Annotated in this window: 205 protein-coding genes and 1 tRNA gene; 101 read left to right on the top strand and 105 right to left on the bottom strand. The window is 39.2% G+C overall.

Annotated elements, in window-relative coordinates:
• Window positions 1–264: 264 nt before the first annotated feature.
• From ACLCDL_RS02050 to ACLCDL_RS02060, 3 genes are all read left to right on the top strand, one after another.
• Window positions 265–338 (top strand) — tRNA-Pro (locus ACLCDL_RS02050).
• A gap of 202 nt (window positions 339–540) precedes the next feature.
• Window positions 541–882, top strand: a complete 342-nt coding sequence (locus ACLCDL_RS02055; RefSeq protein WP_423146360.1) for an SET domain-containing protein — start codon at window positions 541–543, stop codon at window positions 880–882.
• On the top strand, window positions 879–2,720 hold the full coding sequence (locus tag ACLCDL_RS02060) for a prenyltransferase/squalene oxidase repeat-containing protein (RefSeq protein WP_423146361.1): 1,842 nt from the start codon (window positions 879–881) through the stop codon (window positions 2,718–2,720). Before ACLCDL_RS02055 ends, ACLCDL_RS02060 begins: the two co-directional genes overlap by 4 nt.
• 17 nt (window positions 2,721–2,737) lie before the next feature.
• Here ACLCDL_RS02060 and ACLCDL_RS02065 read toward each other — a convergent pair whose 3' ends face one another.
• Window positions 2,738–2,941 (bottom strand): hypothetical protein, encoded by a 204-nt coding sequence (locus ACLCDL_RS02065; RefSeq protein ID WP_423146362.1) that lies wholly within the window; start codon window positions 2,939–2,941, stop codon window positions 2,738–2,740.
• A gap of 583 nt (window positions 2,942–3,524) precedes the next feature.
• Between ACLCDL_RS02065 and ACLCDL_RS02070 the strand changes: the two genes are divergently transcribed.
• The 13 genes from ACLCDL_RS02070 (at window position 3,525) to ACLCDL_RS02130 (ending at window position 21,300) form a co-directional block, all read left to right on the top strand.
• Window positions 3,525–4,454, top strand: coding sequence for a 3-keto-disaccharide hydrolase (locus ACLCDL_RS02070; protein WP_423146363.1), 930 nt, complete (start codon window positions 3,525–3,527; stop codon window positions 4,452–4,454).
• A gap of 121 nt (window positions 4,455–4,575) precedes the next feature.
• Window positions 4,576–5,598 carry a PfkB family carbohydrate kinase gene (locus ACLCDL_RS02075; protein ID WP_423146364.1) on the top strand — a complete coding sequence of 341 codons (1,023 nt, stop codon included), beginning with the start codon at window positions 4,576–4,578 and terminating at the stop codon, window positions 5,596–5,598.
• Window positions 5,588–6,250 carry a bifunctional 4-hydroxy-2-oxoglutarate aldolase/2-dehydro-3-deoxy-phosphogluconate aldolase gene (locus tag ACLCDL_RS02080; protein ID WP_423146365.1) on the top strand — a complete coding sequence of 221 codons (663 nt, stop codon included), beginning with the start codon at window positions 5,588–5,590 and terminating at the stop codon, window positions 6,248–6,250. The genes ACLCDL_RS02075 and ACLCDL_RS02080 overlap by 11 nt, the downstream gene beginning before the upstream one ends.
• A gap of 55 nt (window positions 6,251–6,305) precedes the next feature.
• Window positions 6,306–6,884 (top strand): RNA polymerase sigma factor, encoded by a 579-nt coding sequence (locus tag ACLCDL_RS02085; protein WP_423146366.1) that lies wholly within the window; start codon window positions 6,306–6,308, stop codon window positions 6,882–6,884.
• A gap of 170 nt (window positions 6,885–7,054) precedes the next feature.
• A complete protein-coding gene (locus ACLCDL_RS02090) occupies window positions 7,055–8,059 on the top strand; it encodes a FecR family protein (RefSeq protein ID WP_423146367.1) in 1,005 nt (334 codons plus the stop codon).
• Between the two features lie 196 nt (window positions 8,060–8,255).
• Window positions 8,256–11,768, top strand: coding sequence for a SusC/RagA family TonB-linked outer membrane protein (locus ACLCDL_RS02095; protein WP_423146368.1), 3,513 nt, complete (start codon window positions 8,256–8,258; stop codon window positions 11,766–11,768).
• 17 nt (window positions 11,769–11,785) lie between these two features.
• Window positions 11,786–13,315 (top strand): SusD/RagB family nutrient-binding outer membrane lipoprotein, encoded by a 1,530-nt coding sequence (locus ACLCDL_RS02100; RefSeq protein ID WP_423146370.1) that lies wholly within the window; start codon window positions 11,786–11,788, stop codon window positions 13,313–13,315.
• 48 nt (window positions 13,316–13,363) lie between these two features.
• The gene (locus tag ACLCDL_RS02105; RefSeq protein ID WP_423146372.1) at window positions 13,364–14,302 is read left to right on the top strand and encodes an RraA family protein; all 939 of its coding nucleotides are present in this window, start codon (window positions 13,364–13,366) and stop codon (window positions 14,300–14,302) included.
• Window positions 14,303–14,337: 35 nt separating this feature from the next.
• Entirely contained in the window at window positions 14,338–15,837 is a 1,500-nt protein-coding gene (locus ACLCDL_RS02110) for a mandelate racemase/muconate lactonizing enzyme family protein (RefSeq protein WP_423146373.1), read from the top strand.
• Between the two features lie 137 nt (window positions 15,838–15,974).
• Window positions 15,975–17,120, top strand: a complete 1,146-nt coding sequence (locus ACLCDL_RS02115; RefSeq protein ID WP_423146374.1) for a bile acid:sodium symporter family protein — start codon at window positions 15,975–15,977, stop codon at window positions 17,118–17,120.
• 33 nt (window positions 17,121–17,153) lie between these two features.
• Complete coding sequence (locus tag ACLCDL_RS02120) at window positions 17,154–17,585, top strand: nuclear transport factor 2 family protein (RefSeq protein ID WP_423146375.1); 432 nt, start codon at window positions 17,154–17,156, stop codon at window positions 17,583–17,585.
• A gap of 186 nt (window positions 17,586–17,771) precedes the next feature.
• Window positions 17,772–18,164 (top strand): (deoxy)nucleoside triphosphate pyrophosphohydrolase, encoded by a 393-nt coding sequence (locus ACLCDL_RS02125; protein WP_423146376.1) that lies wholly within the window; start codon window positions 17,772–17,774, stop codon window positions 18,162–18,164.
• Window positions 18,154–21,300: a DEAD/DEAH box helicase gene (locus ACLCDL_RS02130; RefSeq protein WP_423146377.1), complete on the top strand. Its 3,147-nt coding sequence runs from the start codon at window positions 18,154–18,156 to the stop codon at window positions 21,298–21,300. The genes ACLCDL_RS02125 and ACLCDL_RS02130 overlap by 11 nt, the downstream gene beginning before the upstream one ends.
• A 364-nt stretch (window positions 21,301–21,664) precedes the next feature.
• Here ACLCDL_RS02130 and ACLCDL_RS02135 read toward each other — a convergent pair whose 3' ends face one another.
• The gene (locus ACLCDL_RS02135) at window positions 21,665–22,075 is read right to left on the bottom strand and encodes a transposase (RefSeq protein WP_423146378.1); all 411 of its coding nucleotides are present in this window, start codon (window positions 22,073–22,075) and stop codon (window positions 21,665–21,667) included.
• A 694-nt stretch (window positions 22,076–22,769) separates the two neighbouring features.
• Between ACLCDL_RS02135 and ACLCDL_RS02140 the strand changes: the two genes are divergently transcribed.
• Window positions 22,770–23,357: an N-acetylmuramidase family protein gene (locus ACLCDL_RS02140; protein ID WP_423146379.1), complete on the top strand. Its 588-nt coding sequence runs from the start codon at window positions 22,770–22,772 to the stop codon at window positions 23,355–23,357.
• Here ACLCDL_RS02140 and ACLCDL_RS02145 read toward each other — a convergent pair.
• Complete coding sequence (locus ACLCDL_RS02145; RefSeq protein WP_423146380.1) at window positions 23,343–24,884, bottom strand: hypothetical protein; 1,542 nt, start codon at window positions 24,882–24,884, stop codon at window positions 23,343–23,345. The genes ACLCDL_RS02140 and ACLCDL_RS02145 overlap by 15 nt on opposite strands.
• Window positions 24,885–24,912: 28 nt before the next feature.
• A complete protein-coding gene (locus tag ACLCDL_RS02150) occupies window positions 24,913–28,350 on the bottom strand; it encodes a patatin-like phospholipase family protein (RefSeq protein WP_423146381.1) in 3,438 nt (1,145 codons plus the stop codon).
• A 378-nt stretch (window positions 28,351–28,728) separates the two neighbouring features.
• Between ACLCDL_RS02150 and ACLCDL_RS02155 the strand changes: the two genes are divergently transcribed.
• The 5 genes from ACLCDL_RS02155 to ACLCDL_RS02175 all read left to right on the top strand — a co-directional run bounded on the left by ACLCDL_RS02155 (window position 28,729) and on the right by ACLCDL_RS02175 (window position 35,961).
• A complete protein-coding gene (locus ACLCDL_RS02155; protein ID WP_423146382.1) occupies window positions 28,729–29,373 on the top strand; it encodes a LuxR C-terminal-related transcriptional regulator in 645 nt (214 codons plus the stop codon).
• 111 nt (window positions 29,374–29,484) lie between these two features.
• A complete protein-coding gene (locus ACLCDL_RS02160) occupies window positions 29,485–30,378 on the top strand; it encodes an aldo/keto reductase (RefSeq protein ID WP_423146383.1) in 894 nt (297 codons plus the stop codon).
• Between the two features lie 46 nt (window positions 30,379–30,424).
• Complete coding sequence (locus ACLCDL_RS02165; protein WP_423146384.1) at window positions 30,425–32,137, top strand: IlvD/Edd family dehydratase; 1,713 nt, start codon at window positions 30,425–30,427, stop codon at window positions 32,135–32,137.
• Window positions 32,138–32,144: 7 nt separating this feature from the next.
• A complete protein-coding gene (locus ACLCDL_RS02170; protein ID WP_423146385.1) occupies window positions 32,145–34,976 on the top strand; it encodes an FAD-binding and (Fe-S)-binding domain-containing protein in 2,832 nt (943 codons plus the stop codon).
• A 106-nt stretch (window positions 34,977–35,082) separates the two neighbouring features.
• Window positions 35,083–35,961 carry a creatininase family protein gene (locus tag ACLCDL_RS02175; RefSeq protein WP_423146386.1) on the top strand — a complete coding sequence of 293 codons (879 nt, stop codon included), beginning with the start codon at window positions 35,083–35,085 and terminating at the stop codon, window positions 35,959–35,961.
• A gap of 182 nt (window positions 35,962–36,143) precedes the next feature.
• On the opposite strand, the gene ACLCDL_RS02180 is transcribed toward ACLCDL_RS02175, so the two are convergent.
• The 6 genes from ACLCDL_RS02180 to ACLCDL_RS02205 form a co-directional block, all read right to left on the bottom strand.
• On the bottom strand, window positions 36,144–36,356 hold the full coding sequence (locus ACLCDL_RS02180) for a hypothetical protein (protein ID WP_423146387.1): 213 nt from the start codon (window positions 36,354–36,356) through the stop codon (window positions 36,144–36,146).
• A gap of 13 nt (window positions 36,357–36,369) precedes the next feature.
• Window positions 36,370–36,750, bottom strand: coding sequence for a hypothetical protein (locus tag ACLCDL_RS02185; RefSeq protein ID WP_423146389.1), 381 nt, complete (start codon window positions 36,748–36,750; stop codon window positions 36,370–36,372).
• 12 nt (window positions 36,751–36,762) lie between these two features.
• Complete coding sequence (locus ACLCDL_RS02190; protein ID WP_423146390.1) at window positions 36,763–37,329, bottom strand: RNA polymerase sigma factor; 567 nt, start codon at window positions 37,327–37,329, stop codon at window positions 36,763–36,765.
• 301 nt (window positions 37,330–37,630) lie between these two features.
• Complete coding sequence (locus ACLCDL_RS02195; protein ID WP_423146391.1) at window positions 37,631–38,650, bottom strand: rod shape-determining protein; 1,020 nt, start codon at window positions 38,648–38,650, stop codon at window positions 37,631–37,633.
• Between the two features lie 149 nt (window positions 38,651–38,799).
• Window positions 38,800–39,240: a TolB family protein gene (locus ACLCDL_RS02200; protein ID WP_423146392.1), complete on the bottom strand. Its 441-nt coding sequence runs from the start codon at window positions 39,238–39,240 to the stop codon at window positions 38,800–38,802.
• On the bottom strand, window positions 39,221–39,787 hold the full coding sequence (locus ACLCDL_RS02205; RefSeq protein WP_423146393.1) for a hypothetical protein: 567 nt from the start codon (window positions 39,785–39,787) through the stop codon (window positions 39,221–39,223). The genes ACLCDL_RS02200 and ACLCDL_RS02205 overlap by 20 nt, the downstream gene beginning before the upstream one ends.
• A gap of 126 nt (window positions 39,788–39,913) precedes the next feature.
• Here ACLCDL_RS02205 and ACLCDL_RS02210 point away from each other — a divergent pair, with 126 nt between their 5' ends.
• On the top strand, window positions 39,914–41,779 hold the full coding sequence (locus ACLCDL_RS02210; protein ID WP_423146394.1) for a M1 family metallopeptidase: 1,866 nt from the start codon (window positions 39,914–39,916) through the stop codon (window positions 41,777–41,779).
• A 646-nt stretch (window positions 41,780–42,425) separates the two neighbouring features.
• On the opposite strand, the gene ACLCDL_RS02215 is transcribed toward ACLCDL_RS02210, so the two are convergent.
• From ACLCDL_RS02215 to ACLCDL_RS02225, 3 genes are all read right to left on the bottom strand, one after another.
• A complete protein-coding gene (locus ACLCDL_RS02215) occupies window positions 42,426–43,160 on the bottom strand; it encodes a DUF481 domain-containing protein (protein WP_423146395.1) in 735 nt (244 codons plus the stop codon).
• A gap of 68 nt (window positions 43,161–43,228) precedes the next feature.
• The gene (gene trhA / locus ACLCDL_RS02220) at window positions 43,229–43,876 is read right to left on the bottom strand and encodes a PAQR family membrane homeostasis protein TrhA (protein WP_423146396.1); all 648 of its coding nucleotides are present in this window, start codon (window positions 43,874–43,876) and stop codon (window positions 43,229–43,231) included.
• 141 nt (window positions 43,877–44,017) lie between these two features.
• A complete protein-coding gene (locus ACLCDL_RS02225) occupies window positions 44,018–45,646 on the bottom strand; it encodes a carboxylesterase/lipase family protein (RefSeq protein WP_423146397.1) in 1,629 nt (542 codons plus the stop codon).
• 160 nt (window positions 45,647–45,806) lie between these two features.
• Here ACLCDL_RS02225 and ACLCDL_RS02230 point away from each other — a divergent pair, with 160 nt between their 5' ends.
• Entirely contained in the window at window positions 45,807–46,994 is a 1,188-nt protein-coding gene (locus tag ACLCDL_RS02230; protein ID WP_423146398.1) for an acetyltransferase domain-containing protein, read from the top strand.
• Between the two features lie 25 nt (window positions 46,995–47,019).
• Here the strand turns inward: ACLCDL_RS02230 and ACLCDL_RS02235 are convergent, their stop codons facing one another.
• A complete protein-coding gene (locus ACLCDL_RS02235; protein WP_423146400.1) occupies window positions 47,020–47,751 on the bottom strand; it encodes a hypothetical protein in 732 nt (243 codons plus the stop codon).
• Window positions 47,748–49,418 (bottom strand): carbamoyltransferase C-terminal domain-containing protein, encoded by a 1,671-nt coding sequence (locus tag ACLCDL_RS02240; RefSeq protein ID WP_423146401.1) that lies wholly within the window; start codon window positions 49,416–49,418, stop codon window positions 47,748–47,750. The genes ACLCDL_RS02235 and ACLCDL_RS02240 overlap by 4 nt, the downstream gene beginning before the upstream one ends.
• 230 nt (window positions 49,419–49,648) lie before the next feature.
• On the opposite strand from ACLCDL_RS02240, the gene ACLCDL_RS02245 reads away from it, so the two are divergent.
• On the top strand, window positions 49,649–50,689 hold the full coding sequence (locus tag ACLCDL_RS02245; RefSeq protein ID WP_423146403.1) for a glycerophosphodiester phosphodiesterase: 1,041 nt from the start codon (window positions 49,649–49,651) through the stop codon (window positions 50,687–50,689).
• A 1-nt stretch (window position 50,690) separates the two neighbouring features.
• Here ACLCDL_RS02245 and ACLCDL_RS02250 read toward each other — a convergent pair whose 3' ends face one another.
• From ACLCDL_RS02250 to mqnB, 4 genes are all read right to left on the bottom strand, one after another.
• The gene (locus ACLCDL_RS02250) at window positions 50,691–51,275 is read right to left on the bottom strand and encodes a soluble NSF attachment family protein (RefSeq protein ID WP_423146405.1); all 585 of its coding nucleotides are present in this window, start codon (window positions 51,273–51,275) and stop codon (window positions 50,691–50,693) included.
• A gap of 97 nt (window positions 51,276–51,372) precedes the next feature.
• A complete protein-coding gene (gene rfaD, locus ACLCDL_RS02255) occupies window positions 51,373–52,338 on the bottom strand; it encodes an ADP-glyceromanno-heptose 6-epimerase (RefSeq protein ID WP_423146406.1) in 966 nt (321 codons plus the stop codon).
• Between the two features lie 12 nt (window positions 52,339–52,350).
• On the bottom strand, window positions 52,351–53,202 hold the full coding sequence (locus ACLCDL_RS02260; protein ID WP_423146407.1) for a menaquinone biosynthesis family protein: 852 nt from the start codon (window positions 53,200–53,202) through the stop codon (window positions 52,351–52,353).
• The gene (gene mqnB, locus ACLCDL_RS02265; RefSeq protein WP_423146409.1) at window positions 53,199–53,822 is read right to left on the bottom strand and encodes a futalosine hydrolase; all 624 of its coding nucleotides are present in this window, start codon (window positions 53,820–53,822) and stop codon (window positions 53,199–53,201) included. Before mqnB ends, ACLCDL_RS02260 begins: the two co-directional genes overlap by 4 nt.
• An 86-nt stretch (window positions 53,823–53,908) precedes the next feature.
• Here mqnB and ACLCDL_RS02270 point away from each other — a divergent pair, with 86 nt between their 5' ends.
• The 4 genes from ACLCDL_RS02270 to ACLCDL_RS02285 all read left to right on the top strand — a co-directional run bounded on the left by ACLCDL_RS02270 (window position 53,909) and on the right by ACLCDL_RS02285 (window position 59,624).
• The gene (locus ACLCDL_RS02270; protein ID WP_423146410.1) at window positions 53,909–54,322 is read left to right on the top strand and encodes a 6-pyruvoyl trahydropterin synthase family protein; all 414 of its coding nucleotides are present in this window, start codon (window positions 53,909–53,911) and stop codon (window positions 54,320–54,322) included.
• A gap of 5 nt (window positions 54,323–54,327) precedes the next feature.
• Complete coding sequence (folE, locus tag ACLCDL_RS02275; RefSeq protein ID WP_423146412.1) at window positions 54,328–54,969, top strand: GTP cyclohydrolase I FolE; 642 nt, start codon at window positions 54,328–54,330, stop codon at window positions 54,967–54,969.
• Between the two features lie 17 nt (window positions 54,970–54,986).
• Window positions 54,987–55,865 (top strand): ACP S-malonyltransferase, encoded by an 879-nt coding sequence (fabD, locus tag ACLCDL_RS02280; RefSeq protein WP_423146413.1) that lies wholly within the window; start codon window positions 54,987–54,989, stop codon window positions 55,863–55,865.
• 69 nt (window positions 55,866–55,934) lie between these two features.
• A complete protein-coding gene (locus ACLCDL_RS02285) occupies window positions 55,935–59,624 on the top strand; it encodes a sensor histidine kinase (protein WP_423146415.1) in 3,690 nt (1,229 codons plus the stop codon).
• Window positions 59,625–59,724: 100 nt separating this feature from the next.
• On the opposite strand, the gene ACLCDL_RS02290 is transcribed toward ACLCDL_RS02285, so the two are convergent.
• The 5 genes from ACLCDL_RS02290 to ACLCDL_RS02310 all read right to left on the bottom strand — a co-directional run bounded on the left by ACLCDL_RS02290 (window position 59,725) and on the right by ACLCDL_RS02310 (window position 62,360).
• The gene (locus ACLCDL_RS02290) at window positions 59,725–59,976 is read right to left on the bottom strand and encodes a hypothetical protein (protein WP_423146416.1); all 252 of its coding nucleotides are present in this window, start codon (window positions 59,974–59,976) and stop codon (window positions 59,725–59,727) included.
• Between the two features lie 83 nt (window positions 59,977–60,059).
• Window positions 60,060–60,236, bottom strand: a complete 177-nt coding sequence (locus ACLCDL_RS02295) for a histone H1 (protein WP_423146418.1) — start codon at window positions 60,234–60,236, stop codon at window positions 60,060–60,062.
• 113 nt (window positions 60,237–60,349) lie between these two features.
• Window positions 60,350–60,583 (bottom strand): hypothetical protein, encoded by a 234-nt coding sequence (locus ACLCDL_RS02300; RefSeq protein ID WP_423146419.1) that lies wholly within the window; start codon window positions 60,581–60,583, stop codon window positions 60,350–60,352.
• A gap of 71 nt (window positions 60,584–60,654) precedes the next feature.
• On the bottom strand, window positions 60,655–61,416 hold the full coding sequence (locus tag ACLCDL_RS02305) for an SDR family NAD(P)-dependent oxidoreductase (protein WP_423146420.1): 762 nt from the start codon (window positions 61,414–61,416) through the stop codon (window positions 60,655–60,657).
• A gap of 26 nt (window positions 61,417–61,442) precedes the next feature.
• Window positions 61,443–62,360 carry a hypothetical protein gene (locus ACLCDL_RS02310; protein ID WP_423146421.1) on the bottom strand — a complete coding sequence of 306 codons (918 nt, stop codon included), beginning with the start codon at window positions 62,358–62,360 and terminating at the stop codon, window positions 61,443–61,445.
• A 280-nt stretch (window positions 62,361–62,640) separates the two neighbouring features.
• Between ACLCDL_RS02310 and ACLCDL_RS02315 the strand changes: the two genes are divergently transcribed.
• A complete protein-coding gene (locus ACLCDL_RS02315) occupies window positions 62,641–64,179 on the top strand; it encodes a glycoside hydrolase family 10-like protein (RefSeq protein WP_423146422.1) in 1,539 nt (512 codons plus the stop codon).
• Here the strand turns inward: ACLCDL_RS02315 and ypfJ are convergent.
• The 4 genes from ypfJ to ACLCDL_RS02335 form a co-directional block, all read right to left on the bottom strand.
• Complete coding sequence (gene ypfJ, locus ACLCDL_RS02320; RefSeq protein WP_423146423.1) at window positions 64,176–65,021, bottom strand: KPN_02809 family neutral zinc metallopeptidase; 846 nt, start codon at window positions 65,019–65,021, stop codon at window positions 64,176–64,178. The two genes, ACLCDL_RS02315 and ypfJ, sit on opposite strands and share 4 nt — an antisense overlap.
• 48 nt (window positions 65,022–65,069) lie before the next feature.
• Window positions 65,070–66,578, bottom strand: a complete 1,509-nt coding sequence (gltX, locus tag ACLCDL_RS02325) for a glutamate--tRNA ligase (RefSeq protein WP_423146424.1) — start codon at window positions 66,576–66,578, stop codon at window positions 65,070–65,072.
• An 85-nt stretch (window positions 66,579–66,663) separates the two neighbouring features.
• Window positions 66,664–68,373, bottom strand: a complete 1,710-nt coding sequence (locus tag ACLCDL_RS02330; protein WP_423146425.1) for a S41 family peptidase — start codon at window positions 68,371–68,373, stop codon at window positions 66,664–66,666.
• 89 nt (window positions 68,374–68,462) lie between these two features.
• A complete protein-coding gene (locus tag ACLCDL_RS02335) occupies window positions 68,463–68,678 on the bottom strand; it encodes a hypothetical protein (RefSeq protein WP_423146426.1) in 216 nt (71 codons plus the stop codon).
• A 125-nt stretch (window positions 68,679–68,803) separates the two neighbouring features.
• Between ACLCDL_RS02335 and ACLCDL_RS02340 the strand changes: the two genes are divergently transcribed.
• The gene (locus ACLCDL_RS02340; protein ID WP_423146427.1) at window positions 68,804–69,391 is read left to right on the top strand and encodes a porin family protein; all 588 of its coding nucleotides are present in this window, start codon (window positions 68,804–68,806) and stop codon (window positions 69,389–69,391) included.
• 37 nt (window positions 69,392–69,428) lie between these two features.
• Here ACLCDL_RS02340 and ACLCDL_RS02345 read toward each other — a convergent pair whose 3' ends face one another.
• Window positions 69,429–70,625, bottom strand: coding sequence for an anhydro-N-acetylmuramic acid kinase (locus ACLCDL_RS02345; protein WP_423146428.1), 1,197 nt, complete (start codon window positions 70,623–70,625; stop codon window positions 69,429–69,431).
• 89 nt (window positions 70,626–70,714) lie between these two features.
• Here ACLCDL_RS02345 and ACLCDL_RS02350 point away from each other — a divergent pair, with 89 nt between their 5' ends.
• From ACLCDL_RS02350 to ACLCDL_RS02360, 3 genes are all read left to right on the top strand, one after another.
• Window positions 70,715–71,023, top strand: a complete 309-nt coding sequence (locus ACLCDL_RS02350; RefSeq protein ID WP_423146429.1) for a YtxH domain-containing protein — start codon at window positions 70,715–70,717, stop codon at window positions 71,021–71,023.
• Between the two features lie 149 nt (window positions 71,024–71,172).
• Window positions 71,173–71,718: a peroxiredoxin gene (locus ACLCDL_RS02355; RefSeq protein ID WP_423146430.1), complete on the top strand. Its 546-nt coding sequence runs from the start codon at window positions 71,173–71,175 to the stop codon at window positions 71,716–71,718.
• A gap of 67 nt (window positions 71,719–71,785) precedes the next feature.
• Window positions 71,786–72,370: a carboxymuconolactone decarboxylase family protein gene (locus ACLCDL_RS02360; protein ID WP_423146431.1), complete on the top strand. Its 585-nt coding sequence runs from the start codon at window positions 71,786–71,788 to the stop codon at window positions 72,368–72,370.
• A gap of 271 nt (window positions 72,371–72,641) precedes the next feature.
• Here ACLCDL_RS02360 and ACLCDL_RS02365 read toward each other — a convergent pair whose 3' ends face one another.
• The 4 genes from ACLCDL_RS02365 to ACLCDL_RS02380 are packed head-to-tail and all read right to left on the bottom strand — an operon-like array spanning window position 72,642 to window position 77,217.
• On the bottom strand, window positions 72,642–74,189 hold the full coding sequence (locus ACLCDL_RS02365; RefSeq protein WP_423146432.1) for a DHA2 family efflux MFS transporter permease subunit: 1,548 nt from the start codon (window positions 74,187–74,189) through the stop codon (window positions 72,642–72,644).
• 2 nt (window positions 74,190–74,191) lie between these two features.
• Window positions 74,192–75,232 carry an HlyD family secretion protein gene (locus ACLCDL_RS02370; RefSeq protein WP_423146433.1) on the bottom strand — a complete coding sequence of 347 codons (1,041 nt, stop codon included), beginning with the start codon at window positions 75,230–75,232 and terminating at the stop codon, window positions 74,192–74,194.
• Window positions 75,233–75,236: 4 nt separating this feature from the next.
• Window positions 75,237–76,598: a TolC family protein gene (locus ACLCDL_RS02375; RefSeq protein ID WP_423146434.1), complete on the bottom strand. Its 1,362-nt coding sequence runs from the start codon at window positions 76,596–76,598 to the stop codon at window positions 75,237–75,239.
• A complete protein-coding gene (locus ACLCDL_RS02380; RefSeq protein WP_423146436.1) occupies window positions 76,582–77,217 on the bottom strand; it encodes a TetR/AcrR family transcriptional regulator in 636 nt (211 codons plus the stop codon). The genes ACLCDL_RS02375 and ACLCDL_RS02380 overlap by 17 nt, the downstream gene beginning before the upstream one ends.
• A 146-nt stretch (window positions 77,218–77,363) precedes the next feature.
• On the opposite strand from ACLCDL_RS02380, the gene ACLCDL_RS02385 reads away from it, so the two are divergent.
• From ACLCDL_RS02385 to ACLCDL_RS02395, 3 genes are all read left to right on the top strand, one after another.
• The gene (locus ACLCDL_RS02385) at window positions 77,364–79,820 is read left to right on the top strand and encodes a PIG-L family deacetylase (protein WP_423146438.1); all 2,457 of its coding nucleotides are present in this window, start codon (window positions 77,364–77,366) and stop codon (window positions 79,818–79,820) included.
• A 7-nt stretch (window positions 79,821–79,827) separates the two neighbouring features.
• Window positions 79,828–80,004: a hypothetical protein gene (locus ACLCDL_RS02390; RefSeq protein WP_423146439.1), complete on the top strand. Its 177-nt coding sequence runs from the start codon at window positions 79,828–79,830 to the stop codon at window positions 80,002–80,004.
• Between the two features lie 108 nt (window positions 80,005–80,112).
• Window positions 80,113–81,816 carry a sodium:solute symporter family transporter gene (locus tag ACLCDL_RS02395; RefSeq protein WP_423146441.1) on the top strand — a complete coding sequence of 568 codons (1,704 nt, stop codon included), beginning with the start codon at window positions 80,113–80,115 and terminating at the stop codon, window positions 81,814–81,816.
• A 21-nt stretch (window positions 81,817–81,837) separates the two neighbouring features.
• Here the strand turns inward: ACLCDL_RS02395 and ACLCDL_RS02400 are convergent, their stop codons facing one another.
• Entirely contained in the window at window positions 81,838–82,680 is an 843-nt protein-coding gene (locus ACLCDL_RS02400; RefSeq protein WP_423146443.1) for a DUF2911 domain-containing protein, read from the bottom strand.
• Window positions 82,681–82,762: 82 nt separating this feature from the next.
• On the opposite strand from ACLCDL_RS02400, the gene ACLCDL_RS02405 reads away from it, so the two are divergent.
• From ACLCDL_RS02405 to ACLCDL_RS02420, 4 genes are all read left to right on the top strand, one after another.
• Complete coding sequence (locus ACLCDL_RS02405) at window positions 82,763–83,320, top strand: DUF2911 domain-containing protein (RefSeq protein ID WP_423146444.1); 558 nt, start codon at window positions 82,763–82,765, stop codon at window positions 83,318–83,320.
• 614 nt (window positions 83,321–83,934) lie between these two features.
• Entirely contained in the window at window positions 83,935–84,513 is a 579-nt protein-coding gene (locus tag ACLCDL_RS02410; protein WP_423146445.1) for a hypothetical protein, read from the top strand.
• A 103-nt stretch (window positions 84,514–84,616) separates the two neighbouring features.
• Window positions 84,617–85,072, top strand: coding sequence for a hypothetical protein (locus tag ACLCDL_RS02415; protein WP_423146446.1), 456 nt, complete (start codon window positions 84,617–84,619; stop codon window positions 85,070–85,072).
• Window positions 85,051–85,584 carry a hypothetical protein gene (locus ACLCDL_RS02420; RefSeq protein WP_423146448.1) on the top strand — a complete coding sequence of 178 codons (534 nt, stop codon included), beginning with the start codon at window positions 85,051–85,053 and terminating at the stop codon, window positions 85,582–85,584. Before ACLCDL_RS02415 ends, ACLCDL_RS02420 begins: the two co-directional genes overlap by 22 nt.
• A 148-nt stretch (window positions 85,585–85,732) precedes the next feature.
• On the opposite strand, the gene ACLCDL_RS02425 is transcribed toward ACLCDL_RS02420, so the two are convergent.
• On the bottom strand, window positions 85,733–86,230 hold the full coding sequence (locus tag ACLCDL_RS02425) for an anti-sigma factor family protein (RefSeq protein ID WP_423146450.1): 498 nt from the start codon (window positions 86,228–86,230) through the stop codon (window positions 85,733–85,735).
• Window positions 86,227–86,808: an RNA polymerase sigma factor gene (locus tag ACLCDL_RS02430; protein WP_423146452.1), complete on the bottom strand. Its 582-nt coding sequence runs from the start codon at window positions 86,806–86,808 to the stop codon at window positions 86,227–86,229. The genes ACLCDL_RS02425 and ACLCDL_RS02430 overlap by 4 nt, the downstream gene beginning before the upstream one ends.
• 166 nt (window positions 86,809–86,974) lie before the next feature.
• Between ACLCDL_RS02430 and ACLCDL_RS02435 the strand changes: the two genes are divergently transcribed.
• Both ACLCDL_RS02435 and ACLCDL_RS02440 read left to right on the top strand, forming a co-directional pair.
• Window positions 86,975–87,331 carry a DUF6249 domain-containing protein gene (locus ACLCDL_RS02435; RefSeq protein ID WP_423146453.1) on the top strand — a complete coding sequence of 119 codons (357 nt, stop codon included), beginning with the start codon at window positions 86,975–86,977 and terminating at the stop codon, window positions 87,329–87,331.
• 220 nt (window positions 87,332–87,551) lie between these two features.
• Entirely contained in the window at window positions 87,552–88,097 is a 546-nt protein-coding gene (locus tag ACLCDL_RS02440; protein ID WP_423146454.1) for a C40 family peptidase, read from the top strand.
• A 57-nt stretch (window positions 88,098–88,154) separates the two neighbouring features.
• Here the strand turns inward: ACLCDL_RS02440 and ACLCDL_RS02445 are convergent, their stop codons facing one another.
• From ACLCDL_RS02445 to ACLCDL_RS02490, 10 genes are all read right to left on the bottom strand, one after another.
• On the bottom strand, window positions 88,155–88,346 hold the full coding sequence (locus tag ACLCDL_RS02445; RefSeq protein WP_423146456.1) for a hypothetical protein: 192 nt from the start codon (window positions 88,344–88,346) through the stop codon (window positions 88,155–88,157).
• An 89-nt stretch (window positions 88,347–88,435) separates the two neighbouring features.
• Window positions 88,436–90,361 (bottom strand): M13 family metallopeptidase, encoded by a 1,926-nt coding sequence (locus ACLCDL_RS02450; RefSeq protein ID WP_423146457.1) that lies wholly within the window; start codon window positions 90,359–90,361, stop codon window positions 88,436–88,438.
• Window positions 90,362–90,516: 155 nt separating this feature from the next.
• The gene (locus ACLCDL_RS02455) at window positions 90,517–93,024 is read right to left on the bottom strand and encodes a ligase-associated DNA damage response DEXH box helicase (protein WP_423146458.1); all 2,508 of its coding nucleotides are present in this window, start codon (window positions 93,022–93,024) and stop codon (window positions 90,517–90,519) included.
• A 15-nt stretch (window positions 93,025–93,039) separates the two neighbouring features.
• The gene (locus ACLCDL_RS02460) at window positions 93,040–93,630 is read right to left on the bottom strand and encodes a Uma2 family endonuclease (RefSeq protein WP_423146460.1); all 591 of its coding nucleotides are present in this window, start codon (window positions 93,628–93,630) and stop codon (window positions 93,040–93,042) included.
• 41 nt (window positions 93,631–93,671) lie between these two features.
• Window positions 93,672–95,288 (bottom strand): ATP-dependent DNA ligase, encoded by a 1,617-nt coding sequence (locus tag ACLCDL_RS02465; protein ID WP_423146461.1) that lies wholly within the window; start codon window positions 95,286–95,288, stop codon window positions 93,672–93,674.
• Between the two features lie 4 nt (window positions 95,289–95,292).
• Complete coding sequence (locus tag ACLCDL_RS02470) at window positions 95,293–96,363, bottom strand: ligase-associated DNA damage response exonuclease (RefSeq protein WP_423146463.1); 1,071 nt, start codon at window positions 96,361–96,363, stop codon at window positions 95,293–95,295.
• An 85-nt stretch (window positions 96,364–96,448) separates the two neighbouring features.
• Entirely contained in the window at window positions 96,449–98,605 is a 2,157-nt protein-coding gene (locus tag ACLCDL_RS02475) for a carboxy terminal-processing peptidase (RefSeq protein ID WP_423146464.1), read from the bottom strand.
• A gap of 148 nt (window positions 98,606–98,753) precedes the next feature.
• Window positions 98,754–99,848, bottom strand: a complete 1,095-nt coding sequence (locus tag ACLCDL_RS02480) for a tetratricopeptide repeat protein (RefSeq protein ID WP_423146465.1) — start codon at window positions 99,846–99,848, stop codon at window positions 98,754–98,756.
• 129 nt (window positions 99,849–99,977) lie between these two features.
• Window positions 99,978–100,832: an isoaspartyl peptidase/L-asparaginase gene (locus tag ACLCDL_RS02485; RefSeq protein ID WP_423146466.1), complete on the bottom strand. Its 855-nt coding sequence runs from the start codon at window positions 100,830–100,832 to the stop codon at window positions 99,978–99,980.
• Entirely contained in the window at window positions 100,832–101,740 is a 909-nt protein-coding gene (locus tag ACLCDL_RS02490) for a cyanophycinase (RefSeq protein WP_423146467.1), read from the bottom strand. The genes ACLCDL_RS02485 and ACLCDL_RS02490 overlap by 1 nt, the downstream gene beginning before the upstream one ends.
• A 105-nt stretch (window positions 101,741–101,845) precedes the next feature.
• Here ACLCDL_RS02490 and cphA point away from each other — a divergent pair, with 105 nt between their 5' ends.
• The 3 genes from cphA to ACLCDL_RS02505 are packed head-to-tail and all read left to right on the top strand — an operon-like array spanning window position 101,846 to window position 105,449.
• Window positions 101,846–104,476, top strand: a complete 2,631-nt coding sequence (cphA, locus tag ACLCDL_RS02495; RefSeq protein WP_423146468.1) for a cyanophycin synthetase — start codon at window positions 101,846–101,848, stop codon at window positions 104,474–104,476.
• Window positions 104,477–104,487: 11 nt separating this feature from the next.
• Window positions 104,488–104,961 carry a hypothetical protein gene (locus tag ACLCDL_RS02500; RefSeq protein WP_423146469.1) on the top strand — a complete coding sequence of 158 codons (474 nt, stop codon included), beginning with the start codon at window positions 104,488–104,490 and terminating at the stop codon, window positions 104,959–104,961.
• Window positions 104,962–104,981: 20 nt separating this feature from the next.
• A complete protein-coding gene (locus ACLCDL_RS02505; protein ID WP_423146470.1) occupies window positions 104,982–105,449 on the top strand; it encodes a DUF421 domain-containing protein in 468 nt (155 codons plus the stop codon).
• Between the two features lies 1 nt (window position 105,450).
• On the opposite strand, the gene ACLCDL_RS02510 is transcribed toward ACLCDL_RS02505, so the two are convergent.
• Complete coding sequence (locus ACLCDL_RS02510; protein ID WP_423146471.1) at window positions 105,451–106,266, bottom strand: N-acetylmuramoyl-L-alanine amidase; 816 nt, start codon at window positions 106,264–106,266, stop codon at window positions 105,451–105,453.
• 113 nt (window positions 106,267–106,379) lie between these two features.
• Here ACLCDL_RS02510 and ACLCDL_RS02515 point away from each other — a divergent pair, with 113 nt between their 5' ends.
• A complete protein-coding gene (locus tag ACLCDL_RS02515) occupies window positions 106,380–107,246 on the top strand; it encodes an aldose 1-epimerase family protein (RefSeq protein WP_423146472.1) in 867 nt (288 codons plus the stop codon).
• A 19-nt stretch (window positions 107,247–107,265) separates the two neighbouring features.
• Here ACLCDL_RS02515 and ACLCDL_RS02520 read toward each other — a convergent pair whose 3' ends face one another.
• Window positions 107,266–107,658 carry a hypothetical protein gene (locus tag ACLCDL_RS02520; RefSeq protein WP_423146474.1) on the bottom strand — a complete coding sequence of 131 codons (393 nt, stop codon included), beginning with the start codon at window positions 107,656–107,658 and terminating at the stop codon, window positions 107,266–107,268.
• A 357-nt stretch (window positions 107,659–108,015) separates the two neighbouring features.
• On the opposite strand from ACLCDL_RS02520, the gene ACLCDL_RS02525 reads away from it, so the two are divergent.
• Both ACLCDL_RS02525 and ACLCDL_RS02530 read left to right on the top strand, forming a co-directional pair.
• A complete protein-coding gene (locus ACLCDL_RS02525; protein ID WP_423146475.1) occupies window positions 108,016–109,155 on the top strand; it encodes a glycosyltransferase family 1 protein in 1,140 nt (379 codons plus the stop codon).
• Between the two features lie 64 nt (window positions 109,156–109,219).
• A complete protein-coding gene (locus ACLCDL_RS02530; RefSeq protein WP_423146477.1) occupies window positions 109,220–111,403 on the top strand; it encodes a family 1 glycosylhydrolase in 2,184 nt (727 codons plus the stop codon).
• A 42-nt stretch (window positions 111,404–111,445) separates the two neighbouring features.
• Here the strand turns inward: ACLCDL_RS02530 and ACLCDL_RS02535 are convergent, their stop codons facing one another.
• The 5 genes from ACLCDL_RS02535 to ACLCDL_RS02555 all read right to left on the bottom strand — a co-directional run bounded on the left by ACLCDL_RS02535 (window position 111,446) and on the right by ACLCDL_RS02555 (window position 116,905).
• Window positions 111,446–114,289, bottom strand: a complete 2,844-nt coding sequence (locus tag ACLCDL_RS02535) for a M16 family metallopeptidase (RefSeq protein ID WP_423146479.1) — start codon at window positions 114,287–114,289, stop codon at window positions 111,446–111,448.
• A gap of 185 nt (window positions 114,290–114,474) precedes the next feature.
• Window positions 114,475–115,008 (bottom strand): YceI family protein, encoded by a 534-nt coding sequence (locus ACLCDL_RS02540; RefSeq protein WP_423146480.1) that lies wholly within the window; start codon window positions 115,006–115,008, stop codon window positions 114,475–114,477.
• 71 nt (window positions 115,009–115,079) lie between these two features.
• On the bottom strand, window positions 115,080–115,451 hold the full coding sequence (locus ACLCDL_RS02545) for a hypothetical protein (protein WP_423146481.1): 372 nt from the start codon (window positions 115,449–115,451) through the stop codon (window positions 115,080–115,082).
• A gap of 6 nt (window positions 115,452–115,457) precedes the next feature.
• Window positions 115,458–116,606 (bottom strand): M28 family metallopeptidase, encoded by a 1,149-nt coding sequence (locus tag ACLCDL_RS02550; protein WP_423146483.1) that lies wholly within the window; start codon window positions 116,604–116,606, stop codon window positions 115,458–115,460.
• 17 nt (window positions 116,607–116,623) lie between these two features.
• Entirely contained in the window at window positions 116,624–116,905 is a 282-nt protein-coding gene (locus ACLCDL_RS02555; protein WP_423146485.1) for a hypothetical protein, read from the bottom strand.
• A gap of 289 nt (window positions 116,906–117,194) precedes the next feature.
• Between ACLCDL_RS02555 and ACLCDL_RS02560 the strand changes: the two genes are divergently transcribed.
• The 5 genes from ACLCDL_RS02560 to ACLCDL_RS02580 all read left to right on the top strand — a co-directional run bounded on the left by ACLCDL_RS02560 (window position 117,195) and on the right by ACLCDL_RS02580 (window position 119,657).
• The gene (locus ACLCDL_RS02560; RefSeq protein WP_423146486.1) at window positions 117,195–117,605 is read left to right on the top strand and encodes a response regulator; all 411 of its coding nucleotides are present in this window, start codon (window positions 117,195–117,197) and stop codon (window positions 117,603–117,605) included.
• 394 nt (window positions 117,606–117,999) lie between these two features.
• Window positions 118,000–118,125, top strand: a complete 126-nt coding sequence (locus tag ACLCDL_RS02565) for a hypothetical protein (RefSeq protein WP_423146487.1) — start codon at window positions 118,000–118,002, stop codon at window positions 118,123–118,125.
• A 345-nt stretch (window positions 118,126–118,470) separates the two neighbouring features.
• Window positions 118,471–118,692 carry a CDGSH iron-sulfur domain-containing protein gene (locus ACLCDL_RS02570; RefSeq protein ID WP_423146489.1) on the top strand — a complete coding sequence of 74 codons (222 nt, stop codon included), beginning with the start codon at window positions 118,471–118,473 and terminating at the stop codon, window positions 118,690–118,692.
• Between the two features lie 155 nt (window positions 118,693–118,847).
• Window positions 118,848–119,075: a hypothetical protein gene (locus tag ACLCDL_RS02575; RefSeq protein WP_423146491.1), complete on the top strand. Its 228-nt coding sequence runs from the start codon at window positions 118,848–118,850 to the stop codon at window positions 119,073–119,075.
• Between the two features lie 165 nt (window positions 119,076–119,240).
• Entirely contained in the window at window positions 119,241–119,657 is a 417-nt protein-coding gene (locus ACLCDL_RS02580) for a YgaP family membrane protein (protein ID WP_423146492.1), read from the top strand.
• Between the two features lie 21 nt (window positions 119,658–119,678).
• Here the strand turns inward: ACLCDL_RS02580 and ACLCDL_RS02585 are convergent, their stop codons facing one another.
• The 3 genes from ACLCDL_RS02585 to ACLCDL_RS02595 form a co-directional block, all read right to left on the bottom strand.
• On the bottom strand, window positions 119,679–120,704 hold the full coding sequence (locus ACLCDL_RS02585; RefSeq protein WP_423146493.1) for an LLM class flavin-dependent oxidoreductase: 1,026 nt from the start codon (window positions 120,702–120,704) through the stop codon (window positions 119,679–119,681).
• A 110-nt stretch (window positions 120,705–120,814) separates the two neighbouring features.
• Window positions 120,815–122,041, bottom strand: a complete 1,227-nt coding sequence (locus tag ACLCDL_RS02590) for an FtsX-like permease family protein (protein WP_423146495.1) — start codon at window positions 122,039–122,041, stop codon at window positions 120,815–120,817.
• Window positions 122,042–122,124: 83 nt separating this feature from the next.
• Complete coding sequence (locus tag ACLCDL_RS02595; protein ID WP_423146497.1) at window positions 122,125–122,763, bottom strand: MBL fold metallo-hydrolase; 639 nt, start codon at window positions 122,761–122,763, stop codon at window positions 122,125–122,127.
• A gap of 61 nt (window positions 122,764–122,824) precedes the next feature.
• Between ACLCDL_RS02595 and ACLCDL_RS02600 the strand changes: the two genes are divergently transcribed.
• Window positions 122,825–123,187, top strand: coding sequence for a thiol-disulfide oxidoreductase DCC family protein (locus ACLCDL_RS02600; RefSeq protein ID WP_423146499.1), 363 nt, complete (start codon window positions 122,825–122,827; stop codon window positions 123,185–123,187).
• Here the strand turns inward: ACLCDL_RS02600 and gldD are convergent, their stop codons facing one another.
• The 8 genes from gldD to ACLCDL_RS02640 form a co-directional block, all read right to left on the bottom strand.
• The gene (gene gldD / locus ACLCDL_RS02605; protein WP_423146500.1) at window positions 123,188–123,772 is read right to left on the bottom strand and encodes a gliding motility lipoprotein GldD; all 585 of its coding nucleotides are present in this window, start codon (window positions 123,770–123,772) and stop codon (window positions 123,188–123,190) included.
• The gene (locus tag ACLCDL_RS02610) at window positions 123,772–124,551 is read right to left on the bottom strand and encodes a shikimate dehydrogenase family protein (protein WP_423146502.1); all 780 of its coding nucleotides are present in this window, start codon (window positions 124,549–124,551) and stop codon (window positions 123,772–123,774) included. The genes gldD and ACLCDL_RS02610 overlap by 1 nt, the downstream gene beginning before the upstream one ends.
• A gap of 62 nt (window positions 124,552–124,613) precedes the next feature.
• Entirely contained in the window at window positions 124,614–125,381 is a 768-nt protein-coding gene (locus tag ACLCDL_RS02615; protein ID WP_423146503.1) for a phosphosulfolactate synthase, read from the bottom strand.
• 77 nt (window positions 125,382–125,458) lie between these two features.
• Entirely contained in the window at window positions 125,459–126,871 is a 1,413-nt protein-coding gene (locus ACLCDL_RS02620; protein WP_423146505.1) for a tetratricopeptide repeat protein, read from the bottom strand.
• 287 nt (window positions 126,872–127,158) lie between these two features.
• Window positions 127,159–127,851: a response regulator transcription factor gene (locus ACLCDL_RS02625; RefSeq protein WP_423146506.1), complete on the bottom strand. Its 693-nt coding sequence runs from the start codon at window positions 127,849–127,851 to the stop codon at window positions 127,159–127,161.
• A complete protein-coding gene (locus ACLCDL_RS02630; RefSeq protein WP_423146508.1) occupies window positions 127,848–129,659 on the bottom strand; it encodes a sensor histidine kinase in 1,812 nt (603 codons plus the stop codon). The genes ACLCDL_RS02625 and ACLCDL_RS02630 overlap by 4 nt, the downstream gene beginning before the upstream one ends.
• 105 nt (window positions 129,660–129,764) lie before the next feature.
• Window positions 129,765–130,919: an AI-2E family transporter gene (locus ACLCDL_RS02635; protein WP_423146510.1), complete on the bottom strand. Its 1,155-nt coding sequence runs from the start codon at window positions 130,917–130,919 to the stop codon at window positions 129,765–129,767.
• 193 nt (window positions 130,920–131,112) lie between these two features.
• Complete coding sequence (locus ACLCDL_RS02640; RefSeq protein ID WP_423146511.1) at window positions 131,113–131,478, bottom strand: DUF3127 domain-containing protein; 366 nt, start codon at window positions 131,476–131,478, stop codon at window positions 131,113–131,115.
• 67 nt (window positions 131,479–131,545) lie between these two features.
• Here ACLCDL_RS02640 and ACLCDL_RS02645 point away from each other — a divergent pair, with 67 nt between their 5' ends.
• The 5 genes from ACLCDL_RS02645 to ACLCDL_RS02665 all read left to right on the top strand — a co-directional run bounded on the left by ACLCDL_RS02645 (window position 131,546) and on the right by ACLCDL_RS02665 (window position 137,438).
• Window positions 131,546–132,709, top strand: a complete 1,164-nt coding sequence (locus tag ACLCDL_RS02645; protein ID WP_423146512.1) for a THUMP domain-containing class I SAM-dependent RNA methyltransferase — start codon at window positions 131,546–131,548, stop codon at window positions 132,707–132,709.
• Between the two features lie 209 nt (window positions 132,710–132,918).
• Window positions 132,919–133,287 carry a hypothetical protein gene (locus ACLCDL_RS02650; RefSeq protein ID WP_423146514.1) on the top strand — a complete coding sequence of 123 codons (369 nt, stop codon included), beginning with the start codon at window positions 132,919–132,921 and terminating at the stop codon, window positions 133,285–133,287.
• 87 nt (window positions 133,288–133,374) lie between these two features.
• A complete protein-coding gene (locus ACLCDL_RS02655; RefSeq protein ID WP_423146516.1) occupies window positions 133,375–135,702 on the top strand; it encodes a TonB-dependent receptor in 2,328 nt (775 codons plus the stop codon).
• A gap of 4 nt (window positions 135,703–135,706) precedes the next feature.
• Window positions 135,707–136,996: a hypothetical protein gene (locus tag ACLCDL_RS02660; protein WP_423146517.1), complete on the top strand. Its 1,290-nt coding sequence runs from the start codon at window positions 135,707–135,709 to the stop codon at window positions 136,994–136,996.
• Window positions 136,997–137,006: 10 nt separating this feature from the next.
• Window positions 137,007–137,438: a hypothetical protein gene (locus ACLCDL_RS02665; protein ID WP_423146518.1), complete on the top strand. Its 432-nt coding sequence runs from the start codon at window positions 137,007–137,009 to the stop codon at window positions 137,436–137,438.
• A 79-nt stretch (window positions 137,439–137,517) separates the two neighbouring features.
• Here the strand turns inward: ACLCDL_RS02665 and hisS are convergent, their stop codons facing one another.
• Window positions 137,518–138,900: a histidine--tRNA ligase gene (gene hisS / locus ACLCDL_RS02670; RefSeq protein WP_423146519.1), complete on the bottom strand. Its 1,383-nt coding sequence runs from the start codon at window positions 138,898–138,900 to the stop codon at window positions 137,518–137,520.
• Between the two features lie 183 nt (window positions 138,901–139,083).
• On the opposite strand from hisS, the gene ACLCDL_RS02675 reads away from it, so the two are divergent.
• The 4 genes from ACLCDL_RS02675 (at window position 139,084) to ACLCDL_RS02690 (ending at window position 144,303) form a co-directional block, all read left to right on the top strand.
• On the top strand, window positions 139,084–139,902 hold the full coding sequence (locus ACLCDL_RS02675) for a hypothetical protein (RefSeq protein ID WP_423146520.1): 819 nt from the start codon (window positions 139,084–139,086) through the stop codon (window positions 139,900–139,902).
• Between the two features lie 27 nt (window positions 139,903–139,929).
• Entirely contained in the window at window positions 139,930–140,520 is a 591-nt protein-coding gene (locus ACLCDL_RS02680; protein WP_423146521.1) for a hypothetical protein, read from the top strand.
• Between the two features lie 159 nt (window positions 140,521–140,679).
• The gene (locus ACLCDL_RS02685; protein ID WP_423146523.1) at window positions 140,680–143,121 is read left to right on the top strand and encodes a TonB-dependent siderophore receptor; all 2,442 of its coding nucleotides are present in this window, start codon (window positions 140,680–140,682) and stop codon (window positions 143,119–143,121) included.
• Window positions 143,122–143,124: 3 nt separating this feature from the next.
• Window positions 143,125–144,303: a PepSY-associated TM helix domain-containing protein gene (locus tag ACLCDL_RS02690; RefSeq protein ID WP_423146524.1), complete on the top strand. Its 1,179-nt coding sequence runs from the start codon at window positions 143,125–143,127 to the stop codon at window positions 144,301–144,303.
• Window positions 144,304–144,326: 23 nt separating this feature from the next.
• On the opposite strand, the gene ACLCDL_RS02695 is transcribed toward ACLCDL_RS02690, so the two are convergent.
• From ACLCDL_RS02695 to fumC, 4 genes are all read right to left on the bottom strand, one after another.
• Window positions 144,327–144,788: a low molecular weight protein-tyrosine-phosphatase gene (locus tag ACLCDL_RS02695; protein WP_479725321.1), complete on the bottom strand. Its 462-nt coding sequence runs from the start codon at window positions 144,786–144,788 to the stop codon at window positions 144,327–144,329.
• Window positions 144,769–145,560, bottom strand: coding sequence for a S1/P1 nuclease (locus ACLCDL_RS02700; RefSeq protein WP_423146526.1), 792 nt, complete (start codon window positions 145,558–145,560; stop codon window positions 144,769–144,771). The genes ACLCDL_RS02695 and ACLCDL_RS02700 overlap by 20 nt, the downstream gene beginning before the upstream one ends.
• A 7-nt stretch (window positions 145,561–145,567) precedes the next feature.
• Complete coding sequence (locus tag ACLCDL_RS02705) at window positions 145,568–146,074, bottom strand: fumarate hydratase (RefSeq protein WP_423146528.1); 507 nt, start codon at window positions 146,072–146,074, stop codon at window positions 145,568–145,570.
• A 119-nt stretch (window positions 146,075–146,193) separates the two neighbouring features.
• A complete protein-coding gene (fumC, locus tag ACLCDL_RS02710) occupies window positions 146,194–147,591 on the bottom strand; it encodes a class II fumarate hydratase (protein WP_423146529.1) in 1,398 nt (465 codons plus the stop codon).
• Between the two features lie 150 nt (window positions 147,592–147,741).
• On the opposite strand from fumC, the gene ACLCDL_RS02715 reads away from it, so the two are divergent.
• From ACLCDL_RS02715 to ACLCDL_RS02730, 4 genes are all read left to right on the top strand, one after another.
• Entirely contained in the window at window positions 147,742–148,932 is a 1,191-nt protein-coding gene (locus ACLCDL_RS02715) for a serine hydrolase domain-containing protein (RefSeq protein ID WP_423146530.1), read from the top strand.
• 199 nt (window positions 148,933–149,131) lie between these two features.
• Complete coding sequence (locus ACLCDL_RS02720; protein WP_423146531.1) at window positions 149,132–149,344, top strand: response regulator; 213 nt, start codon at window positions 149,132–149,134, stop codon at window positions 149,342–149,344.
• A gap of 215 nt (window positions 149,345–149,559) precedes the next feature.
• The gene (locus ACLCDL_RS02725; RefSeq protein WP_423146533.1) at window positions 149,560–149,868 is read left to right on the top strand and encodes a YbaB/EbfC family nucleoid-associated protein; all 309 of its coding nucleotides are present in this window, start codon (window positions 149,560–149,562) and stop codon (window positions 149,866–149,868) included.
• A gap of 57 nt (window positions 149,869–149,925) precedes the next feature.
• Complete coding sequence (locus ACLCDL_RS02730; protein ID WP_423146535.1) at window positions 149,926–150,606, top strand: metal-dependent hydrolase; 681 nt, start codon at window positions 149,926–149,928, stop codon at window positions 150,604–150,606.
• Between the two features lie 21 nt (window positions 150,607–150,627).
• Here the strand turns inward: ACLCDL_RS02730 and ACLCDL_RS02735 are convergent, their stop codons facing one another.
• From ACLCDL_RS02735 to ACLCDL_RS02750, 4 genes are all read right to left on the bottom strand, one after another.
• Window positions 150,628–151,890, bottom strand: coding sequence for a glucose-1-phosphate adenylyltransferase (locus ACLCDL_RS02735; RefSeq protein ID WP_423146536.1), 1,263 nt, complete (start codon window positions 151,888–151,890; stop codon window positions 150,628–150,630).
• A complete protein-coding gene (locus tag ACLCDL_RS02740) occupies window positions 151,880–153,310 on the bottom strand; it encodes a glycogen synthase (protein WP_423146538.1) in 1,431 nt (476 codons plus the stop codon). The genes ACLCDL_RS02735 and ACLCDL_RS02740 overlap by 11 nt, the downstream gene beginning before the upstream one ends.
• A 78-nt stretch (window positions 153,311–153,388) precedes the next feature.
• On the bottom strand, window positions 153,389–156,187 hold the full coding sequence (gene polA, locus ACLCDL_RS02745; RefSeq protein WP_423146539.1) for a DNA polymerase I: 2,799 nt from the start codon (window positions 156,185–156,187) through the stop codon (window positions 153,389–153,391).
• A gap of 78 nt (window positions 156,188–156,265) precedes the next feature.
• Complete coding sequence (locus ACLCDL_RS02750) at window positions 156,266–156,868, bottom strand: DNA-3-methyladenine glycosylase I (RefSeq protein WP_423146540.1); 603 nt, start codon at window positions 156,866–156,868, stop codon at window positions 156,266–156,268.
• A gap of 122 nt (window positions 156,869–156,990) precedes the next feature.
• Between ACLCDL_RS02750 and ACLCDL_RS02755 the strand changes: the two genes are divergently transcribed.
• On the top strand, window positions 156,991–158,538 hold the full coding sequence (locus ACLCDL_RS02755; RefSeq protein WP_423146541.1) for a GNAT family N-acetyltransferase: 1,548 nt from the start codon (window positions 156,991–156,993) through the stop codon (window positions 158,536–158,538).
• A 2-nt stretch (window positions 158,539–158,540) separates the two neighbouring features.
• On the opposite strand, the gene ACLCDL_RS02760 is transcribed toward ACLCDL_RS02755, so the two are convergent.
• The 4 genes from ACLCDL_RS02760 to trmB all read right to left on the bottom strand — a co-directional run bounded on the left by ACLCDL_RS02760 (window position 158,541) and on the right by trmB (window position 162,540).
• A complete protein-coding gene (locus ACLCDL_RS02760) occupies window positions 158,541–160,937 on the bottom strand; it encodes a PAS domain S-box protein (RefSeq protein WP_423146543.1) in 2,397 nt (798 codons plus the stop codon).
• 254 nt (window positions 160,938–161,191) lie between these two features.
• Window positions 161,192–161,539, bottom strand: coding sequence for a carboxymuconolactone decarboxylase family protein (locus ACLCDL_RS02765; protein ID WP_423146544.1), 348 nt, complete (start codon window positions 161,537–161,539; stop codon window positions 161,192–161,194).
• A 15-nt stretch (window positions 161,540–161,554) separates the two neighbouring features.
• A complete protein-coding gene (locus ACLCDL_RS02770; RefSeq protein WP_423146546.1) occupies window positions 161,555–161,890 on the bottom strand; it encodes an MGMT family protein in 336 nt (111 codons plus the stop codon).
• Window positions 161,890–162,540 carry a tRNA (guanosine(46)-N7)-methyltransferase TrmB gene (trmB, locus tag ACLCDL_RS02775; protein WP_423146548.1) on the bottom strand — a complete coding sequence of 217 codons (651 nt, stop codon included), beginning with the start codon at window positions 162,538–162,540 and terminating at the stop codon, window positions 161,890–161,892. The genes ACLCDL_RS02770 and trmB overlap by 1 nt, the downstream gene beginning before the upstream one ends.
• A 55-nt stretch (window positions 162,541–162,595) precedes the next feature.
• Here trmB and ACLCDL_RS02780 point away from each other — a divergent pair, with 55 nt between their 5' ends.
• A complete protein-coding gene (locus ACLCDL_RS02780; protein ID WP_423146550.1) occupies window positions 162,596–163,525 on the top strand; it encodes a GDP-L-fucose synthase family protein in 930 nt (309 codons plus the stop codon).
• A gap of 35 nt (window positions 163,526–163,560) precedes the next feature.
• On the opposite strand, the gene ACLCDL_RS02785 is transcribed toward ACLCDL_RS02780, so the two are convergent.
• The 7 genes from ACLCDL_RS02785 to ACLCDL_RS02815 all read right to left on the bottom strand — a co-directional run bounded on the left by ACLCDL_RS02785 (window position 163,561) and on the right by ACLCDL_RS02815 (window position 168,605).
• Window positions 163,561–164,007, bottom strand: a complete 447-nt coding sequence (locus tag ACLCDL_RS02785; protein ID WP_423146552.1) for a hypothetical protein — start codon at window positions 164,005–164,007, stop codon at window positions 163,561–163,563.
• Window positions 164,008–164,358, bottom strand: a complete 351-nt coding sequence (locus ACLCDL_RS02790) for a phage holin family protein (protein WP_423146553.1) — start codon at window positions 164,356–164,358, stop codon at window positions 164,008–164,010. It lies immediately after the preceding gene.
• Window positions 164,359–164,406: 48 nt separating this feature from the next.
• Window positions 164,407–164,685 (bottom strand): YtxH domain-containing protein, encoded by a 279-nt coding sequence (locus tag ACLCDL_RS02795; protein ID WP_423146555.1) that lies wholly within the window; start codon window positions 164,683–164,685, stop codon window positions 164,407–164,409.
• A 64-nt stretch (window positions 164,686–164,749) separates the two neighbouring features.
• Window positions 164,750–165,793 carry an AI-2E family transporter gene (locus tag ACLCDL_RS02800; protein WP_423146556.1) on the bottom strand — a complete coding sequence of 348 codons (1,044 nt, stop codon included), beginning with the start codon at window positions 165,791–165,793 and terminating at the stop codon, window positions 164,750–164,752.
• A gap of 84 nt (window positions 165,794–165,877) precedes the next feature.
• Window positions 165,878–167,263, bottom strand: a complete 1,386-nt coding sequence (locus ACLCDL_RS02805; protein WP_423146557.1) for a sigma-54-dependent transcriptional regulator — start codon at window positions 167,261–167,263, stop codon at window positions 165,878–165,880.
• A 120-nt stretch (window positions 167,264–167,383) separates the two neighbouring features.
• Complete coding sequence (locus ACLCDL_RS02810; RefSeq protein WP_423146558.1) at window positions 167,384–168,166, bottom strand: enoyl-CoA hydratase/isomerase family protein; 783 nt, start codon at window positions 168,164–168,166, stop codon at window positions 167,384–167,386.
• 19 nt (window positions 168,167–168,185) lie between these two features.
• Window positions 168,186–168,605, bottom strand: a complete 420-nt coding sequence (locus ACLCDL_RS02815; RefSeq protein WP_423146560.1) for a cobalamin B12-binding domain-containing protein — start codon at window positions 168,603–168,605, stop codon at window positions 168,186–168,188.
• Window positions 168,606–168,772: 167 nt separating this feature from the next.
• Here ACLCDL_RS02815 and ACLCDL_RS02820 point away from each other — a divergent pair, with 167 nt between their 5' ends.
• Entirely contained in the window at window positions 168,773–170,443 is a 1,671-nt protein-coding gene (locus ACLCDL_RS02820) for a glutamine--tRNA ligase/YqeY domain fusion protein (RefSeq protein ID WP_423146561.1), read from the top strand.
• Between the two features lie 18 nt (window positions 170,444–170,461).
• Window positions 170,462–171,022 carry an adenylyl-sulfate kinase gene (locus ACLCDL_RS02825; RefSeq protein ID WP_423146563.1) on the top strand — a complete coding sequence of 187 codons (561 nt, stop codon included), beginning with the start codon at window positions 170,462–170,464 and terminating at the stop codon, window positions 171,020–171,022.
• Between the two features lie 123 nt (window positions 171,023–171,145).
• On the opposite strand, the gene ACLCDL_RS02830 is transcribed toward ACLCDL_RS02825, so the two are convergent.
• The 3 genes from ACLCDL_RS02830 to ACLCDL_RS02840 all read right to left on the bottom strand — a co-directional run bounded on the left by ACLCDL_RS02830 (window position 171,146) and on the right by ACLCDL_RS02840 (window position 172,212).
• Entirely contained in the window at window positions 171,146–171,403 is a 258-nt protein-coding gene (locus ACLCDL_RS02830) for a hypothetical protein (protein ID WP_423146564.1), read from the bottom strand.
• 38 nt (window positions 171,404–171,441) lie between these two features.
• Window positions 171,442–171,729, bottom strand: a complete 288-nt coding sequence (locus ACLCDL_RS02835; protein ID WP_423146566.1) for a hypothetical protein — start codon at window positions 171,727–171,729, stop codon at window positions 171,442–171,444.
• 315 nt (window positions 171,730–172,044) lie between these two features.
• Entirely contained in the window at window positions 172,045–172,212 is a 168-nt protein-coding gene (locus ACLCDL_RS02840; protein WP_423146567.1) for a hypothetical protein, read from the bottom strand.
• 430 nt (window positions 172,213–172,642) lie between these two features.
• Between ACLCDL_RS02840 and ACLCDL_RS02845 the strand changes: the two genes are divergently transcribed.
• The 3 genes from ACLCDL_RS02845 to ACLCDL_RS02855 all read left to right on the top strand — a co-directional run bounded on the left by ACLCDL_RS02845 (window position 172,643) and on the right by ACLCDL_RS02855 (window position 177,813).
• Window positions 172,643–173,017, top strand: coding sequence for a type IX secretion system membrane protein PorP/SprF (locus ACLCDL_RS02845; protein ID WP_423147010.1), 375 nt, complete (start codon window positions 172,643–172,645; stop codon window positions 173,015–173,017).
• Window positions 173,014–173,379, top strand: a complete 366-nt coding sequence (locus ACLCDL_RS02850) for a type IX secretion system membrane protein PorP/SprF (protein ID WP_423146568.1) — start codon at window positions 173,014–173,016, stop codon at window positions 173,377–173,379. The genes ACLCDL_RS02845 and ACLCDL_RS02850 overlap by 4 nt, the downstream gene beginning before the upstream one ends.
• 192 nt (window positions 173,380–173,571) lie before the next feature.
• The gene (locus tag ACLCDL_RS02855) at window positions 173,572–177,813 is read left to right on the top strand and encodes a hybrid sensor histidine kinase/response regulator (protein ID WP_423146570.1); all 4,242 of its coding nucleotides are present in this window, start codon (window positions 173,572–173,574) and stop codon (window positions 177,811–177,813) included.
• A 59-nt stretch (window positions 177,814–177,872) separates the two neighbouring features.
• Here the strand turns inward: ACLCDL_RS02855 and ACLCDL_RS02860 are convergent, their stop codons facing one another.
• The 5 genes from ACLCDL_RS02860 to ACLCDL_RS02880 all read right to left on the bottom strand — a co-directional run bounded on the left by ACLCDL_RS02860 (window position 177,873) and on the right by ACLCDL_RS02880 (window position 183,064).
• Window positions 177,873–178,496, bottom strand: a complete 624-nt coding sequence (locus tag ACLCDL_RS02860) for an ABC transporter ATP-binding protein (protein WP_423146571.1) — start codon at window positions 178,494–178,496, stop codon at window positions 177,873–177,875.
• A 17-nt stretch (window positions 178,497–178,513) separates the two neighbouring features.
• A complete protein-coding gene (gene lpxA / locus ACLCDL_RS02865; RefSeq protein ID WP_423146573.1) occupies window positions 178,514–179,299 on the bottom strand; it encodes an acyl-ACP--UDP-N-acetylglucosamine O-acyltransferase in 786 nt (261 codons plus the stop codon).
• Window positions 179,299–180,702 carry a bifunctional UDP-3-O-[3-hydroxymyristoyl] N-acetylglucosamine deacetylase/3-hydroxyacyl-ACP dehydratase gene (locus tag ACLCDL_RS02870; protein WP_423146574.1) on the bottom strand — a complete coding sequence of 468 codons (1,404 nt, stop codon included), beginning with the start codon at window positions 180,700–180,702 and terminating at the stop codon, window positions 179,299–179,301. The genes lpxA and ACLCDL_RS02870 overlap by 1 nt, the downstream gene beginning before the upstream one ends.
• Window positions 180,703–180,721: 19 nt before the next feature.
• Window positions 180,722–181,759 (bottom strand): UDP-3-O-(3-hydroxymyristoyl)glucosamine N-acyltransferase, encoded by a 1,038-nt coding sequence (gene lpxD, locus ACLCDL_RS02875; protein ID WP_423146576.1) that lies wholly within the window; start codon window positions 181,757–181,759, stop codon window positions 180,722–180,724.
• Between the two features lie 72 nt (window positions 181,760–181,831).
• Complete coding sequence (locus ACLCDL_RS02880; RefSeq protein WP_423146577.1) at window positions 181,832–183,064, bottom strand: HD domain-containing protein; 1,233 nt, start codon at window positions 183,062–183,064, stop codon at window positions 181,832–181,834.
• Window positions 183,065–183,157: 93 nt separating this feature from the next.
• On the opposite strand from ACLCDL_RS02880, the gene porX reads away from it, so the two are divergent.
• From porX to ACLCDL_RS02900, 4 genes are all read left to right on the top strand, one after another.
• Window positions 183,158–184,708 (top strand): T9SS response regulator signal transducer PorX, encoded by a 1,551-nt coding sequence (gene porX / locus ACLCDL_RS02885; RefSeq protein WP_423146578.1) that lies wholly within the window; start codon window positions 183,158–183,160, stop codon window positions 184,706–184,708.
• 28 nt (window positions 184,709–184,736) lie between these two features.
• Window positions 184,737–185,159, top strand: a complete 423-nt coding sequence (gene tsaE, locus ACLCDL_RS02890) for a tRNA (adenosine(37)-N6)-threonylcarbamoyltransferase complex ATPase subunit type 1 TsaE (protein WP_423146579.1) — start codon at window positions 184,737–184,739, stop codon at window positions 185,157–185,159.
• Window positions 185,160–185,230: 71 nt separating this feature from the next.
• Complete coding sequence (locus tag ACLCDL_RS02895) at window positions 185,231–186,442, top strand: alanine dehydrogenase (RefSeq protein WP_423147011.1); 1,212 nt, start codon at window positions 185,231–185,233, stop codon at window positions 186,440–186,442.
• A gap of 79 nt (window positions 186,443–186,521) precedes the next feature.
• Window positions 186,522–187,466 carry a YihY/virulence factor BrkB family protein gene (locus tag ACLCDL_RS02900; RefSeq protein WP_423146580.1) on the top strand — a complete coding sequence of 315 codons (945 nt, stop codon included), beginning with the start codon at window positions 186,522–186,524 and terminating at the stop codon, window positions 187,464–187,466.
• Between the two features lie 10 nt (window positions 187,467–187,476).
• Here ACLCDL_RS02900 and ACLCDL_RS02905 read toward each other — a convergent pair whose 3' ends face one another.
• The 3 genes from ACLCDL_RS02905 to ACLCDL_RS02915 are packed head-to-tail and all read right to left on the bottom strand — an operon-like array spanning window position 187,477 to window position 190,662.
• Complete coding sequence (locus ACLCDL_RS02905) at window positions 187,477–189,360, bottom strand: M1 family metallopeptidase (protein WP_423146582.1); 1,884 nt, start codon at window positions 189,358–189,360, stop codon at window positions 187,477–187,479.
• A gap of 53 nt (window positions 189,361–189,413) precedes the next feature.
• Complete coding sequence (locus ACLCDL_RS02910) at window positions 189,414–190,091, bottom strand: energy transducer TonB (RefSeq protein ID WP_423146583.1); 678 nt, start codon at window positions 190,089–190,091, stop codon at window positions 189,414–189,416.
• A complete protein-coding gene (locus ACLCDL_RS02915) occupies window positions 190,078–190,662 on the bottom strand; it encodes an RNA polymerase sigma factor (protein WP_423146584.1) in 585 nt (194 codons plus the stop codon). Before ACLCDL_RS02915 ends, ACLCDL_RS02910 begins: the two co-directional genes overlap by 14 nt.
• 236 nt (window positions 190,663–190,898) lie before the next feature.
• Between ACLCDL_RS02915 and ACLCDL_RS02920 the strand changes: the two genes are divergently transcribed.
• From ACLCDL_RS02920 to ACLCDL_RS02930, 3 genes are all read left to right on the top strand, one after another.
• Window positions 190,899–191,627: a DUF4197 domain-containing protein gene (locus ACLCDL_RS02920; protein WP_423146585.1), complete on the top strand. Its 729-nt coding sequence runs from the start codon at window positions 190,899–190,901 to the stop codon at window positions 191,625–191,627.
• Window positions 191,628–191,689: 62 nt separating this feature from the next.
• Window positions 191,690–192,139, top strand: a complete 450-nt coding sequence (locus ACLCDL_RS02925; RefSeq protein WP_423146587.1) for a ferritin-like domain-containing protein — start codon at window positions 191,690–191,692, stop codon at window positions 192,137–192,139.
• A gap of 39 nt (window positions 192,140–192,178) precedes the next feature.
• Complete coding sequence (locus ACLCDL_RS02930) at window positions 192,179–192,634, top strand: ferritin-like domain-containing protein (protein ID WP_423146589.1); 456 nt, start codon at window positions 192,179–192,181, stop codon at window positions 192,632–192,634.
• Between the two features lie 52 nt (window positions 192,635–192,686).
• On the opposite strand, the gene ACLCDL_RS02935 is transcribed toward ACLCDL_RS02930, so the two are convergent.
• The 5 genes from ACLCDL_RS02935 to ACLCDL_RS02955 form a co-directional block, all read right to left on the bottom strand.
• Window positions 192,687–194,336 (bottom strand): pyruvate dehydrogenase complex dihydrolipoamide acetyltransferase, encoded by a 1,650-nt coding sequence (locus ACLCDL_RS02935; RefSeq protein WP_423146591.1) that lies wholly within the window; start codon window positions 194,334–194,336, stop codon window positions 192,687–192,689.
• Between the two features lie 32 nt (window positions 194,337–194,368).
• Entirely contained in the window at window positions 194,369–195,364 is a 996-nt protein-coding gene (gene pdhA, locus ACLCDL_RS02940; protein ID WP_423146594.1) for a pyruvate dehydrogenase (acetyl-transferring) E1 component subunit alpha, read from the bottom strand.
• 155 nt (window positions 195,365–195,519) lie between these two features.
• Window positions 195,520–196,026, bottom strand: a complete 507-nt coding sequence (locus ACLCDL_RS02945; RefSeq protein WP_423146595.1) for a DinB family protein — start codon at window positions 196,024–196,026, stop codon at window positions 195,520–195,522.
• On the bottom strand, window positions 196,013–197,239 hold the full coding sequence (locus tag ACLCDL_RS02950; RefSeq protein ID WP_423146597.1) for a sensor histidine kinase: 1,227 nt from the start codon (window positions 197,237–197,239) through the stop codon (window positions 196,013–196,015). The genes ACLCDL_RS02945 and ACLCDL_RS02950 overlap by 14 nt, the downstream gene beginning before the upstream one ends.
• Before the next feature lie 60 nt (window positions 197,240–197,299).
• The gene (locus ACLCDL_RS02955) at window positions 197,300–199,345 is read right to left on the bottom strand and encodes a prolyl oligopeptidase family serine peptidase (protein WP_423147012.1); all 2,046 of its coding nucleotides are present in this window, start codon (window positions 199,343–199,345) and stop codon (window positions 197,300–197,302) included.
• A 146-nt stretch (window positions 199,346–199,491) separates the two neighbouring features.
• Between ACLCDL_RS02955 and ACLCDL_RS02960 the strand changes: the two genes are divergently transcribed.
• The 7 genes from ACLCDL_RS02960 to ACLCDL_RS02990 all read left to right on the top strand — a co-directional run bounded on the left by ACLCDL_RS02960 (window position 199,492) and on the right by ACLCDL_RS02990 (window position 205,358).
• Window positions 199,492–200,271: a UDP-2,3-diacylglucosamine diphosphatase gene (locus tag ACLCDL_RS02960; RefSeq protein WP_423146599.1), complete on the top strand. Its 780-nt coding sequence runs from the start codon at window positions 199,492–199,494 to the stop codon at window positions 200,269–200,271.
• A gap of 583 nt (window positions 200,272–200,854) precedes the next feature.
• On the top strand, window positions 200,855–201,415 hold the full coding sequence (gene efp / locus ACLCDL_RS02965; protein WP_423146600.1) for an elongation factor P: 561 nt from the start codon (window positions 200,855–200,857) through the stop codon (window positions 201,413–201,415).
• A 68-nt stretch (window positions 201,416–201,483) separates the two neighbouring features.
• Window positions 201,484–202,059, top strand: coding sequence for a 5-formyltetrahydrofolate cyclo-ligase (locus tag ACLCDL_RS02970; RefSeq protein WP_423146601.1), 576 nt, complete (start codon window positions 201,484–201,486; stop codon window positions 202,057–202,059).
• Window positions 202,060–202,194: 135 nt separating this feature from the next.
• Window positions 202,195–203,364, top strand: a complete 1,170-nt coding sequence (locus ACLCDL_RS02975) for an acyltransferase family protein (protein WP_423146603.1) — start codon at window positions 202,195–202,197, stop codon at window positions 203,362–203,364.
• A 141-nt stretch (window positions 203,365–203,505) separates the two neighbouring features.
• Complete coding sequence (locus ACLCDL_RS02980) at window positions 203,506–204,069, top strand: DinB family protein (RefSeq protein WP_423146605.1); 564 nt, start codon at window positions 203,506–203,508, stop codon at window positions 204,067–204,069.
• 85 nt (window positions 204,070–204,154) lie between these two features.
• A complete protein-coding gene (locus tag ACLCDL_RS02985) occupies window positions 204,155–204,676 on the top strand; it encodes a DinB family protein (RefSeq protein ID WP_423146607.1) in 522 nt (173 codons plus the stop codon).
• A 283-nt stretch (window positions 204,677–204,959) separates the two neighbouring features.
• The gene (locus ACLCDL_RS02990) at window positions 204,960–205,358 is read left to right on the top strand and encodes a hypothetical protein (protein WP_423146609.1); all 399 of its coding nucleotides are present in this window, start codon (window positions 204,960–204,962) and stop codon (window positions 205,356–205,358) included.
• On the opposite strand, the gene ACLCDL_RS02995 is transcribed toward ACLCDL_RS02990, so the two are convergent.
• Genes ACLCDL_RS02995 through ACLCDL_RS03005 form a run of 3 tightly spaced genes read right to left on the bottom strand, consistent with a single transcriptional unit; the run spans window position 205,351 to window position 206,945 of the window.
• Window positions 205,351–205,737 (bottom strand): DUF7793 family protein, encoded by a 387-nt coding sequence (locus ACLCDL_RS02995; RefSeq protein ID WP_423146611.1) that lies wholly within the window; start codon window positions 205,735–205,737, stop codon window positions 205,351–205,353. The two genes, ACLCDL_RS02990 and ACLCDL_RS02995, sit on opposite strands and share 8 nt — an antisense overlap.
• A gap of 41 nt (window positions 205,738–205,778) precedes the next feature.
• Window positions 205,779–206,354: a TMEM175 family protein gene (locus ACLCDL_RS03000; protein ID WP_423146613.1), complete on the bottom strand. Its 576-nt coding sequence runs from the start codon at window positions 206,352–206,354 to the stop codon at window positions 205,779–205,781.
• A 54-nt stretch (window positions 206,355–206,408) separates the two neighbouring features.
• The gene (locus ACLCDL_RS03005; RefSeq protein WP_423146615.1) at window positions 206,409–206,945 is read right to left on the bottom strand and encodes a hypothetical protein; all 537 of its coding nucleotides are present in this window, start codon (window positions 206,943–206,945) and stop codon (window positions 206,409–206,411) included.
• An 86-nt stretch (window positions 206,946–207,031) separates the two neighbouring features.
• Between ACLCDL_RS03005 and ACLCDL_RS03010 the strand changes: the two genes are divergently transcribed.
• The 12 genes from ACLCDL_RS03010 (at window position 207,032) to ACLCDL_RS03065 (ending at window position 228,861) form a co-directional block, all read left to right on the top strand.
• Entirely contained in the window at window positions 207,032–207,802 is a 771-nt protein-coding gene (locus ACLCDL_RS03010; RefSeq protein WP_423146616.1) for a glycoside hydrolase family 25 protein, read from the top strand.
• An 81-nt stretch (window positions 207,803–207,883) separates the two neighbouring features.
• A complete protein-coding gene (locus ACLCDL_RS03015) occupies window positions 207,884–210,208 on the top strand; it encodes a glycoside hydrolase family 20 protein (RefSeq protein ID WP_423146618.1) in 2,325 nt (774 codons plus the stop codon).
• A 55-nt stretch (window positions 210,209–210,263) separates the two neighbouring features.
• Window positions 210,264–212,222 carry a CocE/NonD family hydrolase gene (locus tag ACLCDL_RS03020; protein ID WP_423146619.1) on the top strand — a complete coding sequence of 653 codons (1,959 nt, stop codon included), beginning with the start codon at window positions 210,264–210,266 and terminating at the stop codon, window positions 212,220–212,222.
• 16 nt (window positions 212,223–212,238) lie between these two features.
• On the top strand, window positions 212,239–213,510 hold the full coding sequence (locus ACLCDL_RS03025) for an SGNH/GDSL hydrolase family protein (RefSeq protein WP_423146621.1): 1,272 nt from the start codon (window positions 212,239–212,241) through the stop codon (window positions 213,508–213,510).
• Window positions 213,511–213,563: 53 nt separating this feature from the next.
• Window positions 213,564–215,654 carry a right-handed parallel beta-helix repeat-containing protein gene (locus tag ACLCDL_RS03030; protein WP_423146623.1) on the top strand — a complete coding sequence of 697 codons (2,091 nt, stop codon included), beginning with the start codon at window positions 213,564–213,566 and terminating at the stop codon, window positions 215,652–215,654.
• A 136-nt stretch (window positions 215,655–215,790) separates the two neighbouring features.
• On the top strand, window positions 215,791–217,413 hold the full coding sequence (locus ACLCDL_RS03035; RefSeq protein ID WP_423146625.1) for a DUF6377 domain-containing protein: 1,623 nt from the start codon (window positions 215,791–215,793) through the stop codon (window positions 217,411–217,413).
• Window positions 217,414–217,769: 356 nt separating this feature from the next.
• Window positions 217,770–220,730: a SusC/RagA family TonB-linked outer membrane protein gene (locus ACLCDL_RS03040; protein WP_423146627.1), complete on the top strand. Its 2,961-nt coding sequence runs from the start codon at window positions 217,770–217,772 to the stop codon at window positions 220,728–220,730.
• An 8-nt stretch (window positions 220,731–220,738) separates the two neighbouring features.
• A complete protein-coding gene (locus tag ACLCDL_RS03045; RefSeq protein WP_423146629.1) occupies window positions 220,739–222,244 on the top strand; it encodes a RagB/SusD family nutrient uptake outer membrane protein in 1,506 nt (501 codons plus the stop codon).
• An 11-nt stretch (window positions 222,245–222,255) separates the two neighbouring features.
• A complete protein-coding gene (locus ACLCDL_RS03050) occupies window positions 222,256–223,347 on the top strand; it encodes a SusE domain-containing protein (RefSeq protein ID WP_423146631.1) in 1,092 nt (363 codons plus the stop codon).
• Between the two features lie 76 nt (window positions 223,348–223,423).
• Window positions 223,424–224,851: an alpha-amylase family glycosyl hydrolase gene (locus ACLCDL_RS03055; RefSeq protein WP_423146633.1), complete on the top strand. Its 1,428-nt coding sequence runs from the start codon at window positions 223,424–223,426 to the stop codon at window positions 224,849–224,851.
• Window positions 224,852–225,051: 200 nt separating this feature from the next.
• Window positions 225,052–227,199: a glycoside hydrolase family 97 protein gene (locus ACLCDL_RS03060; protein WP_423146635.1), complete on the top strand. Its 2,148-nt coding sequence runs from the start codon at window positions 225,052–225,054 to the stop codon at window positions 227,197–227,199.
• 210 nt (window positions 227,200–227,409) lie between these two features.
• On the top strand, window positions 227,410–228,861 hold the full coding sequence (locus tag ACLCDL_RS03065; protein ID WP_423146637.1) for an RtcB family protein: 1,452 nt from the start codon (window positions 227,410–227,412) through the stop codon (window positions 228,859–228,861).
• Between the two features lie 141 nt (window positions 228,862–229,002).
• Here the strand turns inward: ACLCDL_RS03065 and ACLCDL_RS03070 are convergent, their stop codons facing one another.
• Both ACLCDL_RS03070 and ACLCDL_RS03075 read right to left on the bottom strand, forming a co-directional pair.
• Window positions 229,003–230,247, bottom strand: a complete 1,245-nt coding sequence (locus ACLCDL_RS03070) for a hypothetical protein (RefSeq protein ID WP_423146639.1) — start codon at window positions 230,245–230,247, stop codon at window positions 229,003–229,005.
• A gap of 44 nt (window positions 230,248–230,291) precedes the next feature.
• Window positions 230,292–230,630 (bottom strand): hypothetical protein, encoded by a 339-nt coding sequence (locus tag ACLCDL_RS03075; RefSeq protein WP_423146641.1) that lies wholly within the window; start codon window positions 230,628–230,630, stop codon window positions 230,292–230,294.
• Between the last annotated feature and the right edge of the window lie 56 nt (window positions 230,631–230,686).

Consider the following 230,686-nt stretch of genomic DNA (forward strand, 5'->3'; position numbering starts at 1 on the left):
ATACCCTAAACCAATCTTCAAACAGGGAATGGGTAATTCCGTATTCCTTAGACAACGATTTTGCAGAACGGTATTGTTCCGACATTGCCTTTACACAGTGCAGCTTAAATTCAAAACTGTGCTTCTTTTTCTTTATCATAAAAATGCCCCCAGAAAGTGTCTAACTTTTTGGGGGCACTGTAACATCATCCGCTTTTTTTATGAACAGTATTTATTTAAACTTGATTTTAGCAGAAAAAATGCCTAAAATCGCAGCATTATTTTCGGGATGTAGCGTAGCCCGGTATCGCGCCAGCATGGGGTGCTGGAGGTCGTCGGTTCAAATCCGGCCATCCCGACAATTTAGTTTAAATAATACTAGTAAACTCAAAACCCAAAACGCAGCTCTATTTTGAGGGTTTTGTTTTGTTCTACTGCAATTGTTTTTATTACCTTTATTTTCCCAAACATCAAATTTCTAATCACCTATCAAGAGACAATGAATGATTAGCTGAAATTTGTAAAGAGTGCCATTATTGGAAAATATTTAAGGGTAATTAGATGAAAATGAATACCTCTCCCGACATTATTCATAAAGGCGATAAAATTTTGCCGTCTTTATGTGAAACAAAAATAAACGTACTTCAAAATGTACAGGGACCCTCCATAAAGATTGAATTGAAAGAATCGTCCGTACATGGGTATGGAGTTTTTGCAAAAGAAACAATAGAAGTTGGAGAATTGATCGAAGAGGCTAGACTTCTGGCTTTGAAGTTCCGATCAAAGTACACTCATGATCCTGTCTTGCGAGATTATATTTGGGCTGATAAATCATGCTCCTGCGATAAATGTAGACAACATGGATTACGCCAATATATAGCTTTAGGATTAAGGATGACTTGATTAATTTGTCCGAGTGGTTACAGATTCAGTCGATAGAAAACAATGATGAATGGAACGCACTTCTTGGATTTTTCAATAAATGGATTAGCCATTCTGCCGGATACCGCGAGCATATTGAAGAAATATTTTTTGAGATGGATATCCTCCCTGGTGCACGCAGAGTTCCCCTCTTGTTCTTCGCGTTAGGTGATCAAAAATTACACAAGACAAATGATTTTCTGATAAGAGTTCTCCATGATACCCTTGGGAAAGAACAGCCCTTTTATCCGGTTCTCCAACGTTGCTTTGAATCTTGTCCCCAGAATGCATCTATTTTTTTTGCAGGAATACATTTTTCGAGGCAAGTAAAGGGTATACGAATCAATATCAAGAACCTGTATTATCATCAGGTAATCCAATTTCTAAAAGATATAGGATATCCAGGTGTAACTGCGGAGTTAGATTATTGGATTACTTTTACGTATAGCCTTTCTGACAAGATTAGGCTTTGTATAGATCTTGGAGAATCAGTCTTGCCGAAGGTAGGTTTTGAATGTTTTTGGGATGACCAACCTGCTATGGAAACACGTTGGGAATTTTTCTTAAACGAACTTGTTAAACAAGATGTATGTTTAAAAGAGAAAGCAGAAGCCTTTCTTTCATGGGAAAAAGAAATTTTTCCCAGCCTTTCGGCAAAGTGGCCGGAACAATTGTGGATTAAATCACTTGAGAGGCCTGAAAATGAATTTACCTGTCTTAAACGAAAGGTATCACATCTGAAAATAAGTATTGAGCCATCAAAAACACCCGAATTAAAATCATATCTGGGATATGGCAACTTATGGTTAAAAATAAATCCTACAAGAAAAGCAGTAAAAACCCCACAAAAGCAAACTTTTGCAAGAAACCCTGATGAAGCTATTGAGAGGGGACTTAACTTTATACTTAGTTCCCAGCAACAGTCCGGTTTCTGGATCGACTTCCAGTTACCTCCCGGGAAAAGTGATGAATGGGTAACAGCTTATACAGGATACTATCTTTCGTTTTTTGATGACCCTCGTATAAATAATTCACTTAAAAGAGCAGGGGAAATTTTGAAAGCAAGATATCGGCCGGGTTTAGGATGGGGATATAATGTTTTGACACCAGCAGACGCTGACAGCTCTCTTTGGGCTTATCTCCTCTTAACTCGTATATTTAAAACTGATGATGTAAAGATATATGATCATAGCGAGTTGTATCTCCTACCCCAGGGTGGAGTAACTACCTATATTGAGGAAGATAAAATTCGAGCAAATACTAAACTTGACGAAGATGCCTCTTTCGATGGTTGGCAAAGTCTACACTTATGTGTTACAGCGGCATATGCTTTATCTGGCAATAAACATGCATTGTATTCAATTCTTGAAAATCAGCGCCTAGATGGTTCAGTGCCATCATATTGGTGGACTACTGATGAATACGCTACCGCTCTTGCGACTGAAGCTATGGCTTTAGACCCCTCATGCAATAAAAACGAAATTAGAAAAGCAACAGATTGGGCATTAGGACGACTTCAGACATCTTTAGGGTCTCCGGTTTCTTCTTCTTTCAATATTTCATTGCTACTACGTATCTTGTTATTATCCCCAGAAGTAAAAGCAGTTCGAGAAGCAATTGATAAAGGTTTGACATATCTGTTAGAGTCTCAACAAGAAAATGGTGCTTGGATGCCCTCTGCGTGTTTACGGGTCCCTATGCCAGGTACAATAAAACCGGACGAAGCAACTAATAATTGGACTCTTACCGACCAAAATGGAATATTTACAAGTATTACAGTACTAACTACATTAGATAGAATAAATAAAATGCTTCATTAAATAAAAATTAGCAATTTTTATTTCTCCGAATCTTGATTACAAAATTTTAACCAGCGCATTTTCCAATCAGCGCAAAAAGCAATTCGAAGTTCTTCTTCTGTACACGGCAACTGATATTCTTCAGATAATTCAGCAATATCTTGCAGAGTCATAAGTGATTTAATAGCACTCTTGTTTTGCCTTAATATTTGTATTAGCTTTAGTGCAGACTGTGTTGACATGTGTTCCTATAAAAACTAATTCGGTTAAATGTTGAATGGAATTAACAATTATAAAAAATTAACTTGATAACCGTCCGCAAGAAATTCCGATTCAAGATGATTGAGATGTTATTGATTCACTCGTCCGTGCATCTTACCCCCCGCCTTACTTCGCCACGAAATCTTTTTAACTTATTCAAATATCCTCCCTTAAAATTCTAACAATAAAAAAGGGTTAGACTACTGCCTAACCCTACATCTACCTATGAAAAACTTGTCCTTTGGGAGGACAATTAAATATCAGACTTTACTTTTTAATTAAAAAATTTATTAGCAATTGAATTGATTTTTAACATATTTGTTACATTTGTACTCTGACCTTACTTAAGCCTGTGACAGGATTACTTCGTGTGATCCTTTTTTTATTCCCTAATAGTATCTGTAATTACTTCTATTCTGTTGCCTGGTTTAATAAACGTATCTGCTCCAAACTACGCTTTGAACTACCAAAGTTTATTGAATTTTTACAAAAACTTCTGTTTTGCCGGCTAATACTTTTGTCTGGGATCATCCTATAACATATAGAGAAAATTCAGATAATACAATGGCAAATTTTTTTAAACGATTAGTAGTTACAGCGACTTTAGGTTTCGTTTCAGCTTCGCCGATGTTTACATACGGTTCTGAAATATTGGTTACAATTCCATCAGATTCCTCAACTGTTACCAAAGACCCTTGGATTAAATTGCTTGATAAAAACCTATCGCAATGGGGCACATACCTCAGTTTCGCTCACGAAAAAACGTATAAAGGCCAGAAACCGCTAAATGAAAAAGGAGAAGAGCTAACTCCTGTGGGGTACAACAAAAATGAAAAAAATGTTTTTACTGTACTAGAAGAACAAGGCGAACCCGTACTAAAAATTAGCGGAGAAATATATGGTTGTGCATTTACCAAAAATGAGTACAGCAATTACCATTTAAAGCTCAAGGTGAAATTTGGAAATAAAAAATACGGGCCGCGTATAGGAAAATTAAATGATTCAGGAATACTATATCATTCAGTAGGAGAAAGCGGGGTAGATTACTGGCGCTCCTGGATGCTATCACAGGAATTTCAAATTATGGAAGGTCATACCGGCGATTACTGGAACATCGCCAATTCGGCAATTGATATTCGTGCTTATCTTTCTGAAGGTAAAATGAACAATATCGCTAATATAAAACAGCCTTTTCTACCTTTTGGCACAGGAAGCCAGGATGGTTTTTGCCTGCGAAGCGAAAATCATGAAAGTCCCGACGGTGAATGGACCAGTGTGGAACTGTTATGTTTCGAAGGCAAGAGCCTGCACATTGTAAACGGGCAGGTGGTTATGGTGTTGCAAAATTCCCGTTATGTAGAAAACGGCCAGCCAAAGCCACTTGTTAAGGGTAAGATACAGTTGCAGAGCGAAGGTTCTGAAGTGTATTTTAAAGATATTCTTATCAAAAACATAGATGAGTTTCCGCAACAATATAAAGCGTATTTCGATTAAGGTATGTTACCTGTTTCCGGCTTTTATTGTAACATACTGCTAAAATTCTGCCAGCGACAGTATATAAATGGATTAAAAATATAAATTTGGAACCTGACCTGTTTTAAATCTTTTCATTTATATGCCTGGTAAAGTTCTTTCTTTTGGCGAATTACTTCTGCGAATTACTCCTGATGCAAATGGCGAATGGTTAAATGAAAACCTGCTGCCTTTTTTCGTTGGCGGTGCCGAACTCAATGTAGCAACGGCCCTTGCATTGTGGGGAGTTCCGTCCGAATTTTTAACTGCCGTTCCTGATAATTCTGTTACACAGCAGATTGAAGCATACCTGGATAAGAAGAACATTCAAACAGGGAATATATTGCATCGCGGAGACCGCCTTGGACTTTATTATCTTACTAAAGGAAAAGATCTGAAAAATGCGGCAGTTATTTACGATAGAAAGGGATCTTCTTTCAGTGAACTCAATCCGGGGGATATTGACTGGGATAAAGCATTTGAAGGTGTTTCCTGGTTTCATTTCAGCGCAATTTGCCCGGCAATAAACCAGCAGGTTGCTGATGTGTGCCTGGAAGCAGTAAGAAATGCGGCAGAAAAAAATATTACTATTTCCCTGGATTTGAATTACCGGGAAAAGCTTTGGAAGTACGGAAAAGCGCCTTCAGAAATAATGCCGGAACTGGCAAACTACTGCAATATTATTATGGGAAACATCTGGGCTGAGCATAGGATGCTTGGAATTCCCCTGGATCAGGACCTGAGTACAGATTCCGGTAAAGATTTTCTGGTTCGTCACTCCCGGATTTCTTCCGAAGCAATCAGTAATCAATTTGCAGCCTGTACTGCCGTAGCAAATACCTTTCGTTTTGACCAGGGCCAGGGCATACGGTATTATACTACACTTTACCAGAACAAAGAATTGATCTGCTCGACTGAATATATTGCAGAGTCTATTGTAGATAAAGTAGGAAGCGGCGATTGTTTTATGGCCGGAATTATTTATGGCTTTTATAATCAACAGCCAGTCAAAGAAATTCTGGAGTTTGCTACAGCCGCGGCTTTCAACAAACTTTTTATAAATGCCGATGCTACTACTAATACTGTGGAAGAAATCTTAGAAACAAAAAGAAAGTATGCAGAATAAGCAAAACACATTAACAGCAATCCGTACTCAGGGCTTGTTGCCTTTGTTTTTCCATCCGGATGTTGAAGTATGCCTGGAAACGGTAAAAACACTTTACAGTGCAGGCGTAAGAACACTGGAGTTTACCAACAGAGGACCTGAAGCATTAGAGAATTTTACTTTTTTAAAGAATCAGTTGAAAGCGTCTCATCCTGATCTTCATATCGGTATTGGAACTGTTAAAACGGTGGAAGATGCGAACGCTTTTTTAAAGGCGGATGCCGATTTTATTGTTTCTCCTATCGTAAATCCGGCGGTTGCCACTATTGTACATGAGGCAGGTATGTTATGGATTCCCGGTTGTATGACCCCCACTGAAATCTTCTCAGCACAGCAAAATAATGCAGCTTTGGTTAAGATCTTTCCTGCCAATATCCTCGGCCCTGCTTTTGTATCTTCTGTAAAAGAATTATTTCCCGGCCAGTTATTTATGCCCACAGGCGGAGTTGAAATTGAAAGGGAAAATATCAGGAACTGGTTTAAATCCGGCGTTTGCGCTGTTGGGATGGGGAGCAAGCTGATTAGCAAAGACGTACTGGAAAATAAATCATACGATTCTTTACTTAGTTTAACTGCAAAGGCGCTTCAACTTGTAAAAAGCGAACGAGAATAACGACTTTTGATTAGTTTAAACTAATTATTAGTTTTGAAATATACCTAACCAATTCATGCCCGAAGTTAAAGTACATACATTGAACGATGCATGGCTGTTGCAGCAAATGGAATGCGGTGATAAGCAGGCATTCAATTTATTGTACGAAAAATACTGGGAACGCACCTATTCAGACGCCTATAAGCGACTGAAAGACTACGACGCCGCGAAAGATATAGTGCAGGAAGTTTTCACTCACATCTGGCTGAAAAAGGACAGTACACATATTGAAAACTTGCCGGCTTACCTGAATATTGCCGTTCGTAATAAAGTTTTCAAGGTGCTGGATAAGCAAAAACTTAAACATCCTTTTTTTGAGATTCTGGAAAACATGCCTTCAACCTACCTTCAGGCAGATGCTGATGTGCTGTGGAAAGAGTTTTTTAAATCATACGAAGCACTTTTGAATTCGCTTCCCGAAAAAAGACAGGTGATTTTTCGGCTCCGGTTCCAGGAAAACCTTTCTACCAAAGATATTGCCCTGCAATTGGGCCTTTCGAGAAAAACTGTGCAGAACCAGCTTGGAAAGGCTATCGAGCAATTGCGGATATCCCTCTTCCACTTATTAACTTTACTGATTGCTTTGATTGTCTGAGAATCCGTTCTCCAAACTCATCCTGAAAAATAAAAAAATTTTCATCCCCGATGGGACTTTCGTTTATTTCCGGGTCATCTCTATAACCAATTAAACCAAATTACCTTAAAACCTGATTCTGTTTTTGATTTTTTCTGGCAGGATTTATTATAAACTTATTAAATCATTTCATGGACAAACAGTATTTCCTTGTGTTGCTGCATAAATATCTTAAAGGAAAAGCTACCAGCGAAGAGCAGAGTTTTTTAATAAGTTATTATAACCTGTTTCAAAATGAGCCGGATGTTACTGCTTTACTTACTGATGAAAAGAAAGAGGAGCTTAAAAAGCAACTGCAGGATTCCATCTGGAATACAATTTCCGAGGAAGAACAGTCGTATAAAAAGATCCGTGCTATAAAAACCATACTTGTCAGAACAGCAGTTGCAGCAGTTTTGGTTGCCATCTGTACTGTTGGGTTGTATTTTTTAAATGTGCGCAAGGATGAAGCTTTAACTCCTGTTACAGTTTCCAATTTTCAGAAAGGCGACCAGATTATCCATCTCCCTGATGGGAGCACGGTGATTTTAAGCTCGGGGAGTAAACTTCAATATCCTTCTTCTTTTACATCTTCCTCAAAAAGAGAGGTGAACCTGGATGGGGGAGCATTTTTTGATATTTCGCACAATCCGTCCAAACCATTTGTGGTACATACCGGAAAGGTACAGACTACCGTACTCGGAACGGCATTTAGTGTAGAAGCTTTTTCGTGGGAACGGGATATAACGGTAACTGTTAGCCGTGGAAAAGTTAAAGTGAGCGATCAGCATAAAATGCAGGGAATAATTACTCCGGACCAGCAGATAAAGTACAACAGGTTTAAAGCTGTTTCTTCGAAGAAAAATGTGGATGCTGCCGGTTACACGAACTGGAAAGGATTAAACTTAATTTTCGACGATATTACAGTAGCCGAAGCAGCAGCACTTCTTCAAAACAAGTTCGCAGTAGCCATCCGGCTTAAAGATAACTTCAGTAATTCAAAACGCTTTACCGCCACATTTAACAGAGACGAAAGCCTCGAACATATCCTGAAAAGCATTTGTGAATTTAACGGAGCGTCTTATTTCTACGATAAGCAGAAAGCTCTGGTCATTATTAAAAGTACCCGACCCGCAAAACCAATAAAAACCCATTAATATGAATGTTAAGTATTTGTCTTTTAAGCGGCTGTTATATGAAAAATAAATAAGACGGTTTTTCAATAAAAAAACCCTGAAAATTTGCTTGTACAAATGTCCAGGGCGTGTTCAGGCACGACTGCCATCGTTTCTGAACTGAGTTTTAATTCAACCCTTTACAGGGTATTTGTTCACTTAAAACCAATTCAAAAGTATGAATTATTCTGTATTTTTTGCAGAACAGCGGGCTATTATTAAGATTCCGCAAGCGGTTAAACTCCACATTGAAAACTCAACCATTAAACAACTTATGCGGATTGGTATAGTTTCATTTTTTATCTTAACTACATCCATTCAGTTACTTTCTGCAACCGCCGTAAAAAGCCAGGCTATTGACCAGGTTAAAATTTCTGTGGAGTTGAAAAATGGCTCCCTGACAGACGCTTTCCATAAAATTGAAAAACAAACTCCTTTTCATTTTATGTATCGGAAAGAAGACGTAAAACATGTGCAAAACCTAACAATTTCTGCAAATAAAAAATCGGTAGCCGAAGTTCTTAAACGTATTTTATTGCATACCTCCCTTCGGTTCCGCCAAGTGGATAACCAGATACTCATTTCTATGACTGATTCATCCAGGCAGGGATATTTAAATTTCCCCGATTTGGTAAATACGGATGAACAGGAAATAAATGCTGTTGTAAAAGGGCGTGTTACCGACACCAAAGGGGTGCCCCTTGCCGGTGTAAGCGTTAAAGTCAAAGGTTCTTCTGCCGGTACAAGTACAGATGCCGACGGAAGATACAGCATCAGTGTTCCGGATGACGGGACGCTTGTTTTTACGTACATCGGGTTTAATTCGATGGAAGTAGCGGTACAGGGTCGTACAACGATTGATGTGGTGCTGAAAGAAGAATCGAAAGCACTAAACGAAGTAGTAGTAACGGCACTGGGAATAAAAAGAGAAGCAAAAAGACTGGGTTATTCAGCTACTTCAGTAAATACCGATCAGTTAACCGTAAACAGATCCACTAACGTTGGAAACAGCCTGGTAGGTAAAGTAGCGGGTTTAAACGTATCAGCTCCTGCAGCCGGTCCCGGATCCTCTTCCAAGATCCGTATCCGCGGACAATCTTCTTTTGGCGGGAATAATTCTCCCTTAATTGTAGTAAACGGAGTGCCTATTAATAATTCAAGTATTTCTGCCGGTGGAGCTAACGGAAACGGCACCGGAAATCCAACCGGTGGCTCTTCGGATGCCGGCGATGGATTGCAGAGTATCAATCCCGATGATATAGAATCAATGACCGTTTTGAAAGGTGCCGCTGCGGCCGCACTTTACGGGTCAAGGGCAAAAGACGGCGCTATCATCATCACAACAAAAAGCGGACGCGGAACTACGGGTATCGGCATTGAGTATAATTCGAATTTTCAAACGGAAACCGCACTTGATTTTACTGATTTTCAATATGAATATGGCCAGGGCGAATACGGCCTGAGGCCAACAACCGTAGCCGAAGCTCAAAGTTCGGGCGTATTCAGTTTTGGTGAACGGTTCGACGGAAAACCCACTCCACAGTTTGACGGCTCTACCCAAGCCTATGTCCCTTACAAAAACCGGATCGCAGATTTTTATCGCACAGGCATAAATGCTACCAATTCGATCAGCGTATCCGGAGGAAATACGAACGGAAATTTCCGCTTATCTTTTGCCAATACCGATGCGAAAAGTATCATGCCGAATTCGGCTTACCACCGGAAAGTTTTGAATCTGGGCTTGAATTATAACCTGACTAAAAAACTTTCCACCCAGGTTAACGCCAACTATTCAAACGAGTATAATAAAAATCCGCCTCAGATCGGAATTCAGGATATGAGCGCCAATACAACCATTTATACGATGGCTACCAGTATTGATGCCGACTGGCTTAAAAACCGGAAAGATGAAAATGGAAATGAAATGCCTTTATCACGATTTACCAATCGTAACAATCCGTATTGGGTAGCTTACGACAGGTTTGAAAATGTTCGCCGCGACCGCATCTTTGGCAATGTTTCCTTGCGTTATCAGTTTAACGACTGGCTTTATGCACAGGGCCGCTTCGGGCAGGATTACTTTACCCGTCCGTACGATTATAACCGCCCTACCGGAACCCGTTCTTTAGCTGCGGCAAGTACCGGGTTTAACGGCTACTATTACCAGGATATTACTACATTCCGTGAACGTAACATGGATTTCCTGATTGGAGCCAAACACAATTTCGGCAAGTTCGGAATAGATGTCACTCTGGGCGGGAACCAGATGAAACAGGTAACTACCAATAACAGCAATGCGGCTACCAATTTTTATGTACGCGATCTGTACACTATTATGAATGCCCAGGTTAAAAACCCGCAGTATTCTTACCTCGAAAATCGGATAAATTCATTGTACGGATCTGCGGACTTTTCATACAAAAACTTTCTGTACTTAACTGTTACCGGCAGGAACGACTGGTTTTCCTCTCTTAATCCAAAATCTAACAATTATCTGTACCCTTCTGTAAGTTCCAGTTTTGTTTTTAGCGATGCTTTCAAAGTGCCTCATTGGTTAAGCTACGGAAAACTACGGGCCGCTTATGCCGAAGTGGGCGGAGGAACGGATCCATACACAAACAACCTTTATTATTCGCTTAACGCCAATACGTTTAACGGAGTAGCACTTGGCTCGCAGTCAACAGCCATTGCTCCAAATCCAAACCTGAAACCCTTAACGATAAAGGAAGCAGAAGCGGGTTTGGAAATGCGAATGTTTAACAGCCGCCTGAACATTGATGTGGCTGTGTATCGCAAAAATACGGTTAACGAAATTCTGAATGTAGATATTTCAAATGCGTCTGGTTATACGCAAACTAAAGTAAATGTTGGTAAGCTCAGAAACCAGGGTGTTGAAATGCTGCTAAGCGTTGTTCCGGTATTAAAAAATGATATCCGATGGGAATCCGCATTTAACGGCACATACAACAAAAGCGAAGTGCTTCAGTTGGCAAATAACCAGGCACGGGTAGATGTTGGAACAGGAGAGTTTTTCGGTACCGTATCACACGAAGTAGGAATGCCTTTAGCTTCTCTTCGGGGATTCGATTACAGGAGAGACGATCAGGGCCGCATTATTACTTCAGGAGGTTTGCCGCTGCAGGGCAGTCTTACCACTTTCGGCAGCGCTATTCCCAAATGGACCGGCGGCTGGATCAATAATTTTAATTACAAAAAATTAAGTATTTCCACACAGATCGATTTTAAAGCAGGGTATAAGATCATGTCGAACTCAAACATGAACTTTTTGCGTGAAGGGCTATCGAAAGCTTCCTTAGCTGGCCGGGAAGGGGGAGTAGTATTTCCGGGCGTCAACGCCGATGGTACACCGAATACAACTGCTGTTGAAGCGGAAGCATTTTATACGGTATATCGCACCACCGGTATTGCAACACCATTTATGTATAACGGCAGCTTTATAAGATGGCGCTCGTTAACTGTGGGCTACGATCTTTCCCGGTACGTCAATAAGTCTTTCATAAAAGGCCTCACGCTTTCGGCAACGGTAAATAATGTACTGATGATTAAAAAGTACATCGACAATCTCGATCCTGAAGCGCAGGTTTCAGTTTCAGATAACCTGCAGGGAATTGAAACGCATACACTTCCAACAACCAGAGTGTACGGTTTAAACCTCAATGTTAAATTGTAAACCTTAAATCGATTTTTATGAAATACATATATAGAATTATGCTGTCGGCCTGTATGCTTATCGGCATAAGCAGTTGTGATAAAAATTTTGAAGAAGTGAATGTAAATCCGGTGCTTCCAAGTACGCTCGATCCTGTTTATCTTTTTTCAAATGCACAATTCAGTTCCGCTATCGGCACCTACTTTTATCAGTCGGAAATCGTTCAGCAGATCAACACTCCTTTTACAGGGGTATTGGAAGGCGGTAATCACAACATCGTGTACGATCCCAATACTTCTGCCAATTTCAATTCCCTGTATAATGGTCCTATAAAATACCTGGAAGATGTAATTAATCAAACAAAAGACAATCCCGGGCGAAGCAACTTGTATAACATGGCCCGTATCTGGAGGGCGTATGTGTTCCAGGTTTTAGTTGATACCTATGGCGATGTGCCTTACACCGAGGCTGGAAAAGCATATTTAGAGGGTATTAACCTCCCAAAATACGATGACCAGAAGGTGATTTACGAAGACATTCTGAAAGAATACCAGGAAGCTACCAAAGCCTTGGATGCCAGCAAAGCTACCGAGCAGGGCGATATTTTTTACAGGGGCGATATCGCACAGTGGAAAAAGCTCGGCAACTCGCTGTTGTTACGTGCGGGGATGCGTTACACAGAGATCGATCCGGCAAAAGCCGAGCAGATAGTAAAAATTGCGGTTGATCCGGCCAACGGAGGCGTGTTTTCCTCAAATGCTGATAATGCTTTTGTTGCCTTCAATTCAACATTTACCAATCCAACCGGTGCCTGGTTTCAGGGAACGGAACGTGGCAACGTTTACCTCGGCGCTCCTTTTGTTGATTACCTGAAAAATACCAATGATCCACGCTTGCAATACATCGCTGTTAAATATGAATTGCCTGCAAACCCCCTGGCAACTGCCGGTGCAGCAAATACAGATCCGCAGGATCAGCAGGGAATGCCTTATGGTTACAATGAAAGTACCATTGCAAGTGCACCCGGCTTTCCGGGTAAAACCGGGGCTGCTTTCAACTATTCCCAGATTAACCGCAGTACCGTTGGTAAAATAGATGCTCCTGAGTTTTTTATTACTCATGCACAAACACAGCTGCTGTTAGCAGAAGCCGCGTCGCGGGGATGGATAGCAGGAGATCCGGCCGCTTTTTACAATGAGGGAGTAAGAGCACACATGGCACAGTTAACCCAGTTTGACGCCGCAGCTGTAATTTCCGACGATGCACAAAACGCGTATCTTCAGGCAAATCCTTTTAATCCTGCTGCTGCACTGGAACAGATTAATACGCAATATTGGATTGCTTCCTTCCTTAACGGTTCAGAAGCCTGGGCTAACTTCCGCCGAAGCGGTTTTCCTGCCTTAACACCAAATCCGTACCCGTCTGCAGATCCGGCAGTAAAAGGAGATTTTGTACGGAGGCTTACTTATCCTGCCAGAGAACAATCTGTAAATACCACCAATTATAACGAAGCTGTTGCCCGCATGGGAGGCGACGACCTCGGTGTGCACGTATTCTGGGATGAATAATAGCTGAAGTTTAAATTAAAGAATAGATAACCAATTATTAAATCCATTATGAATAAAAAAAGAATTCTTATTACTGCTTCGGCACTTGTTTTCAGTAGTTTTTTTGCTCAGGCTCAGCGTGTAGGCTCTTCGCCGGAGTATATTAAAAAATTAACTGCCGACTGGAAGGGAGAGCGTTTTGCAGATGGCAGGCCAAAAGTTTCCGACGCCATTCTTAACCGCCTGAAAAATATTTCAATTGAAGAAGCATGGGGCGTATTACGAAACAAGGGATATGTAAATCAATACGAAGGCGACTGGCAGATCATCAATCCGGACAGTACCATGGTTGGCCGGGTTGTTACAGCACAGTACATGCCTTCCAGGCCAGATTTGGTTAATGTAGTTAAAGAACAGGGAAAGGCCGAAAACAGGTCTATGAAAGGTGGGACAAATTCCTGGCCCATAGATATTTTAACTGACGGGGATATTTATGTTGCCGACGGTTACGGAAAGATTGCCGATGGAACATTAATCGGCGACAACCTCGGAAATTCCATCTATGCCAAATCTCATAAAGGCGTTATTTTTTATGGATCCGTAAGAGACCAGGAAGGGCTTAGCGAAATAAAAGGCTTTAATGGTTGGATAAAAGGACAAGATCCTTCCTATATCCGAGACATGATGCTCACCACCATCAATGCTCCCATCCGGATTGGCCGTGCAACGGTTCTCCCCGGTGACGTAGTGCTTGCCAAAAAGTACGGAACTATCTTCATTCCGGCCGCACTGGTAGAAGACCTCGTTATAACATCAGAAGTTACTGCCTTGCGGGATGAATTCGGGCATCAGCGCCTGCGGGAGAAAAAATACCTTGCCGGGCAAATTGACAGCGAATGGACCGAAGAAATTAAAAAGGACTTCCTGAACTGGCTCAATAACTATCCCGGCAAACTACCAATGACGAAAAAAGAGCTCGACGACTATTTAAAAGAGCGTAATTATTAATCACTTTATTATTAATTGAAATAGAAATTATTAAAATGAAAAGCATTTTACAACAGATCATAGCACAAAATAAAGAACAGGAAAAGACAGAAGCAGCAGCTGCGAAGGCGGAAATCAACAATCCCTCAACTTCAGACAGTCGCCGTAATTTTCTTAAGAAAACTGCAATAGGCGGCATCGCTTTAGGCGGATTAATGAGCCTTTCAATAGAAGATACCATAGCGCAAACCACCTCTAAAGTTAGCAGAGCCTCCAATCCTTCAGATTTAAAGATCACCGACATTCGTTATGCCTTAACAACCGTCCTTGGCGGAACGGCCATTATTCGTATCGACACCAACCAGGGTATTTATGGCCTCGGAGAAGTGCGGGACGGCGCCGATCCGAAATATGCACTTATGCTGAAGAGCCGTATCCTGGGGATGAACCCCTGCAATGTCGAGATGATTTTCAAGGCAATTAAACAGTTTGGCGGACCATCTCGCCAGGCGGGCGGTGTTTGCGGCGTAGAAATGGCTTTATGGGATCTATGCGGCAAGGCTTACAACGTTCCTGCATGGCAGTTATTGGGCGGTCGGTATCGTGACAAAGTCCGTTTGTACGCCGATACCCCCGAAGCAGGATCTCCCGAAGAACAAAAGAAGCTCATCAATTACCGCATCAACGACCAGGGATATACCTGGCTAAAAATGGACGTATCTATCGGTGAACTGAAAGGGAAACCGGGCACGTTGGTCAACTCGAAGTTCTGGGAAAACGCCAAAGGAGATTTAGCGCAATGGGGCGATCAGAGCAATTACATGTCTTACGGAAATACCGCCCATCCCTTCACCCAGATCCAGATAACAGAAAAAGGACTGGAAGAACTGGGAGCTATTGTTGAAAATGTGCGCAGGCTGGTAGGGTATGAAATACCGCTGTCGACCGATCATTACGGCCATTTCGATATGAATAACGGCATCCGCCTGGGAAAAGCCCTCGAAAAATACCGCCTCGCCTGGCTTGAAGATATTGTTTCCTGGGAATTAACAGACCAGTGGAGAACCATGTCTGATGCCTTAGAAACCCCTACACTTACCGGTGAAGACATCTATTTACTTAAAAACTTTAAGCCACTTATTGATAATCACGCCGTGGATATCATTCACCCCGACCTGGCAAGTTCCGGCGGACTTTTAGAAACGAAACGCATCGGCGATTACGCCGAAGAACACGGAATAGCAATGGCGATGCACCAGGCTGGCACACCGGTATCCTTTATGGCAAACGTACATTGTGCGGCCGCTACTCAAAATTTCCTGGCGCTCGAACACCATTCGGTGGACTTACCATGGTGGGAAAGCCTCGTAAAAACTACCGACGGCCGCCAGCTGATTACAAAAGGTTTTGCCAACGTGCCGCTATCTGCACCCGGCCTGGGAATCGAATTAAACGAGGATGTAGTAAAACAACACCTGCATCCGAAAGATAAAAGTTATTTCGCTCCAACTACCGAGTGGAATGACCGGCGTTCTCATGATCGTGTTTTTAGTTAGTTGTTAGTTTAGTAAGAGATGTCCGGAAGATGCCATCCTAACCCTGTCGTTCGTCATCCTAAGCCGGTCAAAGGATACCTTTCGGACATTCTCTTTAATCTGTCAGAGTTCTTATCTTACATAAATTATAGTTCGTTTTGAAACAGATAAACCCTTATAAAATTGCCATAGCACTAGCTGTCCTCAGTCTTCTGGTTGCCTTGGTACTTACTATCAGTGGTAATATACAGAACGCCGGGCCTGCGTTTATTATATTCTTCATCGCCCTTGCTGTCGGCTTCCGTGGCTTTGATCATCTTAAAGGCTTTGCCTATACGGTAGTAATTTTTGCGGCTGTAACCACCTCTTTATATTATCCTCAATACTTTATTACGCTCAACGGGTATAAACTATCCGGCCTCATTACCCCGCTTATCCAGGTCATCATGTTCGGAATGGGAACCTCCATGAGCTTTAAGGATTTTGCAGGAGTTATAAAAACTCCCCGGGGAGTCTTTATCGGGGTGTTCAGTCATTTTATAATCATGCCGCTGCTGGGCTTTTCACTTGCGGCCATCGGAATAAACCTCTTTAATTTTGCTCCCGAGATCGCCGCCGGGGTTATCCTGATCGGCTGCTCTCCAAATGGGATGGCATCCAACGTTATTTCATTCCTGGCTAAAGCAAACCTGGCCTTGTCAATTACCATAACCGCTGTTTCAACCATGCTTTCGCCGCTGGTAACACCGGTATTAATGAAATTATTTGCAGGAGCATTGGTGGAGATCAACGTACTGGATATGATGTGGGAAATAATTAAAATGGTGATTATTCCCATCGGTGCCGGACTGTTGTTTAATCATTTCTTAAGCGGAAAGGCCAAATGGCTCGACGCTTCCATGCCTGTAGTATCTATGGCCGGAATTGCCTTTATTATCGTCATTATCACCGCCGCAGGACGCGATAGTTTGCTTACTATTGGTCCCGCACTGTTATTAATAGTCCTGGTGCATAATTTATGCGGCTACACACTCGGGTACTGGTCCGGCCGGTTGTTTAAAATGAGCGAACGCGATTGCCGAACCATGGCCATAGAAGTAGGAATGCAAAACGGCGGACTCGCTTCGGGCATTGCAAAAGAAATGGGAAAAATAGCTACGGTTGGTTTGGCTCCCGCGATATTCGGCCCATTGATGAACGTTACCGGATCCATTTTAGCATCCTACTGGCATAAGAATTCGCCGAAGGAATTTGAACAGGGCTACCGGGAAGAAGCTGCACAATTAGCATCCAAACACTCCTGAAGCACTAATAAGAAATAGTTAATAAGAAAATTTATGAAAACGATAGTAAGCGTGCTTATACTGTTTGTAATAAGCGGTGTTACCGCCACTGCACAAACTAAAGACGAAAAAGAAGTGGCAGCCGCCGTTGAAGTCTTAAAACAGGGAATAGTAAATGCCGACCGCAATATACTGGAATCAATAGCCGCAGACGAACTGGTTTACGGCCACTCAAGCGGAAAAGTGCAGAACAAAGCCGAGTTTGTGGAAGAAATAGTAAGCGGAAAACCGCTCGATTATATTACGGTTGATCTGCTGGACCAAACTATAAAAGTTGCAGGAGAAACAGCCATTGTAAGGCACATTTTTACCTCGCAGATATCAAATAACGGCACTCCCGGTAATTTAAAGATCGGTAATATGCTCATCTGGCAAAAACAGCACGGCAAGTGGAAACTGCTGGCAAGGCAGGCGTATAAGATGTGAGTTGTTCCTTATTTGTAAGGATTAAAAGGTTTAGTAAATTAAGAAAAGCATCGACAGAAGCATTTAACTATCTACCGTCCCGCTTTCCGCTCATACTCCACGGGCATTAGCCACAAGGCCGGTATGGGCTACAATCAAGTTTAGATTGCTTCTATTGCTTTTCACAGAATTTTTTACCTTTCCCTCATGCTTCTTGTTACATGTGCAATCATCGTAAATTCTAATCATCAAGTTTTAGTCGCTCAAAGGAGCGCTTTAATGACTTTACCAATGAAGTGGGAATTTCCAGGGGGAAAAATAGAAAAAGGAGAAAGTCCGGAAGATGCTTTAATTAGAGAGATTGAAGAAGAGCTCGGTATAAGCATCCAAATAATGTACTTTCTCGATTCAAATATTCATCAATATGCCACGAAAGCAATTCGCCTAATTCCCTTCGTTTGCAAGATTAAAGAAGGGGAAATTTCATTAAGAGAGCATGCACAATATAAATGGCTTAATCGAAATGAATTGTTAGATTTGGACTGGGCAGAGGCGGATATTCCAATTGTTAACGCTTACCTAAAGCAATATGATGAGTAAAGAGCTCGGCCTTTACGAGCAATTAATTAATAAACTTTTTTACAACAAACTTCAGTCTATTAAAGGAGAAGAATTTTTTGTTAAAACTTCTGTTTTAGACAAGGAAGAAGCTGCAAGGTATCTAAGCCAGTATTTGTCAGATATCATACGGTTCGCCTTGAGTGAGTTTAAAGGCGACGATAGCGTAATTCGACAAGTAGAACTATCAAATAAGTTAATTCAGGTTTTAATTGATGAGCTCCCAAAACTGCAAATTTCCAATAATCTTTTAAAGAGCGGTGAAGTTTTGCAAGCAATAATTTCCAAGCTTGATTCTCCATTTACTAATTTTGACGAGCGCTTAAAGCAAATAACTCCATATACCCGCTTAACTCAGAGTGAGCTATTCACAGGAAATAATGTCGGCATTTCCCTAGAAAGTGAAATAAGAAAAGAGATCCTTTCAGCAGATGAAATCTATTGGCTAGTCTCCTTTATTAAATTCTCGGGAATCAGAATATTTAAAGAAGAGCTTGAAGAGTTTACAAACAGCGGTCGAAAACTAAAGATAATAACGACCTCATACATGGGGGCAACAGATGTAAAAGCAGTTGAATTTTTAGCAGGCTTAAAGAATACTGAAATAAAGGTTTCTTATAATTCAGAACATGAACGGTTGCACGCAAAAGCATATTTATTCATTCGGAATACGGGGTTCCATACCGGATACATCGGCTCCTCAAACCTTTCAAGATCAGCTCTGACAAATGGCTTAGAGTGGAATTTGAAAGTTACCACCAAAGAGATTGGGCATATTATCGATAAATTCAAGAAGACATTTGAGACTTATTGGGAGGATAAAGAATTTGAATTTTATCAAAGTGGCAGTGACAAAGAAAAGCTTGTTAAAGCTTTAAGAATTCAACGTTCTTCCGGAAAGCAAGAAACTATAACCTTCTTCGATTTAAAGCCTTTCCCTTATCAGGAAGAAATACTAAGTAAACTTAGTTCAGAAAGACTTATTCATGGACGAAATAGAAATTTGGTTGTAGCCGCAACAGGTACGGGCAAAACTGTCATTTCTGCTTTTGACTACAAAAGCTTTAAAGCAAAAAATCAAAGAGCACGACTTTTATTTATAGCACATCGAAAGGAAATATTAGAACAGGCTCAAACAACTTTTCAGCATGTTTTACGAGAGGCAAACTTTGGAGAGTTATGGGTAGACGGCCAGGAACCTACAAACTTAGAATACGTTTTCGCGTCAGTCTATACACTCAAAAACCAAATATCCGAATTAGCCCTTTCCGCTGATTTCTACAATTTCATTATTATCGATGAAGTACATCACATCGCCGCTTCTATCTACCGTCCGGTATTAGAAAAGTTTAACCCTGAAATCTTACTGGGCTTAACCGCTACACCTGAACGGATGGACGGCGAGGATATATTAAAAGACTTTTGTAATAACATTGCTGCAGAGATTCGTTTACCAGAAGCTCTTAATAGAAAGCTTCTTTCTCCTTTTCAATATTTTGCAGTTTCCGACACTGTTGACCTTCGTAAAGTTTCATGGCGAAATGGGCGTTACGATATAAACGAATTAACGAAACTTTATACTGAAGAAGATAGAAGAGTCGGTGAGGTAATAACCAATTGCGAGAAATATTTGACGGATGTCAATGAAGTTAGAGCTTTAGGTTTTTGCGTTAGTCAGGCACATGCGAATTACATGGCCGAGAAATTTACTATGGCAGGTTTAAAGGCCGATTATTTAACAAGCGGTAATACCCAGAATCGCGATCCGGTAAGAGCCAGACTTAGAAACAAGGAAATCAACTATCTCTTTGTAGTAGACATCTTTAACGAAGGTGTCGATATTCCTGAAATAGATACCGTTCTTTTCCTTCGTCCTACAGAGAGTTTAACTATCTTCTTACAGCAACTGGGCCGCGGACTGAGATTGGCGGATGGTAAAGATTGTTTAACAGTTTTAGATTTTGTCGGTAATGCTCGTGCAGAATACGACTTTGAACATAAGTTTAGAGCCCTAGTCGGAAAAACGCATACTTCAATCGAGAAAGAAATCGAAGATGAATTTCCTCATTTGCCTTTAGGCTGCTCCATTATTTTAGAGAAAAAAGCTAAGGAAGTTATACTTAGAAACATCAGGGAAGCAATTGGATTTAATAGAAATCAATTACTTGCAAAAATAAGAGCTTTTAAACTTAACTCTACATTGTCGTTAACCCTTCAAAACTTTTTAGAGTTCAACCATATAGATCTTCCTCTTATTTATAAAAAGGGGAGTTGGAAAAGGTTATGTGTCGATGCTGGAGAAATTCCTGCTTTTACTGAACCTAATGAAGTTGAACTGACCCGTTTAATGTCAAAGAAGCTCCTACAATGCAATTCCTATAGCTACTTGAACTTTATAAAAGGATTAATTCAAAATGGGTTTAAGACCAGTAAGCTCACAACTACTGAAGAATCAATGCTATTAATGTTTCATTATGATGTATGGCAAAAAGCAGGATTCGAACTAGGGTTTGCAGATTTAACAGAAAGCTTAGCCCAACTATTAAAAAATCCGGTAATGCTTTTGGAATTGGAAGAACTTATTGATTGCCTTATAGAGAAAATAGATTTTATAGAAAAGGATATTGAGCTGCCTTTTCCTTTTCCTTTAAAAATTCACAGCAGATACAATAGAGATGAAATTCTTGTAGCAATAGGTCTCCATAATTTCGATAAAGCCGCTTCCAATCGGGAAGGCGTAGCATTGAATAAGGCGCTTAATGTAGAAGCATTGTTCGTTACATTAAAAAAATCAGAGAAAGAATATTCTCCTACAACCCTTTATGATGATTATGCCATCAATGAGTTTCTCTTTCACTGGCAGTCACAAAATGCTACTGCTCCCGAATCACCAAAAGGACAATCATACATAAAGCAATCTGAATTGGATAAGAAAATATTACTTTTCGTACGCGAACAGAATGATGATGAGTATGGCTTTACCATGTCTTATGTATTCTTAGGTGAAGCAGACTTTACAAAGTCAAGCGGTTCAAAACCGATGAATATAGAATGGAAATTAAAAGAACCTATGCCTGCTTATTTGTGGAAAGAGAGTGGGAAATTAGCAGTAGGTTAAGAAGCCTCCAAATCGTCCTCCTATGAAAATATCATTCGGACCTTAGGTTATTGATAAACTAATATTCCTGAGAAGTCGGGCGGTGGTATACCCCTAACTGTCCGTAGTCTGTAGCGTTGCTTTTGTGCGTAAGGGACTACGGATTGAATAATAAAAGAAGGGTCTTGGACTCGTTAGAGAAAAACGTAAGGAAATTGATTAAAGTTATGAAGGCGAGTCGGAGACTCTTATTTATGAATGAATCCGTAGAGCGCTGCGCTAACTCTACGGACAGTGGGTGAAAGGCATTTATAATGATGAAATCCTTCTGTTACAAATCCAGCCTCTACAGGATTATTATGAATATATTCTGCTTTTTGTTCTATTACTGCCGGCTCCATAATTCAACAGGTTTATTATGATGCTGCCAAAATTGATACTGCTTAACATTGCTACTTTTTAAAGCAGCTCTTTTAAACATCCATAAAAGCCATTCTTTTCTTGATTCCTGAACGTTTGTTTCAATAGATTTCACTATTTGTTTAGAAGTATATTCCTTAAACCGGCCTAATACAATCTCAGGATTATTCTCTTTAGCACGAAAAATAATATGGATATGGCTCGGCATGATACACCAGCAATATAATTCCAGACCCATATTATCGCTGCAATAGTTTAGACTTTGAACTACAATGTCATTATATGCTGGACGTACAAATACATCTATCCAATTTACCGTAGCAAAACTTACAAAATATAGACCTTCTTTATTTAGAAACTTATACTTTCTGCTCAATTACCTTCCGTTAGTTTAATTTAAAGCTAAGAAATTTTTTTATTATCACACGCGGCACGCGTGCGCTAGCAACGGTGATTATTCTCTTTAGCACGAAAAATAATATGGATATGGCTCGGCATGATACACCAGCAATATAATTCCAGACCCATATTATCGCTGCAATAGTTTAGACTTTGAACTACAATGTCATTATATGCTGGACGTACAAATACATCTATCCAATTTACCGTAGCAAAACTTACAAAATATAGACCTTCTTTATTTAGAAACTTATACTTTCTGCTCAATTACCTTCCGTTAGTTTAATTTAAAGCTAAGAAATTTTTTTATTATCACACGCGGCACGCGTGCGCTAGCAACGGAAAGCTCCGCAAATTCTCGGGAAGGCTCCGCAACTTTTCGGGAAGGCTCCGCAACTTCTCGGAATGACTCCGCAAGTTTTCAGGAAAGCTCCGCAATTCTTGGGGAAAGCTCCGCAAGTTTTCCGAATGGCTCCGCAATTCTTCAGGAAAGCTCCGCAACTCCTTCCTATCCCAAACAGAGCATAAACACAACCGGGATGATCCTGCCAAAAGCTATGTTTTTTATTAATTCCATTTCATATATTCTTAATAAAATAATAGTAAATTACATAGTGATTTCGGGGGAAGAAGAGTCAGGATATTAGGTACTTAGCATAATAACCAGGGTTATGATTACAGAAGAAATGTTTCACGATGTGGCCCAATCAATTGATTGCGATGTGGCGGCTATTAAAGCGGTTTCAGAAGTTGAAAGTTCCGGCTCAGGCTTTCTCAAGTCGGGCAAGGTAAGGGTACTGTTCGAAGGGCATGTTTTTCATAAATACACACACGGCAAATACGATAAAAGCCACCCCACACTATCCTATCCAAAATGGACTTCAAAATATTACGTTCGCGGGGAAGCGGAATACCATCGATTTAGCGAAGCTTTCCGTTTGGATAAGACCGCCGCTATGTTTTCCTGCTCCTGGGGAAGATTCCAGATCATGGGCTTTAACTTCAGTTTATGCGGCTTTAAAAAGGTAGGAGACTTTGTGGACTTTTTAAAAGTAGATGAGAAGAACCACCTCGAAGCCTTCTGCCGCTACGTACAAAGTGTTTACCTCGGCGACGAACTTCGTGAACACCGCTGGAAGGATTTTGCCCGCAAGTATAACGGTCCGCTGTACGAAAAGAACCAGTACGATAAGAAACTGCTGGCTGCGTACCTTAAATACAGTAACCCCGAACTTCTTAATCCATCAGTAGTAGGTTGATAAAAAAGCCAGCGCATTACTGGTCATTACCCGGTCTACCACTTCTTCGGGGGAAATAATACGGTTGCGTTCCTGTGTCAGGGAACAAGGTTCTTTTATCTCCTTCAGATAATTGTAAGCATGTTTTAACAGGTAATCATCCAGGTCATCTATCGATTCCGCGGTCCAGTATCCGTTTATCGGGTCAATAATCCCGTCGAAGTCGGTTCCCAGGCATTGTATGTTCCACGAATACCTCCCTGCATAATCCAGAACTTCGGCAACGTGTCGTATTTGATTCCATACCAGTTTCGACCAGTGGTATAATATTTCCCTCCGGCTGATATTTCCCCTCGCCGAACGCAATGCTTGTTTTGATCCTATCCTGCGTTCGTCCAGCTGTATGCCGAACAGTCCGCCGGAAGATTCAATTCTCAGTAGTTCATCATCATAAATATTAATTGGGTCCTGCATAAAAAGACCTTCTTGCGCTGCAGCAGTTACGGCGCTTCCCCCCGGCTTGGATAATCCGGTTACACCCGCATGGCTGGCTATAACCGGGATGTTCCTGTCTGCAAATTCTGTATCCAGCATCAGGAAATATTGCTCACGCGATAACCTGCTCATGTGCTTGATATCGATATAAACCGGCGGAATTATAATCTGGCTTTCATCCGTCTCGTCCCTTAAGAGCGCCCGTACTACTTCTTTCCCTGCTGAGGTAAATCCCTGCTTCAAGCCGTTTTCCTGGTCAATGGCACACCGCACAATCGAACCGAGGCTTCTTTCGTGGCCGCATAAGCCGTTCCAGAAATGATGGGCAAGAGTCATAAATACCGGCCGTATCATTCCGTCTTTGCCGGCTCTCAGTTCCTTTACCCGCTGAAGTACCGTGTTCAGTTTTTCTTCCCGCACTTCATTCTGAACTTCATCCCATTTCAATGTTGAGTTGATTATCTGGTCAAAGATATGGCCGCCTTCAATTGTAGGAACAAAAACTACCAGGGTTTCCCCCAGTTCCCCGCTGCGGGCAGCAAGTTCAATATCATCATATGAGCGGGCAATGCTATAACGTACAGATTTTCCGTTCACTTCTATCGGCATATTTTCCTGCTGGCACAAAAAGTTCATTTCCTTTTTCAGGTCTTCCCAGTAGCTGGTGTATTCCTGGATGTAATCGATCCGTTCTTTACCAAATTCGGTAACAAGCATTGTCATCAGGTCGGAAGGTAAACCGGTACCGGCCTTATTTACAAAAAATGCTTTTTCCTGCGGATAAAAGGAAAGGCACACTATGGCTACACGACCTTTTAATAAAGAAGCGGCATCGGCCTGGATGAAATTGGTTAAAGAAGCAACGTAATTTTTCAGCTTATCAAACAGGGTTGGTTTATCAGAATACCACATAGAGGAAGAATCGCTTGCATCGTGCTTCTGATGGCCGGGGTTATCACGAAAGCTGCGGGCGTAAGGTTTAACGGATGGGTGGCAATGAATATCGACAAAGAAATGCGGCAGCATACCGGTATTTTTATCTTCAGGATTCATATAAATGGATGATTTGAATGGTTTTGTTTCAGGATAGTTTTAGCACTTTTCTTACCCCCGGATCAGTTATTGCCGCTTCTCCGGCAGTAAAGCCCAGTTTGCGGTAACTCTCAAATTGCGATTCGTCAAAGAACTGGTCTCCGGTTGTCTGGTGCGGAAATGAAGGGTTTGCAATTGCATATTCCCTCAGGTCCACCGATTCTTCCTTCCGCCCCGTCAATGAAGATTTGATATAAACAAGAATCCCCGAAGGAGAATCAACAGGATCTTCCGGATATAAGATAGTTCCCCAGGTAAAATACTTGCTTGAAAAACCGGTTTCCGGGTCACGTTTAGTAATGTCGCTTACATCAATCCTTATTTCAACTCCAAAGTCTATTCTGCAACGTCTTAGTGCATTCGCCAGCCCTTCGCAGGTAAATTTCGCGTCCTGTTCGGCATCGCTTAAAATAATATAACGGCATCGCCTGCGTACCAATTCGTATAGTCCCATGTTATCGAAATGACCGCCGTCAGAGAGGCAAACATACAGGTCGTCTGTATTCGATTTACCGATAAGGTCGGCGATCAGGTAGGCTATTCCAAATGCCGGGTCGGCTTTTTTCCAGGTCTTACGGCGGGGATTCCCTATCCACCACCCTAAACGGACATTGAAAAGCGTCATCAGGAAAGCAGTTGCAGACGAGGAGTGATATCCCTGGTTGGGGTTCGCCGCAGCACCCGATATGGCCATCGCAGTTCCTAATGCCGGTCCGTTGGGATACGCATAATTCCCGGTAGGCCGATAGGCATAATCGTAGGATTTATTTTTCGAATCGGCTGATGCCCTGTTACGGTTAAAATCAAAGCCGCAATACAGCGGGGAGAACGTAAAAGATTCGGCTTGCCTGTCCTGCCTGTCAAGCTGCGAAACCTGTGTTGCATTTAAAGCGGTATTTAAGATGGGATAAGGACCATAATACCCTTCTTTAGTTTGAAGCTCGTGAAGTTTAATGTCATCCTGATTGTTGTCAAATCTGGTAAACGGATTTACTGTTTTGCTTCGTTCGGCACGTCGGCGGCTTGCTGCAAGGTAAGCCCTTGCCAGCCTGTTGCGGTAAAAATGGTGCATGGAAAATTCATTTACCCCAACCGTATAAGCTAAAATGCAGGTAGCGCCGATAAATATTCCGGCACAGAAGAGGCTCCACAGGATAGCACTGTTTATCTTTTCTGAACTATCGTTCCACATATTCTTCCAGGACGCATCCGGCACCGCAGTTCCCCAAAGGTGAATAAGGATCCAGTGCACAAGTGTTGAAAGGAGAATGAGCAGTCCGAAACCAAAAAAATAGGGGGCACCACGAACAACGATATCGAGAAAAGAGGCCATTTTATTGCCCGACTTTTTATCTCCGGATGTTTTGGAACTAAAGGCCAGCTTTACTGCAGCGCCAACTATCGCGGCCCAACCACCTGTTATGGTTATAAATTCGGGTTTCCATCTTCGGTAAGCATAAAGCATAAATTCTCCCGATAGCAAAGCTGTTCCGGTTATTATGATCCACAAAAAGGCAATACGGTGTACTACTGCCCCCACCCGTCCCCACCATTCCCTGCGCTCGTCGGGGAAAAACGGACCAAGCATTCCCATCCGGGTAATTACAGTAAGCGTAATAACTTCCAAAACGAGGGGAATGCCCAGGCAAAAGGCCATGCCCGTATAAAAGCGGTGAGTTAAACGGTCTGTTAAAAACTCCGACCTGTAAGCATGCTGGGCGATATATTCAATAAAATGCCATACTATTGCCATGGCTATCAGTCCTGTAATAGCTGCAACTGCCGAAGCGACTATAATATAAATATATGCCAGTACTTTCTTAAGCAACAGCTTGTATTCGCCGGTATCCGGCAGGCATTGATCATACCTGCCCAGAATGGCCACCAGCAGCAGGGCGAAAAAGCCTACCAGAGCCGCGGGCTTTAGTATATCAATCTTTTCGGCGAAAGGAATCCTGCCGGAATCTGCGATATGAATATAACTCCTTGAAAATAGCCAGCCGCTGGTAAGATAGGCAGTTAAAAAAGTAAGGAGGGTAAGGCAGAAAATCAACGTAGCCGACTGGTCTCTGCTTAAAGGGCTGCCCGGAAAAAGCTTTCTTGAATTAAAAGCAGACATTCCCCAGCCTGCAAGAACCGCACCTGCTAAAAGCAAGCCTAAACTCCAGACCCAAACTTTGCCGCTTTCCCTGGCATCAGGCCAAACAATGTAAAAATCCCAGGTATAAAAAAGAATAGCCCCGGTAGAAAGGGCCGCTGCAAAAAGAAAAATGATAATTACCTGGTTCAAAAGGGTGTTCCGTATCCAGGTAAGGCCCATTGTCCAGGCATCAATGGACATGATGCTTGAATTAGGGCTGAGATAATTGCTGTACATTCTAAGCCATCGTATCGGCCTCACTTCTTCGCCAAAGGGATTTCGTGACTCATCCGGATTCAGGCATGATTCTACTTCGGGAACGGTTCCTTCTCTCTTTATCCAGGCAGCGAGCCAGGAGCCGATATAGCCGCCGCCCGAAACCGTTGAAAGGTAATCTATTTTGGGAAGAATGTCTGCTTTGGCAAAAGCCTGCAAAACACCCAGATTGAACGTTGCAGAACGTATTCCTCCACCGGAAAAAGCCAGGGCAAACAGGTTCATGTTTTCGGCCTTTTGAACTGGATTGTCAGGAAGGAAATGTTCCTCATCCTGTTTTTCGGGTGATGAAAGCCTTTTTTTCCTGCTTTTTACTATTTCTTTTAACTCTTCCAGGAAAACAAATTCAAAGGGCAGCGGAATTTCCTTTTGAACCAGTTCAGTCATGAGATACTGCTGATCCAGTAAAAGTTTTTCTGCGTTGTCTCCGATTTCGCTTTGCCATTTTTCCCACTTATTAAATTCTCTTTTTGGAAGCAGCGTTTCTGCCACAGCTGCAGGTACATTCCATAATTGAAAAGCCCGTTGTTCTGACGCGTTATTTTCTCCTCCTCCTAAAGCCAGTACAATAATAATGGGCAGGTAATGTAAAATGTTGCAAAGTTCCAGTCGTTCAGTCGGTTCAGCATATAATATAGTGCGGATTACTTCACGCCAGTCATGCATAGACGGATAGGTAGCGGGTTCGTCTTTTAACAGGTTTTGTACTTCTTCTTTTTCCCGCAGCCATTTTAATAAAGGCGCTACCATCGTAATAAAATAGGCAACAGCAATTTTTGGACGGGCTGTCTGATCCTTAATAAGAAGTAATTCGACTAAACGTTTTTTGGTGTTTTTATTCTTTTCATTGATTATATAATCCTGTAACTCATTAATAATAAAGTCGGAAGGAGTGGAGGTTAATTTCAGGAAGTTTTTTTCAGGTAATTCTGCATTGATTTTAATAACAATGTCTTGTATCAATCCAATGAATGAGATGGCCCTGGCAGCCAAATCTTGTACAGCCTCCATAGTAGTTAATAAATAAGCGGATGTATAGGGTTTTTATTGGTTAATAAACTAAAGGTAAGTCTTATAATCTTTCACCACAGCGTGTTTTAACGGAATTTGAAGGGTGTTTTTCTTAGTTTAACAGGCTTTTACCGGAATTGAATTGACCTGCGCTGAAGTTAAAGGAAATTAATCCAACATTAAAATCAACCAAAATGAGTACGATTAAATTTTCTGAAAAATTTGTTTTTATTTCTGAATAGGGGTAAATTAGATATAAGGAAAGAGTAAGAATCAGGTAAAAGCGGCATCCGATGACTGAAGATTGCTAGCCTCGGGTTCCTGCTAATTCTCTTAATACTACATCTGCACACTACCTAATTTTTTTGACATATGGCAATGAATAGCATTGCAATTATTGGAGCCCATAAACTCTTTAATTGTGGTATCAGGAGTCTAATCAGTAATTTTTTTCCTAATTACACTATTTTGTTTGAAGCAAAAGATGTGGCAGAACTAACACAAAACCTGGCTATAAAAGGGAAACCCGAAATAATTCTTATTGATTTTAATATGGCGGGCAAAGAAGCTTATGAAACCACAGCCCTGATACGCAAAAATTATCCTGCAATCAATATCATTTGCTTGTCTATAGAAGAACGCGAAGAAGATGTATTAAACTTAATTAATTTAACTGTTAAGGGCTTTTTGCTAAAAGATACAGAAGCAGAAAGCTTTAAATCGGCATTGAATACGGTTGCATCCGGAGGATATTTTTACCCGCCTTTTATTACCGAATTCCTGGTGAACAGCATTTCTAAAAAGCGTACTTCTTCCTTTGACCAGGTAAAACTGAATAAACGCGAAATAGAATTCATGCAGCTATCGGCAAGTGAACTTACCTATAAAGAAATTGCCGACAGGCTTTGCGTAAGCGCCCGTACTGTAGACGGTTACCGCGATCATCTGTTTGATAAGCTGAATGTTAAAAGTCGCGTAGGATTGGTTCTTTACGGTATTAAAAACAGGCTGCTGCAATTCTGAACATTATCTTTAAAACCCCCTACTGATACTCCAACTTTATCATTATCTTGCTGTTTTTAATAAAGCAGCTATCATAACAGCTGACAAGTATTTTAAGTTAAATTAGTTGTAATGCATAAAATATATCTCAGCGACGCAGGCCCAAAAGTATCACCTGCTATTTACGGTTTTTACAGATGGAATACAGAAATTGACGATCCGGCATTAACCATGGAACGAATCGTTAATCTTTGCCTTGAATTGGGCATTAACACTTTTGATCATGCAGATATTTACGGATCGTATCAATGCGAAGAAATATTCGGAAGACTGATTGCTCAGAAATCTTTTAAACGAGAAGATATTGTTCTGTTTACAAAATGCGGGTTAAGGCTGCCGCATCCGAGCCAACCCGATGTACGGGTTCCTCACTATGACAGTTCGAGTACGCATATATTAGCAAGCGTTGAGAATTCGCTGCGTAAGCTTAGAACTGATTATATCGATATTTTTTTACTCAACCATCTTGATCCTGTTTCCGATCTCGAAGAAACGGCGATGGCCTTGCTGCGGCTTAAGGAGTCGGGAAAGGTAAGGAATATAGGCGTAGCTAATTTTTCTGTTTTCCAGCACCAGCTTTTAGCCTCGTATTTAAAAACTCCGATTGTAACCAATCATATTGAACTTAACCTGCTTAATACCTCCGCTTTGGATAACGGGCAGATCGATTACATAAAACAACGCTACATGCGCCCGCTTGCATCTTCACCACTTGCGGCAGGAAGAATTGCTGTAGGGGCAGACTATCTGCCTGTAAAAGTGCGTACAAAGCTGGAGGAAGTGAGTGTGCGTTACGGAACAGATATCGAATCAATAGCCGTAGCCTGGCTGGTAAAATTGGGTGCATTGCCTTTAATAGGAACAACCAGCGAACAACGCATACGCCACATTGTAAATGCGTTCGATATTGACCTTGACCGGCAGGACTGGTACGAATTGTATGCGGCTTCACGCGAGGATTTATAAAAATATCGGGGCTTAAGAATAATTTCTGAATTCTGAACAGATTCTGATGGAAAAAAAGTTACGCAGCAGCAACTGGTTTGGCCGTACCGGTAAAGATGGGTTCATTTATCGTGCATGGATGAAAAATCAGGGAATTCCTGATTATGAATTCAACAATAAACCTGTTATCGGCATTTGCAATACATGGTCTGAACTCACTCCCTGCAATGCACATTTCCGTGAACTGGCCGAATCTGTTAAACGGGGAGTGTATGAAGCCGGCGGTTTTCCGGTTGAATTTCCGGTGATGTCTTTAGGTGAAACATTGATGAAACCTACTGCCATGCTGTACCGCAATTTGCTGAGCATGGATGTGGAGGAATCAATCAGGGCTAATCCGCTTGACGGTGTGGTATTGCTATGCGGCTGCGATAAAACAACTCCTGCCCTGGTTATGGGCGCTTGCAGTGTTGATATTCCGGCTATTGTCGTATCTGGCGGGCCTATGCTGACAGGTCGCCACCGTGGCCTTCCTGTCGGAACCAGCGATGTATGGCGGTATCAGGACGAGCTACGGGGAGAGAAAATTACCCAGGAGGAATTTTTGGCGCTCGAAGCAAGTATGTGCCGGAGTCGGGGTCATTGTGCTGTGATGGGTACCGCATCGTCTATGGCATGTATGGTAGAAGCGTTGGGAATTTCTTTACCCGGAAATGCTGCAATTCCTGCGGCCGATGCCCGGCGGAAAGTACTTGCCCAGTTAAGCGGTTTGCGCATGGTGGAAATGGTGAAGGAGGATAGGAAGCTATCCGACATTCTGACCCGGAAAGCGTTTGAAAATGCAATAATTACCAATGCCGCAATAGGCGGATCAACTAATTTTATCATTCATCTGCTTGCAATTGCCGGCCGGATAGGAGTAGAGCTATCTTTGGATGATTTCAATAAATTCGCGTCGGGCATCCCTTTAATAGCTAATTTGCAGCCATCAGGGAAGTATTTCATGGAAGATCTGTATTATGCCGGAGGCCTTCCTGCCGTTTTGAAGGAACTTGATCAATTTTTAAATAAGGATTGTATCACGGTTAACGGTAAGACAATTGAACAGAATTATGAAAGCAGTGAATCGTATAATCGCGATGTGATTACTACGGTTGATACCCCTTTCAATCCCGTTTCAGGTGTGGTTGTTTTAAAGGGAAATCTTTGTGAGAACGGTGCAGTTATTAAACCTTCCGCAGCAAGTCCTGAATTAATGCAGCATACCGGTAAAGCCATTGTTTTTGAAAATATTGAAGATTATAAGAACAGGATTGATGACCCGGCACTGGAAGTAGATGAAACTAACGTGCTGGTATTAAAAAATGTTGGGCCGAAAGGTTATCCTGGGATGCCCGAAGTTGGAAATATGGGATTGCCAAAAAAGCTTCTTTCAAAGGGAATTACAGATATGGTCCGCATCTCCGATGGCAGGATGAGCGGTACAGGGTTCGGAACTGTGGTTTTACACGCCTCGCCTGAAGCGGCTACGGGAGGCAACTTCAGCGTAGTACAAACCGGAGACCTCATTACTCTGAATGTTCCTGAACGATCTTTGTACATTCACCTTACTAACGCAGAGCTGGAGCAAAGAAAGCAAAACTGGAAGTCTCAACCCCCTGCTACAGAAAGAGGTTATGTAAGTATGTATATCAGGCATGTACAGCAGGCTCATCTTGGGGCGGATATGGATTTTTTGGTAGGAAAATCAGGCAGCGAAGTAACAAGGGATTCGCATTAGAAAAGGTATGGGTTTTTCAATAAAAGAAGAGCTTGGAAAAATAATTCCGGAAAGCCGTCTTCGAACACGATATATAGATTTAGTTTCTTTTGCTGCCGATGCGGGGTTTTATCACCTGGTACCCCGTGCAGTTGTTCATCCGGTTAGCGAAGAGGAAATAAAACAGTTATTCAGCTTTTCGCATCAGCATACTATTCCTTTGGTTTTTAGGACAGGGGGAACCAGTTTGTCGGGGCAGTCAATAACAGACGGAATTTTAGTAGACCTGAGTCAGTACTGGAACAAAATCCAGATTGAGAAAGAGGGCGAATATGTTCGGGTGCAGCCCGGTATTACAGGGGCAATGGTGAATGCCTATCTGAAGAAATTCGCCAGGAAAATCGGTCCCGACCCTTCCAGTATCAGCGCTGCTATGATGGGGGGAATCCTTTCTAATAATTCGAGCGGAATGTGTTGCGGTGTAAAACTCAACTCGTATCATACCACTAAATATATTCGTTTTATTTTGCCTGACGGCACAACATTCTCTACCGAAAATCAGGAAGATTATGCACGTTTTGAGCATGAATATGCAGAATTATACAACACACTGGCAGATATCCGAAGCCGGGTTCTATCTGATACAGAACTCTATGATAAGATTCGCTATAAGTATCAGACGAAAAATACCGTCGGCTATTCGTTAAACTCTTTTATTGATTTTGAGCATCCGCTGGATATTCTGGCTCACCTGTTAATAGGTGCGGAAGGCACCCTCGCCTTTATCGCCGAAGCGGTGCTTCAAACCGTCCCGGATTATCGTTATAAATCAACTGCCCTTTTATATTTCCCGGATATTTATGCTGCCTGCCAGGCTATAGTTCCGCTCACAAATGCAGGAGTAACCATGGTAGAATTAATGGATCGGGCTTCACTTCATTCCGTAGAAAATTTTTCGGGAATGCCGGAAATTGTAAAAACGTTGCCTGAAAGTGCTGCAGCGCTTTTAGTAGAATTTCAGGAAGCTTCTCGAATAGAACTGGAAGATCGGGTAAATCAATTTTTACTATCTGCACCAGGTCTTTCTTTGTTTAATGATCCCGTTTTTACCACCAATGTAAAAGAGCAGGATTTTTTATGGAAAATCCGTAAAGGACTTTTCCCTGCCGTGGGGGCTGTTCGTGCCAGCGGTACTACCGTGATTCTGGAAGATGTTGCTTTCCCGGTAGAGAAGCTGGGCGACGCGATCCTGGATCTTCAGCAGCTTTTTAAAAAACACGAGTATCTGAATGCCATCATTTTCGGACATGCTAAAGATGGGAATATACATTTTGTAGTTACACAGTCTTTTAATACCCAAGCGGAAATAGACCGGTACGACAAGTTTCTCCGTGAGGTAATTTCTCTGGTTGTAGAAAAATACAATGGTACTTTAAAAGCCGAACACGGAACCGGTCGAAATATGGCTCCCTTTGTGGAAACAGAATGGGGGGGAAAGGCTTATGAGATAATGAAAATGGTAAAGCATGCGGTTGATCCTCATTTGCTGCTTAATCCAGGAGTAATTATTAATGAAGATTCCAGGGCACATATAAAAAATCTCAAAGAGCTTCCTTCTGTTGAAGAAGAAGTTGACCGTTGCATGGAATGCGGGTATTGCGAACACCGGTGCCCCAGCCGCGACCTTACCACCACGCCTCGCCGCAGAATAGTGCTTAGAAGAGAACTTAAAAAGCTGAAAAACAAGGGGGATATTTCAAACTACAAATTACTGCTGGATCAATATCAGTACGACGGTATAGATACCTGTGCAGTAGATGGTTTATGTGCGATCGCCTGTCCGGTTAATATTAACACGGGAGACCTGATAAAGCGCTTACGAAAAGAAAATCACAGCGATTTCTCCAATAAAATAGCATTGCTTGCCGCAAAGAAATTTGGGTTAGCAGAGTGGGGTGCCCGTGCTGCTTTAAAATTTGGATTTGCCCTTAACAGGGTTTTTGGTAAAAACACGATGATTCATTTTACAGGAGGATTAAAAAAAATCTTTCCGGCTTTCCCGCAATGGTCACCGCAACTATCTTATCCGCCTGATCTTTCTGTTATTAAAAACAGGAGTGGTGTTACTGATCCAAAAAGAACCATTGTTTATTTCCCGGCATGCATTTCCCGTATGATGGGCTCATATAAAGGGAAGGAGAAAAACATCCTGGAAACTTTTATGAGTATTTGTGATAAAACCGGAATCAGGGTTAAGGTGCCTGAAAATATAACAGGCACTTGCTGCAGCCAGATTTTTTCTTCGAAGGGTTATAAAGATGCGTACGATTATACCGTGAACAAAATTGTCAATTTCCTTTGGGATGCTTCTAAAGAAGGCAGTTTGCCTGTTGTAATTGACGTTAGTTCCTGCGCCTTTACTTTGCATCATTTACGTCCCGCTTTGGATGATGATAACAAGTTCAAGTTTGACCGTTTAACTATTATGGACAGTGTGGATTTTCTCCATGACCTGGTGATGCCTTTTGCCGTAATAAAACAAAAGAAAAAGGACGTTGTACTTCACCCGGTATGCTCATTGGAGAAGCTTAAAACAGAGGATAAATTTATTAACCTTGCCCGCCATTTTGCAGAACAGGTTTCTGTACCTAAATATGCAGGTTGCTGCGGAATGGCTGGAGACCGGGGATTTTTATTTCCTGAACTTACTGCTTCGGCAACTCAACCCGAAGCGCTGGAAGTGAATCAGAAAAAATACAGCGGATATTATTCTTCAACCAAAACCTGCGAAATGGCGATGTCTGCTGCAGTAAATGAAAATTACGAATCAGTGCTGTATTTAGTGGACGAAACCATTTGAGTTTTTGTTCGGGTAGTTTTGGCTTTTAACAGTAATATTTTCATTACCGCTTACAGGATTTCAATTTCTTTAATGAAATTTAAGTTCAACTAAACTAACCATATACATGAAACACTTAGCATTTCTTTTATTATTCTTCTTTTCTGTTGTCGGAATAGCGCAGGAAATACCAAGTCGGTGGGATGAACTTACTGCATCTGATTTTCCGAAAGCGGTAGAAAAATCGGCAAGGACCTGTATTCTACCTATTGGCATTTTAGAAAAACACGGCCCGCACTCGCCATTAGGGACAGATTTAATCCATGTTCGTGACATTGCAGCCCGGGCGGTAAAAAACGAGTATGCAGTAACTTTTCCTGATTATTTTTATGGACAGATCAACGAAGCAAAGCATCAGCCCGGAACATTCGCCTTATCCAGTGATGTTATCTGGAAACTGATGGAAGCTACTTGTGATGAAATTGCAAGAAATGGCTTTAATAAAATCATCATCGTTAACGGACACGGCGGGAATCCTGAATTTATACGGTTCTTTATGCAATCGCTATTAAATAAACGAAAGAATTATGCAGTTTTTTTCTGCAATGTTTATGAGAGCAACGACAAAGCCTTTAATCAAAAACTAAGTGTAATGCGTAAAACGCCTGCTGAAGGCGATCAGCATGGCGGAGAAACAGAAACTTCCACTCTTCTGTACCTGCACCCGGAATTAATGAAGATGGATCGTGCTGATCAGGAATCGGGCGCAGACCAAAAGCGGTCTGACCTGCCTTCCGGTATTTATACACCTATCTGGTGGTATTCCAGTTTTCCAAACCATTATGCCGGCATAGGATCAAAAGCAACTAAAGAACTTGGTAAAATGATTGTAGATCATGAAGTAGATTCTTTTACAAAAGTTATAAAAGCAGTTAAGGCCGATACAAAAACGTTAGAAGTTCAGGACAAATTTTACGATCAGGTAGATCAGCTGAACAAGAAATAAGCCTATTAAGATTGTTTTAGGATAAATTTTCAAGCACTAATTAATCCTTTGTTTCTGCAGGCAACCCCCTATTGAAAAATTACGTAACAGTAAAAGAAGGTTGTTCGGAAGAAAGTTTAATAGAGAGATGAGGGGTTAAATTATAAGCTGCAGAATTTCTGCAGCTTATTTTATTTCTTGCGCTACTCCAGCTCTTCGCAAAAATGTCCCGCCTCTTTCAATACATTTTCTACTTTATTTCCGTCCAGGTTTTCTGCCTCTACTCTCAATATATTTTCTGCGTCATGCAGGTCGAAGTTCCAGTTCCTTATTTCAGGTAATAAGGAAAGACGAGGTTTGAGCCGCCTGATTTTCGTTTTTGTACTAACATCAGTTTTAAATACGAGTACTTCCATAAGAAAAATAGGATTAAGATTCTGCCGCTGCCGGATTGGATTGCTCTTTAAAATCGTTGAACGAATGTTCATTCCGGCTTTTCCAGCAATTCATTCTGTTAAACATTTCCTCTTTAAAACGCTGACGTTCTTCAGGGCTCATGTTCCTCATTTTGTGTTTCATCTTCATACTCCACCATCTTCCGGGACCTCCGTAACCACCTTTACCACCAAAACCAAATAATAGCTTACAAAGAATGAATAAACCCAATGCCTGCCAAAAGGTAATTGTACTTAAGCCAAAAACAGCAGGTAGTAACGCATTCCAAAGCAGCATAACAACTATCCCAATGAGGAAGAGGCCTGCAGCTGCTATCAAAGGAAAAAGGAAAAAGAACTTTGCTTTGTGTTTCATATCTTAAAAAATTTAATATTCTGTAATTTCTTTATATAAATGCTTCAGTTGTTTTCGCAGATGAAGTACCGCGTAGCGCTTGCGTGATACCAGTGTCTGCACTTTTTCACCTGTAAGTTCGGCGATATCGGCAAAAGAAAGGTCTTCCAGTTCATGCCATAGAAACACCTGCCGCTGATCTTCAGGCAGTTCTTCCAGTGCTTTAAAAAGCTGTTCCCAGAACAGGCTTCGTACATACTCTGTTTCGGGTGTTTTACTTTCTACCAGCAGAATTTCTTTAAAAATTCCTGCTTCCTCATCACCCTGATCAGAACCTTCTTCCAGCAACTGCTCCGATTTCTTTTTATGCCTGTCGATGATCTTGTTACGTGCCACCCGAAACAGCCATGCTCCGGTTTGCTCTATAGGTTCGGCATTTGCAACAGCACTAAACTGATACCACACGTCTTGCAAAATATCCTCTGCATCCGCATCGCTTTTTACCCGCTTCCGGATAAAGCTCAGCAATCCCCTGCCATAATTTTTTACGACCTGTAAGATGTTGTTTTCTTTACTTGCGGACAAAGCTGCGGTACTCATTTAGTATGGTAGACGATCAACGCTGAAATACATTTTAAAAAAAGAATAAAAATGTATCAGTAAGAGTATTATAACTTTTAAAAGTTACAGAGTTTGAAGGTTTTGCTCCACGTGGAACATTTCTGGTTTTGTTACCATCTGTAATTGGTAGATGACTATTTCGGGGAGGTATTGAAACATCCTGGGCGTTTAATTTAACACTGCACAAGAAACCCTGTTAATAAGGAATGCGCTATCAAAGCGCATTCCTTTCAAAATAATAAACCTAAAAGTATCTCTCTATTGACTAATATCTATCCTGTTACTTCATTAAAAAAGTATAGTTACCTATATTTTTAAGTGCTGTATTGGTGCCTCGAGCAACAGCACGAAGCGGGTCATCTGCTACATGAACAGGTAGTTTTGTTTTGGCGGCAATGCGTTTGTCAAGGCCGCGAAGTAATGCTCCGCCGCCGGTTAAATAAATTCCGGTCTGGTAAATATCCGCAGATAATTCGGGCGGAGTAATTTCCAGTGCCCGTAAAATAGCTTCCTCAATTTTAGAAATTGATTTATCAAGGCAATGGGCAATCTCAGTATAAGAAACTGTCACTTCTTTTGGAGTTCCGGTTAACAGGTCTCTGCCCTGGATAGCAAAATCCGAAGGAGGGTCCAGTAATTCAGGTAGTGCCGATCCTACCTCCATTTTAATCTTCTCTGCAGTCCGTTCGCCGATCATTACGTTGTGCTGACGGCGTATGTAATGAATAATATCTGAATCAAAATTATTTCCTGCTACACGTATCGACTGATCTGAAACAATCCCTGAAAGGGCAATTACGGCAATTTCTGTAGTTCCGCCGCCAATGTCAATAATCATATTTCCCATAGGTGCTTCCACGTCAATTCCGATACCTATAGCAGCAGCCATTGGCTCGTGTATCATAAAAACGTCTTTCGCACCAGCTATTTCAGCCGAATCACGTACCGCTCTCTTCTCAACTTCAGTAATACCGGAAGGAATGCAAATTACCATACGTAACGAAGGGAAAAACCACTTTTTGTCTTTGTTTATGAGGTTGATCATCCCCCGAAGCATGTGCTCGGCAGCACTGAAGTCGGCAATTACGCCATCTTGTAAGGGGCGAACCGTTTTAATATTAGCATGCGTTTTTCCCTCCATTTGCATGGCCTGCCGGCCAACAGCAATCATTTTATTGTTTCCTCTGTCAAAAGCAACAATAGAAGGTTCATCAACTATTACGCTGTCGTTATGAAAGATCAGGGTATTTGCTGTTCCCAGATCTATTGCAATTTCTTTGGTAAATAAACTAAAGGCCATGTAAGTATAAGTGGATATAATTCACACTTCATACGCAACAACTTTTAAAAAGATGCCAAAAATTTATCTTATTTTAACTATTGATTTCTCCTACCTTTATAAAGAATCTTTTTGGTCGTACTAATTTTGTTATCTCAACATTTAATCCTTTAAGGGTACCAGTTGATGCTTTCTGAACCGCAGGAATGGATTACTTTACCATTATTAGTAGTTGGCTGAAGCGGATCAGCAGGATTGTTATCAAAACCGTCTTCGGGAACAGGTACCGGACCCGCCGACTGTGAAGGAACTACTCTTATTTCTCCGCAATCTGTATTATCAGCGATATTAGCTACAAAAACAAGGTAATTGCCATTAGGGCTCCAGTTGGCATCAGCTTCCTTAAAACTTGATGTGGTAATTTGAACAGGATTTGAACCTTGTTTTAGCGGGATAGTGTACAGATGATCCATGTGAGTATAAGCGGCCATAGCAGAATTAGGCGAAATGGTTATATCTTCAGGAAGTTGAGTGTAATCTGCAAATTCCCATATCTGTATACTTTGTTGTGAAGAGGCTGAGCGGAAATCTTTAACTAAAGCAAGGGGCATAACCAATTGCTGCACCGGTGTTATTAACTGCTTCGGCAGAAACGATTAAATCTTTCCTATCAGGAGTAAAGGCAAAATCTTTTACGTGAGGTATCCGCCCAATAATTTCTTTGTGATAATTGAACAAGATAAGATCTGTACGGGTATCAGGTTCATCAGCTGACCGGGCAAGGGCACCAAGAAGTTCCTCGCCGTTTACAAACTCAGGAGTGCTTTCCAATATGGCTGGAATGGATATTGGGATAAAATCAGCCGGGTTTTGCATTGAATGGATTTGGACGGTTGTACTCCCATCACTGAAATTATTTTTATACCAGACGAACTTCTGGCCATCGGCCGACAATTTATAATGATCGCCACCAGAAAAAATTACTTTTTCTTCACGTGTTTTAAAATTGTACATAGTTAAATCATCAGCAGAATAGTATAATATCCCGCTCTGAGTTGTATTGCCTGTTTTTTTATCTTCTGATTTTTTACATGCGGTACCTGAAGCTATTACTGAATATAAAACAAAATAGATAGCTGCCTTTTTTAATGAAATCATTTCTTATTCGGTTACCCTTTAAAAAGGAATAAAAAAGAAAATGTTTTTAGTTATATAACATCCTTTAAAAAGCTTCTGCACATAACATTTTTTGATTTAATTTAGCCCTTAAAGCAAATAAAACAGATGAAGAAAATATCAGCATTTATTTTAATAGCATTCTTGTGCTTCACAGTCACCATTCAGGCTCAGCAATTATATATGCCGCGAAATATAAAAGCGGCTTATAAAAGCGGAACCCGTTCTGCTGATGGGAAGCCAGGTAAAAATTACTGGCAAAACCACGGTAAATACGTAATGGATATTACCGTAAATGCCCAAACGAAAGTTGTTAGCGGAACAGAGAAGATTAGTTATACAAATAATAGTCCCGATACTTTAAAGTCACTTGTTATCCGGTTTGTAAATAACATTCACAAGCCCGAATCCCCTCGTTCGGGGCAAACCAGTGCTGACTTTTTAACCACCGGACTTGATATTACCTCTTTTTCAGTTGCCGGCGAGCCTTATTCTGTTAACAGTGAAGACTGGGGAACTGTTGGTATTGTGAAATTAAAGAAACCGGTTTTACCCGGAACAACTACTGATGTAAATATCAGCTGGAATTATCCTTTATCGAAACAGAGCGGTCGGGAGGGCCAGATCGATAGTACTACCTTTTATGTAGCTTATTCCTATCCCAGAATCTCCGTTTACGATGATTATAACGGATGGGATTTGATTCCTCACTCAGACCGTCAGGAGTTTTATAATGATTTTAACGATTATGTTTATAGTGTAAAGGCACCTAAAAACTATATAGTCTGGGGTACGGGCGATTTTTTAAATCCGGATGAGGTATTACAACCTAAGTTCGCCGAACGTTTAAAAAAGTCGTACACTGCTGATGATATTATTCATATTGCCACTGCGCAGGAAATGAAAAATGGTGAAGTGACTAAACAAAATGATTGGAACACCTGGAAGTTTTCCGTAAATAATATTTCTGATGTTTGTTTTGCGTTGAGTAACCATTACCTCTGGGATGCATCCAGTGTAGTTGTGGATAGTAAAACAAAGCGGCGAGCAAGCACTCAGGCAGCTTACGATGAAAAAGCGAAAGATTTTACCGGTTCGGTTAGCTGGAGTAACAAGGCTTTGGCCTGGTTTTCAACTCACTGGCCAGGTGTACCGTATCCTTATTCGAAAATGATCGCATTTCAGGGATTCGCGGATATGGAGTATCCAATGATGGTAAATGATTCATCTACCCCGGATCCGCAGTTTTCACAATTTGTACAAAACCATGAAATCGCCCATACGTACTTCCCTTTTTATATGGGAATTAACGAAACCCGTTACGCTTATATGGACGAAGGCTGGGCAACAACACTTGAATATCTGATTGGAATAGACCAGATAGGTAAAGAAGCTGCAATAAATGCTTACCAGAATTTCAGAGTTAAACGCTGGATATTCGATCCTTCTGCGGAGGAAGATCAACCGATAATTTCAATGTCGACTCAGGTTTCGGGTGCGGGTTATGGTAACAATGCGTACGTGAAAGCGTCTTTATCATACCTTGCTTTAAAGGATTTACTGGGCGATGAACTGTTCAAAAAAGCATTGCATGTGTACATGGACAACTGGAACGGTAAACATCCTATTCCATGGGATTATTTCAATTCAATGAACAGCGGATCAGGGCAAAACCTTAACTGGTTCTTTAATAACTGGTTTTTCAGCAATAATTACATAGACCTGGCTGTAGAGAAGGTAAGCGGAAATTCCATTACTGTTAAAAACATAGGTGGCTTTGCAGTTCCGTTTGATGTGAAAATTGAATACACTGACGGAAGCAAAGAATCGTTACATCAAACTCCGGCCATTTGGAAAACAAATTCAAAATCAGCAATTATAGCTTTAAAATCGTCTAAAAAAATTGCTTCTGTTTCCCTGGATGGCGCCATATTTATGGATGCAAATCCAAAGGATAATAGTTGGAAGAAATAGAATGTTGGCAGCGATGCAGGGGTTTAAACTTAATCAGCTATAACGTTGGAGCTGGGCAAGAAAACTATTACTCTAAGTATTCTTACCAAATACTCCGGAAAAAATAAAGCCCTGGAACAGGGCTTTCATGCGGATTTGTTTATGATATATTTTTATTTAACTGGAAATCTACCAGTAACAGAATGTCGTACTTATAGTGCGTGTATTTTGTTTTTCTAATCTCCTTAAAGCCTCTTGCACTTAGTGCAGGAGGCTTTATTTGTGTTGGAGATCAGCACTTCATAATTTTTTTTGACCTGTGTACGGCAGTGTATTTTCAGAGTTGTCATGAAAAAGTCAAGGATAAATTAAAAAATAGAAGATTGATGCCTCCAGATTTAGCAATATAGCTGCAATAGCTTTGGAATTATTGCAAGGGAGGCAATAAATATTAAAGGTCTCTTATCTACAGAAAAAGAGGTAACTAAAGTTTCTTTTAAAATCTCTTTAGCCACTGTCCTAACAGATATCCTTCTTTAGCAAGCCATATTAGCAACAGGATGCCTATTAGCCCTATAAGTAATTTCTGGAAGTTTGAGGTTAGCTGAAGAAGTTTCATAATGGATAATTTGCTCTAATATAAGGTTTTGATGTTTAGGTAAACGGGTTAGAAATATTTTTCTAGGATGAGTCCGTAGCTAAGCAGTAAATTTTCCCGTGTAGTTCGTTCAAATCGATTATAGGTTGCGGTAGTGCCTACGCTGAGCCACTTATTCAGCTTAAACGAAACACTGCTGTTAGCACGAATAATATAATCGTTTTTATATTGCAATGAATTTTGCAAAAATCCGGTCCCTTCAAATACCAGCACTTCCTTTATGCTCCACTTAAAAACCAACCGTAGCGAATTGCGGAAAGTATGATAAATATCGCGTTCCTCTCCATTAATATACAGGTCACTGGATTCGTACAATATTCCATCACTCAGGTTTAGCCGCAAGTTTTCCCTGTCAATAAAATTGTAGGCAATGCCCAATCCCGTTTGAAACTGATTATTAATCTTAAGAGAATAACTTGTAGTATAATTGGCAAGTCCCCAGTAATAAAATTTTGGCGATCGTGGATAGAAATCAAAATCCAGGTAAGAGCTGAAATCATTATTCGTCAGGTTGCTGTCCTGCTTTCCGTAAAGCCAGCTTTCTGAAGCATTTAAAGAAATCTTTTTCTTTTTTATGCTAAATCGCAGGCCATTATTCAGCAGGTATGAATGGCCCGTATTAGTGTTGTTTAAATTGCCCGAGGAAGAAGCATTCAGGTAATAATGCGTACTATCGCTAAATTGTGCTACCGCTACAGGGCAGTAAAAAATACAGATGAGCAAATAATAAGCAGCTTTTAACATACGGTAATGTTATATAAAAGCCTAATTGGGATAAATGTTTAGCTGGTTGATAATGTTAAATAGGATTATCATCCATTAAAACTCAGTATGATTGCAGAAAAGTGGCAAATGCTTGCAAGTAATACAAAAAGGTGCCATGCCGCATGATGGTGAAACCACCTCCTCCAAAGGTAAAAAACAAGCCCGATACAATACAGCACAACGCCGAGAATAACAAGGAAAACCACCTTAGCAGACATGGAGTCGAAGAACGATTCCCTTACAAAGAGGAACATCATTCCCATGAAAAGATAAAAGAAAATGGAAATAAGTTCATGCTTTCTGGGTAAAAAAATCTTCGAGAAGATGCCAATGAAAGCAAGAATCCAGACAAGTGATAGCAGGAATATCCCCCTGTCGTTATACATGTAATTTATTACAAAAGGCGTATAAGAACCGGCAATTAAAAGGTAAATGCTGATATAATCAAGCCGTTTGAAAATTCGTTTTAAAGTAGGCTGTTTAATACCGTGAAAAAGGGTTGAACAGGTAAAAGTCATAATATACCCGAAACTATAAACCGAGCAGCTTAGCAGGTAAAGGGTATTATGTGAAACCAGGGATAATAAAACCGGAATGCTGATAAGTCCGAACAGAACGCCTATTCCATGTAAACTGCTGTTAATTAATTCCTGTTTAGGGGTAAACTGATATTGCAGGGTTTTATCTCTTCTCATCTTTCCAAACACTTAAAAAAGTAACTGTGCGCACTTTATTATTGTTTTAAAGATTTATTCCTGCTTTCATTCCTGTCAGAAAATTCAATAAAAAAAGCCTCTGCTATTGCAGAGGCTAGAACCATTATGTGTTAATGTTTTTTATTTTAACATGATCTTGTCAAGCAGCATGTAGCGTTCCCGGTGTCCGTCCGGTTCTTGCCTGGTATTTACATCAATGTGCATCACCATTGGTTTTTCTCCGTTTGCTGCAGTCCATTTTGGTAATCCATTTCCATTTGGATTGCCTGTTTTTATAAAATTAGCAAAGTACTGCTGCATTATCTTCGAAACATTATAGTCTTCCTTGGTCCAGTCGTACACTTTATTTGTTGAAAGGTTTCCCATGGCGTATTCAATTTCGGCAGAATGAACCGCTCCGGTAGCAGGTGGTGCAGGAGGTGTTTTCGAATCGCCCTTAATAACTCCGCCCGCAAGTCCGGCTTGCGCATTGCCCATAGAAGCCACCATTGCCGGACGTGGTTTTGAATAGAAATAGCGGTACACCGGCTGGCCTGTTTTTACATGTTCGTCAAACCATTTCCAGGTGCTGTAAGCAATAAAACGATCGCTGGCCAGATCAGTAGCTGATTGTATTATTTCTTCTTTTGTATTTCCGGGATATAGTTTCAGGATTTCTTCAGCACGTTCGCCATAAAGCTTCTTTACAGCGCTTGCATAATTATCAGGAGTTGGTTCTTGATTTCCTAAAATTCCATGATAATTACTTTCTTCAGAGTTCCATCCCAGTAATAGAGGTACTTTTGCCTGTTCACCTGCTTCAAATATATCAAGCGGAGATTTTGGGAAGAAATATCCATCCACCGTTGGAGTAAACCATATGCCTGGTTTTGCTGTTACTTCCAGCACTTTTTCTGCCGGCATTGCCCTTAGTTCAGCAAGAGAATTGGCTCCGGCAAGTTCGGCAAATTTAACTCCGTACTCCTCGCCCTGGTTGAGCGGTACTGCAGATAAAGCACCTAATATAGAACCGCTTTCGCCTATTGCCCCTGCAATCATGTTCCGGGATAAAGGAGATGCCATTTGAGCGGTTACCGAGATTGAGCCCGCAGATTCTCCGGCAATAGTAACCCGTTCCGGATCGCCGCCAAAAGCTGCTATATTTTTTTGTACCCAACTCAAAGCAGCAGCCTGGTCAAGCAATCCGTAATTTCCCGATGCATGATTTGGCGACTCTTTGGTTAATTCAGGATGTGCGAAAAAGCCAAATACATTTAAGCGATAATTTACTGTAAGCGTTACAATTCCTTTTTGCGCCATACTTTCGCCGTCGTATCGTGGTTCGGAACCATCGCCTGCAATAAAACCGCCGCCATAAAAGTAAACCAGTACCGGTAGTTTTTCCTTCGGAGACTTTGCCGGTGTCCACACATTCAGGTATAAACAATCCTCGCTCATGCCGTCAGAGCGAAAGTTCATATCACCAAATACGGACCTTTGCATTGCTCTTGGGCCAAATTTGTCTGCCTTGCGGATGCCGGTCCAGTTTTTAACAGGCTGCGGCTCTCTCCAGCGAAATTCGCCAACAGGAGGAGCTGCGAAAGGTACTCCTTTGAAACTGCGGATACCCGAACGTTCCAATACTCCCTCAAGTGTTCCATTAGTTGTTTGGACACGGTTATCTGTAAACATCTTGTTGTTTTTTTCCTGAGAGAACGCCTGAGGAATCAGGTTAACGCCAAGAAGTATAATACTTAAAAAGGTTTTCATAAAAGGAAAGTTTATAATAAGAACCGAACTTAAGCATAACAGATTTAAAGACAAAGAGGAAAAAGGTTTTTTTAGAGCCCTTTAATGACATACAAATAGAACTTGCTGAAACATCAGATAAATTATTAAATTGAAGCATATTAAAAATCGGGCTTTGTATATGACAGATTTAAAATTGAACCGGATTACTTCCATTGATATTCTTCGCGGACTTGTAATGGTTATTATGGCTCTTGACCATGTGCGTGATTTTTTTCATGAAGGAGCTATGACCGGCGATCCTTTAAATCTCCAAACCACCACTCCACTTTTGTTTTTTACCCGTTGGATCACTCATTTCTGTGCTCCCGTTTTTGTTTTTCTTTCCGGGATTTCCGCCGGTCTTTCTGCACAAAAGAAATCGCAAAAAGAAACAGCAGCGTTTTTAATTAAAAGAGGATTCTGGCTGATCGTTGTTGAAATTGTAGTTATAAGCCTGGCATTAACTTTTAATCCTTTTTATAATTTTATTATTCTCGAAGTTATCTGGGCCATTGGATGCAGTATGGTAGTCCTGGGAATTTTGTTATATGTTTCCAAGAAACTTATACCCGTAATAGGAGTTATCCTGGTATTCGGACATAATATCTTTGATTATATTCATCCCCCTGAAACAGGTTTTTCCGCTGTATTAATGAAGGTTTTTTTTACTTCCCGCGGATATGTTCTGCCTTTATCGGCCAATCATATCCTTGGGATCTTTTATACTGTTCTTCCCTGGACAGGAGCTATGCTGCTTGGATTCAGCATAGCTAAATTGTACACTGATGACTATTCGGATTTTAGGAGACGAAAGTTGTTACTGTATGCTGGTTTCGCTGTCATTACTTTTTTTATCGTTTTGCGTTTTATAAATTTTTATGGTGATCCATTCCGCTGGGAAACTCAGAAATCAATACTCTATACTCTCTTATCCTTTATAAATACATCTAAATATCCTCCTTCGCTGCTGTATCTTTGCATGACCATAGGCCCTGCTTTAATCCTGCTGGCATTGCTCGAAAATACCCGGAATAAGTTTTTAAATATTCTTTCAGTTTATGGCAAAGTGCCTTTTTTTTACTTTGTGCTTCACTTATATATTATCCATACCCTGACGGTCATCTTTTTTTATGTGTCGGGATATTCGGCTAAAGATATTGTGTCTCCTGGAATACCCTTTCTCTTCAGGCCAGCAGCTTTTGGCTATCCCCTTGGTATTGTCTACATCATCTGGATTTGTATTGTATCTTCTTTATATTTTCCCTGCAAATGGTTTTACAGGTATAAGCAATTGCATAAGGAAAAATGGTGGACTCACTATTTATAAATTTCACAACCTTATCGCTTCATCGTTAACACCTTAACACCTTTACTAAACTTTCAAGCACTTCCTGTTCGCCCCACAGTCTTTCTCCGGAAAGGGAGTTCATATGCGAAATAATTTCCGAACAGATGGTGTCGTTCATCTGGCTTTTATATATTCTCACTGCCAGCTCTTTATCAATACTGCAATTTTGAACGCTGTGAATATGGCTGCCCAGCTGTATATTTAATTTTGTTTCCAGCTCTTTTACGTGGTCAAAAATCGCTTCCTGGCTGATACGGGCAGCATAGGGCAGGTCCTCATAAAAAACTACTTTTATCTTCCTGTAAATCTGTTCCACAGCCTCCCGGCAGATGGCATGGTCAATGTGATTTCCGATGCCCAGAGGGCAAAGCAATATTCCGGTTATATTTTCTTCAAGGTAATTTTTTAATTTTTCAACCATTTCCCATTCTATGGCTTCAAAAGGCATGGTCTGAAAAATATATCCGTTTCTTAAAGGGGCATCTAAAAGATTAAGGTTGATAATCTTTATAGCAGAATTAAAAAAACTGTTGAACTGGTTATCTTCAGTCTCGCGTAACAGCATTACATCTTTTACCTCTTTTGATTCTACCGGAATGGCTGTCCACCTGGTAACAGTAAAGCAGTTAATCAGCGTTAAAGGTACTTCGCTTTTGATGAAGCTGGAAATATGAAGTGTTAATCCATAAGCGGCATCATCAATATGGGGCGATAGTATATTGACTTTTAAACTCACACACGGTAGCTTGACAGTTGTAAAGGATTTGAAACAGGCGTTTTCTTGGAAATAATGTACGGCGGAACCACCAGATAATGGATTGGATGATTCATGAAGCAATTTACCGCATCTGTTAATGTTTCTACCATTGTCTCATTTTTCCCGTTAAAAGAGGTATTTGCAATAATTCCTACACCGGTTTTTTCTTTAAAGTTTCGAATAACATCATAAATAAAGGCATTATCTTCCCTGCTTACTGTCTGTATTCGTGCACTGTGATCCACATGCTCAATGGTTGGAAACTTATCCTTATAGGTATCTTTTACAAAAGCGGTGAAAAGCATAAAAGGCGTTCTGCGATCGAAATTAAAATACTCACTTACATCTTCTTCTAAAACGAAGGGCGCTATGGGCCTGAACCATTCCCTGCCTTTAATAAAAGCATTTATCCAAAACTTATTAACGGCATAGCGGGTATCGGCAATAATGCTACGGTTTCCCAATGCCCTCGGCCCAAACTCGCTGTTGCTCTGGAAAACGCAAAGAATTTTTCCCCAATACAAATGGTTGGCACATTCTTTAATAATGTTCTCCGGCTGATAGATGCTCAGCTCGGGATAGTTTTCAATTACCCGTGTAATTTCCTTAGTATCCACATCCGGGCCCAGGTAATCAAAACGCCATTTGAATTCATTTTTTATTTTAAAACATTCTACTGCTCCGTAGATAGCACATCCCACGGATGTTCCTCCATCGTGTGGGGCTGGCGGAATAAATAAATCATATCCCTGCTCCAATACCTTGCTGTTAGCAACGCAGTTTAAAGCGCAGCCTCCGGCATAAACAATCTTCTTTGTTCCGGTAACTTCGCTTAACCAGGCCGCTATTTCTATTAAGGCATTTTCGAAAACTTCCTGGCCTTTAGCTGCGAAATCGGCTTTCTCCTGGAACGTTTTTACTTCGGTAGTATAAAAATAATCAGTTGATTTGAACGCTTCTCTCCATTCTTCCGGAATGAAAACAGCTCCTTCCTTAACAATTAAATCAGGTAAATCGATCTTATCAGGATTGCCGTACGCTGCAAGGCCCATTACCTTTCCTTCATTGCCTTCACCTTTAAACAAGCATTCTGTAAGTTTGTAATAAAAATTACCCAATCCCTGCGGTTCGTCGGGGTTACGGTCGTGTACCTGCTTCCCGATGCATTTTATTTCGCCCTTATCGCAATAATAATAGGACGCTACTTCAAAAAACCCGGTTTTGTCATTGTCGGGATACTCGTATTTAATATGTTCTACCGGGCTTCCAACAGAATCAATAATCATGGCAGCACAGGTTTCAAAACCAGAAGGCGGATATGCGCTGTATAAATGTGCAAGGTGATGTGATATTTCAATAATCCGGGCGCTTTCTTTTAAATTTAAAATGGTTCGAAGTTCTTCGTGATATTGTTCTTTCTTTTCGTATTCGGTATCGGCCGACCAGCATTCCACAACCATGTCATAATCTCTGCTTACTGCAGGAATATGTTCTTTATAAAGTTTTATATCTCCAAGCCTTCCCCAGTGGTGTTTTCTTTTTGTTAATCGTTCTTTATGGATTGACATAACGTGATTCCCACCTTCAAAGATGGAAATAGTACCATCCTGCGTACGGTTTATACCTAAAATGTTTGGTTGATTCATAAATTAGAAGAAGTAGATGTGAATGAAAAATAGTCGGAAAAGGTAAAAAGTTTTACACTGCACCAACTAATTTTCGATTGATATTTACAAAAAGCATTAACTAAGGATTAAAGAAAGATTTACCCGTTTATTGAGTGTTCAGCATCATAAAATCGATATAAAAATTAAGAGAATTAAACTTTTTTAGTTTATTAGGGCTTTATTCATCTAATAGAAAAAATGCTATGAGAATGATCTTTGTATCAATTATGCTTTTGATGTCGGTAAATATTCATTCATCTGCAAAGGAGAAGAGTGGGTCGGGCATTTTATTATCGGGATATTTATTTCATACAGGGAAAAATGAAGTAGCCCTAATCTCGCTTACTGATGCCAATCTGGCCATAAGATCTATCAGCCTGAAAGGGAAAGATGCTGCTGCCTTCAGAATAGTTGATAAAAACCAGCTAATCATTCTAAATAAGTATAACAGATCTGATAAAAAATGGTATGATATTACGATAGTTGCAGAAACCTCCAGCGGAAGATTTACAGAGAATTTCAGAATTGTAAATGATCAGTTTATCCGAAATCAGGTTATAGCCCATCGGGGTGCATGGAAAAATACAGGTGCAACAGAAAACTCAATTGCTTCACTAAAGCGTGCCATTGAACTGGGATGTATGGGAAGTGAATTTGATGTGCACATGTCATCTGACTCCGTTCTTTATATTCATCACGACCCTTTTATCGATAAGGATACGATTGAAAAAACACCTTCTCATAAACTATCAGCTGTCAGGCTTTCTAATGGTGAAACCCTTCCAACACTTGAAGCATATTTGAAGGAAGGAATGAAGCAAAACAAAACCCGGCTTATTCTTGAAATAAAGCCTTCCATCATCAGTAAAGAACGGGCAATTGCCTTAACTCATAAAGTGCTTGATATGGTAAAGAAATTAAGAGCCCAGGCTTGGGTAGATTACATAAGCTTTGATTATGAGGTATGTAAAGAAGTAATGCGCATCGATCCTTACGCTAAAGTCGCTTATCTGAATGGGGATAAAACACCCGACGAACTTGCAAGTGAGAAGTTTTACGGCTTAGATTATAACCAGAACGTTTATAAGAAAAATGAATCCTGGATAAAGGAGGCCCAACAAAAAAACCTTACAGTAAATGTCTGGACGGTAAACGATGAAGCGGATATGGATTGGTTTCTTCAGCGTAACGTTGACTTCATTACTACAAACGAACCTGAACTGCTGCTTAAAAAGGTTAAAAAAGATTAAGTTAAGGATTAATCATAATGTGCGCATGGGCCGTTCCCGGATCCATTATCCATGGCATGCCGGCAGTATCGGGTTTTAAAGGTAAACCTGTACTTTCGGCGGTAGCAAAAGGTGTATAAATAACATAACGTAAGTAGCCCTTTTTAACTTCACCTGTTGATACATCGTAGTCTTCGGGTTCGGCAGAATAAACATATAAAGTGGATGGCTTTTCAGGCATTAAAAGTTTACCTGCTTTAACTTCATTTTCGCGGATTTCAGCTATTTCTTTTGAAGATTTGCCTGCTTTTCTCAAGTCTCTTCCACGTTTCATGAACGGCTCCATATTTTTATGGTAACAGGCAACATTCAACCCATCTTTTTGCGGGTCGTCTGCCAGGCAGATCATCTCATTAGTCCCTTTTCGCAGTACAACAAATTCTCCTTTTTCATTTCGCCCAATTACTGTGGCGCCTTCGCGTTTAGTTTCCGGAGCAGCTAATAACGCAGTTTTTATCTGAATAGCTGCCGGTGGAACAGGTTTTTGAGCACTGGCATTAAAAACAGCGCCAAAGCTTAGAAGTGTACAGAAAACTATTTTTTTCATAAGAGAAGATTTAAAAAAAGCAACGATATGCTAATTTAATTAAAATAGCTGTTATATACGATTTGTTTGAAATCCTATACCTCGTATTTTTATTATGCTACAAATACTTTCCGGGTACCAGGTAATTTTTTACATAATCCTCAACTCCTTCTTCCAGTGAATGAAAAGGTTTTGAATAACCGATTTTATGGAGTTTCTCCATGCTTGCTTCTGTAAAATACTGGTATTTGTCGCGGATATCTTCGGGAGTAGGAACAAAAACAATGTTGGGCTGCAGCCCTAAAGCTTTAAATGTATTGCTTGCCAGATCAAGAAAAGTACGGGCTTTGCCAGATCCGAGGTTGTAAATTCCCGAATCTTTGCGATGATGCATGAGGAAGTACATTACTTCCACCACATCTTTTACATAAACAAAATCCCGCATTTGCTCGCCGTCTTTAAAATCCGGGCGATGCGATTTAAACAGCTTCATCTGGCCGGTTTCCTTTATTTGCCTGTAAGTATGGAATATAACAGAAGCCATTCTTCCTTTATGATATTCATTGGGCCCGTAAACATTGAAAAATTTCAGTCCTGCCCAGAAATATGGTTTTCTTTCCTGCTGCATTGCCCATATATCAAAATCGTTTTTCGACTCACCATAAGGATTTAAAGGCTTTAACTGATTTATTTTTTCCTCGTCATCCTCGTATCCATGCTCGCCCAAACCATACGTTGCCGCTGATGAAGCGTATACCAGCGGAAAACCGAACTCAACACATAAATTCCATATCCCTTTACTGTATTCGAGGTTCAGCTTGTTCAGCAATTCGCGGTCAAACTCGGTAGTGTCGGTTCGTGCTCCTAAATGATAAATAAACTGAACATGAAGCTGGTTCTTACGAAGCCAATCGGGGAACTGTTCTCTATCAACGGTTAACGTATATTTCTTCCCTTCAAAATTTTTATTTTGTTCGGCACTTGAAAAATCGTCCACTAAAATCAGGTCGTTATATCCCTCGTCGTTTAATTTTTGCACTAAACAACTGCCAATAAAGCCGGCCGCACCTGTAATTATTATCATTTCTTCTTATTGTTATTTCAAAAATAAATCTTCTTCAATGTTCGGAATTATTCCTTTTTCCAAAGCAGTATCAAATAAAATTTTTATCGCTTTGCGTCCTTCATCTCCAAGCTCTACAGAATAGTTATTTACGTACAGCTCTATATGCTTGTACATAACTTCTTCTTCCATTGCCTGGGCATGTGAACGTATAAAATCAATTGCTGACTGCGGATGTTGAAATGCAAATTCAACACTTTTTCTTACCAGGCGGTTTACCTTTTGTTTTACCTCATCGGGAAGTTTTCTGTTAATTACAATTCCACCCAGCGGAATAGCGCATTCCGTTAGGTTTTCCCAGAATTCGCCCAGATCTATTATCTTGTGAAGTCCTTTTTGCTGGTAAGTAAACCGATTTTCATGAATTATTAATCCGAGATCAATATCACCGTTAAGTAACCGGTCTTCAATGTTAGAAAATAATACTTCAACTTTGTTTTTTGCTTCCGGGTAAGCCAGGCTGAAAAGGAAATTAGCAGTAGTATATTTTCCGGGGATACCGGTTTTGAGATTTGAGATTCGGGATTTGAGATCCTGATAACCAGGAGAAGAGTAGTCTTCTTTTGCTATTAATAAGGGGCCAACGCCAAATCCAAGGGCGCTTCCGGAATCTAAAAGGACATAATTTTTTACCACATAAGCAAATGCATGAAAGCTTAATTTGGTAATATCAAGTTCTGCATTAAACGCTTTCTGATTAAGCGTTTCCACATCTTCAAAAAGTACCTCGAACTCTAAACCTTCCGTATCAATTTTATGATGGATCAGGGCATCAAAAATAAAGGTATCATTTGGGCAGGGTGAAAATCCAAGTGTTAATTTCATTTTATCTCGTTTATAAGATCTCTTAAAAAAGTGTCCAGATTCCTGACGGCAAGGCCGATGTCCCAGTTGTCGCGGTTTCTTCTTTCTACAAAATTTGAAATTGACCTAATTTGCACCGACGGAATATTCGCCTGGTTACAGGCATAGAAGAAAGCGGCGCCTTCCATACTTTCAATATCAGGATGAAGCCTGTTTACTGTCTCCTTTATTGTTTCTTCACTCCCGTGAACTTTGTTTACCGTGATACCGGTTACAGTTCTTAAAGATGCTAAAGCAGGAATTTGCATTGCATGAGGAAAGGGTTTTACCAGGCATTCGCCAAATCCTAACTGATTAATGGGGATAAAATCTGCTCCATCCTCGGCTCCCAATTCTGAAAAACAATCCTGCTGAACCTGTACTACTTCTCCTGTTTTTATGTTGCGGTTAAAACTTCCGGCAATTCCAGCATTAAGTGCAAGGTCATAGTTGTTGGCGGTAAAGTGTTTTCCTAAAGAAAAAGCCGTAGCAACCATACCAACACCGGTAATAAGCAAATCGATAGTATAATTTTTAGATGATAAAGTATCAGCAACTAAATTTACTTCGGCCCGGGTAGCTGCAACAAGTAAAAGTTTCATTGGGACGAAGTTAATTACAATAGCCGGCATTTACATAGTAATGCATACCTGCAGATTTAAGTATATTTGCACTTTATTTAAAAGAAATGATCTATATTACACGAAGAGAGCGTTTTAATTCGGCACATAAACTGTTTCATGAAGATTGGAGCGACCAAAAAAATATGGAAGTTTTTGGAAAATGCTCTAACCCCAACTGGCACGGCCATAACTATGAGTTGTTTGTAACGGTAAAAGGTGAAATTAATCCTGAAACCGGCTTTTTAATTGATTTAAGGGAGTTAAAACAAATCATTAAAACATATGTAACAGATAAGCTGGATCATAAAAATGTGAACCTGGATGTTGATTTTATGAAAGGAAAAATGGCTTCTACGGAAGTTCTGGCGGTTGAAATATTTCGGCAGCTGAAGGCACCCATTGAAGCTCACGGAGCCAGTATTCACAAGATAAAACTCGTGGAAACAGAAAATAACTTTGTGGAATACAAAGGCGAATAATACGAATGAAAGAAGAAAAATCACACCAGGCACCTACCAGCAATGAGCTGGAAGGATATAAAAAAATAGACCGGTATAATCCTGAAAAAATAGAAAGGATTGCAGCCCATTATACCGATATTCTGAAAGATATAGGCGAAGATCCCGAACGGGAAGGCTTAATTAAAACTCCCGAGCGTGTTGCAAAGGCACTCCAGTTCTTAACCCATGGTTACGATCTCAAACCCGGCGAAATCCTGGAAGGCGCTATGTTTAAAGAAGAATACAGCCAGATGGTGGTAGTGAAAGATATTGAGGTATTTTCTATGTGCGAACACCATTTGTTGCCGTTTTTTGGAAAAGCTCATGTTGCCTATATTCCTAACGGTTATATTGTTGGTCTAAGCAAAATTCCGCGTGTTGTGGATGCCTTTGCCCGGAGGCTGCAGGTACAGGAAAGGCTTACAAACGAAATCCGTGATTGTATTCAGGAAACTTTAAATCCCTTAGGTGTTGCAGTTGTAATTGAATGCAAACACTTGTGCATGTCTATGCGTGGTATTCAAAAACAAAATTCTGTTACCACAACTTCTGCCTTTACCGGATCATTTATACAAGAAAAAACCAGGGCGGAATTTCTCAGGCTGATAACCGCCAAACTGGATTAATAATTTAATATACAAGAATGAAAGCATACGTTTTTCCTGGACAAGGAGCACAATTTCCCGGAATGGGAAAAGATCTTTACGAAGGATCAGAAAAAGCAAAACAACTATTTGAACAAGCAAACGATATTTTAGGATTCAGGATTACCGACGTTATGTTTAACGGCACAGAAGAAGAGCTTAAACAAACAAACGTAACCCAACCGGCAATTTTTCTGCATTCTGTTATTTTAGCATCAACCCTGGCCGATTTTAAACCGGATATGGTAGCAGGCCATTCGCTTGGAGAATTTTCGGCATTGGTGGCAGCAGGTGCACTTTCTTTTGAAGACGGATTGAAACTGGTAGCTGCACGGGCGAATGCCATGCAAAAAGCCTGCGAAATTCAACCTTCAGCAATGGCTGCAATTTTAGGATTAGATGATTATACAGTAGAGGACGTATGCCAGATGGTAAGTGAAATAGTAGTTCCGGCAAATTATAACTGCCCGGGGCAACTTGTAATTTCAGGCAGTGTAGAAGGTGTGGATAAGGCATGTGCGCTGTTAACAGAACGAGGTGCTAAAAGGGCTTTAAAATTAAATGTAGGAGGTGCTTTCCACTCTCCGTTAATGGAAGCTGCAAGGGTTGAACTGGAAGCGGCTATTGAAAAAACTACTATAAATACACCTGTTTGCCCGGTGTATCAAAATATTGATGCAAAGCCTTATACCGATACCGAAAAAATTAAACATAATTTAATTGCTCAGTTAACTGGTCCGGTTAGGTGGACTCAAACCATAAAGAAAATGATTGAAGACGGCGCTGCTTCTTTTACTGAAGTAGGTCCGGGAAATGTACTTCAGGGATTAGTGAAAAAGGTTGATCGCACCGTTGAAACCCAAAGTGCTGCAGGGTAGTTATTTCAAAAAGGGGTTGATTTGAAACCCCTTACTTTTTATATTACTTTTACCTGAAAGCAACCCATTTTGAGTACCTCTTTTAAATTTCGATTACTGCTGGCTCTGCTTACGCTTAGCTTTGTTGCTACTGCAATAAGCCTGAATTTAACATTTCACAAAGAAAATATTCTTGATAAGGATGCCAGAACACTCGAAAGAAACCTGCATAAAAAAGAACAGTTCGCAGAAACGTTTATTAATAATCCTTTCAACTTTAAAGAACTTCAGCAAGTAGAGCAGAACGAGCAGCTGGCCTCACAGCTGATAACCAGGTTTAAAGAAAATAATAACATTTACCTGAATACCTACCAAAATAACAAACTGGTATTTTGGACCGCCAATCTGTTTACCCCCGAAACGGATGCTGGTTTAAAAGATGGATTTAACCTTTTACGAACCGACAATGGTTATTATGAAGCTATAAAACGTTCATCGGGAGAGTTTTCGGTAGTGTGCATTATACCTGTTAAAACGTTATATCCTTTCCAGAACAGATATTTAAATAATCATTTTTCCAGGGATCTGATTAAGTCGGATAATTTAGAAATTGCAAGCAGCTTCGATAAACTTTCCTATAATATCCGAAATTCCAAAGGCAATTATTTATTCTCAGTAAAGTTAAAATCAGAGGTGAGCCGTACCTTTTATTCACGGCTTGAACTCTGGATGTGGATAGGTGCGTTGTTTTCAATCTGTGTTCTCATCAATTATATCTGTGCAGAAATTGCAGAAAAGGGCAGGATTAAACTGGCACTGGGTTTACTGCTTGTTGTTCTCCTTGTTATCCGCATACTAATGGTGCAGTTTCCGTTGTTCCATTCGCATTTTGACATACCTATCTTCGAGCATATATTTTCCTACGGCGATGGTTTGTTTCCTTCTGTTGGAGACTTTCTTCTAAACCTGCTTGCTGCTACTTTTTTCTTGTCATTTGCGTATAATTATAAAGACAAAATCACTTTTGGTAAGCAGCTAAATAAAAATGCAAGCCTGTCGATTTTTATTCTTCTCGGAGCCATATTCAGCCTGATAGCGCTGCAGGTAAACAACCTGTTTTACGAACTCATTACCCATTCAAATATAAATTTCGACCTGGGCAATATTCTTAGCCTGAGCGGGCTTAGCTGGTTTGGTATTTTACTGCTTTGTATAGCTGTACTCAATCTCTATTTACTATTAGAGACCATATTATCCGTAAGTACAAATTTAAATCTTACCAACAAAGACCGCTTTTCTACCCTGCTTACTGCTACAGGTCTTTTTTTAATATTTAAACTATTTTTCCAGGATTTCTCGCTTTCGTTTCTCATTCTCTCAGTTGTTGTTTTTGTAAGAAGCTGGACATTTTATTATAATGTTAATAAATACAATCTCGCTGTTTTTGTATTTACGCTTTTATCCTTTTCCATTATATCTTCCTTAAAGCTTTCTGGTTTCCAGGTTTCTAAAGAACGCGAACAAAGAAAAATCTATGCCCAAAAACTCGAATCATCGGATGATCCGAATGCGGCATTATTATTTCTTAAGCTGGAAGAAGATATTGTTAATGATGTGTTCCTGGTAAATTATATATCTAAAAGTATAAAGGATGAGGATTTATTACACGAACGCTTAAAACGGTTTTATTTTGATGGTTATTTATCAAAGTACCAGTTTAAAACTTTTATTTTTAAGGACGGTAAAAGTGTAAACGATAGCGCTGCCAGTTTAAATCATTTCAAAGAACTGGTAATTTCAGGATCAATAAAAGTTTCACATTATTTTTACCGTGTAAATAACACCTTCGGATTCCATAATTACTTCGGGTTATTACCCATACGTTCAGGTAATGAAATAATAGGCACCTTAATTATCGAACTTCGGTCTAAAACTTTTAAAGAATCCTCGTTCCCCAGAATATTGGTTAACGGTGAGATGGATCGCAATGAAGCACTCAGCGATTATTCGTTTGCGTTCTATAATAACAACAAACTTCTTAACCAGTACGGCGATTATGTATATGATCTGGATAACAACGATTTTCATGGTAAGACAGGCAGCTTTATCTTTGTACAAAAGAACGATTATACCCATCTGATCTTTAAGCCAAATCCCTCTAAATTAATAGTTGTTAGTAAACATGTTCCAAACGGACTGGCTCAGATAGCTTCTTTTTCTTTTCTTTTCCTGGTATTTCTAATCTTTTTTGTGTTTGTTGTATTTATTCATTGGTTAACAATCAACTTTAGCAACCACGACTTTAGGGTTCATTTATTTAACTGGAACTATTTACTGGCAAGAAACCAGATTTTGTATCGTACCCGTATTCAGGCCTCCATGGTTTCTGCCATAATTACCACACTTTTTATTGTGGGTGGGATTACTTATTTCAGTATTTTAAATCAGTACCGAAAAGAGCAGGAAGCCAACGTTTTTGAACGGATAAACAGCATTACTGAAGGTTTTGAAAACAAAATGTTTTATAACGGTACATTAAGTTTTAACAATCAAAGCCTCAGTACCTTTGCAGATATTAACGCTGTTGATCTGAACCTGTATAACTTGAACGGGAAAATGATTTTCACCACTCAGCCTAAAATTTACGAATATGGCTTAAAATCATCCCGAATGAATTCGCTTGCCTACGTTTATTTAAGCAAATATCAGCGGTCTGAATATATAAAGCGGGAACAAATAGGAGAAATGCCTTACATTACTGCTTATAAGCCCATTCGGGATACCCATAATGAAACCATTGCTTATTTAAGCCTGCCGTATTATAATTACACACATGAGATAGAAAAGCAGATCAGTTCGTTTCTAAATACACTTATAAACGTGTATGCACTTGTACTGGTAACAATCGGTTTTTTTGCAGTATTTGTTGCCAATCAGATCACTTACCCGTTAACACTTGTTCAAAAAAGCTTGTCTGAGATAAAAATTGGAAGTAAAAACGAACCGATTATATGGAAACGAAATGACGAGATCGGAAGCCTGATCAGGGAATATAATAATATGATACGGGCTCTGGAAGAAAACGCCCAGAAACTGGCCCGGTCAGAAAGAGAAAGTGCCTGGCGGGAAATGGCAAAGCAGGTGGCACACGAAATAAAAAATCCGCTCACTCCTTTAAAGCTTGGGGTGCAGTTACTTGAAAAATCCTGGAAAGAGAAAGATCCTAATTTTGATAAGAAATTTGAGAAGTTTAGTAAGTCCTTCATTGAGCAGATAGAAAGTTTGTCGCACATATCTTCAGAGTTTTCCAACTTTGCTAAAATGCCCGATACTTCTTTCAGCAATGTTAATTTGCAAGATGTTATTGAGCAATCTATCGAAGTATACAGCAAGCTGAATGAGTTAAAAATAAATTTTACAAATTTTGCAGGATCGGAAACTATTATAAAAGGTGATCGTGACCAGCTACTCAGGATTTTTAATAACCTGATAAAAAATGCGGTAGAAGCAATTCCCGATTACGTAGAAGGTTATATCGAAATTGTTCTGGCTAAGAAAGATAATTTCGCACTGATAGAGGTGAAAGATAATGGAAGAGGTATTCCTGAAGGGTTAAAAGAAAGAATATTTCATCCTAATTTTACTACTAAAAGCTCGGGTACGGGGCTTGGATTAGCGTTTGTAAAACAGGCGATTGAAAACATGATGGGGAAAATTGAATTTAAAACTGAAGATAATAAAGGAACTACATTCTATATCCGGATACCTTTAACTGCTTAGACCAAATTTAATAAGTCCTAATAAATAATTTAAAAGCGAGGGGTATTCTACTGATTTACAAATAAAATTACCTTCTTGGAGTTGAATACTTTTTTCTAATTCAAAAGTCAACCTGTTTTATAACAGCTTCAAAGTTTTCTTTCTTTCGGATATTCCTTCTCAATCGGTTGATAATTTTTTCCAGCTTATTGACGTCTGAGTAGGGCAATATTTCCTCTTTTTGTTTGCTGATAAAATCCAGCAGCTGATAGCTATCAATCAGCAAACTGTAGCACTTATCCGAATAGCCATCCACCTCAAGTACAGCGTGGGCAAGCTGTTCAATTCTTTTCTGAACTGATACCTGATTCATGTAACCGATAAGGTTTAACGGAATTTAAATGAGAGCATTGAATGTAGTAATCCCTCTCTTATGGATAAAGAGAGGGTGAAGGTTTATCCTTTGTTTTTAATTTCAGTAACCTCATTACGGATTTCCTGAGCAAGAGTTTTAATTTCCTGCATTCCTTTACGAACACGGGTACCTGCAGCACCGCTGTTTTTGTTGTAAAATTTGTCGGCATCAGCTTCTACAGAAGCAAGTAATTGTTTTAAAGCGTTAAACTTTTCCATTGTTATGTATTTGTGATTAATCGAAGCTGTTAATTTCCGTATTAATTTTTAAATCAGCAATTATATTGGAATAAAAGCGTTTTCTATCCCTTAATTTTATGCTGATACCAAACCTACATTCGGAAGCGCAAAGCTACCGAGCGGCCCAGTGCTTGTGCAAATTCAGGGTCTAAAGCTGTATCACCATTCTTTTGCGTCCATATTTCACGGGCGTCTTTTACCAGTTCAACTTTCTCACCGTTTAATAAAATTTCAACTTCTCTGGTAAGATTATTAATGCTCGAACTGTTAACAATCTGGTACAAATAATCCTTGTCTTTGTAGGTAATACGTAGCGGCAATCCCATGTTCTTAATCCTCCGGGTAAAGTTAACAGATATGGAGTGAAAAAAATAAAGTATTTAAAACTTCTAAGAAATTAATAAGGTGAGGGACTAATCCGGCTCCATCCTCCGTCTATAACCAGGTTTTGTCCTGTAATATGGCGTGCCGATTCAGAAACCATGAATAAAGCCGCTTCAGCTATATCCGAAACAGTTGCGGCTCTCCCCATAGGCGTTAATCGTGACCATGTTTTTTCATAATCAGGGTCATCCAGAGTTCTTTCTGTTAACGTTGCGCCCGGAGCAATGGTGTTTACATTAATTTTGTACTCGGATAATTCAATAACCAGATTTCTGGCCAGCATTTCAATTGCGGCCTTACTCATCCCGTAAGCGGCCAGGTTTTTGTGAGCCTGGTGTCCTGTTACTGATGATGTAAAAAGTAAAGATCCACCGCTTTCCTGCAGTTTCATTTGGTTGGCTGCATGCTGGGCTAAAAAGAAAGTTCCGCCTAAATTTACCTGCATCACTCTTGAAAAAGATTCGGGAGAATAGGTAAAGAAGTTGCCGAACAAAGTTATTCCTGCATTTGCAATAACAATATCAAGTTTACCATATTCAGAAACAGCAGCATTTACTAAATTTTGAATGGTATCCAGGTCACTTGAATCGCCGGGAACTGAATAACACTTCCTGTCCGTTTCTTTAGAGATTCTGTTTGCTGCTGACTCCGCTAAAGCAGCATCTGCATCGTTTAAAAAAACATGTGCACCTTTATACGCAAGCTGACGGCAAATTTCAAAGCCTATACCCTGGCCGGCACCTGTCACTATGGCTGTTTTTCCGTTAAAAGACATAATACCAGCAATACGTTTAAACCGATCTAACGCAAGTTTACACTCGCTCTGCCCATCGTATATCCATCAGCATACAATACAACTGTATAAGTTCCTTTAACAAATTCTGAAGGATTGGTCCAGTCCACAGCATAAGACTTTCCATCATTTGAAAACTCAATAGCTGTACGGTAAGTGTACTGAAGCTCTTCACTATCAGCCCCAAACATATTAGATGTATCTGAAATTATAAGATTTCCATTTGGGTCGATGATTCTGATAAAGATATCGTGCATTCCTTTTTCAGCAACCGGATTATCTGTTATAGAAAACTGGATGCGTAATTTTTTTGCAGTACGTGCCCGGCTTACATCAGTTTCTTTACCACTTCCCTTAATTTTTAAAGGTATAACAGAAATGTTTGAAGCTTTCAAGGCTGCTGCGGCTTTTACTTTTGTATTGAGTTCCTCGTTCTGTTTTTGGAGTTCAGAAGCTTTGGCATTTACACTGCTAACGGTTGTACGTAAGCTGTCTCGTTCTACGGTTAAAGCCGTATTCTGTTTTTTAAGCGCTTCTATATCTGCTGTATATTTGGTAACAAAGAACCTTAATTCTTTAATTTCAGATTGCGCCTTTGCAAGCTGGCCTTGAGTTAGCTGTCCTTTTTTAAGTTGTTCACGCAACTGGGCAATTTTCTGGCGGGCCATTTCCTGCTCTTCGTTCATTTGCTTGCTCAGCTTCACATTGGTGCTGTTAGACTGATCCAATTCAGCCTCAATCTTATCTATCTCTGTTTCAAGTCTGGAGCGTTCATCAGTAAGGGTAACGATGCGGTCGCTGGCCTTTTTATCCCTGAAAAACAAGTACGCATTGGTACCAAGTAAGGCAACTATTACAGCGATTAAAAAATAAATCTTATTGGAATCCCTTTTTGTAGGTTTCTCCTGCTGGTAGTTATTTTCCATTCTTTTTGATAATTTATAATTGTAACATCCCTAAGACATAAAAAACCGCTAATTGTTCTGTTTGCTTGGGGATAAAATTCTCATCAGGTTAAAATGTTGGTTAACAAATATACTATTTATAGCAAAACAGCCTCCTTCAAAATTACAAATCTCCTACAATATAAACATGTTTTAAAAGAACTGTAACATTTAAAACAAACCTTCGTTGATTAGAAAGTTAAATTATTTGGTAAGCAGGCTACTCTGCTTTATTACCTTTGCGAAAATTCCATACTGCTATATGTTTATCCGTTCAGCTTTTTTATTTTCTGTTTTTGCTTTTTTGTTTTTTAATATAAATACCGGGTTTTCACAAACAGAAGTTCCTGTTCCGAAACGGGAATTCCGGGGAGTATGGATTGCTACCGTTGCTAATATCGACTGGCCCTCCAGACCCGGATTATCGACAGAAGTTCAGAAAAATGAGTTGATAAAAATACTGGACACTCATCAGCAGGAGGGACTTAATGCTGTTATGCTGCAAATCCGACCCGCTACAGATGCTTTTTACGGTAAAGGGTCGGAATTATGGAGCAGCTTTTTAACAGGAAAACAGGGAAAAGCTCCTGATCCGTATTACGACCCTTTGGAATTTGCTATTGAAGAAGCGCACAAAAGAGGTATGGAGCTACATGCGTGGTTCAATCCGTACAGGGCTACTTTTAACACTAACGTAAGCAGCGAACATATTACTAATAAGCGTCCCGAATGGTTTTTTACTTATAATGGCAGAAAGCTTTTTAATCCGGGTATCCCCGAAGTCAGAGATTACATTATTCAGGTAATAATGAATGTAGTGAGAAACTACGATGTAGACGGAATACATTTTGACGATTATTTTTATCCATATCCCGAGCGGAACCAGGTAATAAGAGATTCTGAAACTTTTGCTGCCTACGGAAAAGATTTTGCTGATATAAACGACTGGCGCAGGCACAATGTTGATACTCTGATTCAAACATTGTCCGACAGTATTCATGCTGCAAAAAAGTATGTAAAATTCGGTATCAGTCCTTTTGGTATCTGGCGGAACAAAGCCCAAGATCCGGAAGGTTCAGAGAGCAATGGGTTAGATGCGTACGGAAAGTTGTATGCAGATTCAAGAAAATGGGTTCAGGAAGGATGGGTGGATTATATAAATCCGCAATTGTATTTCCCGTTTTTTTATCCCGCAGCGCCGTTCGAAAAGCTTTTGAACTGGTGGAGTAATAATACTTACGGGAAACATTTATATATCGGGCAGGGAGCTTACCGGGCAATGGAGAACAGGGAAGGATGGAGGGACCACCGGCAAATTCCAAACCAGATACGCTACATTCGCCAAAACCCGAGAGTACAGGGAAGCGTTTATTTCAGTTCTGCATCTTTAAGGAAAAATCTTGCCGGTTTGAGCGATTCGCTTCAATACGATTTTTACCGATACAAAGCACTTCCGCCTGCCATGCTGTGGCTGGATGATGTACCTCCACAGGCTCCTTTAACGTTAAAAACAAGTTTAACATCGGATAAACATATTGTGCTGAACTGGGAAAAACCTTTAAAAGCAGCCGACGGCGAAACTGCGTATGGTTATGTAATTTACCGGTTTAACGAGGGAGAAGATGTAGATGTGCAGAATCCTCAGAATATATTGCAAATAAGTTTTGACGGAAATACAACGTGCTTTACCGATACTTCTGTTCGTGCGGATATTAGATATACATATGCGGTAACAGCTATTGACCGGCTAAAGAATGAAAGTGTTCCGTCGAATTTATCGGTAATTAAAATACAGCCTTAATCGGTATTTAAGTTAGTTGCTGAAAAAGTATCGCCTTGGTTTATATCCCCGGTTTCATAACCTTTTTTAAACCAGTGCATCCTTTGCTCAGAGGTGCCATGGGTAAATGCGTCGGGAACAACATAGCCCTGGGCTTCTTTCTGCAATTTGTCATCGCCGATGGCATTAGCTGCCTGTAAAGCTTCGTCGATATCACCAGGTTCGAGCACGTTTTTCATTTTCTGATCATAGTGCGCCCAAACTCCGGCAAGAAAGTCTGCCTGCAGTTCTAATTTGACTGATAGCTTATTGTACTCTTCTTCGCTTAATTGCTGGCGCATCCTGTCAACTTTATCTGAAATACCTAACAGATTTTGAACATGATGCCCCACTTCGTGAGCGATAACATAGGCTTGTGCAAAATCACCGGCAGCATGAAAACGATTCTTTAATTCATCGTAAAATGAGAGGTCAATATATACTTTCTGATCGCCCGGGCAATAAAAGGGGCCTGTTGCAGAACTTGCAAAACCACAGGCAGACTGTACCTGGTCACGGAAAAGTACAAGCTTCGGATATTCATATTCCGAACCCATGTCGTTGAATATCTTTGTCCACACATCTTCCGTATCTGCTAATACAACGGCTACAAATTTTCCTGCTTCATCTGTAGGTGCCCCACTTGTACTTACCTGTTCCTGCTGTGTTCCTGGAATCGCGTTCAGTAATTCCTGCGGGTTTTTACCCAGCAGCATAGCAATAATAGCTATTATTAAACCAATGCCACCACCTAAAGCAAACCGGCCTCCGCCGCTTCTTTGGTCCTCAATGTTTCCGCTTTCTCTTCTTCCTAACCAGCGCATAAATAAAAGTTATGCTTGCTTAACAGGAAGTATTAAAAGTTTGTTTCATCAGAAAACCTGAATTGCTTTCTCAATTCTTTGTATAGTTTCTTCTTTACCGAGAAGTGCCGCTATATCAAATACTTGTGGCCCAAATTTGCCTCCAACAAGCATAATCCGGAAAGGCAGCATTACTTCGCCAATTTTTAAACCCTTTTCTTCTGCCAGCTGCTTAAAACTTTGTTCGAGAAGAACAGGTTCCCACGATGAGAAATTCGAAAAATCCTTAATCAGAGTATTATAGAAGTCTCTTTTCAAATCATTCCATTTAGGCTGAACGCTTGGAAGATCGTACGTATCGGGCATTTGAAAGAAGAAAGAGGCTTCTTTCCAGAAATCGTTTGTAAATATCAGGCGGTCTTTTACCAATGCAAGTACTTTTTCGAGAAATACAGGTTCAGGACTTATATTTTTTTCCTGCAGAAGAGGTTTGATGTATGGTAATAAGGCGATAGTATCCATCTTCTTTATCCACTCGCTATTAAACCACTTCGCCTTTTCAAAATCAAATTTAGCCCCTGATTTATTAATCCTTTCAATAGAGAATTTTTCTACCAGCTCGTTAAGGGTAAAAATTTCCTGTCCGGTACCATCATTCCAGCCCAGCATAGCCAGCATATTGACAAAAGCTTCCGGAAGGAATCCAAGTTCTCTGAAGCCTTTTGTCAGGTCTCCTGTTTTAGGGTCTTTCCAGTTCATGGCATACACCGGAAATCCGAGTCTGTCACCATCTCTTTTACTAAGTTTTCCGTTTCCGTCAGGTTTTAATATCAAAGGCAGGTGCGCCCATTGCGGCATTTCACTTTCCCATCCCAGGTATTTCCATAGTAATAAATGCACAGGGGCGGAAGGCAGCCATTCTTCGCCGCGAAAAGCATGCGTAATCTTCATTAAATAATCATCCACTACCACTGCTAAATGATAGGTTGGCATTCCATCTGCTTTCAAAAGAACTTTATCATCTGATAAAGAGGTTTCAAAGCTTACTTCGCCACGAATCATGTCGTTAAAAGAAACCGTTTCATTTTCCGGCATTTTAATACGGATAACGTGCGGTGTATTTTCAGATAGAAGTTTCTTTACACTATCGGGATCAAGATTTATTGAATTATTCAACTGATTACGAAATGCAGATCCATATTGAAAATTCGGGATTTCCTGCCTTTTTCGTTCAAGTTCTTCGGGGGTATCAAAGGCATAATAGGCATGTCCCTGCTCTACAAGCTGCTCAGCGTAGCTGCGATAAATTGCTTTACGTTCGCTTTGCCGGTAGGGTGCATAAGGGCCGCCCGTAAAAGGTCCTTCATCGGGTATCAGTCCGCACCAGCGCAGGCATTCCAGGATGTATTCTTCGGCCCCGGCAACATATCTTGTTTGGTCTGTATCTTCTATACGAAGCACAAAATCTCCCTGATGCTGGCGTGCAAAAAGATAATTAAACAACACTGTACGTACACCTCCAAGGTGTAATCCGCCTGTAGGGCTGGGTGCAAAACGAACACGAACTCTTTTATTCATATCAGCAATTAAAAAAGAAAGCTTATTTCTTTTCCGCAAAGATAGGTTTTTAAAGTCCTATTCTTTCCGGTGGTGCCGGATAAGGTTATTTTGCTGAATTGGCTGATAAGAGCCTGTCGGGAGTTCCAATATATTTATAATTTCCCTGCCCGTGAAGTATGCTGCTTAATTTCGATGTATTGTTAACTACTTCAAGTGCAGTTTTTATATCCTGATCATATTTAAAACCATGTTCAATACGGCCTTGCTGAAAGTAGTAGCGGGAAACTATTTCGTTTTCCAGTACCCGGCGTATTTCTTCTTTATTCTGAAACAGGTCGTTCTTTTTACTATAAAATACCTTGCTTTTTAATGCTTCGTATTCATTTTTAATCTCTGCAAGTTTCTTTTCTTTCTCAGCCTCGTATTTTAAATCCAGAAGGATTTTTTCTGTTTCTGTGCTGTAATTATAGTCTTTATCAGATAAGTAATTAACAAAATCAGAGTAATCTTTATCTGAAAGCTGAAATTCCCTTGCGTTGGCGATAGTAGAATTGCTGTTCCTGTATTTAGTTACGTAATCAAAAATCAGGAACTTATTAACCAGTGTTTGTGTAATGGCGTTGTATTTTATCGGGTCGGTTGAAATATCAGGATATATTCCGCTTCCATCGTAAACGGATCTTCCGGCCCTGGTTTTATATTCAGATATTAATGAATCGGCAACTTTAACTACGCTTCCTTCTCCTGCTTTATGCGTATAATTTAAAGCTTGAATGCATCTTCCGGAAGGGGTAAAATATTTCGCGATAGTAACTTTAACGAGGCTGTTATAAGGCAGATTAAAGGTTTGCTGAACCAGGCCTTTTCCAAAGCTTCGCTGGCCTATTATTACAGCCCGGTCAAGATCCTGCAAAGCGCCGGCAACAATTTCGGCAGCCGAAGCAGACCGGGAATTTATTAAGACGATTAAAGGCAGGTCTGGAGCAAGTGCAGGAGTTAAGGTTTTATATATTACTGATTTTTCTTTAACTCTTCCTTTCTGAGTTACAACGGTTACATCTTTATCTACAAAAAGGTTTACGATTTTAACGGCTTCCTGTAATATTCCGCCGCCGTTATAACGTAAATCAAGAACCAGCCCTTTTACATTATTTTTTTGAAGTTCGATCAGTGCATCCTTAACTTCCTGCGAAGAGTTTTCAAGGAATTTATCCAGCTTGATATATCCAATATTATCCTGCAGCATACCCTGATAAGAAACATTATTTTGAGTTATATCTTCTCTCAAAACTGTTTTTTCAACAGGTTTGGCTATGCCATTTCTTTGTATCAGAATTTTAAGTGGGGTTCCCTTTGGGCCTTTTAACAGCAAACTAACCGCTTCATTATCTTTTCCCTTTAAAGGAATGCTGTTAATTTGCAGTATTTGATCACCGGCTCTTAAATCCGCTTTTTGGGCAGGAAAGCCATAGTAGGGTTCAGAAATATAAACTTTACCATTTCTGGAAAGGATAGAAGCACCAATACCACCGTATTGTGTACTTACATATTTCATTTTGTAATCTTCTATTTCAGACTCAGGGACAAATTCTGTGTACGGATCGAGGCCGTTCAGCATCGCATCAATGCCGGTTTGAATCAGATCGGATGAATTAACTTCATCCACATAATTAATATTTAGCTCTTTATAAAGGGAAGTAAAAATATCCAGGTTTTTAGATACCTGGAAAAGATCATCGCGAAAAGCAAGAGACAGAACTACAACAGCGCCACATCCAAAAAGAATTATTTTTTTACTAACAGACTTTCCCAAAACCAGATTTATTTAAGGTAATTACCCTTAAAAGTAGGAAAATTTGCACTGTTAATGAGGAAAGTCTTTAAATAATTTCTTTCAGGATTTTATAAACGGTTATTATCAATATTCACCAGCCCTTTTTTTAAGGTAAATACTACATATTCACGGTTACGTTTAACCCGTTCCATTAAACGCTGAATCAGTTCTTCTTCCTGCCCTGGTTCGTAAGCCAGGTCAGCGTCGGTGAGTTCGCGGTATTTACGCTGAAATTTTAACTTCAGCCTGTCCCACTCTTGTTTACTTATTGAAATTTCTGCCATGGTTATTTCCGTCAAAAATAAAAATTTGAAAACGTTTACCGAATTTTATCCGTCAATAAATTTGTGCAACATTTTGGCAATTTATTTGTCTTATTGTTGGCGCAGTTTAATTTAAAACTAAGAATATGAAAAAGTTACTATTATTTTTTAGCATCATACTGCTGGGAGGAACAGCATTTGGACAAGGATTTACTTTAGGTTTAAAGGCCGGGATAAACATTGCAAAACTCAATACTGATTTTGCAGATGAAGAAAATCGTTTAGGTTATCAGGTAGGAGCATGGGCTCGTTTGGGTGCCGGAGGCTTATATCTTCAGCCCGAAGCATACTTGGGAAGTAAAAACAATGAACTTAAATTTACGCAGTCTAACAATACGGTGGAAGGAAAAGCAAATTTCACCACACTTGACATTCCGCTGTTGTTAGGTACAAAAGTGGGCCCTAAAAATTTCAATGTGCGGTTTATGGCAGGCCCGGTACTATCACTGGTTGTAGATAAAAATACTACATTTAACTCTGCGGCAAATCAGGTGGGTGATTTTGATAACTACAAAAATCAGGCATGGGGAGGACAGATCGGTGCTGGTGTAGATTTGGGGAACCTGGCAATTGACCTTAGATACGAAGCGGGATTATCCAATATCAGTGAAAGCGACCAGTACGACCAGAAGCAAAACTTATGGCATATAAGTCTGGGGTATAAATTATTTTAATAGGAAAACGCCGGTAATGCCGGCGTTTTTTGTTGTGTTAAGCGGGGAAACTGACTTTCCCCATTGTTACAGAAGGCGTTTTTTTATTCTGAAACTGTACCGAACTACCGGTAACACATTCATTAGCTAGGGCTGCAAATAAAACAGCTTCTTTTGCATCGGGGCTAATTCCAAGTTCTGATAAATTTCTGAGTTGTATCCCTTTCATTATATCCCGGATATTAGAAATAAGTACTGTGTTATGCATCCCTCCTCCGCTAACATAAATTTTAAAATCCTTTGAATCTTTTAAACATATTTTCAGAGCATCGCAGATACTTACGGCACTAAAACGGTTTAAAGTTGCAACAACATCTGCTTCAGCAATTGCTGTGGTACCACTTATTTCCTGTGCTTTTTGCAGGTAATCAAGATTAAACAGCTCTGGGCCGGTTGTTTTTGGAAAACCTTCGCGAAAGAAGGGATGGTTCAATAATTCGGCTAATAGACTCCCGTTTATTGTTCCCGATTTTGCTATAAGAGAATCAGCATCGTATGTTTTAGGGGAGAAATGTTTACGCACATAGGCATCCATCAAGGTATTTCCCGGACCGGTATCGGTAGAAAAAACCAAATGAGAGTCCAATGTCTTTGGTAAAAAGGAAAAGTTCGATATCCCTCCGATGTTTAACATAATCCGGTTCTCTACTGGCGAAGAAAAAAGCAAATAATCGCCATATATCGCCAAAGGAGCTCCTTCGCCACCTGCTGCAATGTGTTTTTGGCGGAAATCACTTAGCGTAATTATTCCGGTTCCAACTGCTATATGGTCGCTATCTCCAATTTGTAAGGTAGCATCAGGCATCCCTATAATTTTATGGTAAGATGCCGGTGCATGGAATATCGTTTGGCCGTGACTGGCAATTAAATCTACTTCCGAATTTAAAACTCCCCAATGGGATAAGGTTTTATTGATCAGATTAGCATGTGTTCGACCTATATAAGCATTCAAAATACAAAGTTTTTCCAGGCTTACAAGTTGTTTTGAAAAAACTCCCCCTATCAGGTTCTGAAAGTTTTTATCGTAAGGCTCGGTATGAAAATTCAGTACGTTTACTTTTGTGTTCCTGCCTGAGCCGTTAAATTCACATAAGGCCATATCCAGCCCGTCTAAAGAAGTACCGGACATTAGCCCGAGAATAACTCTCTTTTCAGAATTAGCCAGTTTGTGTAATCTATTTATTCCGCTATTCATAAAGATGAAATATAAAGGCTTATTTTCTGTTGATGCAAAAAAACATAAACCTTACTTAAAACCTGTTGTTGATATAAGAAAATGAAGCTATGAATTTTAACCCAAAAAACCTGCTTAAAGAAGCAGAACATCGTTTCGAAGATAGAAACAATACAGGCACTATTATCGCCGCTCTGGTTGCGGGAGTAGCAATAGGCGCAATAGTAGGAATTTTGTTTGCTCCTGAAAAGGGAACCGAAACCCGCAGTAATCTGTCAGACTCCTTACAGGGCTTAGGAAATACTATTGCAGACAAAGCCAGGCAGGGAAAGGAGAGTATTAATACAATAAAGGACAAAGCTGTTAATGCATTAAAAAACCAGGGCGCAAACATTCAGGAAGAAGCGGGAAAAGCTTAGTAAGTCAGTTGTCCAAATTTTTCTGTCCTCTTTGTCTTTTAATAGATTTATTCTATTACGTATAAATAATACCGATCAGTATTATTGGGAACATACTATTTTATCAGGGCTTTTAATGATACCTTTGCAGAAAATTAAAAGCGATAAATATGATAACTATAGGACAGAAATTCCCTTCTTTTGAGAAAAAAGCAGTAGTAAGTATTGAAAAAGGTAAGGAATTTGACACATTAACATCCGAGTACCTTTCTAACGAAGACAATGTATGGACAGTAATGTTCTGGTGGCCAAAAGATTTTACCTTCGTTTGCCCTACAGAAATTGCAGAGTTTAATAAAGCTTACGGCGAATTCAGAGATCGTGATGCACGTTTGATTGGTGCTTCTACCGATTCTGAATTTGTTCACCTTGCCTGGAGAAAAGATCATGATGATTTACGTGACCTTAAATTCCCAATGCTTGCTGATACTTCAAAATCTTTAGCCGAAGAGCTTGGTATTTTAGAACCTACCGAAAAGATTGCTTACCGTGCAACTTTTATTATCGATCCTCAGGGAATCGTAAGATGGGTTTCTGTGAATGATTTGAATGTAGGCCGTAACGTTAAAGAAGTTTTACGTGTATTAGATGGTTTACAAACAGATGAACTTTGCCCATGTAACTGGGAAAAAGGCCAGGCAACTTTAGAAGCTTAATTATTGAAAAAATTTTCTCAGAATCCCCTTCAAAGGGGATTCTTTTTTTTAACTTAAAATTACTGCCATGACAGAAAGTACAGAAGTAATAAATGAAATATTAGAAGCAATAAATCTTGATAATACTTACCGGACATTTAGCCTGGATCTTTTGGAAAAAGGTGAATCAAGGTACCTCCGGGATCTGAAACTGAACCTTACAAGCACATTAACTTCCGAACATTTATCAGCAAAGGAAATAGGTTTAACAGGACTTAGCGTAGCAGTTAATAACACCAATAAGCCACTTGCGGATTTTTATACTGCGTTTGCTTTAAAAAATGAAGCTACAGCGGCTGAAGTTGCTGAAGCAGCAGCATGCGCTTCATTATTAGCATCTAACAACATATTTTACAGATTCAGACATTTTACTCAAAAAGAAAAATACGGACAAATTCCTGCAAGAATCAGAATGCAGATAATGATGAAGCCCGTCACAGGGAAGGAGTTTTTTGAATTAATGAGTTTAGTGATTTCAGCCGTTAACGGTTGCGAAATGTGTGTAAACGCCCACGAAGATTCTTTAATAAAAATGGGGACAAGTGAAGAACGAATTTTTGATGCAGTACGAATTGGCTCACTAGTTACGTCAGCAGGAAAAATAGTTTTCTAAGAAATAATTTTTATCATAAAGAAAGAGAAGCTTTTACACGAAAATGTGTAAAAAAACTTCTCTTTTGTTCGTAAATAATTACAAAAAAACTTTTGAGGTATATCCAAATTTCGTAGCTTTAGCTATTAAGGTTGACCGACCTTTTTGCTTAATTATTTTTACTTCATTTATTGCTTTTGAACTTGATTCAGAAGCATTTAAGCATAAAGGGATAAGGGTTTTTAATTGTAATTTAAACCGTCGCAAAAGGAGCCTGCGACGGTTTTTTTATTTAATGCACATCTACCGGAACGTTCTTATTCTTCTTAAACTTCTGAAGGTAAAGAAGCGGAATGGAGCAGAGCAAAATTCCTCCTGCTACCCAGTAAGCATCAGAATAAGTTAACAGTAATGTTTGTTTCAGAACACTCAGGTCCATGGCCTTTAACGCTACTTGTTGCGCATCCAGCAAAGAATATCCTTTTGCCATAAACGATCTTACCATTGCATTAAACTTTTCTACAAAGGCTGGATTGTATGCATTTACATTTTCCAGTAAAACAGTGCGATGAAAGCCCTGGCGGATATGTATAAGTGTTGTTAATGCAGCAATTCCAAACGATCCTCCCAGTTGGCGCATCATGTTGTTCAATCCTGTTCCCTGCCCAATCTCAGCGCCGCGTAAATCCTGTATAGCCAGCGTTGTAAGCGGTACAAAAAGTAAAGCCATCCCTACGCCACGGATTACAAGCGGCCAAAAGAAATCGCTTGTGCCAGAAGCAAGAGTAGACTTGCTTAACATATGCGAAAAAATAAAAAACAGGAACATACCTACCGTAGCCATAAATTGGGCGGGAATTCCTTTCTGCAGCATTTTCCCGATAAAGGGCATCATGGCAATTGTTACCAGTCCTCCCGGGAATAAGATTTCACCGGTTTGTTGGGCAGAAAATCCTAAAAGATTCTGGCAAAATATCGGAAATACGAAAACTGACCCGTATAATCCAAATCCTAATACAAACGATGTGAACATCCCGACCGAGAAGCTGCGGTGCCGCATAATTTTGAAATTTACTATGGGATGGTCCGTGCTGAATTCGCGCCATATAAATAAAATGATGCCAAGTACGGAAGCTATTGATAAGGCTGTAATATAAGGTGTAGCAAACCAATCTTCTGTTTCTCCTTTTTCAAGTACGGTTTGTAAACTTCCTACGGCTATCGCCAGCAGCAGTATTCCCCACCAGTCGATGGGTGTCCCCTTTCCGCTCCGGGGTGTTTCCTTAACAAAAGTATAGGTTGCATATGCGGCAATGGCGCCCACGGGGATATTTACATAAAATATCCACGGCCAGGAAAAGTGATCTGTAATATAGCCGCCTATTGTTGGCCCTACCGTTGGTCCTACTACCGCTCCTAAGCCGAATAAAGCGGTTGCGGTACCTACTTCCTCTTTTGGCCAGGTTTCAAGAAGGATAGCCTGTGCAGTGGAAATTAATCCTCCACCTGCCAAACCTTGCACAATCCTGAACAGTACCAGCTCTTCCAGTGTGGTAGCATTCCCACATAAAAAGGAGGCGATGGTAAATATAATAATGGAGGCAAGAAAGTAATTTTTTCGGCCAAATCTGGATCCCAACCACCCTGACATTGGCAGGATAATAACGTTTGCAACAGCATAACCGGTAGTAATCCAGGCAATATCTTCAAGCGTGGCCCCGAGGTTACCCTGCATTTGTGGCAGTGACACGTTTACAATTGTGGTATCGATCAGCTCCAGTAATGAAGCAGTTATTACTGTAATTGTAATAACCCATTTTTTTAAACCTTTTTCGGCCATAATTATTCTTTTGTAAGGACAGACACTTTTACACTCATTCCCGGACGAAGTTTATCCATCACGCTTTTGTCTGCCTTTAATGTTATTTTTACCGGAACACGCTGAACCACTTTTACAAAGTTACCGGTAGCATTATCCGGAGGAAGAACTGAGAATTTAGCACCGGTAGCAGGTGAAAAATTATAAACTTCACCTTCAATTTTTGCATCAGGGAAAGCATCCACTTCTATGTCAACTTTTTGTCCGGCACGTAAATCTTCTAATTGGGTCTCCTTAAAATTAGCGGTGATGTATAAGCTCTTATCGTTTACAATAGAAAATAAGGATTGTCCTGCCTGTACCAGCTGTCCTTTCTGAATATTCTTTTTTGATACAATTCCGCTTGCCGGAGCTTTAATGGTAGCGTATGAAAGCTGCAAACGTGCAAAATCAACATCAGCCTGCCGCTGGTTAACGCCTGTGTTGGTTACTTTTAATTGAGAGCGGGTAGTTCCTACCTGCTCCTGTGCAGCCTTGTACTGTTCCTGCGCAGCATTATAAGCAGCTTGTGCTGCATCGCGATTGGCCTTGGCCTGGTCAAATTGCTGTTGTGTTATTGCCTGGTCTTTAATAAGATTAGCATAGCGTTCAAAATCTTTATTTGCCTGCCAAAGCTTTACTTTCGCCAATTCCATATTTGCTTTTGCAGTGGAAGAACTTGCACTTGTAGCACTTATTTGTGATTGAGAAACTCCGATATTAGCACTTGCTCCGCTTTGAGCAGCTAAGGCCTGTTCCAGCTTAATCCGTAAATCACGGTCATCCAGTTTTACCAATACCTGACCTTCTGTTACATGCTGATTTTCTTCAAAAAGAATTGAATCAACATAGCCTCCCACACGGGCAACTACGGGGCTAATATCGCCATCAATCTGTGCATCATCTGTATCCTCGTGTTTGCTGTAATATATATACTCCTTTATACCAAATACGGCTCCTATTAATAAGATAATTCCTAAAATAATAGGTATAATTCTTTTCGGTTTCTTGTCGTTGTTTTCCATCCTGTTATTGATTGTGATTTAGTGTTCCTGTTGATTTGAGTAAAGTATAATAAGCAAGCGTGGCATCCGCTTTAGCTAATTCAAGGTTTATTAAAGCCTGATAAAGCTGGGTTTGCGCATCTATCCTGTCTGTTGCGGTTGCTATATTGTTTCTGTATTTGGATTCAAGAATCCGGTCATTTTCCTGCGCCTGCTCAACCGACGTTTCTACAATTTTTATTTTCTCTAAAGATTTTTTATAGTTCTGATAGCTCTGATTTACCTGTATTTTTATGTTATCTACTGCCAGACTTTTTCCAAGCTCCGATTCGCTTTTTTGAATTTTAGCTTCCCTGATCTTTTGTTTATTTGTCCAGAGTTTATCAATGTTCCATGCCAGTGTTGCACCGAGCGAAACAGGCGCAAGGAAGGTATTGGCTGCAGGAAAAAAATCAGATGATGGATTGATGTAATACAAGTTGGCTCCTACACCCAAGGTTGGGAGATAATCGGCCTGGATAGTTTTAATATTTTTCTCTGCCAGTTGAACCTGAAAATCAGAAGATTTCAATTCAGTACGGTTGGCTACAGCACTGTCTATAAATACTGTTAATTCTGAACCTATTGAATTTGAGCTGATGAAGCCGGTAGTATGGAGATTGGTATTTTCAGGATACCCCAGTAAAATGTCTAAATTATAAGTGACTATTTTCCGGTTAGTTTCTAGATCTACCGCAGTTAGCTCTGTATTGCTACGTTGTAACTGAAAACGAAGTACATCATTTTTAGTAACTATTCCCTGGTTAAAGAATTTCTGTGCCTGGCTTATCTGTTCGTCAATTGCTTTCAGGTTTTGCTGCACAACTTTTTCACTTTGTTCTACTTTATACAAATTATAATAGGCATTTATAATATTATAGGTGATATCTTCTTTATCCGTTTCAGAATTCAGGCGTGCTATTTTGGTTAAAATATCTGTTGATTCTTTAGCGTAACGAAGTTTGTTGCCTGCAAATATCAGTTGTTGAACAGACATAGTTCCAATATAGGCATCGGCGCTTGAGGGGAGACTGAAAGCACTGCTGTCAGGCGATCCGGGTAACTTAAACCGGTTACTTAAAAAATTAGCGTGGCTGAACGCCAGGCTTGCTTTGGCCTCAGGAAGACCACTTTCACGTGCCTGATTAAACCGCGACACAGCTTCTTCTATGCGTGCCTGTGAAATTTTCAGCGTTTTACTGTTTGTTATTCCTGCGGTAATAGCCTCCTGCAGGCTAATCTGCTTTACATCCTGGGCATACAAATGGCATGCTGCAAATGTAAAAGTGAATGTTAATAAAGAACTTAAGAGAATTTTTACCGGGAACTGCTTACTTCGACGTTTCATTAGTATTTAAATATGCTTTAAGTAGATCTTTTAAATGTTTTTTAATGCGAGGCTTTATTTCTGCCACCAAAATCTGTTCCTCCTGGACATTTTTGTTTAAAAATCTTGAAGAAATATTCGGAGAATGAGTAATGTAATTTTTGGTACCGAATATGGTTGATACCGTCATTTCTACATCCACTTGCCGGAAAGAGCCATTTTCAATGCCTTCTTCAATAATCTTTTTTACCTCATTGGCATTTTTCAGGAGCGATTCTGTAAGAAATTCTTTCATTTCCGATCGCTGCTCGAGTGATAATTCATAATGCACGAGCCGGTGGAAGCAATTATTAGACACTACCCTGTCTATTATTAGTTCAATGCATCGGTTCAGTTTTTCCCACGAAGATATTTTTTCCTCGTTCAGATCAATCAGTTGTTGCCTGAAAGGCTGAATGCGCCTTTCAAGAACCGCCTGGTACAGCCCTGTTTTTGAGCCGAAGTAGTAATTGAGCATTGCCATGTTTACTCCTGCTGCCGCAGCTATGGCCCTGGTGGAAGCGCCGCTGAAACCAACTTCAGAAAAAAGTTTTTCTGCCGCATCCAGTATCACGTCTTTCTTATCTGCTTTTTCTGTCATGGGCGGCAAAATTAATCAATCGATTGATTAATTTAAAACTTAAATTCAAATTGATCTTTAAATGACATTTAAGCGATAGTAAAGGATTTGTTATACTTTAAATAAAGTGACTAATCTTTGTATTTTGCAGGACAATATGATTTAGTATGAAATTTCGAATAGTGTTTCTATTTCTTATTCTGATAAAATCCTCTACACTAAAATCGCAAACTGCTACTTCCTTAAATGCGGCAGAAATAAAACTGAAACTACAAAAGTTGAATACGGTAGGGAGCGTGTTGTATATTGCAGCGCATCCTGACGATGAAAATACCCGCTTATTGGCCTACCTGGCTAATGAAAAGAAAGTCAGAACAGGTTATTTATCACTTACGCGTGGAGACGGCGGGCAAAATTTGATAGGCAATGAACAGGCGGAATTATTGGGGCTGATAAGAACACAGGAACTGTTGGCGGCCCGTAAGACAGATGGCGCAGAGCAATTCTTTACCCGTGCCAATGATTTTGGCTTTTCAAAAAGTGCTGATGAAACCTTTAAAATCTGGGACAAAGAAAAAATACTTTCGGATGTGATTTGGGTAATAAGAAAATTTAAACCGGATGTAATAATAACCCGCTTCCCCGAAGATGCAAGAGCCGGTCATGGCCAGCATTGGGCTTCGGCTGTTTTGGCTCATGAAGCTTTCGCCGCAGCTGCAGACTCTAAGCAATTTCCCGAGCAACTGAAATACGTACAGCCCTGGCAGACAAAACGCCTGCTTTGGAATACCTATAATTTCGGCGGAAACAATACCACCTCAAATGACCAGTTAAAGCAGGATGTCGGGAATTACAATCCGCTGTTAGGGAAAGGTTATGGCGAGATTGCGGCAGAAAGCAGGTCAAATCATAAAAGCCAGGGATTTGGAAGCAGTAAAATACGCGGCCGCCAGATTGAATTTTTTGCTGCAACTGCCGGGGAAGAAGCTAAAAATAACTTGTTTGAAGGAATTGACCTAACTTGGAACCGACTGAAAGGTGCAGATAAAATTGCCGGAATGATTAAAACCGCAAACCAGGAATTTGACATGGAAAATCCTTCCGCATCTGTTAAACAATTGATTTCTATTCTAAACGAAGTTGAAAAACTAAAAGATGATTACTGGAAAACTCAAAAGGAGAAAGAATTAAAAGAACTAATAGCTGCATGCAGCGGCCTTTGGTTTGAAAGTTATTCCGCAGATCAGTCGGTTGGTTTGGGTGATAAAGTAAAAGTTTCACATCAATACATTGTTCGTTCGGATGTTCCGGTGCAATTAAAAGAGATAAAAACAGGACAACAGGTTGCAAAAATTGAATCTGTACTAAAACCCGAAGAGGTTCAAAGTGCTGAATCAGAAGTAACAGCTTTAAAAATAACCCAGCCTTACTGGCTTGCAGAAAGACATCCGCTTGGAAGTTATACAGTTAAAGAGCAAACCTTGATCGGCTATCCCGAAAATCCAGATCCCCTGACTGCCACTTATACTTTTATAATAGATGGCAAACCTCTTTCAATAGATAGAGCTGTTGTTTATAAATATACTGATCCGGTACAGGGAGAGGTGTATCAGCCCCTGGTGATTGCTCCTCCTATTACAGCAAGTATTTCAGAAAAAGCATTGGTTTTTGCAGAAAATACGCCTAAAAGAATTGCTATTAATCTAAAAGCTTTTTCTGAAGGAATAGACGGCACATTAAAAATTACTGTACCGGAAGGATGGAAGGTAAGTCCGGGTACATTCAAGCTTCATTTCACCAACAAGGGCGAAGAGGATATTAAAGAGATTTCTATTGTTCCCGATAAAAATGCAGTAAACGGTAATCTGTCACTCCAAATCGAAACTGACGGTGAGATATTTAAGAATGGGCTGCGTGTAATTAAACACTCTCATATACCAACACAAACGTTGTTCCCACTGGCTGAAGCAGAGCTGATAAACGTAGATATAAAAATCAGCGGAAAGAGAATCGGTTACATTGCAGGTGCAGGAGACCTTGTTCCTGAATCGTTAAAACAAATTGGGTATCAGGTAATCATGCTATCTGAGAATAGCATACTCAATTCAGATTTATCTGATTACGATGCAATTATTGCCGGAGTACGGGCTTACAACGTAAATAACCGCCTGAATTACATTCAGCCAAAGCTGATGGAATATGTGAAGAACGGCGGAACACTTTTGGTTCAGTACAACGTAAATAACGGATTGGCAACAACCAACATAGGGCCTTATCCTTTTACCATTACCCGCAACAGGGTGACAGATGAAACGGCAGAAGTAAAATTTTTAAATAAAGATAATCCTGCGTTTAACTATCCAAACAAAATTACAGCGAAAGATTTTGAAGGCTGGGTGCAGGAGAGAGGATTATATTTTGTGGCGGATTTCGACAAAAACTATACCCCGCTTCTTAGCATGAAAGATGCAGGAGAACCTGAAAATAACGGATCATTAATTGTTGGAAAATATGGAAAAGGGAAGTTTGTATATACTTCACTGGCATTTTTCAGACAATTACCGGCAGGAGTGCCCGGGGCATTCAGATTATTTGTAAATTTGCTCGCAAAAAATAAAGACTAATAAATTCATGGAAAATACAGTAAAAAAAAGCAACTCATTGTACTTCATCTTAGCGTTAATATTTGGAATATTAACAGCTTACGTAGTTACTGATTCTTTTGTTTGGGCTATTGCAGGAGCAGTTCTTGGCTTGTTAACAGCCGGCTTCTACGTTAATGTTCTCGCTAAAGACCGTGAAGTCTGAAAAAGAATCTCCGCCGATTTTTAAAAGCTGGAATAGTTTCTATCTTTTTTTAATTGCGTGGTTAATTCTTATCATTATCCTTCTATACACCTTTACTAAATTTTTTGAATGAGTGTATTAGATTGGATTATACTTGCGCTAACCTTACTCACAATTGTTGTCTACGGCATTTACAAAAGCCGGGGCAATAAAAATATAGACGGTTATCTATTAGGAAATAAGTCATTACCCTGGTATCACGTGTGCCTTTCGGTAATGGCTACTCAGGCCAGTGCCATTACTTTTTTATCCGCTCCGGGGCTGGCTTATTCAACTGGCTTAAGCTTTGTGCAGTTTTACTTCGGCCTCCCACTGGCCATGATTGTATTGAGCATCACGTTTGTTCCTATTTTTCATAAATTAAAAGTTTATACGGCCTACGAATTTTTAGAAAAGCGGTTTGATTTCAGAACGAGGGCTTTAACCGCTTTCTTATTTTTAATTCAACGGGGCCTTTCTACCGGAATTACCATTTACGCACCCTCCATTATTCTTTCCATCATTTTAAATGTTGATACTACTTACACAACATTGTTTATGGGTGGAATTGTAATTGTGTACACAGTTTACGGAGGTACCAAGGCTGTTTCTTATACACAGCTTCTGCAAATGAGCATTATTTTCTCCGGTTTATTCCTGGCGGGAGTAATAGTAGTGCAGCTTTTACCGGATAATATTGGCTTTGGTAAAGCAATTCACATAGCCGGAAAAATGGGTCGTACCAATGCAATTGATTTTCATTTTGACTGGAATAATCAATACAATGTTTGGAGCGGGTTAATAGGCGGTTTCTTTTTACAACTATCCTATTTTGGTACAGATCAAAGCCAGGTTGGAAGATACTTAGCCGGTTCGTCTGTAACACAAAGTCGGCTGGGCTTACTGATGAATGGAATTGTAAAAATTCCCATGCAGTTTCTGATCCTGTTAATCGGTGTGCTCGTATTTGCTTTTTATCAGTACAATCAGCCACCTGTTTTCTTTAATAAATACGAACTGAATAAACTGGAAGAAAGCCCGTATAAGAATGAATTAAACAAAATAAAACAAGAATACCAGACTGTATTTGAAGATAAGAGAGAACATGTAAATAAGCTAAGTGATGCGCTGGATAAAGAAATAGAAGAAGAGATTACGCAACAAAGAATTGAAGTGAAGGCCGCGGATGAAAAAATGAAATCTCTGCGACAGCAAACAGTAGCCTTAATGGAAAAGAATGACCCACAAGCGGATACCAACGACAATAATTACATTTTCTTAAGTTTCGTAACCAAATATCTTCCCCGCGGATTGATCGGATTATTGATTGCAATCATTTTCCTTGCCTCAATGGGTTCTACAGCAAGTGCTTTAAATTCGCTTACCTCTACTACTGTAGTGGATATTTATAAGAGAATGATCCACAAGGAAGGGAGTGAGGGAAATTATCTTTCCGCCTCACGCTGGATTACTATCGGCTGGGGATTGGTTTGTATCCTTATGGCCTTGTATGCAAGCCAGGTAGGGAATCTGATTGAAGCAGTAAATATTTTAGGTTCTCTTTTTTACGGAACTATCCTCGGAATCTTTATAGTTGCCTTTTATTTTAAAAAGCTGGGCGGTACAGCAACCTTTATTTCTGCTTTAATTACCGAAGCTCTTGTTTTCCTGTCATGGAAAGCCGACCTGATGGCGTTTCTCTGGCTAAATGTATTAGGATGTTTTCTGGTAGTGATTTTTGCTTTTCTTATCCAAAATATTTTTATAAAAAAGGCTACTCTGTATAAAGAATAGCCTTTTTCTGAAAGCAACTGTTTATTTCTTTGCTTCTGCCAACGCTTGGGTATTTAAGCGAATATATTCTTCGATATTTGCTTCTTTGGCCGCTTTTATTCCCGCTTCCGCGGTTACTGCAGCTCCTTGTTTATCGCCGGTTTTTAATTGAATACGTGACTTCCATAATTTTACCCAGGGTGCTTTGTTATCTTGTTTTTCTGCTTCGTTTACCCATTCCAATGCTTTGTTCAAATCCTTTCCATTTTCAAAATAATACTGAGCAGCCTGGAAATATGGTTTTTTATCTCCTTTCATCGCTTCGTCAATAGAAGCCATTACTTTACTGTCAATTTCTGTTTTAAGATTAATAGCTACAGAAGTATTTTCCCAGGCCAGACTCATTGAGGCAGTGGTTGGATATACCTGCCCGAACTGAATGGTAAAAGTCTCCACTTTATCTTTCAGCTTTTGCGATTTTACTTTAAAACGCAAAACATCTTCATTTTGCTTATAGGTGTAAGCTCCCCACTGTTTGGTATCTTTATTTAAAATGATGGTCCATTCATTTTGAGTTGGAATTGTAAACAAAGCATATTCTCCGGCAGCAACTTTGTTGCCTTCAAGTTCTACGTCTTCAGAGAAAGTAACAATAGTTGAAGAATTTGCGCCTGTTCTCCAAACTTCGTTATAAGGAACCAGGCCACCGAAAACTTTTCTACCCTTTACGTTGGGCCTTGAATAGTTCACCTTGATTTTTCCGAGTCCGAAATTCTGTTCAATAGTTTGCGTAGTACTTGCCTGCGGCATTTTAATTTCCTGCGCAGTTACTACAGAAACTGAAAAAGCAATTAATGCAAGAGCTGTTAAAAATACTTTCTTCATAAAAATTTGAGTTTTTTTCAAATTTAACCTTTCGTATCAGAATGTTGTTATTTTTACGGGCTTAACTAAAATAATTACATATATGAGAAAAATACTTTTAATTGCTCTTTTGTCTTCGTTCTGCTTTATGTATGCACAGGCTCAGGAAAGCTTTCCTCCTTTAGATAAAAGCCCGGCAGACATTGCGTATTTCCCCGCAAATGCTTCTTTTGAAAAAGACCTGTCTAAATCTCCAATTATTAAAGTGGTTTATTCCCGCCCCCATAAAAACGGGAGGGAAATTTTCGGCGTTTTAGAACAATACGGAAAAGTATGGCGTGCAGGAGCAAATGAATCAACAGAAATTAAATTTTTTAAAGATGTAAAGTTAGGCGATAAAAAGATAGAAGCAGGAACTTACAGCTTATTTGCTATACCTCAAAAAGACAATTGGACCATCATCATCAATAAGCAAACTGATAAATGGGGCGCTTATACCTACGATGAAGCAAAAGACGTTGCAAGAGTTACGGTGCCCGTAAAAAAATCAGATAAAGTTATTGAAGATTTTTCTATCGCATTTAAAGATGCACCTAACGGAGCTTCTATGCTTATGGGCTGGGATCAAACAATTGTTGAAGTGCCATTTACAATCTTGTAAGAAAAAATAACAAAGCCTGACACTTCACAGTGTCAGGCTTTAGCCTAAACCTTATAAAATTCGGAAAATTGATTATCAGAATCAGGCATAATTGTATTAAAACCTATCTAAAGCCATTTTTTATAGTCCTTCTAGTTACAAACAGTTTTTCTTCTTTCGGCCAAACAGTAATTAATTTAGACAGTATCCGAGCAGTTAATAACTTTCCAAATTTTGCAGATCAATTTATTATTTCTGTTATAAGGCTAATTGCTACCCCTGAAAAATTTGATGGAAAGACATTGCAACTGAAGGGCTTTCTACTTCTGGACAGAGATGCTCCTGTTATTTACTTCCATAAAGAAGACTATGAGAATTCGTTGATTGAAAACTCAATTTTGCTCGATTTATCGAGTGAATTTCTAAAAACAAAGAACCTGAAAAATTACGATAAAAATATGTTGTAATAGAGGGAACTTTTGAAATGGAGAAAAGGGGAAGATTTCAAATGTGGGGTGGGACAATTTCTAATATCACCCGATTTGATGAATGGATAAAAAGAAGGAAATAGAAGTGCTTCATTCTTGCGGCATATACCATGCCGCAATATTTATTCCATGTTGTTAAATGGAAATATGAAACTCATTTGTCTCTTATTTTTCTTTCTTTTTTTTAATCAGATCGGGCTTTGTCAAAAAGCACATTCAGCTCATATTCAATATATAGAATTATCAGATACTTCATTAATTAATGAAATAAAGAAAGTTATTGCCAAAGAAGTAAACAGTAATGACCCTGAGTTTTTTTTTAAAAGAGATTTCGGTTATGTTGAAGTAAGAATATCTGAATTTTCTCAGGGAGATACAATCATGAAAGTTGAAATTTCTCCGGCACTTTCCGGTATACAGAAAGGCCAGCCGGATTTTTATTATCCCAATTATTATAGCTATATAGATGGAAAACTAATTTTAATATACAGTAGATTAGTCCGGCAGCTATTTAAAATTGAATTGACTAATAGCACCAAAAATAAAATAAGGAAAAAGGTGCTAAAAGTTTTACCTAAACCGGAGAAAAAAACATTGTATGATATAAATGGTAAGGTAATTTCGAAAAACACACCTATCAGAATAGATTATTTTAAATTCTATAGTGAGGGAAGCCTTTATTTTATAAAAACAGAAAAAGGGGTAGTTGTTCGAAAAGGAAACTAAATTATAAATGCACTAAACATATTCCTTCTGCTGAAAGTAATTCTCAATTTCTGATTGTAATATTAAATCCTGTAATAACTACAATACTATTCTTATAGTAAATATGAAAACCTATCTGAAGTCAATTTTTATAGTTCTGCTAGTTACAAATGGTTTTTCTTCTTTCGGCCAAACAGTAATTAATTTAGACAGTATCCGAGCAGCTAATACCTTTCCAAAGTTTGCAGATCAATTTAAGATTTCTGTTATACGATTAATTGCTACTCCTGAAAAATTCGATGGAAAGACAATGCAAGTAGTCGGTTTTCTCAGCATGGATAGGGAAGCGCCTGTTATTTTTCTTCACAAGGAAGATTATGAAAATTACCTTATTGAAAATTCAATTTTAATTGATTTATCAAGTGATTTTATAAAAACAAAGAACCTGAAGAATTACGATAAAAAATACATAATTATAGAAGGAACTTTTGAGATGGATAAAAGGGGAAGGTTTCAAATGTGGGGCGGAACAATTTCTAATATCACCCGGATTGATCCATGGATAAAAAGAAGGAAATAGATAAGGTTTCAAAAATAATCAAAGTTATTATAACTGTAATAATACTCTTAAAATTAGATATGAAAAAATATCTGAAGGTAGTTTTTATAATCCTCTTGATTACAAAAGGTGCAGCTTCTTTCGGCCAAACAGTAATTAATTTAGATAGTATTAGGGCAGCTAATACCTTTCCAAAGTTTGCAGATCAATTTGGAATTTCTTTGATAAGGCTAATTGCTACCCCTGAGAAATTTGATGGAAAGACAATGCAAGTAATCGGTTTTCTAAATCTTGACAGAGAAGCACCCGTCATTTTCCTTCATAAAGAAGATTATGAAAATTACATAAATGGAAATTCTATTTTAATTGACTTATCAGGTGACTTTACCAAAACAAAGAATCTAAGTAATTACGATAAAAAATACGTAATTATAGAAGGAACGTTTGAGATGGATAAAAGAGGAAGATTTCAAATGTACGGCGGTACAATTTCTAATATCACCAGGATTGATGAGTGGATAAGAAGAAAATAAGATCGAAGCTTTTAATACATAATAAGAACAAAGCCTGACACTTCACAGCGTCAGGCTTCAACCTAAACCTTATCACAATTAAACCAATTGGTATTGGCTTAAAAATTAAACCTCATTAAAATTTAAAAGTTTTATATTTTCTTACTATTTATTCTTTTTCGTGCTTTAATTTTTTCCTTAAATAATTATCCAGAAAATAAAGGCCGATTATAATATCTGAAAATAGAAAAGCGTTTTTTAACCATCCTTTTGCAGTGTCTGAAACCTGTAATTCCGGCAGTTTGTAACCTGCTTGTTCAGGAAGATTTGAACTCCAGTCCACTTGTGTAAATAGCATTACCAACAGGGCAAGAATAGTGAACAGGAAGAAATAAGTGATCCCCAAAATTATTCTTTTGTCAATAATGGACTGGATAGATCCCGGAACCGGCTCTGTTTTTATTTTATCCATTACGTTTCGTGTAAAGCTCATGGAAGGTTCATCAAGCTCAACTCCTTTCAATGAATCATTTATATCTTTCAGTTCCTGGTAAACTGTTTTATAATCAGGATCTGTTTGAATAAGGCTTTGTATCTCCTCCCGCTCTTTGGGAGAACAGTTATTGTCAAGGTAATCCCAGATACGTTGTTCAATTAATATATTCATAATAACTCCTTCACTTCGTGTTTCAATAAATGCTCCAATTTTTCTTTTAGCCGGTGCCGTGCCCGGTGAAGTTTTACTTTTACTGTATTTGCCTCCATATTCATGGCACGGCTAATTTCTTCAATGCTCTGCTCAGACTGATAAAAAAGCGTAATAATTGCTGCATCATCCGGCAAAAGCATGGTAATTGCTTTATTAATATAAGCAGACCTTGATTTTAATTCTGCAGTATTTGCATTAAAATCAGATTCATGGTTTTCTAACTGGAAATACGTTTCATCATCCTCAATAGAAGACGTTTCGAGCTTCTTTTTTCTCAAAAAAGTCATTGAGGTTGTATAAACAATACTGTACATCCAGGTGCTGAACCTGGATGTACGCTGAAAAGTATGTAAAGAACGATATGCCTTTATAAAGCTGTCCTGTGCAATCTCTTCGGCATCCTCCCTGCTTTTTGAAAAACGTAAAGCCAGTGTAAATACAAATCGTTGGTGGCGTTTTACAAGTTCGGCATAAGCCGATTGATTGCCGCGGAGGATTTCGTCAATTAATTCTATATCCGTACTCTTGGTCTGCATTCAGTATTAATATGACGCCTTCTTTTTTGCTGAGGTTACAGCTGCAGTTAAAAATACAAAAAAATTAAATGAGGGGTGTAACCTCTTTAAATGCGGTGTTGTCATAGTTTACAGATCGGCTGATCAAAAAATTAATTTATATATTAAACACACAAAAGATTTCAATATGAACGGTATAGAAATGTTAACTCCAATTTTAGTCCCACTGGGCTTATTTGCAATGATTTTTGGCATTTATTATTTACATAATAAAGAGAACATGGCCCTGATTCAAAACGGTATTAATCCGAAAGCCAATAAAGCGCTTCCGCAGCCTTACCAAAATCTAAAATGGGGCTTGCTATTGATGGGAGCGGGTTTGGGCTTATTCCTGGCTTATATATTAGACCATACTGTACTTAATTTTCCACAGCAGTTTGGAGACGATAGCGAAGCGGCAATATATTTCTCTTTAATAGGTATTTTTGGCGGTTTGGGTTTATTTATATCCTACCTGATAGAAAAAAAAGAAATTAATAAATAATAAATACTTAAAAATTCTGTTTAATAGAGAGTCTTCTGAAAAGGAGGCTTTTTTTATGCAAGTGTGTATAAAAAACAGGACAAAAGAAGTGTTAAAATCTGTTAAAATTTAAAAAACAGTTGATGACACGACTTTTTTATCCTAAAATTGCAACCATTAATATTAAAATTGAGTATAAGGCGTTTATAGTCTTGGTTGTTTAACTATTAAACGAAATAGAATGGGGAAAAAAATAATAGTAGCATTTATGCTAGTATGGACAGTTGTGTCGTCCCAGGCGCAAACAACGAAAAAAGTAGAAATTGAAGATCCTGATAATTTAGCTCACGATTATTTTTCGCAGATTATGGGTGTTGCTATGTCAGCAACATCTAATCTAAAACTGTACCAGTTTGTTTACGATTGGATCGGGACTCCTTATCGTTTAGGTGGAGATACTAAAAAAGGTATTGATTGTTCAGGTTTTGCGTACCAACTGTATGATAAAGTTTTCAATACTGTTATAGGAAACAATTCACGTAACATTTTCAGCATGGTGAATCCTGTTGATAAGGATGAGCTGAAAGAAGGTGATCTTGTATTTTTTAAAATAAAAAGCCGTTCTATTTCTCATATGGGCGTTTATATCGGCGATAATAAATTTGCTCACGCGTCCAGCAGCCGGGGAGTTATGATAAGCAATCTGGATGAGCCTTACTGGAAAAGATACTATTATAAAGGAGGCAGACTTATAGAATCGTTGAGAGAAAAGCTGAACGAAGACTAAAATCACCTCACTAATATTTTAAAAGCCGTTTTTCCAAAAGGAAACGGCTTTTCTTTTTTAGGACTTTGCTACGTCCTGGGTATGCCTTACCAGGCCAATGCCTGTGAAAAAGAATATTATTCCCAGAATACCATAAACTATTAATTCTTTTGCACCCTCAGAGTTTTGAATAAACCCAACGGCTGCATAGATCAATCCTATAATACCTAGTATTGTTAGAATTGTCCCAAATGTTCGTTTTAAGTTCATAAGTTTCAGTTTAAACAAACTGAAACAAAAAGGCTGCCAATAAAAAAAGCCTTCTGTTTTAGAAGGCCTTTTTGAGTTTTGTTTTAAAACTACCAGATCTTTATCCGCTGGTTTTCGTCTTTGTACATTTTATCTCCTTGTTTTACTCCAAAGGCATCATAGAATTCCTTCATGTTTGAAAGCGGGCCGTTTACACGATACATTTCGGGTGAGTGCGGATCTACATTAATAAGCATTCTTGCTCTTTCATCACGTTTTTTAATTCTCCATACCTGGGCGAATGACAGGAAGAAGCGCTGATCGGGTGTTAAGTCATTAATTTTATCATTCCCTTTTCCCTGTTGGGTTCTTTTAAATGCTTCGTAAGCGATGGCTAAGCCGCCAATATCCGCAATATTTTCCCCAAGAGTTAATTTGCCATTTACATGCAAGCTGTCAAGAACTACATAATTATTGTATTGTTCTACCACCTGTTTTGCTTTCTGATTAAATTTCTCTGCATCTTCGGCCTTCCACCAGTCTTTCAAATTGCCTTCCATGTCGTATTGCCTTCCCTGGTCATCAAAACCATGAGTCATTTCGTGGCCAATTACCGCTCCGATAGCGCCATAATTTATAGCGTCATCTGCATTAAAATCGAAAAATGGGAACTGAAGAATTCCTGCCGGAAATACGATTTCATTGAAGCTGGGGTTGTAATACGCGTTTACAGTAGGAGGAGTCATTCCCCACTCAGTTTTATCAACAGGCTTACCCAGTTTGTCAATGCTTTCTTTGTAATTGTGACGTGAAATAGATTTTAAATTCTCGTAAAACTTATTTCGTTCAATCTCTACGTCGTCGTATTTCTTCCATTTATCAGGATAACCTATTTTTTTCGTAAAGGAATTTAATTTTTCCTTTGCTCTGTTTTTTGTTTCCGGAGTCATCCAGTCTAAATTCTCAATTCGATGGTTATATACATCCTGCAGGTTATTTACCAGCGAAAGCATGCGTTCTTTGGCATTTTCAGGAAAATATTGCTTTACATATAATTGTCCTAACAGTTCGCCTAAGCCACCGTCTACACGGTTAACCATTTGTTTCCAACGCTCCTGTTGTTGTTTCTGTCCGTTTAAAACTTTTCCGAAGAACTGAAAACGAGCTTCTCTGAAAGGCTGGCTTAAAGAAGATGCAGAACCATTAAGAATACTGAATCTGTACTTATTCTTCCATACCTCAATTGGTTCTGTTTTTAATAAAGTATCCAGCGTTTTATAATAATTAGGTTGTCCTACAAGCACTGTGTCTGTTTTTATCATTAAGTGGGAAAGAAGATTATTCAGATTCACATCTGGCAGATACTTTTGAAATTCTGATACCGCATATTTATTGTAATTCTTTACCGGATCGCGTAACTCTACAGGGGTAGAATGCGATTTAGCTATTTTAGTTTCCAGCTTTAAAATCGCCTCCGCATTTTTATCAGCAGTTGCCTGGTCTGTTCCAGTTAATGTAAAAAGTTTCGAAATATACTTTTCATACTCCGCACGGATATTCTTTGTGGCTGCATCGTTATTAAAATAATAATCGCGGTTAGGGAGGCCTAATCCTGATTGTTGAAAATTTACCGCATATTTTGTGCTGATCTTATCATCAGCTCCTATATAAAAATCAAATAACTCTCCTTCGCCTTCCTTATATAAATCAGCTGAAAGATTAATGAGATCTTTATAATTCTTTACAGCGTCAATTCGTGCTAATGAAGGTTTAACAGGCTCAAATCCTCTGTTATTGATAGCAGTAGTATCCATGCCGCTCGCATAAAAGTCTCCTACTTTTTGCTCAATAGTTCCTTTTTGACTTTGTTTTGCGGAAACGCTGTCAAGTATTCTCCGCAGGTTTTCCTCGTTCTCATCGTTCAGGACATAAAAAGATCCCCAGCCAGTTTGCGACGCGGGAATTTCGGTATTTTTAACCCAGCTGCCGTTGGCATACAGAAAGAAATTATCTCCCGGATGCACGGTTGTATCCATCCCGTTTTTATCAAAAAAACTTTTTTGGACCGTAACTTTGTCCGTTGTCGCCTTATGAACTTTGCACGCTCCTGCAAACAGGGTACAGCTTATCAATATAATAGAATATTTCTTCATGAATTATATATAAATTAAAGTTTAAAATTATCGAATTATCAGGAATTTCTTTCGTAGCGTACTGTCATTTTTGCAATACGATCTTCCAGCGATTCTGTACTTAGTTTTTCCCGCAACCTGTCAACCATGATGGGGAATGAAAAAGGAGTTGGACGCTCGCTTTCTGTTATCACTATCTTTAATTCTGTTATCCGTTGGAGGGCAGCCCTCAGCCTGAATTCTTCCAGCTGGAACTGCAATGCTTCGTTATAAGCCTGCCGTACCAGCACATTGTCGGGCTCATATTCATTAAAAACCTGGAACAACAGGGAAGTAGATGCCTGCAGGTGCCTGTTCTTCATAACCCTTCCGGGGAAGCCTGTAAAAACCAAGCCGGCAATGTGAGCAATGTCTCTGAATCGCCTCCTGGCCATTTCATTTGCATTCAAACTGTTTTGAATATCTCCTAACAAATTAGTGATACTGAACAACTGTTGGGTCAAACCCTCTTCTAAGGGAATAGGTTCATCACTTAAAAGCTCAAATCCATAATCGTTCATTGCGATGGAATAACTTCCTTTTTTAATTTTTCCTAAACGATAAGCGAATAAGGACGCCATTCCTTCGTGGACCAACCTCCCTTCAAAAGGGTAGAAAAAAATATGATGCCCATCCCGCGATTGAAATTTCTCGATCAGAAATTCAGATTTCTCCGGCAGATGCGATAACTGCTGTTGCAGTTGAAATAAGGGATGCAGTGCTTTAACTTCTATATCCGTTTCAATAGCATGTGCTACTTCGTCCAGTTTCTTTCTGAACATCGCTGAAAGCTGGGTTGAAAGCGGAATACGGCCACCCATCCAGCTGGGAACTTTTCCTTTAGATGATGCAGAACGCTTAACGAAAGCCGTCATATCTTTCACTTTTACAAGTTCAAGACTTCTTCCTGCAAACCAAAAGTTATCTCCAATTTTTAACCGCGCTATAAAGTCTTCTTCAATAGACCCTAAGTAGCCTCCTGTTAAATACTTTATCCGCATACTTACATCGCTCACTATAGTGCCCATACTTAAACGATGTCGCATAGCTACCCGCCTGTTGTTTACTTTATATAATCCGTTTTCAACTTCAACTTTTAAAAATTCGTCGTATTGAGAAAGGGTTTTTCCGCCTTTGGTAATAAAGTTTAGTATCTGCTGAAATTCTTCTTCATTCAAATCAGCATATGCATAAGTTGATTTGATCTCAGGAAAGATTTCTTGAGGCCGGAAACCGTCAGAGACAGCAAGGGTTACCAGGTATTGCATTAAAACATCCATAGCCAGCAGCATTGGGTCGCGGCTTTCAAAAATCCCTTCTTTAATCGCTTCCTTAATTGCAGCGCCTTCCAGAAGCTCGAGTGAATGTGTAGGGACAAACCAGGCTCTTGAAATAGCGCCTGGATGATGGCCGCTTCTTCCTGCCCGCTGCATAAACCGGGCAACTCCCTTCGGGCTGCCAACCTGGATAACAGTATCTACCGGCCTGAAATCAACTCCGAGGTCGAGGCTTGAAGTACAAACAACTAATTTTAAGATTCCCTCATGCAGGGCTTCCTCCACCCAGTTGCGCAGATCATTATCTAAAGAGCCGTGGTGCATGGCAATAATACCTGCATATTCAGGGTATTTTTCTAATATAACCTGATACCAGATTTCTGTTTGCGACCGGGTATTTGTAAAGATGAGCGTTGTTTTACTCTGGGCAACAATTTCCATTACCTGTGGAAGCAGCTTAATTCCTAAGTGTCCGGCCCAGGAGAAGTTTTCGATATTTTCGGGGATGATTGATTCGATGATTATATGTTTATCCAGGTTGGCCCGGATTAAGCGGATTTCATTTTCCTGCAGATCTCTTCCCAGCAAAACTTCAGCAGCCTGTTCTAAATTTCCAATAGTTGCACTTATTCCCCAGATCCTCAGCCGATTGGAAGATGCAGAAAACTGAACCTCAGGTTCTGGAGTTCTCTTTACTTCTTTTGCTATTGTTTTCAGACGTGCCAGGCCCAATTCTAATTGCACACCTCTTTTTGTTCCCAGTAATTCGTGCCATTCATCCACCACTACTACCTGTAAATGCTGAAATAATTTAGGATACTCTTTTTGTGCGAGCATGATATGCAGGCTTTCGGGAGTTGTTAATAGAACTTCTGGCTGTTTCTTCTTTAAATCCTGCTTCTCTTTTGCTGGTGTATCCCCGGTGCGGGTAGCAATTTTCCAGGGAATCTCCAGATCGTCCACTACCGATTGCATGGCTTTACGGATATCATTGGTAAGCGCCCGCAAAGGAGTTATCCAAAGCATTAATAAACCATTGTTTTTCCTGGTTTTATATTCGTGGGGGTAGCGGTTGATATAATCAACCAGAAAAGGAAGAAACAGAGCGAATGTTTTGCCGCTACCGGTGGGGGCATTCAGTAAACCTGAAAAGCCGTCGAGATAAGCTTTTTCCATCTCTTTTTGAAAAGGAAACTGAACCCAGTTCCTGGATTGGAACCAAGCACTGATTATTTGCTCCCCTTTGGTCATGGAAATCCTTTCAAGCTACACTTGTTTTGTCCCTTCGTAAACTTCTATTAAAGGAATTTTTAAGGAAAGAGACGGGAAGTTGAGAGCTGTTCCGGCTTCCTTATACTCTTCCAGTTCCCAGTGTCCTGTTTCGTTTATTCGAAACGCTTCTACATTAATACTTTCCGAATCTATCAAAATATATTCCTTTAGTGAGGGAATATCGCGGTATAACTTAAACTTGTCGCCTCTGTCGTAATTTTTTGTAGAAAGAGAAAGAATTTCGATGATAACAGAGGGATTTAAAATATTGTATTCATCGCTGTTCAGGGTTTCTATATTACCACAAACTATAGAGATATCAGGGTACGTAAACAAAGAGTTTTGAGGAATATGAATTCTTTGATCGCTGTTGAAAGGCCGACAAGGATTTCCTTTTAGTTTATTTGATAAAGCGGCTAAAAGATTTACACAAATTGTATTATGGGCTATGCCAGCACCAGACATAGCAAAAATTTCTCCCATGAAATACTCATGCTTTGCATCCGCGTTCTTTTCCATCTGCAGGTATTCAGCGATGCTGTATTTCTTCTTCTCGTACGCTACGGCCGGGTCTTTAACTTCCATTCTGCAATTTACAATTTTAAATCGCCTGATTTAACTATAAATTATACATTTAGCAGGGCTTTCAACGTTTCCAGGGTGTCTGCATCTTCAATTTTCTTATCCTGCCGCCAGCGGAGAATTCTTGGAAAACGAAGGGCAACTCCCGATTTATGCCGTGAAGAAAGATTTATCCCTTCAAAACCAATTTCAAAAACCAGCTCTGGCTTAACCGTTCGTACCGGACCGAATTTTTCGAGAGTATTTCGTTTTACAAAAGCATCTACCTGCTTTATCTCTTTATCTGTCAGTCCCGAATAGGCTTTAGCAAACGGAACCAGTTTATCCTCATCCCAAACCGCAAAAGTATAGTCTGTGTACAGATCTGCCCTTCGGCCGTGCCCTTTTTGGGCATAGATCATAACGGCATCTACGGAAAGCGGATCTATTTTCCATTTCCACCAATCGCCCCGCTTTCTGCCTACCTGATAAGCAGAACTTAATTTTTTCAGCATAAACCCTTCGGCATGATTTTCCCGCGATTTTTGCCGCAGTTCATAAAGTTCTTTCCAACTTTTAAAATCAATAACCGGCGACAAGCGAAAAACATCCTGGTAAGAACTGCACGAATGTAAGTTTTCCAAAATCTTTCTGCGCTCATCTAAGGGCAAGGAGCGAATATCTTCATTCTGATACTCGAGGCAGTCGTAAGCAATGAAAGCCATCGGACTTTCTGAGAGGATTTTTTTTGTAAGATTTTTTCTTCCTATCCTGGTTTGCAGCACATTGAAAGGCAGGGGTGCCCCATTGGCGAAACAAATCGCTTCACCGTCAAGTACAGTTCCTTCAGGTATATCATAAAGAAAGTCATGAAATTCCGGAAATTTTTCGGTTGCCAGCTCTTCACCCCTGGTCCAGACATAAATTTTTCCTTTTCGATGAATTGCCTGTGCCCGGATTCCATCCCACTTCCATTCGGCCTGCCATTGTAATGGATCTCCTAAATCCTGTTCTATCTCTTCGGCAGTTTTTACTTGGTCTGAAGTTTCCTGAATTGCATAAGCCAGATAGAAAGGATAAGGCCTTGAAATATCATCGGAAGCATCCTGCTGCTGCATCAAGTCTGAGAAGTTAAACGTTTTTGGGTCCCAGTTGCCCATAATACGATGAGTAAGTGTTGCCGTATCAAGTCCTGAAATTTCTGACAACGCTTTAATTATAAGACTTTGTGACACTCCAACCCGAAAGCTGCCTGTTAATATTTTATTAAAAACAAACCGTTCCTGCTGCGTCATCGATGACCAGGCATTTAACAGCCATTGTTTTTTATCTTCTTCAGTAAAACCTCCTATGCTGTTAATTTCATTGATCCAGGCTGTTAAAGAAAGATCCTGGGATTTGATTTTTTGAGGCAGCAGCAAAGATATTGTTTCTCCCAGATCGCCTACTACCTGGTAGCTTTCTTCAAAGAGCCATTGCGGGATGGCAGCCATCTCCATAGCCCAGATGCGTATTAAAGTTGCGTTAATCTGTCGCTTTGGTTTGCGGCCGGTAAACAATGCAAGCGTATTGATTTTATCTTCATCGCTCACATGGGTAAAATATTCTTTTAAGATCCTGACTTTCTCGTTCGTTTTATTCGTTTCATCAAGGTCGGAAAATAAGCGGGCAAAGTCTTTCATTCAATTAAATGTCTGTTTGCTGAATTCCTATAACATCGCCTTCTTCATCAACTACTTCCACAGGCAGTTCATCTTCCGCTGTTGCTTCATCGCCGCCATACAAGGTTTTTGCTTCGTGTGCATCGTATCCTGATTCAGAAAGAAACCTTGCAAACGAAGCCGTATATCCATGGGTAAGATAAACGGTTTCACATTCGGTAGCTTTAATGGCCTCCAGTAAACCGGGCCAATCGACATGGTCAGAAAGTACAAAACCTCTGTCAGCTGCCATCCGTCGTTTCGCTCCGCGTAGTGCCATCCAGCCGGAACAATATCCGAGACTATAAGGATAAAATCTTCGCATCCAGGGAGAGCCCATTGCCGAAGGGGGACATAAAACTATCCCTTTCCTTACGTCATCTGCTTTAGTGTCTACAGTAATTCGGGTGGTGGTTTTAAGATAGACACCATTTCTTCGCAAAGCTTCGTTTGTGTTTTCAATTACTCCGTGAGTATATACTTTTCCTAATGTTAGATCTAAATGTTGCAAAAGGCGTTGAGATTTTCCCAAAGAATATCCCATCAGTACAGATACTTTACCTTCTTCCAGGTTCTGTTTCCACCATGAATTAACAGCTGCGTACACTTCTTCCTGCTCTTTCCATTTATAAACAGGCATACCAAACGTACATTCAGAAATAAATGAATGGCATTTTATTGGTTCAAAGGGTGCACACGTTCCGTCATCCTCAAGCTTATAGTCTCCCGATACGACCCATACTTCACCTTTATATTCAACTCTGATCTGGGCAGAGCCGATAATATGTCCGGCAGGATGGAAGGAAATTTTAACACCATTTTTAACTACCGTTTCACCGTATTCTACTGTTTGAAGATTGATTTCTCCTAAGCGATATTTTAATACTTCTGAGGATAAATAATGGGCAAGATATTTTTTATGTCCCCATTTGGCATGATCTGAGTGCGCATGTGTAATTACTGCATCATTTACGGGTTTCCAGGGGTCGATATAGAAATCTCCGGAAGCACAATAAATTCCATTATCATTAAACTCGAGCAGCGGTTTATGAGCCATAGAAAATAAACCTGCAACTAACAGAATGGTTTTAAACACAAAAACCCGGACTAACCCAGGTTTTGCTATTCATTCTATATTAAATTTAATATTTAAAAGTCAGTTGAGTGCTTTTTCCAAGCTGAATAAAATCAACCAGGACATTTAAGCTTTCGTTCTGAATAAAATCTACATCATCTTTTGGTTTGGGCTCTCCTTTTTTCAATGGAGGTAAACCTTTTAACGCTCTTCGTTGGTTGTCGCGTGCCAGGGTACGTGCTTCTTGTTCGTCACGTTCCTTTTTTAACTTTTCTTCATTCAAAGTTACAGACGTTTCACTTGAACGTTTTCTAAACTGTTCTATATCTTCCAAAAGGTATTTATATTCCGGTGCAGCCTTCATTCTCTTTTCATGCATGCTTGACAGCTGAGTTTTTAAACCTGAAAGATCTGCAACAGGAGCGTAGTTACTAGGTTTAATTACATCGAAAGGTAAAGCCGAAGGTTCTGAGCTTTCTCCAAATTTATCAGCCGGGAAAACCATCGGAAACTTAATATCAGGAATTACCCCTTTATGCTGTGTACTGTTACCATTTACACGATAAAACTTGGCCATGGTTAAATTTATCTGGCCAAACTTTGGAAGGTTTTTAGAAGTTGAACTTGCTGTTTCTTCTCCTTTCTTGGTCATTAAAAGCAACTTATCGGCCGGGCCGATAAAGCGAGCCATATCCAAAGCGGATTGTACAGTACCTTTTCCGTAAGTCTGTGTTCCGAGGATAATACCCCGGCCGTAATCCTGAATTGCCCCGGCAAAAATTTCAGATGCGGAAGCACTGAAACGATCTACTATTACGCCTAAGGGACCATTCCATGCAATACTTTCGTCTTCGTCTTTATCAACTTCTACCTGGTTGCGTGCATCTCTCACCTGAACTACAGGGCCGGTTTTAATAAATAAACCTGTTAACTCAATAGCTTCCATTAGCGAGCCGCCGCCGTTGCTGCGCAAATCTATCATAACGCCGTCAACCTTTTGCTGTTTCAATGTATCCAGAATCATTCGCACGTCTCTGGTGGTGCTTTTATAATTAGGATCGCCTGCCTGATAGGCTTTAAAATCTGCATAGAAACCGGGAACATCAATAACCCCGATTTTATATGTTTTGCCACCGGAGGTTACTGTTTTAATGGTTTTCTTTGCAGACTGATCCTGCAAAACCACTTTATCTCGATATAATTCAACAATTTTCGGTTTAGAGGAAATTTCTTGTCCGGCAGGAATAATTTTTAATCGAACCATAGTGCCTTTTGGCCCTTTTATCTTTGAAACAGTATTGTCAAGGCGCCATCCAATTACGTCTACAAATTCACCATCTTTTCCCTGAGCCACGGCAATAATCTTGTCGTCAACATTCAAGGTTTTTGCTTTATAGGCAGGGCCGCCCGGGATAATTTCAGCGATTTTAACTACTTCATTTTCTAACTGAAGCCTTGCGCCGATACCTTCAAAGGTACGTGCCATCTCCTCATTAAATTCCTGGGCTCTGGTTGGTACAAAATAATTGGTATGCGGATCGATGCTTTCTGTAAAAGCATCCATCATGATCTGGAAAGCATCCTGGTTATTTGTTTTATTAGATTGTGATAACAGGTTTTCGTAACGTTGTTTTAATGTTTTTACATTCTTTTCTTCTTCCGAACCCGTTATTCGCAAATTCAGTAAATCATATTTAACCCTTTTAAGCCATGCTTCGTTCGCTTCCGCTTCTGATTTAAACCAGGGAAGTTTACTCCTGTCGTAGGTATAAACCTCATTTCCGTCAAAACTGAAATTTGTATTTACCTGCGATAACGAATACTTCAAGCGTTCATCGTATCTTTTTTGAAAAATGTTGAATATACGGAACAAGGCATTCAGATCTCCATCGCGAAGCTGATCGTCAAGGCTGTATTTATACTGTTCGAAGTCTTTAACATCACTGGCAAGAAGGTAGGTATGGCCTTCATCAAGCCGTTTTAGGTAATTATTAAAAATAACTTCCGAAATGGAATCGGTGAGCTTTACTTTTTTATAATGAAAGTTTTCTATCAGCTCTACAATTTTTTTGGTAACGATCTCCTGCTGCGCCTCGGGCTCCAGATTATTTGACCCTTCTACTTTTGGGTCAATATTTGTATTTGCCTGGCATGCAAATGCAGCTGCTATAAATAAAGAAAGAAATATTTTTTTAAGCATTTCCCTGAATGATTTAAAATCCATTTTTTATGATACCTTGCTATAATGATCAGCTTTTTAAATAAACAAAAAGAGGCAGTAAATCCCTGCCTCTTTTTGTAACAACTTTGAAGCCAAAATTAGTATTTTTTATTTTTAAATAAACGTGAATTTACTTAAGGATGAATATGTTTTAAAAAACTTTAACAGCAGAGGTATTAAACAAGTTTTCTTTCAATTTGTAATATTCATCAATACTTGTGTTTGCCGCTAAATAGTTTCCGAGCTTTCGGTAAACATCACCCATATTTCCTTTAATTTCAACAAGGTATTCTGAAAAATTATTATCGGCGGCCAGTTTTTCAGCCTCTTTATAATCCGCCAGTGCCTGGTCGTTAAAGCCCAGTTCACTTTTAATGAAAGCAAGGCTCATTAATGAAGAAATCTGTGCCGGAAGATTGTTTAACTTATCTGCCATTATCTTAGATTGAACAGAAAACCATTTCGCTTCAGACAGTTTGTTTTGCAAGCGATACATAAACGCCAGCGATTCAAAGCAATTCATTCTGCCTACTTTATTTCCCATCCTTCTGAATAATGGAAATGCCTTTTTCAAAATATAGTATTCTGCCTGTGTATATTCTCCCTTCATAGATTTTAAATCAGCAATCTTAAGATAATCCTCAGCAACAACATTAGGTTTCTGAATGGCAGAATTTATTTTAGTGTTTTCTTCGTAAAGGATAATTGCCTTGTCATATTGTCCTGTTACTTTGTAAACTGCGGCCAGGTTTTCATTTATACTCGCTATTCCCTGTTTATCTTTCTTCTGTTCGCATAATCTTTTGGCATCATTAAAAAACTGTACTGATTTTTCAAAATCACCTTTGTTAGCATGTAAAACTGCCAGCGAGTTATTTATTAGTACAAGGCCGGAATAATTATCTTCACTCTTATATAAGGCAAGTGTTTTCTTTAGATTATCTTCTGCGTCTTTGCCGGATGTTTGAAAAGTTTCAGTAAACGAAAGAAAGGAATAAAGTGACTGAAATTCTTTGTAATTTTTAAAAGAAGCCGCATCTTTTGTCATTTTATTAAAACGTGCGTCCACCTGCATTTTAAAAATAACGGCAGAGTCTAATAAAATGCCCATTTCCTGGGGCCCGATTTTTACCGGTTTCTTTGCACTCAGTGAAACGGAATCAGGATTGATAGCAGAAAAAGCGGAACTGCTATTCGTGCGGCATATTCCTGCCAGCAGCAGAATTAGGATATGTTTAATCTTCATGTAGTTTTTCTGTAGGGAATTCGTTTTTGAAAGAGCGATAACATTGAGTAGCAATTTACTAATACTTTGAGATAGTAAACTATAATTTATTTTTAAACGTAATAAAAAGAAGGGTATTGTGTGGAGATATTATTCTCCGCTGAAAACTTTAAGTCCCTGATCAAAAGACGCCCAAACCATGTAAGGATGAGAATTCTGGTAGTGGATATGGCCGTCGACAGTAATACCAATAACACCGGCAAAGCCATCGAACGGTTTTAATTCTTCAAACGATTTTTGTGATGCGTCCATTAATGAAAAACCATCTGTAACCCGGGTTACTATCTTTGCTGCCAGTCCAGCACTTACAATATCTTCACCTACTCCGGTACAGGAAATAGCAGCGTATTCATTAGCAAAGTTACCCGCTACCGTGGCAGAATCGCTTACCCTTCCGGGTATTTCAAATCCCTTCCCACCTGTTGAAGTTGCCGCCGCCAGGTTTCCTTCGCTATCCAGGGCAACGCAGCCAACGGTTCCCAGTCTTGATTGCTGCTCACGTTTCTTTTCATATTCTTCCCTGCGCTGTTTGGTCACTGGATTATAATACTCGAATCCCTGTTGTCTTGCAAAATCCAAAGCCTCTCTTCCGCATAAAACGCTGTCCGGAAAATCCATTAACTTTTTCGCAATAAAAACGGGATTTTTTACATCTTCGACATTTATTACTCCTGCAAATTTTTTTGAAGTCCCGTCCATAATGGATGCGCTCATCCGTATCTTTCCGTCAGCCTGTATTTGAGAACCCAGGCCTGCATTAAACAGATCACAATCTTCCAGTAAGGAAACTGCATAGGCAGCTGTTTCTACAGCAGGATGATTCAGAAGATAGTTATGAGCAGCTTTAACAATTTCGCTTAAAGCCTGTTGTTTGGCCTTCTTTACTTCCTGATTAGTACCCGATTCTGAAAAAAATCCGCCGTGTATAATTATTTTCGGCTCCATCAATCGTAGTCTTTAAGTTTCAGATAAACGTCTTCCTCTATTTTTACTGCCTTTTTTATGTGGAGTTCGTGTTTCTGCAAGTCGTAGGTATCAAATATCGACATGACGTGTACACGCAAGTTTTCAATAGATACAGGCGAGCCGATTTCAACATCGTAAATATTGGTTTCTTCAATAAAGCGGCCGTCTACAAGAATTGTAAGTCCCGCTCCGATAGCTTCCAGGCAATTCCCTTCTGTTATCAAAAGTCCTGCATCCTCTCCTAAACCAATTCCAAGCAGCCCGGGATTACTTGCTACTGCATAAAACAATCTGCCAATGCGCCCCCGCTGAACAAAATGGGTATCAATTATCATTCCTTCAATAAATCCCAACCCGCCGGTAATCTGTACTTCTCCCTTTATTAAAGCTTCGCTGCTACTGCCTCTGTATATCATATTTGCCGAAGCGGCCGCAGCTCCCGCAGAAGTTCCTGCAATTATAAAAAGTTCCTCCTGGTAGCGCTTGCGAAGAATTTTCAAAAATTCAGTCCCGCCAAAAATAGAACTAAGGCGCAGCTGGTCGCCGCCTGTGAACATTACAATATCGGCCTTTTTAATTCTTTCGAGATATTCCGGTATCTGAGCATCCTCCCTTGTCCTGATATCCAATACCTGTATATTTTTTACCTGGAGCTGGTTAAACGATTTAATATATTCAGGACCGACAATCTCGGGTATTTTGGATGCCGTTGTAATAACTTCAATTACCGGATCTGCTGTATTTTTAGATTCGGTGATTATCCGTTTTAAAATACCACGCTCAAAAAATTTGATGTAATGTGGATGGTTGATGTTTTCGTTGTAGCTTAAAGAGCTTCCCAAATCCACCGCACCACCAATAATTACCAGTTTTCCCTTAGGAGCCATAATTTTTTATACCTAAAATATCCCCTTTAGTTTCAATTAAGCGAAAAAAACTTTATATATAATACACGGTTAAGTAGTTAAAAATACCCTGTTTTTTATCCTATTATGAAAATTTTGAGTATCCGGGCATTGAGAGGACCAAACATCTGGTCAGTGCGAAAAAAGAAGCTGATACAAATGCGTCTGGACCTTGAAGAATTGGAATACAAACCCAGCAATAACATACCTGGTTTTAAACAGAGGCTGGAGGCGCTTATTCCCAGCCTTTATACCCATTATTGTTCTCCAGGCCATGAAGGCGGTTTTTTTGAACGTGTAGAGGAAGGAACCTGGATGGGCCATATTATAGAACATATTGCCCTTGAGATTCAAACCCTTGCCGGAATGGACTGTGGCTTTGGAAGAACCCGCTCGACGGGTACAACCGGCATATACAATGTGGTTTTTGCCTACCTGGAAGAGAATGTGGGAATTTTTGCCGCAAAGGCAGCAGTTAGAATTGCTGAAGCTCTGATAAATGGAAAACTATACAACCTGCAGCCGGATATTCAGAAGATGCGGGAAATGCGGGATAAAGAACGCCTGGGCCCCAGCACTGCTTCCATTGTAGAAGAAGCAGAAAAACGGGGGATTCCTTTTATCAGGCTTAACTCATTTTCATTAGTACAGTTGGGCTACGGTAAAAACCAGGTACGCTTTCGTGCCACTATTACTGATAAAACCAGCAGTATAGGCGTAGACATAGCTTCTAACAAAGAAGAAACCAAACGCATTTTACAGGAGCAGGCGATACCCGTAGCAGAGGGATTAACAATTTCAGAGGAAGAGGAAATTACGGCGGCTATCGAAGAACTTGGTTTTCCGCTTGTTTTTAAGCCGCTGGACGGCAATCATGGTAATGGTGCTACAATAAATATTAAAACTTTAGAAGGAGCAAAAGAAGCATTTGAGTTTGCCCGGCATTATTCCGATAAAGTTATTGCGGAACAATACATAAAAGGATATGACTTTCGGGTTCTCGTAATTAATAATAAGATGGTTGCCGCCGCCTTACGTACCCCGGCACATGTTAAAGGTGATGGCATACATACAATTAAGGAATTAATTGAAATAGAAAATAAAGATCCCCGAAGGGGATACGGGCATGAGAATGTGTTAACAGAAATAACTGTCGACAGAGATACGATGGACCTGCTTACGAAAAGAAATTATTCTCTTGAAACGATACCAGGTAAAGATGAAACCGTATTCCTGAAATCTACCGCAAACCTCAGTACAGGCGGTACATCTGTTGATGTAACTGAATTGGTCCATCCCCACAATGTTTTCATTTGCGAACGCATTGCCAGAATTATCGGGTTAGATGTTTGCGGTATTGATATAATGGCCGAAAATCTTACCCAGCCACTGGAAGAAACCGGAGGAGTAGTACTGGAAGTAAATGCTGCTCCCGGCTTCAGAATGCACCTGGCCCCCAGTATTGGAACACCCAGGAATGTGGCAGCACCCGTGTTGGATATGCTTTATCCGCCCGGTAAATCTGCCAGGATACCTATTATAGCCATTACAGGTACCAACGGAAAAACCACAACAACCCGCTTAATTTCTCATATTATAAAAAATAACGGCTACCGGGTTGGTTTTACTACTTCCGACGGTGTTTACATTCAAAACTCCATGCTGCTGCAGGGAGATACTACCGGCCCTGCAAGCGCAGAGTTTGTATTGAAAGACCCTACGGTAGAATTTGCTGTTCTGGAAACGGCACGGGGTGGAATATTGCGGGCCGGACTTGGTTACGAACAGTCGGATATAGGAGTTATCACCAACATACAGGAAGACCATTTGGGAATATCAGATATTAATACCCTGGAAGACCTGATGCGGGTAAAAGCTGTGGTTATTGAATCGGTAAAAAAAGATGGCTGGGCTGTTCTTAATGCAGATAATGACTATTGCGTTCGCATAGGAAAGGAAACAACGCATTGTAATGTTGCTTACTTTTCTATGGATGAACACAACCCGGTTATTGAAGAGCATTGCAAAAAAGGAGGCATTGCAGCATTGTTTGAAAACGGATTTATTTCAGTAAAAAAAGGCGATTGGAAAATCCGCATCTCTAAAGTTTCACATATCCCCATTACCTTTAACGGTACTGTTCCTTTCATGATTCAGAACGCCCTCGCGGCATCGCTTTCTGCCTTCCTGTGGGGATTTAAAATAGAAGATATCCGTTTATCGTTAGAAACATTTATCCCTTCCGCAGCTCAAACTCCAGGCAGGATGAACCTGTTCCACTTTAATGATTACAAAATATTAATAGATCATGCACACAATCCTGACGGACTAAGAGGTTTACAGCCTTTTATTGCTACGCTGAATACTTCTGTTAAAACCGGTGTTATCTCAGGTACAGGCGACCGAAGAGATGAAGACATCCGTGAAGTAGGAAGGTTAAGTGCAAACATGTTCGACCGGATTATTATTTGCCAGGAAAAATATCTGAGAGGAAGAACGCACGATGAGCTGGTTGGCCTTTTGGTAGAAGGAGTAAAAGAAGCAAAACCCGATATAGATGTTAAGATAATCCCAAAAAGCGAAGATGCATGGAAGCATGTAATAGCGAATGTAACACCGGGCGAATTAATAACCATTATCGGGGAAGCGATTTACCATCCGATTGAAGTAGTACAGCAACACTACGATAAGGAATGCGGAAAACAGGTGCAGGTTTAAATAAATTAACTATGGAAAGACACGTTTCAGATCTTGAGAAAGATTTTGAGTTTCAGAAAATCGAATGGCCTTTATACCGTATCGGTTGGGTTTTAATGGGTGTTTTTTTAACTCTGGGAGCGGTAGGTTTATTTGGCCATGGTATTTTTTCACGAAAGCATGTGAAGCAAGCAAATTTTTCTATTGAGTACGACCGCTATCTTCGATATTCTGTAAGCACAGAGCTTGTAGTTAATGCAGGCAGTTTAGGGAAAGATTCTTCTTTAACAATAAATTCAGATTACTTAAAAAAAGTTAAAATTGATAAAATACTTCCTGAACCAAAATTAATGGAATTAAGCGGAAAACATATTAAGCTGAAGTTTTCTGACAGTAAAATAAATGAAATAACATTCTATCTGGATCCTATTGATTATGGTGCGCAAAGTTTAGAGATAGAAATAAACGGTAATAAAAAAACGGTAGATCAGTATATATTCTTTTAACACATTAAAAACTAAAGGCTATGGAATCGATCATATTACGCTCTACTATAATTTACTTTTTTGTATTTATTATTCTACGGGTAGGCGGTAAAAGAACGCTGGGTGAAATGACCACCTTCGACTTGGTATTGCTGTTAATAATTAGTGAAGCGTGTCAGCAAGCTTTAATAAACGATGATAATTCGATTACCGGAGGGATGTTAGCAATAACCACATTGGTTTTTATTGATATTGTAATTTCTCTTTTAACCGGCAAATACAAATTGTTTGATAATATCATCAACAGCGTGCCGCTTATTATTTTAAAAGATGGCGAACCGTTTTTAGACAGAATGTCGAAAGCACGGTTGCAGGTTGAAGATATTTTGGAAGCAGCACGGGCGAATCAGGGTCTGGAAAGTCTCGATCAGATAAAATATGCAGTACTTGAAAAAGACGGCTCAATAAGTATTATTCCAAAGCACTTAAACCCGGGCCCGGCTATTTAGCTTAATATTTCTTACTCAAATTATCTAATACACTTTTATCAAAATCGGTAAGTTGCGGGCTTAACTCTGTTTGTATAAAATGCAGTTTAAAAGCCTTTATGGCGGCTATCGAATCCTGAACGTCGTATCCGATAAGCCTTAATGCAGTTTTACTATTGAACGTACTGTCGGGTACCTCCGTCATATCATCGTACCACAGTCCGAACCCTTTTGAAGCAAGTTTTTTCCAGGGAAAGAGCGGATTTGGATCCACCTTTCTCTTGGGAGCAATATCTGAATGCCCGATAAAATTGCTTGCCGGAATATTATAATTCTTTTTAAGCATTGCCAGTAAGGATAACAGGCTGTTTATCTGCGTATCGGTAAATGCTTCAAAACCATTATTATCAAGTTCTATCCCTATAGAGGAAGAATTGATATCCGTTAAACTACCCCACTTTGCATTTCCGCCGTGCCATGCTCTGAGGTAATCATTCAGCATGTGATAAATAGTTCCGTCTTTACAAATTACATAATGAGCGCTTACCTGCGTTTTTACAGTGGTAAAGGTTTTTAGTGTTTGTTCACACGCGTTTTGGGCGGTATGATGAATAATTACATAATTAGGCTTACGCAGGTTAAAATTTACTGTTCCAACAAAATAAGGTGCAGTTTTTACTCCGGGCCCCTCTATAAAAGGCAAAGGGGATTTACTGATAGTTTTTGCCAGCGTTCGTGCCTGCTTTTTATACATTTTATTAGTAGGAGCATAGGGATTTACAGAACACGAGGAAAAAAAGATGAGCAGAGTGGTTGCTAAAATAAAATGGCGTTTCATAATTGATCCAAATTTAACTTTAAGCCCGAAACAAACTGTTGGTATATTGATAAAAATAGAAAAGCTTCCTAAAGCCGGCAAAAAAGTAGATTTTTACTGAAGCGATTTTATTTATGATAACATTAAAAAATGAAGTTTTAACAGTTCAGATAAATCCGAAGGGAGCAGAATTAACAAAATTATACAATCAGTATACTAAAATTGATTATCTTTGGAATGCTGATGCTAAATTCTGGAGTAAGCATTCGCCGGTATTATTCCCGATAGTAGGTGTTTTGAAGGACGATACCTACAATTATCAGAATAAAAAATACAGCTTACCCAGGCATGGCTTTGCAAGAGATATGGCTTTTACAGCCATGCAGGAATCAGAAACAGTGGCATCTTTCTCTTTATCGTCTGATGAGGAAACCCTGAAAAAATATCCCTTTGAATTTATCTTTAACATACATTATAAACTGGAAGCTGATAACTTAACAGTGACTTATGAAGTGTTAAATCCGACAGAGGTGAACTTATATTTCTCAGTCGGCGGGCATCCTGCTTTTGCAGTTCCGTTAACTACAGATAGTTACTATGAAGATTATTATCTTGAGTTTGAATGTAACGAAAGTGCCAATCGCTGGCCGCTTTCCGGTAACCTCATGAGTACAGCAAGCGTTCCTTTTTTGAAAGATGAAAAGCAGGTCCCCTTAACAAAGGAGTTATTTTATGAGGATGCGCTTGTTTTAAAAAACCTGCAGTCGCAAAAAATTTCATTATTAAATCACAAAAATAAACGAGGTATTGACTTTAACTTCAAAGGATTTCCTTATTTAGGTATATGGGCAGCTAAAGACGCTCCTTTTGTATGCATTGAACCCTGGTGCGGCATAGCCGATTCGGTTGCACACAACCAGCAATTAGAAAGTAAGGAAGGTATTCAATGTTTAAACGCAAAGCAAAGCTGGAACAGAAGCTGGAGCGTGAAGTGTTTTTAAAGACTTAGTTACTGAACAATTACAGCTCGTTCTTAATCCGTTCCTGCATTTCAAAATAAATAGGCTCGAAATCTTTTAACACTTCAATAGCTATTTCATCTCCTTTTGCTGCATCGGTTTTTAATTTCTGGTAATACGCTTCGGTATCTTCCCATTCTTTTTTTCGCAAGGTAATCTGCGCTGTGGCAAGCTGCTGTATAAAATCCTGCAACTCGGTACTCATCTGCTCTATATGGTCATAATCCTCATCAGTTTTGTTCTGTTTATCAGTAAGTGCCTTTATTTTATCACCCAGCTCAATAATGAAAGCAGTCATTTCAGTAAGTTTCTGAGGTGTTAAATTTTTTAAGGACTCGAGATAAAACAGGTATTTTTCTTTTAACTCCGATGCTTGAATTTCCAAATTTGCCATAAGTATTGTTAATGGAACTCTCTTACGTGATTATAATTCTTAATGTTACAACTTATAACATTAAAAGCAAAAATTATTTAATTATTTAAATTATTAAACTAAGAATAAATATAGCTAAAGGTGTAAAAAGAAAATGTTTATTAAAGCCTCAAGGATCTCAAAATGTTGTTAGAAAGTAATTCGTATTACCATCGGCTTCTTTGCTTTTATTTCATTAAAGTTTATTTCAACCTGCTTAGAAAGCAAAAGTTATCCTAACTAAGAAAACGCTTTTCAAATTAGTTTAAAGGGCAAAAAAATGCGGTTTAAAGGCAAACGATTCTATAAACTTCTTGTTAGAATTCTAAAGTGAAGAATATGAAACGACTACCAGAAAATTTGTTATGCTTTTCCCATTTAAGATGGGATTTTGTTTTTCAACGTCCACAACACCTTTTAACTCGTTTTGCAAAGGAGTTTAATGTATATTTTTTTGAAGAACCGATCTGTGATGTAGAAGAAAATGAAAACAGTTTTTTATCTATAAGTAAAAGGGATGAAAAACTATGGGTATTAGTGCCGCACATTCATCAGGGTTTGAGTAAGCAGGAAGCAAATCTTTTGCAAAAAGAAATGCTGAATATTTTTTTGAAAGATAAGAATCTTGCCGATTACATTTTTTGGTACTATACGCCTATGGCATTGGAATTTTCTGCCGGATATTATCCCGAATTAATCGTTTACGACTGCATGGATGAATTGTCGGCCTTTAAAAATGCGCCTACCGAAATCTCCATCCTGGAAAAAGATTTAATGAACCGGGCTGATTTAGTATTTACGGGAGGACATTCTTTGTACGAAGCAAAGAAGAATCAACACCAGAATATTCACCCTTTTCCAAGCAGCATTGATAAAAAGCATTTTGCAAAAGCCCGTAAAAAAGGAAAAGAACCTGCTGATCAGGCTTCAATTCCCGCTACACGTTTGGGATTTTACGGAGTAATTGACGAACGTTTCGATTATAAACTTATTGGAGATGTTGCTTCCATGAGGCCAGAGTGGCAAATAGTTTTAATTGGGCCGGTTGTAAAGATCAATCCCGATATTTTACCTAATAATAAAAATATTCATTATTTAGGCTCAAAATCATACGATGTATTGCCTGATTATCTTGCAGGCTGGGATTTGGCGCTTATACCATTTTTATTGAATGAATCTACCAGGTATATCAGCCCTACAAAAACGCCCGAATATCTTTCAGCAGGAATCCCCGTACTCTCAACACCAATTCGGGATGTGGTAAACCCATACGGAAAATTAGAACTTGTTGACATTGTAAGAAATTCGAAAGAGTTTGTTGCCGCTGCAGAAAAAGCACTTCGCCTGCCGAAGAAAGAATGGCTTTCGCGAGTGGATTCTTTCTTAGAAGATAAATCCTGGGATCAAACGTATAAAAATATGACCGGATTGATTCGGCAGGCTCTTAATCGCCGCATCACAGTTCCTTTAAGTGCCTGAATTTAATTTAGGCCTGTATTTACGGACTATAATTTAAGATCTGGGGAGAAATAAAAGGAGTAAAATGGATAGTTCGCACCAGCAGGAAATAGAAATTTGGGGCGGAATGGAATGTTCCGTTAACCGTGTACAGGATTCTTATTTTGATCAGCTTGATTATTCCGGCCATTACAAAAGGGAAGAAGATTTTGAACTCTTTGCACAGCTTGAAATAAAAAAAATCAGGTATCCGCTAATCTGGGAAAAACATCAGCCGGAAGCAAATACCATAATTGACTGGAGCCGCAGTAAAAAAAGTTTAAATAAACTGCTCGCACTTGGAATTGATCCGATTTTAGGATTGGTACACCATGGAAGCGGGCCGGCTTATGCAACAATTGAAACAGAAAATTTTGCGACAGGCCTGGCAAATTATGCGGCTCAGGTTGCAGAGCAGTTTCCATGGGTTAAATATTATACACCCATTAACGAGCCCTTAACGACTGCCCGTTTTTGCGGTTTGTATGGTATCTGGTATCCACATGCTAAAGATACACTCAGCTTCTTTCGGATTTTAATGAACGAGTGTAAAGCTACTATTTTAGCGATGGAGGCTATCAGGAAAATTAATCCGGAAGCTAAACTTGTTCAGTCTGAAGATCTGAGTAAAACATATAGCACTCCTGCTTTAAAAACCCAGGCTAGTTATGAAAACAAACGCAGGTGGTTAGGATTTGATTTATTAAGCGGAAAAGTGAAACCCGGCCATAGCCTTTGGGATTATTTACTATCAATCGGACTGGATGAACAAGAGTTTGAGTTTTTCTGGGAAAAGAATTGTCCTCCGGATGTTATCGGGTTTAATCATTATCCAACATCTGAAAGATATTTAGATGAACGTATCGAAAATTTTCCTGAATGCGCAGTAGGCAGCAATGGTGAACAACTATATGCGGATGTAGAAGCAGTAAGAGTAAAACTGGATGAAGAAAACGGAGTCGCCTTGCTGTTGAAAGAAGCGTGGGAACGTTTTAAAACCCCAATGGTTTTAACGGAAGTACATATGGGATGTACACGGGAAGAACAAATGCGCTGGCTGGATGAGGTTTTAAAAACGGTAAAAAGTCTGCGTTGCCAGGGCGTTGATATTCGTGCAATAACAGCCTGGGCTCTTCTGGGCTCTCATGGGTGGACTGAATTACTGACTTCACCGCCCGGAATATACGAACCGGGAGTGTTTGATATAAGGGGAGGAAAGCCCCGGGAAACAGCCTTGGGGAAAATGATTAAATCGTATTCTTCTGGGGAAAACTTCGATCATCCGCTATTGGAAAACAAAGGTTGGTGGCACAGGGATCTTCGTGTATTGTATTTTCACGAAAAACTATCGCGTAAAATAAGTTCTGAATCTGTCTCTTCACAGCCGGTGCTTATAACCGGAAAAACTGGGACTTTAGGTAAAGCCTTTGCCCGGATCTGTGAGTTACGAGGTATTACTTACGAATTGCTGGGAAGAGATGATGTAGATATTTCAAATCCCATACAGCTGGAGCAAATAATCAGAAACAAACGCCCTTGGGCGATTATTAACGCAGCCGGTTTTGTACGGGTAGATGATGCGGAAACAGAATGCAGTAGTTGCTTTCTTGCAAATGCCAAAGGACCGGCCACGATGGCTGCCTTATGCAAAAAATACGGAATAAAATTTTTAACCTTTTCATCCGACCTTGTTTTTGACGGTAAAAAAAACAAGTACTATACAGAAAGTGACCAGGTTTCACCGTTAAATATTTACGGACAAAGCAAGGCGCTTGCAGAAAAACTGGTTTTGCAGAACAATCCGTCTTCTTTAATTATTCGAACAAGTGCGTTTTTTGGCCCTTGGGATACCTATAACTTTGTTCATAATGTACTTAAATCTGTAAAAAATAAAACTCCCTTTACTGCCGCCAGCGACTTGTATATTTCTCCAACCTATGTACCAGACCTAGTTAATACCAGCCTTGATATTTTAATAGATGATGAAAGAGGTATCTGGCACCTGGCTAATTATGGAGAAACAACCTGGTCAACCCTGGCAGAAAATGTGGCAAAAAGAGGAGGATGTCAACAGGAAGGGCTTATTTTGCCGGTACCGGCAAGTTTACTGGAGTTTAAAGCCCAACGACCTGTTTACAGTGTTTTGAATAGTGAGCGTGCCCTGTTGCTTCCAGATCTGGAAAATGCACTGGACCGGTATTTTAAAGAGCAGGAGCTGGTTCTTTTATAAAAAAGGGAAAGCACTTTTAGTAATGCTTTCCCCAAAAATATATTATTTCTTGCCCTCAGGAAGAAGAACCAGTTTGATTAGATTCTCTCCGCTTAAGTATTTGTTAGCAGCTTCTTTTAAGCTTGCCGGAGTGATTTTCTTTAAAGAATCAAGATAAGTCAATACTTCTTTAGGATCTTCCTTGTTTTCATACTGGTTAGCCAGGTAGCTGGCCCAGAACGAATTTTCTTTCAGTTGTACCTGGGTTGATCGTTGTTCTTCTGCAATAAATTTTGCAATATCCTGCGCTTCAGGCCCGTTCTTTTTCAATTTATTTATTTCATCCAGTGTTGAAGCGATTAGCTTTTCTACATTTTCTGGGCCACATCCAAAAGAAACTGTAAATGAATACCTGTTTTTTGGATATTTGCTATAGCTGGCCCGTACCCCGGGACTATAAACTCCGCTTTCGTCTTCACGGAGACGCTCAATCAGTTTAATTTGTAAGATTTCTCCCAAAGCATCTATCCGGTTGTTGTTTTCAGTATTGTAGGTATAGTCGCCTGTAAATACCAGCCGAACGGAAGCCTTTTGCTCCTGCCCTTTATAAACTTTTTTCTCTACTTTTCCTTTTGGAGCATAGATGCCAAGATCTTTAGCTTCTTCCTTTCTTTTAATTGATGGCAGAGCGCCGAGGTATTGTTCTATCAATGGTTTAATGTCGGCAACGTTAAAGCTGCCAACAAAAGTGAAAGTAAAATCGCTGGCATCGGCAAAACGTTCTTTATATATTTTGAAAGCCTTATCCAGGTCAATCTGATTAATTTTCGCGAGGCTTGGCCCTGTGCGGCGAACGTTATAATTACCTAAAACAGCCGAAACAGTATCGGAAAATACTGCGTTCGGATCGCTGCTCCTGTTCTCAAGCATAGCTTTTTGCTGAGTGATGAACGCACTGTAAATAGCCTCGTCTTTGCGGGGCTGTGTAAAGTAGAGGTACGTTAATTGTAACGCCGTTTCCAGATCTTTTGGAGTAGCAGAAGCATAAATTCCTTCACTTCGTTCTGAAATATAAGGAGAAACAAAAACACGTTTTCCGGCTAACATTTTCGGTAATTGTACGGGGCTAAAACTTCCTACTCCGCTGCGGCCAATCAGTGAAGAAGCATTTGATGCAGATTGATAATCAGCATCGCTATACAAAGAGGTTCCTCCCGGACTAAAAGCGCTGAAACTAATCTCATCGTTTTTAAAATCGGTAGGTTTTAACACTACTTTAACTCCGTTGCTTAACTCAAGTTCTGTTACTCCAAGCTCGTTTATTTTCTTTCCAGATACTATTTTTCCTGCTGCGGGTTTTGATTCTATCAGTGGTTTGTCAGATACATCGTCTACATAAGCAGCTAATTTTTGCTGCTGAACGGCTTTAATCCATGAATTAACGGTAGCTTCATCCGGAAGAGTTGCGGCATCTTTTTCCGGCCCCATAATCAGTACATCGCGGTTCACATCCGTTAAATATTCTTTGGCCAACGCGTTTACATCAGCTACAGAAATTCCTTCTATATTGTTTTTATAAAAATTAAACTCATAAGTGATACCGGGGCTTGCCTCCTCTTCCAGAAAATGCTGAAGATATTCCTGAACGAAAGCATCTGAAGCGGTTTTATCGCGTTCTTTATAAGCCGTTTCTACCGATGTCATGAAAGATTCTTTGGCACGTGCAAGCTCTGTAGAAGTAAATCCAAAACGCTTAACACGTTCTGTCTCCGTCAGCACTGCTTTAAATCCTTTTTCCAGCTCACCTGGCTTGGCAACTACAAAAGCCGATGCCACATCCAATCCGGCAAGAAAACCTCCTATACTGCTTCCGCCTTGTACAAAAGGAGGATTTGCCTGTTTGATTAACTCGCTGAAACGCGAAGAAAGCATCTGGTTGTACAACGAGCGTACCATGCTGTAACGTAAATCAGCGGTTGTTTTAATTTTCCTTTCGGGATGTTTGATCAATACCTGTGCTACTGTTACGGGAAATTCTTTATCAGTAACTGCAATAAATTGATTCTTATTGATCAATGGAATTTTATAATCTACCCTTGCACGTGGATTCGCAGGGTTTTTCAGATCAGAAAACTCATTTTTGATCATTTGCTCTACCTTTTTAACATCAATATCTCCCACAACAATTAAAGCCTCCAGGTTCGGGCGATACCAGTCTTTATAAAAAGACTTAATTGTTTCTGGTTTAAAGTTTTTTAATACCTCTTCAGTCCCTATCGGAAGACGCTCAGAATACCTGGAATTATTAAAGATCAAAGGAAGGTATTTATTTTGCATACGTTCCTGCGCACCTTTTCCCAGGCGTTTTTCTTCCAGAACAACGCCCCGCTCTTTATTTATTTCAACAGTATCAAAAGTTGCTTCCTGCGCCCAGTCTCTCATAATCTGCATCCCGTTTTTAAATACATCCTGGTCATCTGTAGGGATGGGTAACATGTAAACGGTCTGGTCAAAACTGGTATAGGCATTTAAATCAGCGCCAAAACGAACTCCGGCTTTTTGCAAATAATTTACTAATTCGTTCTTCGGATAGTTTTTTGTGCCGTTAAAGCTCATATGCTCAGTAAAGTGTGCAAGGCCTTTCTGATTGTCATTTTCCAAAATAGATCCCGCTTTAACAGCAAGATAAAGTTGCGCACGATCTTTCGGTTCGGTATTTTTCCGGATATAGTATGTAAAGCCGTTAGCTAATTTTCCCACAATTACATTAGAATCCAGAGGTAACAGTTGAGAAGCAGAAGTAACTGTTTGTTTGGTCCGGGGCTTATCCGATTGTTTCTGTGCCTGAACGCTTAAATTAAATAGCAATACAGCGAAGGCGCATAAAATTAATTTGGGTGTCTTCATTCGAATAGTTGGTTTATATCTTTTATTCTTTTAATCCTTCTTTTCTGACTTCAAATTTAAAAAGAGGATTAAAGCAAGGCTGAAATTAACAGAAAGAAAAGAAATGAACGAAGACAAAGGGAAAAATAAAACAGCCTTTGAGATGCTTTTTCCCAAAGGCTGTTTAAAAGGATATTTCTGATTTTTTATACCTGTTTTACAAGCTGTACTTCGGCATGTAATTTAATTTCATCACTTACTACTACCTGTCCGGCTTCTGTTACCGCATTCCACAGTAAATGAAATTCTTTGCGGCTTATTTTTCCCTGAACGGTAAATCCTGCCTTTGTTTGTCCGTATGGATCTACAACAACTCCACCGAAATCTACTGTTAATGATAGAGGTTTGGTAACATCGCGAATAGTAAGGTCACCATGCAAGCGGTATTCCTCATCACTTATCTTTTCGTATTTATTGCCTGTAAACCGCAGCTGGCTATATTGTTCTGCATTAAAGAAATCATCCGATTTTAAATGGGCATCTCTTTGTTCATTGTTCGTGCTGATCGAATCAATATCAGCCGTAAATTCTATTTTCGAAGCTGTAGTGAAATCATCATTTTCAGTTTCTACTTCCAAATTAAAGGATTTAAAATAACCTGTTACAGTGGTGATCATGAGGTGTTTAACTTTAAACTGGATCTCACTGTGCATTGGATCGATAAGCCATTTAGTTGCCATAATTTTTAAAATCTATTACTGGAAACAACAGAACAATTAATTATAAGTTTCAACTTTTATTCTTGTTTCGACTAAATTTCATCCGGTTCACGTTCCGGTATTTCTTCACCATTTAACATGGTAATACCACTTTCTGCATTAAAATTTAATATTACTCTCATTTTCTCTTCATAATTCAAATCAATATCTGCGCAGCTATTAAATACTCCAATTTGATAGTAAGCGGTAAACAAGCCGTCTCCGGTAGCATTCACTGAAAATTCTTTTTCCGGTATTCTCAGGTCAAAAACCCGTCCTCGGCTTTGGAAGTAATAACGTGCTATCATTTCCTGAACTTTATCGGTATTTTTAGAGATCTGATGATATAACGTCGCTTGTAAGCTTTCCGGCTTTATTAACCGGATAATTTCTTCATCTATCCTGAAAGTGGTGGTTTCCTGCATTTGTAATTAATTATTCATTAAACGTTGGTTAAACTTAACTATAAGCGTAAACAAATCAGTATATTCTGTAAGCGGAAGTGTAGAAGAACGATCAAAAATATCATGATAGGCCTTAATTCCTCCCAGGGTATAAATGAAAAAAGAAGGAACTCCCTTTTCACAGAACCAGTAGTGATCGCTGTTAGCTGCCTTGCCTCGTGCATTAATATGATTTATTAATTTATATCTGTCATTCTCTTCATTTAATATTGAAAATTCCTTTGGAAATTGTTTAGCGTTTACCACTGTAATACCCTCATTCCCGGTACCGACAAGATCCAGATTTATCAGGAATTTAATTTTGCTTAACTCAATTAAAGGATGGACGGTAAAGTACTCAGACCCAAGTAAGCCCAGCTCTTCTCCGGCAAAACAAATAAAAGCTATAGAATATTTGGGTGGATTTGCCGCATAGTATTTTGCAAGATTAAGTAATAAGGCAGTGCCGCTGGCATTATCATTCGCTCCGGGGAAAAATGTTTTGGCTCCCATTCCACCCAAATGATCGTAATGCGCAGAAATAATAATTACAGAGTCTGGTTGTGAAGTTCCTTTTAAGATACCGCAAATATTTACTGCTTTAAATTTGTCTATAAAATGAGCATCAATGGCTAATCTGGCTCGGGATGGCTGTTCTTTAATTGATTCTTTTTTAAGCAGTATATGGGTATACTCTGATTGCATTTGTGCTACGGACGCTGTTAGTTTATCTTCTAATGAAACCAGCACTTTTTTCTCTTGGTTAATGAAGTGCGCACTGTCTTTTGCTGTTAAATTAATACTTCCGGTTATTCCACGGCTTTCCGGACTTACGATAAAATCTTTGCCCGGAACCAATCTTTTACCATTCAGAAAAACGTTCATTTTACCAGGAAAAGTATTTACTGGAAAGGTAAACGGCTGAAAATAATTTTTTCCGTTTAAAGGCTGTAATCCTATTGATTTAAATTCTGATTCGATAAAACCGGCAGCTTTCTCCGAGCCGTTTTTTATGTACCCTCTTCCCCAAAATGAAGAAGATGTCAACGTGTCTATCAGCTTTTTTGAATAGTGAATATCTTGTGCAAAAGAACTTTGTGCAAACAGCAAGATACAAAGAAGAGGTCGTAAATTCATATTAAATCATCGCAATTCTACACAGTTAAAGCCCTGCTTATTTCGTGAAGATATTGGGATAATTCGGGATAAGGAACAAATTCATTTAGAAAATAAATAACCAGCAGGTTTATGCCCGGAACAAAATAAAACCGGTCGCTCCCATTTATTATCAGGTTATACACTTCCGATTCCAGGTTTACCTGCGACAACTGTTGCCCGAAAGTGCTTATAAACTTACTTGGGATATTGTTGTTTTGCGCTACTGCTTTACGAGCTTTTATTGTATATGGCCCTACTGAGAAATTAATCTCTTTCATTGCTCTTCTTACTACAAGATTTACAGTATAACGCAAGTTTTTTCTTCAGATTATACAAGATGATAAATTGAATAATCTGTGGAGGGTATTTCTCAACTTTATAAAATACGCTTCGAATTTTCTACAGTAATTCCTCACTTTAATAAATGAGAAAAACTTATAACTACAACAAAAAAATGCGTTATAAATAGTAAATCAACAGGTTTTATGTTTTTTTGTTTATAGAAGTTTTGGTGTTTGCAGATGCGGCATAATTCTGGCATATAAAAGGTATAATGTAAAATCAACTATGGGAATAGCGTGTATAGTAGATGACGATCCGATCCAGGCATTAATAATAGAACGGATGCTTGCCAGCCAAAAACTGTGTAAAGGTTTACTGGTATTTAAAAATGGCCTCGAAGCAATTGAACATTTAAAATCTATTATAGATGACATAAATTCTGTACCCGATATTATTTTGCTGGATATAAACATGCCGGTTATGAACGGTTGGGAATTTTTAGAGGAGTTCAGAAGAGTAAAGCCAAGGATTGGAAAGAAAATAATTTTATATATGGTAAGTTCTTCCATTTGGCAGGAAGATATTGAACGTGCAAAAGGTTATTCGGAAGTAACAGATTATATAGTTAAACCGGTAACAATGCAAGAATTAAGTCGGACGATTATGCAGGCCGAACTTGCTTTAGCCGAGAATTAAGTGTACAATTTCTCACTTTTTACACATATTAAAATTTTCTTCACACAATTTCCCGGAAACGATGTTGAAGATACAAAATCAGGTCGGATGGCTGATAGGAAGGCGTAAGTCCGCAAGACTTTCTACAGTGGTTCGAATCCACTTCCGACCTCATATCTATCTATAAAACAATTATAGCTGTCGAGAAAACTCAGTGTAATAGCGAATGATGTGTGCCATTCCCTATTAGTTTCCAAATTCTCGACGGCTTTTTTTATTGTTAAATATATAAACCAGTAATAAAAAACACACAGCGGGTCGTCCTTTTTAAGATACACTTTTCTTTGCTTGCTTCCTGAAAAGAACTTTTTTAAAGTAAAAATAGCATTGGCACATATTTGGCTTAACCAGGAATATGAAAACATTAACCTTTAAAACCAGTCAAAACGCCGATAAATTACTGAAAGCAATTCTGGAAAATGATTTAAGAGCTTTTAAAACAAAAAAAGGGAAAACGGTAATTGCAATGAATCGTGCCTAAACACTTCCGATTTTTTTACAGGATTTTAAAGTTCAACTATTTCTACTTATTAAAAACCATTCAATAGAATTCATAGTAGTACTATTGAATTCAATCTTTTTTTAATCAATAAAGGGTAACGGTGAATAACTGTTGCCCTTTACTATTTATAGAATCTTGCCTTAGCTTCAGGAATTACTGGGGGTATAAAAACAGAGCATCTCCAAACGGGGAGGATGGAGACGCTCAAACTAACCAATTATAAACCTACTGATTAATACCAGCAGATTGAAAAAGTAACCCGTAAATTCTAAAAATTATTAATAAGAGCATTTAATTTCTACTTTTGCCGCTTAATTTTTAACGATGGCTAAAACTAAAATTACGGTAAACAGTAATGGATCACTTCGTGTGGAAGGTGATTTTGAAATTGTAGATAAGAACGGAAATGTGTATGATCTGGGAGGAAGAGAAATGGTATCAATATGCCGTTGCGGCCTTTCAAAAAATAAGCCTTTTTGCGATGCATCTCATAAAGGGCATTTTGAACATGAAGCTGTTGCTTTTAGCCTGCCGCCCAAGAAATAAGCGGATAACAGGTTTTATTGCACACTTTGAGAAATAAAAGCAAAAAAATTAGCGTTAACTGAACAAAAAAAACTTTTTCAAAAATTAAAGGTTACTATTTCTTAAAACAAGGAATTAAGTAGTATTAAATTAATTTTTACACTAAATCTATCAAAATGAAAAAGTTATTTAAAATCAGTTTTTTCGCTCTATCACTTGCTCTTTCTGTATCGTTTACAGCTTGTAATTCGAACAAATCCACAGAAGCAACTACAGATTCTATAGATTCTGCTGCAGATGCAAGAACTGACGCAATTGATTCTTCAGCTAATGCTACAACTGATGCGATTGATTCAGCAGCAGATGCTAAGACTGATACCATTGATTCAGCAGCAAATCAGTAATAGCGTAAGCGCTTTTATAGCTGTACTTCTATTACAGTATTAATAAGTTTTCATAAAGCTCCTTAACGGGAGCTTTTTTTGTTCCATTGCATTTTACTTATTCAGGTGCAACGTGAAAACTATCGTCTACATATGCGGTTATTTATAGAGGTAATCTGTAAAGCCATGAAGAATATATCAAACAACCTGGGTAATTTAAAACATTATCTGTTTCAGCATAATGCAACTGCAAATATAGAGATGTCAGAAAGGATAGTATCTTTAGGAACAGGTTCTTTTATTGCCCTGAAAGGCCTTGCCACTATCTTTTCAAGTCCATTAATATCTTTGTTGGAAATAGCGGCAGGAGGTGCATTAATATACCGTGGAGTAACGGGCAATTGTCCTGTTAAGTCAAAATTTGATAATAAAACCTTGAGTACAGAGGAAGCTGCAAAGGGAAACATACCTGTATCGAGCGCCGCGGCAGCAATGGGTTCATCCACAGAGATGGCTTCAACATACATGGGTTCGTCCTGGGGTTCAGGTTCGCCTGGTCTGATGAGTGATAATCTTGGATCAGACTATAATTCCTTATCCTAAGGGAAATCCTCCTGTAGTAAATTAAGAATTTATTACAGGAGCAATAGTTGAAAGAATTTCATAAGAACGGACTCTCTTTTCGTGTTCATAAATATGTGAAGCGATAATCAATTCGTCTATCTCAGTTTCCCTTGTAAAGGCCTGAAGCATTTTTTTTACTTTTTCAGGTCCGCCTATAAAAGTATAATCCAGCATTTGCAGCACAGCGTATTTTTCAGAAGGGCTCCATACTACATCCATGTCGCTTACCGGAGGCTTTAAAGGGTTTGGTGTGCCTCTTAGCACATTTAAGAAAGATGAGTATAGTGAAGATGCAAGAAGTTCAGCGTCTTCGTCGGTATCTGCTGCAATTACATTGATTCCTGCCATAGCATATGGTTTCTGCAAGAACTCGGATGGCTGAAAAGTATCGCGGTAAATTTTCAGCGATGTGTGTAAAAGCCGGGGCGCAAAATGACTTGCAAAAGCGAAAGGCAGGCCAAGCATAGCAGCAAGTTGAGCACTGAAAGTACTCGAGCCCAGCAACCAGATCGGGATATCCAATCCTTCACCCGGTACCGCTCTGACCCTAGAGATACTATTCTCTGCAGACAAATACGTTCTTAACTCATCCAGGTTTCTCGGAAAATCATCAATGCTTTCGGTAACATCTCTTCTTAACGCTCGTGCTGTAAGTTGGTCGGTGCCGGGAGCACGGCCAATACCTAAATCAATTCTTCCGGGATATAACGATTCCAATGTTCCAAATTGCTCGGCAATTACCAGAGGGGCATGATTGGGAAGCATAATTCCGCCTGAACCAACACGAATGGAGGAAGTTCCGCCGGCAATATAGCCAATTAAAATGGAGGTGGCCGAACTTGCAATGCCGGCCATGTTGTGGTGTTCCGCCATCCAGTAACGTTTGTATCCGAACTGCTCTGCCTTGCGGGCAAGATCAAGGCTGTTCTTAAACGAATCCATGGCAGTTTTTCCGCTAAGAATAGGAACCAAGTCTAAAATGGATAAAGGTATTGTTCTCTTATTTTCTGCTAAGGTTTCTTTCATTTAATAAATAATCAGAAATCATTCCATTTTGCTTTTATAAAAATCTTTTTTGACAGTGCATACAAGTAGAGATAGGAAACAAGTTATTTCCAGCTATTGATGAAGTTCTCCTAAAGATCCTCTTTCATATTCGAAATGTTTTTTACACTTAACCTGGAGGATATATAAGACGCTATAACGGAAATTATACAAACAGTAAAAAATACCAGTACAAAGTCGGTCCATTTTAGATTCACCGGGTATGCATCTGTAGTAAGATTGGGCTGGTCCATTTTAATAAATTTGTACTGTAGTTGAAGGATACAGAAAACAAAACCGGTAAACATTCCCGCAACGCAGCCTATCAGCGAGATCATCATCCCCTCGGTAAAGAAGATGCTTCGTATAAATTCAGGAGCTGCGCCCATGCTGTTTAAAATTGCAATATCTTTTCTTTTATCAATTACCAGCATGGTTAGCGAACCTATAATGTTAAAAATAGCTATTATTAAAACAAAGGTCAGGATCAGGAAAATTGCCCATTTTTCAGATATCAGGATTTTGTACAGTAATTGGTTCTGTTGTATCCGGTTCTTGACAACGAAATTTTTGCCAAGATCTTTTTTAAGTTCTTTCTGAAAAGAATTCACTAAATCTCCCTGTTTGAGCGTTATTTCTACTGCTGATATATTTTTTTCCTCACCCAGTAATTCTCTGGCAAAGTCAATAGGTACAATTACAAATTCATCGAACTGCTGCTGAATCTCATAAACTCCTTTAGGATGAATGGTTTTCATCACAAATTCTTCGGCCGGATTTATAGCATTTCCCGCACCTTTTCGTGGTGAAAAGATTTCCAGATCCTGAAATTCACTATGAATGTTTACAGACAGGTACGCCTGTACTGCCGATCCTATTACAGCGTAATCAGTACCATCTTTCTTAAGCGTAAATGATCCGTCAACAACAGCGCTGTCCAAATCTTTCCCTGCGGTATAACCCTCACTTACTCCTTTTACCAACCCGATATATTGTGATTTACCATATCGAAGTAATGCTTTTTCCTGCAGTACTTCTGTATAATTGGCAATGCGGCTATCTTTTTTTAATTCTTTAAAATAAGCTGTATCCGGGTTAAAGGTTTTCCCTTCAGCTGGTTCAATCCTGATCTCGGGTGTAAGGGTATTGTACATAGAGAGTACGAGCTGCTCGAATCCGTTAAAAACAGACAGGATAATGATCAGGGCCGCACTTCCTACAAAAACGCCTAAAATTGAAATGCCGGAAATGAGATTAATTGCATTGAGGGATTTTTTTGAGAAAAGATACCGTTTTGCTATGTACAAAGGCGTGTTCACGATGTATTTAGTTAAAAGTAAGATTTAAAAACACTGTGATCATAAAGGATGGAATTTTGCAATAGCACCAGCATCAACTTCATTTATTTTAAAAAGGGATTGAATTGTTTTTCATGCCCAATAGTTGTTGCAGGGCCATGTCCGGGATATACCTTACAACTGTCGGGAAGCTTAAATAATTTTGTTTTAATATTATTTATTAACTGGTCAAAATTCCCCCCGGGCAAATCTGTACGGCCGATGCTTCCGTAGAAAAGAACATCGCCACCAATTAAAAAATTATCCGCACTGTTGTAAAAACATAAATGGGCAGGGGAATGTCCCGGAGAAAAAATCAGTTCTAAAGTTGTGTTTCCGAATTGAACTGTTCCGCTGTCGTCCAGAAACTCTTCCGGAAGTGGTGAGACATCATAACGAATGCCCATTTGAGGTGCATACGCAGGAACAGCTGTTAACACGGGCAACTCTCCCCGGTGAAACCTGGGCTTAAGACTGTAACTATCGTAAATCCATTTATTACCTAAAACATGATCAATATGGCAATGTGTATTTAGCAGCAGTGTTGGGTTTAGCTTATTGTCGCTGATAAACTTTGCAACTGTATTTTGTTCAGGACCTGTATTCATACCAGGATCAATTACGCAGCATTGCAGGGTTTCGTCGTACAGCAGATACGTATTTTCCTGGTAAGGATTGCATACAAAGGATTTAATCTGGATCATCACCGCAAATTAATAAACAAAATCAGAACGAAGTATGCGTATCTTTGTTTCAGCAAGGCCAATGAATAAAACGATTGTTCTTTACGACGGGCACTGCCGGATGTGTGTCGGTTTTACAGGCTGGATCCGGAAGCTGGACAACATGCAGCAGTTTCAGTTGGTTCCTTATCAGGATACCGAATTTTTAAAAAACTATCCTGCGTTATCTCCTGCAGAAGTTGAAAAGCAAATTCATGTAATTTCCGGCGGTAAAATATATCGGGGTGCAGACGCTATGCTGGAAATCTGGAAAAAATCCGGGCATTGGAGCAATTTTCTTGCTTCTGTTTTTCAAAGCGTTCCTTTCATTTTTATTGCAAGGCTGATCTATAAAATCGTTGCCCGGTATCGCAGAGATCTTTATCCTAACGCAATCAGGAAATAGTTATTTCCAGTTAAAGGACTTTATCATTACGTTGATATCCTTTTTTACAAAATCCAGTACAGGTTGAATCGAATCAATACGCGGCTCTTCATTAAAATATAAAGCGCCCCTTAAATAATGCCGGGTACTGTCAGTTAAAAAAAACTGTACCGAAGAAGCTGTATTTCCTTCGATAGTATAGTATATTCCATATACCTTTCTGTCGGGATAAGTGATTTTTCCTTCGTCAATTGAAGTTGCTTTAACCGTATGTTTGAATGCGAAAGTGCGGGCATCTTCCGTAAGTTCATCTAAAACCTTTTTTGAAGTTACCGGCTGATAACTTAAATGGACTCTTCCGTTAAATTCCGGAAATACTACGTCGATCCAGCAGGGTTTTGCATCTTTTGCACTATCAGGAACTATTTTCGCATAAACAGGATAATCAAACGAATAAGGGCAGGAACTATCGTATTTCTGGTAAGCTTTTTCAGGAAGTTTGATTCGGAAATAGCCACGTGGCTTGGGTGAATAATCATTTCCGCAGGATGTTTCCATCAACATAAACAGAACTGGAACCAGGAAATACAGGAGTTTGTTTTTCATTATTCATTCCATATTTCCCAGGCTTTTTCTGCCTGGAGATGCAGCATTTCCATTCCGTTTTTTACCGCTGCGCCCCTTTCTTTTCCGCGTTTTAAAAACTCTGTTTCAACAGGATTATAGATCAGGTCGTAAAGCAGATGTTTTGCAGTAATATATTCGTAAGGAATATCCGGACACTCAGCTGTATTGGGCGACATACCTAATGGAGTTGTATTAATTATCAGCGAATAATCTTCTATTAGATCCCTTGACAGATCCGAGTAACTTATTTGTTTCCGGTTGGCCCGCCTGGAAACCAGCTTGTAATCAATGTTTAAATTGTTCAAAGCATAGGTTACTGCTCGCGATGCTCCGCCGGTTCCCAGAATCAGTGCTTTGCTGTGCTGCTTGGTTAATAATGGCTTTAAAGATTCCTGGAATGCGATCCAATCGGTATTATAGCCGATCAGTTTTACTTTCATGGAGCTAAGTTCTCCTGAAAAATAAGAGGCTGCCGGATTATGGTTAACAATTTTAATACAGTTTACCGCATCAATAGCTTTTGCGGCTTTTTCTACCTTATCGAGGTAAAACATAATCCCGATTTTGTGAGGGATTGTTACATTAAGCCCGCACAATCCTGGTGTGGAACGTATAAATTCCTCAAAATTGCTTAAACTCGGAAGAGGATACGCTTCGTATTCGCAATCAGTTAAACCTTCTCTTTTAAATTTATTGGTAAAATAGTCTTTAGAAAAGGAGTGTCCTAACGGATATCCGATTAAACCAAATTTTCTCATTTAAATTGTGTTTTGGCAAGGTGAGCATCAATATTTCCTCACTTTTAGCAATGCTGGCCTGATTACTTTATTTTATTAAGAAAATGATCAAAAGTATCTCCTCTTAAACCTAAACGGATCGTTTCTAAAGGAATAACTTCAGCAGGGGCTATATTTCCTAAGTTTACGTTAGCGCCTAAAAGTTTAATAAACCAAACCTGCTGATCTTTCTGCGGAGCTTCCCATATTATATTTTCTTCAGGTATCTGGGTTAATATTTCGTCAACCAAGCCCTGCCTAACCTCGCCGGAGTCACGGTAAATTCCTACATTTCCGCCTTCTCTTGATTCGGCAATTAATTTCCAGGAACCTGCTTCAAGTTCGGCTTTCATTAAAGCGATCCATTTGTAAGGAGCAAATATTTTTTGTGCATCTTTTGAGCCAACCTCCGATATAACCGTAACCTGTTCACTTAGTTTTCGAATATAGCCACATTTTTCTTCGTGAGGAATTTCAATAGAGCCGTCAGAGATTTCGGCGTATTCCATTTTAAATTTATCCAGAACGCGTCGGTATTCATCAAACTGATTTCTGATAACAAAAGCTTCGAATAAAGTTCCGCCAAAGTAGACACCCATTCCGGCATTTTTGTATGCTTGTAACTTGTCTTCCAGATTGGGAGTAACAAAGGAGGTTGACCAGCCTAACTTTACAATGTCGGTATGTGGGCCGGCAACTTCAAGAAAATTTTCTACTTCCCGGATACTTAAGCCTTTATCCATCACCATGGTTAATCCTTTTTCACGTGGCTTTTCGGTACGATCGGGAATATTTTTTAAATTGTAGTTCATACGGCTGCAAATCTCAAAAAAAAATCCAATACTTTGGTAAAACTAAGTATTGGATTTGAAAAACATGCAAACTCACATTAATCAATAAAGCGGGTAAACCTGTTAATGATATCTATTATTACTTTATTCTCCTGTAAATGAGGTAGATATTCAAAAAGTATCGGATGTTTGGCCGGATCGGTGGTAAGAGCGATTTGTAAGTAGTTCAGCGCCTCATTGTACTGACCATCAGCAAATAAATAGGCAACCATACGATAATAAAGCTCTGCAGCATCCGGATTTGTTTTAATTGCTTCTGCCATTGTTTCAATTGCGGCAACAATTTTATCCTGTTCGTACAGTATGGAGGAGTAGTCCAGCCAGGCTTCAACATCCAGCGGATTTAGCTCTACTACTTTTTCGTATGCTTTTTCCGATTCATCCAGACGGCTCAATTTATACTGCGCATCTGCAATAGCAAACCAATAATCGGGATTTTTATCATCCAGCTCCAGTGCTTTCCTGTAGAAATGTAGAGCTTCAAAATAGCGGTCCTCAGCATCGAGTGTTACTCCAATTCCAAACCATGCATCAGAGAGGGTGGAATCAAGCTTAACGGCTTTCTTGTAAAACGATCGAGCTTCCTCCATCTTTTCTAATTTCTCGTAGCATTCGCCAATAGCACAATAGGTGTCGGCATTTGGCGACTCATATTCAAACGTTTGTTTATAAACCTCTATCGCTTCGTTAAAACGGTCCAGATGAACAAGCGAGTTACCTTTGTTGAAATAGGCCGATGCAAAGTTCTCTTTGATTATGATTGCATAATCGTACGCGTCAATGGCCTTTTCAAAAAGGCTCAGCTTATTATAAGCATTCCCTAAGTTATACCATGCAGCGTATGAATAAGGCTCCGTATCGATGTATTGTTTATAGAACTGGATACTTTCTTCCTGTCTGTCCAGAACATCGTAGCAAAAAGCCAGTTCATATAAGGCATCCTGGTTTTCCATATTCTGATTCAGGCACTTTTTCAGGAAAGTTACTGCTGTGTCGTATTCGCCCATGTTTTGATATACATAAGCCATGTGAAGCAGAATTTCGTCAGTAGTTTCAGCAAGTCCTAACGCTTTTTCATAATTATCAAGCGCTTCCTGGTGGCGTTCCATGCCCTCAAATATATTTCCGCGTATAGTATAAATATCAGCTTCTGACGGCTCTAATGTTTCTGCTTTATTTAATGCGTTAAAAGCATTTTCGAGCTGGCCTGTAACCACAAAAAGCTGCGCCTGCTTCAACAAAAACACGGCTGCAAAAGGATGCTGACTAACCGCGTAATCTACAACCTGTAATGCTTTGATCGGATCGTTTTTTTCGATATAGTAATCGATTATATTTTCAAAGGCCTGAGCGTCGAAGAAATACTGATCGTGATTGCGAATCATTTCTTCATAACGCTCTACTGAAAATCTGGGATCTTCAGAGAAATTAAATTCAAAATCTTCTTCCATTCATTAATACGTTTAAGAACGAAACCTGAAACAGGCTTTTAAATAGAACCGCAAAAACCACTTCTGGTTTTTGTTTGCATTTCAAGTTACTTTTTTTAAAAAAAATTAAGTTTAATAATTTTCAACACCCGGTGTATAAGCTCTTCAACTGTTTGGAAGAGATTAAATTAGGTGGTAAAAGATGTGGGTAAAATACAACCCGATAATTTAATGTTTTGTCCCCTTTACAGGCAATATACAATTTTTAGCTGACTAACAGAAGAGTGGGATGGTAATGTTATTATGGCTTAATTTACCAGGAGTTTATATCCTTTTCCATGAACATTCAGGATTTCTACTCTCGGGTCGTCACGCAGATATTTACGAAGCTTACTTAAAAATACATCCATACTGCGACCGTTGAAATAGTTATCATCGTGCCAGATGGTGATGAGAGCTTCTTCGCGTGTTAAAACATCATTTTTTTTCAGGCATAGCATTTTTAGCAGCTCGGCCTCTTTTGTTGAGACCTTTTGCTGCACATTTCCCCTGGTGATTACCTGTGTTGTATAATCAAACTGGTAATCTCCTATTTCAAATTTTGATTGTTCTTCTGATGCTGTTTTTTCCTGGTTTGTAACTCTTTTAAGTAAAGCGTTTATCCTTAATAATAATTCTTCTACCCGAAACGGTTTCGTTATATAATCGTCGCCGCCCAGGGTAAAGGCTTCAACCTTATCTTCCATCATCCCTTTTGCCGTAGCAAAAATGATAGGGATTTGAGGATTGATCTCTCTTATTTCTTTTCCGAGGGTAAAGCCGTCTTTCTTAGGCATCATCACATCGAGGATGCACAAATCAAAAGATTCGTCATTGAAGAATTTCAAACCCTCTTCGCCGTCCTTTGCAAGTGTTACCTCTAATTTCCCCTTTAACTGTAAATAGTCCTGTAATAGCATTCCGAGGTTCGGGTCGTCTTCAACAAGCAATAATCTTTTCATATTGTCGGGAAAATTAGTTCAAATTCTGAGCCTTTATCCTTTTCACTCTTTACGCGGATGGTACCCTGCAGGCGTTTTACAATATTATTAACGTAACTTAAACCCAATCCAAAACCTTTAACATCGTGCAAATTGCCCGTTGGGATACGGTAAAACTGATCAAATATTTTCGATAACTGGTCTTTGCTCATACCAATGCCTTTATCAGCTACCTTCAGTACCAGGTTTTTATTTGTAATGATGGTACTGATGGTTATTTCCGGATTTTCTTTGCTGTATTTTGAGGCATTATCAATCAGGTTGAAGATAACATTGCTCAAGTGGAACTCATCAGCCAGTATAGTGGTTTTAGAAGCATCAAGATTTAAATTTATAACTGCATTTCGTTTTTGTAGTTGCAATGACATGCTGTCCGCAACGGCCGTTATTAGGTCGTGCACTTCTACTTGTTTTAAATCAAGTTTAAGATTATCCTTATCAATACGGGCAATGTTAAGTACACGTTCTATATGATCACCTAAACGCACATTTTCGTCATAAATAATTCCAGCCAGCCGGTCAACCCGTTTTCTGTCTTCTGCAATTTCGGGATCTTTTAACGCTTCACTGGCAATCATGATGGTTGCCACAGGAGTTTTGAATTCATGCGTCATGTTATTAATAAAGTCGGTTTTCATCTCCGAAATCTTTTTCTGGCGGAATATGATAAAAATAGTATAAGAAAAACAGCCTACCAGCACAAGCAGCAAACTAAATGAGGAAGCAAGTATGGCATCCATATTCTCAAACATGAATGTTCTTTTTGTTGGAAATGTGATGGATAAAACTCCGGATTCTTTTACAACTTCCTTTGGAAACAGGCTGGTACTGTAAGTGTTATAGTTTGAAGCAGTTGCGCCCTTGTCTACTATTTTTGTAAACAGAACGGAATCTGACTGGGCTGACCGAACCTGGTAATTATACGGAAGCTGGATGCCAAGGTTTGTAAGCTCTGCCTGCAATAAGGTATCAATCAGTTTTGGATTGATCCTTTCAAATAACGGAACTTTTGATTGCTCGTATTCATTGGCGAGGTCTTCAAACAGCGCTGTTTTTTGTTTAACGGTTTTTACAGAATCCAGGTAATTATTTACTTTTTTAACCTGTTTTTCCTGTTCTTTTAAACTCTCCTTAAGCTTGCTGTTAATTCGGGGTAAAGAAATTACCTGATATCCAAGCACCGGGTCTTCAACAAAATAATAAACACTGTCGTTACGGCCTTTTTTTATTGGTTTTTCATCCTGTTTTTCTACATAAAGGCCTATTTCCTGCTGCTGATAAATTCTTCCGTATTCGTCAACGGCCTGCTGAACACTTACCTGTACTTTTACTTTATTCAGGTCTTCGGCGTTTTTATTCTTAATGTAGGTTTCATAAAAATCGTTATTTATAACAAACGCTTTCGGATACCGTAACTTTAGCAGGCTATCGCGAAGGCGAAAGTCTTTATCGATTTTTTGCTGCCTTAACTTAAGATTTCTGGCAAACTGATTCGCCTGATATGGTGCATGCCTTTTCTTGATAGCTTCTACTGTATCGTTTACCGATTTTAACTTTAACCGTTGTTCAGCTCTTTTTTTCAGGAAAAGCATGGCATCCCTTTTCTCAAGTTTGTGAACTACTATGTTCAGTGCTTCATTTACAGACTGGTCGAATAACTGAGATTTTAAGCGGTAAGATTCGCGAATAAAATAATACTGCATAGCCAAAACGCCCAACAATGCAACACTCATCAATCCAATAATAAGGCTAATACTCTTTTTCTTCATTCCTTACAAATTTACGTAACGGAGAAAGCATACCTTTTCTGTTTAACATTTTTTAACAAAAGCAGATTACAGTATTAAGTTGGTAGCAAGGAAATAGCTACAGGACTAATTGTTATTACCCCTGTCGGTTGGTTCTACATCGTTTTCCTTTTCGAGTTCTTTTTGTACTTGTTCGCTTTTAGAGCGTAACCTGGACAAGTTCATTGGACTTTCCTCTGGCCTTTCATCTCCAAGCAGCACTCCCCAGTGTTTGAAGTTTCTAGAGCGGTCAAAAATGATTTTCAAAATAGCTATTACAGGCAAAGAGAGGAACATTCCGGAAACACCTGCAAGGCTGCCACCGATGAAAACACCCACAATTGCTCCCAGGGCATTTATTTTAACTTTTGAGCCTACAATGCGTGGCATCAGGATATTATTATCCAGGAACTGAACGAAAGCAATTGTTCCTAATACGGCAAATATTGGCCATAATTCCTGCGAAGAGGTAAGCGTAAGCATAACACCGATCAGGTTGCCGAAAAGAGCGCCTACATAAGGTATCAGGTTCAGGAACGCAAAAATTACCGCGATAAGTATGGCATGTTTAATGCCGAAGAGTAATAAAATTCCCCCTAAAAGTATGGTTATGTAAGTGATCTGGATAAGCAGCCCGATGAGGTAGCTTTTAATGATAACTTTTGTTTCGAGCATGGCGTCTTTCACTTTTTCATGATTTTCTTCGGGAAACCATAAAAAAACAAATCGCAACAGTAAATTTTTGTAGAATAAGATAAGGAAAATGTAAATAGGTAATAAGCCAAGAAATACAAGTACTGAAGTGAGTGAGGTAGCGGCACCGGTTAAAAGTTCTCCTGAGAAGTTTAAAAGCTTATTGCTTTGCTCATTTATAAACTTTAATTGTTCAGTAGTTGAAAAATCAGCAATGTCGTTTATCCATTCGCTAAGCGAGTTTAAATGTTTGGTAACATTTGCACGTATTTGAGGGAAATCTGCTATAAGCGCACTAACCTGTGAAGAAAAAAACCAAATAATACCCGCTGCCAATAGCGCCAGTAATAAAACCGAGAGAAATATAGAGAATACATCGGGCAGCTTTCTACGCTTAAAGAACTGATATACAGGTAAAAGAACCAGGCTGATAAAAAATGCCATAAGTATCGGCATTATTATACCTTTCCCGATAACTATTAAAGCGCCTAAAAGAAATAATCCTAAAAGTTCAATGGATCTTCTTACCGTAATGGGCATTTCTTTCATAGAATTCAGCTTCTTTATAATGCTAACATTCAAAGCTAAAAATGTTTTTCAGTTTTGATGCAGATTAGCTAAAAAGGAAGAAAAGGTGCGGAAGAGAGAAAGTGTTCAAAAAGTTGAAGGAACCTTTAACAATTGCAATGCACAGCACGTTTACAAATGTGCAAGGTTATTTTTTGAACACTCTCTGATATTTTTAGAATGGAAGATCGTCCTCGTCTGGGGCAGAGCTTATATCAACAGGCGGAGCATATTCAGGTGTCTGAGCTGTATTTTGTTGACCGCTTAATATATTTATTCGCCAAACCACCAAGGTGTTAAAGTAAGCTGTTTTTCCGTTACGGTCTGTCCAAGGGCGCCCTCTTAAGTTAAAGAACACCTCAACCTGGTCACCTACCTTCAGGTTGTCAAAAAGGTTTACCTTATCTTGCAGGGCTTCAAATTTTATAAATTCAGGGTATTGCGGATTTTCTGCAAATTCTATAATCAGTTCTCGTTTCTTAAAGGTTTCGGTTACATTTTGAACCGGTAATATCTCGTGTACTTTTCCCTTAATATCCATGATCTTTTTCGTTTAAATAGTAAAACCAAATCTGCCAATTTTAATTGATTAACTTTGAACAATCATTATGGAAGTTTTCCACACAAAAAGTAAAATAATTATAACTTGTAATAAGCGTTTATCGCCTTATTTACAATCAGAAGTAGAGAATTTAGGCTTTAAGATCGACCGTGTTTTCAGTACAGGAGTTGAATTGCAGGGAACGGTGAGCGACTGTATTCCGCTCAATTTAAATTTGCGATGTGCGAGCCAGGTATTGTACTCTATCAGAACCTTTTCAGCAGAAAATCCGGCCCGACTTTATAAAGAACTCCTTGAGATCCCCTGGGAAGAACTGATCGATTTTTCGGGTTATTTTTCGGTTACATCAAACGTTAATAACGAACACATTACAACTCCCTTATTTGCCAATCTGAAAGTAAAAGACGCGATTGCCGACAGGATAAAGGAAAGGAAAGGAATCCGTCCTAATTCAGGTTCTGACGCCAATAAAACAGTAGTGCATTTATACTGGCAGGAAGATCGTGCTGAAGTATTCCTGGATACATCCGGAGAAACACTTTCTAAACACTCTTACCGCAAAATTCCCGGAAAAGCGCCTATGCTGGAAGCCCTTGCAGCATCAACGATTATGGCCACCAAGTGGGATTTAAACAGTTCGTTTATTAATCCTATGTGCGGGTCAGGTACGCTGGCAATTGAAGCCGCATTACTTGCAACTAATAAAAGGCCGGGCTTTTTCAGGATGAATTATGCCTTTATGCATATTCTCGGATATGATGAGCAGGTATTTTTTGCAGAACGGCGTAAGTTGAAAGATCAGGCCAAAAAACAGATAGATTTTAAAATTATAGCTACTGATATTTCTGAAGACGCAATAGATGTTGCACGAAAAAATGCAAAAACAGCTGGTGTGGATCATTTAATAGATTTTGAAGTATGTGATTTTGCAGAAACTACTGTTCCTGAAGCAAAAGGCGTAATCTTATTTAATCCCGAATACGGTGAACGCCTTGGAGTTCACACCAAACTGGAAGCCACCTACAAGCGAATGGGTGACTTTATGAAACAGAAATGTAAAGGTTATTACGGGTACATTTTTACCGGAAATCCTGATCTGGCTAAAAAAATAGGGCTAAAAGCCACCCGCCGCATTGAGTTTTACAACGGTAAGCTGGATTGCCGCCTTCTGGAATATGAATTGTATGAAGGTACAAGGCGGGAAGAATAAATGAGTTAGCAGTTACTGCTCGTTAATTGTAAATTAACAGGCATGCTTTCGGATCCTGACTCCAGGCTTTCTACTAAAAATGGACGAGCTGTTTGAAAAGATATAAGACCGAAACACCCAGCAATTCAGGCCAGGCTTAAATATGATCTTCATCATAAACGCCCTTTTTGCTTGTTTTTAATAATAATGCCCTCTACCTTTGTTAAACAATGTTCAAGAGCCTTACAGCCTTTCTGTTAATTTTTACGGTGCTGACAGCAAATTTCAGCAAACTGTTCATTTACGCAGGCTTTGAACTTAATCAAAACTATATTACTTCTAAACTTTGTGAGAACAGGGATAAACCCGAAATGCATTGCAACGGTAAATGTTACCTGGCAAAAAAGATAAAACAAGCAGAACAAAAAGAAAGAAATCAGGAACGCGAATCCCAAAAAAACCATTTCCAGGAGGCCTTTTTAATTGAAAAAACGCTATTGACTGCTCCTGTCAGGCCGCTATTGAAATCCGGATTCGCCGAACCAACTTTCAATCTTCCCCGATATTCTTCTGTAGTTTTTCAACCTCCTAAAGCTTAGTCCTTCTTTTAGTAATTCCGGTTACAGGATAGAAAGTCTTTTTCTGCTGCCGGTATATCTTATTATTAATTTTTCAGGACTAAGTATATGAAACACTTTATTCTGTTGTGTTTGCTTATTGCCTTTCAACATAAGTCATTTGCTCAAACAAATGCTGTACGGGGCAATATATCAGATGCACAAACTCACGAGCCCCTCTTCGGTGCCAGTATCAGGATACAAAATACAAACGAAGGGACTTTGTCTGACAGGGACGGTAATTTCTCTATCAGTTCTAACAGTAAATTTGATACGATTATAATTTCCTCAACAGGTTATTATTCTAAAAAACTCTCAGTTTTCGATAAAGAGATGCAGGTTCTTTTAAGCCCGGCTGTTAATTCGTTAAAAGAAGTAGTAGTATCGGCTAATCGCGAACAGCGTAACCGCAAAGAAATACCGCTGGCTATTGATAAGATAAAATCTTCAACCATTAAAGATACCAAAGCAACTGCATTGTACCAGCTTTTAAACAAGGTGTCGGGCGTTTATATGGTGAATCTCGGGAACGAGCAACATACCATGGCTATCCGTCAGCCCATAACATATAATGCACTTTATTTATACCTTGAAGACGGCTTACCTATAAGGCCGACCGGCATCTTTAATCACAATGCGCTTTATGAAATTAATATGAATGAAGTAAAGGACATAGAAGTGATAAAAGGCCCCGCTTCATCCTTATATGGGAGCAATGCTATTGGCGGTGCAATAAATTTTATCAGTCAGCGACCTGTTAGCCAATCCGGACATTTTTCCTTACAGGGAGATACTCATCATTACTATCGGACAGACGCAAGGGGGAGCTTTACAGCCGGAAAGCTGGGAGTTTTTTTAAGCGGATACGCTGCTCATCAGGAAAACAGCTGGCAGGACTACACTGATTTTGATAAGTATTCGGGAACCGTAAAGACTACATACGATATTAATTCCACAACACACCTAACTTTTACAGGAACGTATAATTACTTGAATACGCAAACACCCGGAAATTTAGACAGTGCCCGTTTTTATAATCATAGCTACGGAAGTAATCAGCGCTTTACGTACAGAAAAGTAAGCGCTTTCAGGGCCAGTTCGCGGGTCGATCATAGCTGGAATAGCTGCAATTCAACATTTCTTACTGCTTTTTTTCGCGATAATTCTACAGGGCAGCTGCCGAGTTATTATATACAGGATATCAGGAATACAACAGGCCAGTACATGAGATCTGCGGGCCAGGAGAATAATCAGAGCTTTAACAGCTATGGGTTTTTACTTCAGCATAGTAGCCGCTTCAACTTTTTAAATTCACAGCTGATTGCCGGTTTTTATTTGGATAACAGCCCAAGTTCATATCGTGCCGACTTCCTTACAATTAATAAAGACATAAGCCGGAATTATTATACGGGTTATACCAATACTGATTCGCTGATTGATAATTATAAAATCCGCTTATTTAATACGGCGGCTTATATGCAATATGAAATTAATCCAACAGCGCCTTTGCATATTGTAGCCGGGTTGCGTTATGATCGTGTAATTTATAATTTCAGAAATAACTTACCTATCGGCCAAACTAAGTACAAGCAGGAAGAGAAAAACAATTTTAATGTTCTTGCACCTAAAATAGGCGCTACTTACGATTTAGGAAAAGGTGCAGGAGTGTATACTAATTTCAGTATTGGATTTCAGCCGCCCGAAACCAGCACGCTTTACGGCTCCAGGCAGCTTACTCCTTTAAAACAGGCTGTTTTTTATAATTATGAATTTGGGGGATGGATTCCTCTCTTAGATCAGAAAGTTAATTTACAAGCCAGTTTGTATGCTATGCGGGGGAAAAATGAAATTATAAGTATTTTAATGCCCGATAATACAACCCAGAACCAAAACGCAGGCACCACACAACATCTGGGCGTTGAATATACTATAACTTATTCTCCGTCTGCACAGTTTCAATTTCGTTTTAGCGGCACCAATGCCCGGCATACTTACGTGGAATACAGCGAGGTTAGTTTTGGAAAAACCGCTACTTATAATGGCAACAGGATGACTAATGCACCAGCCTGGATTGTTAATTCGGAAATCATGTTCAAACCAGCTTTTGTAAAAGGGTTTCGTTCATCAGTAGAGTGGCAGCGGGTAGGTGAGTATTATATAAACTCTGCTAATTCTAAAACCTATAATGGGTACGATGTTTTTAACCTTCGTTTAGGTTACGATCTGAAAAAGAACCAGGCAAAGGGGGTAGGTATCTGGTTAAATGCACTTAACCTTACGGATAAATTATATGCTACTACTGTAACAGCTAATCAGTATGGAGTTACTTACAATGCGGCTCCTCCCAGAACCGTCACTTTAGGATTAAGTTATACACTGCCCACAAGAACAAATTAATTTTATGAAATCTGTTTATTTAAGCATCATTTTTTTCAGCCTGCTTGGTATTATTTCCTGCCAGCCTGGAAAAGAAACTTATACTGCAACTCTTGCCGACAGCACAGTTGCAGAAACAACAAGTCCTTATCTTACACATGATAATAATGGAAATGCTGTTCTTTGCTGGACAGCAAAAGGTCCTTCTGATTCGCTATACCGACTTAAATATGCGATTTTCGACTCCGAAGTGGGGAAGTTTAAAGCGACAGTTACAGTTCCGGGATCTGCGGGAACAAGCGTTTCGGCAGAAAGCATGAATAAAGTAGCATTTAAGTCTGACGGAACAGTAATAGCAGTATTTGCCAAACGTTTTGAAAATGAAAAAAATCCTTACGCGGGAGCCATTTATTACAGTACTTCTTTTGATAACGGGAAAAACTGGACAAAAGAAAACTACCTTCATTCAGATACTTCTCATACTTACGGACGTAGTTTTTTTGATCTCTCGGTTCTAAAAAATGGCGAGATAGCTGCAATATGGTTAGATGGCCGGTATGGAAAATCTATAAAAGGATCAGCCCTGTTCTTTTCGGCTACCAGTAAAGGGAAAGGTTTTGGTGTTGATACCTGTCTGGAAAAAGGTACGTGTGAATGTTGCCGTACGGCACTTCTTACCGACAAGCAGGGAGCTATTCATATTGCCTACCGCAGTATAACATATCCGGCCGCAATGTTGGGAAAACAAGTTCGGGATATGGTATATACAGTTTCAAAAGATAACGGGCGTACCTTTTTGCCTGTTAAAGCATTAAGCAAAGATAACTGGGCGATTGAGGGCTGCCCGCATTCCGGCCCTTCGCTGGCGGCAGGCAGTAAGGGAATAAATGCCGTTTGGTTTACCTCAGGAGGTACGCCGGGAATATACTATAGCAATTCTTCATATTCATCAACCGCATTTAGTCCGCGATCCTTACTTAGTGCTGCTGGGCGCCATCCTCAATTAATTCCAATTTCTGATGATAAGCTGGCCTTTATCTGTGAAGAAAGTTCTTCAGTACATCATGAAGCTGGTATGGAAATAAAATCACATGCAGGTATGAATATGAATCATAACCATTCTCCTGCTTCAGCTTCAAAAATAATTTTAAGAATTTTAAGCAACGGGAATGAAGAAAGAAGTATAGCAGTTACAAGCGGTAAATTTGCGGAGCATCATGCAGTTGCTACTCGCGTTGGTAATAAGATTCTCGCTGCCTGGGTTAGAGAAGAGAAAGGGAAGGAAACAGTTTATTATTCTTTAATTAAATTATAAATAGAGCAAAATGAAAGTGTTACTCAGTATATTAATAATCCTTCCTTTGTTTATTTCCTGTAACCAGTCTCCGAACTATAAATCTGTTCGGGATGATGTTGTAGCCATTCACGATAAAGTAATGATTGATTATGAGCTGGCATATAGAAACAAAAGGAAGCTCGATACTCTTGCAAAAAATTTAGATACCTTAAAAAATCAGCACGATATAAATATCCGGAATAAGAAAAAGGAAATTTCCGATCTGACTGCTCAATTAGTTCATGCCGATGATTTAATGAATGACTGGATGCATAAGTTTGATGCAGAATTGGGTAATAAAACTAATGACGAAGCAGTAGCCTATTTTAATGCTGAAAAATTAAAAATTCAATCAATAGACACCCTGTACAAGCAAGTATTAAAAAGATCGAATGAATACTTAAGTAGTGAAGAAAAATAACAGGCTGGGATTACTAATTAAAATTTTTGAACAAAGCCGAGAGTTTTAGAACTACCTCGGCTTCGTTTTTCATGAACTGCTATTTTACCAATTGAATCAATTCTTCTAAGCTAACTTTCTGCTGATAACCGCTTTTCATGTTTTTCAGGGTAAGACTGCCGCTTTGAATCTCTTCGCTTCCTATCATTATTACAAAAGGAATTTTTTTATCGTCAGCGTAGCTTAGCTGTTTTTTAATTTTTGCAGAAGAGGGATACAGCTCGGCAGCAATTCCTTCAGTTCTTAATCTCTGAAGAATTGGTAAAGCAAATTTTTCCGCATCACCATCAAAGTTAGTAAGCAATACACGGGTAGTTTCTGTTGAATTATCCGGAAAAAGATTAAGTTCTTCCAGCACATCGTAAATTCGGTCTGCGCCGAAAGAGATTCCAACCCCGGTTAATCCTTTTAACCCAAAAACTCCTGTCAGGTCGTCGTATCTTCCTCCGCCGCCAATACTTCCCATTACCACTTCGTTGGTTTTTACTTCAAATATGGCACCGGTGTAATAGTTTAAACCACGGGCAAGTGTAATGTCAAGCTCAAGATTAGAGTTAAGAGTTGGGAGCTGAGAGGCAAGAAGGCTTACATATTCAAAGATCGTTTCTATTTCCTCTATACCCTTTAACCCTGTGGACGAGTTTGCTAATACCCTTTTTAAACTTTCCAGCTTTTCTTCATTTTGTCCTTCAAGTAAGATTACAGGTTTTAGCTTTTCAATATCTTCAGATGTAAAACCTCTGTCAATAAGCTCTTTTGTAACTCCTTCAAAACCTATCTTATCTAATTTGTCAATAGCTACAGTCATATCAACAATCAGTTGCGGTTTACCTATCACCTCCACAATTCCGCTAAGAATTTTACGGTTGTTGATTTTGATAGTAAAGTCTTTCAGTCCAAGTTTACTTAAGGCTTCGTAGTATATTAAAATAAATTCCGCTTCGTTCAATAAGCTTTCCGATCCTACCACGTCCGCATCGCACTGATAAAATTCGCGGTAACGACCTTTCTGTGGACGATCTGCACGCCAAACCGGTTGCACCTGGAAACGTTTGAAAGGAAAAGAAATTTCATTCTGATGCATCACCACATACCGGGCGAAAGGAACAGTGAGATCGTAACGAAGGGCTTTTTCCGAGATATCTGAGGTTATAAGTTGGGAGTTATAAGTTGTAAGCTTTTGCTGGTCAATTTTTGAAAGAAAATCACCGGAATTTAAAATCTTAAAAATCAGTTTATCTCCTTCTTCTCCGTATTTTCCGGTAAGAGTTGAGAGGTTTTCCATAGCAGGAGTCTGAATTTCCTGGTAACCGAACTTCCTGAAAACAGTTTTAATGGTATCAAAAATAAAATTACGTTTTACCATTTCAGCCGGCGAAAAATCGCGGGTTCCTTTTGGTACAGATGGTTTAATAGCAGCCATTCGGCAAATGTACAAATAGCCGGTAAAAATTAACCTTTCTCAAATTGTAATAAAATTTCTTCAGCGCTGTAGCGATACATGCTTTCTTATCGTCATGATGGTAGTGGAAAAGATTTTATTGTTTTGTAAGGAAATTAATACATAAACTTGTAAATTTAATATACATCTAAAAACTAACTGATTATGATGAGAATAAAAGCCTTCCTGGTGTGTTTTGCCTTGTTTTTTCTATGCGAATCATCTAACGCACAGGGATTATTGAACAGGCTTAAACAAAAGGCTGCTGATGCTGCAGAAAAGGTGATCGACAAAAAAACAGATGAAGCTATTAATGGCAAAGGAAACCGTAACACGAATTCGTCCCCTGCTGAAGGAGATGGTCCGGGCGTAGTTAACAACGGAAACAGCCGGAACCGTCCGACCAATAAAGGTGGCGCTGGACTGGTTACTACTCCACCCGATGTGAAGGAAAATTTGAACAGTGCGGAAAGCTCTTTCAAATCCGGAAGCTATGGCGAAGCACGTTATGCCCTGCAGCAGGCTATGCTGGGTGTGGAAATGGAAATTGGCCAGAAGTTGTTAAAATCATTTCCCGAATCGGTTGCAGGCTTGCCTAAAGTAGCAGATCAGGACCAGGTTACAAGCACTGGTTTTGGCTGGGCCGGCTTGACTATTCACCGCGAGTACCTCAAGGATGATAAACAACTTACTTTAATACTTGCAAATAATTCTGTATGGATGTCGGCCATTAATATGTTTCTGGCAAATGGATCTTACGGGCAAACTACAGGAGGAAAGCAAGACTGGAAACAAACCAAACTGAAAGGGAACAGGGCAGTGATTGAATACGATGAAAGCAGTGGGTATAAACTTAGCGTCCCACTCGGGCAAACTTCTCTGCTTGTTTTCGAGGGCGTAAATTTTGCTAATGAGCAGGAATTGATGAACGCTGCCGGCGAGTTTGATTTAGACGGCATTAAAAAAACATTAGGCGAAAAATAAATCCATGATGTTAAACGAATTAAAGAAATGAAAACACTGATTCTTACTATACTTTCTCTTGTTTCGGGGATTTCCCTTTATGCGCAGAACTTTAATAAAAACCTGGCTACTGCCCGTACCGCTTATTCAGCTGGTAAACTGGAAGATTCAAGGTTTGCTATGCAGCAAATGCTTCAGGAGCTTGACCTAATGGCCGGTAAAGAAGTACTAAAAATTTTGCCGGAAAAAATGGAGACGCTAAGTGTTAATACAGCAAATGATAATGTTTCTGGTGCAGCAGGCTTTGCAGGCGCAGTAATTCATCGTGATTACGGATCTGCTGATAAAACTGTTTCCATTGAAATTATTAGCAATTCACCCCTTATTTCTTCTATCAACGCTATTTTAGCTATTCCCTTTATTGGCCGGGGCGGAAACGGAAATCAAAAAATAATTAAAATAGAAGGATATAAAGCACTCGTACAAAAAAATGATACGGATTCAAAATTATCTTACGACGTGCAGGTTCCAATGGGTTCTACCTTGCTTACTTTAAAAGCAGAAGGATTTAACGAAGATGCAGTGGTAAAATTTGCCAGTGCTCTTCCAATGAGTGATATTGCTAAAAAACTTCAATAATTAGTACTAATAGTTTGTTTTCCGGACTATTAACTGAAGGAGAGTCTTGATACTCTCCTTTTTTTCATTTGTATTATTTAGATTAATTATAAATAATTTGGATTTATAGAAAAAGCTCTTTTATATTTGCCACACTATTTAGATTTAATCCAAATAAAAATGTTAACTAAAGCCTTTACACATACACTCACTTTTACATTCCTTCTTATTTTTTGTTCCATTTCAATTTTTGCCCAGGAAACTGCGGTAATAAAAGGACGGGTTACAACCGCCGATGGGCTGCCTGCTGCAAATGTTTCCGTTCGTTTAAAGGGGAAGAATCACGGAGTTTTAACTGACAGCGAGGGAGATTATTTAATCAGAAAAATAAAAGCCGGAGATTATATTTTACAGGTTTCTGCAATCGGATTAGTTGGCCAGGAAAGGAAGGTAAGTGTTACAGCAGGACAAGAGCTTGTAAACAACTTCATCTTATCCGAAAGTTTCTCTCAATTGCAGGAAGTAATCGTTTCTGCTAATAAAACAAACAAGTTCTCAAGAAAACAAAGCCCTTATGTAGCTAAAATGCCGCTTAAAAACCTGGAGAATCCACAGGTTTATAGTTCTGTATCAAAAGAACTGCTTTCAGAGCAGCTAATCTTTTCTGTAGATGATGCAGTTAAAAATGCACCGGGATTACAGAAAATGTGGGAGGCGACAGGCCGTGGAGGAGATGGTGGCGCATATTATAATTCACGCGGATTTATAATGCAAAGTCAGTTAAGAAATGGTATAGCCGGTAACGTTTCCAGCAGGATTGATGCGGCAAATCTGGAAAGTGTGGAGGTAATTAAAGGGCCTTCAGCAACGCTTTTTGGCAGTACGCTTACATCGTACGGCGGGCTGATTAACCGCGTTACCAAAAAACCCTTTGAAAATGTTGGTGGCGAAGTTTCTTATTCAACCGGAAGTTATTCTTTTAATCGCATAAGTGCCGATATAAACAGTCCGCTAAATGCTGAAAAGAATCTTCTTTTAAGAGTTAATACCGCTTATAATTACGAGGGAAGCTTTCAGGATAATGGATTCGACAAAAGCTTTGTAATTGCCCCAAGTCTGTATTACCAAGCCAGCGACAGGCTGTCTTTTAACCTGGATGCGGAACTTTTTAACGGGCAAAACACAGGTAAACAAATTATTTTCTTTTATTTCCCGGTTTCCCAGATCGGTGGATCTACTCCTCAGGAATTAGGAATTGATTATAAACGTTCTTACTCCGCTAACGATATTACCCAAATTTCGAGAAGCAGTAATTACTTCGGGCAGATGAGTTATAAGTTTTCTGATAAATGGACATCACAAACAAATTTTACAAGCACTCATAGTTTTTCTGACGGACATTACCCCTACTTCTACCTTTTGCCAAATGCCATTGCTACCGGCGATACTACCGCTACAGGCAGTGATTATTTATCGCGTAACGATCAGTCCACCGCCAACAGTGAAATAAATGTGTGGGAAATTCAGCAAAATTTTAACGGCGAATTTCGGATTGGAAACATGAAAAACAGGATTGTATTAGGACTGGATTTTTTCAGACAGAACTCAAACCAGTTCTTTTATGGCAGCAGTTTTGATGTTATAGCCAAGAACGGAACTATTCCAACCTACGGTAATTTTAATAAGAATAAACTGGATTCCGTTTATTACAGCCGTCCTTATGACTTTACATATCCTGTCCGGTTTAAATCAAATACATACAGCGCTTATATTTCTGATGTGATAAATGTTACAGACAGGCTTATTGCCTTAGCTGCTCTGCGGGTAGATTATTTTGACAACCTGGGAACATTTGATCAAACGACGGCAACAAATTCAGGGGCTTACCATCAGACAGCTTTCTCGCCAAAGTTCGGCCTTATCTTCCAGCCTGTAAAAGACAAGGTATCTTTATTTGCAAATTATCAGAACGGCTTTACCAATAAAACCGGAGTTGATTATACAGGCAAGAACTTTAAGCCCGAGCAGGCCGATCAAATTGAAGGGGGAATAAAGCTGGATGTATTTGGAGGGAAATTAAGCAGTACCTTATCTTATTACGATATTAAAGTTAAAGATGTGGTGAGGAATTACACCGGCCCGGGTGCATTTCCCAATGCACAGATTCAGGATGGAACTCAGTTAAGCAAAGGTTTTGAAGCTGAAATAATTGCAAACCCATTCACAGGTTTAAATTTAGTGGCGGGATTTGCTTACAACGATTCGAGAATGGAAAAAGCGGATGCGGATATAGAAGGCAGAAGGCCCGGAACAGCCATGTCTCCTTACGCTGCTAATTTATGGGCAAGTTATCGGTTTCATGAAGGCATACTGCAAGGTTTGGGACTTGGATTTGGTGGTAACTACGCAAGTGACAACATGATTGTAAACAGTGTAAGTATGGGCGTATTTACGCTTCCATCTTATACCATCCTAAACGCAAGCGTGTTTTACGATCAGCCGAAATACAGGATTGGCTTAAAAATGGATAATATTACCAATAAGCAATACTGGATTGGTTATGGTACAATGAATCCGCAAAAGTTAAGAAGTTTCAATGCCAGCGTTTCATTTAAATTCTAACCTATGTATGTAAAAAAGATAGTCGGTAAATTACACCTTGTGCTCGGATTCGCATCCGGGCTCATTGTTTTATTTTTAAGCATAACAGGATGTATGCTGGCGTTTCAAAAAGAGATAGAACTGATTACGGCTCCTTACCAGTTTGTAGAGCCACAGTCGAAACCTGTTCTGCCACCGGCTCAATTGGGAAAAATTGCCCTTAAATCCTTGCCCGATAAAAAACTCCACAGTGTAATTTATCTGGATGACCGCCATTCGGCACAGGTAACGTTTTTCAGTGCTGAACCCGCTCATTATTATATTGTTTATATCAATCCATATTCGGGTAGCGTACTAAAAGTTAAGAATATGGAAAAGGATTTTTTCCGGATAATCATAATGGGGCATTACTATTTATGGCTTCCGCCTCAAATCGGGCAGCCCATTGTGGCTTCGGCCACTTTGATGTTCTTAATTATGCTGATAACAGGAATAATTTTGTGGTGGCCCAAAAACAAAGCGGCAAGAAAACAACGCTTTACTATAAAATGGACTGCAAAATGGCGGCGTGTTAATTATGACATGCACAATGTTCCTGGCTTTTACATAACTTTTATTGCCATTTTTATAGCCATTACGGGCCTTGTTATGGGTTTTCAATGGTTTGCAAACTCGATTTACTGGGCGAGTTCGGGGGGTAAAACAATGTTACCTTACAGTGATCCGCTTTCTGTGAAAACGGTAAATGCAGTAAATATAAATGAGCCTGCAATAAATAAAATCTGGAGAACGGTAAGTGCCGAGAATCCTACGACAGAGCTTATTGAAATTCATTTTCCTGAATCCGACTCTTCTTCAATTATATCAGTCACAAATTCGGATGCATCTACTTTATGGAAAAGTGATTACCGTTATTTTGATCAGTATACGTTGAAAGAAAAGGAAGTAAACCATTTATACGGCCGGTTTGAGACAGCCTCCGTTGCCGATAAACTAATGCGAATGAACTACGATGTCCATATTGGGGCTATTATCGGCTTGCCGGGGAAAATTCTTGTTTTTTGCGCCAGCCTTGTCTGCGGAAGTTTACCGATAACCGGATTCTATATATGGTTGGGCCGCAGGAAAAAGAAAAAATCAAAAGCAGCTGAAGGAATCAGGCTTTTAAGAATGAGAAAGTTAAGCTATTTAGCTAAACAATAAGGAAGAATCATCCATCAGAGGAACTATTTTATCTCCTTCTCCAGTATATTCCTGCAGCCTTTTTCAATCATTTTATAAACAGGATCAAACTGCTCATCTTCGTAATAGGGGTCCGGCACTATTTCCTGATCCAGAAGTAGTTTTACTTTCTGCTTATCTTTTTCAGAACGGGCCATACTTAAAACATCACGTAAATTCATTCTGTCCATCACGTAAATGCGGTCATATTCATCAAAGTCCTGAATCCGGAATTGCCTGCAACATTGCCTGGAAATATCTACCCCATACTTTTTTGCGATAGCAATTGAACGATGGTCGGGAGGTGAACCGATATGCCAGTTTCCTGTTCCTGCCGAATCAATTTCCCAATCAAGCCCTTTTTCTTTTACCAAATGCTCCATAATGCCGTGAGCAAGAGGTGATCGGCAGATGTTGCCAAGGCAAACCATTAAAATCTTCATTGTGCTAACTTCCAAAAATTTCATTTAATAAACCCGCCAGGTGAACTCCGCCTTTCAGTAACTGCGAATTCAACGTAGCAAGGTTTTCATAATTATAACGATAACTTAATTTAGCATTCGGGGGAACATCGGCATATAATTTTTCAGCAAGTACGTAAGAATCGAAAAACCATTTGTTCAAACCTTCTTTCTGCCATTTGTTAAGCTCTGCTTGCGACGGATGATTAATCGCCTGAATATATTCTGTGTAACTCAGTTTTTGAAATTCGATTAATTGCGAATCCCATAAGCCGTGCATGTCTGTTCTTTTATTGAACCAGGAAACTTTTATATTATTTCCTCCTTTGTCCTCGGCATAACCAACATGAAATGGCTGGTGGATATCAGCAACAATATGGATAAGAAGTCGCAGGTATAATACCTTCTTTTCTTTTGGCAAAGACTTTTTCTTAAGCTCATCAATAAGGAATTTAAGCTTAGTATAGGCATTTACCGAGGTGTCTTTTTTAAGAACTTGGTTCATGTTGGTAAACGAAAGCCCTTTATCAAAATTAATATAATGCCATCTGCCCAGATAATTATAAGCAGGATCTGATTTTACAAAATCAGCCCAGTTTGAAGCAATAGCAAGGGATTCATTTCCCAATATTTTTCTTATTTCATCAAGTGTTTTCTTACTGAGATAGCTTTCTGCTATTCCGCCAACAATGCGATGCCCCAATATTCCCCAGGCCATAGTATTGGCTGGAATATAAACAAGCAATATGCAAATTAAGATTATCCTGCTTTTTGACATGAAAAATTTAAAGAGGTTTTGGAATACAGGTTATTCTTTTCCTGAGTGTTAAAAATAGAGGAGCATGCTGGTTAAGGTCTTTTAACTCCAGGGAATTGCCAGTACGTTTTTTTACAATCCACACCGGCAGGTAACGGCCGATGCGATGGCAACCGGATATTTTTTGTTTGTAGTTAGCCTTAGTGAAGGTACCGTCTAAGTATATGGTATCGTTTCTTTGCAAGTAGGTGCCTTTTGCATATTCTATCCAACTACCATTACTAAAACAGCTATCCTGATAATGATTTACTTTTGCGTGTGTTTCAAACTGAACATAAAATGAATCGCACGTAAAAACAAACTTATGCCGGGTGTATTCAAGCAATTGCTCTTTATAGGGAATAGAGTCCTGAATCCATTCTCCCTGTAAAAAGTCTACGCCGCTTCCCTGCACATTTTTATTGAATTTACAGGATGCGAACACGACTGTTAATGCCACAGATAAAAGGAGAAAGGCTAAAAGTTTATTTGTCATTATCAATCGTAATCATCCTGCCCATGCTTCTTTGAAGAGCGAAGCGAATTGTCATTCTGAACGGAGTAGGGAGATTGCTTCTTTTAGCTATCAAATCCGCTCAGAATGACAATATGAAATTATTTTATCCCTCCGATCATGTCTTCAGGACGTACCCATTTATCAAACTCTTCGTTTGTAAGCAGGTTAAGTTCAAGTGCCGCCTCCCGTAAGGATTTATTTTCTTTATGTGCTTTTTTAGCAATTTTAGCCGCATTCTCATACCCGATATGAGGATTTAATGCTGTAACAAGCATCAAAGAATTTTCAACATGTTTTTTAATTCCTTCATAATTCGGGGCAATTCCAACAGCACAGTGATCATTGAAGGATACGCAGGCATCACCGATTAATCGGGCCGATTGCAGGAAGTTAGCAGCAATTAGAGGCTTAAAAACATTTAATTCGTAATGGCCGTTAGAGCCACCAATAGAAATGGTAACATCGTTACCCATTACCTGAGCAGCAACCATTGTCATAGCCTCATTTTGTGTTGGATTTACTTTTCCGGGCATAATGGAGGAGCCTGGTTCGTTCTCGGGAATAAATAGTTCGCCAATACCTGACCGCGGCCCTGAAGCCAGCATACGGATATCATTGGCAATCTTCATCAAAGAAACAGCCAGCTGCTTTAGGGCTCCGTGAGTTTCAACCATCGCGTCATGCGCAGCTAAAGCTTCAAATTTATTTTCTGCAGTTCTGAATGGCAGACCGGTAAACTTAGAGATGTACCCGGCAACTTTTACATCGTAGCCTTTAGGAGTGTTAATACCAGTACCTACTGCCGTTCCGCCAAGGGCAAGTTCCGACAAGTGGTCCAGTGTATTTCGCAAAGCTTTCAAGCCATGTTCAAGTTGAGAAACATATCCCGAAAATTCCTGCCCTAAAGTTAGAGGCGTAGCATCCATTAAATGCGTACGGCCAATTTTTACCACATCTTTAAACTCTTCGGATTTTGCTTTTAAAGTATCTCTTAATTTTTCTACTCCGGGAATGGTAACTTCTACAACTATTTTATAAGCCGCAATGTGCATTGCGGTAGGATACGTATCGTTTGATGACTGCGATTTATTTACATCGTCATTCGGATGAATAAAGGTTTTCCCTTCGCCTAATTTATGCCCCTGAATTACGTGCGCACGGTTGGCTATAACCTCATTCACATTCATGTTAGATTGCGTTCCTGATCCTGTTTGCCAGATAACCAATGGGAATTCGGCATCCAGCTGCCTGTTCAGTATTTCATCGCAAACCTGTGCTATCAGATCTCTTTTTTCTGCCGGAAGTACATTACAGTCTGCATTGGTAAAAGCCGCTGCCTTTTTCAGGTAAGCAAATGCATAAATAATTTCTTTAGGCATAGAAGCTTCCGGCCCTATTTTAAAATTATTGCGTGAGCGTTCTGTTTGCGCTCCCCAGTATTTATCTGCGGGAACCTGTACTTCCCCCATGGTGTCATGTTCAATTCTGTAAGCCATAATCAGGATGATTGTTATGCCGCAAATTTAGATTTTTTAACTAAACTCTCTACATTTACATTCTTCGTTTTTAAGTGTTTAAAACTCTTTTAATCGTCTCTCTACAATAATTTTTAATTTCAGCCATTCTTATCTTATATCTATTTGCTAATGATTAGTTGTTTTAGAAGCGTATTCTTACTTGTTTTTTGCAGTATTTTAATTTTTTCGTGCTCATCAGAAAGGAAAAAAAATGTAGTCCGGACCCAGGAAGAGGATAAATCAGACAGTTTATCATTGATTTACGACCCCGCTAAAGCAGATCCGCGGATAGATGCTTTTATGAAAAATCTGCATAAAAGGTACGGTTTTAACGGTAATGTGCTTGTAGCAAAAAAAGGCAAAATAATTTACGAAAACGCAATAGGCTGGGCAGATTATCTTCACAGAGACAGTTTAAAGATCGATTCTCAATTTGAGCTTGCCTCGGTTACCAAACCCTTTACCGCAACTGCTATTATGATGCTGGTAGAAAGAGGAAAGTTAAGACTTGATCAGAACGTGAAAGAGTTCTTTCCAAATTTTCCTTATGAGGGAATCACCATACGGCTGCTGTTATGCCATCGTTCCGGTTTGATGAATTACGTTTATTTTACCGACAGAATCTGGAAGGATAAAAAGAAGGGGATGTCGAATACCGATGTAATGAACCTGATTGCTGAATATAAGCCGGCGCCTTATACCAAGCCGGATAAAACGTTTCATTATAATAATTCAAACTTCATGATACTGGGTGCTATTATTGAAAAAGTAAGCGGCCAGCGTTATTCTCAGTTTATGAAGGAAAATGTTTTTTTGCCTGCAGGAATGAAACATACGGCTGTTTATTCAAAAGCAGAGTATGAAAAAATACCGGTGGATGTAGTTGGACACGACAGAACCTGGCGTTATTCAGTTGTTCAGAATTTTCTCGATGGTCCCGTGGGCGATAAGGGTATTTACAGTACTATTCACGATCTGTTTTTATTTGACCGGGCATTGAGAAAAGGGAAACTTTTGAAAAAAAGCAGCCTTGATTCAATGTACACAGGCCATAATGAAATGATTCGTGGACACTTTAATTACGGATACGGATGGCGGTTGTTTGAAGGAAACGGGCATAAAATTGCTTATCATACCGGTTGGTGGCATGGCTTCAGGCATATTTACCTCCGCGATCTTACTGCCGATGTTACCATCGTTCTTCTTCAGAATATCACCAACGGCAGTTTGCTTAAGCTGGATGAATTGTTTCATATGGTGGGCATGCCGGTAGTTAGAAAAAGTGCATACAACGGCGCAGGTATCACTTCTGAGGATTAGAATAAAAATTTACCTACCGACTGGTAAAATTTAATTATTTTATTATTCTTGCTCTTTGCAATACTTATTAACTTGTATAAATAATTAAATAAGTATTGTCTGAATCAAAATTTAAGATCAACGGTTCTATTTAGAGTAAGTAGAATAGCCTTTTTTTGATGTTCGGAAAAAGCTTTTATATTTAACGCTTGCTGATTGTATGAGTAAAGTTTTCATTATTGATGACGATCCGATTCATCAAAGAATTGTGCAGATCATGGTTGAAAAGCACAAGATATTTACAGAATATAAAAGCTTTACGGATGCTCGTTTAGCCCTGGCTGATTTGTCGGAAAATGCGATGGATGCAGATGCTTTGCCGGATGTAATTCTGCTGGATCTGAACATGCCTTTAATGGATGGGGATTTTTAGAAAAGTTCAAATTTTTAAAATCAGAACTTAAAAAAGAGATAAAAATATATATTGTAAGTTCATCGGTTGATGAGAAGGACATTTTAAAATCAGAAACTTATTCATTTGTAAAACGCTTTATTTCTAAACCACTTTCTCCCGATATTATTAAAAGTACGCTTTAAACTTTTAACACTTCCGTCTGTTTTTATTTTGGTCCTTTTAAATAAGAAATTATGTTTGATAAATTAATGCAAGCGCAGCAAAAAGCTGAAGAAATAAAAAAACGCTTAAATGATATTACTGTAACGGGCGAGGCAGAGAGTGGTAAAGTAAAAGTTACGGCAACGGGTAACAAGGAAATTAAATCCATTGAAATAGATCAGGAATTTCTGAGTGCAGCAGATAAAGAAGAACTGGAAGAATTACTTATTGTTGCCGTAAATAAAGCATTATCACAGGCAGAAAATACAAGCCAGGCAGAAATGCAGGCCGCAACCCGCGATATGCTTGGAGGCTTAGGTGGAATGTTTGGAGGAATATAACCTATTTAGCTTATCTCAATAATACTCACATCTAATCTCTCAAATCTTTAAAAAAAGATGAAAATAACATATTACGGGCAATCCTGCTTTATGATAGAGGCGGAAAGAAAAAAACTTTTGTTCGATCCCTTTATAACTCCTAATGAACTGGCAGAACACATCAATGTAAATAGTATCCACGCGGATTATATTTTAATGTCACATGGCCATTCCGATCATGCTTCTGATCTGGTAGATATTGCAAACCGTACGGGCGCTACTGTAATTTCTATTTTTGAGATTGCGGTATGGCTGAATAAACAAGGAATTGAAAAAACACATCCGATGAACCTGGGTGGGAAGTGGAAATTTAACTTTGGCACTGTTAAGATGGTATTTGCTGCCCATTCTAACTCTCTTCCCGATGGCTCATATGGTGGGGCTGCCGCCGGGTTTATTTTGGAAATTGAAGGAAAAAAGATATACTATGCTGGCGATACTGCTTTAACACAGGAAATGAAATTAATAGGCGAATTAGATAAACCAGATCTAGCCTTTTTGCCGGTTGGGGATAACTTTACAATGGGAGTAGACGATGCCATTATAGCATCCGGCTTTATAAAGTGTAATACCATTATCGGGATGCATTTCGATACCTTTAACTATATAAAAATTGATAAGGAAGAGGCTATAACAAAATTTACCAATGCAGGCCTGAATCTTCGGTTATTAAAAATCGGAGAAACGGTAGAACTTTAGTTCCGTTTCTCCGATTTCGTTTTATATTACCGTTCCGTTAGGAATAACAGCAGCTTTTTTCACCACTACAATGCCATCTCTTACAGTATGTGTATCGTAGTCGCCGTCGGGTAAGTGAGCGCCGCCATTTATTCTTACATCGCTTCCGATACGGCAGTTTTTGTCAAGAATAGCATTGCGGATATAGCACCGTTCGCCAACGCCCATCATAGGTGTTCCGCTTACACGTGCATTCTCTAATTGTTCCAACGTTTCGTAATAATCGCTTCCCATAATATAGCTGCAGGCTATGGTTGTTCCCTTGCCAATCCGGGTACGTATTCCTATTACTGAACGTTCAATACGGCTGGCATGGATAATGCAACCGTCTGAAACAACTGTTTTTTCTAATGTTGTTCCTGATATTTTTGACGGCGGAAGCATCCTCGGACGTGTATAAATGCTCTTTTTATCGAACAGGTTGAACTTTGGAATATCTTCGGTAAGTTCAATATTAGCTTCAAAGAAGGAAGGAATTGTTCCGATATCTGTCCAGTAGCCATCGTACTGATAACTGATTACCTTTCTCGACTCGATGGCTATCGGTATAATTTCTTTACCAAAATCTGTATGGGTGTCATTATTCAGAATGTCGTATAAAACATTTCTGTTAAAAATGTAAATACCCATAGAAGCTTCGTATAGCCTTCCCTGTGCTCTCATCTCGGGGCTCACATCCGATGCCCACTCTTCTATACCTGTTTTCGGTTTTTCAATAAAGGACGTAATATTATTATTCTCATCCGATTTCATGATACCGAAGCTCGATGCATCCTTGGCAGTAACCGGAATAGTTGCCACAGTTATTTCGGCGCCTTTCTCTTCATGATTTTTCAGCATATCCACAAAATCCATCTGGTAAAGCTGATCTCCCGAAAGGATTAATACATATTCAAAATCAAAAGCATCGATATGAATTAAGCTGCGGCGTACCGCATCTGCCGTTCCCTGGAACCAGGTAGTATTAAGCGGTGTTTGTTCGGCAGCGAGAATATCCACAAAAGCATCGCTGAACAAACTGAAATGATAGGTATTTTTAATGTGTTTATTGAGCGAAGCTGAGTTAAACTGTGTTAACACAAACATTCGTCTGATGCCGGAATGCAAACAGTTTGAAATAGGAATATCCACCAACCGGTATTTTCCTGCTATAGGAACGGCGGGTTTTGAACGGGTTGCGGTTAAAGGATGAAGCCGGGTTCCTTGCCCGCCTCCTAAGATCATTGATATTACCTTAGAGCTCATTTGTGGAAGTTAAACTGTTATAAAGATTTATATATTGATTGGCTGATTTATCCCATGAATAATCCAGTGCCATCATCCGTTTACGTAACAATTGTAAAAGGGCGGTGTTTGAATATAAATTTACTGCCCGTTCAATTGCCTGGCAGGCACTATGCGTATCGGCATTATCAAAACAGATCCCGTATCCTTCTTCTTCTTCAAAATCAATTACAGTATCTTTCAGTCCCCCGGTACTGCGTACAATTGGAACGGTTCCATATCTTAACGAATATAGCTGATTTAATCCACAAGGTTCAACTCTTGATGGCATTAATAAAAAATCAGAACCTGCATAAATTTTATGCGAAAGTTCTTCATTATACCCAATAAAACAATTTAAACTCTTTTTAAAGTCTGTTTTTAATGCAGTTAATTGTTCTTCGAGCACAGGATCTCCGGAGCCAAGTATCAGAAAATTTACTTTTCCTTTTAGTGAAGTAAGGCATTGAGTTAAAATTTCCGGTAAAAGATCGGCGCCTTTTTCACCCACCAGGCGGCCAATAAATGAAATTAAAGGCTTGCCGAGGGTAAAGCCGAACTCTTTACATAACCATCTCTTATTTTCCTGCTTGCCTTTTTTCGCGGTATTTAAATTATAAGTACTAACCAGCATTGGATCTGTTTCCGGATTCCAGACAGCCGTGTCAATACCATTAATAATTCCCACCCCTTTTTCTTTTTCCATCTCAAATAAAGCTTCCAGTCCGTTAGAGTTAACTGTTAGTTCTGAGAGGTAGCTTGGAGATACCGTAGTATATTTCCAGCTGCATTTAACAGATGATGCAAGCGGATTAATTGCTCCGTTCCAGTCGAGCAAACCTGTTTTCCAGGGATCTATATCCGGCAAATAATAAAATTTGTCCCAGCTCATCCATCCCTGGTACTGACCATTGTGAATGGTACAAACCGTTGGAATGCCTGCAAGTGATTTAAAACTGGCGGAATAATACATTAAAAAAGGAATCAGCCCGGTATGATGATCATGGCAATGCACAACATCAGGTTTCTCATCCAGCTGGGAAGCCCAGTTTAAAAAAGCCAGTTGAAATGTTACAAACTGTTCTGTCTCATCCTGGTAAGAGTACACTTCAGGACGATCCAATAATCCGGGGATACGGATTAAAAATAATGGGAAGCCGAGTTTATCTGCTGATTCTTTTAAAACTTCAAATTCAAATTGAAGCGATCCTAAATTTACCAGCCCCTTATATACGGTGTCGAACGTATTTTCCTGCGTAAATTTTTTGTCGTAATAAGGCATTACAACTGCTGCTTTTATACCCAGGTTGTTCTGATATTTTGGTAATGCGCCTACTACGTCTCCTAATCCACCTACTTTAGCTACAGGGTAGCATTCGGCACTAAGGTGAATAACATTCATAATTTGATAAGGTTAATTTCTGTTTTACTTTAAACTTAAACAAAAACCTTACTGGATTGTGACAGGTTTTTGAAAATTTTAATGCGCTTCTAACCAGTTAGTTCCCTGGCCAATTTCAACTACAATGGGGATTTCTGTTTTAATAGCATGTTTCATTCGTTCTTCAATTATCAGGCGCACTTTTTCAACTTCTGCTTTTGGAGCATCAAAAACCAACTCGTCATGTACCTGCATCGTCATTTTTGTCTCCAGGTTCTGATTGATCAGGTCATGGTGAACGTTAATCATTGCAATTTTAATCATATCAGCTGCCGAACCCTGAATAGGCGCATTGATTGCATTTCGTTCCGCAAAGCCGCGTACCGTAGCATTTGCCGAATTAATATCTCTCAGATACCTTCGCCGGCCCATTAATGTTTGCACATATCCGTTCTCACGGGCAAAGTTCATCGTATCACTCATGTATTTTTTTATTCCGGAATACTGATTAAAATATTCTTCGATAATAGCTGCCGCTTCTTTTCGTGGTATTCCTAAACTTTGTGATAAACCAAAGGCAGATTGTCCGTAAATTATTCCAAAGTTTACTGCTTTTGCATTTCTTCTTTGTGTACTGTCCACATCTTCTATCGCAACACCATATACCTTCGCCGCGGTGGAGGTATGGATATCCAGGCCTTTCATAAAGGCGTCCATCATGTTTTCATCCTTGCTGATTTCTGCAATAAGCCTCAGTTCGATCTGAGAATAATCGGCAGAGAGAATGACATGATCATCATCCCGCGGAATAAAAGCTTTACGAACTTCACGCCCCCGTTCAGTTTTAATAGGAATATTCTGGAGGTTGGGGTTATTCGAGCTTAAACGTCCCGTTGCAGCTACTGCCTGGTTGTAAGATGTATGAATTCGCCCTGTTTTTGGGTTTATCATTAAAGGAAGCGCATCCACATAAGTGGATTTTAACTTCTGCATCTGTCGGAAATCCAGGATATCCTTTGCAATATCGCTCTTACCGGCGAGTGCAGTTAACACATCCTCACCTGTTTGATATTGTCCGGTTTTGGTTTTTTTAGCTTTGGGGTCGAGCTGAAGTTTATCAAACAGCACCTCGCCAAGCTGTCTTGGCGATGCAATGTTAAAACGAACTCCGGCCTTTTCGTAAATGGTTTTTTCTAACTGTACTATTTCCTGCTGAAGCTGAACAGAGAAATCAGCTAAGGTTGGTTGATCAATCTTTACTCCTTCCCGTTCCATATCTGCCAGCACATAAATAAGCGGATTTTCAATTTCTCCGGCGAGTTTATCTGCATTGGCCGATTTTAACATGGGAGTAAAAACCTGCTGAAGCTGTAATGTAATATCAGCATCTTCTGCAGCGTACTCTTTAATCTTTTCCAGTTCCACATCACGCATATTCCCCTGGTTTTTCCCTTTTGACCCAATCAGGGAAGTAATGGAAACAGGAGTGTAATTAAGGTAATTCTGTGCCAGTATGTCCATATTGTGCCGCGTATCCGGATCAATAAGGTAATGAGCAAGCATGGTGTCGAACAGCTCTCCCTTAACTTTAACGCCGCACCAGTTGAGCATTAAAATATCAAATTTTAAATTCTGTCCGATCTTTGCTATGCTTTCATTTTCGAAAACAAGTTTAAATTCTTTTACAATGCTGCTGCACTGGTCCTGGTCAACTGGCATGGGAACATACCAAGCTTCGCCTGGGTTTATTGCAAAAGAAAGCCCTACCAGTTCACTGTTATTTGCATCCATTCCCGTTGTTTCAGTATCGAAACAGAAAATGTTCTGCGCTTGCAGCAACTCTATCAGTTCTTTTCTCTTTTCGGGGGTATCAATCAAATGGTATGTATGCTCGGTGTTTTCAATATTTCTCGCTGGTTTGTCAACTTCTACTGTTATGGCCTGGGTTTTTACAACAGTTTGCTCTACCGTATTCCCAAACAGATCTGTTTGAACGCCAACAGTAGATTTTACTTCAACCACATTAAATTCCTCACCAAAAATACGTTTACCTAATGTCCTGAACTCTAATTCGGCTAAGAGTGGTTCTAACGCTTCGCGATTTGGCGGAACGAGCATCAATGATTCTTCATCCAGTTCAACTGGGACATTCAGCATAATGGTGGCCAGTTTTTTTGAAATCAAGCCTTGCTCGGCATACTGTTCCACATTTTCTTTCAGCTTCCCTTTCAGCTCGTGCGAATTGCTGATAATATTTTCTACCGATCCGTATTGTTTTATAAGTGATTTTGCCGTTTTTTCTCCGATTCCGGGGATACCGGGAATATTATCAACAGCATCGCCCCATAAGCCCAAAATATCAATAACCTGGTCAACCCGTTCAACTTCCCATTTTGCCAGCACTTCGGGAACACCCAGAATTTCCATGTCATTTCCCATCCGGGCTGGTTTATAGATAAAGATGTTTTCTGAAACAAGCTGGGCGAAATCCTTATCCGGAGTCATGCAGAAAACAGTAAATCCTGCCTGCTCTGCTTTTTTAGCAAGCGTTCCGATAATATCATCGGCTTCGTACCCGTCTGAAGTTATAACAGGGATATTAAAACCTTCAATCAGCCTGAAGATATACGGAATTGCTGTTGAAAGGTCTTCGGGCATAGCCTGGCGGTGCGCTTTATAATCAGTAAAATCGGTATGGCGTTCTGTAGGTGCTTCGGTATCAAAAACTACCGCTATATGGGTTGGTTTTTCTTTTCGAAGTATTTCGAGCAGGGTATTGGTAAAACCCATTACGGCGGAGGTGTTTAAACCTGCCGATGTAAACCGCGGATTTTTGCTAAGAGCAAAATGTGCCCGGTAAATCAGGGCCATACCATCAAGTAAAAAAAGCTTTTTCATTTATACATTCCGTAAAGCCGGATACTTTCAAAAATAACATTCCTGATTGAAATCGTACGAAGGCTTAAAAAAGAAAGCCTAATGACGGAATGAACAATCCACCACATGATCGTTCACCATACCTGTAGCCTGCATGTGGGCATAACAAATAGTTGTTCCAAAAAACTTGAAACCACGTTTTTTCATGTCTTTGGCAATCGCATCCGACAGTTCGGTACGAGCCGGAACATCCTTTAAGCTGAGAGGTGAGTTTAGGATTGATTTTCCCTCCGGCATAAACGAGTACAAATACTTATCAAATGAACCAAATTCTTTCTGAACTTCCAGAAAACGTTTAGCATTGGTAATTGCTGCTTCAATCTTCAGCCGGTTTCGTATTATTCCGGGATTTTGCAGTAAGCGCTCTACATCTTCATCTGTAAACTGAGAAACCTTTACCGCGTCGAAACCCGCAAAGGCTTCGCGATAGTTTTCTCTTTTTCTTAAAATAGTTATCCAGCTTAAACCCGCCTGTGCCGCTTCAAGTATCAGAAATTCAAATAGAACCTTATCGTCGTGAACCTCTTTTCCCCATTCTTCGTCATGATATTTCATATACAAGGGATCGTTTCCGCACCAGCCACATCGGGTAATAATTGTTGTGTTAGTATCAAAATCGGGTTTTGGAGTAAGATTTGCCATCCGGTAGGGTATTTTTTATAATCAGGCAGAAGCCCGGCTTGTTAATAGGTAAACAATTTAAGTTGAATTTTTTTTATTAATACAAGGCCTTGTTTAAGTGCCAATAAATTTATTACAAATCTATGGAAAAGGAAATAGCAGGCGAGGAGTTAAAGATTGAACTGAGAAATCTAACTAAGGAAGATTATTTCGGACTTAAGACTTCCATGATAAAGGCATATTCTGAATGGGAAGGCGCTTCCTTTTGGGATGAGAAGCACATTAGTAAGCTGCTCGAACTTTTTCCCGAAGGTCAAATATGTGTTGTTGTAAACGGAGCAATTGCAGGATGTGCGTTATCGCTTATTGTTGACTATGATAAGTTTGGTGATAATCATACGTATGCGCAAATTACCGGAAATTATACTTTTTCTACCCATAATCCTCAGGGAAATGTTTTGTATGGAATAGATTTTTTTATTCATCCTGATTTTAGAGGGATGCGGCTGGGCAGAAGATTATATGATGCACGAAAGGAGATTTGTGAGCGGTATAATTTAAGAGCAATTATTGCCGGAGGGCGCATTCCAAGTTATAAAAACTATGCAGATAAGCTTAGTCCTAAAGAATATTTGCAGAAAGTAAAATTGAAGGAAATTTACGATCCCACATTATCCTTCCAGCTTTCAAACGATTTCCACGTGCGGAAAATTTTAAGAGGATATATGCCGGGCGATGTAGAATCGCTGGAGTATGCCTCATTATTAGAATGGAATAACATTTATTATGAAGCTGAAGAAAAAACTATTAATTCTAAAAAATCCATAATACGCCTGGGCCTGGTTCAATGGCAAATGAGGCCTTTCCCTAATCTGGAATCATTAACCGAGCAGATTGAGTTTTTTGTAGATGTTGTAAGCGATTATCAAAGCGATTTTATTTTATTCCCCGAATTATTCAATGCACCTCTCATGGCTGCTTATAATCATTTAAGCGGAGCTGATGCTATGCGGGAAATTGCCAACTGCACCCTGCCTTTGTTAAATAAGTTTATTGGATTAGCTACCAGTTACAACATTAATATTATAACAGGCAGCATGCCCTATCTTGATAACGGATCGTTACTCAACGTAGGGTTTTTGTGCCGAAGAGATGGTAGTTATGAAATGTATAAAAAGCTTCATATTACACCTTCAGAAAGAAACGTGTGGGGAATGGTAGGAGGAGATTCAATCAAAATATTTGATACGGATTGCGGTAAAATCGGGATTTTGATTTGCTACGACGTAGAGTTTCCCGAATTAGCAAGGTTACTCGCAGACCAGGAAATGCAGATTTTATTTGTTCCGTTTTTAACAGATACTCAAAACGGATATACGCGTGTACGTAACTGTGCACAAGCACGTGCTATAGAAAATGAATGCTATGTGGCTATTGCCGGAAGCGTTGGCAACCTTCCTAAGGTTCATAACATGGATATCCAGTTTGCGCAATCTGCAGTTTTTACTCCTTCAGATTTTTCATTTCCTACAAACGGAATTAAAGCTGAAGCAACGCCAAATACCGAAACAACACTTATTGCCGATGTGGATATGAACCTGTTAAGAGAACTGCATAGTTTTGGCTCAGTAAGAAATCTGGAAGACAGAAGGCTTGATATTTATAAAATTATTGATAAAAGCCGCAAATAGAATCAGGATAATGGTTTGTAAGGAATTGAGAAAGAAAAAGTAGTCCCCTTACCATAAACCGAAGTAAAGCTAATCTTTCCGTTATGCCCTTTAATTATTTCTGAAGCAATATAAAGGCCTATGCCTAATCCTGTAAATTTATAGGATGTATTTTCTACCCTGTAAAACCTGTTAAAAATAAAAGGGACTTTTTCTTCTGGAATACCCACACCGAAATCAGTTATTGAAATGTTTAAAGTATCAGCTTTATCAGTAACCTCGAGGATAATCTCGAAAGAGTCTGGAGAATATTTAGCAGCATTGGATAAAAGATTGCATAAAACCTGCTCTAAACGCAGCTTGTCTCCAACCATGCGTATGGAAGTATCTCCTTTAACAGAAATATAATGAGTTGGATAATTATTTTTTATATCCGTAAGAGCATCTTCGAGTATTTCATCAACGCTGAACTCGGAAAAAGTGTAGTTGATCTTTCCTGCCTGTATTTTAGAGACATTCAGCAGGTCATTAACAAGGGCGGTTAATTTGAAAGCCTGGCGGTTGGTCTTTTCAAGCAGGTTCAGTATAGATGGCGATCCCTCTTTTTTGGCCACTTTCTCCATAATTTGAATATAGCCTCTTAAACTTGTTATAGGAGTTTTTAATTCATGGCTGGCAATACTTATAAACTCGTCTTTCTTTTCTTCGTTGGCTTTCTGGTCCTGTATGTCGGTAATAGAACCAATCCATTTCAGAATAGTTCCTTGTTCATCACGCAGGGGTAGCGCACGGGTAAGGTGCCACCGGTAGCTTCCGTCTTTGTGTAGGATGCGATGTTCAAATTGAAAAATTTCTCCTGTTGCTATTGAGTGCCACCACAACCGCAAGTTCTTTTGCAGGTCGTTCGGGTGAATGAAATAGGTAAGAGTTAACCTGTTAATTTCTGATAGCGAAAATCCGGTAAATTGTTCCCATTGAGGATTCAGGTATAACATTTGTCCTTTGTCGTCGGTAGCAAATATTTTCTGAGGCATGGTTTCGGCCATCAGCCGGAAAAGTTCTTCGCTTTCTTTAAGCAATGCCTGTGCTCGCTTTCTCTCTGTTATATCAACAACTACTCCCGAATAAAGCATTCTGTTCCCTTCCGCGTTTCTTTCAGTGTTTCCACGGGTAAACATCCATCTTATTTCTCCGTCTCTTCTGATAATTCTGTATTCTGCTTCGTATGCAGCACCTTTTTCTATTGATTCATGCCGCATAGACCGAACTAATGATCGATCATCCGGATGAATGATTCTCATAAAATCTTCCGCAGGATGACCATTTGGATTATACTCAATACCAAATATTCGGGATAAGCTCTCATCTATATAAAGAATGTTTTTTTCCAGGTCACGCATCCATGTTCCTACCAGGCCCGATGATAAAGCCGAATTTAACTGAAGCTGTGTTTTTTTAAGCTCTTCTTCTATTTGTTTTCTTCTTTGAATTTCTGCCTGTGCTTCCTCATTCAGTTTTGTATTTTCTAATGCCAGGCCAATGTGGTTTGCCAGGTTCTGCGCAAATTTTAAATCCGTTTCGTCGTAATGCCGCCCGTGGGTTGTAGATATAAACATTATAATACCGGAAATGCCCTTACTATTGTTCATGGCAACAGTTATAAGGGATTGAATGCCAAGATTTCTCACCATCTCCAGCATGTTTAGATCTTTTATCCCCGCCGTAAGCATATCGTCTGTTATAACAGAAACTAAAGAAGGCTGACCGGTTTTTAAAACCAATGCAGTTCCATAATTTCTCGTTACGTCGATAGGATTTTTTTTCCGGAATTCACGGCCCCAGTCTACTTGCTTTGGATCTTCGTGCTCCAGCAGCAATAGTTCGATTCCCTCATCTTTAACAATTTCAATTGTAAACCAATTAGCAAATCTTGGTACTATTAATTTTGAGATTTTATTGAGGGCTGTTTTGGTGTCGCGGGCTTTTGACAGTTCTTCGGCAGCAGTATTCAGGTAAGATAATAATTCTTCATTTTTTTTATAGGATGTTATATCCCTTACAAATAAATAAGTAAGGCAGAGGCCAGTTTCGTCCAGGAATTTTTTTGTACTGATTAGCCCAAATTTTATAGAGCCGTCTTTACAAAGAATGCCCGATTCAATATTATTAACATCTTCGGAAGATGCGGAGTCGTAAATTTTTTTAACTGTATTTGTATCGGTATAAAAATTATTTAGCGGTTTGCCCAGATATTCATTTGCTGAATAGCCAAGCATTGCAAGTTCACTGTTATTGGCATAGGTAATAATACCTTTAGCATCTATGGCAAGAATATTAAGCATTCCTTCCTGATTGAATTTTTGGAATACTTCATGACTGATAATATACTTATAGAACTTCTGCTCGTTTTGGTTAGACATAGAGGAAAATTATCAGAAATTAAATGGAGTATATTTTACTTGTAATAATATAGAAAAATATTGAATTGTTTACTTTTATCAGTCTGCAATTCGATGTCGAATAGGCGATTAAAGAGGTTATAAATTAAGGACAGAGAAAAAAATAGAAAAAAAATAAGAAGGTGTAAAACAAATTTGATTTAGCTGCGTTTAATGTCTTAGTAATTGAGAGCGTTAATGAAGTCCCGGGGGAGCTATCTTCCGGGCTTTATTTTTTATCTGTTTTCCTGTAACTCATCCCAGTATTCAACAGCATGTCGGTAATGGGGTATAACAATAGAGCCTCCTACCAGGTTTGCTATCATAAATACTTCATTCATTTCATCGGTAGTAACTCCCGCTTCGTGACATTTGCCTAAATGGTATTTTATACAATCGTCGCAACGAAGCACCATAGATGCCACAAGTCCGAGCATTTCTTTTGTTTTTACATCCAATGCTCCTGCGGCATAAGTAGTGGTATCTAAAGCAAAAAATCGTTTAATATTTGTATTGGCCGTTTCCATGATGCGATCGTTCATCCGGGTACGGTAATTATTAAATTCTTCAATAAGGCTGGCCATAATAATCTTTTATTTTTAAAGTTCAAGTTCTTTTGCCGGATCCCAGAAAATAGTGTTAAAATTTACTACTTGATCATCAACTACTTCAATTCCTTCGCTTTCTAACAATTGCTGCATTAATGAAGCTGGTTTGAAATGGATCTTTCCGGTTAGCATGCCCTGGCGGTTAAGAACGCGGTGGGCAGGAACAGGCGGAGAAACGCCAGCAGAGGCGGCCATGGCATAGCCCACCATTCTCGACGAACTTTTTGCACCCAGGTAATTTGCTATTGCCCCGTACGATGTAACTCTGCCAAATGGTATTTGCCGGGCAACATCCTGGACGTCGCGAAAGAAATTAGCTTTTTCCATTATTCAAAGCTAAACTTCAAATAGTTTATATTCTTATCGGAGGCTAAATATTTTTTTTCGTAATACGTTTTAATTGATAACACTTCATCTGCAAGGCCGGATTTATAAAGGTCTTCGGTTTTAGTATGCAGTTTTAATCCTAATTCACTGATCTTTTCAAAAGTGTATTCGTGAAGGGCGTCATTGTCGGTTTTAAGATGTAAAAGTCCTTCCTGCTTTAGCAAAACTTTATACTTTTCTAAAAATCCGGGGAAAGTTAAGCGCTTCTTTTCCCGGCTAACCTGGGGCTGCGGATCGGGAAAAGTTATCCATATTTCTGCTACTTCTCCGGGAGCAAAATAATCCATTATATTCTCTATCTGGATTCTTAAAAAAGCTACATTGGATATATTTTCTTCAAGAGCCGTTTTTGCCCCGCGCCATATTCTGTTACCTTTATAATCAATCCCGATGAAATTTTTATCGGGGAAAAGCTTTGCAAGGTTTACGGTATATTCACCTTTACCGCAAGCCAGCTCAAGAATAAGGGGATTGTTATTTTTAAAATGCTGGCTGGCCCATTTCCCTTTTAACGGTTTCCCTTCGTCTAATTGCAGTACATTGGCAAAGGTTGCTACCTCTGCAAACCGTTTTAATTTATCCTTACCCATTTATTGAATTTAGCCGACAAAAATAATTTTATCTTTGCGTGATAGATACAAACAGGTGGAAAAAAGTTCAAAAATATATGTTGCAGGACACAGGGGAATGGTTGGTTCTGCCATTGTAAGAAAGCTCGAAAAAGAAGGCTATACAAATATAATTACCAGTAGTTCTGCCGACCTGGATTTAAGGAACCAGCAGGCCGTTGCTGAATTTTTTTCAATCGAAGTGCCTGATTACGTATTCCTGGCAGCAGCGAAAGTGGGCGGAATTGTTGCTAATAACACCTATCGTGCTGATTTTTTGTATGATAATCTGAGTATACAAAATAATATTATTCATAATTCTTATTTATATGGAGTAAAGAAACTTTTGTTTCTGGGTTCCAGCTGTATCTATCCTAAACTTGCGCCGCAACCCTTAAAGGAAGAATACCTGCTTACCGGCCTTTTAGAACCTACAAACGAACCCTATGCCATTGCAAAAATTGCAGGTATAAAGCTGTGCGATGCCTATCGGGATCAGTACGGGTGTAATTTTATTTCTGTGATGCCTACCAACCTATATGGGTACAATGATAATTATCATCCCGAAAACTCACATGTCTTGCCGGCGCTCATCCGCAAGTTTCATGAAGCTAAAGAAAATGGAGAAGAGAAAGTAACTGTTTGGGGAAGCGGAACTCCGCGTAGGGAATTTTTATTTGCGGATGATCTGGCTGATGCCTGTTATTATTTGATGTTGAATTACGATGAACCTAACCTGATTAATATTGGGACGGGGGAAGACATAAGTATTAAAGACCTTGCCTTATTGATAAAAGATATAACAGGATTTGAAGGTGAGTTGGAGTTTGATTTGAGCAAGCCGGATGGTACCCCACGTAAATTAATGGATGTAACTAAACTTCATTCAAAAGGGTGGGGCCATAAAATTGAACTTCCTGAAGGAATCAGGCTGGCTTATGAAGATTTTTTAAAGAAACACGTATAAAAAAAGGAAGCTGCTACAGGCTTCCTTTTTTTATTTTAATAAGCTTCTGTATCGGGTGGGATACCGTAATCTTTTGCATATTCTTTTTGGATACGCTCCTGCTTACGATGAGCAAAAAATCCTTTTACTTTATCAGTAATCCCGCTAAAAAGACTTGTATTTACTTTTGAGGCTGCTTTTTGCGACAGAAAAGTTACCAGGGTTTTTGTTATAAAGCCTGATCGCTTAAAGAAAGTTGTATTAAGCAGAAGGGGTAAAGCAAAGCGGGTAATATTGGTTACAATATCGCTTTGCAGCAATCCTTGCAATGTTGATTTATTGGAAGAAGGTTGCTTCGACTTAAAATGTGACGTGATTGTGTGATAAATTGCCGCCGGGTCAGTCAGCGTTTCTTTAAGCAATTCTTCCTGATGAAATTGTTTGATCTTCAACAAATCAATTTCTGTTCTCAGGTCTGCGAAACTGGTAAAAGCCTTTTCCATTTACTTTTTATTTTGAAATATGCGTTTAACCATAAAGTTATGCAGGTATTTTTCTACCAGTTTATCTTTAGTAAATACCATTAAAAGTGCAAGTAACAGGTAAATCAGTGTTAAAATGCCGAATCCTTTTGTATAAGAATCCAGCAAATCCGACAGGAAAAAACCAAGTGTGAATGAGCCAAAAAGAAAGGCCAGCACAGACATGATTAACACAAAGGTATCGGTTATCAGGTTGGCGGTAATCATAACCACGCGTTCCATAATGGATAATCTGCCCAATTCAATACGTGTGGCTATGTATTCTTTTATCAAAGCGATTATATCCTGGTTTTTATCCGGAGTTTCTGACATATAGCAAAATTTAATTTAACCTGACCATCCAGGAATAATTGTTGAAAATCAAATTTGATCTGTTACAGGAGCATCTTCTGCATTATACCGGCCTTCTGCCTGGTTAAATTGCGTTTTAAGACTGTCTACTATTTTATCCTTTAAGCTGGCAAGATTGTCGATCTCCTCTGCAGCCCTGTCTTTAATAGAATCGCCCAGATTTTTTAACGCGTCGTTCAGTTTATCGCGGGTATCGGTACCTTTATCAGGTGCAAATAAAATTCCAAGGGCAGCACCGGCAGCTAAGCCGGCAAGTAAAGCGATTAGCGTTTTAGAATTATCATTCATAATAATCTTTGATTTAACTTTTATTCTTATTATACAAAGAAAACAAAAAAAGTGTTTGAATAAATTATTCTTCTTCGGCAGAACGGATACGCTCAAGCCGTTCTGTAGCAAGGCGGCTGGTTTCGTAAATTCGTATAGTAAGAATGAAGTATGATAAGAGTAGCGGCCCATAAACCAATCCCATGATTCCGAATACGGGTATCCCGATAATAACGCCTATAATTGTTATAATCGGGTGCGTATTTCCAATGCGTTTTGCAAGTAAAAAGCGAATTACGTTGTCAATATTTATAATTAAAATGAGCCCCCATAGTAACATACCGATTCCGGCGAAGTTATTTCCGTTAAGAAGTTCAATAATTGCGGCTGGGATAAACACAACAGGAGATCCGATAACGGGTAAGAAAGATAAGAAGGTGGATATTACTCCCCAGAAAATCGGATCGGCTATGCCAAAAATAAAAAAGCCAATACTTACAAGTGCTCCTTGTACAACTGCAATTAAACCTTGCCCTAATACATTTGCATAGGTTATATTTTTTAATTCTGTTGCAAATTTTAAAGCGTTTTGCTGTCGGAAGGGCGAGTACCTCAGTAAGCCTTTTTCAAAGTCTTCTCGTTTTACAAACATGAAATACAGCAGAAAGTACATAATTAAGGTGCCGATAACAATATTGGCCGCACCGGTAAGTAAGGATGGAAACAGCTCGCCGAAATAAACAGAAGCCTTTTGCATGGCATGATCGATAAGGTCGGGCTGATAAAGGCTGTTTCCGGCAAAGTAATCTAGTTTTTTTACTAAAAGCTTGATCTGGTATTTGTCGTCATGGAACTCTTTTATTTTATTCAATACCAGCGATCCAAGTATCAGAATCGGAAGGATTATTATCAGAAAGGAGCCGATAATTATTATGGAGGCGGAAAATACCCGGCTTAGTCGTTTCTTGTCAGTAAGAAATATAAAAATCGGTCGGAAAATAGTGTACATAACTACCGTGCTTAACAGCGATCCGGCAATTGTCCGCAAAGAATATAAAATGAAACAGCCAAGAACAATCAGTATAATTAAAACTATGTTGTTCCGTTGCCTGTAATTAAATACAGCCATCTATATGATTTTACTCTGATAACATCGTAATCGATCGCTGGTTTTTTAATCGACTATTAACAGAGCGGAAAGAATTCGCAGGTATTATTCGAGATTGATACCCTTCATTTTGTTATAGAGAGTTTTCCGGTCGATATTTAATATTTTTGCGGCCTTTGATTTATTAAAATTTACCTCTCTGAGCACTTTTAAAATTGTTTCAAACTCGGCTTCAAGAGCGGCATTCTTTAAATCGCGAGGGTTATTTTTGTTGGATTCAACTGCTGTTTCCATGGCAGAAACCTTATGGAAATTAGAAATTTCCAATGGCAATGATTTCAGCTGGATCAGATTGGTATCAGACAAAAGCGTTGCCCTGCGCATTACGTTTTTAATTTCGCGTACATTTCCGGGCCAGTTATAGTTTAGGAGGCAATCGATTACCTCATTTGTAAAACCTTCCACATTCCTGTTCAGCTCTTCGTTTGCTACTTTTAAAAAGTTTTCGGCAAAAATCAGAATGTCGTTTCCTCTTTCGCGTAAGGGAGGAAGATCAATGCAGAACTCATTAAAGCGGTGAAAAAGATCTTCCCTGAAACGTCCGGCCTGAATTTCATCCTGCAGTGCTTTATTGGTTGCTACAATTATGCGTACATCTAGGTCAATTTCTTTAGTGCTTCCAATTCGTTTAATTTTTCGCTCCTGCACAGTTCTTAACAGGGCGGCCTGAATTTCATAGGATAGATTACTTACCTCATCAAGAAATAAAGTACCTCCGTTTGCAAGTTCAAAGTGGCCTATCTTGGTGTACATAGCTCCCGTAAAAGCGCCTTTTTCGTGTCCGAAAAATTCGCTTCCGGCAAGTTCTTTGGTTAAAGAACCGCAGTCCATTGCAATAAAGGGCTTATCTTTCCGGGCACTTTTTTGATGAATAGAAAGAGCGACAGATTCTTTTCCGGTGCCGCTTTCGCCGGTAAGGATAACACTGTAATTGGTAGGGGCTATAATTTCTATTTGCCGCTGCAGTTCTTTAGATACTGCGCTTTGTCCTGTTACAAAGCTAGTTTCAGAAACCTGAGGGGTTTTCGCTTTTCGGGCAGAAAATGCTTCCTCGGTTTCAATTAAGGCCTCCTGCGTTTCGAGGGCTTTGTTAATAGTATTTAATATTTCGTCGGGATAAAGAGGTTTGGTAATGTAATCGTAAGCTCCCATTTTAATAAGTTCAACGGCAAGCTTTATATCAGAATATCCGGTTATTATAATGACTCCTGTTTGCGGATGTTCTGTTTTTACTTTTTTTAATATTTCTCGTCCATCCGTATCCTCAAGGCGATAATCGCTTAAAACAAGATTAAAAGTTTCTTTAGAAAGAATTTCACGGGCAGCAGAACCACTTGTTACTGTTTTTACATCAAACCCATTTCTGGTTAAGAATTTTGAAAGCAGCAGTCCAATATTTATCTCGTCATCAACAATTAAAATCTTTTTCATATAAAGAGTGGAGAGCGGTTAGTTATTGTAAGATAGGCTAAAATATATAAATCTTAAAATAATATGAATTTTTATCCCTCGTTTTTCTAAAAATCCGCTTTTTATTAAGCTTTCTGCCGGTTATACGCCGTTATGGAAACGAGGTTTCCTTTTCTCTAAAAATGCCTCCACTCCTTCGGTAAAATCTTTGTGATCAAAGCATTTGCCAAATGCTGTTATTTCTGTTTCAAAACCCTGTGCATTAGCAGACGCGGCATTAATTGCCCGGATAGCATGTTTAACCGCATTAGGAGAATTTTTTAAAATCCGGTTTAGAAGTTCCTCTGCTGCTTCAACCAAATCTTCCAGGGGATGAATTGAATTAATTAATCCCACCCGTAGTCCTTCATCTGCGCTAATCATCTCACCGGTAAGAATCATCTCCATAGCTTTGCCCTTACCTATAAGTTCTGTTAACCTTTGTGTACCTCCGTAACCGGGAATCAGCCCAAGGCTTACTTCCGGCAATCCCATTTTAGCATTATCTGAGGCAATACGAAGATGTGATGCCAGAGCCAACTCTAAGCCGCCGCCTAAAGCAAAACCATTAATGGCTGCAATAAAGGGCTTAGGGCTGTTTGCAATCAGATTAAAAACGTGCTCCTGATTGTCTTTTGCCAGCTGATATCCTTCTTCAGAACTTAATCCTTTAAATTCTGCAATATCTGCGCCTGCAACAAATGCTTTTTTTCCGGCTCCTGTAACTATTATTCCTTTTACCGAATTATCCTTTAAAGCCATTATTATGGCACTATTAAGATCGGTTAAAGTTGCTTTATTTAAAGCGTTGAGCTTAGCTTCTCTGTTAATGGTGATTAAAAGAATTTGCTGCCTTTGCTCAAGTATTATATTCTGGTATTCCATATATGAAACGCAATAAGTGTTAAAAAGGCCTGTTCTGCGTAACCCATCCGGTAATGTAATTTACTATATCGTTCGTATGAGTACCTGGAGGGAAAAGAGTTCCTACCCCTATTTTTCTCAGCTCTTCCATATCAGGTGCAGGAATAATTCCGCCTCCGGTGAGCAGGACATCGTTCATATTCCGGGCTTTCATTAATGCAATTATCTTCGGAAAGACAGTCATGTGTGCTCCTGAGAGAATAGATACGCCGATTGCATCAACATCTTCCTGCAGTGCTGTATTTACAACCATTTCAGGCGTTTGCCGCAAACCTGTGTAAATGACTTCCATTCCAGCGTCCCTCAATGAAGTAGCAATGATTTTAGCGCCGCGGTCATGACCATCAAGGCCCACTTTTGCTACTAAAACACGTAAAGGGCGGTTAAAAGCCTCAGACATTTTTTGCATTATTTATAAAGAAAATGGTTATGTATATTGATTAGTTTTAAAAAGGAAAAATAAAGGGCCGTTCTTTACAGAAATAATAAATTTCCTGTAATATATCAATAAATCAGGCTTTTCCTCGTGCTAATTTTACTACTTTTGTAACCTTTTTAAAACTTTTTATGAGCGAAGAAAGATCGTTGAATTTCCTGGAAGAGATTATAGAAGAAGATATACGCAACGGAGTTAATACGGGTAGAATTCATACCCGTTTTCCTCCTGAGCCGAACGGATACCTGCATATCGGCCATGCAAAGTCCATTTGTTTAAATTTTGGCCTGGCAAAGAAATATAACGGAAAAACCAACCTTCGTTTTGATGATACAAATCCAGAAACGGAAGATACTGAATATGTAGAAAGCATTAAAGAAGATGTACGGTGGCTGGGTTTCGAGTGGGAGAATGAATTATATGCGTCCAACTATTTCGACCAGTTGTATGAATTTGCCGTTCAGCTGATAAAAAATGGTCTGGCGTATGTAGATGATAGCACAGCGGAGGAAATTGCTGCTCAGAAAGGAACGCCAACTGAACCAGGCACTGCTTCTCCTTTCCGCGATCGTCCGGTAGAGGAAAACCTGCGCTTGTTTGAAGAAATGAAAGCAGGCAAGTATGTGGATGGAGAAAAGGTTTTACGAGCTAAAATAGACCTTGCTTCTCCGAATATGCACCTCCGGGATCCGCTTATGTACCGTATCCGCCATGCTCATCATCACAGAACCGGTGATAAATGGTGCATTTACCCTATGTATGATTTTGCGCATGGACAATCTGATTCTATCGAAAAAATAACTCATTCTTTTTGCACGCTCGAGTTTATTCCACACAGGCCTTTGTACGATTGGTTTATAGAGAAATTAGCTATTTTCCCTTCTAAACAGTACGAGTTTGCACGGCTGAACCTGAATTATACTGTTACCAGTAAACGAAAGCTTCTGCAACTGGTAAACGAAGGATTTGTAAGCGGATGGGACGATCCGCGAATGCCGACAATTAGCGGTTTGCGTCGTCGTGGCTATACCCCCGCTTCTATACGGGAATTTTGTGACCGTATCGGTGTTGCCAGGCGGGAAAATATCATTGATGTAAGCCTGCTGGAATTTTGTATTCGGGAAGATCTGAATAAAACTGCATGGCGGAGAATGGCCGTTCTTGATCCTGTTAAGTTAGTTATTTCTAATTATCCCCAAGGACAGAAAGAAATCCTTGAAGGCGAAAATAATCCGGAAGTTGAAGGGGGAGAAGGAAGCCGTCAGATTCCTTTTAGCCGAGAACTTTGGATAGAACGGGAAGATTTTATGGAGAACCCACCTAAGAAATTTTTCCGTTTGGGGGTTGGACTAAAGGTACGGTTAAAACATGCCTACATTGTTGAATGTACCGGTTTTGTTAAAGACGAAAGCGGCAATATAACAGAGGTGCATGCAAATTATATTCCTGAATCAAAGTCAGGGCAGGATACTTCGGGCATTAACGTAAAAGGTACCATTCATTGGGTGAGCGTTCCTCATGCTCAAACAGCAGAAATTCGTTTATATGATCGGTTGTTCCGTGTAGAAGATCCGGGAAATGAAGTAGAAGATTTTACCGAACTTCTTAATCCCGAAAGTGCTCAGGTAATCCCGGCCGCTTTTGTAGAGCCGGATATGGTAAATGCCACCATGAGTAAAGGATACCAATTTATCAGAAAGGGATATTTTACCTTAGATAAAGACTCTACTGAAGGGCAACTTGTATTTAATCGTACAGTAACTTTAAAGGATGCCTGGGCTAAAGAGGTGAGAAAAGGATAGTTTTTGGCTACGTCTAACATGCTTATAATCCAATTCACGGGACTTTCGGGAGCAGGCAAAACAACACTTGCCTGCCAGGCAAAGAAAGATCTGGAATATGATAATATTTCACTTGAAATTATTGATGGCGATTTTTACCGGCAAACGAAGAATGAAGACTTAGGATTTTCAAAAGAAGATCGTAAAGAGAATGTTAGACGGTTGGCTCTGGCTGCAACTTCTTTTGAAGGACGAAGATCTGCTGTAATTATTGCTGCTATTAATCCATATGAAGAAGTACGCAGGGAATTGAAAAAAAAGTATGCCGCGAAAACGATTTGGATTAACTGTCGTCTTGGAGATCTTTTGGTACGGGATACCAAAGGCCTCTATAGAAGGGCATACTTACCTGAAGGGCACCCTGAGAAGATATATAATCTGACAGGAGTTAACGATCCGTATGAAGTGCCTGAAACACCTGATTTGATTCTCAATACTCACCAGGAGACCGTAGCTGAAAGCTTAAAAAAATTGTGTGATTTTATTAAAATGCATTGTTCTGACTCATTCGCTTCGTTTCCAGCTCCTGGTATAAGCTGAAGCATTTATTCATCCAGGAAGGGATTTCTTGAAATATGGTTTCTTCAGAGAATTCCTGTTGAGGATATTTACCATGAAATGAGATGCGCTCTTTCATATTCTTTTTTTCTGTTTCAGATAATTTTAATCGATTTTTTCAAGGATAGCTAAAATTCCCTCATTATAATTCATCAAGTGACTAAATTTATCTGGTCTATGCACTTTCAGAAACTCCTCAAAATATTTTTCAATTACTTTAGCAGTATAGTCGTTAAAATCAGAAGTAGCAGTATCGCTTTTGTCAAATCCGAATATTTCAGGTTCCAGCAAGCCCGGTACGGCATGCATTCCCCTCTTTCTTTCCTCTGAATAAATAACTTGCTCTGGAGTGCGGTATAGCATTATGAAGGGAGTGTGAGGATACAACTTTCTAAGTTCCTTCAATAAAAAATATGCCAGCTATCTGTTTTGATAAACAAGTACTTTTCCTGCTCATACCGCTTTTGTCCATAAAACTTTAGTGCCGCCGTTAAAAAATCTGCAATTTCTGTTTGTCCATATTCGTTATCACTATAGCATAATCTTAACAATTCATCTATAAAGGGCACTTCGGATAACACGATGCTCTGTTCTGTTAACGATAACAATTGAGACAAAAGTGTTGATCCGCAACGGGAAATATGAAAAATGATAGCGGAGGGTAAATTCTCTCCAGCGTTTTGCTCCACTGCGGAAATACTTCAAGTGAGCTTACACTGTTAAACTCTGCCGGGGGTAATACGAAGGGTTAAACATTTAGTGGCAGTTTCATCAAAAAATGGTTCAGAAAGCTTTTTATTCTGTACGTTCAGCCATTTGCATAAGATCCCATCCTTTTTTCTTATTATTTTTAAAGGAACCCAATTTTCTAAGAAAGGGATATCAGGTGTACTGATTTGGTGGTTCTTCACATCTTAAATGATATTATTCGTTTAGTTGCTGCTCTAATGTTTCAGCCAGCGTGATAGCAGCCGGTGTATTTTGTGATTTTAATTCATCAATTATCAACGTATTTCTTCTTTATTTTGAACGATACCTAAAGACTCTTTTTCAGCTTTGTCAAATTGTGCTGCCAGCCATGTATTCACCTGACAATCTATAACCAGATGAATGCGATGCTGATTCCCCTTGTTTGCAACCCGGTGGGAAGATTGGCATTGATGTAAATACATTCTCCTTCGTTCATTTCAACAATTCTATCGTTTAATTCAAAATTTTACAGCAGGATTTGTAAAGACCGGAATATGCAGGTGTGCTTCTCCATTTTCAAAGGATAAATCGTAGCCGCGATGCTTTTTAATAACGGAGCCGGCTTTAGCTGAAGCAGACGAACAGCGTATTGTTGATTTTGGCGGTGGTATATGTAAAATAAAGAGGTTTGTAACGATTGTAAGAGAGTAAGTAAAATTCTTATTGAAAGAGTAAAAGATGAAAGTACTATATCTAAAAACTAAAAGTTTAAGAGTAACAATAATTCTTGCTGTTACTGTGCTTTTGATTAGCAATGAAGCTAAAGCACAGTTAAATCCAATTTAAAGCATTTATTATCAGAATCAATACCTGGCAAATCCCGCTATGGCTGGATAGGAAGAAGGATTTCAACTGAACCTGGCTTTCAGGCAGCAGTGGAATCCTATTCAGGGGGCTCTCCAAACAAAGGTTCTCTCAGGCAGCTATGGATTTAATAAGGTAGGATTAGGGCTGAATGTATATAATCATGTATTCGGCTTATTAAAAAGGAACAGGGTGATGGCCACCTATGCGTATCATCTGCCTGTTGGGGATGATAATCAAAAGATCAATTTCGGTTTATCTCTTGGATTTATGAATGAAAGGATAGATAATAGTGAACTTAACGGAGATCCTTCAGATGTTTATGTAGGCCGCTTTAATCAGAGAGAAACCTTTATAGATGGCGATTTTGGTGTAGCTTATGTGGGCAACAAACTCACGTTGCAGGGATCATTGCGAATATGAAAACCTTTTTCAAGAAAGATGCTAATGAAAATACAGTAGATCGTTCAACTTTTTTTAGTGCCATTAGTTATAAATTTTACAATTCTCAATTGTTAAACGGATTAGGAGTAGAGCCAAAAGTTTGTTACAGAGGAGTTAAGGGACACAATAACCTAGTGGATGCAGTTGTTAATTTAACCTTTGCCCGTAATACCCTAAATGTTATGTCTATGTTTCATTCAACCCAAAATGTTAGTTGCGGAGTAGGAATAAAATATAAAGATCTATTGGCAATTAACGGAATGTATACTACAGAAACTGCATCTATGCGTAGTTATACCAATGGTAATTTTGAAGTTAATTTACAACTAAATTTATTTTAGTTCAGAATTCTTCCTATTCTAAGAATAGGTACTTAATAATAGACAGGCCGGATAATCCACATCCGACCTGTCTTATATAATCCATTAAATATTCGTATTTCGTAACATAAATCCTTTAGAAAAGTATAAATGTTCAAACATATTTATCCCTGATCTACCTTATTTTCCGGGATTTATAATTAGAAAGGCTTTGTGGAAAAGAAACAATATCAATCTCAGTTCACTTCATTTTTAATCAAGATCGTCAGTATCAGTTTTCTTATTATTTCAATCATTTCAAACGGGTTTGCCCAGAATAATGAATTGAAATTCAAGCATCTCACTACTGACGACGGCTTATCTCAAAACAGTGTGTCCTGTATATTAAAAGATAAATGGGGCTATCTGTGGTTCGGCACTCAGGAAGGATTAAATAAATACGATGGCTATAAGTTTACTGTTTATCGCCATACCAGGAAAAATAAAAATTCACTTCCTGTAAATGATATTACCTGTTTAGAGCAAGATACAGCTGGAAACCTTTGGGTAGGTACGGCCGGCGGCGGACTAAGCTTTTATAACAGAAGCAGTAAGTTATTTAGTAATCTGGCGGTAAACCGAAAGCAAACAAGAGGCTTGAACAGTAACTGGATAACAAGGGTGCTATTGGATAAAGACGCAAATGCTTTGTGGATTGCAACTGATAAGGGCCTTGGTAATTTAGATCTTAAAACCAGGAAAATTGTAAATTATACAAGCAGTTCAAAAGACAGTTCAACCTTAAGCAGCAATAACGTTAACGCGATATTGCGTGACGCCCGTGGTAATATTTGGGTTGGAACAGATAAAGGACTGGATTTATTTAATAAAAAAACCAAAAATTTTAAACGCTTTTATTGTAATGGTAAGGCTGTAACAGCCTTAATTCAGGATGCCAACGGCCAGTTATTTGCAGGAACAGATAAGGGTGGGATATATGTTTTCAACAAAGACACTTTTGAACACATTGCTGTAGGGAAAGGGCCGGAAACAATTGATAATATAAAGATCACTGGTTTTGCAAAGGGAGGTAACAATGAAATTTGGATTGGAACTACCGAGTCGCTGGCGTTACTAAATACCAGAACAAATTCCTCTCATATCTATACCGACAATAAACGCGAAGTTTACAGTTTAAATAACGATTATATTACTTCTCTTTTTCAAGACGGGCAGGGTATACTGTGGGTTGGTACCGCTTCTGGTGGCGTTAATAAGTACGACGGGAACCTGCCACTTTTCCCTCATTTGAAAAGCGATTTTTCCAATTCAAATTTCAATTCCATCAGAAGTTTTACAGAGGATGAAAAAGGAAATTATTGGATAGGTACCGACGGCGGCCTTATGTATTACGATAAACAGTTAAATACGTTTAAGCATTATCAGCATAACAGCCTTAATAAAAATAGTTTATCAAGCAGTGATATTCTTACTGTACATAAGGGAAAAACCGGGCATTCAATCTGGATAGGAACTTATAAAGGTTTAGACAGGTTGGATCCCCAATCAGGAATATTTTACCATTTCAATAAAACCGGAGATTCAGAAGCTGTGTCCGGCAATGTGATATATGCCTTACTGGAAGACAGGAAAAATAACCTGTGGATTGGGACCGATAAGGGCCTTGAAGTTTATAACATTCCATCAGGAAAGTTTACAAAGTATAAACATGACCCTTCAAATTCAAATACAATTGCTGAAAACGATATTCAAACTCTCGCTGAAGATAAAAATGGAAATATCTGGATTGGATATTACTCGAAAGGAATTAGTGTTTTAAATGTATCCACAAAAAAGTTTACTCACTATAATACCGCTAATAGCAACATAAGCAGTGATAACATTACTTCTATAGTTTCGGATACAAATAACAATATCTACATCGGAACCATATACGAAGGCTTTAATATTTTTTCAGACAGAACTAAAAAAATAACAAATTATTCTCAAGACGAAGGGTTAATAAATAATGTTATCAACTATTTAACTATTGATGACAAAGGTTTTGTTTGGATAAGCACTAACCAGGGGGTTACCCGTTTTGATGCCAAAAACAAAAAATTCAGGAATTACAACGTTAGCAACGGACTTCAAAGTTTAGAGTTTAATGTTGGGGCAGGTTTAAAAAACAGCGATGGCAAAATTCTGCTTGGAGGGGTTAATGGCTTTAATATTATTGATCCTGAGAATCTTGCAGAAAATAAAAATATCCCGCAGGTTGTATTAACAGATTTTCTTCTGTTTAATAAGTCACAAATTCCGGGAGCCAAAGGATCGCCTTTAAGAAAGAACATATCCAGGACTAAAGAAATTACACTTCGGTATGATCAATCAGTTTTCACCCTTGCATTTGCAGCACTTGATTTTACGTCGCCTTCTCATAATCAATATGCCTATAAACTGGAAGGGTTTGATAAGGGCTGGAATTATGTAAATTCTGTCCGTACAGCTTCTTATACCAATCTTGACCCCGGAAAATATATCTTTAAGGTTAAAGCCGCTAATAATGATGGCGTATGGAATGAAAAAGGGATATCGATTACCATTATTATTCAGCCTCCGTTTTGGCTTACCTGGTGGTTCAAAATCCTGGCTGCTGTAATTATAGCAGGAGGTACTGCAGGCTTTTATTTTTATCGTGTAAACAAAATCATTGCACAAAAAGCCGAGCTTGAACAACAGGTGCAGGAGCGCACGAGTGAAATTGTTCAACAAGCAGAAGAGCTTCAGAAGAAATCAGAAGATCTGCAATTTGCGAACGAAGAATTGCAGGCAATGGCTGAAGAGCTGCGGGTACAATCAGAAGAGTTACAGGTGCAAACTGAAACGCTACAGGTTCTGAACACCGAACTTGAAGCTGAACGTGAAAAAGCCGAAGAAGCAAATAAAGCAAAAAGTGCTTTTCTTGCCACCATGAGCCATGAGATCAGAACACCGATGAACGGCGTTATCGGTATGGCTTCTTTACTTGCAGAAACGTCATTGGATACCGAGCAGCTGGATTATGTAAAAACTATCCGTACCAGTGGAGACGCGTTGCTCGCCGTGATAAATGATATTCTTGATTTCTCTAAAATTGAATCCGGTCACATGGAAGTCGACCATCATAATTTTGATCTGCGCAAATGTATCGAGGATGTGATGGATTTATTCGCGGTGAAAGCTTCAGAACAAGGGTTGGATTTGGTTTATCAGGTTGATCATACCGTTCCTGTTCAAATTATAGGTGATGGCCTTCGTTTGCGCCAGGTACTGATTAATCTCATCAATAATGCACTTAAGTTTACCCACAAAGGTGAAGTGTTCTTAAAGGTTTCTCCCGTTAAAATATTTGAACAAGACATTGAGCTTTCCTTTGAGGTCAAAGATACCGGAATCGGTATTCCTGATGAGAAATTAAATCGCCTGTTTAAAGCTTTTTCGCAGGTAGACTCGTCAACAACAAGGAAATACGGTGGAACCGGTTTAGGCCTCGCTATCAGCGAACGGTTAATAATGCTGATGGGGGGAAATATTACGGTTGACAGTGCTGTTGGCAAAGGAACCACATTTCAGTTTACTATTAAGGCAGGACTCGGAAAAGAATCAGAGAAGCAATATGTGCACCTCAATACAGAAGAGAACGAAGGCAAACACATATTGGTAATCGACGATAATGCTACTAATCTCTCAATCCTTAAAAATCAGCTTGAGGTGTGGAAATTAAAACCTACAATGGCAAGTTCGGGTAAACAGGCACTTGAAATTCTGGAAGCTGCGCATGATTTTAAATTAATTATTACAGATATGCAGATGCCTGATATGGATGGCATTCAGTTGACTGAAAAAATCAAGGCAAAGGTTCCGGAAATACCGGTTATTCTTCTGAGTTCTGTCGGCGACGAAACTAAATCTAAATATGCTCATTTGTATTGTTCGGTTTTAACGAAACCGGTTAAACAAACACAATTATTTAACCTGGTACAACTTCAGTTGAAGCAGCGGGGAGAAACGATACAACCTGAGAAAAAGAAGCAGAATTTACTGTCGGAACACTTTGCAAAAGAACATCCGTTGAGTATTCTTCTTGCCGAGGATAATCTGATTAACCAGAAACTGGCCATTAGAGTGCTCAATAAATTAGGTTATGAAGTTGATCTGGCCAATAATGGGAAAGAAGCAGTAGATATGTTAAATGAAAAAACTTACGATGTGATCTTAATGGATATATTGATGCCTGAAATGGATGGACTGGAGGCCACAAAATATATCCGCCAAAATGCTGCTCATCAACCGCTGATTGTGGCAATGACGGCTAATGCCTTATCACAGGATCGCGATGAATGTTTACATGCAGGTATGGATGACTATATTTCCAAACCAATAAATCTGGAAGAATTAATGAGAATACTAATGGAAAGTTCTGAGAAGGTTTAGAATTAAATTTCTAATCTTTGTTAAGATACTATTTCAGGAAAGATTTATCTCGCTGCTCTTTAAACCTGTTTATAATCAGCAAGATGCAATTTATGCTGACAAAATGAATATTCATGTTCCTGGTTAGAGCAGATTATCAATAGACGGTCTTTACTGAAAAGATTTACCAGTTCATAGTACCAGTCAATACCTTTTAAATCCAGATTTGAAGTGGGTTCGTCCAGCAGCAGAACCGGCGTATCCGAGCAAAAGGATAGTGCAAGTTTGGTGCGTTGTTTCATGCCGGAAGAAAAGAATCGGATTGTTTTATTTTTCGATTTTTCGAGTCCCAGTAATTCGATAACTTCTTTTGAATTTAGCTGGTTGGCGTAAGGCTTGAATTTGAAATGAAAGTCAAGCTGTTCCTGGAGTGTAAATTCCTCGATCAGTTCGATATAAGGTGCAGACCATGATAGGTATTTATAAGCAGATTCAATATCTACTTTTTTGTTAGCGGATAAATAGTCTATCTTCCCTTCTGACGGTGTAAGATTTGCCGCAATTACCTGGAGTAAGGTAGATTTCCCCGATCCATTAGGCCCAAGTATAGCATAGGAAGAGCCTTGCTCAAAGCCGTAAGTAACTCCCCGGAAAATCCATTCACGATTGAATCTTCTGCCAATATTTTCCAGGTCAATTCTCATGATACTGAACCGGAGTTTTAAGAATTTCCGAAGCCTTTCATGATACCCCGGTTAGAATTTCGGATAAAATCAAGTATTTCATCCCGGATTTCTGTAGGTTGCCTTTCGGCTTCAATTATGTCTAACGCTTTGGTAATGTTGTATTTTTTCAGGAATACGGTTCTGTAAATATCTTGTATTTCATTGATTTGTTCAGATGTAAAACCTCGTCTGCGTAATCCGACTGAATTTATTCCTACATACGACAATGGCTCACGTCCTGCTTTTGTATAAGGCGGCACGTCTTTACGCACCAGCGATCCACCAGAAATAATTGAATGAGCACCAATTGAAACAAACTGGTGTACTGCAGACGTACCACCTATAAAGGCGTAATCCTGTACTTCAATATGTCCGGCTAATTGTACTGAGTTAGCTATAATAACATGATTCCCGATTACACAATCGTGAGCTACGTGTGTATAAGCCATTAACAGACAGTTCTGGCCGATAGTCGTAGTGTTTTTGTCTAAGGCAGTACCACGGTTAAGAGTAACACATTCGCGAATTGTCGTATTGTCTCCCACGCTTACTGTCGTAGCTTCTCCTTTGTATTTCATATCCTGTGGAGGGGCTGAAACTACCGCACCCGGAAATATCCGGCAATTTTTGCCAATTCTGGCACCATCCATAATGGTAACATTAGAGCCTATCCAGGTTCCTTCACCAATTTCTACGTCTTTATGAATAGTTACAAAAGGTTCAATAACTACGTTATCAGCAATTTTTGCCTGGGGATGTATATACGCGAGGGGTTGAATCATTAGTCGTTTCCTTTTACTTTAATAATCTGCGCCATTAGCTCTGCTTCTACTACAATTTTCTCACCAACATATCCGGTGCCTTTCATCTGGGCAATGCCTCTTCGTATAGGAGCTAACAGATCGCAAACGAAAATGATCGTATCACCTGGAAGAACTTTATCTTTAAAGCGGGCATTTTCAATCTTCAGGAATAAGGTAAGATAATTTTCAGGATCCGGAACAGTATTTAAAACTAAAATTCCCCCTGTTTGTGCCATTGCCTCAATTTGTAATACGCCGGGCATTACAGGAGCATCGGGAAAATGTCCTACAAAGAATGGTTCATTCATTGTAACAGCTTTCAGTCCAACTACGTGGCTCTTTGTTAGCTCCAGAATTTTATCAATCAGAAGGAATGGCGGCCGGTGTGGCAGTATATTCATTATCTGCACGGTATCGTAAACCGGTTTTGCATTCAGATCGTAGGATTGAACATGTTTCCTGCTACGCTCTTTCTTGATTTGTGCTTTAATTTTTTTGGCAAAAGCAACATTGGCGGCATGGCCTGGACGGGCTGCCATAATATGTCCGCGTAAAGGAGTTCCTACTAAAGCCAGGTCTCCGATCATGTCCAATAGCTTATGACGTGCCGGTTCGTTTTGATGGCGGAGCTCGATGTTATTTAAGATTCCTTCGCGGGCAATGTCAATATCATCCCTGTTAAACAGTTTCGCCAGGTGTTTAAGCTCATTTTTGCTGATCTCCCTGTCAACAACTACAATCGCATTATTCAAATCTCCACCCTGTATCAGGTTGTTTTGAAGCAGCATTTCAAGCTCGTGAAGAAAGCAAAAGGTTCTGCTGGAAGCAATTTCTTTTTTAAATTCAGAAATTGTGGTTATCGCCGCATGCTGACTGCCTAAAACCGGAGAGTTGTAATCAATCATACATGTAAAGCGGTAATCATCCAAAGGCATGGCTACCATTTCAACTTTCCTGTCCGGCTCAGAGTAATGAATGTTATATGGAATATTATAATATTCCCGGTCGGCATCTTGTGTTACAAACCCTGCTTCTTCAAGGGCGTCGATAAACAAAATAGAACTTCCATCCATAATAGGTGTTTCCGGACCATCAAGTTCAATTAAAACGTTATCGATTTCAAGTCCGACAAGAGAAGCCAGCACATGTTCTACCGTACTTACGCTGGCACCGTTTTGTGAAATTGTTGTTCCGCGGGAAGTGTCTGTAACATTATCTACATCTGCATCGATAACAGGCTGTCCTTCAACGTCTGTTCTTTTAAACTTATAACCATGATTTTCAGGAGCGGGTTTAAAAGTCATATTTACAGGTTTACCTGTATGAAGACCAACTCCTGATACCTTTACATCTGATTTAATTGTTCTTTGTTTAACGTTCATACTTTACCTCTGTACAGTATCAGCTATTTGTTAATTCTTTTATTTTTCGTTCAAGTTCTGCAATTTTCCGTTCAAGTTCGGGTAATCGCTGCAATACAACCTGCGCCCGCATATGGTTATTATAGGTAGTAGCCGGGGCTCCTGCCCATTTTTTGCCTTCCTCTTCTATAGAACGGTTTATTCCTGATTTTGCCTGTATCTGTGATCCTTTGGCAATAGAAATATGGCCTACAATTCCAACCTGCCCCCCGATAACTGCCTGTTCGCCAACTTTTGCACTCCCCGAAACACCGGTTTGAGATGCAATAACCGTATTTGCGCCAATTTCAACATTGTGCGCTAATTGTATCAAATTGTCAAGTTTTACACCTTTTCGGATAATGGTAGAGCCCATAGTAGCACGGTCAATGGACGTATTTGATCCGATTTCAACGTCGTCTTCAATTACCACATTTCCAATCTGGCTGATCTTATTATAACTGCCGTCAGGCTGGGGAGCAAAACCGAAACCATCACTTCCGATAACCGCACTTGAATGGATAATAACACGGTTGGCAATCTTACAATCGGAATATATTTTAACACCGGAAAATAACGTGCAGTCGGTTCCAAGCTCTACACTATCGCCAACATACACCTGGGGATAAATTTTACTATTATTTCCTACAACAGCATTGGGGCCTATATATGCAAAAGCACCGATGTAGACATTTTCGCCAATTTTGGCAGTAGGATGGATAAAGGAAGGTTGTTCTATTCCTTTTTTATCCAGTTTAAGAGTATTATACTTATCAAGCAGGACAGAAAAAGCACTGTATGGATCTTTTACTTTAACAAGTGTAGTTTTAATGGGTTCTGCAGGGACAAAATCTTCATTAACAATAACGATGGATGCTTCAGTAGAATAAAGAAAAGGCTCGTATCGCGGATTGGCCAGGAAGGACAAGCTTCCCTTTTTAGCTTCTTCTATTTTTGCTAACTGATCTACTGTAACATTCGGATCGCCTTCAACGGTCCCATTAAGCAAAAGTCCGATCTGTTGTGCAGTAAATTGCATCGTTCTTATTTATTTGTTTAAAATTAATTCTCAGCCAGATAGATATTTCTTATCAAAAGTCGGCAAATTTAATTAAAAAGGTTTTAAGTCTTTAAAATAACAGATTATATATTTCTCTACTGTTTTTGCCAGTGCCTCCAGATTTGAATTGTCAGAAGCAGTAGTTATATCCTGTACTGTTCCATCTTTCATTAAAATATTTATCTGTCCGTCGCCAACCCGGTACGCGTTATTTTTAATTGTGTCTGTAAAAACAAAGTAAGAGGCATCATCTTCGTTAACATCATATGTAAGCATTGCCTTTTCTACCAGATCATCAATTTTAGCTTTATCAGGAGGTTCGTTAGAAATTTCCACCTGATACAAATCACGCTTTAATAAATGCGAACAAAGCATGGAAAGAATCTTATCATCGTGATTTGCCCATACTTTCACAGATGTATAAATATCGTAATCGTCTAGTTTTGAAAAGCGTTCCAGCGGATACGAATCCCCAATAAAATCTTTTTTACTAACGGTGTTATTAAGAAAATATGCAAAGTCCCGAGTTGCGAAAAGTTCTTCACCTGTCATGGCAAGGTCTTTTGCCCGTTCTAAAATTTTTACCAGCAATTGTTCGGCGGCAATAACAGTTTTATGCAGATATACCTGCCAATACATTAAACGCCTGGCAATCAGAAATTTTTCAATAGAATAAATGCCTTTCTCTTCAATCACTATCTGATCATCGGCAATATCAAGCATGGTTAAAATGCGGTCAAAACTAATAACACCTTCTGCAACTCCGGTAAAAAAGCTGTCACGGTTCAGATAATCCATCCGGTCCATATCCAGCTGGCTTGAAACCAGCTGATGGAGGAATTTTTTCTCATAACGGTTATTAAAAATATCAATCGCCATTTTTAACTGCCCGCCAAATTCTTTATTCAAATTATCCATTAATAATGCCGAAATATCTTCGTGGGAGATGCCTGCAACAATGGTATGTTCCAACGCATGCGAAAAAGGTCCGTGGCCTATATCGTGCAGTAAGATAGCTATAATAGTAGATTCTTCTTCTTCTTTAGTGATGAGATGCCCCTTGTTCTTTATTGTTTCAATGGCCCTTTCCATTAAATGCATGGCTCCAAGCGCATGGTGGAAACGCGTATGCAATGCCCCGGGATATACGAGATGAGTAAGCCCTAACTGCTTTATATTTCGAAGACGCTGGAAGTATGGATGCTGGATAAGATCAAATACTAAATGTGAAGGAATGGTAATAAATCCGTAAACCGGATCATTAATTATTTTCTTTTTGTTCAAAATAAAAATCCTCAATTGCAAAAATTGTTAAATTTCGGCATACAAAAAACACCTTTGATTGTTATGAGGTAGATTTGTTTAAAATATTGTTACATGCAGGAAACTAATATACTATGGGCCGATGACGAGATCGCCCTTTTAAAACCACATATACTATTTCTAAATGAAAAGGGATATCAGGTAAAAACGGTAACCAACGGCAGCGATGCGGTGGATTCCTTTAGAAATAATTTTTATGATCTGGTTTTCCTGGATGAAAACATGCCCGGATTAACAGGGCTTGAAACGCTTGCAGAAATTAAAAATATAAGTCCTGAGGTTCCTATTGTTCTTATTACTAAAAACGAAGAAGAACATTTGATGGAAGATGCGATAGGATCAAAGATTGATGATTACCTCATAAAACCGGTAAATCCGAAGCAAATTTTGCTTACGATTAAAAAACTTACGGAAAATAAGCGCTTAATAAGCCAGAAAACTTCTATGGCTTACCAGCAGGATTTTCGCAACCTCGGGATGACCTTAAACGAGAACCTGAGCTTCACCGAATGGGTGGATGTTTACAAGAAGCTTGTTTATTGGGAACTATCACTGGAAAAACTTGAGGATGCGGGCATGCACGAAATTTTAACCATGCAGAAAGCCGAAGCAAACGTTCAGTTTTGCAAGTTTGTAGAGAAAAACTATCTCTCTTGGCTTAAAGACCCCGATTCAGGCCCTGTAACTTCCAATGCGCTTATGAAGAAAAAGGTATTTCCTTTAATTCAGGATAAGCCTGTTTTCTTCATTCTTATCGATAATCTCCGGTATGACCAATGGAAAATAATCAATTCGATTATTACCGATTATTTCCGGCTGGAAGAAGAAGATTCTTATTACAGCATTTTGCCCACCGCTACTCAATATGCCCGCAATTCGATTTTTTCCGGATTACTGCCTTTGGATATGGAAAAACGTTATCCTTCTATGTGGCAGAACGATGAAGATGAAGGCGGGAAAAACTTATTTGAAGAGCAGTTTCTGGCTGATCATCTTCAACGCAGCTTAAAGCGCGATATCAAACATTCATATAACAAAATTTTAACTTTTGAACAAGGGAAAGAGATAACAGAAAACATCTTCAATCTACTTGGAAACGAGTTGAATGTACTGGTTTATAATTTTGTGGATATGCTTTCGCATGCCAGAACTGATATGGCGATGATCCGTGAACTGGCCAATAATGAAGCGGCGTACCGGTCATTAACCTTATCCTGGTTCGAACATTCGCCTCTTTTGGAAACATTGAAAAAATTGTCTCAGAAAGACGTTAAAGTAATTATTACAACCGATCACGGGACAATTCGTGTAAAACATCCGAGCAAGGTAATCGGCGACAGGAATACAAATACCAATCTTCGCTATAAACAAGGAAAGAATTTGAACTTCGCGGCAAAAGAAGTTTTTCATATTAAAAACCCCCATGATGCTTTCTTACCTAAACTGCATGTAAGCTCGAGTTTTATTTTCGCTAAAGAGGATGAATATTTTGTTTACCCCAACAATTACAATCATTTTGTAAATTACTACAGCGGCACTTTTCAGCATGGCGGAATTTCGCTGGAAGAAATGATCGTTCCCTATATAACGTACAGCCCGAGATAGCGTCGTACAAATTATTATTTTTGTGGCGATGGTTATTGAAATATCCGATCCTGAACAATTATCTGAAGCTGCAATACACCTGCTTCACTTTATAGGAAATGAAAAAATACTGCTCTTTTACGGAGAGATGGGGGCAGGGAAAACTACCTTTATCAAGGCAATCTGTAAAGAATTAGGCATAACAGACACGGTTTCGAGCCCTACCTTTTCAATTGTTAATGAATACGTTTCTCCTTCAGGGCCTGTTTATCATTTTGATTTTTATCGCTTAAAAAACGAAACAGAAGCTTTAGACCTGGGTTATGAAGACTATATATACTCGGGTAACTATTGTTTTATTGAGTGGCCTGAAAAGATAAGCAGTTTATTGCCCGCGAAGGCCTGCCGGGTTGAACTAAAGGTTAAAAGCGGGCAAGAACGCCTGTTACAAGCAGAAATAGTAAGTTTTTGAAGGTATCCGTAGCAAAACAACGCTAATTTTTATATCTTCAACTAATTTTTTTATCTGTTAAAGAAAAAATGATGAATGAACTATCGGACATTGCAAAGCAAGCGTTAATGCAGCCGCAGGAGGCAATGCTCGAAACAAGAACAAGGAAAAACAGCCTTTATATAGGAATCCCCAAAGAAACATCTTACCAGGAAAAAAGAATACCTCTCACTCCTTTGTCGGTAGCGGTGCTGGTAAACAACGGCCATGAAGTAGTTATTGAAGCCGGAGCCGGAAACGCAGCAAACTTTCTCGATCATCATTATAGTGAACAGGGAGCCAAGATTGTTTATGATAAAAAGGAAATTTATAAAGCTGATCTCATTGTAAAAATTGCACCGCCGACTTCAGATGAAATTGGTATGATGAAACACGGCCAGGTTCTGTTTTCAACATTGCAAATGGGTACTTTATCAAAAGAATGCCTTTTGTCTTTAATGAAGAAGAAAATTACTGCTTTGTCTTATGAATACTTACGTGATGAAGGAAACATTCTGACCGTTGTAAGAGCAATGAGTGAAATTGTAGGAGCAACATCCATTCTTATTGCGGCAGAATATTTAAGTAACGTATTTAACGGCAAAGGACTTATGTTGGGAGGAATTACCGGAGTGCCGCCGACAGAAATTGTGATCTTAGGAGCAGGTACTGTTGGCGAATATGCTGCCCGAACGGCCATTGCGCTTGGTGCCGAAGTTAAAGTTTTTGACAGTTCCATTTATAAGCTGCGCCGTTTGCAAAATAACATTGGCAGCCGGGTTTTTACTTCGGTTATTCAACCTATTGTTTTGCAAAAAGCAGTAACTACCTGCGATGTTGTTATTGGAGCAGTGCGTGCTAATAATGGCCGCAGCCCGTGTATGGTAACAGAAGAAACGGTAAGCAGAATGAAACCAAATTCCGTTGTTATTGATGTAAGTATTGATCAGGGCGGATGTTTTGAAACATCGAGGGTAACCAATCACGATGAACCGGTTTTTAGAAAGTATGATGTAATCCATTATTGTGTTCCGAATATAGCATCGCGGGTTGCCCGCACTGCAACTTATGCCTTAACTAATATTTTCACGCCCATTTTGTTAGATATTGGCGAAATGGGAGGAATCATGAACGTAATATGGGAAAAGCCGGGAGTGAGGAACGCAATTTATCTTTACCAGGGGCATGTAACGAATAAAGATCTTGCCGAGCGCTTTAATATTCCTCCTAAAGATCTTGACCTGCTTATCATCTCAAAAAGATAGCTAAAGTTTAAAGTTTTACGATTTGTTAAAACATTAATTTTAAGTTGTTCTTTATCCTTAGAACAATTAGAATTAGTAAATGAACCTGAAAAATTTCTTCAGGAAAGCCTGGAAATTGATTTCCTGCACTTTTAAAGCCTTCTCAGAAGATCGGGCAATGAAGATGAGTGCATCGTTGGCTTATTACACGATTTTTTCGCTGGCTCCGCTTCTAATTATGATTATTTCCATAACCAGTTTAATTTACGGTCAGGATACCAATCAGAAGATTTTTCAGGAAATTAACGGTTTTGTAGGTAGTGATGCAGCCTTCCAGATTCAGTCTACGATACAGAAAGTCAGCAGGTCTGGCCATTCAACCACTGCAGCTATTATTGGAGCGATAACGCTTTTTCTTGGCTCAACAGGAGTTTTTATCCAGATACAGGATTCTATCAATTCCATCTGGCGAGTTCGTGCAAAACCTAAAAAAGGCTGGCAGAGATTAATATTAAACAGGCTAATTTCATTTTCAATGGTACTGGGTTTAGGATTTCTTCTTATCGTATCGCTAATAATTAACGGATTGGTTATTGCTTTGAGCGATAAGCTAAGCCATTACTTTCCTGATGTAACTATTCTCCTGGTAAATGTTTTTAATGTGCTTATAACTTTTATTATTATTTCTGTTCTTTTTGCCATCATCTTTAAATTTCTTCCGGATGCAGAAATCGAATGGAAAGTGGTGGCTATAGGAGCTATAACAACTGCTTTACTTTTTATGCTGGGCCGGTTTCTTATCGGGCTTTATATAAATAAAGTAGGGCCAGGCTCGGCCTACGGTGCTGCAGGATCAATAATCGTAATACTTACCTGGGTTTACTACTCTGCAGCTATACTATTTTTTGGGGCCGAATTTACTCAGGTTTATGCAGAGCAAAATGGATATAAAATTAAGCCCTCTGCCTACGCCGTTTACATTATACAGAAAGAAGAAGAGCAGGAAGTGGACGTTCTGCCCTCAAAACATGAGGAAGAAAAATGAGTGATTCCTCTTATTTCTTATCCAGATACAAAATCTGGTCAATAGTATTCGATGCTACCGAATGATAATTAGGCTCTGCTACTGAATACACTTCACGTGCCCATGCTTTACCTTCCGGAGTTTTTACCAGTTCTTTGTAAATCGGAACCAGAAACTTTCTTCGTCCTACAGAAATAAGGAATTGCTTTATATATGGATAAGCGGTTTTGTAGTTGTTTTTGATGGCTGTAACATACCAGGCGCTTTGTATTTCGGCATTTCCAGACTGAGTGAAGTTAAATTCTTTATCAAGGGCAGCCATATCAGTAGTTGCTAAGTGTTCAGGAAGATGGCTGATAAAATACAGTTTCTCGTTGGTCGACTTTATTTTTTCATTTAATCCTGTTAGGGATTTGGTTTGTTTATAAGAAGTTAGCAGACTATCTATCTCTGTAAAGGCAAGTGAACTTACAGGAGATAAATTAGAAGGCATCCCCGGCTCGTAAACCCAAGCCTTGGCGTTTATTTTGCCTGTTAAAGTGCGGTTAGACTTTAAAAGCTTTGAATCCAGGTCATTTAAAAACTGCTCAGTACTTACCGAGTGAAAAGCATGTTCCTGGAAGTACTCTTTTAAAAACTGGTCAAATTTTTCGCGTCCTACAAATCGTTCAATTGTGCGCAGAAAGAAGTATCCTTTCACGTACGGAATATCTGTCATACCTTCATCGGGATCACGGCCGTCAAAATTTCCTTTTAAACTGGTATCATGATTTTTAGGGCCTAACTCATTGATAACATCTTTCAGCGACTGGTAGCCCAAAACTTCCTGCATTTTTGCTTCTTCCCTTCCGTAAACCGCTTCTACTATACGTCTTTCAATGTAGGTGGTAAATCCTTCATTTAACCAGAAGTCGTTCCAGGTAGCATTGGTAACCAGATTTCCGCTCCAGCTATGGGCAAGTTCATGGGCAATCAGGCTAACCAGCGAACGGTCGCCGGCTATAACGGTTGGAGTAGCAAAGGTAAGCATTGGATTTTCCATACCACCAAACGGAAAACTTGGTGGTAAAACCAATACATCATAGCGTCCCCATTTATAAGGGCCATATAATTTTTCCGCCGCGTCTACCATCTTTCCCATATCTGCAAATTCCCAGGCAGCTTTTTGCAGCATTACAGGTTCCGCGTAAATACCGGTACGATTATCGATGGCCTGAAATGCGATATCGCCAACAGCCAGAGCCATTAAATAAGAAGGTATAGCATGAGGCTGCGAAAATTTATAAGTTCCTTTGTCGTTCTTTTGCTGTGGATTTTTAGCACTCATCAAAGCCAGCAAATTTTTCGGAACAGTCACGTTTGCATTATAGGTGAAACGAATTCCCGGACTATCCTGGCAAGGTATCCAGGTTCGGGCTAAAATAGCTTCTGACTGGGTGAAAAGGAAGGGTGTTTTTTTTCCTGCCGTTTGTTCCGGGTTTAGCCATTGCAGGGCGGCGGCATCCTTTTCGGTAGTGTAACAGATTGTTATTTTTTTAGTTTCCGGTTTTATTTGAATGCTCAGGGGTTTCCCTAAGAATTTAATCTCATCGCCCAAAGCAAACATAGTTTCTTCCTTCTCGCCGTCCAGAGTAACTTTCTGTATGTTTAGCTGCCGTGTATCAAAAATAATTTCATCCGAACCAGTAGGGTTATCTATAGTCCATGTAGCTTTTCCTGTTAATAAATGGTTGTTAAAATCAACATTCAAAGTAAGATCCAAATGCTTTACGACTGCTTTTTCAGGTTCAGCAAAAGAATGTGCATCATGAGGAACAAGGTTTTGGCTTTTTACTGTTTCGGCTGTATTTCCGGATTTTTTTTGATTACAGGATAACAGAAATAAGGAAATAAAAAGGCAAAGCACCTGCTTCATAAATTCATTTAATTTAAACAACGAATTTAATACAAGAATGTGTGATGAAAGAATCAGGGCTGAAATTTAACTGTTACACGGACTTCCGGGTTTTTTTCTGAACTATCCGGTATCCACACAGGACCTTCCTTAATTAATCGGATGGCTTCTTCGTTATAAGCCCTGTTAAGCCCACGGAGAATCTTATAATTCCCGGGAACACCCGTTTCTTTATCCACAGTAAATGCTACGATTACTTCACCTGTCGTTTTTTCTGTAGCAGGAAACCGGTTATTCTTTTTTACGTACTCGTTGTAAGCTGGCCAGCCCGTTGAGGGTTGTGCCTGGCTTGTAAGATAATCAGCTGTGTTTTCTGCCCCCGAATTGGGTACAAAGGGGAGTACCTGCACCTGTTTTATGCTGGAATTATTCTGTGCAGGGATAGAGGCCTTCATCCAGAAAAGGATACCTGCAGAAATGAACATAACAGCGGCTACTGCAGCAACGCTTAATCTTTGCCAGGTATAATTGAATACGTTTTTATTTTCCTGCTGTTGCGCTATCCTGTCTTCGAGCTGTTTTTGCAGAATACTTAGCTGAGAATCGGAAGATAGACGAGCGTGTGAATATCCCTCAATAGCATCCGCCAGAAAAGGATCTTCGAGAGCCTGCTTTTCCAGTTCGTACATTTCCTTTTCATCCAGCCGGCCTTCCAGGTAATTTTTTATAGTTATGTAATTAATATTGTTCATTTCCACGATTCTTCTCCATACAAATTTTAAGGTTTCGTTTCCCGTTTTGTATATAGCTTTTTACTTTATTTATATCAAAACCAGTTAAATCAGCAACATCTTTATAACATTTCTGCTGAAGATAGAAGAGATCAATGCTTATGCGCTGTTCTTCCGGCAACTTCTCCATGCATTTTTCCATCAGATCCAGTTCGCCCTCTTTCGATGCCTCGCTATTGAGATGAAAATCAGCGCCTTTTTCCACAAAGTTGTCCTGCAGGTTCACAGTTTCGTGCTTGGAGGCAGTCCGAAGTGCCATTAAGCAATAATTGCGTGCCAATGTGTACAACCAGCTTTTGAAATTACCAACTTCGTGAATTTTCAATTTATCAATCAGTTGCTCAAAGATTTGCATTACCCCATCTTTACTTTGCTCTTCATCTTTCAGGTACTTTAAACATACCCCATATACCAGTGGCATGTACTTTTCATAAAGTTTTCCCAGGATCTCCAGCTCATGTGTACGACGGTATTCAGCCAGCATAAGGGGCTCATCAACCTGATCCGTATTGCGAAACTTAAGAAACTTCAAATTGCTTTATTTAATCCTGTTTATTACAAGATGCAAAAAACACTGGTTTGGCATAACTCAAATATTAAAAAATTTAAGGATTTATAAGAAAGCATTTTGCCGTCCTGATTTTAAACCAACAGGTATCTGCGCAATAGCCCAAACAGCCAAAAGAAGGTTATAGCTGAATTTGTAAGTGATGCAAAAACAAATTATTATTGGCAAAAGATTTGCTTTCTTAGACAGAAAAACTAAAAATGAAGAAAGCCGTAATAGTCTTATCAGCATGTGTACTTATTTTAACAAGCAGTTGTGAAACGCTCAATCAAACAGCGCAGATATTAACCCAAGCCGGAGCTAATCCTACATCAGCAGAAATTGCAGCTGGATTAAAACAGGCGCTCGAATATGGCACGGCGAACAGTTCTGAAAAATTATCTTCCCGTGGAGGTTATCTGGAAAACCTGGCTGTAAAGCTATTATTTCCGCCTGAAGCACAAAAAGTTGAAAGAACACTGAGAACGCTGGGTTTAAATAAATTGTGCGATAACGTTATTATAAGTCTGAACAGGGCGGCTGAAGACGCTGCAACAGAAGCAAAGCCGATCTTTCTTTCTGCGATTAAACAAATGACCATTGCAGATGCTACCAATATCCTTTTAGGCAATCAGAGTGATGCTGCAACAAAATATTTTCAACGGGTAACTACTAATCAGTTAGAGGCAAAGTTTAATCCAATTATTCAAAACAGTTTAAGCAAAGTTGGGGCAACACGTTACTGGAGTGATGTTATTACCCGTTATAACCAAATTCCATTGGTTTCTAAAATAAATCCTGATCTGGATGAATATGTTACTCAAAAGGCAATTGAAGGACTCTTTTTTGAAATAGCGCAGGAAGAATTAAGAATACGCCAGAATGTTGCTGCCAGGAAAACCGATCTTCTTAAAAAAGTATTCGGCTATGCCGACAGAAGCAAGGGCTAAGTGAGACAGGTCATTTTTTTAAAGATGAAATATTCCGATATTTCGTTTTTAAAAGCAGGCAGATGACAAGCACAGACCAAAAAATAATTGCTCATTTAAATCATCTTCTTTCTATTTGTAAAAGCGGGAAGCATGGTTATCAGGCTGCTGCAAAAAATGCTCAGGACGAAGATTTGAAGAATTTCTTTAGCTCTGTAAGTATTGAAAGAGAAAAGTACATACAGGCATTAAAATACGAGGTGAGAAAGGCAGGCGGAGATCCTGATAAAAGTGAAGTGACTTTAGGTACACTGCACAGGACCTGGATGGACGTAAAAAGCGCCTTTTCCGCCGAAGATGATAAAGTCAACCTGGAAGCTTGTATAACAGGAGAGAAGGCGGCACTTCAGGCGTATAAAGAAGTACTTGAAAAAGCGTTACTCCCCGCCGATACACGAAACCTGATCGCGTTACAAAAAACCAGAATTGAAAAGGTGCTTTCAAGAATCAACGATATTTTAAAAAAGAGATGAGTTGCAGAACTAATAGTACCGTGTTTCTGTTAGTTGTGCATGGAAACACCTAAGGAAAAATTAATATCACATTTAAATCACCTCATTACCATTTGTAACGATGGAAAACACGGATATAGTGTAGCGGCAAAAGATGCAGAATCAGAAGATCTGAAAGGTATTTTTTATAGCTATAGCGTGAACAGGGAAGAATTTGCCAATGCGCTGAGAGCAGAAGTCAACAAATTAGGAGGAGAACCCGACCTTTCAGGAGGGCCGATTGGAGCATTACACCGGGCATGGATTGATATAAAAAGCACCTTATCAACCAATGATGATAAAGCGATACTTGATTCGTGTATAACAGGTGAAAGGGCGGCAGTTAATGCTTACCGGGAAGTTTTATCAGATGCCTTGCTTCCTGCCGATATTCAGAACCTGGCATCCATACAATCTGTACGAGTAGAAGAAGCTTTACAACGAATGGAAGCTTTGTATTTAGCATATACATCATAAATAAGGTCTGAATTGTATTAATTCAGACCTTTCTATATTTCTATTAACTTACCTAAACCAGCAATCTAACCGGCTCTTCAAGTAATGCTTTTAATGTTTGCAGGAACGCAGCGGCTGTAGCTCCGTCAACCACGCGATGGTCTGCGCTTAGCGTAACTTTCATTATATTTCCAGGTACAACGGCACCATTTTTAACAACGGGAACCTGTTGAATACCACCTACTGCAAGAATGCAGGAATCGGGTGGATTAATGATAGCTGTAAATTCATCTACGCCAAACATTCCAAGATTTGAAATGGTGAAAGTAGAACCTTCCCAGTCCGCGGGTTGCAGCTTTTTAGCTTTTGCCCGTTGAGCAAAGTCTTTTACCTCCGCAGAAATATGTGAAAGGGATTTACCATCAGCAAACCGAACTACCGGAACCAGCAATCCTTCATCTACAGCCACGGCAATTCCAATATTTACATGTTCGTTATAACGGATTTTATCACCCAGCCAGGATGAATTTACATTGGGATGCTGTTTTAAAGCGATTGCTGCAGCCTTTACCACTAAATCGTTAAAAGAGATTTTTACCGGAGCAAATTCATTGATTTTAGCACGAGCCTGGATAGCACTATCCATATCAATACTCATGGTAACATAAAAATGCGGAGCGGTAAATAAACTTTCAGAAAGCCGTTTTGCAATGGTTTTACGCATTTGTGTAACAGGTTTTTCTGTATATTTTTCTTCACCGATAAACTGAGGAATTTTAGGGGCAGGAGCTTCTGCTTTTTGTGCAGGTGCTTCAGCAGGTTTAGTTGCCGGCTTAAATTCTTCTACGTCTTTCTTTATAATGCGGCCCCCTTCAGCGCTTCCTTTAAGCTGAGAAAGGTCAATTCCTTTTTCTTCGGCAAGTTTTTTTGCAAGCGGAGAAGCTTTTATACGGGAATCAGAATCGGATGACGATACTTCCTGTGTTTTTTCCTGCTGTTGTGGTTGTGCCAGGGCCTCTTCTGTTTTTGCACTTTCGGAAGCCTGTTTATTTCCTTGTTTTGAGCCCTTTAACAAAGCCTGAACGTCAGTGCCTTCTTTCCCTACAATAGCGATTACGTCGTTTACTTTTGCCGCTTGTCCTTTTTCAACACCTATATACAATAACGTTCCTTCTGCATAGGCAGTTACTTCCATAGTAGCTTTGTCTGTTTCAACATCAGCAAGCGTATCGTCACTTTTTACTTTATCACCTACCTTTTTATGCCACTCGGCAATAACGCCTTCTGTCATGGTATCGCTCAACAAGGGCATTCTGATAACCGTTGCACCTACAGACTCGGGATCAATTCCTCCTTCCTCAGCTTCTTCAGCAGGTACTTTTGTTTCGGGTTTATCAGCAGTTTCTGCAGTAGAATTTGCTTTTTCGAGGCTATCTGCTTTTGTTCCCGTTCCTGCACCTTCCAGTGCCGGTTTGTAATCTTCTCCGGGAGCTCCAAGTACAGCAATTACCGAATCTACCGGCACGGCCTGCCCTTCTTCGGCGCCTATATATAAAAGAGTTCCTTCCTGGAAAGATTCAAAATCCATAGTTGCCTTATCGGTTTCTACTTCAGCAACTAAATCTCCTGTATTTACTTTATCGCCAACTTTTTTATGCCATTTCGCGATAACCCCTTCGGTCATGGTATCGCTCATTTTAGGCATACGTACAACTTCAGCCATATTTTTATTTTTAGATTAGATGAATGTTTTGATTAGCTACGAATAAATGGATAATCCTTCTGTACATATACATCGTTGTACAGTTCCTGAGGATCAGGCCATGGTGATTCTTCAGCAAATTTTACCGATTCATCCACAATATTCTTTACCTTTTGATTAATCTCTTCAAACCATGCCTCATCAGCATATTTATTATCCAGGATTGCTTTTTTTACAATTTCTATCGGATCTTTTGCTTTGTATTCTTCCAGTTCTTCTTTTGTACGGTACTTCGCCGGATCTGACATGGAATGGCCCTTGTATCGATAGGTACGCATTTCAAGGAAGGTTGGCCCTTCGCCTCTGCGGGCACGCTGAACAGCTTCATCCATTGCATTGTGTACAGCCGCAGGGTCCATACCGTCAACAGGTGCACATGGCATATCAAATCCTAAACCTATTTTAAAAATATCAATCATGTTGGTAGTGCGCTGTACAGAAGTCCCCATTGCATAACCATTATTCTCGCACACGAAAATTACCGGAAGCTTCCACAGCATCGCCATGTTAAAGGTTTCATTTAATGCTCCCTGGCGAACAGCACCGTCTCCCATATAACACACATTTACATTATCTGTGCCCAGGTACTTTTCGGCAAAAGCAACACCCGCACCTAATGGAATCTGGCCTCCTACAATACCATGTCCTCCAAAAAATTTATGCTCTTTGCTGAACATGTGCATGGAGCCGCCTTTCCCTTTCGAACAGCCGGTTGCTTTTCCATACAGCTCGGCCATTATTTCATTTGCTGTCATACCTTTTGCAAGGGCGTGAGCGTGATCCCGGTACGCTGTGATCATTGAATCTTCAGGGCGAAGAACAGACATGGTTCCTGCAACAACGGCTTCCTGCCCAATATATAAATGGCAAAAACCTCTTATTTTTTGTTGCCCGTATAGTTGTCCTGCCTTTTCTTCAAATTTTCTCATCAGCAGCATGGAATCATACCACTGCAGGTAAGTATCTTTAGTAATTTCTACTGAACTCATTCGTTAAACGTGATTTTGGGAACGCAAATCTAACCATATCTTGCCAAAAAAAAGAATCCGCAGAATTTTGTCAATCAGCAAATTTTTATTTGGTTTTTGCCGCCGGAAAATTCAAATAGCAATTATGGAAGAAAGATATTTGAATTAAAAAAGTTTTATAAATACCTGTCTTTAATAATTTGAACATGGTGTTTTAAGTGTCCGGATAGTATAAATAAAAGTGCTCTTACAGAAAGGGCATTTCCATTTGCTTCTCCATACAGATCCAACTGTTCATCTTTCAACGATCTGAAAAGAAAAAGATTGCCTTGCCGAACGGCAGCAAACTCATCTGCCAATTCGTAAAAACTGCTGTTCAGGAAGTTAGAATTATCTACATAGAAATTCTCTTCAAATCCGGGAAGCGGAGTAGAATCTTTTCTGGAAAAACGCAGCAGCCGGTAAGCCATAATACGTTCGGTATCTGTAAGATGCCCCACCAATTGTTTCAAAGTCCATTTATCTGGAGCATAGGAAAAATCATGTTTCTCTTCAGGAATAGATCGTAAAAAGTCAGGAATAGCGGTAGCCTGCTGTTCAAGCTCTTCGAGAATATTGTCATTTGCCCTTTCTATGTACCCTGCATGAAAAGGGGAATATTCAGTTGGTTCAGGACGTTTCATGTGCTGTTTTTAAAATAATTCGGATTGTGGTTCCTTTTCCGAGCTCAGAATCTTTAACATAGATCTGGCCCTGATGGTAATTCTCAATAATACGTTTGGTAAGGGATAAACCCAGGCCCCAGCCGCGTTTGCGGGTAGTATATCCGGGTTGAAAGATAGTTTCAAACTTGAATCTTGGGATTCCTTTTCCTGTATCCGAAATATCTACGAAGACCTGCTCTTTACCATGATTCTCGGTTATTTTAATGTCGATCTTTCCTGTTCCTTCTATTGCATTCACCGAGTTTTTTAACAGATTCTCCAAAACCCAGTCGAACAAAGGAATATTCATTAAAGCTTCCAACTCTGTGTCGCCTGATACAGAAAAAGTAATTTTTTCACTGGTCCTGATCTTAAAATAATCTACATATTCTTTTACTGCAGGATAAACAGCATGGGCATTCAAAACCGCTTTCGAGCCGATTTTAGAAAAACGATCCGCCACCATTTCCAGCCTTTGGATATCATTCTCCATTTCAGTGATCAAGGGATCATCTTCTGCCTTGAATTTGGATTTCAGCAATTCTATCCAAGCCATTAAAGAAGATATGGGGGTGCCGAGCTGATGAGCTGTTTCTTTTGCCATACCCACCCATACCAGGTTTTGTTCCGTTCGCCTAGAGGAGCTGAAAACGAGGTAAGCCACCAGCAGAAAGATCCCGATAACGGTTAACTGGATGTAAGGAAAAACCCGAAGCTGGGTAAGAAGTAATGAGTCTTTATAATATACGTACCACTTTTCTTTATTCGCAAGTGTTAACTCTATGGGTTTATGCTGCGATCGCATTTCATGCAGTTGCTTTTTAAAATACTCGGGTGCGTATTCTTTTTTGGTGTAAAAGGGCGACTCGATATTTTCAGCTTCGATCTTATAATTTGTTTTGGTGCTGTCTAAGCCTTTCCAGTATTTTATACTGCCATTGGCGTCCGTAACAATGGTAGGAACACTCAGGCTGTCGCGAATAGCGTATACAAACGTTATTGATTCATCGTTAATATCCGGCATGGAAATAATGCGCTTAAATGTATAAGCCCAAACCTCTGCCCGTGTTCTTTCTGACCGGGACAGATTCTTTACCAAGTAATTGGCATACCATAAAGAGGCGCCTGCAATTACTACTGCAAAAGCAAGTAAAAGAAATTTCCAGCGCCTTTTTTGTTCGTAAGGATTCAATTTTTTTAAAGTTAGTATATAGTATTGAGTACCAGGTATTGAGTCACTAATAATTCAGTACTACTTGTATTTAATTCCCATATTATATAACATAAAGGACCATTTATCTGCCTGTTCTGCAATTACCTGGGCGGTTGATTTACCGGCACCATGTCCTGCCTTTGTTTCAATTCTTATTAGTACCGGAGCTTCTCCTGCATGATATTCCTGTAAACGTGCTGCAAATTTAAAAGAGTGAGCAGGCACTACGCGGTCATCATGATCAGCAGTTGTAACCATTGTTGCGGGATACTTAACACCTTGCTTTAATGCGTGATAGGGCGAGTACTGATAAAGATACCTGAACATTTCTTCCGAATCTTCTGCTGTTCCATAATCATATGCCCAGCCGGCACCTGCGGTAAATTTATTGTACCGAAGCATGTCTAAAACCCCCACGGCCGGAAATGCTACTTTAAACAGTTCGGGCTCTTGTGTCATGCAGGCTCCAACCAGCAAGCCCCCGTTTGAGCCGCCGGAAATAGCTAGATAATCTCTGGAAGTATAATTGTTATTCACGAGATATTCTGCAGCAGCAATAAAGTCATCAAAAACATTCTGCTTCTTCATTTTTGTTCCTGCCAGGTGCCACTTTTCTCCGTATTCGCCTCCGCCGCGTAAGTTCGGAACTGCAAAAATTCCTCCCTGCTCTAACAAAACAATGTTTGAAGTGCTGAAAGCAGGAGTTAAACTGATGCTGAAGCCGCCATACCCGTAAAGAAGAGTGGGATTTTTGCCGTTCAGCTTAATTCCCTTCTTGTAAGTTATTATCATTGGGATACGGGTTCCGTCTTTCGAGTTGTAAAAAACCTGCTTCGATTCGTATTGCTGCGGATCAAATTGCACACCTGATTTTTTAAAAATCGTTGATTCTCGGGATAGAATATCGTATTTAAAAATCGTTGATGGGTACACATATGAATTGAACGTATAGTAAATTTCGTGCTCTTCTTTTTTGCCTGAAAAACCGGCAGCAGTTCCAACACCGGGCAGATTAATTGTTTTTTCAAGCTTTCCGTTTAAATCGTATTGCTTAATTAATGAAGTTGCGTCCTTAAGGTAGCTTGCAAATAATTTACCCCCGGCTGTAGAAATTTGTAGTACATTTTCTGTTTCTGGAATTAAGTCTTTCCAGTTTTCAGTTCCGGCGCCGGCAGCATCGACAGTAACAAGACGGTTATTGGGAGCATGTAAATTGGTGAAAATATAAAGCCGGGAACCTTCGCTGTTAACAACATAATGGTCGTTATCGAAATTTGAAACAACAGTTTTTATTTTACTGCCAGGTTTAGATAAATCCTGAATGTATAATTCATTTCCTGTTGTAGAGTTTGCGGCGGTAATCACCAGAAAGCGTTCATCTTCCGTTAAATAGCCGCCGATATATCTTCGGGGAGTTTCTGATCCGCCAAAGATCAACCGGTCTTCTTTCTGCGGGGTTCCTAATTTATGAAAATACAGTTTATGATGCTGGGTCATTCCCGACAGCTGGCTTCCACCTTCAGGTTTATCGTAGCTGCTGTAATAAAAGCCTTCGTTGCCTTTCCAGGCCAGACCTGAAAACTTTACATTCGTTAGCGTATCACTTACAATTGATTTATCTTCTGTTTTTATTACAATTACCTTCCGCCAGTCCGAGCCTCCTTCAGAAATCTGGTAGGCAGCCATACTTCCGTCTTTTGTAAAATCTATACCAGCAAGGGAAGTGGTTCCATCTGCAGAGAATTTATTCGGATCGAGAAATACTTCAGGTTCTTTCCCTTCCTGTTGCCGGAAGAGTACTGACTGGTTCTGTAATCCGTCGTTCTTATAAAAATAGGTGTATCTCCCTTCCCTGAACGGTGCACTGTACTTTTCGTAATTCCACAGTGTTTCCAGGCGTTCTTTTATCTTATCCCGAAACGGAATTTGAGAAAGAAAACCTTGTGTGACTTTATTCTGGGCGATAACCCATTCTTTTATATCGGCAGCGGTGTCATTTTCAAGCCAACGGTAAGGATCGGAAACCTGTGTGCCAAAATACGTATCGGTAACAGCTACTTTTTTAGTTTTTGGATATTTGATCATTGGAAAATCAGGATATGAAATAAAGGCCGACAAAGAAATAAATCCAATGCCGAGTGCCGAAATATATAGCTTTGCTTTCATAAGATATTTAAAAGGATAAATGTACTAAAAGCTACACTTCTTCCATAAATTCGATTTTTGCCCGAATGTTTGATATTTTTACGGCAATGCCTCAACGGAATAAAATTTACTTCGCTTCTGATTTTCATCTCGGAGCTCCCGATTATGCCACAAGCCGCGAACGTGAAGCGAGGATAGTGCGCTGGCTGGATACAATTAAGGAAGATGCAGCTGAATTATTTTTGGTAGGCGACGTTTTCGATTTCTGGTTTGAATATAATAAAGCCATACCAAAGGGTTTTATCCGTTTCCAGGGAAAACTGGCCGAATTAAGCGATGCAGGCGTAAAAATTGTTCTTTTCAAAGGCAACCACGATATGTGGATGTTTGATTATTTTCCCAAGGAGCTGGGAATTGAGATAGTTTCAAATGAATTAATAATAGAAAGGGGCGGAAAGCGATTTTTTATTCATCATGGAGATGGGGTAGGCCCCGGCGATACAGCGTTTAAAATTTTAAAAAAAATATTCAGAAGTAATTTATGCCAATGGCTTTTTGCCCGTATCCATCCCAACCTGGGAATTTGGATTGCCCATACCTGGTCGTTAGACAGGAAAATCAGACGGCCGCAAAAAAAATATACCGATGACATGTATGAGTGGATGGTTGCACACAGTAAAGAAGTATTGCAAAAAGAGCATTTCGATTACTTTATCTATGGCCATCGGCACATGCCTGTTGACCTGAAAGTTGGAAACAGCCGCTACATTAACTTAGGTGAATGGATGAATTATAACTCCTATGCGGTATTTGACGGGGTGGATTTGGAGTTGAAGTATTTTGAAGAGACAGGAGATAAGAAGTGATACCTCGTGATAATCTTAATAAAAGTACTAAGTCTTGGTTTGAAATTTCATATTGTATGATAGCGTATGCTGGATTAACATATTAAAAATGACCTGCATTGTCAAATAATTTGTTCTAATATTTTAATCCTTTTATTAATTTTATTGCTTAACGCTCATAGCATGTATAAGTATATCGGAGCTGCAGTACTATCATTAATATTCCTGATCAGTACCATAATTCTTGCCCAACAAAATATTCCATATGTTTCCTATACCTGTTTTGTATTCCACATGATTGCATGGAGTATTGGAACCGGTGGTTCTGTTTTTGGCTTAATATTATTTTATTTATTGTATTGGATATTGCTTATTAAGGTATTAAATAAATTTTTTCCCAGGCTAAAGACAATTTTTTTAGATCGGAGGTAATTCCTTAATTTCTATTACAGAGTTGTGCTTTTCTACAGATCAATACAAGTTATCATATAGCGAGCAATTCCTTGATAAACATCATAAGGTCCACCTTATTATTAAAATCCCTGTTGCTGATTGAATTCTAGAACAATATTCCTATTTTTGCCACTCCAAATAAAGCTCTAATATGGCTAAAGCGTCAGAAATTAAAAATGGAAATGTGCTTCGTTTCAATGGTGACCTGGTAACTGTTGAGGAATTTATACATCGTACTCCCGGCAACTTACGGGCTTTTTACCAGGCAAGAATGCGTAACGTAAAAACAGGTAAACTGGTTGAATACCGTTTCAGAACCGATGAGGAAGTAGAAATTTGCCGGGTAGAAACCAACGACTACCAGTATTTATATGAAGACGGCGATTTTTTTGTAGTTATGGATAATAACTCCTTTGAGCAATTTAATATTCCTAAATTCCTTTTTGGCGATTCTGCACGGTTTTTAAAAGAGGGAATGAATGTAATTGTTGCATTTGAGAGCGAAGAACCTATAATGGCAAAAGCACCTTCCAGTGTTGAACTTGAAATTACCTACACAGAACCTGCCGTAAAGGGCGATACTTCAACTAATGCCTTAAAATTGGCAACAGTTGAAACAGGAGTAGAAATCCGGGTTCCTTTGTTTATTAACCAGGGAGATAAAGTACGTGTAGATACTACAACAGGCAGTTATATTGAACGTGTTAAATAATCTGATCCTTGATAGATTAAAGAAACGGCCTTAGATATTCTGAGGCCGTTTCTTATTTTTATCGTATTATGAAAAAAGCTGAACTCCGTGAGCATTTTCTGAACAATCGATTACATCTTACTTCTTTACAGGTAGAAGAAGCATCTGAACTGATTGCAGAAAATTTTAAAAGAATTCCTTTAAGCGGAATTTCATTCCTTCACACTTTTTATCCTATAGTAGGTAGGGCTGAAGTAAACAGCCTGCTGATTTCTGACCGAATTAAAAAGGAATATCCGGAGATTAAGCTTGTCCTGTCTAAAATAAATTCTGAAAATAACACACTTGACAATTATATATGGGAAGAAAATACCCCGCTTGCCATGAATAAATGGGGAATAACAGAACCTGAAAACGGACAAACAGTTGATGCAAGCCTCTTGGATATTATACTGATTCCATTACTTGCATTTGATAAAAAGGGGAATCGAATTGGATATGGGAAAGGTTTTTACGATCGTTTTTTGACTGAATGCCGGCCAGATGCTAAAAAGATAGGGCTTTCAATTTTTGATCCTGTTGAAGAAATTCGGGATACAGATCCTTTTGATTTTCCACTGGATTGCTGTATTACCCCTTCACATATCTGGCATTTCTCTTCCTGAAAGTTTAACTATCTGTTAATATTGTAACAATTTCGTTTTCAATAGGGTGCAGGATATGAATTTTTAACACCGCCATCCCGGTTTACTATTTATTCTCTTAACTTTAATTCTGCTAACCAAAATTAACCAATAAGTATGGAACCAATTGCTGTATTACAGGAGCTTCCTGGTACACAGGGAGCCGGTGCAGATGCAATAACAATGCAGGCTTCCCCTCAACGACTTTATTCTTTAGACGCCCTTCGCGGTTTTGATATGTTCTGGATTATGGGTGCGGAAGAAATTTTCCACAGCCTTTTCAAGGCAACCGGTTCTCCGTTCTTTGGTGCTATCTCTAACCAGCTAACGCACCCGGATTGGAACGGCTTCCATTACTACGATCTTATTTTCCCTTTATTTCTTTTTTTGGCCGGTGTGGCAACTCCTTATTCTGTGGGGCGTGAGATGGAAAAGGGAAAAAGTAAAAATGAACTGTTGCTGCGTGTAATTAAACGCGGATTGATCCTGGTGCTTTTAGGAATTGTTGTAAATAACGGTTTACGCATCAGGCCCATTGAAGATATTCGTTTTGCCAGCGTTTTAGGTCGCATTGGACTGGCATATATGATGGCGAACATTATTTACCTCTACACCAAAGAAAAGTTCCAGGTAATGTGGTTTGCGGGTCTGATAATTGCGTATTGGTTACTGCTCAAATTCACATCTGCTCCTGGTTTTGCTCCCGGAGATTTAACAATGGAAGGCAATTTTGCCTCTTATATTGACCGGTTAGTTCTTCCCGGAAAGCTGTATTTGAAAATTCACGATCCCGAAGGTTTATTTTCTACCATTCCTGCAATCAGTACTGCATTGCTTGGCATATTAGCCGGGCGCTTGCTTAAAAACGGAACAATGTCTAAAGAAAAGAAAGCATTATGGCTTGCCGGAAGCGGCGTGGTTTTTCTGATACTGGCGCAAATCTGGAATCTGGATTTCCCGATCAATAAAAACCTATGGACAAGTTCCTTCGTTCTTCATACAGGTGGTTTGAGTTTACTCTTGTTAGCACTATTTTATTATGTTATCGATGTATTGGGATTTAAAAGCTGGGCGTTTTTCTTTAAGGTAATAGGAATGAACTCTATTCTTATCTATATATCGGGCAGGTTTATAGACTGGGAATATACAACAAACGGATTTTTCAGGTGGCTGGGGCAATTAGTGGGCGATCCTTTTAATGCAGTTGTGATGGCTGTTTGTTTCGTATTTATCAAATGGCTGTTTCTGTATATCCTTTACCAGAAGAAAGTTTTTTTGCGGGTATAAATCATACAAGAACAATTTAGCCCTCAGCATCAGCTGGGGGTTTTGTTTTATATTGTCTCGATCAACCCTTTATATTGTCGTATTCACACCTGCCGGAACGTTGTTTTGTTGCAGAGATTTGTATCAGTTAAACAAATGATTATGGAAAAAAATAATCTCGATGCTGATACATCGGTATTTGGAATGCATCCAAAAGACAACATTAAAAATCTATCAGCCGGATTTGAGAATACGGTAAAAGAGCTGATTCAGGTTCTTTCATCATTTGGTCAGGAAGAAATGAATACAGTACCATTTGAAAGCAGCTGGACGGCGGGGCAGGTGGGTGAACATCTCTTAAAGTCTTACTTTGTAGTTGAAACCCTGAATGGCAAAGTACAACAAACACAGAGGGACCCGGAAGAGAAAGTGGAAAAAATTAAAGCGCTTTTCCTAAACTTTGATGTTAAATTAAATTCACCTGAATTTATTCTTCCATCGAATAACACTATAGAAAAACAAAGCTTGTTAAGTTCTCTGGAAAAAGTGCTTACTCAGATAGGGGATGTTATTAAAACAAAAGAGCCGTCAGAAACTTGTTTGGATTATGCTATTCCTCAGTTTGGCGAATTTACCCGATTGGAATGGATCAATTTTGTAATTGTACATACGCAGCGGCATATTCGTCAGTTAAAAGGGATTTATCAGAAGTTGCAAACGCGATAAAATAAAATTTAAGTATCTTTTTTATGCTGACATAGGGCTGTCACAAGTGCTTGCTTTCTTTGCTTTGTAAACAAAAAAACAAATCATGGAAAACAACGTGCAAACGAACGAACAGAGCCTGGAAGCTCCTGTAATCACTCCTGAAGCATTACTTGAACATTGGCAGGGCCACCGTAGGCTTACCCGCCGAGTGATTGAAGCTTTCCCCGAAGATCAGCTTTTCTCTTACTCAATAGGCGGAATACGTCCTTTTTCAGCATTGGCGATGGAGCTGGCAGACATAGCGGCTCCGGGTGTAAGGGGGGTAGCAACAGGAGAGTGGCAGGCACTTGGAGAAATTGCTCATCACCTGAAGGAGGGTGCTCCTAAAACAAAAAATGATCTGTTACGTCTTTGGGATGAAATAACGGATGAAATTAACAAATTCTGGCCTCAAATTTCTCCACAGCGTTTTCAGGAAGTGGAGGCAGCTTTCGGCCAGTACGAAGGCCCTATCTATTCTACCGTTCTTTACTTTATTGACAATGAAATTCATCATCGCGGGCAGGGTTATGTTTACCTTCGCTCCCTTGGAATTGAGCCGCCTCCGTTTTGGGAACGGGCATAATTCAAATTGTTACACAAGATTTAGGTGAAATCCGGTCTTGTGTAGCAATGTAAGTTATTTCTGGCATAGTAGCAGTTCTGTTTGTTTCATTGTAGGTATGTTATTATGAAAATTGCAAAAGTACTATGGCCGTCTTGGCCACTACTTCGCTAATGACTCTTTTCAGTTATCTCGTATTCAATTTCCTTTTGAGAAGTAAAAATTGCGAAAGTCGTTTATTAATTTAAATCTCCTGCTTCGCTAAAAAAGTTTAAGAATTCAAGAGAATTTGATAAAATTGAAAATGAATACTAAATACCTGATGTCCGGAAGTGCGGTAATTTTGGGAATTACAGGCATTGCCTTGTCTTTCTTTCCTCAAGAGATTGCCGAAAACTTAGGGGCTGGAGCGGCCTCCTCGATAATATTTCAGTTGTTAGGAGCAGTTTACTTCGGCTTTGCAATGCTTAATTGGATGGCAAAGGCGAATTTAATAGGCGGAATATACAGCAGGCCGGTAGCAATAGGCAATATGTCTCATTTTACAATCGGTGCACTTGCGTTAATTAAAATACCATTTAATGGTACGGGCTTGAATTATGTTTGGGTAGGAGCACTTGTTTATTCCGTTTTGGCAATACTGTTTGGTTACGTTTTATTTACAAATCCTGCTTATGAAGCGCAGAAAGAACAGGTTAGATAAATTGCTTTAACCAGTTCTTTGCTTCCTTGTCATCTGTAAAGTTTTTCATTGGAATGGGCGGCGGTTTTAATTTAAAGAGGATAGTCATGATGAATGTTGCAAGCCCGGGTTTTGAAACCATTGCCATTGCTGTATAAATGGTAGGTAACTGCTCTGTCGAAAATTTTCTGGTTTCCTTATCGGGTACAGGAGAGTTTTTCAGGTATATCAGTAAAGGAACTTTTTTATTATTTGTAATTTCCTTTACAAGGGCAACATTACCTGAAATATTGGAAACGGTCCGTTTAATGCTTTTGGAAAGTGAAACCAATATCCCATCCTCAAACCAGTAGGTGGCAATTTCACCTTCATAAGTTGGTTTGTCTGCTGGTATTATCATAAGATAGATTTAAATTAAGTGTATCCCTGATGTTAAAGTTATCATTCTTTAATAATGTGTTCAATACGTGTATCAGGAATCAGCCAGATTAAAGCTACTACCACATACAATGCCAAGCCTATCCCCGGGTTTAAAAAAGTAAAAGCTATTGCTGTACAGTAAATTAATATGGAAAGTTTTCCTTTCGTATCATTTCCAAAGGCTTTTGCAAGTTTAGAATCCTTTCCGGCTTGTTTCATCAGTATTTTCGCCAGAATACTGTATGCAATCGCATTCATCAAAAGAACAAAGCCATAAAAGGCAACAGGCCACTTTTCAAAGTGATTTTCTCCCATCCAGGCAGTACTAAAAGGAACCAATGACAGCCAGAAAAGTAAATGCAGGTTTGCCCACAACGCACTTCCGCTAATCTTTTCTGTTGCAAACAACATGTGATGATGGTTATTCCAGTAAATGCCGATATAAATAAAACTGAGCACATAACTAAGGAAAACAGGTAATAAGGGCTTCAGAGTAGCAAGATCATGACCATGGGGAGTTTTTAGTTCTAAAACCATAATGGTAATGATAATTGCAATCACTCCATCGCTAAATGCTTCTAAACGATTTTTGTGCATAATCAGATTATATGACTAATATAGTAATCACATCTGCTCATGCAAGCTTCGTCGTTACATTTCTTTTCTCCTGGTTAGTAATCCACCAATAATGATTCCCGAAAGGCCAATAAACAGAAAAGTATTTCTTGCTGCGGGTTTTTTAGCAAATTTGAAAATCCATGGTGCTAATAGTGAAAACACACCCAAGCCAATGTCGGCTGCTAAATGAGCTTTAAATGGAATAACTTTAATTACGTCCCATTCAGCTTTTGTAAATAAAGCCGAGCCAAGCATAACGCCGCTCATAATTCGGGCTAATCCCGTAGCTTTTGAATCAGCTTTAAAATGAAGTAGTTCCGGTGCAACAGCAGTCAGAGGGATGTAAGTCCAGTCGGCGATTCCATGTTCTTTTCTTGAAATGGGCTTTTTAATGCTTTTTATAAAAATAACCGCAGGTTTGAGCGACTGTTTTAAATAATATGAGTGGTCTTTATAATATTCACGAAAAACCTTTTCTCTTGAAAGAGTTGAGGTTTTTTTATTTCGGGCAGTATTCGAAATAACAGGTTTTGTACCTTTATCCCGTGGCCACCTTATCCCAGAAAGCACCTGTACCTATCAAGAGAAAAAAGACTGTAAAGAAAAAGAAGCCCGTTAAAAAGAAAAACAATAATGGCCTGTCTTTTAAATTGAAAATGATACTTGCAGGAATTGCGCTTATCCTGCTTTCGCCTTTCTATTACGGCTATGTTTTAAAAGTGTTTTCATCTGCGTTTGGCTGGATCTCAGATTTGGGTGGAAATCCGAATTATCGTACCTATAAAAGTCTCAATATTCCCATTCCTTCAAAATATAGCATTCATGGAATTGATGTTTCATCTTATCAGGGAAAAATAGACTGGAAAAAGGTGAAAGAAATGCGGGAGGATGAGCTGTATATCAAATTTGCTTTCATTAAAGCTACAGAAGGCCTTGTTCATGTAGATCCGTACTTTCAGCGAAACTGGCGGGAAGCGCCAAAAGCAGGAATTGTTTGTGGTGCATACCACTATTTTAAACCCGGAAAGAACGGGAAGTGGCAGGCAAAGTTCTTTCTTCAAAATGTAAAGCCGGAAAAAGGCGATCTGCCATTAGTAGTAGATATTGAAGAATTGAAAAGAGTTTCTCCGGAGCGTATGCGGAAAGAACTTTCATCTTTTTTGAACTATATTGAGAATAAAACAGCGATAAAACCAATTATTTATACCAACATCACTTTTTATAAAGACTACTTGCAAGGACATTTTGACGATCATATTTTATGGATTGCTCACTATTATAAGCCCGAGTTAAAAACAGATAAAAGAACAAGATGGCGGTTCTGGCAGCACTCAGATATGGCAACCATTGCAGGAATTAATCACGTAGTTGATATGAATGTTTTTAACGGTGACAGCGTGGAGTTTGAAAGGTTACTGGTACGGTAAGTAACATTGTGAACAGAAAAGGGTATCGTTGCGGTATCTTTAATTGCACATCGTATATTAGGTCATATATCTGATACTTATATGGCAAAAACCCCCTTTCTTTTAATCCTGATATTTACTGTTTGCTGCACGTCAACAAAGGCTCAGCCTAAGGCCAATATTATTCCTGTTCCAAATAAAATAGACTGGAAACAGGGTAGCTTTTATTTTACTAAATGCACACAATTGCACTTTGATAAACGTGATAAAGAACTCGGTAATGCTATTATGCCTTTAGTGGTTAAACTAAAAAGAGCTGCTGCAATTGATTTATTGTCTTCTAAAAAATGCGCTGATAGAGAAGTATATGTTGCTATAGATAAAAGTATCAGTAATGAAGAAGGCTATAAACTGAATATCTCGAAAGAAAAAGTTGAAATAAAAGCACAAAAACCTGCGGGAGTTTTTTATGCTGTTCAAAGTTTACTGCAATTATTACCCGAAAGTATCGAATCTGAGACAAGGGTCAGCAACATAAATTGGGCTGTTCCCTGTGTTCAGGTTGAAGATGCGCCCCGGTTACGTTACCGGGGAATAATGTTAGATGTTTCAAGAAATTTTATGGTGACGGACTCAATAAAACGAATGATTGATTTATTGGCTATGCAGAAAATGAATCGGTTACACTGGCATTTAACAGATAATGAAGGATGGCGTTTTGAAAGCAAAAAGTATCCTAAACTTACTTCTATAGGAGCTTTTCGTAAAGGAGATATTATTGATAATAAGTTTACGTATGATTATAAAAGTAAGCCGCATGAAAAATTGTACGGCGGATATTATACTCAGGAACAGATGAGAGATATAGTTCAGTATGCTGCCGACCGATTTATTACAATAATACCCGAAATAGAAATGCCCGCCCATGCTCAGGCAGCTGTGGCTGCATATCCGGAACTTGCCTGCTTAGACAGCAACGGCAAAGCATTTCCATATCCAAGCAATATTCAGGCGGAATTTTGCACAAGGAATGAAACAGTTAATTTTCTTAGTAATGTTTTATCAGAAGTTATGGAAATTTTTCCTTCCAAATACATTCATATAGGAGGGGATGAGGCAGAAAAGCTAAACTGGAAAACCTGTAAATATTGCCGGCAAAGAATGAAAGAGCAGGGATTAAACAGCGTTGAAGATCTGCAAAGCGATTTTATTAACCGGATAGAAAAGTTTGTAAATAGCAAAGGTCGCAGTATAATTGGATGGGATGAGATAATGCAGGGGGGATTAGCTCCCAATGCCGCAGTTATGAGCTGGACAGGGGTAAAGCCCGGTATTGAAGCTGCAAAGAATAGTCATTATGCTGCAATGACTCCTCTTCCATATTGTTACTTTGACCATGCACAGTCTGATGCACCAGGTGAACCGCCGTCTTATTATGGCTTAACAATGCTTTCTGATGTTTATAATTACGAACCTGTAAGTCAGGAGTTAAATACACAACAGGCAAAATATATAATGGGAGCTCAGGGAAATTTATGGACAACTTATGTTCCTACTGCAGCTATTGCTGAGTATATGATATTTCCAAGATCAACCGCATTGGCTGAAGTTAACTGGTCTTCACCATCAAATAAAAACTTTAGTGACTTTACAAGAAGATTGTTGTCGTACGAGAAAAGGCTCGACCAGCTTAAGGTGAACTACTCAAAACACTTGTATGATATAAGAGTGAGCAATATAAAGCAGGAGAATGGGAAATTGGTTGTTGAATTAAGCGGCTCAGAGAATGGAAATCCTATTTATTTTACATTGGATGGAACGATTCCAAATCAAAACTCGCCGGTATATAAACAGCCAGTACCAATTACGCAAAGTTGCACCATAAATGCAGCGGTTATAATAAATGGCAATGTTCGCGATCTGGCAATAAAATCTTATATATTACATAAAGCTGTTGGTAAAAAAGGGACTTTGAAAACGCTTCCCAGTTATAATAAAAGTGGACTTGACGGGTGGATTAATGGGGGGTTAGCAGATGATACGCGTTTTAACGATTACCGTAATGAGGATGAAGAACGCTACAACGATGACAAATGGCTTGGTTGGGAGAATGAGGAATTTAACGGGACTATCGACTTTGGAAAGGCGGAAGAAATTAATAAGGTTACCATGCGTTTCTTTCATAATCTTCCTTTTGGGATAATGATACCAAAATCAGTTACATTGCAAACTTCTGACGACGGCATAAATTTTAAGGATCAGGCAACTCAAACTATCAGTCTTCCTGATTCTACTGGTGCTGTGCCTTTAACTTTTTCGCTTCCTGCCCTCAAATCCCGCTTTGTAAGAGTTATAGCTCAACCTTTTGGCAAAACTCCGGCAGGTAATTATGCATCTCTGTTTATTGATGAAGTAATTGTGGAGTAACTATATTTATATCTTATCAAATTCAAATACGAAGTTTTTCAGGTACAAAATATAAATGATGAAAAATAGCAACAGCGAAAAGAAATTAAAAGTTAACGATAAGATTTTTCTCAACTATAATATCAAACCTGATTACAAGTGGATATTAGTTCAGATAGTAGTTTTTTTCTTATTTATTACTCCAATTTCAGGGTATTCTCAAAATGCCGATTCTGCTTGGATAGTGAACAACTATAATAAGAAAGAACAATACGTTCCAATGCGGGATGGCGTTAAACTATTTACTTCTATTTATATTCCTAAAGATACCGGGGAAAAACACCCGATTTTAATAACCAGAACTACGTACTCTTGTATGCCATACGGAGATAATTTTAGAAATTTCTGGAGCAATCACTACAAAGAGTATTTAAAGGAAAAATATATTATAGTTGTACAGGATGTACGTGGAAAATTTATGAGTGAGGGAATTTTTGTAGATGTACGGCCCTTTAATCCGGATAAAAAATCTCCGTTAGATATTGACGAATCAACTGATACCTATGATACCGTTGATTGGCTAATAAGAAATATTCAGGGAAATAATGGAAAAGTAGGTGTATTTGGCACATCTTATCCGGGGTTTTATTCCACGCAGGCCGCTCTAAGTAATCACCCGGCTATTGTAGCTGTAAGCCCGCAGGCCCCGGTAACAGATTGGTTTATAGGAGATGATTTTCATCATAATGGTGCCTTCTTTTTGATGGACGCTTTCGGATTTTATACAGAATGGGGATTTGGAAGCCCAAGACCAAAACCTACGAAACCTACTCCTGACCTTTTCCAAAGCGCTTACACTCCTCCAACAAAAGATTACTATGATTTTTATTTAAGAACAGGGGCGCTTCCTAATTTCACTAAACTTACAGGGGACAGCATCTCCTTCTGGAAGGAATTGATGAGCCATCCGAATTACGATTCTTTTTGGAAGGCAAGAAATGTAAGAGCGGCAATTACGAATATAAAAGCGGCAACACTGGAAGTTGGAGGCTTATTCGACGCAGAAGATTGTTTTGGTGCCTGGAATACTTATCGGGCCATTGAAAAGCAAAGTCCTTCAACTAATAATAAAATTGTAATGGGACCCTGGTCTCATGGGCAGTGGGCTACACCAGAGGGAACACACTTGGGAAATGTTCAATTTGGAAGCAATACTTCAGAATGGTATGCTGCTAATATAGAAATACCTTTCTTTAATTATTATCTGAAAGGAAAGGGAAATATTGATCAGATTAAGGAAGCAACCATTTTTTTTACCGGAGAAAATCAGTGGAAGCAATTCTCCAATTGGCCGCCCAAAGCTTCAACTGAAAAAGCGATCTTCTTACAGGAGAACGGTAAATTAAATTGGGAACAGCCGAAAACTGAAGCCAGTTTTTCTGAATACATTAGTAATCCCGCTAAACCGGTTCCATATACTGAAGGAATTCATGCCAACCGAACTGCAGAGTATATGACCGGTGACCAACGGTTTGCCTCTTCCCGTCCTGATGTGCTGGTTTTCAAATCTGAAATATTATCAGAAGATGTTACATTGGCCGGCCCCTTAACAGCAGAGCTGATGGTAAGTATTTCCACAACTGATGCGGATTTTGTTGTAAAACTGATTGATGTTTTCCCTGATGATTTTGCCTATACTAATGATAATGACTATATCATGAATGGATATCAGATGATGGTAAGGGGTGATGTTTTCAGAGGAAAATACCGCAATAGCTTTGAAAAGCCCGAGCCCTTTATTCCGGGTAAGATTACGTCAGTTAAATATACGATGCCTGATGTCGCTCACACTTTTAAAAAGGGACATCGTATTATGGTACAGGTTCAAAGCAGTTGGTTTCCCTTAGTTGACAGAAATCCTCAAAAGTTTATTGATATTTATCACGCTCGGGACACCGATTTTCAACAAGCATCCATTCGCGTTTATCATGACAAAGTGAATAATAGTAAAATTCTCCTTCCTGTTTTAAAATGATTAATACTTATTGTGCATGATATCTGCAATCAAAACCCTTATAAAAGTCTTTTATCTACTATTCCTGTTGTTTATAGGCCCAATTGCGCAGGCGCAGAAGTTACCCCCCGAATTTATTCCGCGTAAAGGTTTGCCAAACTTTTTATATAAAGTTCAAAAGAGCACAGATACGGTAACAATCGCTTATCTGGGAGGAAGCATTACCGAAGCACACAATGGCTGGAGAGATCAAACATTCAGCTGGATGCAAAAGCAATATCCCAAAGTTACATTCAAACAAGTTGATGCCGCTATTGGGGGCACGACATCCGAATTAGGAGTCTATAGGTTAGAAGAACATGTATTGAATTATAAACCCGATCTGTTATTCGTCGAGTTTGCAGTAAATGATGATGAAAATACTCGCGAAAGTGTTTTAACTGCTATGGAAGGAATTGTGCGTAAAACATGGCTGGCGCATCAGGAGACTGATATTTGTTTTATATACACTTTTGCTGACTACATGCTAAAAAACTATAATAATGAAGGACCTCCGCCTACAGTTAAAATAATGGAAGAGATAGCAGATTATTATAGTATTCCTTCTGTTAACCTTTCTCCAAAAATTGTACAATTAATCAATAACAAAAAGTTATATCCTACCGGAAAACCAGCAATTAAAAATGACTCAACTTTCTTTTCTGCAGATGGTGTTCATCCTTATCCTGAAACAGGCCATGCATTATATGCTGAATCAATTATAAATTCTATTAAACGTTTACGGGCTGCTGGTACATATGAACATCCTGTTGGCGCTGCTTACTTTAGTAAAAGGCTGGATCAGGCTACGATGGTTTCACCACCGTCGTTCCTAAATAATGGGGTTGAAAAAATTTCTGTTACTGATAATAGCGATGAACTGATAAGTCGTTACAGTCGCTATTTAACCCATGTTTATAAGCTAAAGGATACTTCAGATGTATTATCTTTTTCTTTTACAGGCGAAAGTATTGGGTTTTTAGATATAATTGGTCCTGCCTCTGCCCCGTTGAAGGTATCAATAGATAACTATCCTCCAAGGTATATAAACCGGTTCGACAAATACTGTTTTTATACGCGACTTGCGTTTTTCTTTATTGACGGTTTAGAGAATAAACAGCATAAAGCTATCATACAACTGTCCTCAAAAAAATTCGATAAATTCCAGGTGATAGAAAAGAAACCGGGAGAAGTTGAAAATCCTGAACAGTATAGTGAATTTTCCTGGATGGTCGGAAGAATCCTGGTAAACGGTGAGGTTAATAAATAGCAAATATTCGACAATAAGCTTAAAAAGCTACAAGTAGCTGTAAAGAAACTATTATGAAATACTTTGTTCCATTGATACTTATTCTGATTGGCTGTTCTTTACAAACAACTGTTACTGCGCAGTCAGTTGCCTATTATATAGCTCCAAATGGTAATGATGAAGCTTCCGGATATAGCCCCAAGGAAGCTTTTGCTACCCTGGAAAAAGCCCGGGATGTAATTCGAATGCAAAGAAAGCAAAGTGGGTCCGATACAATTTTTGTTTATCTGTTAGGAGGAGAATACCGTTTAAAACAAACGTTTCAGCTTAGCCTTGAAGATGGAGGAACACAAGAAGCACCCATAATATATAGCGCTTTAACCGGAGAAAAGGTAGTATTAAACGGCGGCGAAAGAATCACGGAATGGAAAAAATATAAAAATAATATTTGGGTAGCAAACGTGCCGCAAGTGAAAAAAGGAAATTGGTCATTTAACCAGTTATTTGTTAATGGTGAGAGTCGTAAAATAGCAAGCCTGCCAAAAAAAGGGTTTTATCGTGTTAAAGGTTTTCCTGACGGTGGATTAGATGCAGGATATCAAACTCCGGGCAAACGTTTTATTTATAATTCAGAAGATATAAAAGCCAGTTGGAAGAACTTAAAAGATATTGATGTAGTAGTATACCATTTCTGGACCGATACCCATCTTTCAATAGAATCAGTAGATGAAAAAGAACATCTTGTGAACTTTAAATATCCCTCGGGTAAAGTATTTACCGATGATTTTAATAATGAGGGTGCGAGGTATGTGGTAGAGAATGTGTGGGAGGGATTACAGGATCCGGGTGATTGGTACCTTGATAAAAAGAAAGGCAAATTATATTATATACCCTTTGCTACGGAAAATATGGAAACAATTGAAGTGTGGGCACCTGCAATTCCAGCTTTTGTTGATATAGCAGGAGATGCGGTAAACGGAAAGCCGGTTTCAGATATCCAGTTTAAAAACATCACTTTTCAATATGCAAATGTGCAGTTGCCCAAAGGAAATACAAATAATGCACAAGGGTCGTCAAGCATCGCTGCCGTAATAAAATTAAGGGGAGCCCAACGTTGTGTTTTTCATAATTGTACTATAAATAACATAGGCGGTTTTGCTTTTGATATCCAGGAAGGGTCGTCATACAATGAATTTTCTTATAACAAGCTTTTAAATATTGCTGCCGGTGGGTTCAGAATAAATGGCGGAACTTCAACCAGACATCCTTTATTGCAAACACATCATAATATTATCAGTGATAATGAAATAGGTCCTTACGGATTGAAGTTCCCTTCAGCCGTTGGTGTGCTGATAATGCATGGAAGAAACAATGAGGTTATTCATAATCATATTCATCATGGCTTTTATACCGGTGTTTCTGTTGGTTGGGAATGGGGATATCAAAGAAGTATAAGTCGGGATAATATAGTGGCAGATAATTATATTCATCATATCGGACAGGGATTATTATCAGATATGGGAGCTGTTTATACGTTAGGAGTTTCCCCGGGTACTGTCATCCGTAATAATTTAATTCACGATGTAGATGCTCATAATTATGGTGGCTGGGGTATTTATAATGACGAAGGATCAACACATATCCTGGTTGAAAACAATATCGTTTACAATACAAAATTTGCAGGATACAATATAAATTATGCAAAAGAAATTACTGTTAGAAACAACATTTTTGCTTTAGGCCGCTTACAGCAAATCAACAGGAACAGCGTAGAGCCGCATCAAAGTGTTTATTTCGAAAACAACATTATTTATTGGAAAGAAGGAGTATTATTTGATGGTAACTGGGAAGATAAGCCGTATAATTTCTATTTTGACACTGATCCTAAAAATGGCACAAGAAAAATGAGTAGTACATTTGAAACCGATTATAACATTTATTTCAACCCCTTACATGCAGCAGATAGTATTACTTTTAATAAACTGAGGTTCAATGAATGGCAACAAAAAGGCAAAGATCGTCATTCACTTTATGCCGATCCGCTTTTTACTGATCCAGAACATTTTGATTTTACCTTAAAAGCAAATTCTCCTGCCTTTAAGATGGGATTTCAACCATTTAATATGGAAAATGTTGGTCCCAGGACTAGGAATAGAGATAAATAGCTTGCTTAATGAAGGTGTCAATACACAAGAAAGAGAGCAAAAGCAGTAATAATTTTCTAATTCATGTGTTCTATTTTGCTTCTTGTTCAACAACCCGAACGAAGTATGTATTTTTATAAACTATTCCGGAATTTGAATGATGAAATGTTTACTGGCAACGCTATCAATTATTTTAATTTTTAATCTGCCTGCCTTTTCAGCCCCTGATAGTTTATTAAAGGAACTTGATAATGTGTTGTTAAAAAAGGAAGTTCTTACGAAAAAAAAGCTTAAGAGAATAGAACAGCTTAAAAGGAGTATTAATAGCTATAGACGTCCTTTAAAGGAGCGATATGGAAATTATCTGAAGATTTTTGAAGAGTATAAGACCTTTAATTTTGATTCTGCCTTAACCTACGCAGGCAAAATCCACGAAGAAGCTGTAAGATTAAATGATCCCGAAAAGATAAATTATTCAAAGATCAATCTTGCCTTTATTCTTTTGTCATCGGGCATGTTTAAAGAAACACTTGGAGTTGTTAACCATATAAATACTGCCAGCTTAAGTAATGAGCAAAAAATAGAATTTTATACTTTAAAGGCAAGATATTACTACGATCTGTGTGATTTTGTTAAAAATAGTAAATATTGTTCTGAATATATTGCTTTAGGTAATCAACAGGCTGATTCTGCAATAACCTTGTCATCTCCGGGCTCTTATTCGTATTTTTTTGTTTCGGGTTTAAAGAACCTGCGCCGCGGTAATTTAGAGGAAGCGTTGAAAGATTATTCCACCATTATTAAAAAGCCTCATTTAACTGATCATCAATATGCTATTATTGCAAGTACACTCAGTTATCTCTATTCGCAAAAAAATCAAAAAAACCAGGCATTCAATTTATTAATTAAGGCGGCAATTGCCGATATAAAATCTTCTACAAAGGAGAATGTCGCCATGTTCCGGCTGGCCGATACTTTATTTAGAGCCGGAGATAATGAAAGGGCATACAAATACATCAGGGAAGCGATGGCCGATGCAGAGTTTTATGGCGCACGGCATCGTCAGTTTGAAGTAGGCACGTTATTGCCCATTATTGAAGGAAAACAACTAAAACTGGTAGAAGAACAAAAAAATTTAATCTTTACTTATGCTGTAATAGTTACCCTGCTCATCTTAATTATAATCGCCTTTATTATAATAGTAGTCAAGCAAAATAAAAAGCTCCAGCTGGCACAGGAATCCCTGTACGAGGCAAATGCTAATTTGAAGCAAACGAACAAGGCTTTAACAGAAGTTAATTCAGCCTTACGTGAAGCAAATCGAATTAAAGATGAGTACATTGGTTATTATTTTAATATCAATTCGGATTATATTGAAAAAATTGACCGATTTAAAAAATCTGTTTCTCAAAGGCTTACTTTGGGGAGATACGAGGATATTAAACAAATTATAAATAAGATTGACCTTAAAAAGGAACGTGAAGATCTGTCTGTCAGCTTCGACCGTGTTTTTATTAAGCTGTTCCCTGATTTTGTACAGAAATTCAATTTGCTTTTTGATGAGAAAGATCGGATAGTATTGCCGAAAGATCAACTACTCAATACAGAATTAAGAATTTTCGCCCTTATCAGATTAGGTATTCATGATAATGATAAGATTGCTAAAATCATGAATTTTTCAGTTAATACTATATACTCTTATAAAACCCGGATAAAAAATAAATCCTTTATTCCCAACGAAGAGTTTGAAGAAAAAATAATGGAAATTAAGGCAGATTAAAAATTTTGATACAGGACATGTTTCTATGTATAATTTACTCTCATTATTATAAATAAAAAACAGCCATATCTTTAACTGATAGACTTGCTTCCCGGTGATTTTTACCCAAAAAACTTTTGAGTTTAAATTTTTAAAGAGATTCCTTGGTTCTTTTTTGAGCATAAAAGTTAATATTTGCTTTGGATTTGAATTGAGATAACTTATTGTGAAAGAGGTTATTACTTAGATATTCGCTTTGTGAATATCTATATTGGCCTTTCCCCAGCTTGATTACACTCCCATAAGATTTTTCCTTTGTAAGGTGTCGTTTTCAGACGCACATACTAATTAACCTTTTTATAAAACTAATTAACACGATGAAACAACTCTATTTTCTAAAGTATGGGTTTCTGCTCTGTTTAGTAGTATCATCAATTACTGTTTTTGCTCAAACAGGAAACCTGAGCGGTATAGTAAGAGATGAAGCTAACCAGCCGCTACCCGGAGCAACTGTTGCTTTGAAAGGTTCTTCAAGATCCACCAGTACGGATGCCAATGGTGCCTATAGCCTTTCAGGAATACCCGAAGGTGCCCAAACTGTTGTTGTTACTTTTATTGGCTACGAAGATGTCACCAGCGTAATTAAAGTAAGCGGGAATACAAAAGCGGATTTCAGTTTAAAGCCCTCATCCACCTCGCTTGCACAGGTTGTAGTTGTGGGATATGGAACCCAAAAAAGGAAAGATGTAACTGGATCGGTATCTACGCTTACAGCTAATGATCTCAATCCCGGGCCGGTAACCAGTCCTTTGCAACAAATAGCAGGAAGGGCCGCGGGCGTAAATGTATCTCAAACAGGCAGTGAACCTGGTTCATCACCTTCGGTTAGGATTCGAGGAATTGGTTCGCTGATTGGTGGAAATGATCCATTAGTGGTGGTAGACGGAATTCAGGGAAATATGGATCTGTTTAACCAGGTTCCTCCATCAGAAATTGAAAGTGTAGATATCCTGAAGGATGCTTCGGCTACGGCTATTTACGGATCAAGAGGAGCACCCGGAGTAATTATTGTTACTACGAAAAAAAGTAAATCCGGAACAACTACTGTTGAATATAATGCAACCTCTTCGCTGGATTTAATAGTCCGGAAGCTGGATGTGCTGGATGCAAACGAGTGGTGGACACAAGCCCAGCTTTATGGAGTTCCGGCTTCTGCAAACCATGGTTCAAATACCGACTGGTATAACATTTTAACACGAAATGGTAGTACGCAAAATCATAATTTGTCTATTGGAGGCGGAACTGATAATTTCAATTACAGAGCATCTTTAAATGCCATTACTCAGCAGGGTATCGTAATCAGATCAAATAATCAGAATTATATCGGCCGGATTCAGGCTACCCAAAAAGCTTTAAATAACAAGCTCACGGTTTCAATGAATCTGAACAGCAGCGTTATTAATAAAACGGCAAGTCCTAACAGTGTAGGTACAGTTGGTTTTACCTCAAACCTGATTAGCAATGCCTATGTTTCCCGTCCAACGGACCCGGTATTTAATACAGATGGAACTTATTTTACCGACGCAAATGTTTTTCAATACATTAATCCTTATGCTGTTTCTCAAACCGTAGTAAGTGAAGGGAATACCAACAATTTATTTGGCAGCCTTCGTGCGGATCTGGAAATAGCAAGAGGACTTACGGCCGGTGCATTTGGCAGCTGGAGAAAAGTTGATAACACATACGGATATTACCTTCCGGCAGTATCTACTGTAACTCTTGCCATAGACAATAAAGGTGTTGCCAATATAAGAAACGACCGCCAGAATGAACGGTTGATGGATTTAAGTTTGAATTACAAGAAAAGTACAGGTAAACATAGCTTTGATATTTTAGGAGTTTACGAATGGCAAAATCAATCCTACCAGGGAAATTTTGCTCAAGCCAAAGGGTTTATTAATGACATAGCGAGCTATAATGCCCTTCAGTTGGGTGATTTGAGCCGTGTTCAACCCGGCGATTTTTCTTCGTATAAAAATGACCGCACATTGGTTTCCTTCCTGGGGCGACTTAATTATTCTTTCCTGAACCGATATTTACTAACGGCAAGTTTCAGAAGGGATGGCTCTTCCGTTTTTGGTGCTAATCATAAGTGGGGAAATTTTCCTTCTGCATCATTAGCATGGAGAATTGATCAGGAGCCTTTTATGGCAAATCAAAAGCTGTTTAATAGCTTAAAGCTTCGTGGCGGTTATGGTATTACCGGTAATCAGCAGGGGCTTTTTCCGCAAAGCTCCTTACAACTAGTAGGATATGCCGGCCAGACCTATTTTGGCGGCTCGCAAATTACAAATTATGCTATCTCGCAGAATCAAAATCCTGATTTGAAATGGGAAACAAAATATCAAACTAATATCGGGATAGATTTTTCAATTTTAGAGAGTCGTTTAAGCGGAACCTTTGATGCGTATACAGCAACCACTAAAAACTTATTATTTGATTACACTGTTCCGCAGCCTCCTTATCCTTTTGGAAGTGTTAAAGCCAATGTAGGCTCAGTTTTAAACCGCGGCCTGGAAGCATCTTTAAGCTATCAGCTGATAAAAAACAAAAACACCATGCTTGTCCTTGCTGCAAATGGTTCGCTGTTGAAAAATAAAGTGTTAAACTTAAGCGGAAGCATTAACGGCGTTCCCTTAAATACCAATTATGTTGGCTGGGGGCCAAATTCCTTCCTGATTGAAGGCAAGCCAATAGGAAGCTTTAATATCCTGCAGCACTCCGGTAAAGATGAAAACAATAAAGAAACTGTTACAGACCAGAACGGAGACGGTACAATTGATCAGGGAGCAAGAAGTCCTGACAGAGTATTGGAAGGATCTGCTCTGCCTACTTACACGTACGCCTTTACACCTTCATTTACCTATAAAAATTTCGATGCTTCCATGGTTTGGAGAGGATCAGGCGGCAATAAAATTTACAACGGGATACGCCAGACTTTCAGCATGTTCGAGAACCTGGGGAAATCAAACCTTTTAAAAAGTGCAGTTCCATTAGGTATATATACTACAGAATACGGATCTGATTTATGGCTCGAAGACGGGTCATTCCTTCGCTTTGAAAATTTAACCATGGGATACCGCTTTAATGTAAGCAAGATTAAGTATGTAAGTGGCCTACGTGTTTCGCTAACTGCTAACAACCTGGCATTATTTACAAAATACTCAGGCCTTGATCCGGAATTAAATGTAAGTGGCGGAAATGGCTTTGGTGGCGATTATGGAATCTATCCACGTACTACCAGTATTGCAATAGGTCTCAATGTAAACCTTAAATAATATACAACATGAAAAAGATTTTTATAAGTGCCTGCTTTGCCGCAATTATTATGCAGGGTTGTACAAAGCTGGATGAAAATATATATGATAAATATACCTCCGAAGAATTTTATAACTCTCCCCAGGGTTCGGATGTGGCGCTGGCAGCAGTGTATGCACAAATACCCGGAAACTGGAATGGAGTGGGTTATGCCGGGGCAGATAATGGCTGGTATGATTTAAACAGCATGTCTTCCGACGAACAGGTTGTACCTCACCGTAACACGGGCGATTGGCAGTTGGACTTTGCGAGGCTGTATCTGCGTCAATGGCTGCCTTCTGATCTGATTGTAAATAACACCTGGAACTGGTTGTACAAATCCGTATTTAATGCAAACCTGGCAGTAGAGCAATTGGAAAAAGCCAATGCAGAGCCTTCAAAAATTGCCGAGGCAAAAGTATTAAGAGCTTTCTTTTATTATTTGTTAATGGATGATTATGGCGATGTGCCGTTTTTTACAGTTAACAATGTAACAGTAGATAAAATCCCCCAGGCTAAACGTAAGGATGTTTTTGATTTTATTGTAAAAGAATTAACAGATAACATAGAACTTCTTTCGCCACAAAAAGGGGGACAATACTACGGAAGGTTTAATAAGTGGGCCGGGTATGCGTTACTTGCTAAAGTATATCTGAATGCAGAAGTGTATACCGGAACTCCTATGTGGAGTGAATGCATCGAAGCATGTAATAAGATTGATGGCGGCGGATATAGCCTTCATTCAGGCGCTGCCGATGCTTCTAATCCTTTAGGATTTAAATATTACGAACTTTTTGGTGACGTTCTTCCGGATGATGAAACGATTCTTGCAATCTATACTAAGGCCGAAGTTGTAGGAAGAAATATTTTCACTGTACGCAGTTTGGGAGGATCGGACGGAGTGGCAATGCTTGGGTACAGCGCCTGGAACGGTGCAGTTGTGCCAAAAGAATATGTGGAAAAATTTGATGATAACGATGTGCGTAAACGGCAGTTCAGATATGGTTCAAATCCATACGGCCCTAAACCTGCAGGGTTTATTAACTATTCGCTCGAGGTAACTAACCTGGATAATCCCGGAGCTGAACCTAATGCCGGTGCACGGAACCAGAAATTCTTCCCGGTTGCTCCTATGTCAAGCGGCGGTGCATCGAATGATTTTCCGATTTACCGCTATGCCGATATTCTTTTAATGAAAGCAGAGTGTAACGTTCGTCTCGGAAATGCCGGTGCTGCAAAAGTATTTATTGACCAGGTAAGACAAAGGGCGGGCCTTAGTGCTTTAACTGCCGATCCTACCCTGGAAGATATTTATAATGAACGTGGTTTTGAATTAAATTGGGAAGGACACCGCCGGCAGGATATGATCCGTTTTGGAAAATTTTTACTTCCTCACGGACTAGCTCCTGCAGCTGCTGATTTTCGCCTGTTGTTCCCAATTCCAACATCCGCATTGGATGCTAACCCGCTGTTAAAACAAAATCCCGGTTATTAAAACTAAAAAACATGAAAAAATTAATTAATAAAGCAGGAGGTTTGATTGCTCTTGTGCTGTTAATGGCAGCTTGTAAAAAAGATGCTGTTCTTACCACGCTGCAGGAGGTTTCATTTCCTTCTTCTCTTACAGCTTCAAAAACCGATATAACTATTTCCGAGGCCGATACTGCCTCTTCAGTAATAGAATTTGCCTGGCCTGAAGTAACGTATCCGGTTGATGCGCCTGTAACTTACATGCTTCAAATTGATATTGCAGCTGATACCATAGGCTCCTCGGCTTGGGGAAATGCAGCTAACATAGACTTAGGCCAGGATGTAGTTTCAAAATCACTAAAAGGAGGTGAACTGAATACACTGGCTCAGCAGCTGGGCATTAAACCCAATGAGTCTGGCACGTTGGTAGCTCGTATCAAATCAACCCTCGACCGTCCGGCCTATTCAAATGCAGTGTCGTTTACCGTTACTCCTTACAAGGTTTTTACCGGTTATCCGTCTTTATGGGTTCCTGGCGATTACCAGGGCTGGGATCCTGCTTCAGCTCCTACAATTGTTTCGGTTAAATCGGATAATGTGTACGAAGGTTATGTTTATATTCCTGCAGGAGGATCGATGCAATTTAAGTTTACTGCTCAGCCTGCATGGGAACCTATGGCTTACGGAACCCTTACTAACGACGGAACTTTGGCTGAAGCCAATTTCGCTGGCGGAAACTTTACTGCTCCCTCTGACGGTTATTATGATTTAACTGCAGATTTAAACCAGATGAAATACACCATAACCAAAACAACCTGGTCTATAATTGGCGATGCAACTCCCGGCGGCTGGGATAGTGATACTCAAATGGATTACGATCCGGTAAATAAAGTCTGGAAAGTTACAGCTGATATGTCTGCAAACGGCTCGTTCAAATTCAGGGCAAATAATGCCTGGGTAATTGATTTTGGAGTAGATGGTAATGGGAAGTTAACGTATGCCGATCATCCTGTGCTGGGTTATACGCCGGATCTGAACAATTTAACCGTCCCCGAAAATGGTAATTATACAATCACACTTGATTTGCACGATCCGAATAATTACAGCTATAAATTGAAGAAGAATTAAAAAAATTACTGCGGGAGACGCCAAAAGCATCTTCTGCAGTAACTGCAGTTAATATAACAGAAAACAAATACAAAACATGAATAGAATACGGGCGTTGCTGCGAAAAATAGAGATAAAGAAAGTTTACACAAAGAAAAACAATGTTTTGCTTCTTTTATTGCTGGTTGCATTTTCTACCTATGGTTGCAAAAAGAATGAACCGGTGCCTTCAGATAATACACCAGTTGTAACTGGCAATGATCCGGATCAGTATAATATTCCTTTCAATAATGTACCTGATCCAAGAGATGTTTCTATCTATCAGGTAAATATCCGCACGTTTAGCAAAGAAGGTAATTTGAAAGGAGTGCAAGCACGTTTAGATTCAATAAAAGCACTCGGAATAAATGTAATTTACCTGATGCCGATATATCCTGTTGGGGTTCTGAAATCTGTAAACTCCCCTTATTGCGTTAAAGATTATAAATCTGTAAACAGTGAGTTTGGAACATTGAATGATTTGCGAGCTCTTATAGATGAGGCACATAAGAAAGATATGGCTGTGATACTGGATTGGGTGGCCAATCATACCTCATTTGATAATAGCTGGACAAGTAATAAAAGCTGGTATCAGCAGGATTCTCAGGGAAATATAGTAAGCCCTCCGGGTTGGAATGATGTAGCGCAGTTAAACTTTGGTAATGCTGATATGAGATTAGCAATGATAAAGGCAATGAAATACTGGGTATATGCCGCCAATATTGATGGTTTTCGTTGCGATTATGCTGATGGCCCTCCGGTTGATTTCTGGAAACAAGCGATCGATACATTAAGGAAAATATCTACTCATAAATTGCTGTTACTGGCAGAAGGAAAACGCAGCGCTAATTATACAGTTGGGTTTGATTATAATTTTGGCTTTTCCTTTTTTGAGAAATTAAAAACCATTTATAACAACAATCAATCTGTACAATTAATTGATAATTTGAATGCTTCGGGTTATACAAATGCTTCGGACAGGCAGCAAGTAGTGAGATACATAACCAATCATGATGTAAACAGTTCTGACGGTACTCCGCTGGAGTTGTTCGGCGGTAAAAGTGGGTCGATGGCCGCTTTTGTTGTAACAGCATACATGAAAAGTGTACCGATGATTTACAACGGGCAGGAAGTAGGAACTCCCTTCAGGCTAACTTTTCCTTTCACAACTACAAAAATAGACTGGTCGTTAAACCCCGGTATAACCGCAGAATATAAAAAGGTTCTGGCTGTGCGAAATAATAGTGAAGCTATCAGGAGAGGACAGTTAATTTCTTACAGTAGTGCTGATGTATGTGCTTTTTCAAAAGAAGCCGGAACAGAAAAAGTTTTTGTAGCATCTAACCTGAGAAATAAATCGATTACTTATACCGTTCCGTCAAATTTGGCAAATACAGTATGGACCGACGCTTTTAGCGGGAAGAAGGTAACATTAAAGGCAACACTCATACTGGAGCCTTACTCTTATATAGTTTTGAAAAATTGAATCAGGAATTACATGTGCTGATTTTTTTAGTTTAATTATTAGTTGGTAGCAGGTGCTGAATTTCAGCACCTGCTCTTTTTAAATTTCTCAATCACAGGATTTCTTTATATTCTGTATCATCTAATTCAGTAAGTGTTTCTTTTAAGATCTCTTTATATCTCTGCACATACTGCTTTCCACTTTAACAATAAATTCATTCGATGAAAAATCTATTTACTCTTTTGCTTTCGATATTTTATTTATCGCTATATGCCGAAGGCTCCGTTTCTTCCGCAAAAGTTAAATCCCCCGACGGCAATCTCGAAGTTGTTTTCAATCTTAAGAATGGTATTCCATATTATTCTTTAAATAGAAAGGGAATAACAGTGATAAAAGAATCACGGTTGGGATTTATTTTAAAAAATAATCCGCCACTTGATAAAAATTTTAAGATAGCCGGCATTAAACAATCTTCTTTCGATGAAACCTGGAAGCCGGTTTTAGGAGAGGTGAAAAGTATTCGGAATAATTACAAAAAACTGAAAATTGAACTGGAAGAACTGGGTGACTTGAAAAGAAAGTTAACAATCATTTTTAATGTATATAATGAAGGCATAGGTTTCAGGTATGAATTTCCGATACAGCCTAACCTTAAATATTTTGTTGTAAGTGAAGAACTTACTGAATTTAATCTTACCGGAGACCACAAGGCTTTTTGGATTCCCGGCGATTACGATTCCAATGAATATCCTTATACTACTTCCAAACTCAGCCAGGTAGATGCCTGGAAGCTCCCGCCAATATCTTATGGTAATAAAATTGATAACATACCCGATCAGTATGCAATTCAAACACCGTTAATGCTTAAAACAGCCAATGGATTATATATTAATATCCACGAAGCTGCGCTTGTAAATTATTCTTCTATGCAATTACATGTAAACCGGCAAAACTATAGCTTGTCTGCCCGTTTAGTTCCTGACGCCGTAGGAAATAAAGTATATTTACGAACTCCCGTGAAAACACCCTGGCGTACAATTATTGTCAGTGATAAAGCCACAGAAATTCTTGCTTCTAAATTAATATTAAACTTAAATGAGCCTTCGAAAATAGAAGATACTTCATGGATCAAGCCCGTTAAATTTATGGGTGTCTGGTGGGAAATGCAGACAGGTAAAAGCAGCTGGAATTATAGCAATAACATCGATTCTCTTTCTTCAAAAGGAACGCTTATACCAAATGGCCGACACGGAGCAAATACTGCAAATGTTAAACGTTATATTGATTTTGCTGATAAAAATGGTATTACAACTCTGCTGGTTGAAGGATGGAATACAGGTTGGGAAGAATGGACAGGCAACTGGAAAGAGGAAAATTTTGATTTCGTAAGTCCTTATCCTGATTTTGATGTAGAAGAGATAACCAATTACGCAAAGCAAAAAGGCATAGAAATGATAATGCACAATGAGACCGGCGGAAGTGCTTCAAACTACGAGAGGCTTATGGATACGGCATTCCGGATGATGAATAAGTATGGGTATAAATCTCTTAAAACCGGGTATGTGGGCCAGATAATTCCCCGGGGAGAACATCATGACGGGCAATGGATGATTAACCATTACAGCCGGGGAGCGGAAAAAGCTGCTCAATATAAAGTGATGATCGATATGCATGAGCCGGTACGTCCTACGGGATTAAACCGGACCTATCCAAACTGGTTAGCGAATGAAGCAGGGCGTGGAAATGAATGGAACGCTTTCAGCGAGGGCAATGCACCAGATCATGAAACTATTTTACCTTTTACCCGCTTGATTGGCGGTCCGATGGATTATACACCGGGGATATTTAAACTAAAAAATTATGCAGAGAATGCAGCAGGGAGGCAGGTACATACCACACTTGCAAAACAATTGGCATTGTATGTAACCATATACAGCCCTTTACAAATGGCAGCAGATCTTCCTGAAAATTATGAAGCGCATCCGGATGCATTTCAATTTATTAAAGATGTGGCGCTTGATTGGGACGATACGCAAATCCTGGAAGCGGAACCGGGAGATTATATTACAATTGCAAGAAAAGAAAAAGGCGCAGAAAACTGGTTTGTTGGTGCTATTACCGATGAAAATGCCCGGATAAGCAATATTCGGTTAGATTTTCTCACCAAAGGGAAAAAATACATAGCTACAATTTATAGGGATGCAGAAAGTGCCGATTGGAAAACCAATCCCGAAGCATTTAAAATTGAAACATTTCTGGTAGATGGTTCCACCAAATTGAAACTGAAGTTAGCCAGCGGAGGTGGTGCAGCAATAAGTCTTACTCCTGCAACAACTTCTGATCTAAAATCTTTAAAAAAGTATAAATAAAAAGTATTAGTGCCGGAGTATTATTATAATGACTGTTTAATTTAATATAAAAGTTATATCAAAAGGAAAGTCCTCTTAGTTAAGATTAAGAGGGCTTTTTATTTGTACCCAGGTCTCGTTACAATAGTGTTAAAACAGATATAAATAAATTATATAGGCTTATTTTTTGTACTTGTTTTTACTGTTATTTCAATTGTTTATGGATATATCATGGAAAAAGAAAAAATCGGTAATGCAGAAATCAGTGCTTTAGGAGTAACAGATCTGGGCTTACTCGTTAGTTTCAGCCGCGTTGCCAATGGGTTATTGAAACATAAAGTAATGACTAAGGGAATTATCCTTGCCAATCTGGAATCGTTAATAGACGACCCGTTGCCATATGTATCAATGAAAGGCGGTAAGTTTAAAAATATTGCTGAGCAGGTGATTAATCTGCGCAATGCAGGAAACTTTATGAAACAGCAACGAAGCAATGTACTAAGAGAAACACTTATTGATTTTCCGGTTTTCGGGAAGGAGCACATAGAAACAGGCGCTTTGGGGCAGATGAATACTGCCATGAAGCTGCCTGTTGCGGTGGCCGGAGCACTGATGCCTGATGCGCATCAGGGATATGGACTCCCTATAGGAGGTGTGCTGGCTACAACTATAGATACTATTATTCCATTTGCAGTTGGAGTAGATATTGCCTGCCGTATGTGCCTGAGTATTTTCGATCTTCCTGCTGAAACGGTAGATACAGAAAAAGAGAAGCTAAAGAAACTGTTGGCAGATCACACGGTATTCGGCATGGGGGGAGTAGCTAAAAGTTATCACGATACGTCGTTGTTCGATCATCCGGACTGGAGCGCTACTCAGCTGATTCGTTCGTTGAAGAATAAGGCTTATACACAAGTGGGTACTTCAGGAACAGGAAATCACTTTGTAGAATGGGGAGAGCTGACTATTGCCTGCAACGCTTTGAAAGATATACCTGATGGAAAATACCTTGCGCTTTTATCCCATTCAGGATCGAGAGGTTTTGGAGCAAGTATTGCCAATTACTATTCTGATATAGCGATGAAGAAGACGAAACTTCCAAAGGAAGCGAAGCATTTAGCCTGGCTGGATATGAATACAGAAGAAGGCGAGGATTATTGGATAGCTATGAACCTTGCAGGGAAGTACGCTTCTGCAAATCATCATGAAATTCATAACAAGATAGCGAAAGCGTTAAATTTGTTTCCAATAATGCGAATTGAAAACCACCACAATTTTGCCTGGAAAGAAAAACTTGCCGATGGAACAGATGTGATGGTACATCGTAAAGGCGCAACACCGGCAGGGAAAGGAGTTTTAGGAATTATCCCTGGATCGATGAGTACACCCGGGTTTGTGGTGCGGGGGAAAGGGGAACCACGCTCCATCAATTCGGCATCTCATGGTGCAGGCAGGCTGATGAGCAGGAGCGCTGCATTCAAAACGTTAAAAAAAGATTTGGTAGAGGCTGAACTGGACCATAAAAAGATTACACTTTTAGGATCGGATCTGGATGAAGCGCCTATGGTGTATAAGGATATTCATGCAGTTATGGCGGCGCAGACAGATTTGGTAGAGGTGCTCGCCGAGTTTCAACCGAGGATTGTCAGGATGGCGAACCCTAAGGAAAGGCCAGAAGATTAGAAGGTTGATAGCAAGTGTATCTCAATTTCTAAACTAAAGAATGTTTTAACCGCTACCAACACTCCTTTAATCCCGGATCCTTTCATTGTTTCTTGTTATGTACAGGCAATTTTTCAACTTCACTCCGCCAGGAAGAAATCTTTATTTAAACCCAAAGATAAACGGGAATAAAAATGTCACTATCATTATCCATAAGATGTAAACGGGAAGGTAAAAGGCGATAACTTTCTCCACTCCGCTTATGCTGATCTTTTTTGATAGTACCTTGTAGAGTTGCACAGTTACCAGCAGGAGATTTATTAAGATCAGGATATTTCCGCCCAGAACTGCCGTCCTGTTTGGCGTAAGTCCCAAGGTTGAAATGCGGAATATAATGGCCGATAGTGCAACAGCATTAATAAGTACGGTTACAGCAGCTAGCAGTAAAAGAATCCAGATTTCTGCCATGCTTTTAGTAGTCTTTGATGCTTCAGCAACCGAAAAGAAGATGATTGCCATCACACCTATTAACAAGGCATTAAAAATTAGCAGGAATTTACGGTCGTTGTAAGGGTCTTTACCTGAATAAATTATTGCTATGAGATAAACTATCAGCATTACTAATACCAGGGGACTGAATATTTTAGCAATTACAGGTGAAACTTTACCTACTAATTGCGGATTGCTTTGTGTAAGATAGGTCCCAATAATCGGAGCGGCCGGAAGTCCGAATACTACTACATAATTGAAATAAAATGTTTCAATCTTCAAGCCGATTAACGCGAAAAGACCAATTGTTATACCGGTCATAATTGCACCTGAAATCAGGATTAGGGCGCTCATAACCAAAAGATCGCCGTTATATTTTAAAAAGCCGAGCCGTTTTTTCTCATTATTTTTAAAGTCGCCAACAAAAGAAAAACCTAAAATAGACCACAGAAATAGGAGTAAATGAATACAGGATAAAATTAACGTATCGCTCTTCTCATCATCAGGCAAGGAGTTTATATAAATTAAACTCAGAAGCATTAGAACGACTATCGTTATAATTTTGCCTGTGGATAAACTGTTCTTCCACGCAAAGTAAGCTGTTAGAGCCGGAAAAATGATAAAGCCAATATTCCTGGGGTAGAAGAAGTTTTCGCTAATGGCGAAAATAGCCGGTAGCTTTGCTATCAGGCCAGCAATAACGGAAATCGAAATAACAAATAGAAGATCGTTTTTTGTGCCCCAGTGAATGTCATCTTTTGCAAAGTTTAACCGTTCATTCCAGAAGCTGCCCAAAACGGTCTCGCCTAATTCGGGATACAGAGAATTAAATGCACGCTTAAATGCTATTTTGTCAATCCTGTACAGCTTTTCGAGCTGTGCAGGATTGTTCAAATTTGAAAGTATTTGCTCTTTCATGGCTATCTTCTTAAATATATCACATAATTTTTAGTGATGACCTGTTAATCCCACATAGTGCCATCAAGTCCTAAAACCGTTCCAAGCCATAATCCAATGATGAATACGATGACGCTCAATATAATGGCCAGTGTTTTATCCAATCTCCCACGGGAACTCAGATGATCCATGAGGTAATAAAAGGCACCGCCCATAGCGCCGGCTGCCGGAGTAACAATAAGAGGTTTGATAAACCATAATTTCGGCCACTCCGGATTCGGTTCATCGACTCCGAATACAAAGAATGAGATAAGAATAAGGCCAATACCCGCACCGGCCATCATTGCTTTAGCTAATAATCCCTGGTGATTTGCTTGAGGTGTTAAATTTTTTGTCTGTGTCATGATGTTTTGTTTTGAGGTGTAAATAGTTTTTTTATTAGTAGTAAAAAAGAACTTTG

This window comes from Rubrilithobacter danxiaensis (assembly GCF_047272945.1).
GTDB classification, from domain to species: Bacteria; Bacteroidota; Bacteroidia; order Sphingobacteriales; family Sphingobacteriaceae; genus Rubrolithibacter; species Rubrolithibacter danxiaensis.

What these genes read in the sequence shown, in the direction of transcription:
- ACLCDL_RS02755 (WP_423146541.1), top strand. Translation starts at nt 156,991, where the DNA reads ATGGAAAAGGAAATAGCAGGCGAGGAGTTAAAGATTGAACTGAGAAAT.
- ACLCDL_RS02795 (WP_423146555.1), bottom strand. Translation starts at nt 164,685, where the DNA reads ATGAATGATAATTCTAAAACGCTAATCGCTTTACTTGCCGGCTTAGCT.
- ACLCDL_RS02655 (WP_423146516.1), top strand. Translation starts at nt 133,375, where the DNA reads ATGAAACACTTTATTCTGTTGTGTTTGCTTATTGCCTTTCAACATAAG.
- ACLCDL_RS02620 (WP_423146505.1), bottom strand. Translation starts at nt 126,871, where the DNA reads ATGGAAGAAGATTTTGAATTTAATTTCTCTGAAGATCCCAGATTTTCA.
- ACLCDL_RS02360 (WP_423146431.1), top strand. Translation starts at nt 71,786, where the DNA reads ATGACAGAAAGTACAGAAGTAATAAATGAAATATTAGAAGCAATAAAT.
- ACLCDL_RS02375 (WP_423146434.1), bottom strand. Translation starts at nt 76,598, where the DNA reads ATGAAACGTCGAAGTAAGCAGTTCCCGGTAAAAATTCTCTTAAGTTCT.
- ACLCDL_RS02475 (WP_423146464.1), bottom strand. Translation starts at nt 98,605, where the DNA reads ATGGATTTTAAATCATTCAGGGAAATGCTTAAAAAAATATTTCTTTCT.
- ACLCDL_RS02435 (WP_423146453.1), top strand. Translation starts at nt 86,975, where the DNA reads ATGAACGGTATAGAAATGTTAACTCCAATTTTAGTCCCACTGGGCTTA.
- ACLCDL_RS02335 (WP_423146426.1), bottom strand. Translation starts at nt 68,678, where the DNA reads ATGGCAGAAATTTCAATAAGTAAACAAGAGTGGGACAGGCTGAAGTTA.
- ACLCDL_RS02900 (WP_423146580.1), top strand. Translation starts at nt 186,522, where the DNA reads ATGAACCTGAAAAATTTCTTCAGGAAAGCCTGGAAATTGATTTCCTGC.
- ACLCDL_RS02180 (WP_423146387.1), bottom strand. Translation starts at nt 36,356, where the DNA reads ATGGAAGTACTCGTATTTAAAACTGATGTTAGTACAAAAACGAAAATC.
- ACLCDL_RS02630 (WP_423146508.1), bottom strand. Translation starts at nt 129,659, where the DNA reads ATGAAGAAAAAGAGTATTAGCCTTATTATTGGATTGATGAGTGTTGCA.
- ACLCDL_RS02130 (WP_423146377.1), top strand. Translation starts at nt 18,154, where the DNA reads ATGATGAGTAAAGAGCTCGGCCTTTACGAGCAATTAATTAATAAACTT.
- ACLCDL_RS02660 (WP_423146517.1), top strand. Translation starts at nt 135,707, where the DNA reads ATGAAATCTGTTTATTTAAGCATCATTTTTTTCAGCCTGCTTGGTATT.
- ACLCDL_RS02960 (WP_423146599.1), top strand. Translation starts at nt 199,492, where the DNA reads ATGTTTGATATTTTTACGGCAATGCCTCAACGGAATAAAATTTACTTC.
- ACLCDL_RS02410 (WP_423146445.1), top strand. Translation starts at nt 83,935, where the DNA reads ATGAAACTCATTTGTCTCTTATTTTTCTTTCTTTTTTTTAATCAGATC.
- ACLCDL_RS02555 (WP_423146485.1), bottom strand. Translation starts at nt 116,905, where the DNA reads ATGAAAGAGATTAATTTCTCAGTAGGGCCATATACAATAAAAGCTCGT.
- ACLCDL_RS02910 (WP_423146583.1), bottom strand. Translation starts at nt 190,091, where the DNA reads ATGAACAATATTAATTACATAACTATAAAAAATTACCTGGAAGGCCGG.
- ACLCDL_RS02440 (WP_423146454.1), top strand. Translation starts at nt 87,552, where the DNA reads ATGGGGAAAAAAATAATAGTAGCATTTATGCTAGTATGGACAGTTGTG.
- ACLCDL_RS02140 (WP_423146379.1), top strand. Translation starts at nt 22,770, where the DNA reads ATGATTACAGAAGAAATGTTTCACGATGTGGCCCAATCAATTGATTGC.
- ACLCDL_RS02415 (WP_423146446.1), top strand. Translation starts at nt 84,617, where the DNA reads ATGAAAACCTATCTGAAGTCAATTTTTATAGTTCTGCTAGTTACAAAT.
- ACLCDL_RS02790 (WP_423146553.1), bottom strand. Translation starts at nt 164,358, where the DNA reads ATGTCAGAAACTCCGGATAAAAACCAGGATATAATCGCTTTGATAAAA.
- ACLCDL_RS03045 (WP_423146629.1), top strand. Translation starts at nt 220,739, where the DNA reads ATGAAAAAGATTTTTATAAGTGCCTGCTTTGCCGCAATTATTATGCAG.
- ACLCDL_RS02145 (WP_423146380.1), bottom strand. Translation starts at nt 24,884, where the DNA reads ATGAATCCTGAAGATAAAAATACCGGTATGCTGCCGCATTTCTTTGTC.
- ACLCDL_RS03040 (WP_423146627.1), top strand. Translation starts at nt 217,770, where the DNA reads ATGAAACAACTCTATTTTCTAAAGTATGGGTTTCTGCTCTGTTTAGTA.
- ACLCDL_RS02810 (WP_423146558.1), bottom strand. Translation starts at nt 168,166, where the DNA reads ATGGAATACCAGAATATAATACTTGAGCAAAGGCAGCAAATTCTTTTA.
- ACLCDL_RS02540 (WP_423146480.1), bottom strand. Translation starts at nt 115,008, where the DNA reads ATGGCAACTAAATGGCTTATCGATCCAATGCACAGTGAGATCCAGTTT.
- ACLCDL_RS03010 (WP_423146616.1), top strand. Translation starts at nt 207,032, where the DNA reads ATGATACTTGCAGGAATTGCGCTTATCCTGCTTTCGCCTTTCTATTAC.
- ACLCDL_RS02565 (WP_423146487.1), top strand. Translation starts at nt 118,000, where the DNA reads ATGAAAACATTAACCTTTAAAACCAGTCAAAACGCCGATAAATTACTG.
- ACLCDL_RS02725 (WP_423146533.1), top strand. Translation starts at nt 149,560, where the DNA reads ATGTTTGATAAATTAATGCAAGCGCAGCAAAAAGCTGAAGAAATAAAA.
- ACLCDL_RS02340 (WP_423146427.1), top strand. Translation starts at nt 68,804, where the DNA reads ATGAAAAAGTTACTATTATTTTTTAGCATCATACTGCTGGGAGGAACA.
- ACLCDL_RS02595 (WP_423146497.1), bottom strand. Translation starts at nt 122,763, where the DNA reads ATGATCCAGATTAAATCCTTTGTATGCAATCCTTACCAGGAAAATACG.
- ACLCDL_RS02535 (WP_423146479.1), bottom strand. Translation starts at nt 114,289, where the DNA reads ATGAAGACACCCAAATTAATTTTATGCGCCTTCGCTGTATTGCTATTT.
- ACLCDL_RS02860 (WP_423146571.1), bottom strand. Translation starts at nt 178,496, where the DNA reads ATGAGAATTGACCTGGAAAATATTGGCAGAAGATTCAATCGTGAATGG.
- ACLCDL_RS02480 (WP_423146465.1), bottom strand. Translation starts at nt 99,848, where the DNA reads ATGAAGATTAAACATATCCTAATTCTGCTGCTGGCAGGAATATGCCGC.
- ACLCDL_RS02470 (WP_423146463.1), bottom strand. Translation starts at nt 96,363, where the DNA reads ATGGCTCATAAACCGCTGCTCGAGTTTAATGATAATGGAATTTATTGT.
- folE (WP_423146412.1), top strand. Translation starts at nt 54,328, where the DNA reads ATGAAAGAAGAAAAATCACACCAGGCACCTACCAGCAATGAGCTGGAA.
- lpxA (WP_423146573.1), bottom strand. Translation starts at nt 179,299, where the DNA reads ATGATTCAACCCCTCGCGTATATACATCCCCAGGCAAAAATTGCTGAT.
- ACLCDL_RS02155 (WP_423146382.1), top strand. Translation starts at nt 28,729, where the DNA reads ATGAATAGCATTGCAATTATTGGAGCCCATAAACTCTTTAATTGTGGT.
- ACLCDL_RS02895 (WP_423147011.1), top strand. Translation starts at nt 185,231, where the DNA reads ATGAATGAACTATCGGACATTGCAAAGCAAGCGTTAATGCAGCCGCAG.
- ACLCDL_RS02850 (WP_423146568.1), top strand. Translation starts at nt 173,014, where the DNA reads ATGAAAACCTTTTTCAAGAAAGATGCTAATGAAAATACAGTAGATCGT.
- ACLCDL_RS02215 (WP_423146395.1), bottom strand. Translation starts at nt 43,160, where the DNA reads ATGTTAAAAGCTGCTTATTATTTGCTCATCTGTATTTTTTACTGCCCT.
- ACLCDL_RS02345 (WP_423146428.1), bottom strand. Translation starts at nt 70,625, where the DNA reads ATGAATAGCGGAATAAATAGATTACACAAACTGGCTAATTCTGAAAAG.
- ACLCDL_RS02390 (WP_423146439.1), top strand. Translation starts at nt 79,828, where the DNA reads ATGGAAAATACAGTAAAAAAAAGCAACTCATTGTACTTCATCTTAGCG.
- ACLCDL_RS02935 (WP_423146591.1), bottom strand. Translation starts at nt 194,336, where the DNA reads ATGGCTGAAGTTGTACGTATGCCTAAAATGAGCGATACCATGACCGAA.
- ACLCDL_RS02750 (WP_423146540.1), bottom strand. Translation starts at nt 156,868, where the DNA reads ATGGCAAATCTTACTCCAAAACCCGATTTTGATACTAACACAACAATT.
- ACLCDL_RS02120 (WP_423146375.1), top strand. Translation starts at nt 17,154, where the DNA reads ATGAAAACGATAGTAAGCGTGCTTATACTGTTTGTAATAAGCGGTGTT.
- efp (WP_423146600.1), top strand. Translation starts at nt 200,855, where the DNA reads ATGGCTAAAGCGTCAGAAATTAAAAATGGAAATGTGCTTCGTTTCAAT.
- ACLCDL_RS02210 (WP_423146394.1), top strand. Translation starts at nt 39,914, where the DNA reads ATGAAGAAAATATCAGCATTTATTTTAATAGCATTCTTGTGCTTCACA.
- ACLCDL_RS02705 (WP_423146528.1), bottom strand. Translation starts at nt 146,074, where the DNA reads ATGACAAATAAACTTTTAGCCTTTCTCCTTTTATCTGTGGCATTAACA.
- mqnB (WP_423146409.1), bottom strand. Translation starts at nt 53,822, where the DNA reads ATGAAACTTTTACTTGTTGCAGCTACCCGGGCCGAAGTAAATTTAGTT.
- ACLCDL_RS02645 (WP_423146512.1), top strand. Translation starts at nt 131,546, where the DNA reads ATGGAAGTTTTCCACACAAAAAGTAAAATAATTATAACTTGTAATAAG.
- ACLCDL_RS02760 (WP_423146543.1), bottom strand. Translation starts at nt 160,937, where the DNA reads ATGTCTAACCAAAACGAGCAGAAGTTCTATAAGTATATTATCAGTCAT.
- ACLCDL_RS02270 (WP_423146410.1), top strand. Translation starts at nt 53,909, where the DNA reads ATGATCTATATTACACGAAGAGAGCGTTTTAATTCGGCACATAAACTG.
- ACLCDL_RS02930 (WP_423146589.1), top strand. Translation starts at nt 192,179, where the DNA reads ATGGAAACACCTAAGGAAAAATTAATATCACATTTAAATCACCTCATT.
- ACLCDL_RS02290 (WP_423146416.1), bottom strand. Translation starts at nt 59,976, where the DNA reads ATGAATCAGGTATCAGTTCAGAAAAGAATTGAACAGCTTGCCCACGCT.
- ACLCDL_RS02405 (WP_423146444.1), top strand. Translation starts at nt 82,763, where the DNA reads ATGAGAAAAATACTTTTAATTGCTCTTTTGTCTTCGTTCTGCTTTATG.
- ACLCDL_RS02425 (WP_423146450.1), bottom strand. Translation starts at nt 86,230, where the DNA reads ATGAATATATTAATTGAACAACGTATCTGGGATTACCTTGACAATAAC.
- ACLCDL_RS02075 (WP_423146364.1), top strand. Translation starts at nt 4,576, where the DNA reads ATGCCTGGTAAAGTTCTTTCTTTTGGCGAATTACTTCTGCGAATTACT.
- ACLCDL_RS03055 (WP_423146633.1), top strand. Translation starts at nt 223,424, where the DNA reads ATGAATAGAATACGGGCGTTGCTGCGAAAAATAGAGATAAAGAAAGTT.
- ACLCDL_RS02770 (WP_423146546.1), bottom strand. Translation starts at nt 161,890, where the DNA reads ATGGAAAAAGCTAATTTCTTTCGCGACGTCCAGGATGTTGCCCGGCAA.
- ACLCDL_RS02485 (WP_423146466.1), bottom strand. Translation starts at nt 100,832, where the DNA reads ATGGAGCCGAAAATAATTATACACGGCGGATTTTTTTCAGAATCGGGT.
- ACLCDL_RS02575 (WP_423146491.1), top strand. Translation starts at nt 118,848, where the DNA reads ATGAAAAAGTTATTTAAAATCAGTTTTTTCGCTCTATCACTTGCTCTT.
- gldD (WP_423146500.1), bottom strand. Translation starts at nt 123,772, where the DNA reads ATGAAAAACAAACTCCTGTATTTCCTGGTTCCAGTTCTGTTTATGTTG.
- ACLCDL_RS02520 (WP_423146474.1), bottom strand. Translation starts at nt 107,658, where the DNA reads ATGGCAAATTTGGAAATTCAAGCATCGGAGTTAAAAGAAAAATACCTG.
- ACLCDL_RS02820 (WP_423146561.1), top strand. Translation starts at nt 168,773, where the DNA reads ATGAGCGAAGAAAGATCGTTGAATTTCCTGGAAGAGATTATAGAAGAA.
- ACLCDL_RS02715 (WP_423146530.1), top strand. Translation starts at nt 147,742, where the DNA reads ATGATTAGTTGTTTTAGAAGCGTATTCTTACTTGTTTTTTGCAGTATT.
- ACLCDL_RS02300 (WP_423146419.1), bottom strand. Translation starts at nt 60,583, where the DNA reads ATGGGATTGCCGCTACGTATTACCTACAAAGACAAGGATTATTTGTAC.
- rfaD (WP_423146406.1), bottom strand. Translation starts at nt 52,338, where the DNA reads ATGATAATAATTACAGGTGCGGCCGGCTTTATTGGCAGTTGTTTAGTG.
- ACLCDL_RS02085 (WP_423146366.1), top strand. Translation starts at nt 6,306, where the DNA reads ATGCCCGAAGTTAAAGTACATACATTGAACGATGCATGGCTGTTGCAG.
- ACLCDL_RS02500 (WP_423146469.1), top strand. Translation starts at nt 104,488, where the DNA reads ATGGAAAGACACGTTTCAGATCTTGAGAAAGATTTTGAGTTTCAGAAA.
- ACLCDL_RS02830 (WP_423146564.1), bottom strand. Translation starts at nt 171,403, where the DNA reads ATGCTATACCGCACTCCAGAGCAAGTTATTTATTCAGAGGAAAGAAAG.
- ACLCDL_RS03030 (WP_423146623.1), top strand. Translation starts at nt 213,564, where the DNA reads ATGAAATACTTTGTTCCATTGATACTTATTCTGATTGGCTGTTCTTTA.
- ACLCDL_RS02545 (WP_423146481.1), bottom strand. Translation starts at nt 115,451, where the DNA reads ATGCAGGAAACCACCACTTTCAGGATAGATGAAGAAATTATCCGGTTA.
- ACLCDL_RS02105 (WP_423146372.1), top strand. Translation starts at nt 13,364, where the DNA reads ATGAATAAAAAAAGAATTCTTATTACTGCTTCGGCACTTGTTTTCAGT.
- ACLCDL_RS02840 (WP_423146567.1), bottom strand. Translation starts at nt 172,212, where the DNA reads ATGTATTTACATCAATGCCAATCTTCCCACCGGGTTGCAAACAAGGGG.
- ACLCDL_RS02350 (WP_423146429.1), top strand. Translation starts at nt 70,715, where the DNA reads ATGAATTTTAACCCAAAAAACCTGCTTAAAGAAGCAGAACATCGTTTC.
- ACLCDL_RS03000 (WP_423146613.1), bottom strand. Translation starts at nt 206,354, where the DNA reads ATGCACAAAAATCGTTTAGAAGCATTTAGCGATGGAGTGATTGCAATT.
- ACLCDL_RS02635 (WP_423146510.1), bottom strand. Translation starts at nt 130,919, where the DNA reads ATGAAAGAAATGCCCATTACGGTAAGAAGATCCATTGAACTTTTAGGA.
- lpxD (WP_423146576.1), bottom strand. Translation starts at nt 181,759, where the DNA reads ATGCAATTTACTGCACAACAGATCGGACTTTTGCTTAATGGGACCGTT.
- ACLCDL_RS02170 (WP_423146385.1), top strand. Translation starts at nt 32,145, where the DNA reads ATGGGTTTTTCAATAAAAGAAGAGCTTGGAAAAATAATTCCGGAAAGC.
- ACLCDL_RS02175 (WP_423146386.1), top strand. Translation starts at nt 35,083, where the DNA reads ATGAAACACTTAGCATTTCTTTTATTATTCTTCTTTTCTGTTGTCGGA.
- ACLCDL_RS02465 (WP_423146461.1), bottom strand. Translation starts at nt 95,288, where the DNA reads ATGAAAGACTTTGCCCGCTTATTTTCCGACCTTGATGAAACGAATAAA.
- ACLCDL_RS02190 (WP_423146390.1), bottom strand. Translation starts at nt 37,329, where the DNA reads ATGAGTACCGCAGCTTTGTCCGCAAGTAAAGAAAACAACATCTTACAG.
- ACLCDL_RS02785 (WP_423146552.1), bottom strand. Translation starts at nt 164,007, where the DNA reads ATGGAAAAGGCTTTTACCAGTTTCGCAGACCTGAGAACAGAAATTGAT.
- ACLCDL_RS02530 (WP_423146477.1), top strand. Translation starts at nt 109,220, where the DNA reads ATGGATAGTTCGCACCAGCAGGAAATAGAAATTTGGGGCGGAATGGAA.
- ACLCDL_RS02385 (WP_423146438.1), top strand. Translation starts at nt 77,364, where the DNA reads ATGAAATTTCGAATAGTGTTTCTATTTCTTATTCTGATAAAATCCTCT.
- ACLCDL_RS02090 (WP_423146367.1), top strand. Translation starts at nt 7,055, where the DNA reads ATGGACAAACAGTATTTCCTTGTGTTGCTGCATAAATATCTTAAAGGA.
- ACLCDL_RS02920 (WP_423146585.1), top strand. Translation starts at nt 190,899, where the DNA reads ATGAAGAAAGCCGTAATAGTCTTATCAGCATGTGTACTTATTTTAACA.
- ACLCDL_RS02720 (WP_423146531.1), top strand. Translation starts at nt 149,132, where the DNA reads ATGAGTAAAGTTTTCATTATTGATGACGATCCGATTCATCAAAGAATT.
- ACLCDL_RS02055 (WP_423146360.1), top strand. Translation starts at nt 541, where the DNA reads ATGAAAATGAATACCTCTCCCGACATTATTCATAAAGGCGATAAAATT.
- ACLCDL_RS02700 (WP_423146526.1), bottom strand. Translation starts at nt 145,560, where the DNA reads ATGTCAAAAAGCAGGATAATCTTAATTTGCATATTGCTTGTTTATATT.
- ACLCDL_RS02160 (WP_423146383.1), top strand. Translation starts at nt 29,485, where the DNA reads ATGCATAAAATATATCTCAGCGACGCAGGCCCAAAAGTATCACCTGCT.
- ACLCDL_RS03050 (WP_423146631.1), top strand. Translation starts at nt 222,256, where the DNA reads ATGAAAAAATTAATTAATAAAGCAGGAGGTTTGATTGCTCTTGTGCTG.
- ACLCDL_RS02490 (WP_423146467.1), bottom strand. Translation starts at nt 101,740, where the DNA reads ATGGCTCCTAAGGGAAAACTGGTAATTATTGGTGGTGCGGTGGATTTG.
- ACLCDL_RS02455 (WP_423146458.1), bottom strand. Translation starts at nt 93,024, where the DNA reads ATGACCAAAGGGGAGCAAATAATCAGTGCTTGGTTCCAATCCAGGAAC.
- pdhA (WP_423146594.1), bottom strand. Translation starts at nt 195,364, where the DNA reads ATGAGTTCAGTAGAAATTACTAAAGATACTTACCTGCAGTGGTATGAT.
- ACLCDL_RS03025 (WP_423146621.1), top strand. Translation starts at nt 212,239, where the DNA reads ATGATATCTGCAATCAAAACCCTTATAAAAGTCTTTTATCTACTATTC.
- tsaE (WP_423146579.1), top strand. Translation starts at nt 184,737, where the DNA reads ATGGTTATTGAAATATCCGATCCTGAACAATTATCTGAAGCTGCAATA.
- ACLCDL_RS02420 (WP_423146448.1), top strand. Translation starts at nt 85,051, where the DNA reads ATGGATAAAAAGAAGGAAATAGATAAGGTTTCAAAAATAATCAAAGTT.
- ACLCDL_RS02250 (WP_423146405.1), bottom strand. Translation starts at nt 51,275, where the DNA reads ATGAAAAAAATAGTTTTCTGTACACTTCTAAGCTTTGGCGCTGTTTTT.
- ACLCDL_RS03065 (WP_423146637.1), top strand. Translation starts at nt 227,410, where the DNA reads ATGGAAAAAGAAAAAATCGGTAATGCAGAAATCAGTGCTTTAGGAGTA.
- ACLCDL_RS02095 (WP_423146368.1), top strand. Translation starts at nt 8,256, where the DNA reads ATGAATTATTCTGTATTTTTTGCAGAACAGCGGGCTATTATTAAGATT.
- ACLCDL_RS02315 (WP_423146422.1), top strand. Translation starts at nt 62,641, where the DNA reads ATGTTTATCCGTTCAGCTTTTTTATTTTCTGTTTTTGCTTTTTTGTTT.
- ACLCDL_RS02600 (WP_423146499.1), top strand. Translation starts at nt 122,825, where the DNA reads ATGAATAAAACGATTGTTCTTTACGACGGGCACTGCCGGATGTGTGTC.
- ACLCDL_RS02970 (WP_423146601.1), top strand. Translation starts at nt 201,484, where the DNA reads ATGAAAAAAGCTGAACTCCGTGAGCATTTTCTGAACAATCGATTACAT.
- ACLCDL_RS02550 (WP_423146483.1), bottom strand. Translation starts at nt 116,606, where the DNA reads ATGAATTTACGACCTCTTCTTTGTATCTTGCTGTTTGCACAAAGTTCT.
- trhA (WP_423146396.1), bottom strand. Translation starts at nt 43,876, where the DNA reads ATGAGAAGAGATAAAACCCTGCAATATCAGTTTACCCCTAAACAGGAA.
- ACLCDL_RS02925 (WP_423146587.1), top strand. Translation starts at nt 191,690, where the DNA reads ATGACAAGCACAGACCAAAAAATAATTGCTCATTTAAATCATCTTCTT.
- ACLCDL_RS02365 (WP_423146432.1), bottom strand. Translation starts at nt 74,189, where the DNA reads ATGGCCGAAAAAGGTTTAAAAAAATGGGTTATTACAATTACAGTAATA.
- ACLCDL_RS02505 (WP_423146470.1), top strand. Translation starts at nt 104,982, where the DNA reads ATGGAATCGATCATATTACGCTCTACTATAATTTACTTTTTTGTATTT.
- ACLCDL_RS02665 (WP_423146518.1), top strand. Translation starts at nt 137,007, where the DNA reads ATGAAAGTGTTACTCAGTATATTAATAATCCTTCCTTTGTTTATTTCC.
- ACLCDL_RS02640 (WP_423146511.1), bottom strand. Translation starts at nt 131,478, where the DNA reads ATGGATATTAAGGGAAAAGTACACGAGATATTACCGGTTCAAAATGTA.
- ACLCDL_RS02870 (WP_423146574.1), bottom strand. Translation starts at nt 180,702, where the DNA reads ATGAACGTTAAACAAAGAACAATTAAATCAGATGTAAAGGTATCAGGA.
- ACLCDL_RS02065 (WP_423146362.1), bottom strand. Translation starts at nt 2,941, where the DNA reads ATGTCAACACAGTCTGCACTAAAGCTAATACAAATATTAAGGCAAAAC.
- ACLCDL_RS03075 (WP_423146641.1), bottom strand. Translation starts at nt 230,630, where the DNA reads ATGACACAGACAAAAAATTTAACACCTCAAGCAAATCACCAGGGATTA.
- ACLCDL_RS02370 (WP_423146433.1), bottom strand. Translation starts at nt 75,232, where the DNA reads ATGGAAAACAACGACAAGAAACCGAAAAGAATTATACCTATTATTTTA.
- ACLCDL_RS02995 (WP_423146611.1), bottom strand. Translation starts at nt 205,737, where the DNA reads ATGATAATACCAGCAGACAAACCAACTTATGAAGGTGAAATTGCCACC.
- ACLCDL_RS02990 (WP_423146609.1), top strand. Translation starts at nt 204,960, where the DNA reads ATGAATACTAAATACCTGATGTCCGGAAGTGCGGTAATTTTGGGAATT.
- ACLCDL_RS03035 (WP_423146625.1), top strand. Translation starts at nt 215,791, where the DNA reads ATGATGAAATGTTTACTGGCAACGCTATCAATTATTTTAATTTTTAAT.
- ACLCDL_RS02945 (WP_423146595.1), bottom strand. Translation starts at nt 196,026, where the DNA reads ATGAAACGTCCTGAACCAACTGAATATTCCCCTTTTCATGCAGGGTAC.
- hisS (WP_423146519.1), bottom strand. Translation starts at nt 138,900, where the DNA reads ATGGCTGCTATTAAACCATCTGTACCAAAAGGAACCCGCGATTTTTCG.
- ACLCDL_RS02625 (WP_423146506.1), bottom strand. Translation starts at nt 127,851, where the DNA reads ATGAAAAGATTATTGCTTGTTGAAGACGACCCGAACCTCGGAATGCTA.
- ACLCDL_RS02735 (WP_423146536.1), bottom strand. Translation starts at nt 151,890, where the DNA reads ATGAGCTCTAAGGTAATATCAATGATCTTAGGAGGCGGGCAAGGAACC.
- ypfJ (WP_423146423.1), bottom strand. Translation starts at nt 65,021, where the DNA reads ATGCGCTGGTTAGGAAGAAGAGAAAGCGGAAACATTGAGGACCAAAGA.
- ACLCDL_RS02975 (WP_423146603.1), top strand. Translation starts at nt 202,195, where the DNA reads ATGGAACCAATTGCTGTATTACAGGAGCTTCCTGGTACACAGGGAGCC.
- ACLCDL_RS02230 (WP_423146398.1), top strand. Translation starts at nt 45,807, where the DNA reads ATGACAGATTTAAAATTGAACCGGATTACTTCCATTGATATTCTTCGC.
- ACLCDL_RS02615 (WP_423146503.1), bottom strand. Translation starts at nt 125,381, where the DNA reads ATGAACTACAATTTAAAAAATATTCCCGATCGTACCGAAAAGCCACGT.
- porX (WP_423146578.1), top strand. Translation starts at nt 183,158, where the DNA reads ATGCAGGAAACTAATATACTATGGGCCGATGACGAGATCGCCCTTTTA.
- ACLCDL_RS02110 (WP_423146373.1), top strand. Translation starts at nt 14,338, where the DNA reads ATGAAAAGCATTTTACAACAGATCATAGCACAAAATAAAGAACAGGAA.
- fumC (WP_423146529.1), bottom strand. Translation starts at nt 147,591, where the DNA reads ATGGCTTACAGAATTGAACATGACACCATGGGGGAAGTACAGGTTCCC.
- ACLCDL_RS02585 (WP_423146493.1), bottom strand. Translation starts at nt 120,704, where the DNA reads ATGAAAGAAACCTTAGCAGAAAATAAGAGAACAATACCTTTATCCATT.
- ACLCDL_RS02955 (WP_423147012.1), bottom strand. Translation starts at nt 199,345, where the DNA reads ATGATCAAATATCCAAAAACTAAAAAAGTAGCTGTTACCGATACGTAT.
- ACLCDL_RS02400 (WP_423146443.1), bottom strand. Translation starts at nt 82,680, where the DNA reads ATGAAGAAAGTATTTTTAACAGCTCTTGCATTAATTGCTTTTTCAGTT.
- ACLCDL_RS02305 (WP_423146420.1), bottom strand. Translation starts at nt 61,416, where the DNA reads ATGTCTTTTAACGGAAAAACAGCCATAGTGACAGGTGCCGGCCAGGGT.
- fabD (WP_423146413.1), top strand. Translation starts at nt 54,987, where the DNA reads ATGAAAGCATACGTTTTTCCTGGACAAGGAGCACAATTTCCCGGAATG.
- ACLCDL_RS02815 (WP_423146560.1), bottom strand. Translation starts at nt 168,605, where the DNA reads ATGTCTGAGGCTTTTAACCGCCCTTTACGTGTTTTAGTAGCAAAAGTG.
- cphA (WP_423146468.1), top strand. Translation starts at nt 101,846, where the DNA reads ATGAAAATTTTGAGTATCCGGGCATTGAGAGGACCAAACATCTGGTCA.
- trmB (WP_423146548.1), bottom strand. Translation starts at nt 162,540, where the DNA reads ATGGGTAAGGATAAATTAAAACGGTTTGCAGAGGTAGCAACCTTTGCC.
- ACLCDL_RS02460 (WP_423146460.1), bottom strand. Translation starts at nt 93,630, where the DNA reads ATGGAAGTTAAAGACCCGGCCGTAGCGTACGAGAAGAAGAAATACAGC.
- ACLCDL_RS02380 (WP_423146436.1), bottom strand. Translation starts at nt 77,217, where the DNA reads ATGACAGAAAAAGCAGATAAGAAAGACGTGATACTGGATGCGGCAGAA.
- ACLCDL_RS02580 (WP_423146492.1), top strand. Translation starts at nt 119,241, where the DNA reads ATGAAGAATATATCAAACAACCTGGGTAATTTAAAACATTATCTGTTT.
- ACLCDL_RS03060 (WP_423146635.1), top strand. Translation starts at nt 225,052, where the DNA reads ATGAAAAATCTATTTACTCTTTTGCTTTCGATATTTTATTTATCGCTA.
- ACLCDL_RS02195 (WP_423146391.1), bottom strand. Translation starts at nt 38,650, where the DNA reads ATGGCCTTTAGTTTATTTACCAAAGAAATTGCAATAGATCTGGGAACA.
- ACLCDL_RS02240 (WP_423146401.1), bottom strand. Translation starts at nt 49,418, where the DNA reads ATGAATCAACCAAACATTTTAGGTATAAACCGTACGCAGGATGGTACT.
- ACLCDL_RS02765 (WP_423146544.1), bottom strand. Translation starts at nt 161,539, where the DNA reads ATGGCCAGCCTTATTGAAGAATTTAATAATTACCGTACCCGGATGAAC.
- ACLCDL_RS02980 (WP_423146605.1), top strand. Translation starts at nt 203,506, where the DNA reads ATGGAAAAAAATAATCTCGATGCTGATACATCGGTATTTGGAATGCAT.
- ACLCDL_RS02570 (WP_423146489.1), top strand. Translation starts at nt 118,471, where the DNA reads ATGGCTAAAACTAAAATTACGGTAAACAGTAATGGATCACTTCGTGTG.
- ACLCDL_RS02355 (WP_423146430.1), top strand. Translation starts at nt 71,173, where the DNA reads ATGATAACTATAGGACAGAAATTCCCTTCTTTTGAGAAAAAAGCAGTA.
- ACLCDL_RS02740 (WP_423146538.1), bottom strand. Translation starts at nt 153,310, where the DNA reads ATGAATGTTATTCACCTTAGTGCCGAATGCTACCCTGTAGCTAAAGTA.
- ACLCDL_RS02680 (WP_423146521.1), top strand. Translation starts at nt 139,930, where the DNA reads ATGAAAACACTGATTCTTACTATACTTTCTCTTGTTTCGGGGATTTCC.
- ACLCDL_RS02070 (WP_423146363.1), top strand. Translation starts at nt 3,525, where the DNA reads ATGGCAAATTTTTTTAAACGATTAGTAGTTACAGCGACTTTAGGTTTC.
- ACLCDL_RS02205 (WP_423146393.1), bottom strand. Translation starts at nt 39,787, where the DNA reads ATGATTTCATTAAAAAAGGCAGCTATCTATTTTGTTTTATATTCAGTA.
- polA (WP_423146539.1), bottom strand. Translation starts at nt 156,187, where the DNA reads ATGAAAAAGCTTTTTTTACTTGATGGTATGGCCCTGATTTACCGGGCA.
- ACLCDL_RS02650 (WP_423146514.1), top strand. Translation starts at nt 132,919, where the DNA reads ATGTTCAAGAGCCTTACAGCCTTTCTGTTAATTTTTACGGTGCTGACA.
- ACLCDL_RS03015 (WP_423146618.1), top strand. Translation starts at nt 207,884, where the DNA reads ATGGCAAAAACCCCCTTTCTTTTAATCCTGATATTTACTGTTTGCTGC.
- ACLCDL_RS02985 (WP_423146607.1), top strand. Translation starts at nt 204,155, where the DNA reads ATGGAAAACAACGTGCAAACGAACGAACAGAGCCTGGAAGCTCCTGTA.
- ACLCDL_RS02730 (WP_423146535.1), top strand. Translation starts at nt 149,926, where the DNA reads ATGAAAATAACATATTACGGGCAATCCTGCTTTATGATAGAGGCGGAA.
- ACLCDL_RS02310 (WP_423146421.1), bottom strand. Translation starts at nt 62,360, where the DNA reads ATGGAAAATAACTACCAGCAGGAGAAACCTACAAAAAGGGATTCCAAT.
- ACLCDL_RS02675 (WP_423146520.1), top strand. Translation starts at nt 139,084, where the DNA reads ATGATGAGAATAAAAGCCTTCCTGGTGTGTTTTGCCTTGTTTTTTCTA.
- gltX (WP_423146424.1), bottom strand. Translation starts at nt 66,578, where the DNA reads ATGAATAAAAGAGTTCGTGTTCGTTTTGCACCCAGCCCTACAGGCGGA.
- ACLCDL_RS02245 (WP_423146403.1), top strand. Translation starts at nt 49,649, where the DNA reads ATGATCTTTGTATCAATTATGCTTTTGATGTCGGTAAATATTCATTCA.
- ACLCDL_RS02185 (WP_423146389.1), bottom strand. Translation starts at nt 36,750, where the DNA reads ATGAAACACAAAGCAAAGTTCTTTTTCCTTTTTCCTTTGATAGCAGCT.
- ACLCDL_RS02100 (WP_423146370.1), top strand. Translation starts at nt 11,786, where the DNA reads ATGAAATACATATATAGAATTATGCTGTCGGCCTGTATGCTTATCGGC.
- ACLCDL_RS02150 (WP_423146381.1), bottom strand. Translation starts at nt 28,350, where the DNA reads ATGGAGGCTGTACAAGATTTGGCTGCCAGGGCCATCTCATTCATTGGA.
- ACLCDL_RS02445 (WP_423146456.1), bottom strand. Translation starts at nt 88,346, where the DNA reads ATGAACTTAAAACGAACATTTGGGACAATTCTAACAATACTAGGTATT.
- ACLCDL_RS03070 (WP_423146639.1), bottom strand. Translation starts at nt 230,247, where the DNA reads ATGAAAGAGCAAATACTTTCAAATTTGAACAATCCTGCACAGCTCGAA.
- ACLCDL_RS02395 (WP_423146441.1), top strand. Translation starts at nt 80,113, where the DNA reads ATGAGTGTATTAGATTGGATTATACTTGCGCTAACCTTACTCACAATT.
- ACLCDL_RS02295 (WP_423146418.1), bottom strand. Translation starts at nt 60,236, where the DNA reads ATGGAAAAGTTTAACGCTTTAAAACAATTACTTGCTTCTGTAGAAGCT.
- ACLCDL_RS02805 (WP_423146557.1), bottom strand. Translation starts at nt 167,263, where the DNA reads ATGAAAAAGATTTTAATTGTTGATGACGAGATAAATATTGGACTGCTG.
- ACLCDL_RS02125 (WP_423146376.1), top strand. Translation starts at nt 17,772, where the DNA reads ATGCTTCTTGTTACATGTGCAATCATCGTAAATTCTAATCATCAAGTT.
- ACLCDL_RS02525 (WP_423146475.1), top strand. Translation starts at nt 108,016, where the DNA reads ATGAAACGACTACCAGAAAATTTGTTATGCTTTTCCCATTTAAGATGG.
- ACLCDL_RS02515 (WP_423146472.1), top strand. Translation starts at nt 106,380, where the DNA reads ATGATAACATTAAAAAATGAAGTTTTAACAGTTCAGATAAATCCGAAG.
- ACLCDL_RS02080 (WP_423146365.1), top strand. Translation starts at nt 5,588, where the DNA reads ATGCAGAATAAGCAAAACACATTAACAGCAATCCGTACTCAGGGCTTG.
- ACLCDL_RS02225 (WP_423146397.1), bottom strand. Translation starts at nt 45,646, where the DNA reads ATGAAAACCTTTTTAAGTATTATACTTCTTGGCGTTAACCTGATTCCT.
- ACLCDL_RS02610 (WP_423146502.1), bottom strand. Translation starts at nt 124,551, where the DNA reads ATGAGAAAATTTGGTTTAATCGGATATCCGTTAGGACACTCCTTTTCT.
- ACLCDL_RS02165 (WP_423146384.1), top strand. Translation starts at nt 30,425, where the DNA reads ATGGAAAAAAAGTTACGCAGCAGCAACTGGTTTGGCCGTACCGGTAAA.
- ACLCDL_RS02685 (WP_423146523.1), top strand. Translation starts at nt 140,680, where the DNA reads ATGTTAACTAAAGCCTTTACACATACACTCACTTTTACATTCCTTCTT.
- ACLCDL_RS02800 (WP_423146556.1), bottom strand. Translation starts at nt 165,793, where the DNA reads ATGGCTGTATTTAATTACAGGCAACGGAACAACATAGTTTTAATTATA.
- ACLCDL_RS02200 (WP_423146392.1), bottom strand. Translation starts at nt 39,240, where the DNA reads ATGCCCCTTGCTTTAGTTAAAGATTTCCGCTCAGCCTCTTCACAACAA.
- ACLCDL_RS02825 (WP_423146563.1), top strand. Translation starts at nt 170,462, where the DNA reads ATGCTTATAATCCAATTCACGGGACTTTCGGGAGCAGGCAAAACAACA.
- ACLCDL_RS02260 (WP_423146407.1), bottom strand. Translation starts at nt 53,202, where the DNA reads ATGAAATTAACACTTGGATTTTCACCCTGCCCAAATGATACCTTTATT.
- ACLCDL_RS02905 (WP_423146582.1), bottom strand. Translation starts at nt 189,360, where the DNA reads ATGAAGCAGGTGCTTTGCCTTTTTATTTCCTTATTTCTGTTATCCTGT.
- ACLCDL_RS02430 (WP_423146452.1), bottom strand. Translation starts at nt 86,808, where the DNA reads ATGCAGACCAAGAGTACGGATATAGAATTAATTGACGAAATCCTCCGC.
- ACLCDL_RS02560 (WP_423146486.1), top strand. Translation starts at nt 117,195, where the DNA reads ATGGGAATAGCGTGTATAGTAGATGACGATCCGATCCAGGCATTAATA.
- ACLCDL_RS02690 (WP_423146524.1), top strand. Translation starts at nt 143,125, where the DNA reads ATGTATGTAAAAAAGATAGTCGGTAAATTACACCTTGTGCTCGGATTC.
- ACLCDL_RS02450 (WP_423146457.1), bottom strand. Translation starts at nt 90,361, where the DNA reads ATGGATACAACCGTGCATCCGGGAGATAATTTCTTTCTGTATGCCAAC.
- ACLCDL_RS02695 (WP_479725321.1), bottom strand. Translation starts at nt 144,788, where the DNA reads ATGAAATTTTTGGAAGTTAGCACAATGAAGATTTTAATGGTTTGCCTT.
- ACLCDL_RS03020 (WP_423146619.1), top strand. Translation starts at nt 210,264, where the DNA reads ATGATGAAAAATAGCAACAGCGAAAAGAAATTAAAAGTTAACGATAAG.
- ACLCDL_RS02510 (WP_423146471.1), bottom strand. Translation starts at nt 106,266, where the DNA reads ATGAAACGCCATTTTATTTTAGCAACCACTCTGCTCATCTTTTTTTCC.